This window comes from Blautia sp. MSJ-19, from assembly GCF_018918125.1.
GTDB lineage: Bacteria > Bacillota > Clostridia > Lachnospirales > Lachnospiraceae > Blautia_A.
On the sequence record NZ_JAHLQA010000003.1, the window covers coordinates 1 to 177,249 of the forward strand.

Below are 177,249 nucleotides of genomic sequence, written 5' to 3' on the forward strand. Positions count from 1 at the left end.
GCTCCTGATCATAGTGAGTACAAAAAGTTGAGGCTTAACTTTTTATACTGGTGTAGTATTTATGACTATTATTGCAGGAATATGTGGTGTAGTAAAGGTACTCAGGTTACACCATTTACCTTGCATCACCGATCACTGCTACATACGGAGCGCAGTCTCTTAAGTTTTCCACAACGTCGGTTCTGGAACGCTGTCCTAATGCACAGATGACGGAAGTTCCCGGAACAAGAACTTTTTCTCCGCTTTCATTCTCACACCAGACACCTTCTCCGGTAACTTCCAGTCCGCGGTAGTTTGTGTGAACTTCTGCGTATTTGGCGATTTCTTTGAGAAGCAGCGGTCTGTGTCTTACGTTTGCATCTGGAGCAAGTTCGCTTCTCATCTCTACGAGGTGGACTTTCTTACCTTCCATTCCCAGATGGATCGCACATTCACAGCCGGCAAGTCCGCCGCCAAATACAACAACCTCATCGGTCACTTTCTCTTTTTCTTTATAATAATTGTTGACGATCACAACATTTTCTCCGTTCAGTCCCGGGATCGGCGGAACGAGCGGTCTACTTCCTGCTGCAATGATCAGCGCATCTGCATTCTCTTTTTCTGCGTATTCTTTTGTGACTTCTGTAGAAGTACGGATCTCCACGCCGGCGTTACGTGCAAGAAGTTCATAGGTTCCTGCCAGTTCATACATCTCATGTTTGAACGGAAGTGCCTGCTCACTCTTGAGGATTCCGCCAATTTTGTCTTCTTTCTCGCAGAGGATGACCTGATGACCTCTTCTTGCTGCAGTATAAGCTGCATAAAGTCCTCCCGGGCCGCCGCCTGCAACGAGTACTTTTTTCTTAACAGGAGCCGGATGGACTTCGTCACCTTCCATCTCACGTCCGATCAGCGGATTGACGGTACAGCGTCTTGTGGATGTTGCAGCTCTCTCTGCCATACAGGTGAAGCAGCGGAGACATTTTACGATCTCCTCATCTCTGTTTTCCATGACTTTACGCGGAAGGAACGGATCTGCGAGAAGTGCACGTGCCATGTAAACGATATCTGCTTTTCCCTCGGCAATGATCTGTTCCATCTGTGCCGGGTCATTCAAGCCGCCGATCGTTGCAACCGGGACAGAAACATGCTTCTTGATCTCGGCTGCCAGATATACATTACATCCATGCTCTTTGAACATAGACGGATGTGTGTCGCCAAAACCTCTCTGATAAGTTCCTGCGGATACATGAAGGATATCCAGATACGGCTCCAGGATCTTCGCAATCTCCACGCCGTCTTCCAGTGTGTAGCCGCCCTCGAATAATTCAGAACCGCTCATACGGAATTCGATCGGGAAAAACGGACCAACACCTTCGCGGACCGCCTTGAGTACTTCGATTGCAAAACGACAGCGATTTTCCAGAGAACCGCCGTACTCATCGGTTCTCTTATTGAAATATGGAGAAAGGAACTGGTTGATCAGCCAGCCATGTCCACCGTGCACCATGATCATCTCAAATCCGGCGCGCTTTGCCAGGGCTGCTGTCTCCTTATAGGAAGCAACAATGTCTGTGATCAGTTCTTTTGTCAGGGCTTTTACTTCCACGCCATCTGGACGGACAGTATCGGATGGTCCCCACTGATGCATGCTTTTCTGTCTGTTCTTATCTGTCATGTAGGTTCCTGCATACATTCCGGAATGGGAAAGTTCAATGCTCGGAATCGCACCATGACGGCGGATCGCATCTGCAGTATAGGTTGCGGATGCAAGAGAATTCAGGATAGAAGTATCCAGATGGTAGGCATGAGAACCGTCTGTTTCCGGGTGCACCATGCACTCGCTGACGGTAACTGCACCTGCACCGCCCTTGCCTCTCAGCTCATAAAAAGCTGTGGATTTCGGTCCGATGCAACCGTCATTTGTGATATCTGTTCCGCCCATCGGTGCAGAAAACATACGGTTACGAAAAGTTACTCGACCAACCTGTAATGGTTTACATAAATTTGGATATTTTCTTACCATGATTCTTCCTCCGTGAATATTATCTTAGCCTTTTTTCATATCTTGATACAATAGTTACAATTCAAACAGTTAGAATTATAACTATTCGTTTTTTGAATGTCAATATCCAATTTATCGAAAATGCAGGTAACAGAAAAGAGTGCAGATTCCATACTAAAATGTCTCAAATCTACACTCTTTTATAATTTCTATTCAATTATCATTCATATAAAAAATACTCAGGCTCTTTTTGTCACAAACGACTCAAATCTCACATGCTGATCCATCTTGTCACCGATCATACCGATCACTTTTCCCATGGTAAATGCGGCGAGGATCGTACCGATTCCGAGTCCGTCCAGATGTCCGAGGATGATGCAGGTCATCAGTGCTGTTATGGTAAGACAGGTAACGTCATAGCCAATTTTGATCCTGGAATATTTTACCTTTGTGATATCTGCCAGTTCTCTCGGGAACAGGTCTGTCGGGATGATCGGCAGGCCGCAGCGGTTGGAAAGTGCGATTCCGATGCACAGGAGCAGGTAGCTGATGATAAAATAAAGTACCCGGTATCCAATGGCTGTCGGCAGAACGCCTATCCACATTTCATGTACATCAAGCATCTCGCTGAATGCAAATCCAACGACAAAGCTGAAAAGATAAGGTGCAACAAATTTCTTCCGCATGATCATCAGGGATAATACCAGAAGTCCCTGGAAAATGTAGGTCCAGGTTCCAAGGGAGATCTTATTGAATACTTCCGAAAATGCATATGGTACACTGGAAATCGCCGAGATTCCGGAACCGGAATACAGCATCAGCACAACTCCCAGACTGTTGATCAATACCACCACCAGCAACGCCAGCTCGCCCCGCAGGACCGGTAATTTCTTGTTCTCTTGTGTCTCAATTTCTTCTGTCACTTTTCTTTCCTCCATAAAATACGATTTACGCCTTGTCTATCTTAGCACTCGGGAAATCTTTTTTAAAGAGACAAAATACTGATTTCGTAAAAAATTTGTCGAACGTTTCTCTTTAACATATGGATGATTAATGTTTATAATATAGAACAAATCTTTCTAATCCGTTTCTGGATAAAATTCCTGTTGTTTGTGCCTTGACAGTTGAATACAGGGTTTACACTCTTATGATTATCACCTATAATAATTGTAACTGTTCAGTACCCTCACAGTTACGAGTCAAAATGCGTTCCAAATCACCTTCGGTGATGGCATTTTGCCTTGTATGTCTCGGGATTTTGGCAAAACATGCCAAAACGCCTCGCGGGATACTACCTACTGAATAGTTGCTAATAATTAATTATGAAAGGTGGTGCCAATATGGAGGTTAATCATGATATGAGTGATCAGGAATTAAAAGCTTTACTTATCGACAAATACACAGACCTGCAGCGTATTAAAAGAGCTAATGGTGATACTGTAAACGAAGAATTAGAATATCAGATCAAAGTTGCAACAGCCAAATTATCATCTTTCGGAGTTAATGTAGAAGACCTGACATTATAAATACCAATCGAGTAACTGTATAACACAAAAGAGTGTAAATCCTGTACTGAATTGTCAGGATCTGCACTCTTTTTATCGTATACTAACATTATTTTTTATCGCTTCATCGCCTCGCGGATGCACATTTCTATGTACTCTTCTCCAAAGGCTGTATTCACAGTCAGGTCAAAGTTTGCTGATGCTCCCCAGATGCGTCCTGTATAATAATGGTAGTTATCCGCACGCTGTTTGTCTTCTTTCTGGATCTTCTGTTTTGCATCTTTTTCGGACAGATGCAGACGGTCCATAACTCGTTTCATCCTGTTTTCCATTGGTGCTGAGAAGAAGACTCTAAGGCAGTTTTTATTATCTCTGAGCGTGTAGTCGGAACAACGTCCTACGATCACACAGTTTCCTTTTGCAGCCAGTTCTCTGACAACCTTAGATTCTGCCTCATAAATCTTATCCTTTGGTGCCTCCTCGTCCGGCTGTGCATACATGTACATCTGATTTACCAGATCATACAAAAAGCTGCTGGTCATCATTTCTTCCTGTTTCTTAATGAATTCCGGTGTATATCCCGTTGTTCCGGCAGTCATCTCAATGATCTCCTGATCATAAAAAGCATAACCAAATTTTTCCGCAAGTGCTTTACCAATATCATGTCCACCGCTTCCAAACTGTCTTCCAATGACGATGACATTTCTCTGAACTGCATCTGCTGTTTTATCCACAGATGCCGCACCGGATTTGCCGACACTTTCCACATTTTCCCCTGCAAACTCTTCCGGAAAAAGAATCGGTTTGACAAATGCAAGTTTCTTACCAAGAACTCTGGCAATAAATCCAACCAGAAGTGCCGCAATGATCGTACCCTCACGTACACCATTGAGATGTCCGGTAAATACAAAAGACAGGACTGCTGCAATCACTGCCATGGAAACGTCAAAACAGATTTTTGTCGTACCAAAGTTGGTTTTCCATGTCAGAACGATCGCGCGGACAAAAGATTCTCCCGGCAGCATGACAACGTCTGCCAGCACTTCCATGTACACACCAAATCCAAGGATCAGACATCCAATCAGAAGATATACGATCTTCATAACATAGGCCTGTGGGTTTACCCATGTAAACAGAAGCATGGTAAGATCAATGAAATATCCAAAGATAATAGATACCGGGATCTGCAGAACATGTTCCAGTTTAAAATTTTTACGCAGGATCAGTAACTGCAGCAAGATCAGAAATACGCTGAAAAAAATCGTAAAGTTTCCGAGCGTAAACGGAAAACTTAAGCTTAATACATACGGAATCGATGAGATTGGTGAGGTTCCGAGACTTGCTTTGGTGATCAGGCTGACACCAAGTGAGTTCACAAACAGACCAATCAGAAAGATCACGTATCTTTTTAATTTGTTCATTTGTTCCTTCCTTCTTTCCCTGTTTCTTCGCAGCCTGTCTCAGACAGGTTGCTGTAAATTTTATGATAAATCTTCATAAAAGCCTCTGCTTCTTCTGGAGAAATATCTTTCCACGCAGCCTCCTCGATCTCCACAAAAGCTTCTTCCACAAGCTTCTGACTTTTTTTCCCGGATTCTGTCATAAAAATATGAAAAGTCCTTCTGTTTCCATTGAGCATACGCCGCTCGATCAGACCTTTCTCTTCCATACGGTTCAAAATTGAAGTCAAAGACCCTGCCTCAATAAAACAACCCGCTGCGATTTCCTTCTGACTGGCTCCATCATGACTTTTAAGATAATCCAGAACCTTCGGCTGTCCAAGCGTAAGCCCCGAAGCCTTCACCTTTTCCAGAAGCCTCTTCTGGATCAGCATCTGGTTAGCCATTGTCAGATAATGCAATGATGTGTCCATGTTTCACGTTCCTTCCCTTTTTGTGTTTAATGCAAAATAAAATAGTTATAATTCTAATATTTAGAATTATAACTATTTTTATAAAAGATGTCAACCTTGCTTTTGTTTGGTTTTATCTATTCCGTATAGGTATTTCCATTCTCATCGGTCCAGGTGCCGTCGCCATTGTCGGTATAACCCACACCGTTTGAATCGCGGTAATAATAGTCGCCGTTTGTGGTCTCTTTTATATCTACCGTTCCGTTGCTGCCCTGAAGTTCACGCTGATCCAGCTGGGTTCCGGAATTATAATCCGAATCATTCCAGGTTCGGTAGGAATTTCCATTGGCATCTGCCCAGTTGCCATCCCCCTGATAGCTGTAGCGGAATCCATTGTCATCAGAATACGTTCCGTCTCCGTTATCGTAAAGAACTCTGGACTCGTCATCACCTTCACCCGATGCCACGATTGATCCAACACCGGAAGAACCGCTGAACCCGCTGGTGTATGGCACGCCTGCCGGCAGGTTCTCATAATAGGATGTAGTTCCATCGGTATCATAACCATTTTCAGAAGCTGATGTTTCCGCTGCCTGCGTACCGTTTTCCTCGCCAGCTGCCGATGCTGTTTCCGTATCTGTATTTTCTGTGGAATTCTCCGCATTTTGTGACACGTTCTCTGTGGCAGTTATTTCTGTGCCATCTTGTCCACCCTTTGTCCCTGCGTTTTCCTGCATATCTACCATTTCAGAAACCTGTGCGTAATCCGGAGAACTGTTTTCCTCTGGATTCCCACGCCTGTCTGTACCAGCTTGCTCCGTCCCCACCGGTACTGCATCTGTTCCTGCCGAAACATTAAATGCCAGATTGCCGCCTGCAAGAAGCACTGTCACCAGAATTCCCGGAAGGATGCCCCTTCGAAGCTTTCGAATATTCAGCATATACAGAATTCTGTCTTTAAACACCATTCCGCTGTCATTGAGGCTGGCAGTCACATATGGAACCTGATTATCCATTGCCACTGTTCGAAGAAGCAACTGACGATACAGTTTATGTTCCTTTGAATTCACATGATGGATAACCGCTGTGTCGCACAGATTTTCGATATCTTTGTCTGCTTCTTTCAGCATCATAAGAAGAAATGGATTAAACCAGTACACAGTCGCACAGATTCTAAGAAGCATCTTGTACCAGAGATCTCTGTGACAGTAATGTGTCAGCTCATGATAAAAAACAAGTTTTCTCTCTTCTGCGGAATAACCAGTTGCCGGGAGATACAGTTTTGTGTGAAAAAGTCCGGCCAGAAGCGGCGTCGTAAGCCCGGCATTTTGTCTCAGCTCCGGAGCTTTACGCACATGTTTATTTTTGCATACATTTCTGTATATCTGAATGCTTACAGGATTACTGACCGGAAGACTCATTCTTCTGAGATTTCGCATGGAAAGATAATACGCCAGAAACTCTCCTGCCAGCTTCAAAACTGCCACGATCAGCCAGACCACCACAAAAATACCTGCAGCAATCTGCATCCATCTGCCTGTAATATGAACTGCTGCTGACTTCTGTCCGTTTACATTTCCGTCCATCATGACCTGCTGTGAATTCATCAGCCGTCCATTATCCTGTCCTGCGGTATCCGTGCCACTCATCTGCTGCATCTTCTCAGTCGCTGCTTCCGTATGACCTTCCATTCCGTCCGGCACACCCGCTGTCCCCCGTGTGCTGTAACTCTGCACCCTGACATCCACAAGTGAGAAATTCGCCGGAAGATGTACCGGAATCAAAAGGCTTACCGCAACAAACAGCCAGATAAAATATTTCCATCTCGCCGACACTCTGCCCTTAAGCATGATTGCAAGAAGTTTTACCAGCAAAATAATAATTGCAGCAATGATATTCAACTTCAAAATATGCAAAACAAGCACTTCCACAGTCTGTCATTCCTCCCTGTCATCCAGTTCTTTGAGAAAATCACTGAGATCCTGGATTTCTTCAGAACTGATCTTTTTGCCCTGATAAAGTGATGTTACAAATTTTTTTAATGAATTTCCATAAAGCTTCTCAAGAACACTCTGGCTTTCGTGTGCCTGGTAATCAGACTGAGAAACCAATGGTGTATACAGATTCATCTTTCCCTGCTTGGTCACTTCTACAAAATTCTTAGCTTCCAGTCTGGTCAGTAATGACAGGATCGTTGTCGGTGCAAGATTTTTCTTCGTGTTGATCACTTTCTCAATCTCCGGTCTTGTCATTGGCGGAGTGCCATTCCACAGAACGAGCATAATATCCAGTTCTGATTCCGGAAGCCTTTGATATGTTTTTTTCACTCTTACGCCTCCTTTTATTACTAATTTCTACAAATGTAGGATTAGTTTTATTGTATCACATCCACAACCAATTACAACTGTTTCCTTTCCACGATCAAACAACTCATTTCAATTTTTCTGTTATAACTCACCTCTTAGTTCTCCGTATAGCTGTTTCCGTTCTCGTCACTCCACGTTCCGTCGCCATTATCTGTAAAACCTGTACCGTTGTCATCACGGAAATAGTAACCTCCATTTGTAGTCTGAGTAACTGTCACACTATTGCCATCTGCATCCGTAAGGGTATGCTGTTCCAACTCCGCGCCCATATAATGTGTATCATCATTCAGTGCCTGCCAGGTCTTACCGTTTTCATCTGTAAAATAAACCTCATCGTCAGTTGTGTAGACTGTGCCGTCATCACCGGCATATTTGCTACTGTAGTCTGTATAAATGGTTCTCTCCACAGAAACGGAATTTCCATCGCTGTCAAATAATGTCAGAGTATCTGTAGAAAGAACACCTGCCTTTCCTTCCTCGGAGGAACTTCCCGCATCAGAAGCACTTCCATCTGCATCCGAGGAAGATGCTGCTTCTCCAGAACTCTGGCTGTCAGATGCATTTTCCACAGTCGAACCATAAGTTGTTGTCAACGACGGGTTTCCCGGATAGGAAATATTCTCCACGATCTGTCTCACCTCGCTGATATCCTCTGCATCTTTCGCATAGCCGACTACCATGTACAGACTGTTTCCTTCTGAATAAATTGTCTGATAGCATGCTTCATAAGTATCATTACATTTCGCAATTCCGGTTTTGACATCATCAAGTGCATATTTGTAGATATTTACATAATCACTGCCATTTGTATAGCTTGCATAAGTTCCTTCGGTATCTGCCTTCTCCCAGCCGGAATCTGCCGGTGGCTGCGTATAAAAATCATTGCTGGCTGCTGCCATAACGTTTGTAGCAGAAAAAATCCCCAGTGCAGCGACTGTCATAAGTGTCATAAATTTTGCTGATCTCGTTTTCATAATGGAATCTCCCTTTGCATTTTTATTTTCTACTTTTGTAGAAGTTATTTGTATTCTACATCTGTAGAACTTATATGTCAATCATTATTTCTACAATTGTAGAATTTTCATCTATACGCCACTTGTCAGCTTCTGCATCTGATTTTTCCAATTCCCGTATTTTCTAAAATGAACAATAAAAATTCCACTGTAATCCCCTCCGTACTCTCTGTCGGATTTCAATTACAGTGGAACATTCATACCACATCTTCTCAAAAATCGTTTCTTATAAAGTTTTCAGGAATTTATATTTTCCCGTAAAATGCTTTGCAAAACTCACATTCCCTTTGCTTTCTTTACGCACTCTGTCTGTGCCTCGATCACTGCACTGCGGAAGCCTTTTTCTTCGAGGACGCGGACTGCCTGAATCGTGGTTCCTGCCGGGGAGCAGACCATATCTTTGAGTTCTCCCGGATGTTTGCCGGTCTCCAGCATCAGTTTCGCACTTCCAAGTACGGACTGTGCGGCGAATTTGTATGCCTGTGCTCTCGGCATTCCGTCTGCAACTGCTGCATCTGCCATTGCCTCAAGGAACATGAACACATACGCCGGAGAGCTGCCGGAAACGCCTACGACTGCGTCCATCAGATGCTCCGGGATCACTTCTGTCTTGCCAAAGGTGTCGCAGAGTTTTACAGCAAGCGCGGTTTCTTCTTCTGTGACCAGTTCATTGACACAGAGAGCTGTCATTCCCTCACCGACCATCGCCGGAGTGTTTGGCATGGTACGAATAACTTTTGTATTTTCGCCAAGGTGCTCGCCAAGCCACTGCAGAGTCTTACCCGGTGCGATGGAAATAAAAATCTGTCCTTCTTTTACACTGCCTTTGATCTCATCCAGAACACCCTCCAGAAACTGTGGCTTCACTGCCAGAAAAACAACATCCGCAAAATCCACCACCTGCGCATTAGTATCTGCTTTCTGGATACCAAGTTCCTTCTCAATCTTCTCGCGGGTCTTATCTGACTTTGCAGAAGCGATCATATCTGATGCTTCCACCTCTCCACTTTTCAGAATTCCCTTTAACATGGCTGTCGCCATATTTCCACAGCCGATAAAACCAATTTTCATGATAATCTTCCTCCTTGTGTGAAAACATAGTTAAGTTGCTCTGTCGCTTTACAAAATTACAGCGGCATTTTCTTTATTATACATCACCTGGAGACTTTTGGGAATCTCTGTCTGCTTTATTTCCAGATATATTAGCATCCTTCTTAGAGCTTGTATTCTTTAATACTACCAATATTTTTTCACATAATTGATAGCATCTTCTTCAGATAAAGAAAACTCTTCCTTTACATTTTCGTTTAAAAGCACCTGAAATAGTTCTGGATCGCTATTAAAATCATGTCCTTGTTTCTCTGCATGTTCTATGCCGATTGCAAAATCATACTCAATCATGCGAATAACCATTGTCGTATCGTCCGTACTCTGACATTCGATATGATACATTTTCCTCTTTGGAATCAGTGGCAGATATTGCCTGAAAAATCATTTATTGAAATATTTAGATTACTGCTTACATTTTATACTATCCCCCCTTACCTTCATACAATTTGGTCTGTTACTTAGAAACGCTAGCATAAAAAAGGCGATGGATCATCAAGATCGCATCGCCTTTTTGTACTTGGGATTATTTGAAATGTAATGTTTTGTGATATTTTGCGTACTGGTCAAGAAGGTCGCTCCATTTCTGGCCTTCTGGTTTGTTTTCGTTGTTGTTGTAGTTATCCTCGCCTTTCAGTTCATCCATATACTGAACATAGTCCAGAATATAGATGTCAACGGTAGAAATATCTCTGTCCTGAATCGCGAAAATATTGCAGTTTCCGACGGAATCATTGTATGGAAGTTTGTTTCCGTTGGCATCGAGGGCTACCATGAAGCAGTCACTGTTGGAGCCTTCTTCGTAAAGTTCATTTACAGTCAGTTCGTATGGGGTGCGGATCACAGATTTGAGACCGATACCTGCATCATTCGTGTCGTTGAGTTCCAGGGTTTCTGTCTGGGAATCGTCTACCGTAACCGGGATATCGAAGCTCCAGTCTCCTTCGTATGTGTAATAACCGGCATCCTCTCCATACTTTTCATAATCCTCTTCTGACCACTGATAGTTTGCTTCCATCCCCTTTACCTTCGTGATATCCAGATGCAGGTTAAAGGTATCCGGAATCTCAATGTCTTTAATGTATTTCTGATATTCTCCACCACGCGCAGATACTTTATTGATATACTCTTCCAGCAATGCATATCCTTCATCTGTCTCATCCGAAAGATCTGCATCCGTAATTCCCATCTCATCCAGTACCTGCTGTGTCATTTCGTTGTATTTCTCACTATACTCCGTATAATCCTTCGCAGCCTGTGCAAGATCATAGCGGAAAATGCAGGCATACGTATTATCATCCAGAAACTGTCCTTCCACCTGTCCATCGATGATTGGATCTGCGTCTTCATTAAAATCCACACCGCCGGTCATATCCAGATTTATGACCGGTGTTCCGCTTTCCGCTATGGTTTCCGTCTGCGGAAATGGGGTATCACTCTTAAACTGCATGGTCACATAGACAGCCTGACTGTTGGCAAATACTTCCGAACAGGTAATCGTCAGACCATCTGCTGTTTTGGTGTAGGCGGTGTCTTCTTTTGCTGTTGTGACCGCGGCATTTGCGGCTGTCGAATCCTGTCCGGTCGTATTAGATTCCGTTGTATTTCCTTCGCCTGTTTCGGAAGTAACATCATCGTTTTCTGTAGTGCTTTCTCCTTCTGACCCGGTTGTTCCGTCAACAGCTTCCAGCGTCGTTGCATGATCCGCAAAATCTCCAAAGAAACTTACACTGTCCTGCAACGTTTCAAAAAGTCCTCCCACAACCGGGATATTTTTTGCCATTACCGGATTTGTAGCACAAAACACAAATCCGACTGCCAGTACTGCTGCCGCACCTCCTGCGATCCTGCCACCGATCTTCATCCAGTGGTATGGATCCTTCGGTGCTTTTTTCTGTACTGCGGTATTGTCTTCGATCAGACGGTATGCCTGATTGATCCGCTCATGTACGATCACCGGTATTTCTGTATCCTTCTGAAGTTTTTCCTGAAAATCTTTTTCGTTATTATTAAAAGTCATCATCAAACACGTCCCTCCCTGACCTTGTACTCATACATCTGTGCTATCTGTTTTCTGCCTCTTTGAAGACGGGATTTCACAGTACTTTCTTTCATATCCAGGATGTCGCTGATCTCGCGGATATTGAATCCTTCCATGTAGTACAGAAGGATCACCAGACGGTACTTGTTATCCAGCGGTTCCAGCACCTGTGCCCATTCCTTCGCTGCATATTCTTCCTCATAAAAAGGCGTCTCCGGCATCTGATCGGTGTATGTGATCTGTTTCTTTCTCTGCAGAATATCTTTGCATTTGTTGATCAGAATCCGTATCATCCATGTCTTAAAATACTTGTTCTGCTTCAGACTTTTGAGATTTTCATAACAGGAAAGGATCGTATCCTGGATCGCATCGGCAGCATCTTCATCGTTTTTGAGATAGGAAAACGCAACCTTATACATGCACTGCACCTGTTCATCCATAAGCCGGCAGAATGCATCTTTATCGCCTTTTTTTGCCTTTCTTATCAAAAATTCATTCATCATCTTCTCCATTCTCCTGTCTCTGACCGGTCATCAGGAAATGTGTTGTAAAAGCTTTTTTGTTTCTGTGCTTCTACTTATTAGACCCAGAAACTGCCAAAAAGGATGCAGGTTTTTTAGAAAAATTTCCTGTTAAAAAACATATAAAAACACCGCAGAGTCACCGGAAGGGGTGTGGCTCTGCGGTATATGGCTTATTTTTATTACTGTCTTCTCATCAGATAAGCATATTTACGGATTTGTGTACGAAACAGACTCTCAACACGTTCCCGGATTTTATCAGAATAACTTTTCTGGAATCGATTCAGTATTTCCTGGATCTCTTTTATGGAAAACGTAAATTTGATCTGATTCCCATACAGTTCTTCTGCTGCTTCCAGCTGTATATCAAAATCCGAATGAAATGGCTTTGCTTCTATCTTTTCCATGCATTTTTCGACAGATAGATCTATAGGATAGTCATAACTCGTATCTGAAAACAGGCAGAGCCCCTGGTCAAAAATCGGACTCAGCAAATACTGTCCAGTTTTTTCGTTATAGATTACAGCAATATTGTTTGTATGGCGGTCTTCATTCAGAAAAAATGCATCTATTTCCAATATAGCCGTAATATATTTGCCAAAGTCTTCTATATGCGTAATCTCCTCCATCTGCTCGACCAGATATTGGATTTTCTCTGATACATCTGCGAATTCCGACAATTTAACTGCCAGACTTTCTCCTGTATATTGACGATACAGCTTTTCCACCGGAATGAGAATCTGATCCTGCTGCAAAAAATCCCTGCTGGAACAGCCATTTACCATATTTCCTCTATACTCTATCCGAACATACTGATAGTCAACAAACGGATACGCCAAATTACTCTTTTTCAAAAGTGTGGAAACCATCACCTCTGACAGACTTTCATATCCCATATAATCTGCTTTGTACCATGTATCTTCTATCTTCCATTTGCGCTGATCTCCCTTGGAAGTATGACCAGTTTTGTAAAGTGGAGAAACTGTATCAAGTACTATTTTTTTCATTTTACATCATCCTTTTTCAAAATCATGATCCATTGATGATCTCCTTCCATGTAACCCTGGGTTTTCTCTATGATAAGCAGCGGATCATAAAATGGAAGGTTCATTTCTCTCAAAATTTCTTTCGCGTGATCGCGTGTTCTGGGGAAACATCTGTCCTCTAAAAAATATTCAAAATCTGCCCATTTCGGCTCCTGCAGTACTCCAAAGGCTCGTAATGGGATCTGCTCTGTATAGTTCTGGATATATATTTTTTCATGTTTAAAATCAATGTCAATCGTCGTGCACAGATCATCATGATTCATATAATCCATACGCATTTTTATGTCCGGATCATCACTGAAATGGTGTGCACGTTTGATCTGACTGTAAATTGTCTGTCTCGAAACCTGATATTCCCGGGCGATCTGTGCAATCTTTTCTCCTCGCTTCTGCAATGCCAGAATCCGGGCAATCTGTGGTTCTGTAAAAGAATTCTTCCTTCCACAGCTATGCCTGGATGCACTTTCATCTGCATCTATATTTTTATCTACTGACCTGGAAATCTGCCTCAGCTTCTCAAGATCAGTCGTTCCAAAAATTTGATATATCTGTTGTTTAAAATCTTTTTCCATATCCGCCTCACCTCGCTAAATTGAGGATAACATGCCATAAAAAAAGTGTCAAGAAATTATTACTTGACACTTTTTGACATTTTATTTTTTCTTCCTTTTCAGAAGCATAGACAGATAGGAGGTTCTCGTCGTATCCTGCATGGAATAGCCAAGCGTATGCAAAATCTGTTCCAGCTGATCGAGGGCTGCTTCCCGTTTCGTCTCTTCATCGACAATAATCTCCAGTTCCAGATAATCTCCCAGGTTCGTGACAGCATCCACGCAGACAGTGATATTATCCCTGTGATAATACTGCCGAAGCTTCTCCACCACCGGAACCGGCCGGAAACCAATCCTCTCCAATATCCCCTGACAAACCGCCCCATCCCCCACAGGCGTCTCCAACTCCTGCCGCGTCATAGAAGTACTATCAAGTTTCGCACCCTTATACGTAATCACAGCCGACCTCTCCCCCGTTCCCATATCCTCAACACACCTCACCCGAAGCGCCTCATCCAACGCCACAAAATCATGATGCTCCGCCATATAATAAGTATCAGACTCCATAACAAACTTCCCCTTACAAAACCCAATCTCTGCCAGAGTTTCCTCTATACATTTCTTATCACTTATCCTTAATTTAATCTCAACTTCTATGCTCATAACTACTTACACTCCCACTATTTTTCTTCTAATATAGCACAATACATCCAACATGAACACCTCCCCCTTCCAACACCTGATCCATCCCCCATAGTATAGCATACTTCAGAAAAACCCTCCCCATAAGAACGCCAAGACTCAAAGTATCACATAAAAAAGAGGAACCCTTTTTACGAAAACCTCCCCACCTGAAACACCAGGAGAAATTTTCAAAGGATTCCCCACACAACAAAATTCACGTCAAACACCCGGCCCAGGGTGTGCAGAGGGACTGGCGAAGTCCCTTTGCGGTTTTAAATCTTCAAGATTCAAAAAGATTGCACAATCTTTTTAAATTACATAATCTTTCTAAACAGATCTTTCAGATCCTCCACACTCGCATCTTTCGGGTTACCTGGTGCGCAGGCATCTGCATATGCAGATTCAGCCAGGAACTGAAGATCTTCTTCTTTAATAGCCTCCAGCTTAGTTGGAATTCCAACATCAACAGAAAGTTTTCTTACTGCATCAATTGCAGCCTTTCTGTACTCTTCCTGAGTCATAGAATCCACATCTTTCACACCCATTGCACGTGCGATCTCACGATATTTCTCCCCAGTGCATTCCTGATTATATTCCATTACGATCGGAAGCATCATAGCGCATGCAACACCATGCGGAGTATCATAAACAGCTCCCAGTGTATGAGCCATGGAATGTGCGATTCCAAGACCTACATTTGAGAATCCCATACCTGCAATATACTGTCCAAGAGCCATTCCCTCACGGCCTTCTTTGGTGTTTTCAACAGCTCCGCGAAGAGATTTGGAGATCAGTTCGATTGCTTTGAGATGAAACATATCTGTCATTTCCCATGCAGCTTTTGTAGTATATCCTTCAATTGCATGAGTCAGGGCATCCATACCTGTAGAAGCGGTCAGTCCCTTAGGCATGGAGGACATCATTTCCGGGTCAACAACTGCGATGATCGGCATGTCATGCGGGTCAACGCATACAAATTTACGTTTCTTTTCTACATCTGTGATAACGTAGTTGATGGTAACTTCTGCTGCTGTACCTGCAGTTGTCGGAACTGCGATGATCGGTACACAAGGTTTCTTTGTCGGTGCTGTGCCTTCCAGACTTCTTACATCCTCAAATTCCGGGTTTGCAATGATGATACCAATTGCTTTTGCAGTATCCATGGAAGAACCACCACCGATCGCAATGATATAATCTGCACCGGATTTCTTGAATGCAGCTACACCATTCTGTACGTTCTGGATAGTCGGGTTTGCTTTGATATCAGAATAAATTTCGTATTCCAGACCTTCTTTTTCAAGGACATCTGTTACTTTACTTGTTACATTGAATTTGATCAGATCCGGATCGGAACATACAAATGCTTTTTTGAATGCATGTGCTTTTGCTTCGTTTGCAATTTCTGCAATTGCACCTGCTCCATGATAAGAAGTTCCATTTAAATTAATTCTGTTTGCCATGATAATTACATCCCTTTCTTCATTGTCTGTGAAGTACTCGCTTATCAGTTCGTCACAGTTTTATCTCTAAATTTGTTATTATCTTAACAATATTTTTCTAAAAAAGAAAGTTACAGAATCCAACAAGTGTAACGTTTTCTGTAACTTTCGTGATTTGTTCTAAATTTGCGCATTCATATTCAGTAAAAATAACCAGATGTATCTTTCCTGTTTATAGAATTTTTTCTATAACGCCTGTATTTCCAATATTTTTGAGGTTGTCAGTTCAGGATTTCAAGTCTCATAAAAATCTCTGTAAGTTTCTCCGGCATCCCATCTACAATGATAGATGCCAGTTCTTCCGGGGTACATGTCACCCCTCCTGTCACCCATTTGACAGTCATATAAATAGAGCTCTGGCAGTACATTTCCAACAGATAATGGACATTTTCACCCGGTACATTGCCAGTTTTTTCACGAATTAAATTTTCGTAAAACTGTAAGATCAGCTCGAAATCATGCTGTCTGAGGGAATTCTGTTCGTCATAACGAAACGCTGCCCCAAAAAACTTCTGCTCTTCCTGAATATAAGTAAACTTCTTGACCAGAGCATCATAGACCGTCTTTCCACGTCCCATATGCTCAAAAGATTTCGTAAGAAGTTTGTCAAAATACCAGTTGATCAGGTCGTATTTGTCCAGAAAATTTCTGTAAAAAGTCTGTCTCGTAAGCTCACATTTCTCTGTGATCTGCTTCACTGTGATGTTCTCTACAGGAGTTGTCTGCATACATTCTTTCATGGCCCGCGCCAGCCGGTATTTGGTTTTTTCACCCTTTGTCAGATCTCTCTGGTTGCCTGTTTCAGCCATTCTTTTTCTTCCTCATCTAAGTATGGTGATATGGTCATATATACTTTCTGATGGTAATCATTCAGAAGTTTCCGCTCGCGTTCTGTCATCTCTTCCAGGTTGATTCCCTCCAGATCAAACGGAACCATTGTCAGTGGTTCAAAGCACATGAACTGCCCGAACGATGTCTTTTCTGCCTTTTTGCAGAGGACAAGATTTTCGTGGCGGATCCCAAATTCATTTTCCAGATAATAGCCTGGTTCGTCGGAGGTGATCATGCCTTCCTCAAGCACCGGTGCCGGATTTCCCGGAAGGTTTTTCCAGCGGAAGCTGTTCGGTCCTTCGTGAACATTCAGAAGATAGCCTACCCCGTGTCCTGTGCCGTGGTTATAGTCTTCACCCAGTTCCCAGAGCGGTCCTCTGGCAAGATAATCAAGGTTTAAACCGGTACATCCGTACTTGAATTTCGCCGCTGCCAGGTTCAGATTCCCGCGCAGAACTGCTGTAAAATATTTCTTTTCTTTCGCTGTGACAGGTCCAAGAACAATGGTTCTTGTGATATCTGTTGTTCCCTCCAGATAATGTCCGCCGGTATCCGCAAGCACCATTCCTCTGGCTTCAAGTGGGATATCTGTCTCTTCTGTCGCGCTGTAATGCACGATCGCAGCATGCGTTCCATAAGCAATGATCGGATCGAAACTGTCCCCCAGAAAATGCTCCTGTTCACTGCGGAACTGATACAGTTTCTCCGCCGCACTTAGTTCTGTAACATTGCCTTCCGGCACATTTTTCTTAAGCCAGTAGATGAATTTCGTAACCGCAACACCATCTTTGATATGTGCGATTCTTTCATTTTTCATCTCTGTTTCATTCTTGATTGCTTTCGGAAAAAGAGTCAGATTTGGTGCATCCAGAATCGTCACTTCCGATGGAATATTACTTACCAGACGGCTGTTGACATTCGCCCTGGAGAGCAAAACTTTCTTATCTGAAGAAATGGTCTGAACGTAAGAATAGACATCATCGTATGGGTAAATCTTTACCCCATCTTCCTCCAGATCATTGCGGATCTCCTCTGAAAAAACTACTTCATTTGCATATAATCTAAGTTCATTCTCTGTCATTACAAGGTAAGAAAGAACTACCGGACAGCAGTGGATATCGTTACCGCGGATGTTCAAAAGCCAGGCGATATCATCGAGGGATGTGAGGATAAAAGTGTCGGCTTCTTTTGCTTTCATCTGCTCACGTATCTCTGCAATCTTATCTGCTCTGGACTTGCCGGTCCATCGGATATCCAGTTCCATGACCGGCTCACAGGAAAGAGCTGGACGGTCTTCCCAGATTTCGCCGATCAGGTCGTCGTTTACAGAAAATGTGATGTGTTTTTCCTGCAGAAGTTCCTGTAATTCTTCTGCTTCTCTGGCACTTACAGTACGTCCGTCGAAACCAAGACACATGCCTTCTTCTAATTTATCTTTCAGAAACTGATGCACGGTCGGAATCCCTGGCTCGCCGGATCTGAACAGTTCTATCGTCGTATCGCGAAGCTGATCCGCCGCCTGGATAAAATAGCGGCCATCGGTCCACAGACCTGCCATATCCTGTGTGATGACAGCAGTTCCTGCGGAGCCGGTGAAGCCGGTGATATATTTCCTGCATTTGAAGTAATCACCTACATATTCTGATCCATGGAAATCATCTGTTGGAACCAGATAGGCGTCTATCTTTTTTTCTTTCATAAGAATGCGAAGGGCGTTTAGTTTTTGTTTTATAGTCATTTTGCTTATGCCTCCCTGCATAACCGTCGGGTGTAAATTTTATAAATTTACTTTAAACAGGATATATATATTTGTCAAGAGAGGAAGAGGACTTCCCTTGGACCCGTTAATTTGCATTGACATTTCCTGTCTGGGCTGCCGCCCTGGGGGGGTATTTATATTGAGAATATAAGAAAACCCCGCAAAGGGGACTTCGACGTCAGCCCCCTCTGCACACCCCTCGGCTAAATGTCTGACGGAAATTTCGTCTTATGTAGAGCCCTTTGAAAAATTCTCCTGATGTATCAAATCGGAAGGTCTTTGTATAAATGATATCGCAATATACAAAAATAACAGGATTCTTCTCTTTCGTATGGAGAAGATATCCTGTTATTTTATCATACTATTGAGTGACGTTGATTTGTATTTGTATAACTCCAAGCCAGGTCATCCATTTTAAAACTCTTCATTGGTCAGAATCTAAAATACTATCTTCCAAGCCAACCATTTCGAGAACATTTATTGACCTGCTTGTAAGCAAATACAATCTAAACCATCCACTTTTTTGGAATTTATGGACTTTACTACTACTTACTTCTACCGTGGTCATTCAAAATCTCTTAACTCCGTTGACTTACTAAGGACTTACTTATCCCCCAGTCATTTCACTTCCCGATTTTCATAACCCTCCAGACGACTTACTCCTCACAGAGTCACCCCGGCACACAATTTTCGTGACCTTCCAGATGACTTACTTCTCGCAGAGTCACACAACACACAAGTGCCTGCTTTGCGTAGCCAGGTGGGGAGTGCGAGGGGAGAACGGCTTTCGCAACTTCGAGTGCCCTCCCCTCGCAAAGGTTTTATGGTTTCCAAACCATAGACTCGCCGGGCAGTCCCCAACATATTTTGTACACTTTTCTAAATGTACGGGCTGCCGGACAGTCCCTGGCATTGCGGTATTGTCAAGTCATTGACGGGTACAAGGGCATTACCCTTAGAATTTAACTACTCCAAGTACCAGCCCCGCGAGTAAGCATACAATACTAACACCCCATATCCATGGGAAGCATCTCTTGATGTGGTCTTTGATTTCCACATCAGCAAGTCCAATTCCAAGGAACGTTGCCGGAACCACCGGGCTGATGAATGTTGCGCAGTTACGGCAGACAACCATCACGATTGCGATATGTGCCGGCAGTACTCCGAAGTTTCCTGCGATCTCAATCAGGACTGGCATAAGTCCGAAGAAGAAAGAGTCTGTATCAAACATCAATGTCAGCGGCACAGCCAGCACTCCAATGATGATCGGGAGGAATCTGCCCATGGACATCGGCACAAATCCAGCCAGTACAGTTGCCATATTGTTCATGATCCCTGTATTCTCCATAACACCCAGGAACACCCCTGCACAGAGAATTGTGGAAGACATCATGATTGCCGGACCGGCATGTGATTTGATGATCTTGTTCTGCAGTGATGCTCCACGGAAATTCACAAGCAGTGCGATCGCACAGCCGATCATGAATACATAATAAGCCGGTACTTTCACGAAGATCAGACAAACGATAACAACAAGTGTCAGGATCAGGTTGAACCAGAAAAGTTTCGGTCTTGCATATTCACGTACTTCTTCCTGAAGACCGCCAGCTTCTGCTGTCAGGTTTTCTCCATCAGTACCTGCGCCTCTTTTTTTCTCAACAACGCCCCAGAAAACAGCTGTTGCAAGTGCAATGATAATACCAACGATCTGCATTGGAAGAATCTGCAGCCACAGTTCATTTGGCTCGATTCCAAGTACAGTTGCAGCTCTCATAGTCGGTCCGCCCCATGGAAGAAGGTTCATAACACCCATGGAAGTAACACAGATCAGAAGCAGTGTTGTCGGTCTGATCTTGAGTTTTTTGTAGATTGGAAGCATAGCCGGTACCGTGATCAGGAAAGTCGCTGCTCCTGCTCCATCCAGATGTGCGATCATGGCAATGATACTTGTCATAAGCGTCACACCAACAACGTTATGTCCTACCTTTTTCATTAACGCGCCGATAATCTTATCGAACATTCCCACGTCTGTCATAATTCCGAAAAACAACACGGAAAAAATGAACAGTGCTGCAGTCGCGTGTACACCCTTTACACCTTCTGCAATAAAATCCCCCATTTCTGATACAGAAAAGGTTCCTGTGGCAACAAGGATCGCTGATGTGATCGTTGCCACACTGACAAATGCAAGTGACGGTACAGTTACATTTTTGAGCAATAACGTGATAACTGCAATAATCGTTACAAATCCCAGCAGTGCAAGCATTGTTTCGTTCATTTTATTTCTCCTTTATCCCTTTGATGGATTTAGTATAACGAACCAACCTTACACCACGAAGTTATTCGCCTTAATGTTTGTTAAGATACGCAAATTTCTGTAAAGTAAAAGCCCCCTTCTTACCAAATTTCTTCAGTAAAAAGAGGGCTCACACTTTCCTTAATCTACAATTGTTTTCTGCATTCCCGAATTGCTTCCAACACGCTTCGATCGGACATCGGCTTCTCCACATATCCGTGAATGATTCCTTTTCTTTTGGCCTCTACGATCTCCTTGCTGATGCTGTCAATGCTGACAAGCCGGAGCATATCCGGATATTTTCCCGCGATCGACATACAGAAATCCACGCCGCTTTTTCCTTCTATATTTTCCTCCACAACAAGCACATCTGCCTCCTGAGACTTGAGGCTCTCGGAAACTTCTTCCATTGTAATGCAGGTGGTAACGTTTATTCCAAGCTTCTCAAAACTGCTTCTCAGAAGTTCCAGAACCTTAGCATTATCATCTGCCAAAAGCATCCTCGTTTCTCGTTTTTCAGACACTGTAACTGCTGCTTCTGTCTGTTCTGCATCGACTGCAGGAATTCCAATATAAAAAGTACTGCCCTTTCCCGGCTGGCTCTCTGCAAAGATATATCCTTTATGAGAAGTAACGATCTGTTCTGCCAGAGCAAGTCCCAGACCGGTTCCCTCGCCACCCTTTTTTGTTGTAAAAAACGGATCAAAAATCTGTCGCAATGTATCTTTATCCATGCCGCATCCATCATCCCTGATACTGATAAAAATATAATTTTTCCAGGTATCCGGGAGATCTTTTTCCAGGATTGCTTCCATATGGCTGGCTGTAACAGACTCACATTTTATAAAAATATTTCCTTCTTTTTTACCTATCGCATGGACTGCATTGACACAGATATTCAGGATCACCTGATTCAGCTGCGTCGTATTTCCAAGAATACATTCATCCTCGATCTGGATGTCACTTTCCAGTGTAACCTGCGGCGGGCACACGGAAGAAATCATCTTTACCACACGCTGCATCATCTTTCTGACCGGCACGCATTTGTAGACGGTCTCTACGTTTTTGCGGCTCAGGGAAGAAATCTGCTTCACCACATCCATCGCTTTTTCGGACGCTTCCAGGATTTCCTTTGCACTGTCCTGCTCATCAGAACCTTCCGGAAGTTCCATCATCAGAAGCTCTGCATGTCCCATGATCGGTGTCAGGAAGTTATTAAATTCGTGTGCGATCCCGCCTGTCATTGTCCCCATGATCTGCAGTCTTTCCTGATGCGCGATCGTATTTTCACTCTTCTGGACGCTCTCCAGAAGGGAATTTAATTCCTTCAGGTCTTCGATCTCTCTTGCAGATTTTCTGACCCTGATCAACAAACGGCCATAGATAAAAACAAGAATCCCTGCCAGAAGCAAAGCCCCCACAAATACCATAGTAAGCTTCACAAATCCCTCTACGATCGGTCGGTAAAAGTCGTCATAATCGATCACAGCACTGATGATCCAGGCATCATCTCCCATCTCCGTAGAACAGTATGCGCTGATCTTTTCTACTTTTTTGACCTTTGGATTTGTCCACCAGTAGGAATAGTAGCGGGAGATTCCCTCGTCTCCTTCCCTTTGTTCTTCCAGCATATTTTCCAGGCTGGAATAATCGAGATCCGGGAAACGCTTCTTTCTGCCTGAGATGATGTTCAATCCCCACTGTTCTTTATCCGGATGCATGATCACTGTGCCTTCTCTGTTTTTTACAATGATATAGCCATTCGTTCCCACATGGATATCCGAGATCAGCCGCTGATAGTACTGGCCTGCATTCACCACCATACACAGCCAGTCACCGGAATCTGTCTTTTCTTTTAAAACAAAATATTTATTTTCCGCATCGGACATCAGCCAGATACTTCGTCCGTCTGAATAAGATGCAAGCAGAGCAGGGTCCTGAACCGCAAGATTCTCAGCAATATAGCTGCGTTTCCCATCTGCTGCTTCTCTGTACAGATTGCAGATAAAATTCTTCTGTTTTTTGAGATATTCCTCATAAATCGTATCTCTGTCTGCTGCCTGGACATTACAGAGGAAGTCCAGATCATCCTGGTATTCTTCCATTGCCACTGCCATGTTATCACGAAGGATCCTGGTCACGATCAACAGCTGATCCTCCTGATTTTTCATCAGCGTGTCTCTGTATTCCTTCCATACTTTTATTCCACTCAGTGCCAGCAATAATATCAGGATCACTGGTATCACTGCCAGAAATTTTTTCATTTTCTTCATATGAATTGACCTCATTCACTTGATTTCAGTACAACTATAATATTATAATATTTTTTATATAATGTGTATTTTTTTATCACATTTTGGGAGGAAAATTTAATGGCTGACAAAATACTGATCGTAGATGATGATCCTGCGATCTGCAAACTTCTGGAAAAAGTCATGCACAGCAATGAAATGGAAACCACAACAGTAAACTGCGGTATGGATGCATTATCTGTGCTCAAAAATCATACCTTTGATCTTATACTTATGGATATCATGCTCGGTGATATGGAAGGATTTGAGGTCATCAAACGTCTCCGTAACCAGGGTATCATCACTCCTGTTATCATTATCAGCGGAAGAAGCGAGGACTACGATTCCCTTTACGGGCTTTCTCTCGGCGCCGATGATTATATTACCAAACCTTTCCGTCCACTCGTCCTCGGAGCCAAAGTCAAGGCAATGATCCGCCGCAACAAAAACATGGTCCTGGACAGCCACGATACTCTGGAATGTGGTCCTTTCAGCTATGAAACTTCCACAATGCGTTTTTACAAAAACGGTGAGGAACTGATTCTTTCTTCCAAGGAAGGAGCACTTCTTCTCATGTTTATGAAGCATCCACAGCAGGTTTTTACCAAAGATATGATCTATGAACATGTGTGGGGAAATACCGTCGCCGTAGATGATAACGCAATTATGGTCTATATCAACCGCCTTCGTGGAAAGATCGAGGATAACCGCCAGAAACCAGCACATATTGTGACAGTGCGTGGTCTTGGGTATCGATTCGTACCATAAATTTATACCATAAAAGCCCGGCTGCTTTTTACGCCACCGGGCTCTTACGGAATCCTGCCTGTCAGGGTTCCTTTTTTTGATATCAGGTAGAATTGTGAGAGTGCAAAGCACAACACAATTCATGGGTATCATAATATCATATTTGGGACCTTAGCCCCCAACTTCATTTTATAGGAGTTTTAGGAATTAATTTATCATTTGGCTTTTCATTAAAGAATATGTGTGTGTAAATGTATTTATGATCTCAGTCGGGGTACACTTTTCTACTCTTACTGAGGTATTTTTTTGCAGATCATCGCGAGGAAAACGCTGACTGCAAGGAGGTCGGCACAGCCGCCTGCACTGATATTTTTGCCTGTATACTCCGCATCCATGAGATACAGTTTTTCCAGTGCATGCTCGCTGTAAGCACCACCTTCGTTCAGGAACTTCATGGACTGAACCTGTACTTCATACAGGACAGCAGGATTTTTTCTGGCTAAAATATTGGAGTCTTGTACGCGGCTCATCAATGCGAATAAGATCTGGAGTTTGATCCTGTTCCACTCTTTTTCCTTATAGAGTCCATCCGCCAGAACCGGCAGTGCGATCTCTGTTACTGACGGATAGCCCGCCAGTGCTTCCCCACGGATTCCCGTAGTTCCGTATGCTCTTAAGTTTCGCACGCCATTAGTCGCTTTTTCGTCTGTTTTCTGGAGTTCTTCCAGTTCTTTTTTCAGAATTCTGGAAACCATGTCCTGTTCTGTACGGATCAGAGTTTTCAGTTTTATTTCTCCATAATCTCTCATGCATCTTCCCGCTGCCGCGCAGAAAATCCCCAGAGTAAAGATCATTCCTTTGTGTGTATTGACGTTTCCGGTTGCATGAAACATGGCTTTTTCTGCAAGGATCCCGGTCTTTCGGATCTCCACAAAAAGTTCTTCTCTGGTACAGGTCAGCAGGTATCCCTGTGCCGCCATACGGATGAACCACGGGCGTAATGCTTCAGCGCTTTTTTCAAAAGTCTGCACGTTCATATCCGTATGTGCACCGCAGGAATACAGGTCTACAAGCCCTGGCTTCGGCGTTGTATACACCTCTTCGAGCAGAGCATAATATGCTTTTGTACCGATATCTTCCGCAATAGATTTTGCAATATCTTCTGAGGTCTGTACTGCTGCCTGTTTTTCTTTCATAATGTCTTTACCTTTTTTATTCTTCTGTGAACTCAAATGGTTTGATCTGACGTACAACATCCATGATGGTTCCGTCACGGCCTTCGATGATACCGACTACACGATCACCGAATTCTACTTTCTGCGGTTCGCCTGCGATCTCGTATGCGATGTCACGCAGATGTTCGATCGTTGTAAACGGAAGGTCTACATCTTTCATCGCTTCGATGAGGTCTTTTCTCCTAGGATTGATCGCGATACCATAATCTGTGATGACTACGTCTACGCTCTCACCCGGTGTTGTGACTGTGGTAACATCGGTACAGATCGCCGGTGTTCTTCCCTGAAGAAGCGGAGCAATAACGATTGCACATTTTGCACCGGCTGCGGTGTCCGGATGTCCACCCTGTGCACCTGTGATCATACCGTTGGAATCTACAACAACATTGCAGTTAAAGTGTACATCAACTTCCAGAGCTGCAAGGATAACGAAATCCAGTTTGTTTACGACAGCACCTTTGTTGAATGGGTTTGCATACTCACCTGCACTGATGCGGTAGTGATGAAGGTCTTTGACAGACTCTACTGCTGCAAGATCAAAGTCCTGTGTATCCAGAAGTGCATCAACCTGACCATCGATCAGAAGCTGGCACATCGGTTTTGTCAGACCGCCGACACCAAATCTCATGCGGATTCCGCGCTCTTTCATGACTTTTGCAAGAGAGATCGTGGAAGCGATGGAGGCACCGCCGACACCTGTCTGATAGGAAAAACCGTCTTTAAAATATGGGGTATTTACAACAAACTGTGTACAGTAATCTGCCATCATGAGCTTTCTCATATCTGTGGTAGGTTTTGCCGCACCGGTTGCGATCTTGTTCGGGTCACCGATCGCATCTACTTCTACGACATAGTCCACATTTGTCATGGAAATATGTGCCGGGAAGTTCGGGAACGGAACCATGCAGTCTGTGATCGCAACTACGTGGTCTGCATAATCTGCATCTGCCATTGCGTAAGAAAGTACACCACAGTCGGACTTTCCACCGATACCACGGCAGTTTCCGTATTCGTCACAGGTAGGTGTTCCGATGAAAGCAATGTCGATCTTTGTCTCGCCTGTCACCAGGGCACGGACACGTCCGCCGTGGGAACGCATGATTGCAAGTCCCTGAAGCTTACCGTTGGAGATCGCCTCACCGATCTTTCCACGTACACCGGAAGACTGGATGTTTGTAATCGTTCCATCTTCGATGTATTCAACCAGTTCGTCCTGTGCTTTTCCGAGGGAACTTGCACAGATTGTAATGTCTTTGATTCCCATTTCGTGGATCTCTCTCATGACCATGTTCACTACATAGTCACCTTCACGGAAATGGTGATGGAAGCTGACAGTCATACCATCTTTGATACCGCATTTTACAAGTACATCATGAATGCTGTCTACGACTTTGCTTCCATTTGAATTGATCACGCATCTTGTGTTTGCGCCGTGTCTCTGGAAAACATGTCCATCGAAATGATGATTTCCCTGAAATACTTCTTTTCCTGTTGCTTTCAGAATCTCTTCCGGAATATCTCTTCCAACTGCATTAATCATCTTATAAATCCCCCTTATACACGCCTGATGCCTTTGCAAGTGCGATCGTTCTCTTTGCACCGTCATAGAAGGCAATGTCGATCATCTTTCCGTCTACTGTGAATACGCCGATACCCTGTGCTTTTTTCTCATCGATCTCGCGTACAACTTTTTCTGCAAAAATAATGTCTTTCTGTTTTGGTGTGTAAATGTCATGTACGATGTTGATCTGGCGAGGGTTGATGATGGATTTTCCGTCAAATCCCATCAGGTGGATGGTCTCTACATCCTGACGAAAACCTTCCATGTTGTCGAGGTCTGTATAAACGGTGTCGAAACACTGAACGCCTGCTGCTCTTGCTGCGATCACGAGGTTCTGTCTTGCACCCATGAGCTCGATTCCTGTTCCTGTGATGTGTGTCTGGAGGTCTTTCGTATAATCACCACCGGAAAGTGCGATACCAAAAAGTCTCTCGCTGGATTCGCAGATATCAAGGGCTTTCATAACACCTCTTGCAGACTCAACGGCTGCCATGATCAGGACGCTTCCTTCCGGACGGCCGAATTCTTTTTCTGCAAAAGCGATCTCACGCTCTACCAGCTGTACATCCTGTGCGCTCTCTGTCTTTGGGATACGGATGGAATCACATCCACCGGCTACGGAGCAGCGGATGTCTTCTTTCCAGTAAGGGCTGTCCAGTCCATTAATTCGGACAACTCGCTCGCATCCGCGGTAGTTAATGGTCTTAAGTGCATGATAGAGGGAAAAACGAGCTGCGTCTTTCTGGTTCTCTGCTACGGCATCTTCGAGGTCGAGCATGATGGAGTCCGGTTTATAGATATATGGATCTTTGATAAGTCCTGGTTTTTGGGCATTCAGGAACATCATGGTTCTTCTCAGTCGTTTTTTGTTCGGATTATTCATCGGATAGCACCTCCCCATGGTAAATGTTCAGTCTGTAATACGGAGCGGTAAACTGCCGCCTCGATGCGGGCTTTGATCGTGCAGTCGAGTGCACCTTTGTCTACGATTGTAAGTTTTACATCTTTTACGCCAAGATTCTCAAGCGTTTCCAGGGCAACCTTTCGGATCTGGTTTCCGTACTGGTTGATGACGGAGCTTTCGAGGGAAAAATCTACTTTTCCTTCGCCCTTTTCTACTGTTACCTGGCAGTCACTCGATTCCAGAGTTCCTGCGATGGCTGGTCTTGCGATATCCATGTTTTGTATCCTCCTTTTATCCTGTGGTGCGTGATTACCATTGGATGTTTGTCGTTACAGTTCACAGATATTGCCGTGAACTGTAACTGTTTGTTTTGTGTTCTTTCTTGATCTGTACATATCGTAAGGTTTGAACCTTACAGGGGAAATATAGTTTTTCTTAATATTTGTTAAGGTTTGGAGGGTACTGTCCTTGGACCCGTCAATTTGTACTGATATTTTTATCATGGAAATTTCCCTGAGACCTTTGATTTGTATTGGGATATATGAAAACCGTGAGGGGTTCTTCCCCACCCCGTCATTACACGATGGCATCGTATGAAAACCACGAAGGGACGTCGCCCGTCCCCTCGCCCACCCCTGGGCTGGATATTTGACGGAAATTTTGTTTTGCGGGGTGGCCTTTGAAAAATTCTCCTGGTGCATCAGGTCGGAAGATTTTCGCATAAATATAAGCGCAGACTTGCACGGTTGCCCCATGAGTCTGCGCTTATTTATGTTGTTGGTTTTTCTGTATGGTTCAGATTTGCACCTGAAACTAACCAATCCTACGTATTCTATTATTCTACATGCTTCCGCAGTATTACATACTACGAGCCCGTCGACGTCACGCCTTCGGCGTGCTCGCGGGAACGCCAGCTCCCGCCAAGGCAAGTTTCCGCGCTTTTCGCGTCAGCGAAACAGCCTTAAACAGTTGGCCAACCTGTTCTGTCTTGTTGCACCCAGCGTGGCCAAAAAGGGGGAGTATACACGCAATTTATTGCGTGTATGAGCAAGTAGCGTATGCGGATTGCGAATGTCCGCTACTTGGGATTTTCGGCCTTCGCAACTTTGAGATATTCCCCCTCAGGGTTTTCTCAGTTTCCAAACTGAATTCCCCTGCCTTATAAGGCAAAAATTATACCTTTTTAATATGAGACTTATTTCTTATCAGAAAAGTCCAGTGATCTTACCAGTCTCATCAACATCAATACGTTCTGCAGCAGGTACTTTCGGAAGACCTGGCATGGTCATGATCTCGCCTGTCAGGGCAACGATGAATCCTGCACCAGCGGAAATCTTCAGGTTACGTACTGTTACTTCAAAGTCTGTCGGAGCACCAAGTTTGGTCTGGTCATCAGTCAGGCTGTACTGTGTCTTAGCCACACAAATCGGGCAGTTGCCGAAGCCAAGAGCTTCGAGCTGTTTTGCCTGTTTCTGAGCATTTGCTGTAAGGACAACTCTCTTACCACCATATACTTTCTGAACGATCTGGTTCAGTTTGTCTTCGATGGAACCTTCCAGTTCATATGCATAGGAGAAGTCGTTTGGTTCTTCAACCAGACGAAGAACTTCTTCTGCAAGTTTGATTCCGCCTTCGCCGCCTTTTGCCCATACTTCAGAAAGAGCTACGTTTACACCGAGTTCTTTACATTTTGCTTCTACGAAGTCAAGCTCTGCCTTGGTGTCGGTCGGGAATGCATTGATAGCAACTACACAAGGAAGTTTATATACGTTCTTAATATTGCTTACATGTTTCAGAAGGTTCGGGATACCTTTTTCCAGGGCTTCCAGGTTCTCATTGTTAAGATCAGCTTTTGCAACACCGCCGTTATATTTCAGGGCACGTACAGTAGCTACGATAACAACTGCACTTGGATGCAGGTCTGCCATACGGCATTTGATATCCAGGAATTTTTCAGCACCGAGATCTGCACCGAATCCTGCTTCTGTGATCGCATAATCAGCAAGTTTCATTGCCATCTTGGTTGCTGTTACGGAGTTACATCCATGAGCGATGTTTGCGAATGGTCCGCCGTGTACGATCGCCGGAACGTGCTCCAGTGTCTGAACGAGGTTTGGTTTCAGAGCGTCTTTCAGGAGGGCTGTCATAGCACCTTCTGCATGGAGATCACCTGCTGTTACCGGTTTCTGCTCGGATACTTTACCGTATGTATATCCGATAATGATTCTGGAAAGTCTTTCTTTCAGGTCTTTGATGTCGCTTGCAAGGCAAAGGACTGCCATGATCTCGGATGCAACAGTGATGTCATATCCGTCTTCACGCGGCATTCCGTTTGTTCTTCCGCCAAGACCGTCTACTACATTACGGAGCTGACGGTCGTTCATATCCACGCATCTTCTCCATGTGATTTTTCTCGGGTCGATGTTCAGAGCGTTGCCCTGGAAGATATGGTTATCGATCATTGCTGCGAGCAGGTTGTTTGCTGCGCCGATCGCATGGAAGTCACCTGTGAAGTGAAGGTTGATGTCTTCCATCGGAACTACCTGTGCATAGCCGCCGCCTGCAGCACCACCCTTAACACCAAATACCGGTCCGAGGGATGGCTCACGAAGAGCTACCATAACATTCTTTCCAAGTTTCTGCATACCATCTGCAAGACCTACGGTTGTTGTTGTCTTTCCTTCACCTGCCGGTGTCGGGTTGATAGCAGTTACGAGGATCAGTTTGCCATCTTTTTTGTCGCTTTCTTTCAGAAGATTGTAGTCGATTTTTGCTTTGTATTTTCCGTACTGTTCCAGATATTTGTCATCAATACCTGCTTTTTCTGCAATCTTTGTGATTGGCAGCATTTCGCACTCCTGTGCAATTTCGATGTCACTTTTGAATCCCATAATTGTCTCTCCTTTCATTGTGGGCGCCCCGTCCCTTCTAACCATTACCCTCTACACATATTCATAAGCATCCGAATACCACTTGTCACCATAAGCATTCTGAATACTTTTAATCTGGTTAAAAAAAGCAGTATCTGAGAAACTCTCAAATACTGCCCAGACGGTCGGCTCTGCAAATCTCTGATTCCCATGTGGTGATTTCCACTACTCCGCCAGTTGTCAGAGACTTTATCAACTTGATGAGAAAATAGTATCATAAACGATATTGGTTGTCAATAAATTATCAATTTTTTTCTTCTCTTTTAACAAAAGTACAAAAAATAGCCATTCGATTTTGTATGATTTTTACACAAATATAATATTGACAAACATTTAAAATTTTTCCTTTGTGAAGAAATAAACATAAAGGGACTTCCCTTGGACCCGCCAATTTTCATTAACATTTTTCTCAGGCTTGTTTGCCTGAACCCTTTTATCATGTTGAGAATATAAAAAAACGCGAAGGGACTTAAAGCCAGTCCCCTCGCAACCCCTGGGCTAAAAAGCACAAGCTTCTCTTCGTTCAACAAATATAAAATCACAGAAAAATAGCGGAACTCTTCTTCTGTCGTGTGAAGAAGATATTCCGCTATTTTAACATTCTATTGGTTTGAGCGAACTTTAAACCCAACTCTTTTTTCAGCGTGGCCCGGTGGGGTGCGCGAGGGGAGAGCGGCCTTCGCAACTGTGAGTGCCCTCCCCTCGCATATGGTTTTCTGATTGCCAAATCATTAGCGGGTTCCAGGGCAGTACCCTAGAAGAGTGGCTTCAGGGCCGGATACAGTTTCTTGAACTTCTGGTACTTTTCTTCGTACTTCGCCACAAGTTCTTCTTCCGGCTCAACGGTATCAACTACATGAGCCATCTTCTTTCCGATGGTCTCAACATCCGGATAAGCTCCGCATCCTACAGCAGCCAGCATGGCACCGCCCATGGACGGGCCTTCTTCTACGTCGAGTACATCAACCTTAAGGTTCATTACATTCGCGATGATTTTCTTCCACAGCGGGCTCTTTGCGCCGCCACCACAGATCTTGGTGCGTTCGATCTTGATACCAAGTTTTCTTGCAACTTCAAGAGAATCGCGAAGACCGAAGGCTACGCCTTCGAGAACAGCCTGAGTCATATCTGCTCTTGTAGTGTCCATGGACATTCCGAAGAATACACCTCTTGCGTCAGGATTGTTATGTGGAGATCTCTCTCCCATCAGATATGGAAGGAAGAATACATTGTTTTCGCCGAGTTTCTGGATCGGTGCCTGCTCTGCTGCGAAATCCTTGGTCTGAAGGATTTCTTCTGCCCACCATTTGTTGCAGGATGCTGCGCTCAGCATGCAGCCCATCAGATGGTAACTTCCGTCTGCATGACAGAAGGAATGCAGTGCATTGTTTTCGTCAACGCCGAAGTTTTTGCTGGAGATGAAGATGGTTCCTGAGGTTCCAAGGGAGATGTTGCACTGTCCGTCACCAACGGTTCCTGTTCCGACTGCTGCTGCCGCATTGTCGCCTGCTCCTGCTACGACTTTGACATCTGCGGAGAAGCCAAGTTTCTCGGCAACTTCTGGTTTCAGTGTTCCGACAACTTCCCAGCTCTCATACAGTTTCGGAAGCTGTTCTTCCTTAACGTCACAGATTTCCATCATTTCTTTGGACCAGCAGCGGTTCTTTACGTCAAGAAGCAGCATACCGGATGCATCAGAAACGTCTGTGCAGAAAGATCCGGAAAGTCTGTATGCAAGGTAGTCTTTCGGGAGCATGATCTTTGCGATCTTTGCAAATTTCTCCGGCTCGTTTTTCTTCATCCACAGGATCTTTGGTGCTGTGAAGCCTGCAAAAGCGATGTTTGCTGTGTACTGTGATAATTTATCTTTGCCGATCTCGTTGTTGAGATATTCTGTTTCTTTCTGGGAACGTCCATCATTCCAGAGGATTGCCGGGCGGATGACATTGTCGTTTTCATCCAGTGTTACCAGTCCGTGCATCTGGCCACCAAAGCCGATTCCTGCTACCTGGGAGCGGTCGATTCCTTCTGTCAGTTCTTTCATTCCCTCAACACTCTGGGTAAACCAGTCTTCCGGATTCTGTTCTGACCAGCCCGGATGTGGGAAAAACAGTGGATATTCTTTTGATACGATATTACAGATCTTGCCTGATTCTTCCATAAGAAGAAGTTTTACGGCAGAAGTTCCTAAATCTACACCAATATAGTACATGTTTCCTCCTAACTGTGCATTCTGCATGCATACCCGCAGATGCACATTCTGTCTGTTATTGATATTTTTTGTTACTGTTCACAGTAACTTGGTCAAAATCCATTCCAAATCACCTTCGGTGATGGGATTTTGTCCCGTATGTCTCGGGATTTTGCCATATTCATGGCAAAACACCTCGCGGGATATTCCCTGTAAGCAATAATATATCTTTACTGATATTTTGCTCTTTACCACGACATCCCAGGAAAACTCCCGGGATGTCTGTATTGGTTTTATTTATTTTTTCGAAATCAGAAGATTATCCCCATGGATTTTCTGTTGGGTATCTTACTCCTGCCGGCTGGTTGTAACCGATCTTCTTTACATCCAGTCCAAGGAATTTCACTACTTCGAAGAACTGTTTTCCGTAATGTCCGAACATAACTGCTCCGTGATGCGGATAGTTGCCTTCGATCAGTACGTGACGGTAGAATCTTCCCATTTCGTTGATAGCGAAGATACCGATACCACCGAAGGATCTTGTCGGTACATCAAGAACTTCACCTTCTGCAACGTATGCTACCAGTTCACCTTCTGAGTTGCACTGCAGACGATAGAATGTGATATCAGAAGCAGCGATGTCACCTTCAAGAGTTCCTCTTGTAAAGTCTGGCTCAGATCCTGCCGGCTCAAGAAGTCTGTGCTGGATGAGCTGGTATTTAACGGCTCTGGATTCGCACATCTTGCATTCCGGAGTATTTCCACAATGGAATCCCATAAATGTATCTGTAAGTTTGTAATCATATTTTCCTTTGATATCTTCGTCATAGATATACTTCGGAACAGAGTTGTTGATGTCAAGCAGTGTAACTGCGTCGTTGGAGATACAGAGACCGATGTACTCGCTGAGTGCTCCGTAGATATCAACTTCACAGGATACCGGGATGCCTCTGGAACCAAGACGGCTGTTTACATAACAAGGCTCAAATCCGAACTGTGACGGGAATGCCGGCCAGCATTTGTCAGCAAATGCAACGTATTTTCTTGCTCCTTTGTGAGCTTCTGCCCAGTCAAGAAGAGTAAGTTCGAACTGTGCCATTCTTGCATTGAGGTCTTCGTAGTATCTTCCCTCACCCATCTCTTTTGCCATATCTGCGCAAACTTCCGGGATACGAGGATCGTTTTCATGCTCTTTGAAAGCAACGAGAAGGTCAAGTTCGGAGTTTTCTTCGATCTCAACACCCAGTTCATAGAGTCCTTTGATCGGTGCGTTACAAGCAAAGAAATCCTGCGGACGTGGTCCGAATGTAATGATCTTGAGGTTACGAACACCAATAACGGCACGTGCAACCGGTACGAAATCACCGATCATTTTTGCAATGTCATCAGCTGTTCCAACCGGATATTCCGGAATGTATGCCTCAAGATGACGCATCTTTAAGTTGTAGGAGCAGTTCAGCATACCACAGTAAGCATCACCTCTGCCATTGATCATGTCGCCGTCGCCTTCTGCTGCTGCAACATACATGCACGGTCCGTCAAATCTTTCTGCGATCAGTGTCTCCGGTGTTTCCGGTCCGAAGTTTCCAAGGAAAACAACCAGAGCGTTACACTCTGCTTTGTTTACATCTTCGAGTGCTTTTTCCATGTCTTTCTCATTCTCAACAGTTACTGGACATTCGTAAAGTTCTCCTTTGTAAGCTGCCTTGATAGCTGCACGTCTCTTCTCAGAGAGCTGGATTGGGAAACAGTCACGGCTTACTGCGATAATTCCAAGTTTTACTACTGGGATATTGTTCATGATAAAAATTCCTCCATATTATATAAGTTTATATTTACAGTTATTTGCTTTTTTTAAATCAGTCGATTCCGACGTTTTCACCTTTGAGTCCGTTAAATGCACCTTCGATAGCTGCTTCTTCGTGTGCGATCAGCCATTTGTTCTTAGCTGTGAGAAGCTTATCCTCACCTTCGGCAGCTGTGTCAAAAGTCAGCTCAGTGTTTGTTCCTTTTGGTAACACAACAACGCACTGGAAACCTGCTTCGTTTACATGGCATGGTGCATAGTGAAGAGTGGTTGCATATACTTCGATTCCGGTTCCTGCCGGAACAAGGAATGCTTCTACTTTGGATGTGTCATATGTAAAGTCTTTTTCGATATCCTGCTGATGTCCGATGAGAAGGACAAGGTCTGTAACCGCTACGTTGATTTCGGAATTGCGGTGATATTCCAGTCCGTTTAATTTCTTATTATGACCGTTGCAGTATCCGATCTCGATCGGCAGTCCGCCGTATCCTTTGTTCTGAAGTTCCTTCGCTACCGGCAATGCCTCCATCTCTTCTACGGATGGCACATAGATCACGTCCTCCGGTACCGGTGTGTGTTTCATTTCCTTCAGAAGTTCTGTAAAGTCATACCCCTCCAGTACTTTACCATATCTGCGAAATGCGTCATCTGCTACATTCTGAATCTTCACCTGAAGTTACCTCCCTTTCATTTTTCATGTTGAAGATATCATACCACGCAATGCGTGCTATTTCGCCAGATTTTTTGTCCTCTTTAGTGCACTTTTTTGACCTTTTAGTTTTTTGTTTTGTGCAAACATTTGTAACTATTAAGAAAAAAACAGGCGTTTCTGATTCGCCTGTTTTGCATTTTTATTCTTTATTTTTCCCTGCCAAGCTCGCTTGGCAGGATTCCGTATCGTTTCTGAAATTCCCGTGTAAAAGCACGGCTGCTGCTGAAGCCGTTGTCCAGTGCGATCTGGCTGATCGTCTTGTCTGTGTTCAATAATTCTCTGTATGCATAGGTCATGCGGATATCCTGCAAGTACGTCTTAAAATTGACATTTGCATATTTCTGGAACATTCTGGATAAATATGCATCGGAGTAACCGAACATGTTCGCTACTTCGGTCAGTTTGAGTTCTTCCTGATAATGCTCTCTCATATAGGAAGTAATTCTCGCAAGAGCATCCAGGCGGCGGCTGTGGCGTACTTCCTGTTCGCCCGCCTCGTCCAGCCGGTAGTGATTGACCAGAAGATAAAGCACATCATAATAGAAGGAACGGATCTTGAACTCATATCCGACTCCACGTTTCCCATATAATTTGTACATTTCACGCACCAGTCTCCAGAGTGTCGCATCCATCTCCGGAACACTTCCCGCGAAGCGGACAAAACGGTGTGCAGTAAAATAGTCCTCAAACTGCTTCAGCGGAATCTGAAGTACTGCCGTATGGTTTTCTTCCGGCGAATCGATCGAATGCACTTCATTGGAATTGATGATCATCAGCTCCCCCGCCTTGAGCGGATGTTTCTCATCATTCAGATAAAAAGTCAGCGAACCTTCCATCACCGCAAAAATCTCCACAGACGTATGCCAGTGCTTCTCCCTCACATAATTTCCCTGACTTCCCTCAAACAGAAAAAATTTAAACGGCAGTCCCTCATCCGGGATCACCAGTTCATGCTGGAATTCCATCTTTCTGCTCCTTCCCCTTTATCTCAGTCGGTAAATCTTCCACTCCTGCAAGTGGTAAGTTATAACAAATCTGTTTCTATTATAATATGCTTTTGGACAAACTACAATCAAATTTGCCCAAAACGCCTCGTGAGATACCACTTATAAACAGCAACAAAAATATCCCTGCCCAAAATCCTCTGCTTTTCCGGCAGCGTTCTTTCAGACAGGGATGTGTCATGTCATTATTCTGTTCGTTTTATATTACCATATCAAACACTTACATATGATGGCGATGTCCATATTCGTCCATGCAGTCCTGTGCAGGATCTTTCATGCAGAGATGTACGGCCGCTTTTTTGAAAGTCATCGGCAGTGCCAGAATATTCGGCTCTTTGCCTACGTATTTCTTCTTTGCATCTTCCAGTGCTTCTTCGAAGGTTGCTCTGGTCTTTAATCCCATTCCTCTTGCATATCCAGGTTCCTGTGCACCTACGATATAGATAGCACTGGTATTCATTTCCGCGATATGACCACAGGACATCATAGAGAATCCATGGAATGGATGGAATGCATTCGTAAAACGATATTTGCGGATATATTCCTCATTAGTTGCGAAATACTCGCCGAGACGATTCATATCCGGCAGTGTATTCATATAATCATGCTGGAACAGTTCATACTGTTCTCTTAAATATGGCCATAATTCATCATGAAAATATCCGTTGCAGATAGAGGAGCAGATGATTACACAGTTATCACTCATAACTCGTTTAAAACGAAGCACCTGTGCACTCAGTGCCTGCATCATCATGATCGGGTTGGTTCCCATTCCATCTCCATAGTGGAATTTCTGCGGCATACCGAAGACAAGCACATCATATTTCTTTTCTGCCCAGTGTACATAAGTTCTCTTATCTGCCAGTTTCCAGCTGATCGGCATCATCTCTTTGGCATAACCGGAGTAGATTGCAATCTGTCGGGACTGTGTATCCAGAACAGCATCACAGCAGAAGAACGGATGTCCCATTTTTTCTTCCATATGCATGCTGATCTCGTCAAATTTGTTACGCATAAGGCTTCCGCCGTTTACCGGTGTAAAATCGTCTCTGTGCATAACTGCCGGTACATGGTGGCTTGCAATACATCTCCAGTTTGTGATACCGGTCGCACTGTGTTTGTATCCACCTGAATATCCGCCATAAGGATTTCCCTGCACATGACCGATCAGGATCGGAAGATCACTGTCATATACATATTTATTCATGTATACCGGATCGCCTCTTCTGGTAGTGCCAAGGTATACCATATGCTCCTGATCCTCACTGTCATGACTGATGATCTGTCCGGAATGCCAGAAAGCATTAAACAGTTCTTCTCCGAAGATTGCTTTCGCATCAGATTCTTTGCTTCTCGGATGAAGTCCGTTGGAAATGATAAAGAGGATATCCTGTTTTTCTACACCTGCTGCATATAACTCTTTCAGAATATATTTGATACTTAACTTTCTGTGGCTGGTTGCCTGCTCTCCACCTTTTACACGGTCAGGTACAATGATCGTAACCTTCTTGCCCGGTCCTGCAAGTTCTGTCAGTGTCGGCATTCCGATCGGATGTGCCAGACTCTCAAGATAAGCGGCTTCCAGCTGATCTTCTGGAATATATGCCGGATCTTTTACGGTTTCTCCCGGAATAAAAATATCTGTACTATCCGGCAGCTCTGCTGCCATGGTTCCCTGTCCATACTCAAAATCAAGTTTCATAGTAAATCTCCCTTCTTATTATATAGTTGTTATTTATTGTTTGCTTTTCCCATATAGAGTCGGATAATCTCAAGATACTCTTCCGGATAATAACCGATCTCACCCTGGAATCTCGTCAGCGCGATCAGACCACCATCAATCTCCTCAATGGAAGCCAGCATCTCTGCGTTATCCTGTTTCAGACCGCCACCGTATACGATATCCATGCCGTTTGTTTTTTCTTTTACAAATTTTGCAATCTTTGTAATATAGTCTTTTCCTGCCGGGGTCTTTCCTGGTCCGATCGACCAGATCGGCTCATATGCGATTACAACTTTGGAGCAGTCTACGTCTTTCAGACCGATTTCAAGCTGTTTACCAAGAACTTCCTGCCACTGTTCCTGCTCTTCACTCTTTTCACCGATACAGTAAAGAACTTTCATTCCTCTGGCTGTCGCACATTTGATTTCCTGATTCAGAAGGCGATTGACTGCATCTGTATCTGTAACACCTGCCGCAGCAAGGATTCCTGCTTTGTCATTTCGTTCTTCACAATGGCCGATGATCGTTGTCTCACAGCCTGCTGCCACCATTGCAGATGCCGGTCTGTTCGTCGTAAATGCGCCAAAATTTCCTCCGACTGCTGTATCTTCCCTGAATACACTCTGACATCCGATCTGGATCGGGCTGTCTTCTGTTTTTGCTGCAACAGCATTCAGAAGATGCACCTCTGGAAAATACATGCCGAATTCTACTTCCGCAGTGTCATATTTTTTTAATTCTTCCTGTGTGTTTTTTACAATGCAGGATGCCCAGTCAGCAACAGGTGCAAGACGGTTTACACCTCCGAATTCCACCGGAACATCAAATCTTTTTAAATTCAGGTAAATATGTTTCATAACTCGATTTCCTTTCTTTGATCTGGTTAAATCATCATTATCCGCAGGAATCCCGGAGTAGGATAATTTCTTTTTCCTGCACCAATTCCAACTTTTTTAACAGTAAAATTCTCTGGAAGCTGATCTGTTGTTCGCATGGCTGCCACAATTGCCGCACCGGTAGGTGTGACCAGCTCTCCCTGTACTTCTGTAATATGAAGAGACAGTTTCTGCTGCTGTACGATATTCATTACAGCCGGCACCGGTACCGGAATGATTCCGTGCTGACATCGTATCGTTCCCTGCCCTTCATACAGTTCCTTCACGATCACTTCTTCAACATTCAGGTTATCAAAGCAGATAGCTGCCCCTACAATATCCACGATCGAGTCAACTGCTCCTACCTCATGGAAATGGACTTGCTCCACGTTTACACCATGTGCCTTTGCCTCTGCCTCTGCAAGAATCCGGAAGATTTTTTCTGCAATTGTCTTTGCACGGTCTGTAATCTGTGCTTTGTGAATGAGCTCCATAATTTCATCCAGACCTCTGTGCATATGTACGTGTTCCTCAGAATGTCCGGCATGTGCATGATCGTGCGTATGCTCATGGTGATGAGTATGGGCATGGTCGTGAACATGATTCTGTTCATGCCCATGAAGATACCCCATATCATGATCATGATTTTCGTGTTCTTCATCCAGTACCACATCAAAATCACAGGCATCAATTCCGGATTTTTTTACTCTGGAAACAACAAGATGATATCCGCTGATTCCCAGACTTGCGATTCCCCGCTCCAGAACTGCCTGATCTGCACCCAGGTCCAGCAGTGCTGCAACTGTCATATCTCCACTGATTCCACTATAACCTTCTATATAAAGTCTCTGTCCCATTTCCTTCTCCTCTGCTGTTTGTTATTTTACCGCCAGGCAATGGCTTATGACAGAAGGAGATATCCCCCTGCGCATATCATAAATATATATACAAATTTCTTGATCCGGTCCATAGTGAGCTTTTGAAACAGAAACAGGCCACTGACAGTTCCTGCAGCTGTCCCTGCCAGTGCAGCACCGACCAGCGGTATCATGGATGTGGTCACATGCCCCTGAAAAACATGAATCAGGAAAATACTCATCGTATTGATCGTAAAAAACATCTGCAAGGTAGCATTATACTTTTCTTTGTCATCTGTCACAGAAAGAAAATAAGCCACCATCGGCGGTCCGCCGATATTAAAAAGTCCTCCACAGAAACCACTGACTGCACCTGCAATGATTCCGGAGATCACACTCGCTTTCAGATGCACCCTGCTGCTGAAAAAGATAAAGTACACTGCCAGAACAAGGAGTACTGTTCCCATGATTTTTGACAGAACTGCCTCATCCAGAGACATCAGCGTATTCACTCCCAGCAGACTGGTTATCGTAGCCATGATGATCGGTGGGAGAAGCAGTTTCCAGTCAATGGATTTCCAGAGTTTCACTGCAATGTAGATCACCATGAAAAAAGCTGCAATCGCCTCCAGAATGGAAGCCGTATAAAAAGGCATGAATGCCGGCCAGATTGCCATACAGATGATCGCATATCCAAATCCGCTGCTGCTCTGTACAAAACTACCTGCAAAAGCAACCAGTGCAGTCAATATATACATGTTCTATCCTTCCTGATCAAAGTCCTTTGCGATAACGCTCTGCCATTTCATCAAGAGTTGCCATCTCAACCAGCGGAGCTTTTCCGTATGAACCAAATTCTACGATCAGAGTACCAATCGCTTCTTTTACGCCTTTTTCCACTACTGCCATCAGTGCAGCCACATCTTCATCCGGCACGATTCCATACATTACGGTATCCATGATCGGTGTCAGGAAAGCTCTCGGGTCAAACTGTTCTTTCTTGGCTTCGAGCAGACGATATACTTCTCCGATCGATGCGCTCTCTCTTTTTTCCGGATGTGCAGCAAAAAATTCTTTCATATTTCTTGTAACTGCCAGACGAATATCCGTATCTACATTTATTTTTCCAATACCGCACGGAATTGCAGCCTTAAGCTCTTCAATAGAGATACCGTATGCATTCTGGATATTTCCGCCAAGCACATTAATCTCATCTACGATATATTTCGGAACCGTAGAAGATCCATGAGATACCAGCACACCAAAGATACCTTCATGCATCATGCATTCTTTGATCGCAATGGCAATTTCTTTTCTCAGTTTTACATTCTTTCCCTTGGAAGCTCCATGCATGGTTCCGTAAGAGATTGCCAGTGCATCACAACCTGTCTTTTTGAAAAACTCAATTGCTTTCAATGGATTGGTATATGTAGAAGTGCTTGAGAACACATGATCCTCTACACCTGCCAGAACGCCCAGCTCACCTTCTACAGAAACCCCTCTTTCATGTGCATACTTTACAACTTCCCTGGTCAGCTCTACATTTTCTTCAAATGGCAGACTGGAACCATCGATCATAACAGATGTATAACCACCTTCGATCGCTGCTTTACAGGAATCGAAATTTTTTCCATGATCCAGATGAAGCACTACCGGAATCGGAGAATTTTCTGCATATTTTTTTACTGCATTTGCAATATTTTTTGCGCCCACTTTTTTGTCTTCCAGTGTTGCGTTCAGAAAATCAGTTCTTCCGCCCATAAATCCATTTGCCAGATCTGCGCCCTGAAGAATCGCTGCTGAACGAAACATTTCATGAACCTCGATCGCTGCTTTTGCCTGTGCAACTGCGTTTACATTGAATGCGCCCTGTGCAAAATGATATTTATCTACAGTTTCCAGTAATGGTCTTAACGGTATTAATGGCATGATCTTTCTCCTTATCTTTTATTTGCTATAATATTTTATCTCTCGATTTTTCTGCCTTTTACAAAAGTATCCACGACAGAATATTCTTTATCCAAAATTACTACATCCGCATCCCTGCCTGTATCCAGACTTCCGATCCGATCATCAACCCCCAGCATTCTGGCAGGATTGATGGTCAGAAGCGGCAGGATTTCCTCCAGGGATCTTCCGGTAAACGCAATCAGATTTTTGAGTGCCTGTCCGGTGGTCAGCGTACTTCCCGCTCTGGAATCACCGTATTTCAGTTTTGCGTCTCCGTCTTTTACAACCACTTCATTTACTCCCAGCATGTACTCCCCATCCGGAAGTCCTGCTGCCATGATCGAGTCTGTGATTGCGATCACCTTGTCCAGTCCTTTCATTTTCAGGAGAAACCGAACAGTTCCCGGATGAAGATGACGGCCGTCACAGATCGCCTCGCAGTAAATATCTGATTCCAGCACTGCTCCCATGATCGCCGGAAAATGCTGATGAAGCAGTTTCATGGCATTAAAGGTATGCGTAGCTGATACAGCCCCTTCATGGATACATTTCCAGGCGGTATCATAATCTGCACCCGAATGTCCGATCGCAACTTTCATGCCAAGATCGATCATCCCTTTTACCGCTTCCGGTACGCCTTCTACTTCCGGAGAAACGGTAATATAACGAATGTTTCCTTCTGCCGCCTCCTGATATTCTCTGAGAAGTTCCAGATCCGGAGAGATCAGCAGATGTTCCGGCATGGCTCCTTTATATTCCGGAGCAAGGAACGGTCCTTCCAGATGGATTCCGAGAAGATCTGCACAGTTTTCATGACCATCCTTCTGTGCCTTCTGATGATTCACGGCCTCTTTTATCGTCTTTAATGTCTGCTCTCTTGTATCCGTCAGTATGGAAGACAGCCAGGAAGTGGTTCCCTGTGTGGCAAAAAAATGACCGATTTTTTCAAAACCTTTCTGGTCTGCCGCATTCACATCTACCCCTGCACCGCCATGGGTATGTACATCTATAAATCCCGGAACTACATACTTTCCATCTGCATCGTATATGATATCTGCTTTTTCTCCCTCAGGTGCAGAGATCTTTCCATCTTTCAACAGGATATCCTCCTGCTGAAACACTCCGTTTCTATATACTTTTCCGTTTATGATCCGAGTATTCATACTCATCCTTCTTTCTCTGATCTGTTATCGATCAGTCCAGTGCAGCAACAAATTCTGTAATCTTCAGATTGATATCCGGATGTGTGGTAAGAAGAGAAACCGGAAACTCTGAAGTTGCCTCTCCATATGCTGTTCTTCTCACGACTGCACGATGCCAGTTTCTGAAGCATCCCAGACGGATCTTTCTGGCATGAGAAATCTCATAAATGCCAATTGTGACGCAATAATGCGGCATATCCTCCAGTGCACCGTTAAAATCTCCGATGGCATTGGCAGTTCTTGTTTCCTTTGTTATTTCAAGGACTCGTGTCTTCTGCGCAAGGAACTCTTCATTTGTAAGCGTTGGATCTGCTTCATTAAATGCAACATGTCCGTTGATTCCGATTCCTCCGAAACAGATATCCACACCACCCAGTTTTTCAATCAGTTCAGGAACATATTCCGGATGGACCGGATCAGGAAATACTCTCTGTTCTTCCGGCATTACCAGCTCCGGGCGAATCTTATCATAGACTGTGCGCTGCATAAATCCTCTGAAACTTAATGGATGATCCATGGAAACCCACTGTTTGTCATCATCCAGATATTCATCCATATTGATAAACCAGACATTTTTCAGGCTGATATTCTGTTCATTGACCATGTCCACAAAATAAGGATACTGCCCTACCGGACCTACCGGGCAGATAAATACTGTTTTTTCTCCCTTTTCGTTGTGCTTTTTGATCTCTTCCGCCATCTCCTCTGCCATAGAGCGAAAAACTGCTGCATTATCCTCCATAACGATTACCGGAAGTTTCGGACCTTTTTCCACTAACTCATCTCGTGTATAGCCATAATAACTATGTCCCATATCAACTCTCTTCCTTTCTTTTATTTTTCTTTATATTGTTATTTTCATTATAGTGAATTCTCTGTTTTTATTCAACAAAATCAACGCAAATTTGCCTTAAAATTACGCAAACGTTTTCTTTGTTTGTATTGTTTTTTCAGGAAACTTCCTGTATAATATCAGGTAAATACTTTACACAGGATCGCGGGGAATTTTTATGACATTAAAAGAAATTGCAAAGCAGGCAAATGTTTCTATTTCTACGGTTTCCAGAGTAATCAACCAGAAAAACACAAAAGCTGCAAGTCTGGAAGTCCAGGAGCGGATCTGGGAGATTGTCCGCAAAAGTGGTTATACACCAAACGCAACTGCGCGCAACTTAAAAATGGGAAAAAACTCACAGATTCAGAACACAGTACCCAAATCTATTGCGTGCATTTACGCAAGAAGTAATTCTTCTGTTTCTGATCCTTTCTTTTCACAGATTGCCAAAGCGATCGAACAGGAAGCCTTCAAAAATAATTATTTTATCCGTCATTCCTTCACCGCCATGGATATCGCCAATCCTGACATTTCCCGACAGCTCTCGCAGTTTCCGGTAGACGGTGTCGTCATTCTCGGACGTTATGAACGACAGCTTCTGCGCTTTTTTACACAAAATTACAAAAATGTCATCTATACCGGCCTGAATCCAATGGGAATCAAACATGATCAGGTCGTATGCGACGGAAGCGACATCTCCTACGAAGCAATCTCTTATCTCGCTGAACTTGGTCACACAAAAATCGGCTATATCGGTGAGCAGAACAACGAAGTTCGTTTCAGCGGTTACAAAGAGGCACTTGCCAAACTCGGTTTGCCTTTTGTACAGCAAAACACCGCAAATGTTCATCTTTCTGCGGACGGCGGCTACAAAGGTGCCAACATCCTGATGCACAACAGGTCCGACATTTCCGCAATTTTCTGTGCAAACGATACCACTGCGATCGGTGTCATTCACGCACTGAAAGAAAAAAACTTCCGCATACCCGAAGACATATCCGTGATCAGTGTCGATGACATCGAAACTGCCCAGTATCTTTCTCCAATGCTCACCAGTATCCATATTCCACTGGAGGATCTCGGCCGCATGACTGCAAAGACTCTGATCGACCGTATCAACGGAGGTCATCGCCTTCCAATGAAAATCTCTCTTCCATTTTATATTGCCAAGAGAGACAGCTGTGGCAAACTCAGCCGCAGTCGAAAGACATTTGCAGATCTGCCGAAAGAATAAACGCTTCGGCTGCTCTTTCGCATTTTTTATCTTATCAACTATAACGCAAAAACAAGACCTTCTCAGTTTCCTGTGTCGGTCTTGTTTTTTGCATAACTTTACGTATTTTCTTTATTTTCTGTTTTATTTCAGAACGATCGCCTGTGTCAGATGTCTCGGAGAGTCTGCATCCAGTCCTTTGCTTTCTGCGATATAGTATCCCAGAAGCTGTCCGACAAAACCAATGATCGCACTGTACTGCATATCATTCCAGCCTTTGTCCATAGAATATGTATAATCAGCCGCTCCGTCAAAAGTATCTCCCAGTTCACCGCCAAGAACAGCAACGGTTGCTCCGTAGCTCTTCATCTGTTCCATAAGTGCTTTGTCACCGTCTCTGCATGCTTTGTTGCTCAGGCATACGATCAGAGTATTTTCATCTACCAGACTCATTGGCCCATGACGATATTCCAGATCATAATATCCTTCGGAATTGCTGAGTCCCATTTCTTTCATCTTGTTCATGCATTCATTTGCAACGCCATAGTAAATTCCCTGACCAAGAATGACAAACAGATTGAGATTTTTGTGTTCATCCATGATTTTCTTTGACAGTTCATCCATTTCTTTCAGAACTTTTTCAGAATATGGCACATAGTCTTTCATCTGCTCGATTTCTTCTTTTTTGCCGCCCACATACATTGCCATGATCACAGCCATATACAGCATGCTTGTGAAAGAACGGGTCATGATAACGCTGTCTTCATCAGTATCTGGTGAAAGAATATAATAGTCATTATATTTTTCACTGTCTTTATCGCAGGTGATCGCAAGTGTTGTAACCTGAGGATAAGTACGGACTTTGTCGATTGCCATTCTTACTTCTGTTGTGTAGCTCTTTCTGGTGATCGGAAGAACCAGTACATTATGATCTTTGATATAAGTTTCCGGGAAATAATACAGTTCAGAGCACGGAACACCTTTTGCCGGAATTCCTGTATAACTGGAAAATGCAGCTGCGGAAGCCTGTGCAAGATACAGAGAAGTTCCGCATCCGGTAAAGATCAGTTCCTCGTATTTTTTCTCACCGAAAAATACCTGATCAAGTGTTTTGAAAATGTCATCCAGGGTATCATTTACAGCCTGAAAAGAAGCCGGCTGCTGATACATTTCTTTATAAGTCAATTCGCTGTTTTTCTTCATATTTTCCTCCATATTTATATGATTTTATTTTTTCAGGCCTTGCCTTCTGATCCTGCCAGACGGATGATCTTTTTGATATCTTCCGTCAGTGCATCGTTTGCAAACTGTGACAGTTTCCAGGAATGTCCCTGGTGGTTTGTTTTCAGTGCTTCCTGATAATGTTCTACATATTTATAACGGATCTCTGTTCCAAAATTGATCTTTGCAACGCCAAGCTGAATGGCTTCTTTGATCACTTCTTCTTTCATGCCTGTGCAGCCATGAAGAACAAATGGAATATCTGTAAATTTCTTTACTTCTTCCAGGACTTCCAGTTTGATATCCGGTTCTCCCTTGTAATATCCATGTGCATTTCCGATTCCGATTGCCAGAGAATCCGGCTGGCAGAGTTCCAGGAACTGACGTACCTGTTCCGGATTTGCCACATTTTTGTTTTCCTGCTGTACGCCTGCTTCGTCCAGTCTGAGAAGCTCTCCGATTTCGGCTTCTACCGGTACGCCAAAGCATTTTGCAGTTTTGATGACTTCATTTGTCAGCCTTGCATTTTCTTCAATTGGTTTTGTGGAACCATCGATCATCAGAGAAGTAAATCCGTTTTTGAGAGATTTCATGCAGATATCAAAACTGTCGCCATGATCCAGATGGATTGCGATCGGCACGCTGACTTTGTTTGCACACCATTTGCATACTTCTACAAACCAGTCATCTCCGGAGTAGGCACCGGTTGCCACATAATGTGCCAGGATTGCAGGAGAATGCATCTCTTCTGCTGCTCTGCAGATAGCCCAGATGATATCATAATTTCCACCCTGTGTATTCATTGCCGGTACCGCATAATGTTCTCTGCGGGCTTTTTCCAGCATTTCTTTACTTGTAACTAACATTTTCCCCTTCTTTCTCCCGGCTTTATCCGGGTTTTATTCAGAAAAAAAGCCACGCAGACGTTTCTGCCTGCGTGACCCCTTCATTATCTTTATTCAGCACAAGCCTCTTCCATTACATCAAACAGAACATAATCTTCTACAGGTGTCTTTTCGCAGTCACCGCTTTCGATAAATGTATTCTGCTGAAGTTCATAGTACTTTTTCACTTCGTCCATATGATCTCTGACGAATTCACTTGTTGTCCAGTCTGCAACATTTACCTGATCCAGAAGAGTATCTTTTTCAAGTTTGATCTTATCAGCGATCCATCCGCATACTTCATCATCATGGCTGTGGTCTGCACGATAGTCAAATCCTTTGTAAAGTGCTCTTGCAAATCTTACAAGGACATCACGGTTTTCTTCTGCATATTTCGGCATTGCGATCCAGCTTGCAAGGGATACTGTGTCATCAATAAATGTCTTGTTATCTGTAAGCTGTACACCGTCATCTCCCATTTCCTGAAGAACTTTCAGAGAGTTCGGAACCCATGTTGCGCATGCGTCAACACTTCCGGAAAGCATTGCTGTTACGATATTGGTTGCATCCATATCCATTGCTGTGATGTCATCCATTGTCATGCCGCCTTTGGCAAGTGTTTTGTTCAGAATGATCTCACTGGATGTTCCTGATGAATAAGCAACTGTTTTTCCTTTTAATCCTTCGATCGTATCTGTTCCTTTTTCTTTGCTTCCGATCACAGCATCACCATTGGAAATATGTGCCAGTGCAAAGATATCAGCTTTTCCGTTGATGCAAAGTTTATGAGCACCCTGTCCGATGTAACCTACATCGATAGATCCGGATTCCATTGCCTGGATGATAGTCGGGCCATCTGCAAATTCTGTAAGCTGTACTTCGATGTTTTCATCATCAAAATATCCAAGTTCAATTGCAGAGATCAGACCATTTAAGCTTGCATAATCAGGCATATATGCTACGTTTACTGTTACTTTTTCCGGTGTTTCTTCTGCATCTGCACTTACGGTCATTGCTCCACCACAGATTGCCATTGATGCTGCCATTGCTAATGCTGCCAGTTTTTTCCATGTTTTTCTCATTCTCTTACTTCCTTTCTTTTTCATGTTTTTCAGAGTTTTCGTTCCTTGTTGCTCTGTATTCTGAACCATCCTTTTTGGAATGGTCAAAATTCATTATTTCTGTCAGATCACTGTCGGATTATTTTCTGACCTCCAGATACTCCTGATATACCTGACTCCAGATATGGTTTTTCAGTTCCATAAATCTCGGACTCATCTTTGTTTCCTGATCACGTGGATAAGGAATATCGATATCTACGATTTCTTTGATACGTCCCGGTCTTGCACTCATGATGATAACTCTCTGTGCCAGAATGATCGCTTCATCTACATCGTGTGTAATAAAGAAACAGGTCTTTCTTTCATTTTCCCAGGTCTTCAGCAGTTCTGTCTGAAGCTGAGTTCTGGTCTGTGCATCCAGCGCACCGAACGGCTCATCCATCAGAAGTACTTCCGGTTTTACTGCATAAGCTCTTGCGATCGCAACACGCTGTTTCATACCACCGGACAGTTCCTTCGGATAATGATTTACGAAATCCTCAAGCTGTACCATTTTGATATATTTCATTGCGATTTCTTTTGCCTCTGCATCGCTTTTCCCCTGCAGTTTCAGTCCAAACATAACGTTTTTCAGAACGGTCAGCCACGGGAATAACGCATACTGCTGGAAAACCACACCTCGTTCGGTTCCGGTTCCTTCGATTTTTTTGTCATCAATATAAACAGCTCCGCTGGATGGAGTATCCAGTCCTGCGATAATATTCAGTAATGTGGATTTTCCGCATCCGGAAGGTCCAACTACGCAAATAAATTCATTCTCTTTAATATCCAGATTGACACCGTTTAATGCAGTCATCTCACCATTACGTGTCTGATAAACCTTTTTTACGTTGTCGATCTTGAGCTTTGTCACTCTCTCTTTTCCTGCCATCCTGTCAACCTTCCTTCTAAGAACTTAATAATTTTTTCCATTACCAGACCGATGATACCGATGATGATAATGTACATCAGCATGCCGGCTGTCTCAAAACTGTTTGCCAGAGAACGGATTCTCATTCCCAGGCCTGCGGTAGCTCCCGTTGTCTCAGCCGCGATCAGAGTTGTCAGTGCAACAGAAATGCCAAGACGTACAGCTGTCAGAATAAATGGTGTTGTTGCAGGGAAAATAACCTTTACAAAGATATCTCTGTCTTTTGCTCCCAGTACTCTGGCTGCTTTTACAAGTGTGTTATCAATATTTCTTACACCCTGATAGATTGTAACGGTCATGATCAGGAATGTCGCGATCCAGATAACAATGATCTGTGGTTTTCTTCCAACACCGGCAGTGATAACAACCAGCGGTACATAAGCCAGCGGTGGAATGTTACGGATAAACTGGATCCATGGTTCCAGAACTCCTCTGACCGGCAGATACCATGCCATAAGAAAGGCTATCGGTACTGCTGTGACAAATCCAAGTGCAAAACCTGCCAGAATTGAGATCATGGAACTACAGAAGTCCTGTACCAGTGCCCCGTTATCAATCATTCTTCTGGCTGCTACAAGAATGTCCGGAATAAACGGAAAACTTCGTGCTGTTTTTGGATTAATGGATAGTGCAAACCATAACAGGAGTGCTGCTGCAAGAGAGATCAATACCCATGCCCATCCCGGGATCGCCTGCAATACTCCTTTTTTCTTTTTTTCCATAGTTACTCTCCTTTCAATGGAACATCTTCATTTATTTCTGCAAATAATCTTTAAAATTCAGGAATTCCGGAAGCGGCTCTCCGATCAGAGGTCTGCACCAGTCTACGAAATCCTGCGTTACATCATTGCCTCTTTCATTAATAAAATTGTCCGGCATCTTTCGCTCATACAGCATGACTTCTTTGATCGGAACCAGTTTTGTTTTCATCTCATAACTGTTTCCCGGAATACGCTCAAATCCTACCATCACTCCACTGTGACCTTCTGCTGCACTTCTGAGTGCCATTGCCCCTGCCTGTCTTGCCTCCTCTCTGTCTACCGGAGACTGCAGTGCTACAGAAGCCCTTCCGCAAAGCCCTGGTTTTTCACTTCTTGCCTTGATTCCAAGTTCCTTAACGACCAGATTTGCCAGATGAGAACTTACATCTCCATAATAAACGGCTCTTTCTGTCTTAAAGATCGGAGGAACAATGGATTCCCCACTGGCATCATGAAGTCCCTCACTTACCAGTACTACTACGCCATTCTGTTTCTTCCATAATTTAGAGACATCTTCCAGAAATTCTTCTTCACTGAAATTTCTTTCCGGCAGATAGATCAGATGCGGAGCATCGCCCTGTTTTCTTCTTGCCAGAGCAGAAGCAGCTGTGATCCATCCCGCATTTCTTCCCATTGCCTCCATAATACATACATGAATCGGAAGAGATTTTACATCTTCTCCAACTTCCTGTGTAGCTGCTGCAATAAACCTTGCCGCGCTTCCATATCCCGGAGAATGATCGGTCATCGCAATATCATTATCGATGGTTTTCGGAATTCCTACAACTCGAATGTCCTGATCCTTACAGACCCCATAAATGTGTCCGCATGCATCCATCGTTCCGTTCCCGCCATTCAGAAGAACATATTTGATATCGTACTTCTTAAAGATATCCACCATCTTCTCATAGTCTTTTTCATACAGAGGATATCTGGAAGAACCAATCGCAGAAGCCGGTGTATGCAAAAGAAGCTTTAATTTTTCATTGTCAAATGAAGTCAAATCCATAAAAGTTTCAGAAAAAATTGCACCGGTTCCGCCGATTGCTCCATATACTTTTCCAACTTCAGGATTTCTTTTTGCTTCCTCGATCACACCGTAAAGGGATGCATTGATGACTGCTGTAGGTCCGCCTCCATGTACCACTAATACATTTTGTGACATGTTTTCGCTTTCCTTTCTACGGTTTATTGTGCATCTTACAATAAAAATACCGTTTTTTTCGCCTGTGTTTTATTCATTTTCACGTTGTACTCTAATCTTAACATATTTTTCGAAAAACAAAAGCCCAATTAACGAAAACGTTGTCTGGATATTTTGTATAATTTGTTTATATGTTTTTTGTACATTTTTTTGTATCACTTCCTCTGTTTTTTTCATTTTTACATGAATTTTTGCAAAAATAGTAAAAAGAAAGAGGTCAAAAAGACTCTTGCCTTCTTAACCTCTTCGTTTTTAATATTTTTTGCTTTATTAAGTTAGCACAATACTATATCAATTTTCCTGATTTTGCAACTGTATTTTTGCGCAAACGTTTGATTTACCATAAACGGTAAATATTATATGCACAGATGAGCATGATAATCGCCATCAGCCCGATAAACAACTTATTTACCGTCTCAGCCTCAATCTTTTTGTTGATCTTTCTTCCTGCCACTCCTCCCAGGATTCCACCGGCAACCATAAGTCCCAGCAATCCCAGTGTACATTCAGGAATCGTTCCTGTAACAATCGTGTTGATCAGACTTGTGATCTGCGAAAACAGAATAATATACAGGGAATTCTGTGCCGCAGTCTTTGTATCCATAGAAAAGAAAAAGAACAGTACAACAAGATTGATCGGTCCTCCGCCAATTCCGAGGAAAGACGAACAGATTCCAAGTGCTACTCCGATCAGTACACAGGCAGCCGCATTTTCTACATGATGTGTTTTTATCTGATCCTTCTTTAAAGTATAAACCATCGTACCAAAAGTGATCACCAGCAGGCATATCGCCTGGATAGCTCCTACTTTTTCTTTATTTCCGGAAAGATCTGACAGAAACTGGAACATCATTTTTCCTGCCACACCCCCCAGTGCAGCACCAATGGCAAGTGGTGTTCCTGTTTTCATATCTACCAGCGAATCTCCGCTTTTTTTTGCCTTTACTACGGAATAGCAGGACATGGACAATACCGTACAGCCGGACAGAAAACTGATCGATGCCACACTCAGGACCCCAAATGCATCCAGCAGCGGCTTAATCAGAACTCCTCCGCCTATCCCACAGATTGCTCCCACAACAGAAGCACAAAAACTGACTCCTAAAAAAATCAGATACAGATACACACCCATTTTTCTACTCCCCCTTGCTTCTTATCTGATGTTAAAACTTCTCTATATTTATCTTAACAATGAGAATGCAAAAAATCACTCGGTATCTCAGCAAACGTTTGCATGATCGTTGCTGCGTTTTTCAATTTTTGTCTATATTTTTGATAAAAAATCCGCTATACTTTAATTGCATCTAAGTTTCGGCATAATTGTATTAAATTAGCATTGGGATCCAAAGTCCCAATTATGATACCCAAGAAAGGAATCTTCGTATGACACTGAGAGAAATCGCAGCGGAAGCCGGAGTATCTATTTCTACTGTCTCCCGTGTTATTAACCAGAATACCAAGAGCCCTGTCAGTAAGGAAGTACAGGAACGCATTCTGGAAATCGCCAAACGGACCAATTATGTCCCCAGACATTCCAAAAAGGCATCTGCCGAGTCACCGGAACCTTCCTCTGAGGAACCGCTCCGTTCTATTGCCTGTCTCTTTGCCCGCGTACCGGTCGGAGAGTCTGATTACTTTTTTTCCACACTTGCAAAAAGTATTGAAGAAGAGGCATTCCGCCATAATTATGTTTTAAAATATACTTTTTCTGCTTTTGATATTGATGACCCATTTACGTTGCAGCTGATTGCAACAAATGAAATTGACGGAATTGCTGTTCTGGGACGATGCGACAAACATCTTCTAAAATTTCTGAAAAAACATTTTCAGTATGTTGTCTATTCCGGTCTGAATAATCTGGATGCCAAATATGATCAGATCATATGTGACGGCAGACAGATCAGTCATGATGTCGTAACCCGTCTTCTGGAACAGGGACACAGAAAAATTGCCTATATTGGGGAAACCCAGTCCGAAGACCGCTATGTCGGTTATTGTTCCGCACTGGAGGAAGCCCATATTTCTTTGGATGAATCCTATATTGCCAATATCACCCACTCTACAGAGGAAGGTTACAAAGGAGCCTGCAGTCTTCTGGATGCCGGCTGTGATGCTACTGCTTTTTTCTGTGCAGATGACATTACTGCAATTGGCGTCATGCGTGCGATCAAAGATCATGGTCTTCGCATTCCAAAAGATATTTCCGTCGCCAGCATTGACGATATCGAAATGGCACAGTTCCTGACACCAACCCTGACAACCACGCATATTCCACTTGACGAAATGGGACAGATGGCCGCAAAAGTTCTGATCGACCGCATTGAAGGCGGACATGAAAAACATCTCAAAGTTCTTTTTCCATATGATATCATCGAACGTGACAGCACAGCCGCCCCCGCCCTTCACCACACTACCCAAAATAAAGTACGGTGAATCCGGAACAAAATTAATAAACTCCAGCAGTAAAGACTGCCACCTGTGATTATCCTCTGTATCTGTCTCGCCTGAAGAACTTCGTGTAGATATCGGATTATACAGGATTTTGTGTTGATACAGAAAATGCTGCTGTCTGAGCGTTCACGCGAGTTCAGCTCTTTTCTGTATCGTTTTTAGCAAAATTCTGGTATATCCTGATATCTCAGAAGTTCTGAACTGAGACAAGTACAGAGGGTAACTCACAAAGAGCAATCTCCTGTCTGGAGTTCAATTATTTTTTATCCCTTTTCACCGGGAATCCTTTATTTGATTGCATCTTTCATCGACTTCACATACTCTTTGATATACGGCACGCAATCCACCCCATGTGTCTCACAGAGCTTCACGATCGCAGACCCTACGATAACACCATCTGCCTGCTCTGCCATCTTCTTCGCCTGTTCCGGTGTGGAGATTCCAAAACCTACAGCACACGGAATATCCTTCTGTGCTTTAACAAGTTCTACCATGGCTCCGATGTCTGTGGTGATCTGGCTTCGCATACCGGTAACTCCAAGAGAAGATACACAGTAAACAAAACCTTCAGCCTCTTTTGCGATCATAGAGATTCTCTCGTGGGAGGTCGGTGCGATCAGGGAAATCAGGTCCAGACCATATTTATCTGCAACGGATGCAAACTCTTCTTTTTCCTCAAATGGGACATCCGGAAGAATCATTCCATCCATTCCAACCTCTGCTGCTCTCTTACAGAAACGTTCAATCCCATAAGAAAAAACAACATTTGCATAAGTCATAAATACCATTGGAATAGAACTGTTTTTGCGAATCTTTTCTACCATATCAAAGACTTTATCTGTGGTGACTCCACCGGACAGGGCACGCAGGTTTGCGCCCTGGATAACCGGTCCTTCTGCTGTTGGATCAGAAAACGGAATACCAAGTTCGATCAGGTCTGCCCCTGCTTCTTCCATGGCATAAACAATTTTTTCGGTAACATCAAGGGACGGATCCCCGCAGGTAACAAACGGGATAAATGCTTTTCCCTTCGCAAATGCTTCTGTAATTCTCTTATTCATGGATATCCTCCCCTCTGTAACGTGCGATCGCTGCACAGTCCTTGTCTCCTCGTCCGGAAATGGTGATAACTACGATCTGATCTTTGCGCATCTGTGGCACAATTTTTCTTGCGTATGCCACGGCATGAGCACTCTCGATCGCCGGAATGATGCCCTCTGTTCTTGACAGATATTCGAATGCATCTACTGCTTCATCGTCTGTGACCGGCACATATTCGGCACGTCCGATGTCATAAAGATGTGCATGTTCCGGTCCGACACCAGGGTAATCTAATCCCGCTGAAATGGAATAAACCGGTGCGATCTGACCATACTCATCCTGGCAGAAATAGGACTTCATACCATGGAAAATACCAAGTTTTCCGGTTGCGATCGTTGCTGCTGTCTCTGCAGTATTGACACCGCGTCCTGCTGCCTCACAGCCGATCAGACGAACACCTTCATCCTCAATAAAGTTGTAGAACGTTCCAATTGCATTGGAACCGCCGCCTACACAGGCAAGCACAGCATCCGGGAGTTTTCCTTCTTTTTCAAGGATCTGCTCCTTGATTTCCTTGGAAATAACTGCCTGGAAATCACGAACGATCGTCGGGAACGGGTGCGGTCCCATGACAGATCCGAGGACATAATGTGTATCGGAAATACGGTTTGTCCACTCTCTCATCGTCTCAGAAACCGCATCTTTCAGTGTTGCTGTTCCTGATGTAACAGCATGCACTTTTGCTCCCAGAAGACGCATTCTGTATACGTTTAATGCCTGACGTTCTGTGTCTTCTTTACCCATGAACACTTCACATTCCATTCCCATAAGAGCCGCTGCTGTCGCTGTTGCAACACCGTGCTGTCCGGCTCCTGTCTCTGCGATGACACGTGTTTTTCCCATCTTTTTGGCAAGTAAAACCTGTCCCAGAACGTTGTTGATTTTGTGTGCTCCTGTATGGTTCAGGTCCTCACGTTTCAGATAAACTTTGGCTCCGCCGAGATCTTCTGTCATGTGTGCTGCGTAGTACAGACGTGACGGACGGCCTGCATAATTGTTCAGTAAATCGGTCAGTTCACGGTTAAATTCCGGGTCATCTTTGTAATGATTATAGGCTTCTTCCAGTTCCAGCACTGCATTCATCAGTGTCTCCGGGATGTACTGCCCTCCATGTATTCCAAATCTTCCTTTTGACATTTATATCCTCCTCTGTGTCTTCTTTCAAAACACCTTGTTTCTCTACTATTTATTCTCTAATCCTGCCCTGCGCTTCTCACGATATCCGCTACCTTCCGGATCTTCGCCGGATCTTTCCACTTTTCTGTCTCCACACTGCTGCTTAGATCCACCGCATACGGGTGAATTTCCCGAATCGCCTGCTCCAGATTGGCGGCTCCGATTCCTCCTGCGAGGAAAAACGGTCTCCGGATCTCCGGGATCAAAGACCAGTCAAAAGTCTTTCCCGTTCCCCCGCCGCCCTGATCCAGCAGGATGTAATCTGCCGGGCTTTGCAACGCTTTCTCAATATCTTCGGCTGTTTTTATGGAAAAAGCTTTGATGATCGGCTTGTCTGTGTATGTTTTTAATTCTCTGATATAGGACTCATCTTCCTGTCCGTGAAGCTGTGCAAGTGCAAGTGTTCCGTCCTCCAGAAGTGCCCTCACCAGTTCCATCGGAGCATTCACAAATACTCCGACCGGCTGGATCTCAGGAGCCAGTTCCTTCACAAGTTCTCTCACCTGATCTGCCGTCACACTCCGGAAACTTCTGGGAAATTCTACGATAAATCCACAGTAATCCGGCTTCGCTTCATTGACTGCAAGGATGTCATCCCTGCGTCTGAGGCCACATATTTTTATCTTAGTCCTGATATAATTCCCAGCTGTCATTTCCCACATCTTTCTGTTTCTCAATCTTCAGTCAACGGTGCTCCATTCAGTTCTTCAAGTGCTGCTTTTTTGTCCGGGCTTCGCATCAGCGTTTCTCCGATCAGCACAGCTTCAATCTTGTTATCGTGCAGTCTCTGGATATCCTCTGATGTACGAATGCCGCTCTCTGAAACAAAGATCACATTTTCCGGTGCAAGTTTGCGCAGATTGATGCTGTTTGCCATATCCACCTCAAAAGTTCTGAGGTCACGGTTGTTGACTCCGATGATCCTTGCGCCACTCTTTAAAGCTCTTTCTACTTCCTCTGCATCATGTGCTTCCACCAGGGCATCCATACCAAGATCTTCTGCCATTTCCCGATATTCGCGAAGCTGTTTGTCATCCAGTAATGCGCAGATCAGAAGTACTGCTGCCGCTCCATAAGCAGCCGCCTGCAGGATCATATAGTCGTCAATAACAAAATCTTTTCGCAGTACCGGGATGTCTACCTCCGATGCGATCTCCCACAGATACTGATCAGAACCCTGAAAATAAAACGGCTCTGTCAGACAGGAAATCGCGGATGCACCGGCTGCTTTGTACTCTTTTGCAATATCCAGATACGGAAAATCCGGTGCGATCAGTCCTTTGGACGGGGATGCTTTTTTGACTTCACAGATATAAGACATGCCCGGTTTTTTCAGTGCCTGATAAAAGCTGTGCGGTGTTTTTGCCGTCTCAGACTGGATCAGCGGATTGAGGAGCATCTGCACTTTTTTCTGACGGATCTCATTGATCAGGTCCTCTCTCGGCATCTCTTTCTTGTCTTTTTCAATACGCTCTCTTGTCTTCTCGGCAATTTCATTTAATATATTCATAATAAAAAATTTCCTTTTCTATATAGAGTTCAGCTATCCGTTCCGTTGTCTCTCAGGAACAATACTGACTTTTCTATTATAGCACTTATGCGTTAGAGCAGGCGATAAACTCATCCAGTTTCTTCAGCGCTGCACCGCTGTCGATCAGCTCTTCTGCCATGCGGACACCTGCTTCCATTGTCTCTGCCTTGCCTGCGATATAGAGTGCGGCTCCGGCGTTGAGGCAGACAGCCTGACGCTTCGGTCCTTTCTCTTCACCTTTCAGGATCGCTTTGGTGATCTCTGCATTTTCTGCCGGGGTTCCGCCAACCAGATCATCTTTTGAGCATCTTGTATAGCCAAACTGCTCCGGCGTGATCTCATAGGACTGGAACCATCCGTCCTTGATCTCGCAGACAGAAGTCGGTGCACTCATGGAGATCTCATCCAGTTTATCCTGACCAAAGACTACCATCCCTTTGGTCACGCCAAGCTTCGCCATAACCTGTGCCAGAGGCTCTACAAGTGACTGGTCAAACACACCCATCAGTTCCATATTTGCTCCTGCCGGGTTACTCAGAGGTCCAAGGATATTGAATACGGTACGGATTCCAAGTTCCTTGCGGATCGGTGCCACATACTTCATTGCAATATGATAATTCTGTGCAAACAGGAAACAGATGTTGATCTTTTTGAGAAGTTCCGCACTCTTTTCGGGAGAGATCGTAATGTTTACTCCAAGTGCTTCAAGAACATCTGCAGCCCCACTCTTGGAAGATGCTGCACGGTTTCCATGTTTTGCTACCGGCACGCCGCCTGCTGCGATCACCAGTGAAGAAGTTGTGGAAATATTGAAGGAGTTTGCTCCGTCACCGCCGGTTCCTACGATCTCCAGAACGTCCAGATCATGCAGTAATTTGATGCAGTGCGCGCGCATTCCCGCTGCAGAAGCGGTGATCTCATCGATGGTCTCGCCCTTCATGGAAAGTGCTGTCAGATAGGATGACATCTGTACCGGTGTCGCCTGTCCGCTCATGATCTCGTCCATGACTGTTTCTGCTTCCTGATATGTTAAGTCTTCTTTTTTTGAAAGTTTTACGATTGCTTCTTTGATCATTTTCGTTTCCTCCTTGTCTACGCTCTTACAATATTTATGAAGTTTTCTACCATTTTTTTACCATCCGGTGTCATAACGGATTCGGGATGGAACTGTACTCCATAAATTGGATACTCTGTATGTTCCACTGCCATGATCTCGCCGTCTTCTGCCTCTGCTGTGACTTTAAGAACATCCGGCAATTCATCTCTTACTGCTGCCAGTGAATGGTATCTGGCTGCCTGGAAGCTGTCTCCCAGTCCTTCAAAAAGCTTGCTCTCTCCGACGGTGTAGATTGTTTTTTTCTTGCCGTGCATCAACTCTTTTGCATAAGATACTCTACCACCAAAGGCTTCACAGATTGCCTGATGTCCCAGACAGATTCCAAGAATTGGAAGTTTTCCTGCGAAATATCGTATCGCTTCGATGCAGATTCCCGCGTCTGACGGCTTGCCCGGTCCCGGTGAAAAAATCAGTGCTTCCGGTTTCATTGCCTCGATTTCTTCTACTGTATATTCGTCATTTCGAACAACTTTGATGTCCGGTTCTACGGAACCGATCAACTGATATACGTTGTAGGAAAAGCTGTCATAATTATCAATCAGTACGATCATTCCAATCCCTCCTGTGCTTTTTCGATTGCCAGAACTACGGCTCTTGCCTTGTTGCAGCACTCTTCGAATTCTTTTTCCGGAACGCTGTCTGCAACGATCCCTGCTCCGGAGCGGATGCAGATCTCGCCTTTCTTCTTATATACAAGACGGATTGCAATACAGGTATCAAGGTTTCCTGCAAAATCAAGATATCCGATCGCGCCACCGTAAATGCCTCGTTTGCTCTGTTCCAGCTCTTCGATGATCTGGCAGGCACGGAACTTCGGTGCCCCGGAAAGTGTTCCTGCCGGAAGGATGGAATCGACTGCATCTATCGCATCTTTGTCTTCTCTGAGTTCACCGGCAACTGTCGATCCGATGTGCATAACCTGTGAAAAATGCTCCACACTCATATATTTTTCCACTTCCACTGTTCCGATCTTACTGATTCTTCCGATATCATTTCGTCCCAGATCGACCAGCATGTTGTGCTCTGCAAGTTCCTTTTCATCTTTCAGAAGTCCCTCTTCCAGTTCCCTGTCTTCCTGCTTTGTCTTGCCTCTCGGTCTGGTTCCTGCCAGTGGAAAAGTGGTAAGTTTTTTGTCCTCCAGTTTTACCAGCGTTTCCGGTGAAGCACCTGCAAGTTCGATGTCATCACTGGAAAAATAAAACATATACGGTGACGGATTTGTTGCTCTCAAGACTCTGTAAGTATCAAATAAACTTCCCTCTGCTTTTGCTCTCATCGGGTTGGAAAGCACCACCTGGAAGATATCGCCTTCATGGATATAATGTTTTGCTTTTTCTACCATTCCACAGTATTTTTCTTTTGGGAACTGCGGTCTGATCTCGGATGCAAGTTTCAGTTTCCGGAACTCTTCTTTCTCTCCGTTTCGAATCAGATCTGCCATTTCCTGAAGTTTTTTCTCCGCTTTCTGGCAGGAGTTTTCCAGGTCATCCAGCATGACTCCTGTGATCAGAAGCACCTTCTGTCTGTAATGATCAAAGGCGATCACCTGGTCAAAGAGCATCAGGTCCATGTCTCTGAAATCCGGATCTTCATGCTCGCCAAGCTTCAGTTTCGGCTCGCTGTATTTGATGTAATCGTAGGAAAAATATCCGACCAGACCGCCGGTAAATGGTGGCATATCTTCCATCACCGGACTCTTGTATTCCTTCAGGATCTCTCTTAAAGTGTCTCCCGGATGTGCAACCTGCTTTGTGATCTCACCCTGATCTTCACCTTCCGTGTGACGGATCTTCATTATTCCATCCGTACAGGTAATCTCCATGACCGGCTCATATCCGAGGAAAGAATAACGTCCCCATACCTCTGTCTGACTGGCACTTTCAAGCAGATAACAATGTCTGCTTGCCTTCCTCAAGGTTCTCATGACCTCCACCGGTGTATATCTGTCTGCGTATACTTCCCGGCAGACCGGAACTCTTTTGTACTGTCCTTTTGCTGCGATCTCTCTGATGTTTTCTATCGTAGGATACATGGATCTTACCTCCTTGTGTATTGTTGTCAGGGCAAATAAAATCAAAGCGAACAAGTCCACTTCAAATTTTTACTTCATTGGAACATTACGAAGTAATTTCCTATAAAGTAAAAAAAGCCCGCCCATGACAGAATCTGGTTTCTGTCAAGGACGAGCGTTAAACTTCACCCGCGGTGCCACCTTGATTCACGGAATGACCCGTGCACTTTGCGGAATACCTGCATATTCCCGGCAACTGACGTATGCCCTACGTCACAGAATACTAAGTGTAGCTGTTCATTTCATTCACAGAAACTATTAAGCCGCTACCTTTCCCTGTGCCCTCAGCGGTCCATTTAACAACCTGCATTTCCACCCGGCTCTCACCCTCCCGGACTCTCTGTGCGCGCATGATAGTTTTTATCTCCGCTTCAACGGTTTAATTAACTAAATCGAATTTTCTATAAAATATCATGATTTCTTTGCATTGTCAATGGATATTTCAAATAATTTGCATTTTTATCATCATTTTTTATCTTTTTATGTTTGAAGAAATTGCAGAATCCCTTTCGCCACGCCGTCATTTTCATTTGTATCTGTCACATAAGGAGCTGCCTTTCTGCAGTTTTCTGTACCATTTCCCATCGCCATTCCATACTTCACTGCGATCAACATACTGATATCATTGTCCGCATCACCAAATGCCATTGCCTCATCCGGTGAGATCTCCAACTTTTTCATAAGCCACAGAAGTGTCTTTCCTTTTCCCGCATCCTTGTGACCGATTTCCATAAGATTCGGTACGGAAGAGGTCACATAAATATTCGGAATTTCTTTATCCAGTGACGTATATAACCGTTCTTTATCTTCATAACTGCACACAAAAGAAATGCTGTCCAGTTCTTCTGCATGCTCACCTGCAAATCGACAGATGTCTTTTACCGGTGTTCGCGTTGCTTTGATATAACGTGCACCATATTCTGTAGCAAGATATGGCAGCGGATCTCTGACATACTCCTCTTCTGCATAGGGAATCCCATCAATCACCACTTCCAGAACCATATTTTCTCTTTTACGTACGGCAATAGCAGCCTCTACCGATTCTTTTTCCAGAAGGCACTGATAAATCCGCCTTCCCTCACTCACGGAATAAACTGCTCCCCCATTCGCAGTTATCACATATTCCACACCCGGATAATTCCGCACGAATTCCGGTATGGAATGAAAAGATCTGCCGGTCGTCGGCACTATATGAATCCCGCGCTGCACTGCCAGATCCAGTACTTCTTTTGTTTTTTGCGATAATTCTTTGCGATCTGTCAGAAGTGTTCCGTCAAGATCACTCGCGATCAGTCTGATACTCAATTTCCTTCTCCTTCGCATTCTGTGTCAACTATGATACCCTCAGATTGTTGTGTACTGTGCACTTTTCCAATCCTGTTATCCACTATTATATAAAAAACACCTGCTTTTTTCCACTCAGAATGCATGATTTCCTCTTTTAAACTGTGGAGAATATGCTATACTAAAGAACTAGAACAGATTAAGGCTGTTTTCCGGACAGCAAATGCAAAAAGGAGCGTATCCATTATGAAATTTATTTATCCTGCGGTTTTCCGCAAAACAGACAAAGGCACTTACAGAGGTTTTTTCCCTGACCTGGCAGAATGCTATGGCGAGGGAGATACACTGGATGAAGCCATTGAGGAAGCCAATGAAGCTGCTTACAACTGGATTTCTCTGGAACTTGACGAAGACGACTGCCAGCTTCCGCCAGTCTCTGACGAAGATGACCTGGATCTGGAAGAAGGCGACATCGTAAGAAATATTTCTGTGAATATCAGATTTTACGAAGGCTGGGATGAATGATCATTCCCGCCTTCTCTGTTAAAGGAGTATGCCTTGGAAAAAAAGAACTTTTTCGGATTGGTGAATTCATCACAGAAAAACAGATACCGGTGGAATCATAAACCCGCCGGTATCTGTTTTTTGTTACCTTTTCTGTTTCTTTCTGAGAACAATCACAGCCGCTGCTGTCACACCAGACAACAAAAGGATTCCTGCAAATACCTCAAGCGGAGTATTATCTCCCGTTTTTGGACTCTTCACTGTTTTTACACTGTGTGAAACAACAGTCGTGGTCGTTGTTCCACCGGAATTATTTCTTCTGACCGGAATGACCGTCGCCGTTGGTTTTGGAGTATTGGTCGGTTTCGGTGTACTGGTCGGTTTTGCTGTCGGTGTGCTGACCGGAAGAAGCCTGTTCGTAAACAGGATCTGATCTGTCTTATCCAACATTCCATTCTTTACTGCCCAGATTTCTGAAGTCAAACCTCCACGATCATCATTGATGATACGCACCATAACTTCATAAACATTCTCATCATATTGCAGATTTTTCTGCGTTCCCTTTATCTGCACGATCTGATAGCGATATTCTCCCGGTACCTGATAATTCATGACCGCAAACGCGCCACTTCCTTTACCGTCCACAGTCTGAATACGGATCATATCTGTTTCCGGCATCGGGCTTCCGGGCTCTTCTGCCCTGATTTCAAATTCAAACTCCAGATTACTGCCGGCTGTACTTTTTTGTCCTTCCACTGCAACAGATACGGGAAGTACAACTGAGCAGCCGTTTTCCAGCGCCTCTGCCATGATCTGAACCGGAAAGAGCAGAATCCCGATCAGGGCCGGGATGCAGACCAGCCTGCATAATTTTTTTAAATTTTCTATCATGTCTGATTCACCTGCTTTTCTTTTTCCAGCCGCCCAAATACAATTACACGGCCATTTGTCTCTGCCTCCATGCAGGTTGACAGTCCGATCAGACTGTCTGTTTCCTTTATTCCGATGTCCCGGTACTGCACTGCATTCTTCCTGATATAGTCAAGCAATTCTTTCATGCCTGATATTTCCCGGGATTCGGGATGATAAAACTTCCTGTCATATGCGTCTGTCTCCACACAGGCATACAATGTGATCTCTGCACTGCCTCCTTCTGCAAAAAACAGTCTTCCTGTCTGATGTTCCTGGAAATATTTCTGTTCCGTAAAGCTGGTCACATCTCCAAACATCGCTCCGTTCGCCATATGATGACCATACAGAAGCGTATAGCTGTCACTGAAATCACCCGCATTCTGACTGTCCATAAATATGGACCCGGACAGAGCAAATTCTCCATAAACATCTTTATTCACATATTCCATATCATTCTGTCCCTGCACAACCGGATAATCGATATGTGTCCCGTCTATCGTCAGCCAGCCACGGACATCCGGATTGAGTTTGCAAAGTTCCTCCAGACTCGCCCCGTCATCTCCTTCTGACACAGAGGGTTTATATCGGATCAGATCACCGGAGACGAACGCTCCTCTGTACAGCATGGCAGTATCCCAGAGAGAATATCCCCCATACAGAAGCATGACCACGACCAGAACTCCAGCCACCAGACTGATCAGCCTGTCTCCCGCTTTCGCTGCCAGAATAACCACTTTCATATCTCCGGTGCCTCCCTTTATCTCTGCTGCTTTCTGGCAGGCAGAATCATATTTTTTTATTTATTTTTTCCGAAATGTCTGACGCGAAGGAAACCAAAACCAAGGATAAATGCCACTGCTACCATGATTGCATACGGTGCTACATCCATCGCAATGCCGGTTGGTGTAGGAACATCCTTATCATTCGTATAGTTCACATTGGTATCCGCAGTGATTGATCCGCTCTTCGTGCCATCCTCTGTAGCAGCCCCGTCGATCGTTGTGGTATATCCATCTGCATTTGCTTCGGTTTCTGTTACGGTATAAGTGTCCCCTGCGGAAAGTCCGTAGATTTTTGCACTCTGTCCGTTTGACAGTGTAAATGTTTTTTCGCTTCCGTCCCACTCCTCTGCAATCACTGTGCCATCGGAATATGCCACATAATATTTTTCCCCTGTATCACTTGGATCAACACTGATCTTAAACTGGAATCCATGAGATTTATTTCCGATTTTACCGGTTACTTCTTTGGCGATCGTCAGGTCATTAATGTTCTCTGCTCCGCCATGTTCATACGTATTGGTAAAGATTCCATCATCTTTGGCCCATGCTTTCGTCTCAAAGCAATAATTGAACGTTCCGTCAGAGAATTTATATACATCAAAAATCTTGGTCTCCTTAGAATACCCCACTCCATCGAATTTATCGGTCGGTGTCACCTCAGATACCTCATAACGGTAAATTCCCGGAGCTGTAAATGCATCTTCATTTACGGAGAGTGTGGTTGTTCCTGTCAGCGTTGTCTTTCCGATATCATTTGCAGACGGGCTAAATGAAATCGAATCCTTTCCATCTGCAAAAGTAACACCACCTGCCGGTCCTGCATAAACCTCTCCATCGCCACTCGCCGATCCCGGTACGATCTGGAACTGGAATGCGGTATCTGGTGCATAGGCATAGGCATATTTACTGAGTTTTTTTGTAAGCGTTACGTTCTGAACCACCTGAGCCTCTTCGCCACCTGTAGTGCTATCAGCTGCCATAACCGGCAAAGCCAGTGCCGTCATCATTGCACCTGCCATCATCATTGCTGCTACTTTTTTTGCGGTTTTTGATCTGCGCATCATACTTATGTCCTCCTCATTTCCTGCTCTTTACAGTTTTCTGATTCACTACATCTCAGCCGCTTTCTGCTGAAACTCCCCTTCGTATAAATTTTTTTCTCTCATATCTCTCTGCAGTTCTTCAAGGAACTGCCGGATATAGAGAATTTCATCATTCCGGTTGATTCCTTCTGCCTGTTCTTTCTCAAAAAGATTCAGATTCTGCAGAAGTGTGCTGCGTACATTACAGATTGCTTCACCGTCTCCGATAAAGCCTCTGTACAGCCTTCTTCCCGCTTCGTTCTCCGACATATGAAATGCCGCGGCATACAGTTTATGAAGCATATAGGTTCTGCGGCTGCCCTCTTTCCAGAGTGCAATATAACGTGTCCCTTTTTTTGTCTTTGAGGACACCACTACATGTGTGGAAACCTTTCTGCCATCAATCCCTGTTCCATCTACCCTGCGCACAACTGCATCTTCATTTATCTCATATAATCCTTCATATCCTTTTATATCCCGCCACATACTCTCACCTTATCCTGCCTTCCGTATTCTTCTTTTTCCTTTTACTGCTCTTTTATCAACATTCATATTTCTGACCGACGAATGATCGTGATTACTTTTCCTTTTATTTCCTTCTCACGGACTGCACCAAACAGGCGGCTGTCTTTTGCCCCCTCCCGGCTGTCGCCGAGAACAAAATACTGATCTTCTGCCAGTGTCAGCGGATACTCCACATCTGCATCATATGCCGGTGTACTGTAAAAAATATTCCGTTCTGAAAGTGTACTCCCATTGACCTCCAGTTCCGCGTTATCCGTAACCTTCACAGAATCTCCTCCCTCAGCCACAATTCTTCCTGTATACTGTCTGCCATCTTTCTGAAACACGACCACATCCTGACTTTTGAGATTTTTGTCCAGTCTGTAATACAACATCAGATCACCTGCACAGATTGCCGGACTCATATCTGCATTCGCCATCGGTGTGATTCCGAATACTACTCCGAAAAGCAGCCAGAGCACCAGTATCAGCATACCCAGTCTGATCAGAAAATTCCGAAGTATTCTCATTCCATTTCCACCTGTTAATTTCTTTTTCGCCTTGGAATCAGAAACAGTGCTGCCATTCCCATGCCTGCCAGGGACATTGTCGCAAACGGCATCGGATCATCTGCCACGCCTGTCGGTGTCGGTGTTTCCGGTTTCCACTGTGCATACAGAATGTTTGTGTCTGCATCTACTGTGTCTACCTGAATCTCCTCGCCTTTTTGCAGAAGCACACCGTCACTTCCGTCCACAGATGTACTCCAGCCGGCAAAATAGTAACCCTCTTTTTTCACATCCGCGGCATCCTTCTCAATCTGATAGCGACCATTCGGAACACGAATCTCCACCTGATCCTGTGCCTTAAGCTGACCGTTCTCCATACCGCCGTTGTAATCGTAAATAAGCGTAGTCTCTCTCATTTTCGCCCATTTCGCATACAGGATCACATCTTTTTCCGGCATACGGAATTCATTTCCCGGATAATAATCCTCACCGGATCCATCTGCCTCCGTATTCCAGCACAAGAATCCTTCTGATTTTTCCGGTGCATCCCAGCCGTCCGGAACATCGATCATTTTTGCCTTTGTGCCACCGGCATATCGCTCTGTATCCAGCAGAGTTTCCGCCTTTCCCTCAGAATTGTTTGCGTCATAGGTCAGCGTATAACTTCCTTCATTTGCCCACTGTGCATACAATGTAAGGTCATCTACCAGAATCTGGTCAAAATTGAATGGATGTTCGCCTTTTTCATCCGTTGTCCAGCCAACAAACTTATAGTTTGCTCTGGTTGGATCTTCCGGTTCTGCGACTGCCTGATTTGCTTCCAGTTTCTGTGCATCCACACTGGTTGCTCCTTCTCCGGTAACAAATGTGACTGTGATCGTCTTTGGCATCCACTTCGCATAAAGTGCCAGATTGGAAGCCGGCATTGTTGCACCCTCAAACTGGAATTCGGCCCCGTCTTCACAGCCAGGAGTGGTATACCAGCCTGCAAACACCGTCATATATTCCGGTAGCCCGGCTGGTCTTTCCGGTGTCCAGTTCTGATCGGAAATGCTCTTTTCGTAGCGGATTCCGGAGACCTTTTTTACCTGCCTGCCATCCGCATTAAAAAACTCCAGCGTGTAGGTTTTGCGGTCATAATAGAAATTGTAATCATCGTAATAAGTCACCTGGCCATTCCAATGTGGTCCCGTATGACGGTCTTTACTCTGATTATAGACAAACCCTTCGATGTCCTTTGCTATAAAACTCGCTGCGGTATTTGCTTTCTGGGTATATGCCTCAATCTCTGTATAGTTGTCATCCTCTACGTTCTGTGTCCAGTAATGCAGGGTGACTGTATGCAGATTGTTCTTCCAGCTTCCGGTATAGGACTGCGTTGTACCATCCTTCTTATTTGAAATCAGCTGTTCCGTCACATTCCATCTTTTGGAAGAATTTCCGCTCGTACTGTTTCCGCCGTACCAGCATTCAAAATATTTCGAATAGTTTCCATCCATGTTGGATGCTGTTGGCCATTTATCTGCAATGTACTCTCCAAATCTGGCAGTGAACTGATAGTGTGTTCCAGAATTGGTATACGTGGTTCCGCCAATCGTCATGGTTGCTCCGGAATAGTCCCGGCCGCCATTCAGATTAAAATCAAAGGTGTAAGTATTTCTCGCATACCGTACATTCAATACTGTTGAGCCGTCCCCTTGTATTTCCACATCCTGTGTGGATGCAGCGGAATCATAGTGGAAATAATCATAGCTTTTCTTATTTCCATAAGTATCTGCCGAAATCTTCTTTCCGGTTGTGTCGCTTCCTGACGTCTGACTGTCATAGTCATATTTTCCCTGTGTCAGTGTCTCCTTCCAGTAGATGACTTTGTAGCTGGCGCTACCTTCTTTCCATCCGGCATATAAGGTAAGATCACCGTCCAGTGTCTGCCCGAAAACGTAGGCCTCTGTACACGCTGCATCTGTAAACCAGCCTGCAAATGTGTAACCGGCTTTTGTCGGAGCAGTTGGTTCCTGTGAATTTTCTCCGTAATATACCAGCATTGGATCAACTGCTGTACCACCATTCGATGCAAAACGGATCCAGTTCGCTTTTTTTACAACCGGATATAAGGAAAATTCCCCTTCTGTTTCTGCGATCAGATGTTCCGCATCCGGCTCCTCTGCTGCAGGGTCTGCTGACCAGCCGATCAGTACATATCCTACTTCTGCTTTGTAACCGTAGCTTTCCGTCGTCGGAAGGATCGTCTCTCCATCTGCAAATGTCTCCGTATGAAGAATCCGGTCGTTTGCCTCGCTGCCTGCCCTGTAGTACACATAATGTACATTGCTGAATTTCGGAACCAGATTGATGACCACATTTTCGTTCAGTTTACCGTCTGTCTTTCCGGCCAGCTCTGCACCATTTTTTGCAAAATCCTCTGCCGTAAACTCTGTTCCATCCTCCCGGAACCAGCCCAGAAATCTTTTTTTGTCTGCATTTTCGCCTGTTGCTGCAGGTGTCTGCGGTTTCTGAAGCTGTTCTGTTTCAGACAGGATCTGTGTACTGACAGGATTTCCGCTTTTATCTTCTGTTCCATAAAAATTGCAGGTCACTGTAAAGTGTGTTTCCGGATCTGTGATCACATAAAGAGACTGCACATCCACCTGCGCTTCCTGGGCACTTTCCGTTGGCACTGTCGCATCCGTTTCCGGCTCTGCACTGACCTCTGCCCCGGCTTCCGGCTCAGAAAGATTTTCTTCTTCCTGTACTGTTTCTCCATTTTCCGTCTCCTGGATTTCCTCGGAAAGCACTGGCTCATCTGATGAAACGGTTATACCTGATTCTTCATTTTCTGAACTTTCCAGATCCTGTGCAAAAATCTGAGGATCTGCCTGACAGATGAGTGAGAAAACCACAGCCAACGTCAACAGGAATGCTGCTATCTTTCTCATCCTTTTTAACATTCCGTTTTCTCCCTTCCTCCTTTTCCATATTTGTCATTCAGAAATCCGAACTTTGCTGTGACTTTATTTCGTTTTCTGAGACACCTACATTTTAGCAACAGCACCCTGCTCCGACAACTTCCAGAATTACATCCCAGAGTGCTAATTTTACAAACTTTTTTTGTGTTAAACGGTCAACATTCGCCCGTGTTCCACAGAACATCTTCTTTTTTTATCCCCATTTACAAAATACATTTTTCAGTTGACATTCTTTTTTCCCTGTGATAATATAATCCACGCAAAATTGAATATGGTCTAATTGGAAACGCACATTCTCCCTGAATGATTAACGAACAACACATGCTCACGTTACTTACTATGAACAGTAGTGTATTAATTCAATCATTTTAAGGAGGATTTTTTATGCCTAAAAACAAATTTCAGGAAGTAATTTTTACAGTCATCATGGTATTCTTCATGGTCTATTTCATGATCTGCTACAATATTGTTCTGAATACCGGTGCAATGACCAACAGTGTATTTCTTTCTGCATTTCATGAACTGATCATCATGGGACCGATTGCATTCATTCTCGATCTCTTCATCGTCTCCAAGCTCGCATTTATGTGTGCATCACGCATGGTAGATTTCCGCAACAGTCATCCATTCAGCAAAATCCTTGCAATCTCCGTTGCCTCTATCGCACTGATGTGCCCACTGATGAGTCTGGCTGCAACAATTCTTTTCAAAAATGCCGGAAATCAGTTTATCGCTGTCTGGTTCCAGACAACTGCATTGAATTTTCCTGCAGCATTTTTCCTGCAGCTCATCTATGTAGGACCGCTTGTCCGCTTTATTTTCAGACATATTTTCAGGGAAAATGAAGCCGCACAGAACGCAGCAGCTTCTGTAGAATAAAACAGCCTTTCAGGCAATAAGAATAAGAATATTAAAAAATCTGGTCCGCAGGAATCACAAACGTTTCACTGCATGACCAGATTTTTATTTGCATTTATTCAGAATATTGATCCGTAAGCTTCTGATAAATAAGCTTTGATTACAGAAGATAAACCGGAAGTTCATCTTTGATGTGAACCGGACCGTTCACTGTTTCCGGCTCTTTGCCTTTGACAAATGCAGCCTCCAGCTCTTCTGTGTTCTGCGGTGTAAGAACAGATGTCTTCACTGCTTTTTTTGCAGAAGCTTTTCTTGTGGTTGTTTTCTTTGCAGTTGTTGTCTTTTTCGCAGCTGCAGGCTTCTTTGCTGCTGTTCTCTTTGCAGGAGCTTTCTTTGCTGCCGGAGCCTTCTCTGCTTCTGCCATGGCCGGTGCTTTTACTTCCTCTGCCGGTTTTGTTTCTGTTTTTGCTGTTGTGTTTTTTGCATCTGCGTTTGCAGCACGCAGGATGCTGTCTTTACCTACTGACACGATTCATTACCTCCTCTGCCAACTCTGTATATTCTTTTGCACTTCTGCTGGACTTCTTGTATTCCACGACCGGAACACTGTTATCCTGAGACCATTCTACAGAACTGTCCACACGGATCACATGTTCAAATACATGAATACTCTCCAGCTGATGCAGTGTTTCCATCGTCTGTTTGAAGTAATTTTTGCGGGTATCCACTTTGGTCACAGCAATTCCGGCAACCTCTAATTCAGGGGAAATCTGCTTCACTTCATTCAGAAATTCGAACATATTTGCAAGACCAAACATGCCCCACGGGCTTGCCTCTACAGGAATGATCACCTTGTCTGAAGCACACAGGATATTCATGACCCAGCCACCAAGTGTCGGCGGTGCATCGATCAGAATGTAGTCATACACTTCTGAATCTTTAATCTTCTGAAGACATTTTCGAAGGATAAACTCTCTCTGCCACTTGGTAAAAAGTTCATACTCTATGGAACTCATCAGTGTCGATGACGGAATCAGATCCAGATTTTCGTATGGTGTATGCACGATATAATCTGTCAAATCTTCCTGTTTTCCAATTGCATGATACAGGTTCTTCTCCCCCTGTGCATGTTCCAGTACCCAGTCTTCCGGAAAGAACGCAAGAGACAGGTTCAACTGCATATCGCCATCCACCAGCAAAACTTTTTTTCCGGCACGCGCCATCGCCGCACCAAGGTTTGAACAGGTGGTTGATTTGCCACTGCCGCCCTTGTTATTGGTAAAACAGATCGTCACAGTCTTTCCCATCGAAATTCCTCCATATAATGTCCTTTTATTACTGTCCGAAGATACCATTAACTTCAAAAACAATAACAATCTTTTCTATGTCACATTATACGAGATTTGGTCGAAATTAGCAATGTTTATTCCTTTTTATTTCTATGAAAATCCAACTGCAAAAAGTATTCCGAAAAACTTTTCTCATATGTTTCAGCTGAGAATCTTTCCATCCACAGAGATAGTCGTTACCTGCCATGGAATGAATTTCCCACTGTTCTGAAGTGCTTTTTTTGCTGCCATTTCCAGACCTCCACAGCACGGAACTTCCATCCGGACAATCGTTACACTGGCGATGTCGTTACTTCGGATGATCTCTTCAAGTTTCTCACTGTAGTCTGCAGAATCCAGCTTCGGACAGCCTACAAGAACAATCTTTCCTTTTATAAAATCCTTATGAAAATTTGCATAAGCATAGGCTGTACAGTCCGCTGCGATCAAAAGTTTCGCACCGTCAAAATAGGGTGCCCGCGTCGGGACAAGCCTGATCTGTACCGGCCACTGCTGAAGAGGGCGCTGGTTTTCCAGAACCGCTTCTTCATCATAAGCCGCAGCTTCTCTTTCTACAAATGTGATCGCGCCGGTCGGACAGGACGGTAGGCAATCGCCCAGCCCGTCACAGTAATCATCCCTCAGAAGCTTCGCCTTTCCATCCACCATTCCAATCGCACTTTCATGACATGCTGCTGCACACGCTCCGCATCCGTTGCATTTCTCTTCATCTATCTGAATAATTCTTCTGATCATAAAAACCTCCTGCTTTGTATTATTATCTGTAAAATAATTTCATATTATCTTTCAGGTCGTTGTTTTTCATACCTTGACCTTACATCCACAGGATACTAAAATAAAAAGAAAAAATATGTGGTTATAACCACAAACAGATAAAAAAGAGTTTTAAAAAATGAAATCTTATTTATAAAATGGAGATTATTTATGAATCATAAAGCAAAAAGCGGATCAAACTACGAACTGATTTCCAGAACTGCACTCTTTCAGGGGTGTTCCCCTGCAGAAACAGAAAAACTTCTTACCGGCATGCAGTTTTTTACAAAAACATATAAAAAAGGAGCTTCGGTCTGTCATGCCGGAACTCCTGTCTCTGATATCGGAATCGTTCTTTATGGTAGCGTTCAGATTGAAAATAACGACCTGTGGGGAAACAAAAATATCATCAGTCTTGTACAGCCCGGAGAAGTTTTTGCCGAAGCATATGCCTGTGTCCCGGGCGAACCTATGATGGTGGATGTCATCGCCATAGACGACTGTGAGATTCTCTTTTTGAATGTTCCCGTACTGTTCCAGCTTGCCGCCTCCGGCAGAGGAGAATATTCTGTACTGATCCGTAATATGACCATGATCAGCGCACGCAAAAACCTGCTGCTCTCCCGCCGCATGCTGCACACCTCTTCCAAAAAGATCCGTGACCGCCTGCTTTCTTATCTTTCCTATCAGTCAGAACTGCAGGGCAGCCGCTATATCGATATCCCCCTGAATCGTCAGCAGCTTGCTGACTATCTCAGTCTGGACCGAAGTGCACTCTCCAAGGAGCTCGGTAAAATGAAACAGGACGGACTGCTTGATTATCATAGAAATTCTTTTATCCTAAAAGAGGTATGATCCTCCCCACATCTTCCTGCTTTTCTTGCTTTAGACAACGATTATTCGAATTCAAATGCCCTCTTAATGCTTTCATAATGAAGGAATTTATCCTCTGCCGCAAAAGCTTTGATCTGCTCCGGCGTTGCAAACATATAGCCGTCTGTTTCTTCAGTCTGGAGTTTCAGATCTTTGTCATCAATATCCATAACAAAGCGGTACACATCTACAAAATAATTATCGCCTTCGCCTGGATTTTCACGCTTGTAAGTGAAAAGATATCCGCCTTCCGCATTTCTGGCATCCAGTCCGGTCTCTTCTTTTACTTCACGGAGAACTGCTTCATAAGATTCTTCTCCTGCCTGCGCCGCACCCCCGGAGACCTCCCAGCTGCCCGGTGCCCACGCTTTGGTCATGACACGTTTCGTGATCAGAAAAGTTCCATCCGGTCGTGCCACCACACCGAGTACTGTCAGGTGGTATTCTCCATCTTTCAGACACCAGTCGTTACGTTTCATGGTACGCCCTGTCGGTTTCTTATCTTTATCGTAAATATCCCAGAATTCCATTTTCATTGATCTCCTTATTGCGTTTTCTCTTGTTTGTTTTATAATAAATAATAATTTATGACTTTATCATAGCATTCTAAAGAAGTTATTGCAAACAATTATATGAAAGGGAATTCAGCATGAACTTTAAAGACACAGCCGAACAGAATGAAGCCTGGATCATTGAACAGCGCCGCTATTTCCATGCGCATCCGGAGCTTTCTTTTGAAGAAAAAAACACAACTCAGGAGATTGGAAAACGTCTGGAAGAAATGGGACTTACCCCGCATTATTACCCGGATTACAACGGACTCTGGGCAATGATCAAAGGCGGTAAAGCTACATCTGAAAGTAAGACTGTTGCACTCCGTGCAGATATTGATGCATTGCCGGTCGAAGAGCATACTGATCTTCCATTCTGCAGCCAGAACCCAGGTGTTATGCATGCCTGCGGGCACGACTGCCATATTGCCATGCTCCTTGGCGGAATCCGTATGCTGATGTCTCAAAAAGAGGACTTAAAGGGTAATGTAAAGATCATTTTTCAGGCCGCCGAGGAATCCTGTCACGGCGCAGAATATTATGTAGAACATGGTTTTCTGGATGATGTCGATGCCATTTACGGAACACATATCTGGGGTGATCTGGATGCTCCGTATATGAATTTTGAATCCGGTCCGCGTATGGCAAGCTGCGACAATTTCCGCATTGAAATAGAGGGAGTTTCTGCCCACGGTTCCACCCCGCATCAGGGTGTGGACGCGATTTTGACCGCTGCTCATATCATCACTGAGATCCAGGCCATTGTCTCCCGCATGAATGATCCACTGAATCCCCTGGTCGTCACTGTAGGAAAAATCACCGGCGGACAGCGTTTTAACATCCTTGCCGACAAGGTTGTTATGGAGGGAACCACCCGTACCCATTCCCCTGAAATGCGTAAAAAAATAGAGCCCCTGCTCCGCAAAATCGCTGAAAATACAGCCGATTCCATGGGAGCAAAGGCTACTCTTACCTTCGAATATTTTCCAGCTCCGATCATCAATGCCCATGAAGATCTCGTCCGGATCGCCAGAAATGCCGCCACCAAAATGTATGGACCCGATGCGCTGAAACCATTTCCCAAGATGATGATCAGTGAAGATTTCGCATATTTTATGGAAAAAGTACCGGCAGTATTTGGTCTCGTCGGAAGTCAGAATAAAGAACTTGGCTTCACCGCCAAAAACCATAATGACCACTACACCGTAGACGAATCTGTCCTCAAACGCGGTGCTGCCATGTACGCACAGTTCGCGTATGATTTTCTGGAAGAAAAATCAGAATGAGTATCTACATGATCCGCAGACATGCAGACGCTCCTTTTCGCATCGAAAATCGGAGCAGTCATCTAATCCGATGTATTGCTTATAATTTCCACCCTGCTGCCTGCATCTGTGTCTCCATCATGTGCTGATAAATTCCGTTCTTCTTCGCAAGCTCTTCCGGACTTCCCTGTTCTGCAACAACACCGTCTTTGAGCACAACGATCTTATCCGCATCCGCTACAGTACGCATTCTGTGTGCGATGATCATAACCGTTTTATTCCTGATCAGACGTGACAGTGACTCCTGAATCAGAGTCTCATTATCTACGTCAAGGGAGGCAGTTGCCTCATCCAGAAGGATGATCGGAGCATCTTTAAGGAATGCTCTGGCAATGGAGATCCTCTGTCTCTCACCACCGGAAAGTTCAGATCCGTTTTCACCGATCATGGTATTCCAGCCATTTGGAAGTTTCTCCGCAAATTCATCACAGTGAGCCAGTTTTGCCGCTGCAATGACTTCTTCATCAGTCGCATTCTGGCGGCCGATACGGATATTTTCCATGATCGTATTATTAAACAGTGTGACATCCTGGAATACTATGGAATACAGTGACATCAGTGTCTCCGGATCGATCTTTGAAATATCCATCCCACCAACTTTGATACTTCCTTTGTTGATATCCCAGAAACGGGAAGCCAGTCTGGAAACCGTCGTCTTGCCACCGCCAGATGGTCCGATCAATGCCGTAACCTCACCCTGTTTTGCAGTAAATGTCACATCTTTAAGAACATCTTCTCTGTCATTATAGGCAAATCCAACATGTGAAAAATCGATATCAAATCCATGATTGGACAGTTCCATCTTTCCAGTCTGAATATCATGAGAAAGGATTTCATCCATACGTCTGCACTGAATATCCCCGGAAATGATCGCAGCCAGATTCTGCAGAGAAATCTGCATCGGATCATATAATCTGGAAACAAGAAGCAGGAACATGAAGAATGTCAGCACATCCAGTTTGCCCTGTGCAAGAAGAACGCTTCCCACCAGTGCAGTCGTCGCAATACCAAATTTGAGAATCATCTGTGCACTGGATACAAACACAGCTGTCGTAAGTTCTGTCACAATTGCATGCTTCTCTACTGCTCTGATCTTGCCATCCAATCCTTTAATATACTCTGCCTCAGCGTTGTTTGCCCTAAGATCGCGAACTGTTTCCAGACACTCCTGAATACCGTCTGCACACGCCATCTTAAGTTCCATCTGCCGGCTCACTGCACGTCTCTGTACATTACCGGAGCATGCCACGATCAGGAAAGAAACGGGAAGTACCCACAATGCCGCGATTGCCATTCGCCAGTCAAAAAAGAACAGGCTGACAGCCACAATAGCAGTAGAAATGCATGCTCCGACCAGCTCCGGTATCCAGTGTGAGGAGGCCGTTTCCAGTGTGGCACAGTCTGCCATGATCGTACTGGTCAGGTCCGAAAGATCCTTTTTTCCAAAGAAAGAAAGCGGAAGCTTACGGAGCTTTTCTGCCAGTGTGATACGCCGTACCCCACTTTCTACATAAGTACTCAAAAAGGTGGCATTATACTGAATATATGTTGTAACTCCAATCAGGGCCAGGCATACCAGACATCCGGCAGCAAACAACATTCCTTTGCCTTCCAGCGTACCTGCCATATAATTTTTGACTAGCATATACAACATTCCTACCGGAAACATCAGAACAATGTTTGAAATCGTTGCACTTATAAATGCATGGATCATATCCGTTGTACCCTGTTCCGAAAGAGCATATTTGTGCTGTAATTTTTCTTTAAATGTCATATCATGCACCTACCTTCCAGCATACTGACTGATTATATGCATTCCACATATGTGCATAAAGTCCGCCTTCTGCAACAAGACTTTCATGTGTTCCCAGCTCCTCGATCTCGCCGTCTTTGAGTACGCAGATTCTGTCTGCATCCACGACTGAAGACAGTCTGTGCGCGATCATGATAACTGTTTTTCCCTCAGATAATCTTGAAAAAGCGGCCTGCACTTTTGCTTCATTATCCGGATCGGCAAAGGCTGTTGCCTCATCCAGAATCAGAATCGGAGCATTTTTAAGCATGGCTCTTGCAATAGAAAGTCTCTGTGCCTCTCCACCGGAAACATAAGTACCTTTACTGCCGATCACCGTATCAATTCCTTTTGGCATTTTCTCAATAATATCGTCGCACTGTGCATTCTTTAATGCCTGAAGGACTTCCTCTCTTGTCGCGTCTTTTTTGCCCATGCGCACATTATCATAAACAGACATTTTGAGTAGTCTGCTGTCCTGAAATACAAAAGAGACCTTTTCCATCAGCTTCTCTGACGGAATATCACGTACATCCACTCCACCGATATGTACAGTGCCTTCTGTCGCATCAAAAAAACGTGCAGCCAGACTTGCAAGTGTTGTTTTTCCTCCTCCGGAAGGTCCTACAAATGCCACATGTTCACCGTCTTTGATATCCAGACTGATCTGATGCAGAGCATCCTTGGAAGCTCCCTCATATCGAAAAGAAACCTGCTCAAAAGTAACCGAGCTGTCTTTTGTCTCTTTTCCATTTTCTGCTTCCGGAAGCGGCTGTCGATCCAGAATACTGTCGATCCGCTCCAGTGCATCTGCTACGATCATCTGGTTTTCGCTTGCAAACATAATCTTATTCAGTGTTACTGTGATGATCGGCGTAATGATGATATAAAACAGCAGATTAAGGAAATATGCATCGTTTGCCGTAAAGAAAAATGCCGTGGCGATCAGTACAGAAAAAACCGCATTGATAATAGTCGTATAAAGCACCATCGGCATACGCAGATCCTTCGTATAAGAAATCGTCCATTTCTCGTATTTTTTAATAGATGTCTGGAATCGTTTGAAAGAAAATACAGACTGTCCGAAAGTTTTTACGACTGGAATACCACGTACATATTCCACTGCCTCACTGGACATCTCATCAAGTGCATTCTGATATTCTTTCATCTTTTGCTGCATTTTTTCACCTGTCATAGAACCCATGATAAGAAATGCTGCAACAACCGGAATAAGGCTCAAAAGTCCAAGCCTCCAGTCAAATGCAAGAAGCAGGACCAGCAGGCCTACCGGAGTAGCATAAGCACCGGTCTGGTCCGGAAGCTGATGTGCCAGATATGTTTCTGTAGCAGCACTGGATTCGTTGACGATCTTGCGGATCTTACCACTTCCCTCTTTGTCCATAAATCCCATCGGCAGTGTCACAATATGGTGCATCATCTGAGAGCGCATTTCCGCCTGCACATGGAATGCCGCAATATGCGAGCAGATCAGGGAACACACATAAATGATCATGGACAAAAGAGCAAAACCAACCGCTGACCATCCATAAGCTCTCAGATTCTGTGCCTGACTGTAATCCGGTGCCACTGCCAGAACTTCTTTAATGATCCTCCAGATAAAATAGAACGGCACCAATGCGATCCATGCACTGACCGCCGACAGTATCCAGGAAAGAATCGTCAGATATCTGTAGCTTCCTGCATACTCAAAAAGTCTTGATAAAGAACTTTTTTTCTTCATAATATCCTCCCTTCCAAAGTCCAAAAAGTCCGGGGACGAAGTTATCCATGCTCTGAACTTTTCCTTATTCTTTTTATCACATAACACTTACTCAGATTATGCATCACTGACTTTTATTAGTGTCAGCTAACCAATAGTTTTTAGAAAAGACTGTTCTACTCTTGCTGTAAAACAATCTTTTTCTCATATCATTTCAGCTCTGTTTATCAAATTCCATGATTGCATTCCAGCCGCCATAATGATATTTCTCCAGCATCTTTATGTAATCCCTGGCCTTCTCTTTCGGCATTTTGTGGCGTACCACTTCAAAGGCACTCTCAAAGAGAGCAGTCGTCATAATGTGGATGAATTCCTCCGGGATCTCCTGTGCCCCTTCATTCTGAAACCGGATCACCTTCATGAATTTGTAGGTATATTCTGTCTCGATCTCTACCAGCTGTTCTACAAAATTCTGAAATTTTGTTCCGTAAGAGGCATCCAGTAACAGCTGAAATTCCTCGAAATGGTCATATATACAATCCAGCATTCTGTCCATTCCCGCCATAACATATTCATCCATCAGACCTGCCTGTTTTTCCTCATCCACTGCATGAAATGCTTCCTGCGTCCGCAGAAAAATATTCGTAAATTCATCGGCCGCCGGCTGTACGATCGTGCTGAATAAGCCTTCTTTTCCACCGAATCGTGAATAGATTGACCCGGTCGTTGTATCTGCCTTTGCCGCAATCGTCCGAAGAGAGGCATCGGAATAGCCCTTCTCCAGAAATTCTTCTCTGGCACATGCCAGGATTTTCTCTGAAACTCCTTCTATTGGTTTTGTCATCTGCTCCTCCGTAACAGTGTTATGTAACACTGTTATAAATATAATTCTATTTTTATCTGTTGTCAAGTACCGATACCTTTTAGCATTAATAAACCGTTCGAAAAAGCCCTGTCCGGCCTTTCGAACGGTTCTGTTTTACTGTTTTTCCTTATTCAGGCATGCAGCAATTATATCTACCATTTCCTGCGGATCCAGAGGTTTCGCAAGGTGTCCATTCATTCCAGCTTCCCTGCTTCGTTTTCTGTCTTCGTCAAAAGCATTTGCTGTCATGGCAATGATTGGAATCTCCCCTGCATCTGCCCTGTCCATTGCACGTATCTTTCTGCATGCAGAAAGTCCATCCAGTACTGGCATCATGATGTCCATAAGGATCATATCAAAACTGCCTGTCGGTGCATTTTTAAATATCTCAACCGCTTCCTGGCCATTCCATGCCTTCGTGATAACAGTCTCTTTCTCTTCCAGAAGAAACTCTGCGATTTCCATATTCAGTTCATTGTCTTCAACCAGCAGTATCCTTGTCCCGGCAATAGATGTTTCCTGCCCTTCATTCTCCGGCTTCTCTTTTGTTTTCACAGCCTGCGCATCAATCTTAAGCGGAAGGTTGATGGTAAACGTTGTCCCCTTTCCTTCCTCACTGACCACATCAATTTCGCCATTCATCTTCTCGACCAGTTTTTTGACAATAGACAGTCCCAGTCCTGTACCTCCCAGAGTCGTACGTGCTCCGTTTTCTTCCTGGCTGAACGGTTCAAACATATGTGTCTGGAATTCTTTACTCATACCTTTTCCTGTATCTGCACACCGGAACTCAAACAATGCATACTCCTCGCCAGACGATACTTCCCTGCAGCTCAGGCTCAGACTTCCGTTTTCGCGATTGTATTTTACGGAGTTTCCCGCAATATTCAGGAGAATCTGTCTCAGATGAAGCGGACTGCCGATCAGATTCCAGTGCTGCCCCTCTTCCGGATGATACACAAACGTGATTCCGCGTTCTACAGCCTGCACTTCGATCAGTGAGGAAACTTCCCGCAGCATATCCCTCAGATCAAATGATACCTGCTCAAGTTCGATTTCGCCCGATTCCATCTTGCTCATATCCAGCACATCATTAACCAGTTCAAACAAAAACATTGCAGCTCCCCGGATTTTTTCACGGCACTCTTTCTGTTTTTCCATATCCTCCGGATAATAATCTCCAATGTTCAGCATTCCGATCACACCATTGATCGGTGTACGGATGTCATGACTCATCCTTCGAAGGAATTCCGTCTTGGCCGCATTGGCACGTCTTGCCTCCTCTGCCGTCTCCAGTATCTGGTTCTGATATTCCAGTTCTCTTCGTTTCTGCTCATCAATATTCTGAACAACAAAAATTACCGATTCAATGCTTCCATCACTCAACACTCGTTTTGGCAGAACTGTCATCATATGCCATACACCGACTGTATCCTGAAATGTATAGTTCAGAAATTCTTTTCCACACAATCTTTCCGGCAATGTATCCAGATCTGTGACCGCACGCATTCCGGTCTGATAATCTTTACCTATACAATATTCTGTGATCGCATCCGTAATCTGCCGTGCCCCTTTGAAATGACGTGCGATCTTACTGATTTCCTCTGGTGCACGGATGATCTCAAATTTATCTTTTTTCAGATCGATCACATAGTTTGTCACATAGATTCTGCTGATCGCATCAATGATATTGTGCTGATATTCAATATTGGCAAGCTGCCTCTTTTCCAGTTTCTGTCGTATAAAAAGTAATACAAACCAGGCTGCAAGATAAAATGCGGTAACATATGCCATGACCATTCCACGCTCAATGAATATTTCATTTTCCGGAATGAACACATAAATATAATACTCTCCACATATGGCATCTTTTCCATAATATGTTTCTCCGGCGTCTGATATACGCACAAGTCTGTCTGTTTCCGGCTGTTCATGAATCCGCATAATATATGGAATCTCTGTAATTTCTTTTCCCTGCATGGATGGTTCGTTTGAACTGATAACATTTTCTCCATCCGAAAGGATTACCATGCCATTTCGTTCTACTTTGTATCCGGTAAGAATGCTTCTGACATTATACTCATCATCCATGTCCATCTGTGTATATGCTTTGCTATAACAAATAATGATCTCATCCTGCTCCCGTGCCGCCACTGCGGTATAGTAATAGCTTTCTTTCGCCGTAACAATCTGATCCGATACCACCTTCTGTGGATATGTCAGTATCTTCTCCAGCTCCTGTTCCTGAAACGCAGCTTCCCAGATATTTTCATCTATCGTTTCCAGACAATTCTTTTGTTTTACCTTAAGATTCTCATCCAGTATCATAATTCCGGTTATTCTCTGTTCTTCCAGATACTGTTGCAGCTCTCTGTCGCCAAACTTTCCATCTTTATTCAGACACCTTCGGAGTTCCGTTGCTTTTTCTATAAGATCTGTCTGTATCCGCAATCTGCTGCTGGTAAGGATATCCTCATACCGGATACATTGTTCCTTCATATACTCAATAATATCGACCACATCTGCGTTTGCCCGCTTCATTTCAATACCTGACTGTATTTCAAAGAATATTGTCAGAATAATGATTCCAGGAATCAGAAAGAGAAACAGCAATCTGGACGCTTTTGTTTGTTCCTTTTTTTCATTCACGGTCTTCGCCCTCCGCAGTTATCATACCTTTTGCCTGATATTTCTCCAGAATTTTATCTATCGTCCCATCCTGCCTCATTTCCTGAAGCGTTCTATTCAGTTTCTCTGTCAGTTCCGGATCTGTATCCTCTGAAAATGCCACTCCAAGACGTGAAGTCTCTAAACTTTCATCCAGGATTCTCAATTTCCCCGGATGTTTTTTCATATAGCTTTCCATATACATTCTGTCGCCTGTTGCTGCCTCTACATATTTCTGCCGCAATGCAGTCAGACACTCTTTCATATCCTGAAAGCTGTAAACAGCTTCCACCTGAATCTCCGGAAAAAGTTTTTCCTGTAACAAGATACTTTCCGATCTTGTATTGACAAGCGTTGCTATTTTTCTTTCATCCAGATCGTCCAGTTTCATGATCGTACTGTCATCATTTACTACCACAACTTCTTTACTGTACAGATATGGATCTGACCAGAGATATTTGTCTTCTTTTCCATTCATGGAGTATGCATCCCAGATACAGTCGATCACACCTTCATCCAGATAATCATCTTTCTCCGTCCATTTCATCACAAGATGAGTCGGTGAATACCCCATGCGATTAAAAGCCTCTTCTGCCAGATCTGCATCGATTCCTACCAGATTTCCATTTTTATCAAAATAGTTATATGGTTCATATTCATCACAGCCTATTACGATTTCTGTCAATTCTTCATTCTTTTCATCGGACGCTCCCACATTTCGGGTGCTTCCCACCAGCAAAGCAATTCCCAGGCAAAGCAGGCAGAAATCTTTTATATATTTTTTCATACCTTCCCCCATAAAATGTATTATGTCAAGTATACTCCATCGGTTCAGATTATGTCAATTTATACGGATCTGCTTTCCATTTTTCTCTATGATTCCTTCGGCTTCGAGGTTCTTAAGTTCTCTCGTCATGGCACTGCGGTCGACACTTAAATACTGTGCCAGTGCGGTATAGGACATCGGAAGTGTGAGGTCTCTGCTGTGTTTTTCTGCGGAAAGTGTATTGAGATAAGTCATCAGTTTCTTACGTGTGCTGGATCTGGAAAGCATATAGATCCGCTCATTCTGCTGCCGGGACTGGATCGCGGTGAGCTGCAGCAGATTGCTGACCATCTGGCTGTGATGATGGCATGCCTGGTCGCAGCGTTTGATCACATGCTCGTAGTCGATAAACATGATCCTGGTCTCCTGTGCCGCACGGACATAATAATGCTGTGAATCGGTCGGAAGCAAAAACGGCTCGCCAAAAACAGCATCTTTATTGAGTTCGTCGATCATGTACTCATTTCCCTCGGTGTCACAGCAGTAAAGTATCGCCCTGCCATAAAGGATCAGTCCGATCTTTTTCATGGAGTTTGAATATTCCATGATGGTTTCTCCATTTCGGAATGTCATTTCCCTTGCATGAAAACAGACACGCATTCTCTCCTGTTCTTCGGGCAGAATATCTGTAAAAAGTGTGATGTGATCCATATTTTCCCCCTCATCTCTTTCCATTGTTTTCCATTATTATAGCACGATTTTTCTCAATTAAGAGCATTTTTGTGACTTTTGCAACAGAATTCCTCTCGATATTCTGTTATACTTTTAACAAAGTTAAGGATACAAAAACGTTTTACATAAAACTCATAACAAATTGGAGGGTACGAAATATGAAGATTACGGATACTATCAGATACGCAGGTGTAAATGACCATCAGGTTGACCTTTTTGAAGGACAGTATAAGGTTCCGAACGGAATGTCCTACAACTCTTACGTGATCCTGGATGACAAGATCGCGGTTATGGATACCGTAGATGCCAACTTCACACATGAATGGCTGGACAATATCCAGCAGATCCTCGACGGACGCAGACCGGATTACCTGATCGTTCAGCATATGGAGCCGGACCATGCGGCAAACATTGCAAACTTCCTCAAAGTTTATCCGGACACCACGGTTGTTTCCAACAAAAAAGCATTCAACATGATCCAGAACTTCTTTGATCTCGACCTCGAGGGACACAAGATCGAAGTAGAAAACGGCGGTACACTTTCTCTCGGATTCCATCAGCTTACTTTTGTCTTTGCTCCGATGGTGCACTGGCCGGAAGTTATGGTGACTTATGACAGCACAGAAAAGGTTCTGTTTTCCGCAGACGGTTTCGGCAAATTCGGTGCTCTCGATGTAGAGGAGCCGTGGGATGACGAAGCAAGACGCTATTTCATCGGTATCGTAGGAAAATACGGCAAACAGGTTCAGGCGCTTCTCAAGGTTGCCGCAACACTTGACATCCAGAAGATCTGCCCGCTTCATGGCCCTGTACTTACCGAAAATCTTGGTCATTATATCGGACTTTATGACACCTGGTCTTCCTACACACCGGAAACAGACGGAATCGTGATCGCCTACACTTCTGTGTATGGTCACACCAGAGACGCTGTATATCTTCTTGCAGAAAAACTCAAATCCAAAGGATGTCCGCGGGTTCTTGTCTATGACCTTGCAAGAGATGATATGTCTCAGGCTCTCAGCGACGCTTTCCGTTATTCCAAACTGGTCCTTGCAACCACCACTTACAATGCAAGTATCTATCCGTTCATGAATGACTTTATCACCAGACTGGTAGAGCATAATTTCCAGAACCGCACGGTAGGAATCATCGAAAACGGTTCCTGGGCTCCTCTGGCAGCCAAAGTGATGAAAGAAATGATGGCTCCGTGCAAAAAGATCGACTGGTTAAAGAACAACGTCCACATCTGGTCCGCTGTGAAAGAAGAAAACCGAAAAGAGATCGAGGCAATGACTGATGAACTCTGCAAAGAATATATCGCCAAAAATGATACTCTTGCAAATAAGAATGATATGTCCGCACTTTTCCGTATCGGATATGGTCTCTATGTTGTGACCTCCAACGATGGAAAACGTGACAACGGACTGATCGTAAATACCGTTACTCAGCTGACCGATAATCCGTACCGTGTAGCAGTCAACATCAACAAGGCCAACTACTCTCACCATGTGATCCAGCAGACTGGTGTCCTGAATGTAAACTGCCTGTCCGTTGAAGCACCATTCTCTGTTTTTGAAAGATTCGGTTTCCAGTCCGGCAGAACTGCTGACAAATTCGCAGGCCAGAAAGTCAACCGTTCCGGCAACGGACTTGTATTCCTGGACAAATACATCAACGCATTCATGTCCCTCAAGGTAGAGCAGTATGTTGACCTCGGAACCCACGGCATGTTTATCTGCAGTGTCACCGAAGCCCGCGTCATGAGCGACCAGGAGACCATGACCTACACCTACTACCAGAACAACGTCAAACCGAAACCACAGACCGAAGGAAAGAAAGGCTTTGTCTGCAAAGTCTGCGGCTACATCTACGAAGGCGACGAACTCCCAGAAGACATCATCTGCCCGCTGTGCAAACACGGCGCCGTAGATTTCGAGCCGATCCAGTAAATGCCCCCGCGCCAGATCATCGCGATCTGCCAAATCATTCAATCCATAAATAAAACCGCTGCCAGAAACAGATAGGATCATCTGCCTGGCGGCGGTTCTGATTTTATTTTCTAATTCTCGCTACCTGATTTCAAACTGATCTAAAGCATTTTCCAATTTTTTAAAATCACAACATGTCTTTTTCAAAAAATTAAAATTATGTGATTCTATATCATATCTCTGTTTAAAGATATTTTCTGCTTTTTTCTTAATAGTCTCCCAGTTCTTTCTTAAATATCGAATCTCATTAGATTCATATGTATCCGTTTCCGGATCAATTTCCAATGCCGTAATAATCTGTTCATTAACCGGAATCATATTATTATAAAGAAGGTTTGAAATTTCTTTTCCAGAAGTCTCTGTCACAAATGTGGTTATAAGAGAGCTTCTCTTATTTTTCCCTGCACTTTTCCTTTCTTCTGTTGTCTGAGATGTAAGCGGAATAATATATTTCCTGCCTCCTACCATTGTAACAATTCCTGCAAATGGTCTGTTATTAAATTTGACACTTACTCTATAATCTTCTTTATGTAGATATTTTAAATACTCTTTGTCTACATAATAAAGAATCGGACTTTCATTTTCCATATTTCTCCTTCGAAAAAAGCTGCTTGCATTAAACAAACAGCTTTCCGTCCACTAAAGCAGGACCTCTCTCATTTTGAATCGTCCACTGTAGCAGGACCTCTCTCATTTTGAATCGTCCACTAAAGCAGGACCTCTCTCAAAACAAGTTTCCTTGTTTATTTACATTATATGTTGTATCTCAAAAATCAATACAACTTCAAAAAAGTGTATTCAACATACTTACTCTTTTTCTGTTCTTTAATTTTACTCTAGCGGTGTGCTGATGTCAACAATATTTCTACGAACTCTTATACAAATTTAGGAATATTTATTCTACCCACATTCTACTCTTTCTACTCATTCTAATCAAGTTTTGAATAGAATAGGTAGAATAAGGAGATTTTATGGATTTTACAATAAATTTATCAGTTCCTTCATATTCAGGATCACTTCATCTGCGCCTGCTTCGATGAATTTTTCTTTTACTGCCTGGATCTTTGCCTGTTTTTCGTCGGCATTTAATGCTTCGTACTCTTCCTGGGTGAGACCCATTTCGGAGCTTCCTTCGATCACGCCTACGGTATAAACACCGGCATTTTTGCCTTCTTTGATGTCTGATACGGTGTCACCGACTTTCATCACTTCTCTGACATCCTGGATCTTTAATGCTTCCATATTTCTGAAGATCATATATGGGTACGGACGTCCCACATTTCCTGTGGAGTCCGGGCTGAACCATGCGTCCGGCTCGTATCCGTTTTCTTTTGCTTTGGCGGTCACGATCGCCATCATCTTGTCGGTATAACCGGTTGTGGAACCGATCTTGATATCTTTCTTTCTCAGTTCCTCTATCGTTTCCAGAACATATGGCTTTACTTCTGCAAACTGGTCAAGAATGCTCAGAAGCTTTTCCTCAAACAGTGAGTAAAGTTTTTCTACGTCATCTTCTGTCCAGTCAGCTCCGTATTTTTCTTTCCAGAGGCCGGAGATTCTCTCCATCTGGAGCATGGTGCGGATGTGGTCACGCTTCAGCATTCCCATCGGTTTTCTTACTTCTTCCATGGTCGGCTCGATCCCGAAATGACGGAACACTTCTACAAATGCCTGCACCGGTGCGAAGCATCCATAGTCTACCGTTGTGCCTGCCCAGTCAAAAATTACTGCTTTATATGTACTCATTTGCTCTTCCTCGCTTGCTCTTATTTGTTGTTCTGTTCCAGAAATTCTCTGATAAGTTCTGAAACTTTCAGGATATCTTCTTTATAAATCTCTCCGATGTTTCCGATACGGAAAGTGTCTGCCTCTGTTACTTTTCCAGGGTAGATCGCATAGCCGCGTTCTTTGATATACTGATACATATCTGCAAAAGAGAAGCTTGCATTTTCCGGATAGAAGAAGGTCGTGATGATCGGTCCCTGATGCTCTTCATCAATGTATGGACGGATGCCAAGTTCCTTCATTTTCTCGATCAGAAGACGGTTATTTTCCACATATCTCTGATGTCTTGCAGGGATTCCTCCCTCTGCTTCCATCTCCTTTAATGCCTGAGAAAATGCAAGAACCACATGTGTCGGGGAAGTAAATCTCCATTTACCGTCCTTGTTCATGGTCTCCCACTGATCATAGAGATCAAGAGAAAGGCTTCTTGCTTTGCCTTTGGACTCGATCAGTTTCTGTTTGTTTGCAATGATAAAGGAAAATCCCGGCACACCCTGGATGCATTTGTTTGCACTGCTGATGATAAAATCGATTCCCCATTCTCCAACTGGAATATCCACACCGCCGAAACTGCTCATTGCATCTACGATCATGGTACGTCCATTTTCTTTGACTACTTTTGCAACAGACTCAATGTCGTTCAGGATTCCGGAGGTTGTCTCACTGTGGACCATGGATACATGTGTGATGGCAGGATCGTTCTTCAGGATCTCATTTACCTTTCCTGCATCCGGCACTCTGTCGTATTTTTCATGGTAAATTGTATAGTCGATCCCGGCATGTTTTACGATATCTTCCATACGTTCTCCGTATGCTCCGTTTGCACAGATCAGGAGTTTTTCGTCTGCTCCGATCACGCTGGTAAGTACGGATTCCACACCAAAAGTACCGCTTCCCTGCATCAGAATTGCAGTGTAATCATCCTCAGATACATGTGCAAGTTCCAGCAGTTTTTTTCTGATCTCCTGGGTGATGACTTTGTAATCATCATCCCAGGTGCAGTGGTCAAACAGCATTTCTTTCTTTACCGTATCGGTAGTTGTCAGTGGTCCAGGTGTCAGTAATTTATAATTTTTCATGATGTTTTTTCCTCTTTTCAGTTATTTTAAAAGTTTATTCCGGTTTGCATTCTTCAGATAATTCCTGATGTTTTTTGAGAAGGTCTACGGTCAGTTTTTCCGGGAAAGTTTTTGGATTTCCGGACTTCTCAGACTCATCTACAGTCTCTCCCTCATACAGCGGGATCGGGTAAGTATCAAGCAGTGCTGCTCTTCCGTTTTTGATGATACACTCTGCCATTTCCATTGCTTTTGGATTGCTCTTGTCCCCTTTGTCTACAACTGCTGCGGATTCTGTCAGTGTGAAATTTCCTTCCTCCGGATCTACATAATCGATTGGAAGTCCGGATTCTTTGTCTGCAACTGCCTGCTGTCTTAAACCAAAACCAACAGCAGCTTCACCTGCACGGACAAGTTTCAGAGGACCGGAACCGGACTCTTCGATATGGTCTCCTGCATTCACATAAATGTCTTTGAGAACATCCTTTGCACCGTCCTCTCCGTACTCAGAGATCAGTCCCTGGAGCAGAAGCCATGCGGTAGAAGAAGATGCGATATCTGTCACTGCGATCTGTCCTTTGTACTCTTCTTTTGCAAGGTCTTTGAGGGATGTCGGCATATCCAGTTTGTTCTTGTCCATCAGTTCTGTATTCACGATGATCGTACCTTCCTGTGCTGTGATCGGCGCACAGTATGCCGGGAATTCATCCAGTGTATTTACATCAAAAGTCAGATCCTTGAACATCTGCTTTTCATCCTGGGCACTCTCTACATAGAAGGTACTCATGGTCACGAGATCCGCCTCGATATCTTTTCCTTCTGCAAGAAGTTTGCCTCCAAGTTCTGAGGTTCCGAATGTCTGGAAAATGTACTGGCCTTTGTATCCGTTATCATCCAGTGCAGCTTTCATAGCCTCAACAGCTTCATCATCTGCATTGGAATAGATGACAACCTGGCTGTCGCTGGAATCTTTCTGTCCACAGCCTGTAGCCATAAATGCGGAAAGTCCCAGAATACCTGCAATTCCTGCACATGCTGCACGTTTTAAACCTCTTGCTTTTTTCATTTTTTTCTCCTTTTCCGTTGTCTTCTTTCTGTTTGCGAGATGCTGAAAAACTGCTTTTGCCAGCAGATTTGTGCCGAGCATCAGTAAAGAAAGGACAAAAACTTCGTTGAATTTATTGTAATACTGTAATTCCTTGATCTTGGTGGTGATGACCATGGTCCTCGCACCGGCGATAAAGATCACCGCACTGACTGTCACCATCGCATTGATAAAGTAATAACTGAACACCTCAATGATCGTAGACAACGCATTCGGCGTTACGATCCGGATGATCGTTCTGATCCAGTTATCTCCCATCAGCATTGCTGTTGTCTCCCAGGATGCGTTCATCTTGGAAAGGGAACTCTTCATCATCAGATATGGTGTAGAGAAGAAATGGATCACATTACAGACGATCAGGATGGTAAATGTGCTCTGGATACTTGTTCCTGAAAAACAGAACAGAAACGCAAGTCCGAGTACCATTCCAGGTATTGTATTTGTGATAAGGGCAATGCCTTCGATGATCTGTTTACACCTGTCACTGATCCTGCTTCTGGCAGTGACGATCGCACCGCCATAAGCAACCAGAGTTCCGACTGCTGCGGTTGCAAATGCGACCCACAAAGAGTTTTTGTAAACTCCCAGGAGACTTTCATCGTTAAAAACTGCCTTGAAATGATCCAGTGAAAATCCAATATTGTACGGCCAGTCCTGTACGAACGGGATCACAAAGATCACCGCAAAAATGGATAAAACACTGATGCAGATCAGAATGCTGAATGCCCCGAAAATGCCATCGCGGAGACGGTTTTTACGCAGTTCTGTTGAGGATATTTTGTTGTATCGAATGTTGTATCTTTCCAGATAATGCAGGATGATAATGCTGACTACTGACGGCAGAAGCATGACCATCGCTACCACACTTCCTCTGTTAAAATCAGGTACGCTTCCGAGCATCTGTGTATACAGAACACTGGCGATCACTTCGTACTTTCCACCTACAGAAGCAGGGATTCCGAAGTCTGTGAAACAGAGGAAAAAGCTCTGGATAAAGGACGCTGCGAGTGTTCCCATTAACGGTCTTACAACGGTCATACGGAAGGTTGAAAGGACACTGTCTCCCATCAGTCTGGATACGACCATAAACTTTTTATCTACATATCCCATCGTATTATTGATGAGCATAAAAGAGATCGGAAGCGTGTAGATCACATAGCCGATCAGCAGTCCGTGGAAGCCATATATCTCAAAAAACTGATGTCCAAACATTCTGGTAAGCAGCCCCTGTTTTCCAAAAGAATAGATCAGTGCAAAGCCATAAGTCAGTGTCGGGAGCAGCATAGGAAGCCCTGCAACTATATGGATAAATTTCTTTACGCCTTCCGGTACATTGCTGTAATGGATGGTATATGCCATAAAAAAGGCCAGGATCGTCGTGATCAGTGCACTTGCACCTGCCACCTGAAAGCTGTTCCGAAGGGCTTTCAGGAAGCCTTTTCCCTTAAGTACTGAGCTGTAAAATCCAAGGGTGACTCCGTTAGTTCCTATGAACGATTTGAGTAATAACCGGATCACCGGCAGGATCAGAAATCCTGCAAATATCAGTACGATCAGCGTAAAAATAACCTTTATTTCTTTATTTTTTATCTTCATACTGCCACCTGGAACAGAGAATAAATATTGTTCTTTTTGATCTCAAGCTGTCGCAGAATGAAGGCTTTTACGAAATCATTTTCCGGTGTTTTTACGATTTCTTCCGGCTTTCCGTACTGTGAGATCCCGCCTTTGTTGATGATCATCACATGGTCGGAAAGTGTCAGTGCTTCTTCCGGATCATGGGTTACAATGATTGTTGTTAAATGGAATTCTTTTGCGATTGTTTTGATTTTTTCTTTGATAGATTCTTTGATCACACCGTCCAGCGCGCTCAGCGGCTCGTCCAGAAGCAGAATCTTTGGCTTCATAACAAGGGTTCTTGCCAGTGCCACTCTCTGCTTCTGACCGCCGGATAACTGGTCGATGCGTTTGTTCAGATGTTCGCGAAGTCCGAGTAATTCGATCAGCTCCTCGACTTCTTCCTTTGTAGAAATGTTCGGATCATTTCTTAATCCGTAGGTGATATTCTTGTATACATTGAGGTTTGGGAACAGTGCATAATCCTGAAATACAATATTGAATCCTCTCTTTTCCATAGGAGTGTCTGTGATATCTTCCCCGTCAAAAAGGATCCTGCCCTGGTCCGCATCTGTCAGTCCGAGGATCAGATTCAGCAGAGTTGTTTTTCCACATCCTGATGGTCCTAATATAGAAACGATCTCTCCATCTTCGATCTCAAGATTGATATCATTCAGGATCGTTGTTCCGTCGTAGCTTTTCTTTATATGTTCCAGTTTTAACATCTTCATTTTCCTTTCCGGTTGATTTCCTGTATCAAACTACGTCCCAAAGTGTAACATTCCACCATACCCGAAACAATCAACACAACTTTAGATGTATGTTATGAAAATGTAAATAAAGCACACAAAAAAAGAAGAAGCTCTCTGTAGTTTTTCTACAGACAGATTCCCCCATCTTCTCTCTTCTTTACCTTTTCCAGCTTTTCTGTACTGATTATCGGACTTTTATGATAATATTCTCTTGTTACTGATAGGCTTTATCGCTAATAATTCTGCTGTTTTTATCCAGCTGCTCTGTACGATGATCATAGTTATATGCAATTAATCCCATATAAATCATATCATTTAGTACAATTTGAGTCGTTCTTGAAAAAATGCAATCTCCATAAAGCCATTGTTCCTGTGAACAGCACAGCACTATATCGCTCCACTGACTGATCCGTGCCTCTTTGAAATTTGTAATCGCAATTGTCTGTGCACCCGCTTTTTTAGCAGTTTTCATAACATCCACTGTATCCTTCGACTGTCCGGAATAAGAAATTCCAATCACCACATCCTGTTCTGTCAGTGCCGCTGCCGCGATTTTCTGAATGTAATAATCTTCATCGTAACGACAGTCAAAACCGAGATACAGAAGTTTTGTCATTAAATCTTTTGCCACAGCAGACGAATTTTCCACACAGCACAGCAAAATTCTCTTCGCATCAGAAAGCATATGAACCGTCTTTTCAAACTCCTCACCAGAGATGCTTTTCAACATATCTTCCAGTGTTCTGACCGATGTAGACACAACTTTTGCAGGTATCAGTTTTAACTGTTCCTCCGGGCCCAGATGATATCCATACATTGGCTGCTGCTCTCCTGAACGCATTTCCGTCAGTGCATTTTCCATCAGTTTATAACGAAACTCCTTAAAGCCACGAAATCCAAGTGCTTTAACGAATCGAATCACTGTCGGCTGACTCACTCCACTCTGTTCCGCAAGTGCTTCCAGTGATATTTTCCTGCAAACAGCCTCATGATCCAGGACGTAATCGGCTACTTTCTGTTCTGACTTTCGAAGAGATGCGTAACATCTCCGTATCTGATATGACATATTCTCATTTGTCTGCATATACTATTCCTCTGCTTTTCTGCTGATTCTATGGTTTGTAACTTTTCTACAAAAGCTCCGTTCTTCCATGTAATTAAACTACAATTTTCTTTATTTCTATTCTACATGAAAACGACAATATGCAGTGTAAAACCTTTGTTAAATTCTCTCCAGTGCTTCTCCTATATCAGAATTGATGCAGATTGCCTGGCTTCGGATCTCATTTGGGCATTCTGCCTGACCGTAGTTGAGGCAGGCATAAGTACTTCTGTAGTTTTTCAATGTCATCTGCCAGAACGGGTATTTAATAATCCCTGGTGTGTTGTACCCGACCCCTAATTCCAGATAAAGTGTCTTTAATCCGTCACGTGTGCGAAGAAAATTCTCATACCGCTCTGCTGCCCGGTGCCAGCCTTCATCCTGCACAAAGGTATCGTCTGCCCTCAGATTCATCGTCATCGGCTTTCCGCAATGCGGGCAGTGTGGGATAAGCTCTGTTGGAATTCGCATGTCTTTTTGCTGCTGTAGCATCTCACTGATGATCTCTTCATTATCATAAGTTTCCTGACAACATGGTTCGCTGCACTGAAAAAGCCCATAGTCCCCCTGTGTATAAAACAATCTTTTCTTATCAAATCCTGCCTTCTGGAAACAGTGATCCACATTCGTTGTGATCACAAAATAGTCCTTGTCACGCACCAGTTCCAACAGCTTTTCATACACCGATTTCGGTGCATCCATATAACGGTTGATATAAATATAACGGCTCCAGTACGCCCAGTATTCTTCCAGCGTGTCATATGGAAAAAAGCCGCCGGAATACATATCCGCGAAACCATATTTCGCCGCAAAATCCGCAAAATGCGCCCGGAATCTTTCTCCTGCATACGTAAATCCTGCCGATGTTGAAAGTCCCGCACCCGCACCGATCACAATTACATCCGCTTCCTCAAGTGTTTCCCGAAGCCGTTTAATCTCTTTTGTATCTTTATCTTCTGTAAATCTGCCTGTTATTTTTGAAAACATGTCCGTCGCCTCTCTTAATTATTGGAACATGACAAAATCATTTTCTGCCACAACTTTCTGTAAAATAAAAACAGCCTGTATCATCAGACTGTTTTTACTGTTTCTATTTTCTTTATTCTACTCTATCATGTCCGTTTATGAAAGTACGCACATATTTGTGGGATAGTTACCTGGAAGTAACCCTGAAGCAAACCAGTTTTCCACTCCATCGCTTTTACCGCTTATCTTTATCCACAAATTCCAGTGCCAGTACGCCAATTCCTGCATATGCAACCGCAAAAACAAACAGCAGTGCCCATTCGCGGAGGACATTTGCCCGCTCTGTCTCATATTCTTCTACCTGAAGGCTCTCCTGCATAGTCTGTGCAAGATTCTCATAAATTTCATCTTCCAGATCTTTCACCATTGCAGGATCGATCTTATTTCCCAGATCCTCCAGTTCTTTGACATACTCGCTCTTCTTCAGAAGCTTCCAGCTCTTCTTGAATACTGTCGTCGGAAGATTATTATAATTGCTCTCTGTGCAGACTGCATAGATTCCCCATTTGCTGATAGATGCATTGGAGATCGTTTCTGGAAATCCATGAAGTGGAAAAGCGACTCCTGCAAATACCAACTGTACGATCAGAAGAAATGGCATCACGGTCATCGCCGTTGTCGTTGTATGCACAAGGCAGGAAACCATCAGTGCCATCATATCTGCCGCAAACGTGATCAGAAACAGGGTGATAAAAATATCCGCCAGAAAACTTCCTGTAACAACACCTTCTGTCGGAAATTTTACTTTCATCAGCCAGTAAACGACCAGAGAGATGGCAACCTGTAATGCACAGATAATCGCCTGATAGATCACATGTGCAGACAAATAGGAAAAAATACTCATACCAGAACGATGCTCACGCTTAATAACAGAACGCTCCCTGCACACAACCTGAATGGAATTGAAAAATCCATTCCAGATGCAGACACATACAAATGCCAGTGCTCCAACCTTTGTACCTTCCATATTTACAAACATGTTCTTGCCAACTACATAGGACACCATCGCCGCAATAATTGAAGCCATCGGAAGTACTTTCCAGTCTTTTTCATAAATAAAGATTCGAAAAAGTTTACCCAGATATACCTTGGTCTGCTCCAGACGTCCGGCATATCGTTCTTCTTTTGATTTAAACATGTGCAGTCTCCTCCGGATTGATCATCTTGAATTTCTCTATAAATTCATCTGCACGGCCCTCGCCGCCTTCATTCACACCATTCACCGCAAGAACGATTTCTTCCATCGTCTCCTTGCCAAAGAATTCCCGGGCTTCCGAAATGCCACCATAGAATGCCAGATGACCGATATGGTCCTTCGTTCCCTTGGCAAGTACGATTACCTTGTCAAACAGGTCGATCACACGATCCGGTGTATGTGTGATGACCAGAACGATCTTGTCCTGATCCGCAATCTTACGCAGATGCTCCATGAGATCTTTTGCCATGACTCCATCCAGTCCGGAATCCGGCTCATCCAGGAAGAACAACTTCGGATCTGAGATAAACTCTACACAGATAGAAAGGCGCTTACGCTGACCTCCGGAAAGCTTCCGTACAAGTTCATTTTTCTGCACACTGAGACCAAACATTTCCAGTACTCTGTCTGCACGTTCGCTTCGTTCTTTTTCTGTATATTTCTTGGAAAGACGCATCTCGGCTGCATTCAGTAAAGTATTTCTTACCGTGTCGTCATCGCGAAGAAGATCCTGCTGCGGAACAAACCCAATCGAATGCTTCAGTTTGCCATAATTCTCATAGACATCTACGCCATCCTGAAGGATCTGTGCTTTTGCCTTTTCATAACCGGTTACGGCATTGACAAACGTAGTCTTACCGGCGCCGGAACCGCCAAGGATCAGAACCATATTGCCCGGTTCAATCGTCAGATTAATGTCCTGCAGAAGAATGTGCTTCTTGAAAAAACTTTTTACGGAACGTTCTTCGATATGTATAGAAAGATTATTTCCACGAAAGATGGTATGGCTGTAATACAATTGCTGTGTGCCAAAGAAAAACAGTGTATTGCCGGCACGGATCACATCCATCGGTTTCAGTTCACAGGATTCTTCCACACGTTCCCCGTTCACAAAGATTCCTCTGTCTGTATGGACATCACTTAGACTCCATGTATTTCCTGTCAATCGGATCTCTGCCTCATGTGCTTCGATTCCATCATCCTGCACATCTGTATCTGCCTCTGTCAGTTCATCAGACACATGTCGGATATGTATCACCGGAAAAGAATCTGCAAGCGGAAGAATCTTCCACTGCATGTCGGATGCCCTGGTTCTTTCCAGAACAAGATCTGTGGTCACTTCATTTCGAAACTGGAGAATATCTCTGTCCTGTACACGGAAAATGGAATTGCTTTCTGTATACAGGGTCCCATTGATCCAGATTTCTTCTTTGAATGCGGAAGCATCCACCTTCCAGCCTTCTTCATCGACTGACACAACCACAGATTCATTTCCCACCGGAATCTGTTTTTCAGATTCAATGATCAATTCTTCCAGTTTCTCATCAGCAGTAAATACGATTGCTCTCGCAGTCTTTTTCACATTTTCCTTCTTGTCATCCATCTTTTGTCCTCCATTGGTGCTGTGTATTTTCAAAAAAGAAAGCTGCCACATACGGACTTTTGTCATGCGGCAGCTTAACTCTCATATACGATTCTTACTGGTCTACAACAGCCATGTACTCGTCACTTACATATCCGATTCTACCATCCGGAAGAGAGAAACGCAACCAGCCGTTTTCATCTGCGCTGATTTTTTCTTTATCTCCATGATTCAGAGTACCGATAATCTGACCATTACTGCTGGCTGAGGCACGTACGTTCAGCGCTTTCGCTGTGCATGCCATTGTCTGCGGAAGTTCCGGTGTCAGATAATCGTCACAGATATAAACTGTTTCACCATTGTATTTGCATTCATACCATTCTGTATTTAACACATTTCCTGTTACATGAACTTCTGTTCCGTTTTTGAGAGAAGTTACCAGTGCTCCTGATGCAGATGGAGATTTACGCACATTCACCGCTGATGCAGCAGTAACTGTCATTTTCATATCAAGGGAGCGAACATTGTATGACTGCTGTGAGCTGCTCGGTGCAGAATAATCGCTTGCAGGGGTCATATAGCTTGCATAAACATAACCGGAAACATTACCGGAAATCTTGTACCACATACAGTCAGAGCATTCGCCGACAACATAATATTTCTGACCTGGTGTAACACTTCCAAGAATCTCGCCAAATGGGGATCGTCTGATCATTGCCTGTGCAGTCGCCACATAATAGTCATTTACAGAAATCAGATCAGATTCATCATAGTAAGAATAAGAACTCTGATGATTATAAGCATTGTAGTCAGACTGTGTAACTGCCTCTTCAATATCGGCCGGCATAGCGAATACAGCGGTCTGTGCTGCCATTGTAAGCATTGCTGCGGTTATAAGTCCTGTAGCGATTTTTTTCTTCATATGTTTTCCTCCATGCTCTCCGCCTGATATATTCAGGCAGAGAATTCTTGTATTTTTGATATTTTATTTTAATTGTTATTCTTCACTGTTGTTTTCGGACTGCTGAGAAGTAAGTTTCATTCCGTATTTATCAAAGAGCAGTTTCATCTCTCTGTTCATATCAAGAATCAGCTGTGCACGATCACTCTCTGTACACTGTGCAACAATCTTAATATTCATGCTGTGATCATCCAGTTCTGTAACACCTTTGTAGAACGGTCCTTTCTTGATCTCAGGAATACGCTCTTTCATAAGTGGCAGTTCCTGCTGCAGGATGTATTCCACTCGTTCCAGAGATTCGCCGTATTCGATGCCGAAGTCACGGGAAACGACAGAGAACTGTCTGGTCATATTGACAACACCGCTGATTCCGCTGTTGTTGATGACTTTCATGTTACCGCTGCTCTCTTCAATCTTTGTGGTACGGATACCAATCTCAACAACGGTTCCTCTCCAGTCGCCGATCTGAACAATATCACCTACACGGAACTCGCTCTCGAAAATGATAAAGAGTCCGGCCAGAACATCGGCAACCAGTTTCTGTGCGCCAAAGCTGATCATCAATCCCAGAAGACCTGCAGATGCAAGAAGTGTGGCAGTATCTACACCAAGCAGTGCAAAACAGTAATAGAGCAGTGCGATCGCAGATGCATATTTTACAAAGTTGCTTACCAGACGGAAGATCGTCTCACCCTGTGCACTTGAAATATTGGACAATACACGGAGCACTTCCTGAACGATCGTTGTCAGTGTCATTACGATACAGATGATAAAGATACAACCTGTTGCCGCAAAGATATTGACGCCACGTTCCCATCCACCATTGATAACATAAGAGAACACATTTTCATTACCAGGGTTCTGTTTTTGCATTACATATGCGATACAGATGATCACTGCATAAATTCCAAGAAGAACTTTCAACACGGTAGTCATCTTTTGCTCCGGAGTCTTCTCCGACCAGCGAATTGCAGCATTGGACCAGCGGCTTGAAATGTCTCTTGTGGACTTTGTATTTCCATCCGGCATGGTCACATCAAACATTGTGCTTGATGTTTCATTGTCATTTGTTGTATCCGGCTCTTCGACTGTATTCTCTTCTGCAACCTCTTTATTCAGGCAGAGGAAGAGAGAAATCACAAGCAGGCAGGCAAGGCTGACTGCGGTAGACAGAAGTGCTACCGGAACTTTGTGTGCGGCAATCTCCGTAGACGGAACGCATGCATAAACAAAATATTTATCTGTTTCTACACAGTTTGCAAAATATTTGTTGCTTCCAATTGTCAGATAATCGCTGAAACCATCATGAATCTGACTTTCTTTGATGCCATACTCTGTGACATCTCTTCCCATGTATTTCTCATCCGGATAATATGCAAACGTATTGTCATCTTTGTTTACCGCAAACGCAAATCCTTTGGCTCCGATCTGCACACCGTCAAGTACAGAATCAATCTGCAGTTTGGTAAGTGCGTTTTCCAGTTTCTCAGGATTTACACAGATCTGTACAAAACCTTCTGTGATGCCATCGTCGTCACGAAGTGCGACACCAATATACTGGTTGTATTCACCAAGTGCTTCGTCTTCCTGTGCATCCTGGATCACATATTCGCCACCTGCAAGAAGTTTGCGGAAATCATAGGACTGTGCTTCCGGGTCATCACTCAGCTGGAATCCAAGATAGTTGGAGTTTGTTGCTGTGATCGTTCCTGTCGCGTCAAAATAACTGATAAATTCTACATCCAGTGCCTTGCTGATTCTCGCAAGATCCTCACGTGTCTTAAATTCCGGTCTTTCCTCAAGAATGTATGCTGCCGCACGGCACTTGTTCAGATATCTGGTATCATACTGATCTTCCAGCATCTTGACATCGCCTTCGTATTTCTCAAGTGTAGCCTGCAGGCTCTCGATATGCTGGCTGTTTGTAATTGACTTACTGGACAGTGAGAAAAGCTGCTGCATATACAGAGAACTGATGAATACACTGAGTACTCCGGCAACGATCATCGCACCAAGTTTTGCTCCCAGGAAATTGTTGAAATAAACTTTTCCAATCTTCCTCTGTACACCTTTTTTCCTGCCTTTTCTCTTTTCCTGATCTCCCAGAATAAAGATTGCATACGTTACAAGCAATGTGATAACTGCAAAGAATACAAGAAGCACTACCAGTACTGTGACATTACAGGAGTCTTTGATCTCTTTTTCCGGAAGTGCACAGATCACATATGCATCATCCAGGTTTGCAATGCTGCACAGATATTTCTGTCCGTAGATTTCCATCCATACTTTATTACCGTCTTCCAGATCTTCTACGTTAACTCCGGCATCCAGTGCATCCTGTCCGATAATGTCTGCATCCGGATGATACAGGAAGGTGTAGTCCTTCGCAGAGATTGCAAATGCATATCCGGTAGAACCAACGCTGATGTTACGAAGCATGCTCTCCCATGTTACGGTATCATTAAGAAGAGTTTCCAGTTCTGTCGGATCCTGCTCAATGACTGCCATGGTATCTGCATCGATCTCGGCTGCATAATATCTGAAGGTACCATCTTCTCGTTCTACTTCAAATGGTTCGGATGTATCACCGGATGCAAATACAGTACGCAACTGGTTATAACGTGCATAAGCAAAATCTGCACCTGTCTTTTCGGCTTCGGCAACAACCTTTCCGTCTTTTTCTACGATCAGTGCATTTGTGACATTCAGAAGTTCTCTGTACTGCTGCATGACAGCCGTTGTCACTTCATCCGCACCGATTTTTTCCTGAACAAAGAATGCAAGTGTACTTGCTTTGGCACGATACATCGCATCATATGATTCTGTATGATCTGCCGCTTCTGCTTTGGCATCTTCTACCGTATCACGCAGAGGTTCGATCTTTTTCTGTAACTCGGTTGCCTGATCATTTGCAGAAATGTTAACCTGCATCTGGTACAGGAATACTCCCAGGATAGCCACGAAGATAAGCTCCACAATGACCATCGCAATACTTTTTCTTTTTAAACGCTTAGACACAGCTTATCCCCCCTTAATCCCATTTGTCGATCAGTGCTGCGATCGTTCCGTCATCCAGAAATTTCTGAACGGCTTCTGCCATCGGTGCACTGAGTTCTGAATCTTTCTGTGTGGCAACACCGTAGCTCTGCTCGGTGATATCAAACGGAATGTACTCACGGTCATCATTCCAGTATGCATTGGCAATCATGCCATCCATGCATGCTGCATCAATTGTTCCTTCTTCCAGTGCCTTACTTACTGCATCATAAGACTCCAACTGAACAATTCTGATCCCGTCATACTGTGTATAATCGCCTTCTTTTTCTTCGAGAACTCTGGTGATCATTCCGTTTTCTTCAAGTTTCTGTGCAAGAATCGGTCCGGCATTTACGCCTGCCAGTGTTCCGACTGTCTTATCCTTAAGGTCCTGAATCTCTGTAAGCTGACTGGATTTCTCCACCATGATCTTGGTATCGTCTGTATAATATGCCGGTGAGAAATCAAAATTCTCAAGACGGGTATCTGTAATGGAATACGCTGCGATCAGGCAGTCTACATCTCCATTCAGAAGTGTATCTTTACGGTTGTCCGGCTCTACCTGTTTAAATTCCACATCAGAATATCCAAGTTCATCTGCAAGCTTGTTTGCAAGGTCAATTTCCATTCCATAGAACTTACCGGTTGTTTCATTATAATAACCGAAGTTCATGATGTCTCCCCTGACACCAACAGTCAGAGTCTTACCTGCTGCATAAACCGGAGTTGTTCCGAGCAGACTCACCACTGCCATAGCCAGTGGCAGTGATTTCAATATGTACTTTCTTTTCATATTTTCCTGTCCCACCTGTACCTCTCTTTTGTTTGTATATCATTAACTTCTATTCGTATCCGAAATTCTGGCGGATATAATCACGCTTCGCCGTCATTTCCGGATAATCATAGAAAAAGTTAATCTTAGCTGCTGCCAGGGAATCTCCATCCTGTCTGTCACTTAAAACAAACTGCATGAAAGATTCGGCAATATCTTCAAAAATACCGGACAGTCCTGCATAATCACTGACATAATCTTCCGGATTCTCATAAAACTCTCTCTGCTTACCGTCCGCATAGAACTGATCGTAAAAAGCTTTCATATAAGAAGTATCTTTATAAAGGCTGATATCATTATAATCAGCCGTATCTTCCATTTCTGCCGGAGCATTCAGCTGATCTGCGTTCAAAGTAAGTGCATGAGCATATTCGTGAACTGCAGTTACAAGGAAGTTTCCTACATTTCGGAAATTACCATCTGCATCAAAGAAATCATTCTTATCAATGCGTATGGAAAAACTGTCCGACTTCTGTACTTCATCTGCGGTACAGAAACCAAGTACATAACTGTAACCGTCTGTCCAGGAAACAATATTTTTCACATATGGATCGTCTTCCGGAATCATCTTATGTACGGTTTCCAAAAGTGCGAGATCTGCCTTGTCTGCAGTGTCTGCATATTCCTCAGACGACTTGCCAAATTCGTAACTGTTAATGTCCTCGCCTACGTTGGAATGCATGAAGGCAATCACTTCAATCACCTGTTCTCCATCGTATTCTTCAATCATATACTGGCGATTTGACGGATTTTCTTTCATGGAACTGCTTCCCCACAATGGCTCGCCGCCATCATAAACCTCCGGCTCTCCCAACGCTTCTGTGAGTTTCTCTCCAAGTTCCTCATCACTCAATCCAAGACTACTGGTTCGAATAAATACACGGTCAAGCGTCGGTGCTATTCCATCATCATATTCTCTGAACACAAAATCAGTGATCAGTGGCTCCCAGTCAAACCATTTCGTCTTAATTACGTAATGTGCCTGCTGATATCCCATTTCACTTTCATCTTCTTTTTCCAGTGTACCGGATGCGCCAAACTTGACGTCCACATCTGTTTTTGCCGCCCCGATCAGGATCGGCGTCTCATCCGTTACCGGTACTGCCGTTTCTGTTGCAGTCATCTCCTTCGCCTGCTCCAGAAGAGATCCTGTCTCCTCAGATGCAATTGACTGAAGCACACTCTCAACCACTTTTCCAGTCTCTACAGCTTTATCTGCATCTATGATCTTATTGTTATCCGTAAATTTATGATTTTCGACTTCACCAAGCTCTGCATTCTGCTCTACCAGCACTGCCGGAATACCTTCAAAAGAGAAGGATGCATGGTCACTGTCTGCTGCATGTCCACTCTGCCATGTACCATTCTGGCCGGCTGCTTCTATCAGCATCTGGCCAAGCAGTTCTTCATTTCCAAATGCAGTCATCACCTGAGAACCTGTGCTCTTATAATGTCCGATCATATCAATCTGGATATCACCAATGATGTGATCTTTTTCTTCCTGTGAAAGATTATTCACATAATAGGAAGAACCTTTCAGGCCTTCTTCTTCCGCAGAAAAAGAAACAAACCGGATTTCTGTATCTGTATCCACATTCTGCATAACCCGAGCCAGCTCCAGTAACATTGCTTCTCCGGAAGCATTATCATTAGCGCCAACTGTACATTCCTTCGAGTCATGATGTGCAGAAACGATCAGGATATCTCCATTTGAATTTTTATTCGCCTTTTTTACTCCGATCACATTGGTCGCTTCATTTGAATTCTGCTTTCCTTCTGCCTGTTCCGTAAAAGAAAATTTCTGCTGTTCTACTTCCAGTCCATAGTTTTGGAACTTTTCTGCAATCTTCTCAGCAGCATTCTGTTCTCCTTCAGTTCCTGCCCAGCGGATCTCAGAAGTAAGGTCCTCCAGCACCTGCTGATACTGCTCTGCAGTCAGCCCGGATTCCTGAACGTCATTTTCAGAAGCCCATACGGTCACACCTCCTGCAGTACCCATAAGAACACCTGCAAGAGCACAAAAAACAGGCATCATCTGCTTTTTACACGGATAATGCCTGTTTTTCTTTGTCTGCATATTTAATCGATCATTTTTTCTCATCTCATACGCTCCATATTTTGATAAAGATAAACCAGTTATTATTTTGTGCAATTTCTATAATTTTTCTTTTATTTTATCATGACATTGCACATTTTTTATTTCCAAAACTGTACTACCATTACCAAAACTGTGCAGAAACGGTAACTGTAAAATTATACCTCTGTGATCAGTCTCACACAGAATTTTCCGTCTTCTACCGAATACTGAAACAGACCATGGTATTTGTCTGCATAAGCTTTGATACTTTTCATTCCAAATCCATGTTCTGTTCCCCGTTCTGACAGAGGCAATCCTGTGACTTTTGATATTTTATAAGAGTTTTCTACAAATGTATTACTCACCTCCAGAAGAATCTGTGATTTCACCGGTTTAATCTTAATCTGCACCAGCCTGTCTTTCTCCTCTTCCACACGTGCCGCTGAGCGTACTGCATTATCCAGAAGATTCATAACCACAGTCGCAAATTCAAATTCATTCAGTTTCTCTGTTCTTACCGGCATCTGTATATCTGTCTTAAATTCTATCTGCTGCTCTCTTGCTCTTTCATAATATACCGTGACTGCACCGTCAATCACCACATTTTTGCAGAATTTTCTTCTCGTTACTGACCGGAAGTCTTCATCTGTCTGATCCAGAAGTTTCTCTATCTGATCCATTTTTCCCTCATTCAGACAGTTTCTTATCATCTGATACCGATACTTGTTATCATGGCGAAGAATCCGGAACTGTTCTTCCATTTTTTCAGTTCTTCTGTCTGTCCTTCCAAACCGGAAGCATAGATTTCCAGAAGTTCACGGCCATTTTCTATTTCCTCTTCATCATGAAGGGATGATATCATTCTTATGGTAAAAATAAAGATGATATCCATAAGAATCAGAATCAAAAAAATTGCTACCCAGTTCTGCCACTTCTTAAAAAATGAATCCGACCACATGGTCAGCATATAAGTGATCGCATAAAAAAATGCCGGTACGATCCACAGTTCATTCCACAGACGGGAGCTTTTTTCCATCTCTTCCAGATATTTATCCCGAAGCAGATGTGCTGACACCAGAAGGATCAGCAGATGTACTCCCGCCGGTAATGCCAGCAGCCAGAATGGGGGATCCGTTTTATAAAGGGCTACCGCACCCATATACAGAATATTTCCCGGAAGCACGTAGGTCGCTGATGTAATTCCGGTAAATACCGACCTCATATCCCGGTAACTGCTAAGGCATACCGCTGTCAGCTGTACGATAATGATTTCCAGAACCAGAAGGAACATATTCAGTTCTGCCGGAAAATTCTCCAACATTGTTATATTCTCGATTATATTCGTAAGCAAAAAAGACCCTGTTACAATCAGGGCCGTTTTTCGTCTGCTGTATTTCAAAGAAAGAAATGTCAGCATATATATAAGCATGAATACCATAGAGATCCGGTATTCCAGAAACATCATTATCTCACTCATGAACCTATTCGCCAGAGATATACGACATATATCTTGTCTGCGTATCTCCTACTCTTCTCCTCGCTACAGGCACTTCTTTCCCATCATCCATCAAAATATGGTCACCCTTAAGTGCCGCAATATATTTCATATTTACAAAAAATGATTTATGCGGCTGAATAAACTGTCCGGATTCCGCAACAATTCCTACAGACTCTTCAAAAGTTCCTACTCTTCGCGCACTGGACAATTCGCTGCCGTCCTTTAATGTATATCGCATATTTTTCAGATTATTTTCGATATACATGATATCTTCCATCGCAACACTGCAAATCTCATTGCGGGTATTGATCGTAAGCATGTGCCTTGGCTTTGCCTTATAAAGAGAATATGCGGTATCCATAGCTGCACACAGTGCATTTTCCTCTACTGGTTTCATCAGATATCTTACTGCATGGTTGTCAAATGCATCCAATGCGTAATCTCTGGAAGATGTCACATAGATCATCAGGGAATCCTGACATTGCTGCTGGATCCACTGTCCAAATTCGATTCCATTTGTACCATGCATCACAATATCCAGTATATAAAGATCATATTCTGCTGTTCTGTCCTGTACTGCTTTTTTCAGATTTTCAGCATCATGATATGTATCTATCCTGCCTTCGATTGAAATATTCTGTTTGAGCCATTTCTTAGCTCCATTTACAGCTCTGTTCAAATCATCCATTCGGTCATCACAAATTGCAATCTGCAGCATAAAACCACCTTCCTGTTAGTTCCTAACATTGTCTTTATTATAACATATTTTCCAGTATAATGAAACAAAGAGTACGAGTCCGCTTCAAACTTCCTATAAAGTAAAAAAATGACTGTTCCTGCATTTTCACAGATGACAGTCATTTTTCAACTCTCAATACACTAATTTGCTTTAAAATTTTTGTAAGCGCTGTTCAAATACAGATATGGGATCACCAGTAAAACGATATTCGCTATGATCATTCCAATACTTCCTTTAATATTAAAGAAATGAACAAGTTGAGGAATAAATAATGCGACTCCAAAAAACACTGTCAGCACAGACTTCTTATCTGCCATCATAAGCCCGAAAATCCCGGCCAGTATCTGAAAAACAGCCAGTCCATAGGCAGCTACCAGTAATCCCAATGCTGTTGGTGCTGAAATTCCTGCCACTGCAGCATCACCATGTCCGACCAGATAGTGTGTAAGGAATAAAGATGCTGCCCCCATAACAAGCTCAACCACACTTGCAATACGTAAATTTTTCGTTCCAGTTCTCATACTCTGTTCTCCATTTTCTGTTTTTCTTTATTTTATCATAAGAATTTTATTTACATTGATTCAAAACTGTACCTCTGGAAACCAAAACTGTACATCTGTTCCGAATCTGTGCACTGGTTTCCAAATCTGCACAGAACTTGACAGACATTTCGGAATGTGCTTCAATGAACTCAATCAAAAAGAAGAAAGAGGTACATAAATTATGGGACTTATTGGAATCAGCAGTCTGGTGCTTTTAGGTGGTATTTATCTGGCAGTTGCTTTGGCATGGTGGATTCTCCAGATCATTGCCAACTGGAAGGTTTTTACCAAGGCAGGCGAAGCAGGATGGAAAAGTATCATTCCTGTATACAGCGATTACATTTCATACAAAATCGCATGGCAGCCATCTTATTTCTGGCTCGTCTTCATTCTAGGAATCATTTCTTCCATTGCCAGCGGAATGGCAGATCCAGATGGAACAAATACCACGATTCTGCTCATTGTCTCACTGATTCGTATCGTCCTTGCGATCATCAGCGTTATCTACAGCGTGAAACTTGCAAGAGCATTCGGCAAAGGAATCGGTTTTGCGATCGGACTGATCTTCTTACAGCCGATCTTTATGCTGATTCTTGGATTTGGTGACGCTCCTTATTATGGTGCAGATCGGTAACTAAAAAAAGCTCTCACTTCGGTGAGGGCTTTTTTAGTATTTTTAAACAATCTCTTGTACAGAAAAAATCTTTATTCTTTTTCATTATATTCTGTTATCCATTTATGAACCATTTCTTTTTCATTATATTCTGTTATCCATTTATGAACCATTTCTTTTTTCGTTTGAATAACTTCTGCAAGTTTCTCAATTGAGTCCCCTTCCTTAAAAAGCAAAATTGCTGTTTTGTCATATCCCACTTCAAGAGACTTTGGCAATGTTTTATAAGCACATTTAAAATGCCTGAGCAAATATTACACTTTTTCTTTACAACAGCAAATTGAATGCTATAATTTGGAAATACTATAACAGTTCTGATGGATGCACACGAACTGGAAAAATTCTATTATATTCTCATGGACAAAAAACAGGAGGAAACTTCGAATGAATCAGAATGACATTCACGAACTTGTCGAAAAACAGAGAGCATATTTTTACAGTAATGCGACGTTAAATATAGATGGGCGTATCCGTACCCTGAAAAAACTGAAAGCATGTATCCTGAAACACGAGAAAGAAATTGCAACAGCTCTGGAAGCAGACCTTGGCAAAAGCAATTTCGAAAGTTATATGTGTGAAACGGGGCTGATATTGAGTGAAATTTCTTATATGTTAAAACATATCCGAAAATTTGCCCGTGAGAAACGTGTACACACACCACTCGCCCAGTTTCATTCCCGTAGTTTCATGAAACCGGGGCCATACGGTGTCGTCCTCGTCATGAGTCCGTGGAATTATCCGTTCCTGCTCTCTCTTGATCCGCTGGTCGATGCAATTGCCGCCGGAAATACCGTGATTCTGAAGCCAAGCGCGTATTCGCCAAACACCAGCACTCTGATCAAAAAAATGATCCGAGAATGTTTTTCCCCGGAGATGGTCGCAGTTGTCACCGGTGGTCGTGCAGAAAACACCAGTTTACTGGAAGAACATTTTGATTATATCTTTTTTACCGGCAGTCAGAACGTCGGCAAAGAAGTGATGAAAAAAGCGTCGGCACATCTTACTCCGGTAACGCTGGAACTTGGCGGCAAGAGCCCATGTATTGTTGACGAATCTGCAGATTTGAAACTTGCCGCACGGCGAATCGTCTTTGGCAAATATCTGAACTGCGGACAGACCTGTGTAGCTCCGGATTATATTTGCTGCCACAGCTCCGTCAAAGATGCGTTTTTAAACGAGGTTAAAAAACAGATTCAGCTTCAGTTTGGAGAACATCCTCTTTCTAATCCAGGTTACGGAAAAATCATCAATGAAAAACATTTTAACAGGATCTCCGGACTGATCGATGAGAACAAAGTCATCTGCGGCGGATATACTGCCCCTGCTACGCTGCACATCGAGCCTACCGTTATGGATCATGTCACTTATGAAGATAATGTAATGCAGGAAGAAATCTTTGGACCGATCATGCCGGTCCTTACTTATGATTCTCTGGATGAACTGATTCTTAAGATCAATACCATGCCACATCCGCTTGCACTGTATTTCTTTACCCGTGATAAGGCTGCGGCACGCAAAGTCACTGCACAGTGTCAGTTCGGTGGAGGCTGTATCAATGATACCATCATCCACCTCGCAACCAGTGAGATGCCGTTTGGTGGATTCGGCGAAAGCGGCATGGGCGGCTACCATGGCAAAGAAGGTTTCCGCACCTTCTCGCATTACAAAAGTATCGTAGATAAAAAAACATGGCTGGATCTGCCAATGAGATACCAGCCATATAAAGAAATTCATAATAAACTGATTCATTTTTTCCTGAAGTAATATAAGTTGTTTTCCTTCAGGTTCGAATCTTTTTCCATAAGATCAAACTGCCTGCCACTGCAGAAAGAACAAGTGTAATTCCAATTCCTGTTATATTGTTGTCATCTCCTGTCTCCGGAACTGTTCGAAGTACTGATGTCTGACTCTTTGTCTGCGCCGGAGACAGCGTAACCTTTTCTTTTTTATCTGTCGCGGATTCTTTTTCCGGAGTTTCTGTTGTGCGAATGTAACGTACAACCACATCTACGTCTTCCTGACTTACCTCCTGTGCCAGCACCGGCTTTCCGACTGCCAGAATTATAACGATTGCAAATAGCACGAGGCATACTTTTTTTATAGAAATATTTTTGTCATTCACCTCGATATCATCTCTTCTCACTTAAAACATAATCAGTTACCGGTATTCAATGTGATAGTAAAGGTTCCGAGCGTTGCGCTGTCTGTGCCCTTCGGTAATGTTCCGCCCGGATAAATATCAATTTCTTTTGAAGGAGCCTCCTCATAGGTCGTTTTTTCAGCTGATGATACATTTCCAAGCAAGGTTGCAAGGTTACCGCCTTTGGATGTTCCCATATAAACACCCTTATAATTGCTGTCCTTTTCATAAGTAAGCGTATAATTAACCTGTGCATTTGAATGATTTGTAAGCTTGATAGTACCCTTCTGATCTCCCCAGCCTGCCGGCACTGCTTCTGAGTAAGTATGCGTAGTCGGATCCCAGGCACCTTTGCCACCCTCATTATAAGTAAACTCAAAATTGGACCATTCAATATCCACACTGTAAACCGTCTGATTCGTGGAGGATATGCAAGTACCTTTTACTTCATGTGTACCCGTAGGCTGGGCAGTATTGAGGGTCTCTGCTGAAACAGAGCTGCTGAGTGCAAAAAGAGCTGTTAAAGTTAAGGCAAGTGCTGTTGATTTTTTCATATGATCATATCCTTTCTTTTTTAATTTTCATTTTACTTTTTCTGTATTTAGTTTGAAGTTTCCGGTGAAACAGTAATTGTAATCGTTCCAATCCGAGTTCCTGTCTCACTGACCGTCTGATTGGGTTTACCGGATATCGTCAGTCTGGAAGTTACTTTGTCAGCATGTTCATAATCATTTTCAACTCCCGCTGTCAGTGTATCTTCTGTTACACTGAGCGTTCCTGACAGATTGGTACTGCCAACAGGTTTATATACAAAGTCAACTCTTACTCCTGCATTTGAATGATTTGTCACCTGAATGTTCGCCGTATTTTTATCCCATGAACCGGTAACTTTTCCTGAATATGTATGCTTTTCCGGATTCCATACTCTGCTGCTTTTTTCACACCAGGTGAACGTCATATCATCCCATTTCATATCCACACTGTAAACGATCTGATTTTCAACTATATATTTGCTGCACTTTGCGATCACATTAATAGACTGGTTATCACTCACACCAAGTATCTCTCCACCTGAATCTGCAAATGCAGTAACACCAACAGACAATGCAATGGCAATGGCTGTGCTGATCGCAAAAAGCTTCTTCATCACTCATCCTCCTCTTCTTCAGTTTTTATTTATATTTATGCCCTGACAGGCTATAAATCGAACTCCCTACGAAACTGTGACTGAAACTGGAATTTCCGTATTGACAGAAGCCTTTTCCCCTGAATCGGGATCGTAAAACGAAACAACAAACTTTCCATCATAGCCGCCTTTCACTAATTGTTTTTCTGCATTATCCGGCAAATCAAGCTCCCTGACCTGATTTCCGGGTTCCAATATATCAGACTGAACAATCACCGTATTATCAATCACAAGCTGAACGACCATGTTCTGTATGGATTTCTGAGGGTTTGCAAATAACAGTATGGCTTTTTTGCCTTTCAGATCAATCGTTACTTCATTTGCATACGTAATGCTGACTGCGCCCCCGCCTTCTTCTGCTTCCATCTTTTCGGTACCATCATCCTTCATTTTTTCTGCATTTTCTTCTGTTGTCTGCGGTGCATGATCCGGTGCCAGTATGGGAGAAGTATTCCGAAAGAAAACAGCCCACACAGTAATCACAATTGAAACAACTGTAACTAATATCAAAAGCAGGATCAGTATTTTTGTTTTGGATTTTTTATCTTTGTTCATGATCCCTGCCCTCCAATCGTAACCGTGACTGTTCCAAGTAGCTGATTATTGAGTTCTTCCGAAGGAGTTCCGGATAACATAAAACAAACACTGGCATGATTTCCTGCCGCTACAGCAACGGATGAGGTACCTGCCCCACTGCTGTCACAGAAATGTCCCGAATATTGTGTATCAGATGGTATATAGTTCAAAGAAGCCTGTACCGTTTCTGTCCCCTGATTCGTAATAATTATCTGATTGCTCCCCTCTGACCCGGGCTGCCAGTCTCCTGACACATATTCATGTGTTTCCGGATTCCAGAGACCCTTTTTGTAAATAAAATCCAAATCTCCCCATGTAATATCTACAGAAATAATCTGTGCACTCTTTTCTTTCTCTGCACTCTCAGTTACATCTGCGGAATTCTCCGTAACTGCTTTCGTTTCAAGCGGTACTGCAGTCATCTCCGGCTGTTCCGGAACTTTTTGCACTTCTTCTACCGGTTCCGGTGCTTTGGTCGGCTCTGGTATCTGTGTTGGTTCCACCGGCGTTTCTGTTGGTTCCGGTACCTCAGGCTCCTTTTTTTCTTCCGTTGGTGCCGCCTTATTTTCCGGCTGTTGTGGAACACTTGATTCCGTGCTTTCCTGTGCTGCCCCTTCTGCTTTCTCTGTGCTTTCCTGCACCGGCTCTCTGACTTCCTCTGTAGTCTGCTCCATTATGGCTTCCCCCGGCTGAACATGTTCCTCTGCCAAAACACTGCCTGAGCAAAAGCTCACCGTCGCCACAATTCCCAACAGCAGTCCGCTCATTCTGAGACAGCTTCGATTTTTACGCTTTTTCTTCATACAGTTGCTCCTCTTTTTGTTACTGCTCACTGCATTCGCAGCAGCCTGCTTCAAATATGTCCTCCGTTTCAGATCAGTCTGCGTTTCTTTGCTTCTGCAATTGCGGCTGCTTTATTTCTGACTCCAAGTTTCCGATATGTTTCTTTGTTATGATACTTCACAGTTGCCTCTGAAATTTTGAGCTCTTTTGCAATATCACCGGAGGACATTCCCTCTGACTGCAGCCACAGTATGCGAAGTGCATTTTCCCCAAGGGCTACGTTATTTTTTGAATCTGCATTCAGATACGAAGGATATGTTTTCGCCATCTGCTTACTCTCTGCCAGAACCTGCGCGCGAAACTCCTGATCTTTCCAGATGAATTTCTTTTTTTCAAACATCGGCATCAGTGCCGGTCCTTCTCTGCTGAAGATCCTGATAAAATGATACGATTCTGCCTGACTGATACATTCCTGAAGAGTTTCTTTCCATTCTTCCTGCTCTAACCTGTACTGAACGATTGCAAGAAGGATCTTTCCTTCTATATGTATGTAAGTACGTTTCATAATCTCCGCATAATGCAGAATCTGCTGTAGCAGACAATACGCATTTTCCAGTTTTTCCATAGAAATATACACCCGCGCCTTCGTGAGATAGCAGAAACGATCCATTGTACAGAATTCACCATTTTCATCCGGTGCCTGCTTCATCCATTCAGAAACATCTTTTGCCTGATACAGATGTATCCGGCAGATAAATGCATCAATGTTTGGCAGAAGATTCGGAGCTTCCTTTTCTGCACGCTCCCGGAATACTTTCAGGGAAGAAGCTGCCCCATCTGCATCACTTTTCAGAACAGACAGCCAGGCCAGAATCCCGACTCCTACAAATACCTGCTCCAGCTTTCCGCCTCTGTCTGCATCCATCCTGCCCCGTTCCGCCCGGGAAAAGATTTCAAAAATGTCTTTTCCTTTTTCAAGATAACTTTCTGCAAGTGCAAGAGAGACCAGCCCTTTTCCATATTTTCCAAGAACAAATTCTACTGGTTTTCCAATGCTGAAGGCCAGTTCTTTGTCTCGTTTACTCCATTCACAGAAATCTTTTCCACCATTCATCAAAGATGGAAGATTGCTGGTTACCGAAAGTTCCGGCAGAACTGCTTTTTTGCTGTGAATCAGAATATCTGCATTTTTCAACAGATCGATCATATCAACGCTCCCCCTGTGTGGAAGTGCGATCTTCAGATACAGAAGTTGGCTGCGTGCTTCTTTTCCGAGACTTCCCGTGTGCTCCTGTGCAAATTTTTCCAACGTATGATACCAGCGTTCACTTTCTTCTATATTCATTAACATAGACTGCAGCAAGCTGATACCTGCCATAAGCACCGGACTTCCGGAAATAATCTCCTCCGGCAGTTCCAGATAATACCTGCGCAGCTCATAATAATGTCCACTCGAAGGATTTTTGCGTGCATTAGAGATCAGCAATCTGGAAATGCTTCCTGTATCATTATATTTTTCATACATTGTAAGAGCTTCCGGCAATTGTCCTTCCAGTTCATAATACAACCCGGCTGTATAATACAAATGGTTAATCTGATCAAGGGTACGTTTTCTGTGTAATCTCTGCTGCATGGATTTCCGCATGGGCCATCTACATTTCCAGATTCCATTTACACCTCTTATATCAAAAAAATTTCCGACTTCTTCTGCCCGAAAGATCAGTTTTTCCACATCTCCTCGTCCTGTGAGCATGGATGCAAGACTGACATTAAAAGTCTCCACAATAGAAATGTCCATAAAAAATTCCTGCAGTTCCAGATCCCACTGATCGTACACATGTGTTTCGAGATAATCCCACTGCTTCCTTTTTGTCAGTTCCAGATTTCCTTTTTCCATAGCAAAAAAGAGCAGGGACAGAGGATTCCCGCCACCCACATTCCACGCGCTCTGATGTTCTTCGCGGGGAAGCTGTAAGTGATACTGTTCCAGATATGCGATCTGCTCATCGATTGTAAAAAGGAAATCATTTTCTTCTATTTCAGCAAATATGTATTTGGTGCGAAGTGGCAGAAGCCACCTCGGAAACGGACATCTTGCAATCAAAATAAGCCACACCTGGTCAAGCATCAGTAGATTGCGGATAATTTCAAAATAATGTTCTCGCTCTGTCGAATCTGTGACACATTGAAGATCATCCAGGATTACTGTGTATTCTGCTGTCTGTTCTTTTATTTTTATCTGATCTGCACTTGTCTCCGATGCGCTGTAATACAGACAGTGCTTCATATTAAGGTTATGCATGACCAGCGAAGTTTTACCGATTCCGGTAACTCCATACAGATACAATGGTGTCCGAAGTTTTTTCGCAGAACGAAATTTGCGAATCGCTTTTTGCGGGCATATGTATTTGTCATCCGTAAATTTGACTATCTTTTGCATATTACCCTCCTTAGCTTTCAGATGATTGTGTAAATATTGTAGTCAATTTACAATCCAGATACAACTATCCAAAAGGATAGTTATCCTGGAAATACTGTTTATATATCTCAAAAAAATACTTCAGGTATTATTCCACTTTAACAGTATCATAATACCTGAAGTATGAGTGAACTTCTATTTTTTATATACTATACCCAGACCTGAAGCCTTATAACAGAAAACAAAGTTTATCTTTGCCTGTTCAGATTCTGTGCTCCATCCATGCAATCACATCTGCTATGACTTCATCACGGCAGTATTCATTAAGGATCTCATGGAAAAGTCCTCCGTAAATCTTCATCTGACGATCTTTGGAAGCTGCTGTTGCAAAGAAATCCATGGTATCCTGAACGCTTACAAGGCCGTCCTTCTCACCGTGCATCATAAAAACCGGATATGCAAACTCTTTCATCTTGTCAGCAAACCAGTCCAGACCATCACAGATGCTGTAGCAAAGTCCTGTTGTAAAAGTGCTGGTGTTGTATGGATCTTTGCCGTACCAGTCTACGACTTCTTTGACCGAGCACACCCCTGAACCCAGTTCATTCGGCAGTTTCATATGTGGATCCAGATTTCGGTCTACGGATGTGATCAGTTTGCCGTTGTCCCTGACCAGTGCCCCACTGGTGATAATGCCGCGGAGTTTTTTGTCCGGATATTTGGCTCCGTAGAGAGAAACCGTGTAGCCGCCCATGCTGTGACCGAGGAGAAATACCGGGATATCCGGATTTTCTTTGATGGCAAGGTCTACAAATACATTGGTGTCGTCGAGGATTTCATTGAAATCGCTGTAATACGTTCTCTCACCCTCAGACCTGCCGTGTCCTCTGTGGTCGAAGCGATAAGTGCTGATTCCTGCCTGATGAAGTTTCTCCGCGAAATAATCGTAACGTCCCTGATGCTCACAAAGTCCGTGAACAATAACGATCGCAGCTCTGGCATTCTCAACCAGTTCTTTGTTGAAAAACAATTTTGTTCCGTCAAAAGATTCAACATATACTTCCTGCATAGCAAAAACCTCCCTGTTTTTTATAAATCCAGTATAGCGTTTTTGTCTGACAAAAGCTACTGATTATTGAAAGTTTGCTAATAATTTTTTTGCAGAACAAATATGGCTGCATCTTCTGAATAACAAGATAACAGCCATAAAAAAGTTAATCATAATTTTGTAACTTTACAGGGTGTAACAGTCGTAGCGGATTGCCTTGCCATTTAGCGTGTAGGAAGGTTTTCTTCCGGCGAGGAATTCGCTTTTCAGAGGACGCTTCACGATAATCTTTTCCGGACCTGCTTTGATTGCTGCATCGAAGAGATCAGTTTCTTCGGAGCACGGTGGCTCGAGTTTCTGAATCAACTGAAGTTTTTTGTTGATCAGACTGGATTTCTGTCTCGCCGGAAACATGGGATCAAGATAGATTACATCTACCGGATCCAACAGTTTTGACATACATTCTACACTGTCCCCTTTAACCAGTTTCATTCGGGCCGCAATTTCTTTCAGTACCGGATGTTTCTTCGCACGGCGCAGTGCATCTTTCAATAGAACTGCAACTACAGGATTCTGCTCGTACAACGTGACTTCGTATCCCTGTGCAGCCAGGAGAAAGGCATCTTCACCCATACCGGCAGTTGCATCAATCGCCTTACGATCTTCTTTTTCCGACTTCGCCGCACGCACCAGCATTTCATGCTGCAAACGTCCGTTGGTAACTCTGTGGAGCATATTCTCAAAATCACCCTGATAGGTCAGTCCATATCCGGTCAGGGAAACTCCTTTGGAATCAAACAAAACTGTCAGATTTTTTCCTGGTTTATCAGCAATCTGGCTCTCTGTCTTTCGTGCAAAAGATTCTGCCTGATCCCGCTGCCCGCCTTTTCCAATACATACTACAAATTTATCACTCATGTTTTCTTTTCACTTTCCTTAAGATATGGATATCTTACACTGAAATACCTGAAATTACAATTGTTATGATTGGCAAATGGTATACAGAAAGTTTCTTACTGGTAACTGTTCATTCCGATCACAGTAACCCCTGCTGTGCCTGGAAGAGAACGCAATATTTCCTGTTGCTATTACATATAAAGATGTTATAAAATACTTATAAAGAATTTTCATTATTGATTTCAGAACAAAAAGGATGGAATAAATGGCACAGATCATATTAACTTTCGGACTTGGAAAAGAAAAAATGAGGGCAGTTCGTACTACCGCTCAAAGAAATCAAATCCAGGTAAAGGAAATCTCCCGTAGAGATTATAATCAAAAACTTGGTGCACTGGCTGAGATTCAGGGATTTTCCAGAGAAAAAGCTGGCTATAACGGTCCGGACTTTCCTCTGGAAATGATGGTTTTTTCCGGAATAGATTCCACGCAGATAGATGCCTTCCTGGCAGATTATAAAAAGACCGGTACTCCCAGTGTTCCTTTAAAGGCAGTCATTACCCCACACAATATATTCTGGACCGCAGAAGCACTCTTCAAAGAATTGTGGAAGGAACATCTGCATTTCATCTAAATACCTGCAACTATTTACGAGATACTTAGTTCACATTGACTCGTTTGGGAATTACTAAAATTTGGATCATCTGATTTTGATCATTTTAGTGACTTAAATTAACGTTACTCATGTATGAACCATCCAATTTTACTGCTTCCAATGACTCACAGGACACTTACTCTACCACATACCAACCCATTTGCAGGAAGTTTGTGGACTTCTATCTGACTTACTCTTTCCCTGGTCATCTGAAGCTTTAATTTTTGTGGACCCTGCAGTTACTTACTCCTCCCATAGTCATTCAGCACTTCAATTTTCGTGGACCTGCAACAGACTTACTTATCTCCCGCCCATCCTGCCCACTTGAGTTCCAGAATTTTCGTGCCGAATTCTGTAATCTTATAAATTTTCCTCTTGTGTTGATTTATTCTGTTTAATTTTTATCTGACAATATCTATCTGGCACATTTTCATAGCATTCAGTGCATTCTCATGACTTTCTGGTGTCACTCCTGCACAGCATGCAGCATCTACTATGATGGGAACTTCCGGAAGAGCTGCTTTCACCAGAAGCGCATTGGAAATCACGCAGATATCTGTACAAAGACCAACAAATGTAATGCTTCCAATCTCATCATCAATGTTCATTGCCACCAGATCATCTGCCAGGTCTGTAGAACCAAAGGTTTCTTTATCAATCGGTTCCGTTTTTCTGAGACTGTCCAGTTCACTTCTGATCTGCCAGCCTTCTGTATCCCGAATGCAGTGTGGTACCGGAAGTTTCTTTCCCTCCTGCGTATCCAGGTACCATGTTTCATGAGTATCTCGTGTAAAAAGAACTGTTCCTTTAAAATTTCGAATCTTTTCTTCTACTTTGGGCACGATTGCGACAGCCTCTTTTGTTCCAAGAGCACCATCAATAAAATCATTCTGCATATCTACCACAACTAAAATATCCTGCATAAATTTTCTCCTTCTTTTTTATTTGTATTATTTTTCAATGAAATGTATTCTTTCAGGCACAAATCGATTCTGCTGAGGTCTTGTTTCCGCCGGATAGCCCAGTGCAAACATGGAAAATACCTTTATATTTTCCGGAAGTTCCAGAAGCTTGTGCACCTCTTCCATACGATCTTCCACTGGTGCAATCCCAAACCATACACCACCGAGACCCTGCGCATCTGTTTCCAGCCAGATATTCTGCTGTGCGATCGCCATGTCAATCTGTGCAAAAGATGGTGCAACAAGCCCTTCTGTATGATATACAGAAACAATGACCACCGGTGCCCCTGCTGCACAGCCGGTGTATGGTGTTACTTTGGATAATTTCTGGATTTTTTCTTTATCAGTCACCACATAAAATTCCCATGGCTGCTGGTTGCATGCACTCGGTGCCTGCATTCCCGCTCTCAGAATCTCCATGATTTTTTCCTTTTCTACCGGTCTGTCTTCATATTTTCTTACACTGATTCTGTGAAAAATACTGTTCATATTTTATGCTCCCTTGCTCGTTATCTAAGATAGTCCTATTATGACACGTCCTGTTGATAAATCTAATAAAGATCTTTATCACAAAATGGACATTAGCACTAAATGCGCCAATGCCTGTTTGTACACACTTCCTGTGTTTTATCACTTTTCCATTATGTTTCTCATAGAACTCATTCTTTCTTCGAGTCTTCCCTCTGCTCGTCCTTCAGATTTTAATTTGCATTGACTCATTTAGAAATTATCATAATTCAGACCATCTGATTTTACTCGTTTTATTGACTTAAATTAGTATTACGCTTATATGAACCATTTCATACAATTCCGTGATTAAAAGATCAATTTCTATATGATCGACTCCTTTTGTATATCATCGACTGCCAGATTTTTTCTCTGGCAGCTTTTAAAACCTTATTGACTGTTTTCTTGGATACACCGCAGCTAAGCGCGATGTTTGTTTGGCTGAGATTCAGACTTGCAAGTCTGATAATCTCGCGATATTTTGGTTTCCTTTATATCGGAACGGCGGTTTCCATTCTCTGGAATTGCGGTGTAAAATCACCCGGAATACTCGCGCTAGATGCAGTCTGCTTTAGCAGACATATTCCAAATGCATCCCCGCGGAGCGTTTTTTGCGTTATTGGAACATTACATAAATCGGATACATATTTAAAAACATATCTTTAACATTTTCCATTCATCCATGGAACGCCCTAGGGCACGTTTACTGCTCATAATGAACTGCAAAATGGTAAATGTATAGTTACCCAAGAATTAAGCGCTTACCTTTAAAAGATGTTCTTCCTTATTTCTTACATAAATCGTACTTCGCGAAACACCTTCTTTTTTCAACCAGCCGCTCTCAACCATGCTCAGTAAAACTGCTCTTGCTCTACGATATTTTACTCCCAAACTCTCAACTGCCTTAGCGGTTGTAATGAACAATGAATCCTTTTTCCAATACATATTTAGAGATCTCCTGCAAATTATCTGGCGCCTTATCTGTAGTATCTGACACTTTATCGGCACTATCCGGCACTTTTCCTGTAGTATCCGGCACTTCATCGGCACTATTTGGCATTTTTCGTTAATATCCGGCACTTTCCCGGCGATTTAACGGCAGTGTTATAGTCATTAAGATTAACAGTAATAAAAAACACATGCGCAAGTGCTTTATTTCTGATTATAAATATCTATAAGTTTATTGTAGCATGCAGATTTTAGGTCAACAACTGAATTTTTTATAAATAAAAAAAGAAACGAGCACTCCCGCCTAGGCAATAGCCGTACGGTAACAAACCCGTTTCTTTCTTTTTCAAGAGTACTATAAGCCATATACTGATGTCAACAGCATTTCTGTTAATTTTTCTTTTGATCATTCAGCATCGCAACAATATTCATTGCCGGTAATAAGATAGGTGCCATTCCCGGCTGAGTTGTTATGGTAGAAATATAGCTTCTAATATATGGGAACAGAATAGCAATAGCATTTCTTTCAAGAATACTCATGTTTTCCTGCTGAGTATTAAATATTGCTCTTCCTTTTACCCAAACACATACTTTTTCATCTTGATCTGCAACTTTAGTTGTAAGAATAAGTTCAAACTTATCATCACCGATTTTATTCAAACTATGATCAACCTGAACTCCTAACTCCAGATCATCTAACGATCCATCTTTTTTTCTAAAACTACTTTCTATAATTTCAATTTTGTCTAAAATAAGAGCACTTTCATATTTAGATCTGACTTCCATATTTTTTCTCCTAGCATGCAGTTGCGTAATCATCCATAAAATCAAACTCTGGCTTTACATTGCTTGTATTAATGTTGTTATTCGAATAATCAAAATACTTCTGAGGCGGCGTCAAAATCTGTTTTACATCTTCCTCTGTAATTGCATGCACTCCCTCTGCATCTCTTATCATAGGAGTTTTAGCAGTTTTACTCAATTCAACATTATACTTCTCGCACAATGAAAAGAACAATTCTTTATCTAACATTAAATCACCTCTTCTTCTTCATTATATATTAGCTTTGTTGATTTAATACATTCTTTTTTTGAAACACAAATTTGACGTTCATTAAATCCAAGGCCTGTAATATTCATTATTTTCTTCTGTAATTCTTTATCCTTCTTGTTTCTTCGTGTTGTATAACCTGCATAATCTTTCCGAAATGTTCTGGTAATAACAGCAATATTCTTTTTTTGCTTATAATAATCAAAGAAAAGAGCACGAAAATTTTTATCATCAAATACAGGCATATTTCCAGAACAACTTTTTTCTATTTCATCTATGCATTGGATAACCTCAGTAAAAAATGCATCCAGTTGTTTATTATCATCCAAATCCAATACTTCTTCATCCGGAGCTTCTATAGTTGCCTTAAAAATCACTCTTCCAAAATCGTTATTATGCAAAGCAGCTGTTGCAGACCACCATAATGCTTTCTCATAATCGTCCAAAAAATATACTCCCTGTCCCAACCAATGATCAGCACGATAGTTACATTTCGCAGGATCAAATCCATTGCTTTCTATACTGTCTTTATGTTTTGAACAGGTTCCATGATATCCTATTTCATTCATTCTTTACTCTCTTTTGGATTTTTATCAACGTCACTTTTTAAGTAACTCAATTTCAGATTTTATTCAATACAGATATGATTATATATTTTACCACGCTCAAGCAAGCTCTGCAATCTCATTTCCATACAATCAGCACTTTCCTAAATTTTTTATTTAAATTCCACCGCCCACTTATGCGGTGGAATTTACCCCTGCGCAGTTGATATTTACTCTTTCATACAAAAATGTTACGATTATCTTTCCTTCTGACAGCAGTAGAAGGAGAAATCATGAGTAAATATATACCAGGAAACCAGAAACATCTTACACTTGAAAACCGTATTTACATTGAAAATGAATTGAATAAAGGAGCAACCTTTAAAGACATAGCTAAGTTCTTATGCAAGGACCCTACTACCATATCAAAAGAAGTCAAAGCCCATCGCCTTTCTGACTGGTATCACAAAGGCACCTTATATAATGCCCAAAACTTCTGTGTGCACAGATACCATTGCCGGAAAACTTACGCAAGTCGCCTGAACGCAGCCGGTCTTCCCCTTGATCAGATTCGTGCCTGCCTTGGCCACAGCAACACCGCAACAACATTAGGGTATATCTACAATCCACTGACTCCGGAAGAAAGTCTGAGTATCATGGAAAAGGCATTTGCCAGCTGATTTCACCCAAAATTTCCTTGTCACAGGAAGTCACAGGTTCGAACTCAAATCAACAAGCACAAAAAAAGCCGGAAACCATTGATTTTTCAAGGTTTCCAGCCTTTCGCCATAGCGTGCGTTAGAGGCTGCTGCGTGCCAGTGGCACGCGTTTAGCAGCGACCGAAATGAAATGTAGATCGAACCCGTTCGAGTCCGACCCGGACTCGAACAAAAAACGGGATAGAGCCTACTGCTCTACCCCGTTTTTTATTAGCGTGCGTTAGAGGATTCGAACTTTCACCCTTACCCCTAAACCCGCATAGAAAGGAGGTTTCCGCTACCGTTTTTTCCGTTGTCACAGGTAAGTCACAGGTTTTTTCACGTCTAATAAAAAACATATAAGTATTAAGTCCTAATTTTCCCATTTTTAATAACTTTTAAATTTTATTCCCTTTATACTTTTTAAGATAGTGTCTTTATTCTTTTCATGAAGATAAACTTTATTCAATCTGGACTTTTTGTATTTCAGATATGTCCCTTCAGTTTGCTCAATCAATAATTTTGTAAAGTATCTCTCCCAGCTGAAGAAAGCACTGCTCTCAATATGTTCTTCCGGAGCTTGTAGAATTTCACGAATCACATTTTCTTTAAGTAACCCTGAATTCAAAATAATCCATTCAAAGGACTCCGGTAAATACAGATGAATATTCTTTTTGGCCTGGCATTGTTTATATAACCGGTTCATTTCTGCTCCAATGGCAGCTCCATCTGCAATTACACATATCTGCTTGTCGCCTGCTTTTTGAAGCAAATCAAAAATTTTTGTCTTCCCATGTGCACTTTCGCACTCCAAATCCTGCTCTTCACTTACCGAATGAAAAAAATCATATCCTGAATTTGAATCTTCAACAATTATTTTCTCCGGTTTTATTGGCAAAACATTTTCGTCAGAATATATCCTGTACATCTGCTGGTATACTTTTCGTGTATTCTGATATTTTCCCGAAGAATGCAGACCATATATTTCCTCTACACTATAAGGCAGATTATATAAATTTTCTCTGGTAATCAGCACATAATAATTATCTGAATTCTGAATTGCAGAAGCAAATTCCTCTGTGTTGATAAAAGTATTTTCCTCATCAATAAAAATAATGCTCTTTGAAATACTCTTAAGTATTACCTTCCAGTTTCTGCCTTCCAAAACCCTGCATGGAACATCACAGCTCACATCAACTCCACTATCAGCTCCCAGATTTTCTGCCTGCCGCAGCATATTAATCAAGGTCGTTTTTCCAGTGGCACTATTACCCTGAATAATTGTAATATTTCGCTTTATCTCAAACTCATAGTGTAATCTGTTATTTTGTACAATAACCTTATGCAATCCTTTCATACACTGTCACCTTATACATACAATCCTGCAACGCTGACAAACTCCAACATATTATGAACTACTTCTCCGGTATTCAGAATTTTCATCTCAAATTCATCATCTCCGAATTCCATAATATGTCTGAGATTAATTGTCAAATCCTTACTTTCAGCAATTTTCAAGATCCATTTTGCACAGTTATCCCCACACGCTGATGCATTAAAAATTCTTCCAGTCTCATCAAATAACATCAATAGGATTGTCTTTACGCCTCCTGATAATTCTTTAGGCGAAATAGGGCCAAGAACCGGGCTTTCAATCAGATGCGCACTTACTACATCGGATTTGTCCACATCCTGAATAATTTCAATAGACCGCTTGTCCATGATCCATTCTTCCTCATAACGATTATCAAAATAAACTGGTGGGTAATAAACTGCCTCGTCCATTTTTCCTAGATACACGCTCAACATAATTCTACTCCATTTATTTTTTTGAAATCTTCCTCAAGTTTGGGAAGATTTATATTATTTTGTCTATGGCCATGCCACCTTATCTCTCTTCCGTATTTCTTACGTAAATCGTGCTTCGTGCCATGCCTTCTTTTTTCAACCATCCACCTTTAACCAAATCCAGCAAGACTGCTCCTGCCCTTTATCCGGCACTTTATCGGCACTTTATCGGCACTTTATCGGCACTTTCCCGGCGTTTTAACGGCAGTGTTATAGTCATAGGTTAACAGTATCATCAACCTACCTAACTAGATATTGATACGCAAATCAACTTCGCCTCCAATAAACTCTGACTCCCTCAATCCGGCAGCTTTTACTTTCTCAATACTCCTTGGAATATCCCTGCCCCACTGTTCAATCAGATTCATATAGGAAAACACATGTGCAAACATTTCATTTCTGACTATAAATATTTATAAGTTTATTGTAACATGCAGCTTTTTAATCAACAACTAAATTTTTACAAATAAAAAAAGAAACGAGCACCCCGCCTAGGCAATAGCCGTACGGTAACAAACCCGTTTCTTTTCCTTAATTTTACTCTAGTCATATACTGATGTCAACACCATTTCTATTAATTTTTGTACAAATTGGAGCGAGATTCACGTTAATTTCTGGGAACGTATCCATAATTGAACCAACAACTTTAAATCCATACACACCTTATATCTATAAAACAAAAGCATAACTATTTCTAGGTCAGGAAATCTTCTTGATACACCCTTCCAAGAGTTTCTGAAATGCCGGATACTCTACCCACCCGAAATAATTATGCTTTTTATTATATTATCGAATACAAGCTCTCTCTCAAAATCTTAATCACTTCATCTGATAATGTCCGAATATACTGTTTTCGTATAGGCTCCATAAAGCGGATTCCCGCTACAGACTCTGCTCTTGAAACTGCCACATAAAACTGTCCAGAGTCCCAACATCGAGGATCAATGTTAACTTGACCAAATGTCTGTCCCTGAGACTTATGGATACTCATCGCCCATGCAATTTTAATTGGGAACTGTTTAAAGGATCCTACTATTTTTCTGACTATCTTTTTTACAGTAACAGTTTCACCATTTTCGCCTTTTTCTTCGCGTTCTTCTACATCCTGCCTTTCAATTTCTCGTTCATACCTGTATACATCTACCTTCTTTCCCTTATCTGTAAGAACTTGTATACAGGTTGCGTCTCCTCTTTCTTTGCTGATATCAATTATTGTGCCCATGGTGCCATTCACAAACTCGCCATTTGCATCATTTGCGGTGAGCATCACTTTAGCCCCAATATTTACTACCAGGGACTGTTTCGCAAAACTTATATTTTTAATATCCTCATAAGTCACATCGCCCTCAATAATCGCACAAAATTTCTTTTCTGTTTTTTCATCCAAAGCTCTCATGTGTGCCTGATTGATTTTATCTGCCTTCGCATTTGTTCCAACAAGATAAGGTGCTTCTTCAATCAGCTCACTGCTCTGATTGCTTTCCAGATAAGCAATCACATTCTGAAGATTCCTGCCATATTTTATGTCATTCAAAATCCCAAGAAATTCTGCATCTTTCTGTCGGCAAACTTCTTCCAACTTTACGCAATGAAACTTCATTTCTTTCCACACCTTTGAAAAAAATGCATATCCACGCTCGCATGTTTCCCCTTGTTCATATTCTGTTCCGTACATTTCCACCAAAATTTCTCGATCTTCTTTTTTTATAACTGGTGGAAGCTGGAAAAAATCACCTACAACAATAAGCTGTACAGCATTTTTCTTTTTTCCATTACATGAATATCCAGGTTCTAATCTTTTGTTATTCTCTGCAATTATATTTTTAGTTATTGCAGAAAACAAATCAAATCTGCACATGCCAATCTCATCAATAATTACAACATCCGCTTCCTGTAAGTAAGAAGATCGAAAGCCTGGAGCATCTTTGTACTTTTCAAATTCGATACCGAGTCCAAATGCCTTATGTACTGTTACGGCACCCATACCAATATTATCAGCTGCAACTCCTGTTGTCGCTGCGATCAGCACATTCTTTCCATCTTTTTCCAATGCCTTAACAGACTGTTGAATTACTGTTGTCTTTCCGGTTCCGGCATCACCAGTCAAGAATACATTAACTCCTGACAGAATCAGATCTACTGCCTGCTGCTGTTTTTTATTCAATTTTACTTTCTTTTTTTTCATCGCAACACCTTCTATCATAGATTCTCATATTCTTCTTGTTGTCTGAGGAGCCTCCTTTTGAATTGAGAAGCTCCCCAGTAATTTCAAAAAAGATTGTTTAAACAGCAATTAAATTTTCTCTTGGTGTTTCTGATAATATTGCACCAATAGTTTTTAAGCCAAATGAGTATGTCGGATGCATTTGTTCGCTTTTTTCTCTGATTGCATTCTTTACTTCAGGAGAAAATTTTCTGATTCTAAACAACATCAGACCGCAAACATCTCTAAGTACACAATATGCATATGCAGCTGCATCAAGTTCTGCCGGCTGTAAATAATACCGTTCAAACGGAAGATCTGTTCGATAATTTTTAAACAATTTTACTGAGTCATGTTCATGCTGATACACGTGTCGCATCTCATGTGCAAGTATCTCCATCACATAAAAGAACTTTTCTTCCTCTGTTCTACCTGCTATATTTTCTTCATACAATGATATTGTGAATGTATTCTTTCCACTCACATCATTCCACGCAATTCCGCCAGAATTCTTCAAAGTACTCGAAACATTATCCGGTACATGACGCGTTATCGTTAATACAGGACATTTAACTTGAAGTGATTTTGCAAGTTCTGAAATCGTCTCATAATACATTGTCATATCAGAAACATCCGTATACAATCCAAATCTCTCATCAACTACCCGCACATATTTGTGTGTTTTGTTTGAAATCTCAGACATAATAAGCTCAATGGTTTCCTCTTCGTCAAGTCGATCTGATACAACGATCATCCGAAATAAATCATTTTTTGATCTAATCCAAATGGAGTTTATTCCCAGTGGCAGACGCTGATTAGTCAAAATAACAGGACAACGCAAGTCAAGCATCATACACATTGCAGATACGCGTTCATAAATATAAGTCATATCAAGTACTTGACTTAAGTTAATGTTTATTGCCATAGTTATATTGTTCATTCTTTTTTCACTCATATTGCATCCTCCTACACTTTTGAACAGAATGTTTTTTCACCATCACCAGCTATGCTATGCCGGTGATGGTGCTTCCACGCTTTACTTAGTTATTCATAGTTAACGTTTCTACTGCAGAAACAATATTATTGTCATCAATTATGACCTTGATGCCCTTTGCTTCTTCAACCTGGACATAATAGCCTATGCATCTATATTCCTTTCCGTCATCCAGCGTAGCACAGCCTTCTACAGTATCTACTGCAGTTTCGCCCTTATCTTCCAGTGACAAAATTTTTCTCACTGCTAACTCATCATATGGTTTGCCAATCATGCTGCTTCTTAATATCTCGACCATCTGATCAGCAGTACAGATTTCTTTAATTTCAGTGATAATTCCTTTGCTGTTCACGATGATTCTGACTCTCCATCCATCTTCATTACAGTTTAAATAAATGTAATGATACGCTGTATCATGCTCACATTCATCCGCATACCGGCCTTCGATAAGCGTAAAAGCTTCATCAGTAACTGTTGTTTCTTCTACTGTACAAATTGTGTCGTAGGTGCTGATATTAATATGGCGACTGTCGATTGTTCTACTTTCCTTCATATGCACAAAATCTGCAACTTTGCTCATATTGTACTCAGTGTTTAAAAGGGACATTAAAGTTGATTCAGTTGCATTTGGGGTTACATTGCTTGTAGTATTCATTGTTATTCCTCCTGTGGGATATGTTGATTGAATGTTTATAAGTTCCTTGTCCGGACTTGCTCTTAATCGATTGCTAGCATATTACCACGCTTTTCATTTTTAGTCAATATGCATATTTTCTTCTTTTTTATTCGCATTATTTTATACATATTGCACACAAATTAATATGTCATTTTTGGCAACACTTTAGCAAATTTTTATTAGAACAAAAATCCAGAAATATTAATTGTAGCCTTTGATTTTTAAGTTTTTCTTATTATCATTGCGTGTACCTTTTACCGAATTCATATCGGTCCTTTCATAAGATATTTGGATCCTTAGATTGTTTTATTAAGAAATTTCCCACTTTTTTATCCTCTATTTTTATTCTGTTTAGGATATCAGGGACTGAATTTCTTTTTTATCTACCTTCTAAGAAACCATTGATTTTAAATCTCATATTTAATATGTAAGATTTTGGGGATCTTGGCTGGTTTTTATAAGAAATCTCCCGTTTTTTATCCTCTGCTTTTTATTCTGTTTAGGATCTCAGGAACTGGATTTCTTTTTATCTACCTTCCAAGAAACCATTGGTTTTTAATCTCATATTCAATATGTAAGATTTTTTTCACCCTAGCTGGTTTTTATAAGAAATCTCCCATTTTTTATCCTCTACTTTTGATTCTTTTTAAGATATCAGGAACTGGATTTCTTTTTATCTACCTTCCAAGAAACCATTGGTTTTTAATCTCATATTTAATATGTAAGATTTTTTTCACTCTGGCTGGTTTTTATAAGAAATCTCTGATTTTTTTCTTATTTTTTATTACCTTCCAAATAAATTTGAACAAAAAAATAGTGTTGAGCCTTAAAGCTCAACACCTGACTATTTACACTCTGAGACTTCAGGGACTTAATCTGAAGTCTCTTTTATTTCTTCATAAAATTTATTCCTGTTCCGGTGGAACATACTCTAACAGATCCTCTACCTTGCAATCTAATGCACAACACAAACGTGCCAAAACTGCTGTATCAAGTCTGGTAACTTCTCCATTGCAATACTGATTAAGCTGTGTGCGTTTCATCTCTGCTCTATGTGCAAACCTATTCTTGCTTATCCCCTGCTGCTCTATCAGTTCATTTAATTTTATTCTTACAGTTCCATAATCAATATCTCTCATCAAAAGCCTCCTCTGCTTCAATAATAACTTCCATTTCCAAAATAAATTTTATAATTAAAGGCCCGGTGATTTCTACCAGGCCTTCAACGCATTTATCTTCTATTCTGTTTTTCTTCTGTATAATTCATTCCAATATTTCTTTTTTCTTTCCCTTGCTTCCGCTGCTTTTAATTTATCTACGGTTTTCAGCTTTACCGACTCTGCCCTATACTTTGTATATAATATGTACAAATAACTGATTGGAATTTTATCAACAGCCTTATTTTTCATTGACATTGCTCTTTTGAACATACTATCTGTGCAATTTTTGTAATCCACCATATAACTTTCCTCCCACTCTTATTCAAGCCTCTCTTATCCATTCTATATACCCTTTTATTTAATGATGTGTTATACTGAAACAAATTACACTTATTATATAGAAGGTTTTATTTTATGAATTACTCGGTTATTCTCAAATACTCATCCACTGACAAATGTTATATCGTTTCTGTTCCTGATCTCCCCGGCTGCATGGCTGATGGAAAAACGCCTAATGAAGCCTATGAAAATGCAAAACTCGTAATCAAAGAATGGATTGATACTGCATGTGCAGCAGGACGCGAAATTCCAACTCCCACCTTCGGTCAGGACAATTTTTAAGGGACAGATCATCTATTTCTGTCCCTTTCCTGCATTAATTCATTTTCCAACATAGCTTCCAGCCAACACTTCTTTGCGTCTTCAATCATATCATGAATGTCTTCCCATTTCTCACAACAGGTCACACATCCAGGCAGGTCTGGAATTGCTATTGTATAACCTCCCTCAACCGGATCCTTACTGATAGAGATCGAATGCTCTTTCTTCCTATAATAATAGAAGAAATCTTTTATCATAACTTCAGTTCTCCTTTTTTATACTTCGCCGCTAATCTATAGAACGTTGTACGTTTTATACCAGTCAGATTCATTGCAGCAACCGCTGTTATCTCACCGTTTGTCCATCTGCACATTACTTCCTGGTAATTCTCCGGTATCTTAAAACTTGGTCGTCCATAGTTTTCCCAGGCAGAAGTATGTTTCAATGCCTCTATTCCCTGTCTCTGCTTTTCTTTTTTGAGCAACTTTTTCTGGTTTTCCATAGAAGATATTCCTTCTATCAAAATGCTCAAGGACATTCCAAAGGCCCACTCCTGTCCTTTCGGAAAATCAACTAATGTGGTCGGCATGTCTAATATTTTCAATCGAATCTTATGATCTTTAAAATACTGTAGCTCTGCTACTATACCCTCGTTCTCATCACTTAAATGATTTAGCGATGGAACGATTAAGATGTCTTCTGATTGCAGCAGTGTACTTCTCAAAATTTGATATTCGGAATGTCCCTTATCTTTATCAATAACTATCTCCTGCTCTGCTGCCCCAAGCTCATGGAACATCTCCATCTGCCAATCCAGGCTCTGCCCTATATCTGCCACACTTGCATAGTAATAAGTTCTGTATTCAGTTGTAGTATGTACATTCGTTAGTGCCTTTACATTAGTACTTATAGAGCCTCCTAAAAAACATATTCAGAAATGACTTCGCTCCCGCAGACATCCATAAATAGTTCAATCAGACATTTATGAACGTTCCAATATGTATTACGAGACATTTCCGGTAATATTCGAAAAAGTAGACTTTTACGAACATTATCTGTATTATAAAAGCAGCCTTTTAGCCGCCCTATAATTACGAAATCCAAATTATATAATCATTCACAGCCGTGTGAAAATCTGCTTCCAGCTCCTGGAGATTATTTCCATCATAGCCTACCACCGCAGTAACATTTTGAATCTGTCCGTAGTAATACTTTCCTTCCGGGTCGTAATTTACATCACCGACATATCCTTTATACTGCAATTGCCTATTCATAGAATTGCCTCCAGAGGATAACCGCATTCGTCAAAGCTATCTGTTGTAATACATAATTTCTGTATCTGTTTTGTGGACTGCCTTGAAATGCCTCTTCCTACTATATTATGTAATGCTTGAATCATTGCCCTATGTGCCAGTTCTTCACCTATATTCAGATGCTCCTGCAGACTTCCTTCTTCCTTAATACAGTAACTGATAATTCTGTTTTCTATCAGTTCGCTTAAATACATAATGTCCTGCTCTCTCATTCAACTGCCTTCTTTCTTAAGAAATAATCAAACTTACAGGCTGTCCTAAATGATTATTCTCAGCTCCAAACGCCTCCAAGGGGTGGAAAGTATGGAAGGCATTTGGGCTAAGAATTTTAAAATGTGGAACTAGTATCTACCAGTTCCTGAGCGAATAGTTTATCAGATCTGATAGCACATATTATAAACATATGTTCTGCTATATTCTATTGACGCATTCTACAAAATTGTCTTCTGGAAAATCGCCCAAACCCCTGAACAGTATCTTGACATTTTCATGCAATCCGTTCTTTTCCATATACACATATATTTCTTTGTATCACATAGACAATTTCTCCATAATTCTTTACCCCCATATTTGAACACTATATACAAATTCCCAAAATCCATTTTTTAGTCAATATGCACAAAAATCCAAATATAAAAAAATTATGTTCCAAAATGTATCCCTAAAATACAAAGTGCTGAAAATGCTCAAATTCATTATAAACACTGCATTTTCAAATACTTTTGTGATACCATTTTCTTACAAATCAAGAAAGAGAGGTTTTGTACAAAATGACGAAACGTATTAATTACCCTGAACATCCAGGCCCAACTTTTGAAGAGCCAACTTATGAAGATCCGGTATACCAGAAAGATAATGCCGACTTGCTGGTAGCTATATATGACTATTGCTGCCGCCGAAATTACTCTGTAGAGTTACAGGAATATATTAACAAGACAATTGCACTTCTGACAGCAAAAGCCCCCAACTATCCCTACGTAGAAAGCCTTATCATGAATGTCGTCAGTGCTGTTGATATGTTCGCTTTCTGGGAAGGTTTCAAAGCATGCCGGGACATTCTTTCCGGTAATGTTTTCCAACAGATTTTTGAATGTCTGGACGATGAAGACGACGATGATGACTATGAATGATGCATATGCCAAACTAAAAGGGGGTGTGATAAGAATGACTGATAGTGAAAAAGCTGCTTACCTCCGCGGCCGGCGTGATAAAGCACGTGAAGTGATTCAGGATATATATTGCAATCATGGTGGCAGCAGTCATCCTGTTTATGATTTTTTTCAGGATTCGGAAATCGGATATGAAGAAATCATCGGCTGGAAACTAGAGGCCAAAAGATTTTGTGAACAGAAAATAATAGAAAAGTATGCCAAAGGCACTGCACTCCATCTTTTGCGTGACGGTATGGATGCATCAGTTGTTCAAGCAAATATAAAAAAATGGTACGATATAGATTTGTCCGCCTCCTCTCTGAAATACCTGATAGGACAGATAGAAATAGAAAATCATTTTGCCCAAATTGCCGATGCAATAGAAAGAAGGCCTGGAAATGGGAAAGCATAAAGCATATCAAACTATTAATCCTGTAGATCTCGCAAGAATTTCTCAGGAATTAATTGCCAAAAACAAAACTGCATACAAGCATCTTGCTGCTGGTATCCCTATTCAACAGATTCTGGACGAAATCATCCCTCAGCTACTCAGGCTGTATAAAGGACATGTCGTTGAAATTGTTCAGTTTGAATCTGACTTATCTTATATCAACTTGGCTGTATTATTTGATGATTCTTACACGAAGGAAATGCATCAGGCCAAAATGGGAAAAATTTACAAAACGATAAATTCCCTAAACGATAAATACGGACCTGCTACTATCACTGTGATCAATTGCTGTTATCGCGATGTGAAAGATCCCCAAAAGAACAGTTCTTATATTTATAAAGCATGCAATGGCACAGTAATCTGGGAAAAAGAAAAGGAGGAAAAATAAGGAAATGACAGAAGTAAATAAACAGGAGCCTCTTATAAGACAAGCCCGCCGCAAAATAGCTGAACTTTTCCCTGATGATTACAGTGTCTATGAAAAATGGGAACAATATAAGGAAATTTATGCTTCTGCTTATCGCACTGCTCCAAACAGCATAGACAAAATTATTGAGTACTGGTCTGGCACAATGTCTCCTTACGATCATGGTGTACATCATTCTGAGCTGGTCTTTCCCCTTAATGTACTCAACAATACTATCGCTACCGGCTACAGTAAGCAGCACCTATACGATATCGTTCGGATCATAGCTCCTCCTCAAAGTTACGCTATCGTATATTTGCTGTGGCAATGCAATCCTCTATCCGATGAAGAACGCTTAAAACGTGCCAAAAAGGATTTTCTGGAACGTGGCTATACCGATGAAGATACAGATATTGTCAGAGATTATGATATTAATCTGGAAACGCTTCAGGAGTGGAGAAATGATGAGCCGGAACGTCCATTATCTCACCGCATGTTTGGTGCCAATCCCACTATTAATGCCGGCACCTTACAATACCTCAGAAAAAATTTTCCAGACAAAATAGATGCTTACGAGACTATTTCCAAAGGAATTGATTTATACATTCAGGCTTATCATGATGCCTTAGAGCATGTTGTCGATCAATGGTTTCTTCTTTGTGGCAAAGAATATGTACAAGAAAAATTACTGGAACTTAACAAATTATTCCAGAACCAAACTCCACCAGAAAAGATCCTATCTGAATTTCTTCCAGATATAAAAGCTTCTGCCTATAATGTTTTCAAATTACTGATAGATACTTACGCTGAGGAAAAAGATTATCAAGCATCTCTCATAAATGACTCTATAAACTGATTTAAAATATTATAATGTATTCTCCCTCCCCAAAATCAGCCAGGCTACCCCACCTGGCTGATTTTTATTTTTCTTACTGTCCGATGCAGCCCGTAGTTCTTCAATTTTCTTCCTAGCACTTATATTTCTCCCTTTGACAACCACACATTATTTTCAAGCAATATAATGTGTGGTTGTCAAAAAACATAAAGCTTTATCCTGCACTTGCCTGCATTTTGCAGACAGGTGTCTTCACTTTCATATCTATACCGCAAATTTTCTTGAGGAACTTTCAAATATCTCCCAGCCTTCGGAAACAAGGCTGGATATCTTATCCCTTCAAATATAACTATTCTGTTTTTTCAATTTATTCATCAAAATCCACCTATATCATCTCAAAACCTACCATTTTCGCATAAAAAGCATTTTTACTTTTAGCAGACACAGCTTTCCAGCCTCTTTACAACGCATTTTACAAAAACATACAATATCACCGCAAAACCCTATAATATCGTTGCAAAACCTAGCAATATCGCCCCAAAATCGATTTTTGCATGATTTCTTTAATATTTATATTCAGATCATCTTCCATCTTTTCCGCTTTCTCCATTTCAGCTATAACATATATAATCTTATCGTTTTCATGTTATGTCGATCTTGGCATAATCAATTTCTTATTATGTCATCTACGACATAATGAATTTTCTATTATGTCACTTACGACATTATGGATTTCTTATTATGCCACTTATAGCATTATGGATTTTTTATCATGTCACTTATGACATAATGGTCTTTTTATTATGCCACTTGCGACATAATAAGCCTCATATTGTATTACTCACAGCATGATTCACTTTGTTTTATAAAATTTGCAAACATATTTAATTCTATAATTATTATGCCTTTTACAGGATAATTTGGATTCGTTGCCTTTCCTATGATTTACCTTGAACATAGATCTCTTTATATAATAAAATGATCTTTATTCCAAAAGAAAAAACTATTAAATATTTACTTTTATGAATATGGTTTCCTCTTAAAAGTTGACATCAACTTTTATCAAAAATTTTCCCATTTTCGCATCAAAACCGCCTAAAAACACACTATAAAACACTCTTTTAAAAACTTTTATCTTTAAAAGTATCAACTATTATCTGAAAAGGGTAACTTTTTTTCTGGAAAAACAAGTCGGTTTCCTTAGAGGCGCGCAACTTTTACTGTCTTAAAAGTTGATGTTTAAAAGTTGACAATATACGATTTTTACAAAAAATCTTGTTCCAAAATCTATCCCTAAAATGCAAAACAGAGAATTGCTTTTTGCTTGTCTGATTCTGCTATATTTGTTGTATTTATGGTGTTATGCTGTATCTACAGGAGGATTGAAAAATGACTGATGAAATAAGAAAAAAAGCGATTGAAAAATCAAGAGAACTTTATCCGGAAGAAACCGAAATTTTTGAACGTTGGGAGAAACGCATAGAAATCTATAATGCCGGTTTCTGGAGCATCCCATATAATTTTAATGAAATCATAGAATTCTGGAACACAGAAGATCCTTTTACACGTAAGCAGCGTCGAAAGACTCTTTACAGCTGCATAACATTATTAAATGATTTCCTTACCTACGGTCACTGCCACAAATGGATTATGTATGTTATGGAAATGGTATTCAGTCCAGAAATTTATGCCGTAATACAACTTCTCTTAGCAGCCGATGAACGTACGGAAGAAGAACGCCTTAATGCTGCTAAAAAGCATTATCAGTCCGCTAAATTTGGACGTATTGATAAATCTACTGCTGAATCTTATGGTGTTGATGCAGATACACTTAAAGAATGGTCAAACGGACTTCCTAAATCAATTTCTGAAGAAGAAATATCCGTTCCCACCACTAAAACAGAAATAAAAACTGAGAAAATAATCAAAAAATATCGTCCTGATGAATACGATGCCTACACATTGATCAAACAAAATTTAGAACTTTATGATGCCGGATGCAAGGCCGCAGTTAAGAAATGCGTAAAACAATATATCAAATGGGGTGAACAATTTCATTTACTTGAGAATTTAAGACAGTTCAATAAGCTTGTAAAATCAAACCTGGGAAATGACTATATAAAGGAGCATTTTCTTCCCTCTGTTCCGCCAGAGATAAAATCACTGTTTGAAATGTTTTTAAAGTGTATTCCTGACAAAATTGAAGAATCCGAAGAATCGGATTGATTTGTTCTATTGCAGTTGTATTTATATCCTGCTATAATTAACAACATGGGTGCTACCATAACGGTAGGCGGTTAGTCCTTCAACAGAGGGACTGTGACCCTCTGATTACATAGAAACCTGTAGGGGAATCCATTGGAAAGGAGGGCTAAGCCAATGAGTATTGTGGACTTTATTGCAGTTGTGAGCTTCGGCATTACCTGCTTTTGTGCTGGATACACATTCGGCAAGGATAATAATAAGACACAAAAATAACCGCCCTGTCTGCAAACTAAGCGGTTACTTTTGTAATCAATAAATATGTGGACTAACCGTCTATCGGTAGCACCCTTTTCTATAATCATATTAGCACGCATTTGTGAAAATGTCAAAAATTTTATTCGTCCTCTTGACCCCTAATCTCCCTGATCACCCCTGCTGCCTTCTCTGCATCATCGGTTTTTACGAATATATCCACACCATATACTCCAAATCCAGGCGCCCCATGCATCGCAACATTCGCACCTGATTCCTGCGAAAAAGCTACAATTCCATTTTGCTTTAACATTTCCATGATTTGTTCTGTCTCTACTATATTTTGTGCATTGTAAATCTTAATATATTCCATCTTAGATAATGAAGCCGCTTTTTCATCCTGGTCATTTGCTGGCCTTTGATTCTTTTTCTGATTGATAAATGCCAAGATTCTAAGAATAATAAATGCCACAATAGTAATGCCAATCAAAAACTCCAATGCTAATCGTGTTATCTGTGTTTCTGTAGCTCCCATTCTTAACAAACATACACCATAGATGGCAGAAAAAATTCCTGCACATATCACACTGGTAAGAAAATCTCTCCATATGGTAGCACTTTTGGGCAGACATTTATCCCATATTCCATTGTATACCATAATAGCTGCATACAGGATTCCTCCTGCTAAAACGCTTATTGTTTCTCCTAAAACAAAGCGAATATCCACTGTCAATAGCATCTGAATAATAATTGCCGCAACACCAATCATAAACATTGATGCAAATGCAAGATTTCCAGCTTTTAATGCTTTTCGTTTCGCCCATTCTTCATACACTGCAACTTTGTCCAGAGTTTCTTTCATCTCTTTATTCATGGTCTGGCTCCTTTCTCCATCCAGGAGCTCTCTCATTTCAACATCATAATACTCAGCAAGTTCAACAAGTATACTGAGATCCGGCAGATTTGTTCCTGTTTCCCATCTGGAAACTGTTCTTGCGGATACTCCAAACTTTTCAGCAAGCTGCTCTTGTGTTAGATTTTTTTCCTTACGACATTGTTTTAAAAAAGCTCCAATCTTTTTCGTGTCCATGCTCCTACCTCTCTTTCACTTACAGCTTACCAACATGCTCCCAAATTACCACGACATAAAACGAGAATCCACTACTTTTCAACCAGACATTGTATGTCTAAAACATTTTAACGTTATTTTGTCTTCAAAAACCTTTTAAGCTTTTGTCTTATTTTACCATAGCCCATTCTAAAGTACCATTCTATATTCGCCCATATAAAGAAGGATGACGTACCAATACGCCATCCCCTCTGTTTCTGTCTTACTGGTCTATTTCATATAATTCTTCAACATAAATATTTCCGTCAGGCAGCTCCTCTGTTTTCTGTGAAATCAAAGTGCCTTTTTGTGAGTATGCATATGCCACCGATGATCCCACAAGTAAAACTCCCAAAGCACTAAGTACTATAATCTTTACCTTATGTTTCATATGATTAAGCTCCTTTCATTTTCTGCATGGCTGATGAACAATAGTGTATAACCTCCTTTGCTAAAATTTGCCATCTATATAATTAATCGTATTTTTTCACATAAGGTAACACATTTTACAAAATTTTATCTTTTTTATATCAATCAACCATCGCCCCATCAGAAACTTCAATTATCATCGTCTCACCCTGTCGAAAAACAACTTTTCCCAGCGAAGTTAAGAATTCACTATTGATCTCTCCATACTTCTCAACTTCACAACTTCCGATGAATAAATAGGAGATCTTGTACTTTTCTATCAAGGATTTTATTTGCTCAGCGTTGCTTGAAGTGTATATGGTCTGCACATCTTCTTTTCGTTGATTTTCCTCTTCCAGATTATTTCTCCATAACCATTCATGCACATACCAGCCTAAAACCGTTGGCAGTCCTGTCATTGCCGAAACACGGTTATCATAATCCTTATAACTATCACCACTGGCTTCAAGAACAACAGGTTGTCCATTGACATTAGCATTCAGCCAGCGGATTCCAGCGGCATCATCCGGAATAGCATTTTCCAAATAGTTTGTTGCGTTTAGTGTCTGGTATGCACTTCTTTTCGGGAATCCTCCAAACCAATGAATGATTGCATTTTCCAGGTATCCGCAAGTTGAAATCAAAAGCAGGATTGCAATGATCCCTGTCAGGGCCTGACGTTTTGGACACCTCAGCAGCCCTTTGCATATTACAGTATTGTCAGCACCATTACATCTTTTTATCCTGGTTACTGTAAACGAAACCAGGATATATGCCATCATAATTCCAAACATGATATATGCCTGATAAGTCAGCTTGAACATGGTATTGGCTCTTGGGGCTGTTTTTTCATAAATGTCCCGTACATAAACAATTTCAGGAATAAAGATCAGTCCCATAGCACAAAGTACAAGAACCAGCCCATACAAATCAAGATACTTTACATTACTAAAAAAGCTTCGAATTTTTTTATCTGGAAATGTTCGTATTTTTTTCAGAACTCCAATAACAAATGGCGTGCAAACCAGAAGCGGAAATGCCCATAATACACAGAACTGGTAAAAAGCAGTATGTATTTTTACTACTCCGATTCCCTGAACCATCACATTTTGAAAAGTCAAATGAAACGGAAGTGATGCAAGGAAAGCAACCGCCAGCAGTTCCCCCCACTGTATCACACTCCATTTCAATGCTGAACTTATAAAAGAATCAGAAGAATAACGTTTCAGATTTCCGAAAAGCAATGCTCCGCAACTCACAACGTAATAAATCATAAAATCCCAGGTATTAGAAAAAAGGAACATTCCCAGAAGCAGTCCGAGAAATCCGATTTCTCTCTGTCTCCAGCTTTTTCCTGAATTTGTCTTCATCCATGAATATAGGATTCCCAGTACCGTCAGAACCAGAAAGACATTTATTACATGAGCATGAAGATCTCCCAGTACAAACGAATAAGATGGAAACTCATGGATCGTCTCATCCCCGGTTACAGCCGGATCGAAACCAATATAACGGGTAGAGCTTGGAAACCAGTAATCTGTTTTTATCTTCAGCAGTCTGAGGATGATCCCATAAATAATATAGTGGAGATTTCCGCTCATGGATACCGCCATCCCTGCCAAAATGCCTCCCATATCTAACACCCATTTTTTGCCAGATCCTAATCTATCCTCCAGCATCTGTCGTACCAGACTAAAAGGAAGAATAAAAGCAAAAGCAGCGACCATAGTTCTCATCAGATTATAAGTGATCTCCACACTTGTCCCGGTTAGCTTTGTAAGGAATACGGCAAGATACTGTCCACCATAATAATAATTAAAAGGCTTTCCAGCATACCACATATCCTGGGCTGGTAAGGTTGTACTTCTCATCATGGACTGCATAAAACCAAAATCCATATATTTTTCCGTTCCATGAGCCGCCGGATGAAAACCAGCCAGATATGTCCAGAAAAGAAATACCAGAAAAAACAGAATTTCTTCCCGGTAAACCAGGGTTGTCTGTTCCCAGGGAAGCGAATCCGTAATTTTGTTCTTACATTTGATTCCATACAAAACACTTCCCAGACAACAAATAACCGTGATGATAACACAGGTCGTTCCTGTAAATGGAGTAATTTTCAGACAGGCCAACAGCCATTGCACATATCCGCAGGCAGCGACTGCAAGTACCTTGGAAAACATCCAGCCATTATCCTCAAAGCCCATGAATATCCTGGATGTCACTGGCATAAATACCAGCCCTAGCAGGAATAACATTTCCCACCAGGTCAGAAATGTAAAAAAATCAGAACCAAGGAGCCAGTAAGCAGCACTTACTAATAAAACAGCTGGTGCAAGCTTTATCAAATAATTTCGTTTTATCTTCACGTCTGTACCCTTCCCTTTCCTGTGTTTATTATTCCTGATTTAAAATACCATTTTCTTCAAGGACCCCTGTAAATATGGAATACGCTCCCTTTACTTCACAGTTACTGGAAATTTCACCTTCATATTCGACAACTACAAGATCCCCTGCTTTGATTTCCCCACTCTCAATCCATCTCCCTACTTTTATATTATCTGTATATACTTTATATTTCTTTCCAGCTTTTGTTTTCCTGCATAAAATAGTGTCATCAACCATAATGTATCCATTTCCAATTTCTATAACAGTTCCGGATATGGTTGGCCGACTGGTACTGGACTTTGTTTCCGTGGAATGCTTTTGTACATAGCCGATGATCTGTCCTGCTACCTCCTTTCCAATGAAATAACTGTATTCATAATCAAAAATATTAGTAGCAAAGTAACCATCCTCAAAAATGTAGATCACTCGATTATAGACACCCAATGCTTCAGAAGTTGCCGTAAAAGCCAGATATCTTCGATTCTCTCTTTCAAAGAAATCACTTGTATCATCAAGCTTTGCATCTCCACAGCCAGAAAGGATCTGCCAGATCTTTTTACCCTTATCCAGCAAAAGCTCCTCTTTCTCTTCATAATCTTCACATTTTGTCACATAGTTTAACTCTATGTTTTGAGAAAGCTCATAAAGTTCCAGTAACTTACCTAACGTATCTGGAGCCTCTTCCTCAGTTGCATAAACATAAAATCCATTCTCATTGCCTACGGCAATCATCAATTCCTCTGATATGCCCTTAATCTTCCGCACCTCATATGTTTCCGTGTATGTCTTTCCTGTATCAGAATCAACTCCTTCTGCCACACAGGAACCGATCACCTCCCCCATTACATCTGTATGAATAGAATTCTGGCTTTTCGCAGTAAACTGTTTTCCATTAAATTTAACAACAGGATACTTTTCAACAAGAGTTTTGTATTTCCATGGCCATTCTATGGATCGTTCTTTTTCAGAAACATGATATTTATATTTACTTTCAGCTATCGCAGCAGTCCGTAAAAAATGTGGAACAAGAATACCTGCAATCATAACCAGTGCCAAACAAGCGGCAACCGGAATCCATTTAATCATAAGATTATGCCTTTTCCTCGGCGGATCTTCCAATGCTGCCGTGATAAGGTCATCATCAATATAACCGATAGCATTTACAATTCTTGGTATATTCATATGTAGATTCCCTCCTCGATCAGATATTTTTTTAATTTATTTCTGGTGCGGGCCAGCATATTCGTTACTTTGCGTTCAGTAAAACCATATTTTTCTGCAATAGCCCTGTTCGATTCAAAGTAAAAATATTTTAAAACAAACACCCTCTGCACATCTTCTTTTTGTTTACGTAGAAAAATACTGATCAGTTTTCCAATCTCTTCATCGTTCCTTCCAGGAGCATACCTTTCATCCGGCAGTACCTCTGTAAGTTCATCCAATGCTATAACCATATCAGTCGACCTCTTTTTAGCTGTCAGATGCCTTACTCTATCTATAGAAGTACTTCTGACAATTCTGGAAATATAAACTTTAAATTTAGCAGGCCTTGTCGGTGGAATTCTATTCCAAACTTCTAAATAAGTGGTATTCACACACTCTTCCGAATCCTGGTGATTATTCAGGACATTATAGGCAAGTTTACGACAGAGTTTTCCATATTTTATATCCGTTTCCTTGATCGCCTGCTCATTCCTTTCAAAATAAAGTTCTATAATTTTTATATCGTCTATGATGTTCACCTCCTCAAAAATATTCTCAATTATAAAGTCGTCTTTTTTTGATGATCGTCTCAAAAAATTTATATTTTTTTGAATTATAGCATAAAAAAGGAGCATATCATCCCGACAGCCCCTTCTATTCTCCATAAATTATTTGATTTGCGTTGTCTTTCCATCTGCATCTACTATATAGATAGTTGTTGGCGGTACGGAAAGTTCAGAGCCACCCAGATACAAATGTGAGCCATCATTTTGTTCCTCCTTGTTTTGTATTTCGAAAGAAAATTTTCCTCATACTATATATCGTAAAAAATCCCGGATGGTAACAAAAAAATTAAAATTTTTCATTTAAGCATACAAAAACCGGGACTCTTTCGAATCCCGGCTCTGTCTCATATACTATTCTGGTATATATTCTGTTTTCAGGTCATTCTCCTGGCAGTAAGCGTCTACCCTGCTTCCTTTCCGGCAGCGGACCGTGCAACCTTTGTTTACGATTCCGGGGCCGATTTCTTCCGGGTCATGGTGGATCTCCAGGTATTCCAGCCGGTTGCAGCCGTGGAACACGCCTTCCCCAATCTTCCGCACGCTTTGGGGAATGGATACACTTTTCAGTCCATTGCACTTGAAAAATGCCTTGTCTCCTAATTCCTGCAGGCCTTCCGGCAGCTTAAGTTCTTCCAGCTTGCAGAAATAAAATGCTTCCTCTCCAATCCGGAGGAGTGTCTCAGAAAACTGAACACATTTTAATTCCTTACACTTATAAAAAGCTCTCCTGCCTATGGATTCCACCTTTTCCGGAAGTGTCAGTTCTTTCAGCTTCACACAGCCTTCAAAAGCTTCTTCCGGAATCTCTGTGCATCTGGAACCGGATGCAAAGCTTACTGTTTTCAAGTTGTTACAGCCTTTATAGCACTGTTCCCCGATTTTCTGCACCGAAGCCGGAAACCTTACCTGTGGGAGCGTGCAGTTTTCCGCAAATGCCCCCGCCCGGATCTCTGTAAGTGTATTCGGTAACGCAACTTCTTTACGTATATGGCAGCCATAAAAGGCTTCTTTTCCAATGATTTTACAGCCAAGTGGAAGCCATATCCCTTTCATCTTTCCATTATTTTTGAAACAGTCGTCACCGATCGAATTATACCTTTCCGGGATCGTCTGTATCAGTTCATTTTTATGCTGATCCGCCATCAGCTTTGTATAAGTCCGCATATCAAATGTCCGCATATCTTTATCTTACTTTTACTTTGACCACGTAAGATTTTCTACCAGATCTTACTGTGATCTTAACTGTTCCTTTCTTCTTTGCTGTGATGACACCTTTACTGGTGACTGCCGCTATCTTTTTATTGGAAGACGTGTAGGTCGCTTTCTCCTGAGAAGTCAGTGGACTGATCACTGGTTTAAGTGTCAGTTTCTGACCTTTTTTCAGAGTTACATTCTTTTTGAGACCGCTGATCTTCGTAGTCTTTACCTTTGCAGTCTGGACTTTTACTTTCAGAGTCGCTTTCTTTCCGCTCTTTAAGGTAATGGTGATCTTTGCCGTTCCTGTTTTAGCTCCGGCTTTGATCTTTCCGTTCTTATCAACGGTCACGATCTTTTTGTTGCTGGAAACCCAGGACTTTATGGAATCTCCATATGCCATGGAAACTTTTACTTTCGTAGTGGTCTGTTTCCGCTGCAGGGTAATGGAAGATACGTTCAGTTTTATGGTCGCCTTTAATTTGCTTCCATAATTCCGTGTCTGTTTTTTACCGCAGAGGGAACAGGTTCCTTCCTGCTTCGCCGGACGGAATACCGTAGCTTTTGCCGTAGTTTTCCAGGTGTATTTATGCGTATGTGCGATTACAGGAATGGTTTCCGTCTTTTCGTATCCGCAGACCTGACAGGTATATCTCATCAGACCGGTCGTCTTATAAGTGGCAGCCTTGATCTGCTTTCCTTTTCCGTAGGAATGCTTCTGGTAGCCACCCTTTTTCGTGTTATCCGTGATGTCACATTTTCCATACATGGCAACACACTCATGCCAGTGAGCGTTCTTGTCAGATGTCCATTTGCTGTCCCATACATGGTCATGCTCCAGGGTATAATCATCTGTATAATGGAAAATGATCTCATCTCCATCCTCCAGATACTGCTCTTTCACGCCAAGATCCGGATGGATTCCATTTAAGGTATACATCCAGCCGGAGTTCTGTCCATTGGAAAATTCTGCAAGCTCCTGACCATCCTTCGTGATTCCGGCAATGTAGGTCTCATCCCTTAATGTGCGGCAGCTCATTCCATTCTTGGCGAGCACTTCTTTTAAGAGTTCCAGGACATTGGCATTTCCATCGATCGTATAATCTTTTGCTGCGATCCAGGTATCCAGATTTCCTTTCCGCAGGGTGTGTTCCTGATTCTCCTTTGCGCTGCCATGAACAGAATCTCCGAGAAGCGTAAAGCTTACCGTGATCGTACCGGCATCTTTTTTCAATACCCTGACGGTCAGTTCCACGAATGCTTCCTTATAGGAAATTTTCAGCTTCTGTTCCCCGCGTTTATCCTTGTTATATCCCTCTATGGTAAGGTCTGTCCACGAAAGCTCCTGTCTGGTTCCATCGCTGATGACAGCAACTGCTTTCATGCCGGTAAGGTCAAGGTCTTCCCCAAGATAAAACTCAGTGCGGTAATCCCCGGTAAGTTCCAGGGAATCCACGTAAGTACGAAGGCCTTCTGTCGAAAACAGCTTCCCAATGTCTGCACCCAGAGGGTCATCGGTACGGTTGTATCCTTTCTGCCATCCGCACCCCTCAACTGTCGGGCAGGCAGTCGTCTCTTTTTCCGTGCTGAAATAGGTTGCCCCGCTTGCAGTTTCATGCGTCGTGCAGCTGGTATCAATATACTTTACAAATCCGATTGCTTTGTCTGCGCCGCAGTCCTTGGAATAATAGTTATTAGTAATAACATCGATCCGGTTCAGACTGTCATAAAATCCAATGATGCCTCCAACATAAGAAGGATTCTGACTGGTTGCCTTCACCTTTCCGGTAAAGGAATTGTTTTTGAAAGTATAAACGCAGTTATCCCAGGTCTGTGCCACATAGAGATCCGCACCCAGGATGCCTCCGACTTTGTCCGAGCCGGTAACGGTTCCTTCAGAAACACAGCTGTTGATGGTAATCTTACAGCCATTTGGAGCTGAAGAATCATCATAACCGCCTCCCGCAATGCCGCCTGCCAGTTCGCCTGAAGCTTCCACTGTGCCGTAGAATTTACAACCGATCACGGAACAGTTTCCCATGGCATTGTCACGGGTTCCGATGATTCCACCAACATACCTGGTTCCATAAACGGTGGCATAACTTACACAGTTTTCCACGGTACCCTGCATACGGCCGGCGATGGCACCGATTTCATTCATATCTTTGTCATATCCAATGACAACATCCTTTTCAATGGTACAATTCCGTACTGTTGCCTCAAAGGAAGAAGAACATCCGGCATAAGGACTCATGGTCTTGTTTGCTCCCAGAAGTCCTGCCTTTAAGGTGCTGGATCCACTTTTCAAAGTAACATTGTCAATCTCAACAGCCGTTCCGGAGAGTCCAACACCTTCAAAGTTGTTGACCAGTCCATATCCGGCAATCTTTGTTCCATAGATATTCAGGTTTCTGATCCTGGTATTCCGCACATATCCGAACAGCGGAAGACCACCTTCCAGGATAGTCACTGTATGGTTGTTTCCATCAAAGATACCGCTGAATACATTCAGATTAGCACCGTTCTGCAGATCTTTCTTTCCATCTTTTGTCACACCAATAGGCTTCCAGCTATTCGGCAGCGTAATATCTTCTGCAAGCTGGAAATACATGTCTTCAAAAGAGAATCCCTCATTGTTCACCTTATCACGCAGGGCTTCTATATCAGAAGTTGTCTTAATAAGATACGGAGAGCTTTCCGTCCCTTTGCCTTCCCATGGAAGCGGTGCCTCGGTAACGGTAACACACGCTGCATCGGAATATACAAATTCGCTATTTATCGTTTTATTTTGTTTCTTCGTATATGCCTTTAACTGATATCTGATCCTGCAATAATAATAAGTCTTTCCTGCTTCCTGTATATCTGGCGCATAGGAAGACTCTGTTGCCCCTGGAACCATATTTCCATCGGTTGTATTCTCTTCTGTATTTTTATACCATTGATATTTTGCGTTAACATCTGGCTGGTTTATATCTGAAAGTTCTACGGATAATTTTTCATCTAATGGCACTCCTTTAACACCAGTTATATCCACCGGCTGCTTTATAATTTGCGGAGCCGCTAAAGTTAATGGATATACTCTGACACTGTATAGTTCACTTTCCGTAGTATATTTTTTCCCATCTATTTCATAAGAAACAATGCATTTATAATAATTGTAATAATGCGGTTCACTGGTTGCTATCTGATAAGATGCATTTGTGGCTCCATCTATTTTTTCAAATTCTTCAAAGGTGTCTCCCTGATACCACTGGTATGAAAGCTTTCCCTCATCTGCCCGAAGCACTGCAGGTTGTATTACGAAAGCATCTGCTTCTTCCCCTTGCATGATTCCATAATCACCTGGCTCCTGCCCCTGATAGGAAAGAACCGGTGTATAATCAATATTCCCAGGGGTAATAATAAGCGTATATTTCGTAGCTTCAAAGATATATTTTTCATCATTTTCAGGTAATGTAATATATACTTTATATTCACTATACTGCTTCCAGTCCGGAACAAATCTTAGAGTTCCTCTGCCCGTATTAGTAAGTTCCACACCATCTATGGATATCAGTTCTGGATTTTCAGAAAGATAGCCCCACTCAGAAGCACGTCCGCCAATGTCAATATATCCTGTGTTTTGCGGAACAGAAATTTCAAGTTGCTGATCATCTAAGATATCCTTTAAATTGCAGTCATTCTCATGCCCCCACGAATCCTTCACTGTCAATTCGCTGAGATGTGCTTTATAAGAAATCGGAATCTGTACAGCCTGTATCACACTGCCGTCCTGACGTACTTCAAGTTTGACCGAAAGGATAGCTTTATAACTGTATTTTACACTGGTGTTCTTTAAAAATGTAAAAGATCCTTCCTGCAGTTTAACCCGGCATACAGTTTCATCTGAAGGATTTGTGTATGCTGCATAGATCGAACAATTTTCCGGAATGGACTCTTTTTTATTTACGCTCAGATAAATATTTCCATGACTCAGTTCTGACGGAAGCATAAACATACTTTTCCCATCCGGAGCATCCATTTGATACTCTTTCTGGGTATCACCATCTGTAACCTTTAAGTTTACACGATCAATATAATCCCCTGTCTGATCTGTTGCGGAAACGACCGTGATGTTTATATATGCAGCCGAAATTGCAGTCGCCATAGATCCATCTGATGTTTCCACCAGTTTTTCTGCCGTGATAAAATATGGCGTATCTCTTGCTTCCAGAGAAGGAAGCGTAACTTTTCCAGATTCATCTGTAATCAGACCATCCTGTTTCACACCATCTATATAGATAGATGCCCCGCTGCATTCTGAAAATGTGGTCCCATTTACATTACTTTGGCGCAAATGCAATTCTGCATGCTCATCCTGTGTGATCGTTTCTTCTGTTTCTGTAAAAAAAGCCAGTCTGTCCTGATTTTTTCGCTGCTCAATATAAAAATTCAGACTGTCCCCATCGACAACGCTCTGTGTGAGTGATTCCTGATAATTTTTACAATCATTGTTTCGTGCATACCGGATGCCAGGAACTGAACTTCTGTCATATCCCCAGAGTTTATAAATTAAGCCATCAAAATTTCCCGTTCCATCTTCATGGAAATCATACCCAGCTTCTGCCCCACCTGGGTAATACAAGTCATGTGCTGCTTTCAAAGCATCATCCATGGTATAGGATGACTGACCAGTCAAGGTCACGGTGCGCCCTGCCATTGGATTTCCGTCTTTATCATTAAGAAATTTTCCATCTTTGCTGATGCTGACAGTTACCTGTATTTCTTCTTTTGCAGTATCCTCTTCAGACTGGTCTGTTCCATCACTGAACAGAGCAGTACTTCCATCCGTAAATTCATCTTCACTTGTAAGTTCACTTACGCTAGATTCTTCCATATCAAGGTCAGAACTGGTATCAGTTTCCTCTTCTACATCAGACGAATCTTCCACCGGAATTTCTTCCTCGATATCAATCTGGTCTTGCGAATCTGACGATTCTTCTACATCGGTTTGATCACCTGATGAATCGCTTTCTTCTGAAATATCCTGCTCATCTGTAAAATTTTCTTCAGATGAATATGGCGTATTATCCACCCATTCTTCCGCCAAGACATTTACAGGAAGCTGTAATACAAGAAGAAAAACAAGCAGCCATCCAGCTATCCTTTTCCACAACTTTGTTTTTTTCATTTTGTCATTCCTTTAAAAAAAGCTCCTCTTCCTCACGGAAGAAGAGCTTTCCAACTTTTAATTATTTTACCTTGACAGTTACTTTAACAGATTTAGATCCGGATTTTACTGTTATTTTTACAGTACCTTTTTTCTTTCCGGTTACAACGCCCTTGGAAGAAACGGTTGCAATCTTTTTGTTGGAACTTGTATAAGTAACTTTCTGACTGGATGTGAATGGAGTTACAACTGGTTTCAGTGTCACTCTCTTTCCTTTCTGAACAGTTACATTTTTGGATACTGTAATTTTTGAGGTTTTTACTGCTGCTGTCTGAACTTTTACCTTAACAGTCTTTTTCAGTCCACTGGCAAGGGTAATCTGCAATTTCGCAGTTCCACTCTTTTTACCAGTAATCTTGCAGGTTCCATTTGACTTGCCGCTTACTGTGAAGATCTTGCTGTTGGAAGATTTCCAGGATTTTACAGAATCACCTTTTGCAAGTCCGGTAACTTTAAGTCCGGAAGTAGACTGTTTTACTTTTAAGGTTACAGTAGAAGCATTAAGAGTTGCTTTCGGTGCAAGCTTTTTGCCTACATTTCTGGTTTCACTCTTATTGCATGCAGAGCATTTTCTGGTCTGAACTTCTGGTTTAAATACTGTAGCTGCTGTTGTTCTTTTCCAGTTGCTCCACTTATGGCCTGTTGCCTTGATTGTTTCAGTCTTTGTTTCGTTGCATCTGCTACAGGTATAAGTAAGCGTACCATCTGCTGTACAGGTTGCTTTCTTTGTTACCTTGGAAACAAAATCATGTCCAAGTGCCGGAATCTCCTGCACATCTTCTTTTGCATCACAGACTGTACAATGTTTACTCTTCTCACCAGTTTCTGTGCAGGTAGCTTCCTTATCTACCACATAATCCTCTGACCATGTATGTCCGGTTGCAGGGATTACATTCTCATCAGTTGGATAGGAATAATGCTCACCGCATACTTCACAAACGCCTACTTCTTTCCAACCATCTTCTGTACAAGTAGCGGCCTTTGCTTCCACTGTATCAGCTTTGCAGTGAACTACTGCTGTATCTGGAAGATCAGCCTTTTTGGAAACTGTTCCCCACTCTTCAGCAGTTCCTGGATAGCATATTGATTTTAAATTTTCACAGGCAAGGGCTGAACGTCCCATAGTAATATCTTTATTGTTAAAAGCAATCTGCGTTAAGCCGGCTCCCTCAAATGCGCTTGCTTTTAATACTTTGACATTAGAAAAATCAAAAGTTGTTAAAGATGCACAACCTTCAAAAGCAGAAAAAATCACATTTTCTACCCCTGTTATATTACAAGAAGTTAAGGCACTGCAACGTAAAAAAGTACTATCTGGTATTTCTGCAATTGGTTTTTCACACTGAAATGACACAAGATTTTGACATCCCATAAAAGAATACTCACCCCAATTTGAAATTCCTTTTACAGTCACATTTTTTAAAGATGTACAATTATTGAAAGCATTTTCACCTATTTCGACCTGTTCTTTGTCAAATACGGCCTGCTCTATGCCCGTTTCTTTTAATCCTCTAATCTCCACGCATTCTATCTGATTCAAATTTATTTCTTTCAGATTTGAATCTTTTTCAAACGCAGAATCACCTATAGTTGTAACTGTAGATGATAATTTGACGGTTTTCAGATTTGGATAATCGCCCAATTTATTATTAAAATTGAACGCTCCAATTCGTGTAATTCCCTCGCCTATTTCTACTGTTTCAACTTCTTTTGTCTTATCTTTTAAAGCTAAGGCCCATTGTGCAGTGCTGCCTGACTGATTATTATCTGGTAACGCTGCTGTTCCAGAGCATTTAAAATATAATGTTTTATTACTTTCATCATATTTGAAGGAAATGCTGGACTCTTTTTCCAACGTTGTCCAACCGTCAGCAGTTGTTTCACCAGTGTCTACAGTTGAACCATTTTCGCTTCCATCATTGAAATCTTCTGCATCAAAATCACTTGAAAATTGTGAAATTTCTGAATTTTCTTCTTCATCTACATTCATTTCAGAATCATTTTCCAAGGATAAGAAAACTTCCGTTTCAGTGCTAACTGGCTGTTCTGACAGCATATCTTCTGAGACTTCCTCTACAACTTGGGTTTCATCCGAAGAAGCCATTACCGGACTTACCGCCGTAAATGTCATTGTAAGACTTAAGAGAAGCGCTAAATATTTTCTTTTCATTTTACCCCCACTTTCTTAATTTTAATAGTTTAAAACAAACTGAGACTATGCGTCCGTCCGCGTTCTGCCCATAGTCTTATCCAAAGATTCTCTCTTTGAATAACTCTACGAAATCACATCCAAATTTAACCACAAAAAACAGAGCCTCTCAAATCCATAAGAGTCTCTGTCCTCTAAAGCGTGTTAAATTTACCGACTTAAAACAATTAAAATCATTTCTTACGGCTATAAAAATAGTTCCGGAATCACACCGGATCGTATCAAACTGTTCCATTACCGAATCAGACCACGCCTGGTTATTCTATTTTGACGTTCATTCGCTGACTTCAGTATATTACCCGGGGGGGGTATGTCAAGGGCTTTTTACAATTTTGCCCATCATTTTTTTCGATTTGTTGCTGTTCACTCCGTTCACAGTAACTTCGATTTTTCTCACTACAATTAGATTTCCCCTAAAATATAATACCGGGATCCATTCGGATCCCGGCCATTTCACACAAATTAATTTGCTCTATCAGCCCTCTGTGCTTTCTTTTTCTAATCCAATCCCCAGCTGTTCAAAAAAGACAGCCACATTACAATACCGATTCAGGGAATGGTTTCCATCCATGATAAATTCCCATGTATCTTTATAAGTACCGCATACATGGAACCCTTCGTCATACAGATATTCCAGAAACTTTTCCGGCTGGTCTGTATATTGATCAGCAATGTCAAATGCCAGCTCTTCCTTTTCATCATCGGTCAGATCTTCCGCTCTGTCATGTAGCACATGTTCCATATTTCTGGAAAAATAGTAAATCTCATAAGGAAAACCTGCCACCGTTTCCCGGTTATACAAAGAATATACAATATTTCTCTTACTTATATTTCTACGTATCAATCGATCCTTATCCTTCGCCTCAATATGCGTATCAAAATATTCTGTTTTTCTATTTCTAGATTGTTTGACTAATGAAGTTGGAATAAAAGCTCCATCTGTGTCGATAATCTGGACCACTTTAATGATATCCTCAGCTACCACGAATGGATTTTTAAGCAGATATTTTTGAATCACTTTATCAATCCGTTCTTCAATATATTTTACTGTCATATCTTCATCTGCAGTGATGTCTGTACGAAGCACTTCAAATTTTATATCATGATCGTTTACCAGTCTCGTAAATATCACAGCCAGTGCGTCTTCATCTGTTTCCCCTTCTACAAGAAACAGAATAACTTTTTTAGCCATTTGCACGTATCCTTCCTGCCCGCCTCATAGCAAGCTCCATCTCATATATATTTGTTTCATTGTAGAGCTTTTCTTTTTGCCCGCCAAGCTTGATCGTCCGCAAATAAGATAACCGGGTATTTTGCGTATTTTTGATATACGTAGATTTTATATAGCAATTCTCGGGATTCACAGTCGTATAAAGCAGAGAATCATTTTCAAGGATTTCCAATGGGCGTAAGTTATGTGACGTAAAAATCAATTGTCCCTTCGCTTTATCCTGCATAACTTCCAGGCATTCTCCCAGTAAATACTCATAAATACCAGAATCCAGCTCGTCTACCACAAGGCAATAAGACTCCCTGTTATAGCAGGCAACTAAATTACTGCAAATAGAGATCAGCTTCTTTATTCCTGCGGATTCATACAAAAGCGGAATCCGGTTCTCTCCACGCATGGCAATGATTTCAAACTGCACTCCGTCTTTTCCATCCTTCAGCAGTTTATCAAACGCATTATAAATTTCTATGTTGATCTCAGGTATTAATGATTTCATTACAATGTTGATCTGCTTGATCGTATTTGCTACATAAGGAAAAACTTCTTTTGGCACCACATTTATATCTGTAAAGCGTAAGAAGATGCCTTCGCCTTTTTTGGGTATCGTGTCCGGCCAGTCAATATTAACTGGCATATTTTCCAGATTTAAGGATAAATAACCGTATTGTGCGTTTTCAACAACAGCAAGATCATAAATTCCATATTTCTGAAAACACTGGCTCAGTAGAGAAAGCAATGCAGCCTCACCCTCGGCTTTTTCAAAGACTTCCTGTGCTTTTCTTGAAAATAAAAAGGAACTTACCTCTGGAACGCCCTTTTCCTCATTATAGTTCTGTGTTGCCTGTTCTGCGACTCCAAGTGCAATAACATTCTGGATATCCTTAGAAAAACGCTCATACAATTTCAACGGACGAAAAAGCTCTTTCCTGCCTTTTTGGTAATCAAAAACAGGTGTGATACGTTTTCCTTCGGACATTTCTCTCTGGCTGAATTTTTCTTTGCTGATGCAGAAGCTCTTCTTACCGTTTTTCTGCAGTTCAATTTCATATTCTACCAGATAGCATTTTTCTTCGATTTTCAGCTCAAAGCGATACTTTACAGTGGAGGTATCACTTGCTTCATTTATATAGTAATAAAAATTCGACGGGATCTGACGTCCGGAAAGAAGATATTTCAGCAATACCATACAGTCCACAACCACTGTTTTTCCAGATCCATTGGCTCCATAGATTCCTAAGATACTTCCTTTTTTGTTTTGGGGCATTTCAATTTCACCGTGTATTACGTTTTTTATGTTATTGATTTCCATTCCCAAAAGTCGGATAACATATTTCATCAACATATCTCCTTTCAGCTCCGTTTCTTATATTCAGTATAGCTTATTATATCCCTAAAATCAATTCTTATCCTATTTTTGTTAATTATTTTAACATTATTTAATTTATTTTTTCATTTAGAGCTGATTATTACTTATAAAAACTATATGTCGCTTTTTTTATCTGAAACATTGTAAAACATTATTCTGCCCCTAACATTAGTTTTACCCGATAGTTGGAAGCACTTCCATAACCTGATCAATCACTTCCACAATCCTCTGCATATCCATATTCTCTTTTACATCAGAACTGTCATTTACGTCCAATCCCTCCTGCCAGTCCTGGACAATGGAAACTGCCGGAATATCCACTAATGCAAATGGATAATGATCACTGTTGGTTGCCATTGTCAGGTAGAATCTGTCACTGGATGTAAAAAGATCTGATATACTGTTTTTATTTAACTCGGCCAGTTTTTTCAGTCCCTCATCGTCATACTCTATGTCATCTGGTCGTTTGTTTCCTTCGATCATCGCCATATAACCCAGATCACTTTTTTCTGCGATAGTGTCAATATTTATTACTCCGATGATCTGCTTCCGCTCGTCTTCCGTCAGATTTCCAACATACCATCTTGAACCCAGCATATATTTTTCTTCACCGGAAAACAGGATGAATTTTATATTGTATGGCATCTCTGTATCTTTCAAAATCCTTGCCAGTTCCAGCACTGCTGCCATTCCAGAACCGTTATCATTGGCCCCTACCGAATCTTCTGCACTGTCATAATGGGCACTTATGATTAGATTTTTTGTAGTATCATTGGATGACTTTTTTGTCACAATGATGTTTTCGCCAGTGCCATCAACAGTTACATTTTCAGCTGTTGGTGCCAGAAATACATCTGCCTGTGAGGAATGCCGTATTGCGTTCTCATTGTTTTCATCGTTATATTCAAACTTCTGGCATTCTATATTGTCATATCCCAGATCACTGAAATATTGGATGATATATTCCTTTACATTCTGGATCGCATCAGAATTTATCGGATGGGGTTCAGAAGTGATCTCATCAATGATCTGCTCAATATTCTGTTCTGATGGCTGTATTTCTGCTTCAGTCTGTATAACACTCTCCGCCATTACCGGAACTGGTGTTGCTACAGATATTGCCATAGTCAAAGCAAATATAATTATCTTTTTCATCTGTGCGCTCCTTCCCATTGATTGATAGCTTAAGCTTCTATTTTCTCATTGGCATATTTCAGTAATTCATTATCCAAACTGTCAACTTCCAGATAAAAAATATCCTCTTTAAGCAGTGTTGCAGTTTCATAAATGCAGGCAGTTTCCATATCCACACAGTTCAATTCGATTTTTTCATTGTTATACGATTCTACATAACCAGTGAGTAATTCATCTGGTTTAGTACTGCAGGAAACCGTAATTATTTTCTTATTCTCCATCGCATATTCCAGTAACTCAAGCAATGTTGGATGATTCTTAAATGGATTTAAAGGTACATCTTCTCGTTCTTTCCAGTATTCTAAATATAACTGCATTTTTCTTAAATACTGTGTATTTGATTTTACCTCGCTGATATAGCTGCTTTTTATAAAATGTAACCCATCATTCTTTCCCTGTGCATCATAAGACCTGAACAGAATACTGTCCTTGCTTTTTGACAAAATTCTGCCAACGCTGAAGCTATCTTCACGGTCACTATAAATTTCTAACAATTCATCATTGATTTTATATGTATCGAAGTTCATATTGTCATCTCCTTCTTACTTTCACCTGATATTGATCCGTATCTTCTTTCCAACAGCTTTCCATGCAGAGTCATCTGCTGCATCGTAGACTTTTCCTTCTTCGGCATAAGTATCATCATCTAAATCATATGTTTCAGTAACGCTGCTTTCCATTATATCATCGGATTTCAGATAAAGCTGTAATTCCAGATATTCGCTGTCAGGATCGGGAATTTCCGGTCTTTCATCATCTCCTGCATTTCCATATGTTCTCCAGAAATCTGTCTTAAATTTCCAGTTGCGACTGATGGCTTCTGTCTCTGCATCATCCTTCAGTTCATACCGCACTTTGTTTCCTTTACTGTCCGTTCCACGCAACTCAACTTCATACTTCTGGAACAATTTTTCCGGTACATCTGCGGAGATGCTGCTCTGTAACTTGTTCAGAAAAATATCTTTCAGTGTCACCGTGCCTTCTTCTGTCTCGACAGAAATATTTTCCAGTTCTTTATTTGTTGTCTGCTTCAGGATTTTCTCACGCGAAATATTGAAATCAAATGTAAATTCTGCTAATGATTTTTCCCAGTCATCATAGTCAAACGCATTGAGTACAAGATGTACTTCTGAATTTTCTCCGAGATCTGTCGGTGCATGAAAGCGATACTCCTGTACACGGTCATATTCCTCTTCATCTCTGTCGGCATCTGCGTCTAATAAATCATCCACAGAATAAGGAGAATATTCCGCATTCATATATTCATCAAGCTTCTGTCCGTTTATTGTTGTTTTGTCCATATCAAGTGTAATTCCCGTATTCTTAAAGGATAAAATGCTCACAGATTTTCCCTGCTGATTTTCTTTAGGAGCATCAATTTCTGCATGCACCCTGAACAGCAAAACACCTTCATCCAGAACAACTTCTTTTATATTTGCAGTGATTCCCTGATCAGTCTGGGACATGTTTAAAGCTTCCGTATAGGATTCAATTTCTTTTTGAAAGCCCAGTGTTTCTCCTATGGATAGAGCAAGATTTTTGATCGCAGCCTGCACTTTTGGATTTGCTAAAACAGTTGAAATCAGTGCCAGGATCACACAAGCAGCTACCAGTTTATTCCAGAATGATGGCGCCCAGGCTTTTTTCTTCCCTTTCCATTCTCCCTCTGCCTCGCTGATATATTTCGGATCAATATTGCCAAATTCTTTTGAAAAATCAAATTTTTTCATAAGCGTTTCCCTTCCTTTTTTAAGACCTTCAACAGCTTCTTTCTGCTCCGGTACAGATTCATTTTCACACTTCCGACAGACATGGCATGTCTTTTAGAAATGTCCGCAACAGAATCAAAGAACCAGTACCTTCTCACAAAAATATCTCTGTCCTCTGCATTCATTTTTCCAAGGAAAGCATTGATGATCTCCAGCAGTTCTTTTTCCGCCAGCTGATCTTCAATGGTATAGGTAACACTCAGTTGATCCATTTCGCCTAAAACATCTGTCATATGTACATCCGGTCGCCTGTCGGCATATTTTTTACGCAGGCGGTCAATGCTTAAGTTCCTCGTAATCCTTCCACAAAAATGTGATAACACAGAAGGTTTCTTCGGCGGAATCAACGACCAGACCGAAAACCAGGTATCGTTCAGGCATTCTTCTGAATCTTCTTTATTTGTAAGCAGATTCCAGGCAATCTTGTAACAGTAAGGATGATATTTGTCGCTTAGTGCTTTGATTGCATGCTCATCTCGCATTTCAAATAAAGATATGATCTCATTGTCTTTCATTTACGGGTTGTCCTCCAAAATTTTGTATTCTGATATCAAATTCTGTCGTTTTTCATAAAGTACCTCTCGAAAGGAAATTTCCTACTCATACTATATATCGTAAAAAATCATGAATGGTAACAAAAAAATTAAAAATTCTTTTAAAATCAGAAAAAGTCCATCACTTGAGGGCATTGCTCTTGATAAATGAATTTAACCAAACACCAAGCATACAGCTTTTATCGCGTCCACGGCAGCAGTTCCTCATCCTCCTGCCCTTTGTCAGATACTTCGGGCTCATCTGCAAAATTTCCTGCACCCATGTCATGATTTACCTGCGCCATATAATAACTGTCAATCGTATCAACTGCCCGGAGCATGCATACCAACAAATAGTTATAAATATTTGAAATATCCGGGCGCCACTTACGTAATTGCTCCACCACATACATGATATGGTCTTTGGTGATCAACAACAGTTTCTTCTTCACATAAGCATATGGATACTCGACACCATTGATTCTGATAGGCTTACCTGGCCAACAAAACAGCTTTGCAATTATAGCTACCATCGCATTAATGTACGCTACTTCATTCTTCTGGCATTCTCTGACAGCATATTCATATTCGATTTGCTGCTTGACTAATTGTTCGTAGCGGGTATATGTATCATCATCCTCTGTCAGGGCAGAGCCCTTGATAGAGTGATGATTACTATTATCCTGATTACTTTTATCCGTTTTAATATTATAAGTCTTAATATTATCATTATTAGTTGTGTCTGCTTTTCCGATTTCCTGACATCTGTTTTTACTACCCTCTGTGATATGAATTTCCGCGTTCATGACCTCTGTTTTTTCCACCTCCTGAAGTCGATTAAATCGATCTCCGGAAGTCGCATTTTCCGATGCAGCAGCTTCCTTTTTGTCTACATCATCTTTCTGTACCACAATATCTTTCACGTAAATTTTGTCTGGCTTACAAAGGCCTCTACTCACCCTTTCAATCAATCCGATACCCTTCTCGCTATCCAACTCTGCCAGTAACTTCGATGCCTTGTCTTTTCCGCATTTTAAAATTTCACATACCTGTTTTACAGTATAAATGATATACACTCTCCCGTCTGGATCTATCCACTTATTTTTGCTGGACAAAGAAACGCGATCCAGCATAAAACTGTACAGGTATTTTGCATCTGTCGATAAATCTTCAAAGATACTGCTTTCAAACAGGATTTTAGGGATACGATAATAGATATTTGGTTCTGTTTTATCTGATTTAATAAATTCAAAACTGATATTTTCTTTCATTGCGATATCGGCTCCTTTGTTTGTTTCTTTAAATATGTGATTTCTGGAGACCGGATAGCAAAAATAAGTCCTTAAAATACAAAAAGGCCATATTTTGCCTGATTTTTGCAAAATATAGCCTGATTTAAAACTTATATTAATTATTTCTTGATGGATCTGTCGTTACTCCAAAATCCACCTTGTCAGAATCCGCTGAAAGTGCCCTGGCATTTTCTTTCTGAAGTTTAGTGTCATATTCTGCCAGTTCACTGACTGCCTTCTTAATTGCATTATCCACCACTTCTATATAATCCAATAAGATGGCACTGCACTTGAAAATTTCACGACTCTCGAAATCATATTCAAATGCATTTTTTGCCCGCTGAGTTTTCTCACTTGCCTTATTGGAAATCTGTGTGGCAAGATATCTCATCTTGTCGAGCTGGATGGTCGTTTCATCCAGTTCCGTAATCAAAAGATCAATCTCCATATGATCGACTCCTTTTTCACATAATCGACTGTCAGATTTTTTCTCCGACAGCAGTTTATAAGTTGCCAGGAGTGTCCCTGCGGTGCTATAATCAGATTTAGCTGCAGGGTAACTCCTGTGGCAGACCCAATAAACCAGTTCACGTTCTTACCAGGGCCGTTGGACTGGTTTTCTATTTCTTCGGCAGATACTCATCTAATGCCTTTCTCACAACTTCTGCTTTTGTCACATTTTTTTCTTCTGCATAATCCACAATACGTTCATGTAACTTAGCATCCACTCTGACTTTCAAGGCAAATTCTTTACGTGCATCTGTCGGTCTGCCAGTTCTTGGGGACACTGTATTTTCACCTCCAGACTTTTGTGTTCCATAAGTACATTATACACTTTTGTGCTCCAAAATTCAACTAAATTTACTACAAATCCATATATTTTAAAAGCGCCTTCCTTTTTCAGACACCCTGCATCTTAAAATCACATATTAAAGATAAAAAGGTGATGAACTATGCAGACTGAAGAAAAAAAATCAAGACTGGAAAATCTTTTTATCGATGGTACAATTGATGAGGAAACGGTAGCGGATATTGAAAAAATGCTAACCAGAAAAAAAGTAGAAAAACTTCACAAGTACACAATATTTTACAACGAGAAAAGAGATGCCTGGTACACTGCAAATCCGCAGGATTATAACAAGCGTATTCAACGGAAAACTTACGGTGAATTGTTGGATGCATTAAAGCCTTACTATATAGAATCCACTTCCATTTGCCTGCAGGATATTTTCGAAGAATGGCTGGATTACAAAAGAACCATCACTGACAGCCCTAACACTATCTGTGCCCATAGAAAACACTGGAGAAGATTTTTTGATGGAACGGATTTCTTTCAGATGCCTTTACAGGAAATAAAGGTCTCAGACATCAATTCCTGGGCCAACCAGCTGATCAAAAAATACAATTTATCCAGTCACACATGGCAGACAATAAAAACCATTCCAAAGCAAATGTTTGAGTATGCGAAAGACCATGGATATATTGCCAGTAACCCATTTCCGGAACTCAAGGTAACTGTTAAATTCCGTCAGGTGTCCAAGCCAACGAGTGAAACTCAGGTTTACAACACCGACGAATATCATAAAATCATTGAGGATCTCTGGAAATCGTACAACAAGAAACATGAGCCACGCTTCTTGTCCATCGTTTGTAATTTTCTGATGGGCTTGCGTGCCGGAGAATTGTGCGCCCTTCGCTGGCGAGATCTGAACATGGACAAGTGGGAAATATCAATTGTCCAGGAAATGGTACATATGGATGCTACAGAGCTGAGTAATCCTTATTATGATGTGTATAAGACTTCCGGACAAATTGTTATTCTTCCTGGTCAGGAAGACAGGAAAGGTGTGTATGTATTGCTCGATCATACCAAGACTCATACAGAACGTGTCATTCCAGTTGTCCATAAAGCTCAGGAGATTTTCCAATTATTAAGAGCAAATGCTCCTGATGCCAGACCTGATGACTTCATCTTCGGATATGGAAGCAAATACCTGAACCTGCGATCAATTAACAGTATGCTGGAATATGCCTGCAAACACATCTGCACTGATGTAAAGCGCAGTCACAAGCTGAGAAAGACTTATGCTAGTCGCCTGAATGCAGCCGGTCTTCCTCTTGATCAGATTCGTGCCTGCCTTGGCCACAGCAACACCGCAACAACATTAGGGTATATATACAATCCACTGACTCCGGAGGAAAGTCTGAGTATCATGGAAAAGGCATTTGCCAGCTGATTTCACCCGAATTTTCCTTGTCACAGGAAGTCACAGGTTCGAACTCAAATCAACAAGCACAAAAAAAGCCGGAAACCATTGATTTTTCAAGGTTTCCAGCCTTTCGTTGTAGCGTGCGTTAGAGGATTCGAACCCCCGACCTTTTGGTCCGTAGCCAAACGCTCTATCCAGCTGAGCTAAACGCACATCTTATTCATTTGTGAGTACTTGTCGCTCACAACAAAATGTATTCTACTGTATAATGTTCATTTTGTCAACACTTTTTTTGAAAAAAATTTATTTTTTTTATTTTTATATTTTGAAGGTGCATTTCAGGCATTTTCGGACTCGGTTATGAGGCGGATGAATTCGCTCATTTCACGGGTTTTGTACTTATTCTTATGGTAAAAGATCTGGCGGTACATGGAGATATCAATGTCGGTCACATCAAGCATGGCGATCCGTCCACTGCGGATATATTTCTCCACTGCAAAATATGGCAGGAACGAAAGTCCGTCATTTCGCTCCACCATCTTAATGATGAATTCGGTATCACTGATCTCCAGAACAGGATCAAGCGTTCGGTTCTCAAGCGCAAGGTGCTGGTCCAGTGCCTGCCTGTAGTTCGCATTTTTTTCCGTCAGAAAAAAAGGTTCTTCCAGGATATCCTGCAGCACCATTTCCTTCCTCCATGCAAATTCAGAATTTACAGATGCAATAAAAATGATCGGCTCTGCTGCCTCCATGACCTTGATCCACTCCTTATTCCAGCGCGGCGTATCCAGGATATAAATAAGATCCAATTCATTATGCTCCATCATACGGATCAGCTTCTCCGGTGAATTCAGCGTAATCTGTATATTCACCTTCGGATAAAGCGTATGAAACTGGCTCAGGATACGAGGAAACTTCGCCGTGCACAGAGATTCGATCGTACCAATATGAAGCGGATTCTCAAGCTCTCTGTCCTCATTCATCGCCATTATCGTCCTGTTCATTTCATAAAGGATACGGTTGGCATGCTCCAGGAAACGCTTCCCCTGCGGCGTAAGGCTGACCTTCTTACCCATACGGTCAAACAGCCTTGTGCCGAGTTCTTCCTCCAAAAGCCGGATCTGGACCGTGATGGCAGACTGTGAATATCCCATAGTCTCTGCTGATCTGGAAAAACTTCCAAGTCTTGCAACATGAACAAAAGACTGCACCTGACGGATCTCCATGACACCCTCCTCTTATTATGAAAAATTTGTTACTGTTCACTCCGTTCACAGCAACTTGGTCAAAATCCATTCCAAATCACCTACGGTGATGGGATTTTGCCCCATATGTCTCGGGATTTTGCCATTATTCATGGCAAAACACCTCGCGGGATACTACCTGTGAACAGTTATGAAAAATTTTCAACTATGTCATAAATACTATGAATTTGCTTCATTTATATGTTGATGATACAATACACTCACGAAGACGTCAATCGTATTTTTATGCAAAATCAACAAAACTTACTGTACACTCCGTTCACAGTAAGTTTGACAAAATGCATTCCAAATCACCTTCGGTGATAGCATTTTGCCCTGTGTGTCTCGGGATTTTGTCATATTCATGACAAAACACCTCGCAGGATACTATCCTATTGAGCAACACTAATAAACAACTTTGGAGGAAAATTACATAATGGAAAAGAAAAAATTCAAACTCGGGCTTGTACCGAAACTGATCATTGCCATCATCGTTGGTATCTTATTCGGACAGTTCCTTCCGGAAGGCTTCTGCCGCCTGGTCGTAACTTTATCAGGATTTTTCAGCACTTTCCTGAAATTCATCATCCCGCTCATGATCCTTGCTTACGTAACCATGGGTATTGCTGATCTTTCCCAGGGTGCCGGCAAACTGCTTCTGATCACCGTAGCTCTCGCTTACAGTTCCACCCTGATCGCAGGTTCCGCATCCTTCCTTGTATCATCCAGCCTGTTCCCTCACTTCATGAGCGAAGGCGCACTGGATCAGATCGCTGCAACTGCTGATGTGTCCCTGGCACCATATTTTTCAATCACGATCGAACCACTGCTTGAGACCCTGTCCGCTGTTGTACTTGCTTTCATCATGGGTCTTTGCCTCTCTTCCATGCGCGGCAAAGAAATCGGAAACAGCCTTTACAACGGAATGAGCGATTTTTCCAAGATCATCGACAAAGTGCTCCACAAGATCATCATCCCGCTGCTTCCACTTTATATCTGCGGAACTTTCACTGACATGACCAAATCCGGCAAAACTTTTGCGATCCTCGGAATCCTCTGGAAAGTTTTCCTTGTTGTTATCGCAATGCATCTGATCTGCATTTTTATCCAGTTCACGATCGCAGGTTCTGTCAGCAGGAAAAACCCTCTGACCCTTATAAAAAACCAGGTTCCGGGTTATACTACAGCTCTTGGAACCCAGTCCTCTGCTGCAACGATCCCGGTCAATCTGCAGTGTGCAGAAGCTGACGGCGTGTGCTCCCAGATCCGTAACTTCGTTGTACCGCTTTGTGCAAACATCCATATGGCAGGTTCCATGATCACGATCACCGCATGTGCAACTGCTGTCTGTCTGATGAATCAGCTTCCGATCAGTCTCGCAACTGTCATTCCGTTCATCATGACCCTCGGCATCGCAATGGTCGCTTCCCCGGGAGCTCCTGGCGGTTCCATCATGACTGCTCTTCCGTTCCTGTACATGGTATTCGGCGCAGAAGCCGGAGATCCGGAAGGTGCGATCTGTGCGATCATGGTTGCACTTTACATCACACAGGATTCCTTCGGAACAGCCTGCAACATTTCCGGTGACAACGCTATCGGCATCATCGTAGACACTATTTATAAGAAATTTATCTTAAAAACACCACAGCCACAGGAGAATTAAAATGTCTTTTATCAGCGTATTTGATGTAATGGGACCAAACATGATCGGTCCTTCCAGCTCCCACACAGCCGGGGCTGCCCGCATTGGTTTTCTCGCCCAGAAAATGATCAATGGTCCACTGAAAAAAGTTGAATTTACACTGTATGGATCTTTTTCCAGAACCTACAAAGGACATGGTACTGACCGCGCACTGCTCGGCGGTATTATGGGATTTTCCACAGACGATATGCGTATCCGCAACTCCTTTGAGATTGCAGAAAAAAAAGGACTCGAATTCACCTTTACGCCAAATGAGCTGGAAACAGATATCCATCCAAACACCGTTGACATCCATATGGTCAACGAAAGCGGTCAGGAAATGACCGTCCGCGGGGAATCTCTCGGAGGCGGCAAAGTCCGCATCGTAAGGATCAATTCCGTGCAGGTTGATTTCACGGGTGAATACAGTGCCGTGATCGTAACTCATCAGGACAAACCAGGCGTTGTGGCATACATCACCAAATGCCTCAGCGACCGAAACGTAAACATCGCTTTTATGCGTCTTTTCCGCGAATCCAAAGGCGAGATTGCCTATACGATCGTGGAATCTGACGGACGGCTCCCGGAGGATATCGGAGTCACGATCCGCCAGCACGAAAATATCCACGAAGTCATGATCGTGCAGATGTAAGGAAGGAGATTTTTTATCATGGATTTTAAAAATGCAAAAGAACTTCTGACGCTCTGCCAGGATCATCAGCTTCCGATCTCTGAGATCATGCGTCAGAGGGAGATCATTGTCGGTGAGACAACCGACGAGAGTGTAAATTCACGGATGGCACGTGTCCTTGAGATCATGAAAGATGCCGCTTTTTCCCCGGTCAAAACCCCTGTCAGATCTATGGGCGGACTGATCGGCGGTGAAGCACAGAAGCTTTCCAGGCATCTTGCTTCCGGTAAAGGGATCTGCGGAAATGTCCTGGAAAAAGCGATCACCTATGCAATGGCGACTCTGGAGACAAACGCCTCCATGGGACTGATCGTAGCCTCTCCTACTGCCGGCTCTGCCGGTATCGTTCCTGGACTCCTTCTGGCACTTCAGGAAGTTTATGATTTCTCTGACGAGGATATCCAGAAAGCACTTTTTAATGCCGGTGCAATCGGATATCTTGCCATGCGAAATGCAACAGTTGCCGGTGCTGTCGGCGGCTGCCAGGCAGAGACAGGTGTTGCTGCTGCCATGGCTGCTTCTGCCGCTACAGAGCTGATGGGCGGTACTCCGGCGCAGTGTACCTACGCCGCTTCTACCGTGCTCATGAACATGCTCGGACTCGTATGTGACCCGGTTGGCGGTCTGGTGGAATATCCGTGCCAGAACCGAAATGCTTCCGGTGTTGCGATCGCACTGGTCGCTGCGGAGATGTCCCTTGCAGGCATCACCCAGCTTATCCCTCTCGATGAAATGATCACGATCATGTTCACCGTAGGCAAAAAGCTTCCTGCGGAACTGAGAGAAACTGCACTTGGCGGCTGTGCAACTGCGCCGTCTGCATGCGAATCCTGCCATATGTGCGGGTGATATTTACTGATATTTATATAGGTAAAGCTTTATACAAGACAGACAAAATGACCGGGATCAAAAGCTCTCCCGGTCATTCGTCTATTAAATACTGTTCACTACGTTCACAGTATTAGTCAAATTCAGATAATGTCAATCGTTTTATCATTCAGCGTCTGCGCTGTCATCTGTTGCAGCACTGTCATCTGTTGTCTCTGCAGCTTCGCTGTCGTCTTTGGATGCGGCATCTTTCTTGTCATCTGCCGGTGCGGCATCTTCTTTGGCTTCTGGTGCACCTGCATTCATCACAACAACTGCTGTTGCATTTCCATCCGCATCCAGAGTAACTTTGATCGTATCACCAACCTGAATATCTGTCAGTGCAATTGCTTCTGTCTTCATCTCAGGAGCCTGACCATCTGCCGGTTTCTGATCACCAGACTTATCATCTGCCTTAGCGTCATCTGCTTTCGCATCAGCACTATCATCCTTTGTTTCATCTGTACTGTCAGCATCTGATTTATCCTCCGTGTTCTCGTCCTTATTATCTGCGTCAGAACTATCTGATGCTTCTTTTGTATCCTCAGACTTTTCACCATCTTCCGGTTTTTCACCATCCTGTGGTGCCTGACCGTCTTCCGGTTTCTCCGGTGCTGACTGTTTTTCATAAGTTGTTGTATCTGTCACTTTAATGTCCTGAGATTCTCCTGTCAGATCCAGCATAGACGGAGCTTCTCCATCCGGTGCGCCCTTTGAATCATCCGGTTTTACATCTTTATTATCTGTGTCAGAAGCATCTGCTGTATCATCGGTTGCTGCATCTTCAGACTCGTCGGCACTGTCTGCATCATCTTTTGTATCTTCCGCAGCCGCATCCTTACTGTCCGCATCAGCACTATCCTTTGCTTCCGGCGCATCATCCGGCTTCTCGCCATCCTGTGGTGCCTGACCATCTCCCGGCTGCTGTCCTTCTTTCATTGTTCCAACATTAATGGTGATACTGTCTTCTCCGACTGCAGTAACTTCACCATAAACTTCTGTAGTCTCAGCAGAATCTGAATCCGTTGCATCCGCCGTATCCTCTGCATCAGTTGCTGCATCCGCAGCTGTCTCTGTCGTTGTATCTGTTGCTGCATAAGCCATATTTACAGATGTAAGTGCCATTGTCAGTCCAAGAATCATTGCTGCATATTTACGTTTCATGATAGATCATATCCTTTCTTCATACCGATTTTGCATCGGTTTTATATCTGTATTTGTTGTTTACAGGTAATACTATAAAGAAAAGCTGTGTTTCCTTTGTGAAAGAAAAAAGGAGATCATGTGAATTAACTTTAAGCAAACCTTAAAATTTATCAGCTCTCAGGCATAAGAAAAGCCCATAGCATTTGCCATGAGCTTTATCTGAAATCAGTTAAATTTAATTTCTTCTCAATGCTTCGATCGGGCTTAACTTTGCCGCTTTTTTTGCCGGATAAATTCCGAAGAATACACCAACTGCACATGAAAAAAGTGTTGCTGCAAGGATCACGGTGGGGCTGATTCCCGGAGTGATCGTCATTCCCATGCTTCCGCTCATGATCGAGCAGATTCCATATCCTGCAAGAATTCCAAGGATGATTCCTATGATTCCGCCCATAACTGTCAGAATTGCCGCTTCCGCCAGAAACTGAAGCATGATCGAAGAGGTTTTTGCGCCAAGAGATTTACGGATTCCAATCTCACGTGTCCTCTCTGTAACAGATACCAGCATAATATTCATAACACCGATTCCACCTACCAGAAGTGAAATTCCGGCAACAAATGAAATAAATGCTGTTACCATGCCAAGCATCTCATTCATTGACTGCAGCACATCCTGAAAACTCTGCACATGGAAATAGTCTTCTCCTGCACACTGATGACGTTTCTCCAGAAGATGCACTACCTGATCTGCAACAATCTGTGAATCAAGTGTCTTATCTGCCTGTACCACCGTAATGGAATAGAACTCATCTGTTCCTCCCACAAGATCATCCATAGAGGAATATGGAATATTTACTGTAACCGGCATTCCATCATATGTATAACTTACAAAAGTGCCATTTTCTTTTTGTGTGGTGACACCCATGATACGAAACGATTTTGATGAATCGTAACAGGTAATATCAAGACTCATCCCCACAACATCATCTGTACCAAACAGCTGCTTTGCATCTGTATCCGAGATCACGCAGACATTTTTGCCCTCTTCAACCTCTGCTTCACCAAAATAGCTGCCATATTTCATATCTGAATTATTGATCATTTTGGCATCCGGGCCTTCACCCGTCAGCATAATTGAAAAGTTTCCCTTACCAGTCACTGTTTCGCCGTCATAGCTGTTGGAAACGCTGACACCACCTACTGTATCCAGCTTACGAATCTCCTGCACATCATCCGGTGTGATCCATTCATCTTCTGTCATGGCATCGCTGCTGACATCGATGGCGATCAGTCCTGAACCAATGCCATCAATCTCACTGTTCATCTGATTCTTCGTACCCTCACCAATGGAAACAATGGCAATAACAGATGCAATACCAATGATGATACCAAGCATCGTCAGAAAAGAACGCCCTTTATTGGCACGAATGTTCTGAACAGCCATTTTTACATATTCATATAATCCACCCATCAGACACCTTCTTCTGCCTCTGTCACTGTACTTCCATTATCAGAAGTCGTATTTTCTGCTGCTCCACTGTCTGTGTCTCCTGATGCATTAACTGCTTCTGCCGGCATGCCTTCTTCCAGAGAACCAAGATCCCGGATGACCTGATCTCCTTCTTTAATGCCATCAAGCACTTCCACATATTCATCAGAACTGATGCCTGTCATAATATCTTTTCTGGTAATGATTCCATCCTCCAGAACATAACAGAAGGAACCTTCTTTTCCGATATTGACCACCTCTGACGGCAGAACCACCACATCATTTGCTTCCTCCGCATGAATCGTTACTTTTGCATCCACACCAAGAAAAATGTCCTCATCCGGATTCTTGATCCGAACATCTGCAGAAATCAGAGAAGCGCCTTTCTCATTCTGAGTCGCAAGATGACTGACATTCGTCACCTCTCCTTCATAGGTCTTTCCTGCAACTGTAATGTCTGCTGACTGCCCTTCTTTTACCTTGTCATAATCATATTTTGAAACATTTACGTTGACGTCTACCTTATCTGTATTCTGCAACGTAAACAGCTCCATTCCAAGTGTTGTCGAAGCCCCTTCTACTACAGAAACCTTCGTGACAACTCCATTAAAATCAGCCTTGATTCCTTTCTTTGCGGCCTCTACCAGTTCCTGTGCAGACATCTGATCCAGTTCCGAAAGATTATTGGTAATCTCCATTTTTTCTTTCTCTTCTTCAGTCACTGCACCCGGATCCGCTTCTGCAACCGCCTCCTGTGAAGAAAGCTTTGACTGCAGTTCTGCCAGATCATTGCTTGCCTTTTCAAGGGCAGTCTCCAGTGCAGTCGTATCAGCTGTTACCGTTGTATCAGCTGTACCGGAAGATGCAAAATCCGCATTTCCTGCAGATGTTCCATCAGAAATGAAATCGGAATCTCCAGTAAAATCTGACATGGACGGAGCCTCTGGTTTTTGTGCTTTGTAATCCTCGTAAGCTGTCTTTGCGCTCTGATAAGAAATCTGTGCATCACTTCTCATCTGCTCTGCGATTTCCAGTGCACTTTCATTAACATCACTCTGCTCCGTCGACCATGCCTGAAAAGCCATCTGATAACTGTTTTCCGCCTGATTGTATTCTGTCTGGGCCTGATTCATTTCATTGTTCAGCACATTCAGTTGCGTCTGATAAGCAGGAAGTGTTTCATTCTGGTATGTATTCAAAGCCTCATTATATGCTCTCTGTATTTCCTGCTGCTGTGCCGCCTGTGCAGCTGCCGCCTCTGCCTGTTTCTTTGCAGCGGCCTGTGCTGCCTGTGCCTGTGCACTGGCATTTACCTGTGAAATTCTCGCTTTCAGTTCTGAAACATAATTTTCCTGTGCAGATACCTGCTGTTTCAGACTTGCCACATCTCCTTTTGCATCCTGCTGCTTCTGCACAGCCTCCGCAGACTTGTTCAGGGTATTCTGCATGTCCAGCTTTCCTGATTCTACATTCAGGTCTGCCTTTTTGGCTTCTCTTTCCAGATCCTTCTGGTCAAATTCGATCAGCTTTGTCCCCGCTTTTACTGTCTCACCTTCTTTCAGATCTGCAAGATCCACTTTGGCATTGACTGGGGAAAAATACGTTTTTTGTTCTTCGCTGACCACTGTTCCGCTGGTTTCTACTGTTTGTTGTACATTATCCCGTACAGCCTCAACCACTTCCACCTGCGGCATAACGGTTTCTGCAGTATTCGTACCACTATAGATTTTTACACCTGCCACCGCAGCAACTGCCAGTACGCAAACTCCTGCTGCCAGTTTTTTTCTGGACTTTTTCTTCTTCATTCTGCTTCCTCCTGGTCAAAATCCGGATTGATCGTATCAGATTCTATCTTGCCATCCATGATTCGCACAACACGCCTCGCCTGTGCCGCAATCCCATTATCATGCGTGATCAGAATAACGGTTCTTCCTGTCTTATGCATTTTCTTCAGAATTGCGAGAATTTCCTTACTGGAAGCTGAATCCAGATTTCCGGTCGGCTCATCTGCCAGTATGACCGGAGGCTGTGCAGCGATCGCCCTTGCAATCGCCACACGCTGCTGCTGTCCGCCGGACATCTCACTTGGCTTATGATCCATACGTTTTTCCAGCCCAACCATCTTGAGGGATTCAATTGCCAGCTCATGTCTTGTCTTGCGGTCAATTCCACGATAGATCAGCGGCAGTTCCACATTTTCAATTGCATTTAAATTTGCAATCAGATTAAATCCCTGGAAGATAAATCCAATCTCACGGTTTCGAACCTCCGATAATTCATTGTCCGTCATTTCGGACACGTCAGTTCCGTTAAGATAATATTTACCCGATGTAGGAATGTCCAGACACCCCAGCATATTCATAAAAGTCGATTTGCCGGAACCCGACTGTCCGATGATAGCCACCAGTTCACCCTTTTTTATTTCAAGGCTTACATGATCCAGTGCCCGCACCTCATTCTCACCCGGATTATATATCTTACAAAGATCTTCCACCTTGATCAACGTATCACTCATATTTTGCGTTCTCCTTTGATGTCACTGTTGTTTACAGCAGCCTTTCAGTTTCCATACTGAAATTATTTTTTATCATACGTATTTTTATCATGCATTTTCAAGAAATGCTTTGTATGCCTTCTTTGCTTCATAAATATCTGCTTTGCTTGTCACTTCCCACGGTGCATGCATGCTCAAAACAGCTACCCCACTGTCAATGACATTCATTCCATAAAGTGCCGCGATATAGGCGATTGTTCCGCCGCCTCCGACATCTACCTTACCAAGCTCAGCTGTCTGGAATGCCACATTACTTCCATCAAAAATGCCACGTACTTTTGCCACGTACTCTGCATTGGCATCGTTGGAACCGGATTTTCCTCTTGCTCCGGTAAATTTATTGAGGACGATTCCTCTTCCAAGATATGCTGCATTTTTCTTTTCAAAACATTCTCCATAAGCCGGATCATAACCCGCACTTACATCAGAAGAAAGCATGAAGGAATTCTTAAGTGTTCTTCGAAGTGCCAGTCCACTGTAGCATCCCATTCCTTCCAGAAGTTCTGCTACGGTATTCTCGAAGAAATTGGACTGCATACCGGTCGCTCCGACACTTCCGATCTCTTCTTTGTCTGTCAGCAGACAGCAGCTGGTGCGTTTTGGCGCGTCCATTTCAAGCATAGCCACAAAAGAAGTGTATGCACACACACGGTCGTCCTGTCCGTATGCCACGATCATACTGCGATCAAGTCCACAGTCACGTGCCCTGCCGGCCGGTACGATCTCCAGTTCTGCTGAAAGGAAGTCCTCTTCCTCTACATCGTATTTCTCTTTCAGGATACGGAGAACATTATTTTTCACTGCATCCTTTTTCTTCTCATCTTTTTCATCTTTGAGTGGTCTGCTTCCAATCAGGATATCAAGATTCTCTCCCTCGATCACTTCTGCTGCTTTTTTCTGAAGCTGTTTGCCTGCCAGATGGATCAGAAGGTCTGTGATGTATACGACCGGATCATCCTCGTCTTCTCCTACGTTTACATTGACAACCATACCGTCTTTCTTCACGATCACGCCGTGAATTGCCAGAGGAAGTGCCACCCACTGGTATTTCTTTACACCGCCGTAATAATGCGTATCAAGATATGCCAGATCTGTATCTTCATATAAAGGATTCTGTTTTACGTCCAGACGCGGAGAATCGATATGCGCCCCAAGGATGTTCATTCCTTTTTCAATCGGTTCCCCTCCGATATGGAACATCGCCATGATCTTTTTCATGCCAACTGCATAAATCTTGTCTCCGGCTTTGATCTGCTCGCCGGATGCAAGTTTTTCTTCTAATGAAACATAACCGGCAGCTTCTGCTTCTTTTGTCAGTTCGATCACACATTCACGTTCTGTCTTGCCGGCATCCAGAAATGTGCAATAATCCTTTGCCAGTTTTTCCAGTGCTTTTTCGTCTGCTTCTTCATAAGAAAGCCATGCGTTTCTTCTTTCCATAATATATAAAACCACCTTTCATCTGATTTCTGATTCATTTGATTTTCAAAATTCTTTCACCATTATAAAACAAACTTCTGCGTATTTCTACATTCTTCCAGATTCTTAATAAAGATATAAGATTTGTATAAGAAATTTTTGCACAATACGAAACCTCTGCCTGCATGTTCTTTGTTATTATATCCCGAACTGCTTGCGTTTTTTCATACTCCCGCACTATAATGATTTTGTTCAATACCAAATCCCGAATCTGTGATTTCAGCAATGTCTTAACTTCATAATAGTTACAGTCAGACTTTAAATGTACCTTAAATCCACAGATAAATCACAGTATTTTCATAAAACTATTTTGTAAATAATTTTCATAAAGGAGTTTTTTCATGCAGAACGCATCCGAATTAAAAACACAGCTTCAATCCGTCAACCGAAAAAGCTACCCTGCCTACAAATCCCTGAAGGGCAGTTATCAGTTTGACCGTTATATTCTGTCAGTCGATCATGTACAGGGCGATCCGTTTGCATCACCTTCCCATATCAGCATTCATGTTTCACGCAAAGATGCCGGTTTCCCGGACACATACTGTAAAAATCCACTCACACGCACCACGCTGGCCGATTATCTGACCCGTCAGTTTGAGCGTCAGGTCAATCAGTATACATTCCGTGCAAAAGGTTCCGGCAAAAGCGGCCTGATCTCTGTCAGTCACTGCGGTCAGGAAGTTCTCGCCCGTTCTGCCTGCGAGATCACAGACAAAGATATTATCGCCAGATTCTTTATTGGATTTCCCGCAAACGGGCGCACCATCAACGCCACGGAACTTGAAAAGATCCTGTTTGATTTTCTTCCTGTCTGTGTACAGAAAGCCTTCTTCTACAGAAATGTGAATAAAAAAGAACTGGAACAGGCAATTTTTCTTGCTGAAGATCAGCAGGCAATCCGTTGCCAGCTCAAAGAACAGCATCTCGTCGCATTCGTGGCGGATCATTCTGTCCTTCCTCGCGAAAGCGGTATTTCTTCCCGCCCGCTGAAAGATTCTGTCCCGTTTATCTCTCCAGGATCCCTTTGTGTAACCATGGATCTTCCACACAAAGGACAGATTCGCGGAATGGGAATCCCACAGGGCATCACACTGATCGTCGGAGGTGGATATCATGGCAAATCCACCCTTCTGAACGCTCTGGAACTTGGCGTATATAACCACATCGCCGGCGACGGACGAGAGTACGTGATCACAGACGCTTCTGCCCTGAAGCTTCGCTCAGAAGACGGACGTTTCATCAAAGACGTGGACATCTCTTTGTTTATCAATGATCTGCCAAACAAAAAAGACACCCGTTGTTTTTCTACAGCAGATGCCAGTGGAAGTACTTCTCAGGCTGCAGGTATCATCGAAGGCATGGAAGCCGGAAGTAAAGTTTTTCTTCTGGATGAAGACACTTCTGCTACCAACTTCATGGTTCGTGACACCTTCATGCAGGAAGTCATCTCCCGCGAAAAAGAACCGATCACCCCGTTTCTCGAGCGTGCACAGGACCTGTACAAAAATGCCGGAATCTCCACGATCCTGGTCGCCGGAAGTTCCGGAGCATTTTTCCACATCGCAGATACGATCATCCAGATGGATTGTTACCATCCTGTGGATATCGCAGACAAAGTCAGAAACTTATGTGGAAAATATCCTCTGAATCCTGTCAAGGCTCCTGCATTTACTATGCCGATAAGCCACCGTATCATACAAAAAAACGCTCCGGCAGTCCGTTCACATGGACGTGGAGCAGGTAAACCAGAACGTATCAAGATCAAAGTTCATGGAAAAGATGGATTTTCACTTGGAAGACAAGATGTAGATCTGCGTTATATTGAGCAGATCGTAGATTCCGAACAGACCGCAGCACTGGGATTACTTTTGAAATATGCTCTGGAGCATCTGGCTGATGGCCAGCGAACTCTCCCGGAGATTGTTGAATATCTGCAGAAACAGATTCAGTCCAAAGGACTTGCCTCCCTCGCAGATGGTTCTTATCTGCCATGTGGATACGCAGTCCCGCGAATCCAGGAAATCTATTCCTGTTTCAACCGCTACCGTCGATAAAATACCAGCCAGGCACAGACATCCCAGATCACCAGCCTCTCTGAAATATCAGACACAACGAAAGCAGCCGCCCTCCCGACGTTTCTTGTCAGGTGGCGGCTGTTTAGTGTTCTGTTTTATTTTTTAGGGAAAGGAAAGAGTTCCGGCAACTCTCCCGGCATTGAAGTGCTACCGGATTTCTTAAAGGGGTTTTCCTTTAAGACAAATACATCATACAATATAAATGTGAGGAGTTTTTGTCCTTTTTCTAATATATTTATAAAATTTCTAAAATAAATCTTTATATTTACTGAATAAACTTTATTCTTTGCTATAAGCACTCTCTTTCAGGCTTTTCGTTTATCCAGTTTTCTGGAGAGCATCATGCCAATTCCCTGCAGGATCTGCACGAGTACTACCAGAATCACGATCGTCACAAGCATGATATCTGTCTGATAACGGTAATATCCATAACGGATGGCGATATCTCCAAGTCCGCCTCCACCGACAGTTCCTGCCATAGCGGAGTAACCAAGGATCGTTCCAACTGCAATGGTAACTCCAACAAGGAGGGATGTTCTGGATTCTGCAAGGAGGACTTTCCAGATGATCGTTGGAGTTCCGGCTCCCATGCTGACTGCGGCCTCGATCACACCTGGATCCACTTCTTTCAGGGAAGATTCCACCATACGTGCAACAAACGGTGCTGCTGCAACTACAAGCGGCACGATCGTTGCCGTAGATCCGTATGTCTTGCCTACGAGCAGTCTTGTGAGCGGAATGACAAGGATCAGAAGGATCAGAAACGGAATACTTCTGAGGATATTTACGATCACATCCAGTACTTTATAAACAACTGCATTTGGATGAATGCCTTCTTTGTCGGTTATTGTAAGCAGGATTCCAAGAGGAAGTCCCAGTACATATCCGAAAAAGGTGGATACAAGGGTCATATATAACGTATCTCTGGTTCCTTCCAGCAGCATCGTAATTGTTGCATTATCCCACATCAGATTTCAACTCCTCTACTCCCATATTTGTATCTTTCAGATACTGAATCATCTTATCTGCAATTTCCTCGATCTCGGGAAGCTGCAGGATCATTTCTCCTTCTGCCGCTCCACCAATATTCTTGGTATCTGCATACAGAATGTTAACCGGCGTACGATAGGTCAGTACCAGGTTTGCAATGACCGGCTCAAAGGAAGATTTGTCCTGGAAGGTAACACGCACCAGACGTTTGCCTTCCATCTTCTGAATCTGCGTTCTTCCGCTGAATACCAGTCGACGTGCCGCTTCTGTCTTAGGGCTTCGGAACAGTTCTTCTACTGTTCCGGATTCCACCAGTGTTCCGCTCTCCAGGACAGCTACACGATTACAGATTTCCTGTACCACGCTCATTTCATGTGTAATAACAACTACCGTAATTCCATAATCACGGTTAATCTCCTTAATCAGTTCCAGGATTGCTTTTGTTGTCTGCGGATCCAGGGCACTGGTGGCCTCATCACAAAGCAGGATCTTCGGATCACTTGCCAGGACTCGTGCAATCGCCACACGCTGTTTCTGACCACCGGAAAGCTGTGACGGATAAGACAGTGCTTTTTCTTCCAGTCCTACCACTTTCAGATATTCCAGGGCTTTTTTGCGGGCTTCTTTCTTACTGATTCCCGCAATTTCCATCGGGAAACACACATTATCCAGTGCAGTTCTCTGCATAAGCAGGTTAAAGTGCTGGAAAATCATTCCTATATTCTGGCGCTCCTTACGGAGTTCTTTTTCAGAAAGCTCCGTAAGATTCTTACCATTCACCCGGACAGTTCCAGATGTTGGTCTTTCCAACAGATTCAGGCATCGTACCAGTGTACTCTTACCTGCTCCGGAGAGACCGATGATGCCGAAGATCTCTCCCTTTTCTATGGAAAAACTGATGTTTCTGGCTGCCTCTACCGTTCCGTTTTTAGTCGAAAAACTTTTGCAGAGGTTTTCTACCTGTATCATCGGTTCCATTTAAACTGTTCCTCCCGTTCCCTTGAAATATCTGTGTTACAACTTATTCTTTAATGTCTCAGCAATATTATTCTGCCTCTTCTGTAACCTCAGCTTCTGTTTCTGCATCTGCAGTATCATCTGCTGCTTCTTCTTTATCAGCATCTGCATCGTCTGCGGAATCTTCAAAAGGTACAACTGCTCCGTCGTATGTCTCGTTGATGTAATCTTTGATCTCATCGGATTTCAGAACATCTACCAGTGCTTTGACTGCTTCGCTGTCTTCGTTTCCTTCTTTGACTGCGATGATGTTTACATAAGTTTTAGCTGCTTCAGAATCAGATGTTTCATGAGCGATGGAATCTTTTGATACAGAATATCCTGCCTGCAGTGCGTAGTTTCCGTTCAGTACGACAAAAGCAACTTCATCTTTGACACGGGAAACCTGTGCTGCTTCCAGCTCTTCAATCTGAATATTCTTCGGATTTTCTTCAATATCTTTTACAGTTGCTTCCAGTCCTGCACCGTCTTTCAATGTGATAATACCGTTATCCTGGAGAAGAAGAAGTGCTCTTGCTTCGTTTGTGGTATCATTCGGAACTGCAATCGTATCTCCGTCTTCCAGTTCATCCAGTGTTTTCTTTGTTCCAGGATAGATTCCAAATGGCTCATAGTGGATACCACCGGCATTTACCAGATGTGTTCCCTGCTCTTCATTGAAGTTATCCAGGTATGGAATATGCTGGAAATAGTTTGCATCAAAATCGCCACTCTCTACTACCAGGTTTGGCTGTACATAGTCATCAAATACAGTAACTTCCAGATCCCATCCTTCTTCTGCAAGGATCGGTTTTGCTTCTTCAAGGATCTCTGCATGTGGTGTAGCGGATGCGGCTACTTTGATGGTTCCTTTTTCTGCGTCAGCGCTTACGAGAACGCCATTTGCTGTGATTGCTCCGATTGCCAGTGCTGCTGCAAGTGATACTGTGATAATTTTTGTGTTTTTCATAATAAAGTCCCTCTCTTTTCTCATTTCATTATTTTTCATTTTATTTTAGATTTTCTTATTTGTTTTTCTCTATTCAGTTGTATTTTTTATTCAGTTGTAAATTCGGATTACCTGTCATATAAACTTAAAAAAGGCAACAAAAAAACAGGAACCCAAGTCGGATTTTCCTGTTCATGTAATCTACATTGTATCTCACCGATACATCTATATTCACATTCTTGACATCTCGTTCAGGCCGTTCTGTGCTGACCCTCCGATGTCACAGGAAGTTTCCGATACATTGAAGCATAATCTGACATGGACATACACATGCACATTCGCATTTCCTTATCCATCATACACATGACTTTTGTCTGTACTGCTTTTTCTGTAAACATGATTCTTCCTCCTTAATGTTTTCTCTCGGTTTTTATTACCTATCTTTCCGATAGGTTTAATATACTACCACTTTCTGGATATGTCAACACCTTTTTTCATTTTTTTATTTTCATCTTTTTTCTTACTTATTATCATTGAACAGCAACGCTTGCTTGACACTGTATTTTTATGATGATACCATGTAACTGGCTGGCATGTAGCTTGAATAAAGTACAGCCATATTTTTTAATTTGTAACAACAACCAATACTTACTATATAACAGGAGAAATATATATGCAGAAAAAAGCAATCATCGCCATGAGCGGCGGAGTTGACTCCAGCGTGGCAGCTTACCTGATGGTTCAGGAAGGCTACGACTGCGCCGGTGCCACTCTGAAGCTTTATGATAATCCACAGTGCAGCTTCCCCGGACACCGTGCCTGCTGCACACCATCAGATACCGAAGACGCCAGAAGCGTTGCCGCACGCCTTGGCATGCTCTACTATGTCTTTCCTATGCATGACGAATTCCGTCACAGTGTCATTGATAAATTCGCAGATACGTATCTTCATGGAGGCACACCAAACCCATGTATCGACTGCAACCGTTTCCTGAAATTCTCTGCTCTTCTTGACAAAGCAAGAGAACTCGGCTGCGAATACATCGCAAGCGGACATTATGCACGTCGCGAGCAGGATCCGGAAACAGGGCGTTTTATTCTGAAAAAGGGTCTCGACCCGACCAAAGACCAGAGCTATGTTCTCTATGCCATGACACAGGATCAGCTTGCTCATACACTGTTTCCTCTCGGTACTTATACAAAAAAAGAAATCCGCCACATTGCACAGGAGCAGGGATTTATCAATGCTGACAAACCAGACAGTCAGGATATCTGCTTCGTGCCGGATGGGGATTATGCTTCCTTCATTGAACAGTATACCGGTCAGTCTTCCGAACCTGGTGATTTCGTAGATAAAGAGGGCAAAGTCCTCGGCAAACACAAGGGACAGATTCACTATACGATCGGTCAGCGCCGCGGTCTTGGCATTTCCGCACCGGAATCTCTCTATGTATGCGGCAAATCCCTGGACTCCAACAAGGTCATCCTTGGTGGCAAACAGGATCTGATGAGTTCCTGCTGCTATGTCAACGACATCAATCTGATTCCATGGGATCACCTGGACAAACCGATCAAATGCAAAGTCAAGACACGTTATCGTCAGCCGGAGCAGCCTGCAACTGTAGAACAGCTCGGAGAGGATCTGCTCAAGATCACTTTCGATGAACCGCAGCGTGCTGTCACACCTGGACAGGCCGCCGTTCTTTATGACGGTGATATGGTACTCGGTGGAGGAACCATCCTGCCAGAAGGACTTGCCTCTACCTTAGCTGCCGAAAAATAATCTGACATCCCTAAAAGGGGCTGTCGGGAAATAGACGCTTCTAGAACAGGGAGGGTGTAACTCGTTTTGAGTTACACCCTCCCTGCTTTTACTAAAAAAGAAAAAAAGATGGCTAACGATAACCATCTTTCTC

Annotated in this window: 161 protein-coding genes, 1 tRNA gene, 1 pseudogene and 1 riboswitch; of the genes and pseudogenes, 25 read left to right on the forward strand and 138 right to left on the reverse strand. The window is 42.4% G+C overall.

Annotated elements, in window-relative coordinates:
- Window positions 1-115: 115 nt before the first annotated feature.
- Entirely contained in the window at window positions 116-2,005 is a 1,890-nt protein-coding gene (locus KQI91_RS00760; RefSeq protein ID WP_216390980.1) for an oxidoreductase, read from the reverse strand.
- A 218-nt stretch (window positions 2,006-2,223) separates the two neighbouring features.
- Entirely contained in the window at window positions 2,224-2,922 is a 699-nt protein-coding gene (locus KQI91_RS00765; RefSeq protein WP_216390981.1) for a DUF6198 family protein, read from the reverse strand.
- A gap of 402 nt (window positions 2,923-3,324) precedes the next feature.
- On the opposite strand from KQI91_RS00765, the gene KQI91_RS00770 reads away from it, so the two are divergent.
- On the forward strand, window positions 3,325-3,510 hold the full coding sequence (locus KQI91_RS00770) for a hypothetical protein (RefSeq protein WP_216391132.1): 186 nt from the start codon (window positions 3,325-3,327) through the stop codon (window positions 3,508-3,510).
- Between the two features lie 95 nt (window positions 3,511-3,605).
- Here KQI91_RS00770 and KQI91_RS00775 read toward each other — a convergent pair whose 3' ends face one another.
- The 17 genes from KQI91_RS00775 to KQI91_RS00855 form a co-directional block, all read right to left on the reverse strand.
- Window positions 3,606-4,910, reverse strand: coding sequence for a cytidylate kinase family protein (locus KQI91_RS00775; protein ID WP_216390982.1), 1,305 nt, complete (start codon window positions 4,908-4,910; stop codon window positions 3,606-3,608).
- Window positions 4,907-5,362 carry a MarR family winged helix-turn-helix transcriptional regulator gene (locus KQI91_RS00780; protein WP_216390983.1) on the reverse strand — a complete coding sequence of 152 codons (456 nt, stop codon included), beginning with the start codon at window positions 5,360-5,362 and terminating at the stop codon, window positions 4,907-4,909. The genes KQI91_RS00775 and KQI91_RS00780 overlap by 4 nt, the downstream gene beginning before the upstream one ends.
- Window positions 5,363-5,478: 116 nt before the next feature.
- Window positions 5,479-7,272 (reverse strand): M56 family metallopeptidase, encoded by a 1,794-nt coding sequence (locus KQI91_RS00785; protein WP_216390984.1) that lies wholly within the window; start codon window positions 7,270-7,272, stop codon window positions 5,479-5,481.
- A gap of 6 nt (window positions 7,273-7,278) precedes the next feature.
- Window positions 7,279-7,668 carry a BlaI/MecI/CopY family transcriptional regulator gene (locus KQI91_RS00790; RefSeq protein WP_216390985.1) on the reverse strand — a complete coding sequence of 130 codons (390 nt, stop codon included), beginning with the start codon at window positions 7,666-7,668 and terminating at the stop codon, window positions 7,279-7,281.
- A gap of 134 nt (window positions 7,669-7,802) precedes the next feature.
- Window positions 7,803-8,681: a hypothetical protein gene (locus KQI91_RS00795; protein WP_216390986.1), complete on the reverse strand. Its 879-nt coding sequence runs from the start codon at window positions 8,679-8,681 to the stop codon at window positions 7,803-7,805.
- 315 nt (window positions 8,682-8,996) lie between these two features.
- Window positions 8,997-9,791 carry a pyrroline-5-carboxylate reductase gene (gene proC / locus KQI91_RS00800; RefSeq protein WP_216390987.1) on the reverse strand — a complete coding sequence of 265 codons (795 nt, stop codon included), beginning with the start codon at window positions 9,789-9,791 and terminating at the stop codon, window positions 8,997-8,999.
- 165 nt (window positions 9,792-9,956) lie between these two features.
- Entirely contained in the window at window positions 9,957-10,172 is a 216-nt protein-coding gene (locus KQI91_RS00805; RefSeq protein WP_216390988.1) for a hypothetical protein, read from the reverse strand.
- 181 nt (window positions 10,173-10,353) lie between these two features.
- Window positions 10,354-11,850 (reverse strand): DUF4179 domain-containing protein, encoded by a 1,497-nt coding sequence (locus KQI91_RS00810; protein ID WP_216390989.1) that lies wholly within the window; start codon window positions 11,848-11,850, stop codon window positions 10,354-10,356.
- A complete protein-coding gene (locus tag KQI91_RS00815; RefSeq protein WP_173906284.1) occupies window positions 11,850-12,368 on the reverse strand; it encodes an RNA polymerase sigma factor in 519 nt (172 codons plus the stop codon). Before KQI91_RS00815 ends, KQI91_RS00810 begins: the two co-directional genes overlap by 1 nt.
- Before the next feature lie 203 nt (window positions 12,369-12,571).
- Complete coding sequence (locus tag KQI91_RS00820) at window positions 12,572-13,396, reverse strand: hypothetical protein (protein ID WP_216390990.1); 825 nt, start codon at window positions 13,394-13,396, stop codon at window positions 12,572-12,574.
- Complete coding sequence (locus KQI91_RS00825; protein WP_216390991.1) at window positions 13,393-14,007, reverse strand: helix-turn-helix domain-containing protein; 615 nt, start codon at window positions 14,005-14,007, stop codon at window positions 13,393-13,395. Before KQI91_RS00825 ends, KQI91_RS00820 begins: the two co-directional genes overlap by 4 nt.
- Before the next feature lie 81 nt (window positions 14,008-14,088).
- The gene (gene cyaB / locus KQI91_RS00830; protein WP_216390992.1) at window positions 14,089-14,649 is read right to left on the reverse strand and encodes a class IV adenylate cyclase; all 561 of its coding nucleotides are present in this window, start codon (window positions 14,647-14,649) and stop codon (window positions 14,089-14,091) included.
- 335 nt (window positions 14,650-14,984) lie between these two features.
- Window positions 14,985-16,130 (reverse strand): lactaldehyde reductase, encoded by a 1,146-nt coding sequence (fucO, locus tag KQI91_RS00835; protein WP_216390993.1) that lies wholly within the window; start codon window positions 16,128-16,130, stop codon window positions 14,985-14,987.
- Window positions 16,131-16,390: 260 nt separating this feature from the next.
- Window positions 16,391-16,978: a TetR/AcrR family transcriptional regulator C-terminal domain-containing protein gene (locus tag KQI91_RS00840; RefSeq protein WP_216390994.1), complete on the reverse strand. Its 588-nt coding sequence runs from the start codon at window positions 16,976-16,978 to the stop codon at window positions 16,391-16,393.
- Window positions 16,948-18,738 carry an aminopeptidase P family protein gene (locus KQI91_RS00845; RefSeq protein ID WP_216390995.1) on the reverse strand — a complete coding sequence of 597 codons (1,791 nt, stop codon included), beginning with the start codon at window positions 18,736-18,738 and terminating at the stop codon, window positions 16,948-16,950. Before KQI91_RS00845 ends, KQI91_RS00840 begins: the two co-directional genes overlap by 31 nt.
- 976 nt (window positions 18,739-19,714) lie before the next feature.
- Entirely contained in the window at window positions 19,715-21,037 is a 1,323-nt protein-coding gene (locus KQI91_RS00850; RefSeq protein ID WP_216390996.1) for a CitMHS family transporter, read from the reverse strand.
- 164 nt (window positions 21,038-21,201) lie between these two features.
- The gene (locus KQI91_RS00855; protein WP_216390997.1) at window positions 21,202-23,328 is read right to left on the reverse strand and encodes an ATP-binding protein; all 2,127 of its coding nucleotides are present in this window, start codon (window positions 23,326-23,328) and stop codon (window positions 21,202-21,204) included.
- 99 nt (window positions 23,329-23,427) lie between these two features.
- Here KQI91_RS00855 and KQI91_RS00860 point away from each other — a divergent pair, with 99 nt between their 5' ends.
- Window positions 23,428-24,114, forward strand: a complete 687-nt coding sequence (locus KQI91_RS00860) for a response regulator transcription factor (RefSeq protein ID WP_216390998.1) — start codon at window positions 23,428-23,430, stop codon at window positions 24,112-24,114.
- Window positions 24,115-24,383: 269 nt separating this feature from the next.
- On the opposite strand, the gene citG is transcribed toward KQI91_RS00860, so the two are convergent.
- The 16 genes from citG to KQI91_RS00940 all read right to left on the reverse strand — a co-directional run bounded on the left by citG (window position 24,384) and on the right by KQI91_RS00940 (window position 43,858).
- Window positions 24,384-25,289, reverse strand: coding sequence for a triphosphoribosyl-dephospho-CoA synthase CitG (gene citG / locus KQI91_RS00865; RefSeq protein WP_216390999.1), 906 nt, complete (start codon window positions 25,287-25,289; stop codon window positions 24,384-24,386).
- A 16-nt stretch (window positions 25,290-25,305) separates the two neighbouring features.
- Complete coding sequence (citF, locus tag KQI91_RS00870; RefSeq protein WP_216391000.1) at window positions 25,306-26,868, reverse strand: citrate lyase subunit alpha; 1,563 nt, start codon at window positions 26,866-26,868, stop codon at window positions 25,306-25,308.
- Between the two features lies 1 nt (window position 26,869).
- Window positions 26,870-27,772: an aldolase/citrate lyase family protein gene (locus KQI91_RS00875; protein WP_216391001.1), complete on the reverse strand. Its 903-nt coding sequence runs from the start codon at window positions 27,770-27,772 to the stop codon at window positions 26,870-26,872.
- Window positions 27,769-28,068: a citrate lyase acyl carrier protein gene (gene citD / locus KQI91_RS00880; RefSeq protein ID WP_216391002.1), complete on the reverse strand. Its 300-nt coding sequence runs from the start codon at window positions 28,066-28,068 to the stop codon at window positions 27,769-27,771. The genes KQI91_RS00875 and citD overlap by 4 nt, the downstream gene beginning before the upstream one ends.
- Before the next feature lie 930 nt (window positions 28,069-28,998).
- Complete coding sequence (locus KQI91_RS00885) at window positions 28,999-30,684, reverse strand: formate--tetrahydrofolate ligase (protein ID WP_216391003.1); 1,686 nt, start codon at window positions 30,682-30,684, stop codon at window positions 28,999-29,001.
- Between the two features lie 147 nt (window positions 30,685-30,831).
- A riboswitch (ZMP/ZTP riboswitch) is annotated at window positions 30,832-30,914 on the reverse strand.
- A gap of 563 nt (window positions 30,915-31,477) precedes the next feature.
- Complete coding sequence (gene xylB / locus KQI91_RS00890) at window positions 31,478-32,935, reverse strand: xylulokinase (protein WP_216391004.1); 1,458 nt, start codon at window positions 32,933-32,935, stop codon at window positions 31,478-31,480.
- A gap of 298 nt (window positions 32,936-33,233) precedes the next feature.
- Window positions 33,234-34,715: an L-fucose/L-arabinose isomerase family protein gene (locus KQI91_RS00895; protein WP_216391005.1), complete on the reverse strand. Its 1,482-nt coding sequence runs from the start codon at window positions 34,713-34,715 to the stop codon at window positions 33,234-33,236.
- Window positions 34,716-34,773: 58 nt separating this feature from the next.
- Window positions 34,774-35,391: a DUF4867 family protein gene (locus tag KQI91_RS00900; RefSeq protein WP_022213876.1), complete on the reverse strand. Its 618-nt coding sequence runs from the start codon at window positions 35,389-35,391 to the stop codon at window positions 34,774-34,776.
- A gap of 188 nt (window positions 35,392-35,579) precedes the next feature.
- Complete coding sequence (locus KQI91_RS00905; RefSeq protein ID WP_216391006.1) at window positions 35,580-36,398, reverse strand: AraC family transcriptional regulator; 819 nt, start codon at window positions 36,396-36,398, stop codon at window positions 35,580-35,582.
- Window positions 36,399-36,657: 259 nt separating this feature from the next.
- Window positions 36,658-38,139, reverse strand: a complete 1,482-nt coding sequence (locus tag KQI91_RS00910) for a lactate racemase domain-containing protein (protein WP_216391007.1) — start codon at window positions 38,137-38,139, stop codon at window positions 36,658-36,660.
- Window positions 38,140-38,168: 29 nt separating this feature from the next.
- Complete coding sequence (locus tag KQI91_RS00915) at window positions 38,169-39,017, reverse strand: triose-phosphate isomerase (RefSeq protein ID WP_216391008.1); 849 nt, start codon at window positions 39,015-39,017, stop codon at window positions 38,169-38,171.
- A gap of 26 nt (window positions 39,018-39,043) precedes the next feature.
- On the reverse strand, window positions 39,044-39,892 hold the full coding sequence (locus KQI91_RS00920; RefSeq protein WP_216391009.1) for a LarC family nickel insertion protein: 849 nt from the start codon (window positions 39,890-39,892) through the stop codon (window positions 39,044-39,046).
- A 44-nt stretch (window positions 39,893-39,936) separates the two neighbouring features.
- A complete protein-coding gene (locus KQI91_RS00925) occupies window positions 39,937-40,650 on the reverse strand; it encodes a sulfite exporter TauE/SafE family protein (protein WP_216391010.1) in 714 nt (237 codons plus the stop codon).
- Window positions 40,651-40,666: 16 nt separating this feature from the next.
- The gene (locus KQI91_RS00930; protein ID WP_216391011.1) at window positions 40,667-41,821 is read right to left on the reverse strand and encodes a class II fructose-bisphosphate aldolase; all 1,155 of its coding nucleotides are present in this window, start codon (window positions 41,819-41,821) and stop codon (window positions 40,667-40,669) included.
- Between the two features lie 35 nt (window positions 41,822-41,856).
- Entirely contained in the window at window positions 41,857-43,005 is a 1,149-nt protein-coding gene (nagA, locus tag KQI91_RS00935) for an N-acetylglucosamine-6-phosphate deacetylase (RefSeq protein ID WP_216391127.1), read from the reverse strand.
- Window positions 43,006-43,036: 31 nt separating this feature from the next.
- Window positions 43,037-43,858, reverse strand: coding sequence for a glucosamine-6-phosphate isomerase (locus tag KQI91_RS00940; protein ID WP_216391012.1), 822 nt, complete (start codon window positions 43,856-43,858; stop codon window positions 43,037-43,039).
- A gap of 196 nt (window positions 43,859-44,054) precedes the next feature.
- Between KQI91_RS00940 and KQI91_RS00945 the strand changes: the two genes are divergently transcribed.
- Entirely contained in the window at window positions 44,055-45,113 is a 1,059-nt protein-coding gene (locus KQI91_RS00945) for a LacI family DNA-binding transcriptional regulator (protein ID WP_216391013.1), read from the forward strand.
- 123 nt (window positions 45,114-45,236) lie between these two features.
- On the opposite strand, the gene KQI91_RS00950 is transcribed toward KQI91_RS00945, so the two are convergent.
- From KQI91_RS00950 to KQI91_RS00980, 7 genes are all read right to left on the reverse strand, one after another.
- The gene (locus KQI91_RS00950) at window positions 45,237-46,295 is read right to left on the reverse strand and encodes an SIS domain-containing protein (protein ID WP_253288308.1); all 1,059 of its coding nucleotides are present in this window, start codon (window positions 46,293-46,295) and stop codon (window positions 45,237-45,239) included.
- A 32-nt stretch (window positions 46,296-46,327) separates the two neighbouring features.
- Window positions 46,328-47,179 (reverse strand): class II fructose-bisphosphate aldolase, encoded by an 852-nt coding sequence (locus KQI91_RS00955; RefSeq protein WP_216391015.1) that lies wholly within the window; start codon window positions 47,177-47,179, stop codon window positions 46,328-46,330.
- A gap of 89 nt (window positions 47,180-47,268) precedes the next feature.
- Window positions 47,269-48,279: an ABC transporter substrate-binding protein gene (locus tag KQI91_RS00960; RefSeq protein ID WP_216391016.1), complete on the reverse strand. Its 1,011-nt coding sequence runs from the start codon at window positions 48,277-48,279 to the stop codon at window positions 47,269-47,271.
- Between the two features lie 118 nt (window positions 48,280-48,397).
- Window positions 48,398-49,189, reverse strand: a complete 792-nt coding sequence (locus KQI91_RS00965) for an ABC transporter ATP-binding protein (RefSeq protein ID WP_216391017.1) — start codon at window positions 49,187-49,189, stop codon at window positions 48,398-48,400.
- On the reverse strand, window positions 49,168-49,950 hold the full coding sequence (locus KQI91_RS00970; RefSeq protein ID WP_216391018.1) for an ABC transporter permease: 783 nt from the start codon (window positions 49,948-49,950) through the stop codon (window positions 49,168-49,170). Before KQI91_RS00970 ends, KQI91_RS00965 begins: the two co-directional genes overlap by 22 nt.
- A gap of 31 nt (window positions 49,951-49,981) precedes the next feature.
- The gene (locus KQI91_RS00975; RefSeq protein ID WP_216391019.1) at window positions 49,982-51,154 is read right to left on the reverse strand and encodes a diphosphate--fructose-6-phosphate 1-phosphotransferase; all 1,173 of its coding nucleotides are present in this window, start codon (window positions 51,152-51,154) and stop codon (window positions 49,982-49,984) included.
- A gap of 376 nt (window positions 51,155-51,530) precedes the next feature.
- Window positions 51,531-52,325 carry a sulfite exporter TauE/SafE family protein gene (locus tag KQI91_RS00980; RefSeq protein ID WP_216391020.1) on the reverse strand — a complete coding sequence of 265 codons (795 nt, stop codon included), beginning with the start codon at window positions 52,323-52,325 and terminating at the stop codon, window positions 51,531-51,533.
- A 251-nt stretch (window positions 52,326-52,576) separates the two neighbouring features.
- Between KQI91_RS00980 and KQI91_RS00985 the strand changes: the two genes are divergently transcribed.
- Window positions 52,577-53,626 carry a LacI family DNA-binding transcriptional regulator gene (locus KQI91_RS00985; RefSeq protein WP_216391021.1) on the forward strand — a complete coding sequence of 350 codons (1,050 nt, stop codon included), beginning with the start codon at window positions 52,577-52,579 and terminating at the stop codon, window positions 53,624-53,626.
- 305 nt (window positions 53,627-53,931) lie between these two features.
- Here the strand turns inward: KQI91_RS00985 and trpA are convergent, their stop codons facing one another.
- The 8 genes from trpA to KQI91_RS01025 all read right to left on the reverse strand — a co-directional run bounded on the left by trpA (window position 53,932) and on the right by KQI91_RS01025 (window position 61,945).
- Entirely contained in the window at window positions 53,932-54,705 is a 774-nt protein-coding gene (gene trpA, locus KQI91_RS00990; RefSeq protein WP_216391022.1) for a tryptophan synthase subunit alpha, read from the reverse strand.
- Window positions 54,698-55,882 carry a tryptophan synthase subunit beta gene (trpB, locus tag KQI91_RS00995; protein WP_022387773.1) on the reverse strand — a complete coding sequence of 395 codons (1,185 nt, stop codon included), beginning with the start codon at window positions 55,880-55,882 and terminating at the stop codon, window positions 54,698-54,700. The genes trpA and trpB overlap by 8 nt, the downstream gene beginning before the upstream one ends.
- 56 nt (window positions 55,883-55,938) lie before the next feature.
- Window positions 55,939-56,574: a phosphoribosylanthranilate isomerase gene (locus tag KQI91_RS01000; protein WP_216391128.1), complete on the reverse strand. Its 636-nt coding sequence runs from the start codon at window positions 56,572-56,574 to the stop codon at window positions 55,939-55,941.
- Window positions 56,575-56,594: 20 nt separating this feature from the next.
- Window positions 56,595-57,431 carry an indole-3-glycerol phosphate synthase TrpC gene (gene trpC, locus KQI91_RS01005; protein WP_216391023.1) on the reverse strand — a complete coding sequence of 279 codons (837 nt, stop codon included), beginning with the start codon at window positions 57,429-57,431 and terminating at the stop codon, window positions 56,595-56,597.
- A gap of 85 nt (window positions 57,432-57,516) precedes the next feature.
- Window positions 57,517-58,527 carry an anthranilate phosphoribosyltransferase gene (gene trpD, locus KQI91_RS01010; protein WP_216391024.1) on the reverse strand — a complete coding sequence of 337 codons (1,011 nt, stop codon included), beginning with the start codon at window positions 58,525-58,527 and terminating at the stop codon, window positions 57,517-57,519.
- Window positions 58,528-58,544: 17 nt separating this feature from the next.
- A complete protein-coding gene (locus KQI91_RS01015) occupies window positions 58,545-59,120 on the reverse strand; it encodes an anthranilate synthase component II (protein ID WP_216391025.1) in 576 nt (191 codons plus the stop codon).
- Window positions 59,117-60,601 (reverse strand): anthranilate synthase component I, encoded by a 1,485-nt coding sequence (trpE, locus tag KQI91_RS01020; RefSeq protein ID WP_216391026.1) that lies wholly within the window; start codon window positions 60,599-60,601, stop codon window positions 59,117-59,119. Before trpE ends, KQI91_RS01015 begins: the two co-directional genes overlap by 4 nt.
- A 519-nt stretch (window positions 60,602-61,120) precedes the next feature.
- On the reverse strand, window positions 61,121-61,945 hold the full coding sequence (locus KQI91_RS01025) for an HAD family hydrolase (RefSeq protein ID WP_216391027.1): 825 nt from the start codon (window positions 61,943-61,945) through the stop codon (window positions 61,121-61,123).
- Between the two features lie 225 nt (window positions 61,946-62,170).
- Between KQI91_RS01025 and KQI91_RS01030 the strand changes: the two genes are divergently transcribed.
- Window positions 62,171-62,449 carry a type II toxin-antitoxin system HicB family antitoxin gene (locus KQI91_RS01030; RefSeq protein ID WP_216391028.1) on the forward strand — a complete coding sequence of 93 codons (279 nt, stop codon included), beginning with the start codon at window positions 62,171-62,173 and terminating at the stop codon, window positions 62,447-62,449.
- Between the two features lie 123 nt (window positions 62,450-62,572).
- Here the strand turns inward: KQI91_RS01030 and KQI91_RS01035 are convergent, their stop codons facing one another.
- The 6 genes from KQI91_RS01035 to KQI91_RS01060 form a co-directional block, all read right to left on the reverse strand.
- Window positions 62,573-63,319, reverse strand: a complete 747-nt coding sequence (locus KQI91_RS01035; protein ID WP_216391029.1) for a Spy0128 family protein — start codon at window positions 63,317-63,319, stop codon at window positions 62,573-62,575.
- On the reverse strand, window positions 63,316-64,080 hold the full coding sequence (srtB, locus tag KQI91_RS01040) for a class B sortase (RefSeq protein ID WP_216391030.1): 765 nt from the start codon (window positions 64,078-64,080) through the stop codon (window positions 63,316-63,318). The genes KQI91_RS01035 and srtB overlap by 4 nt, the downstream gene beginning before the upstream one ends.
- Before the next feature lie 56 nt (window positions 64,081-64,136).
- Window positions 64,137-65,186 carry a DUF7601 domain-containing protein gene (locus KQI91_RS01045; RefSeq protein ID WP_216391031.1) on the reverse strand — a complete coding sequence of 350 codons (1,050 nt, stop codon included), beginning with the start codon at window positions 65,184-65,186 and terminating at the stop codon, window positions 64,137-64,139.
- A gap of 45 nt (window positions 65,187-65,231) precedes the next feature.
- A complete protein-coding gene (locus tag KQI91_RS01050) occupies window positions 65,232-65,690 on the reverse strand; it encodes an NUMOD4 domain-containing protein (RefSeq protein ID WP_216391032.1) in 459 nt (152 codons plus the stop codon).
- Window positions 65,691-65,752: 62 nt separating this feature from the next.
- Entirely contained in the window at window positions 65,753-66,238 is a 486-nt protein-coding gene (gene lepB / locus KQI91_RS01055) for a signal peptidase I (RefSeq protein WP_216391033.1), read from the reverse strand.
- Between the two features lie 14 nt (window positions 66,239-66,252).
- A complete protein-coding gene (locus tag KQI91_RS01060) occupies window positions 66,253-69,165 on the reverse strand; it encodes an InlB B-repeat-containing protein (protein WP_216391034.1) in 2,913 nt (970 codons plus the stop codon).
- 402 nt (window positions 69,166-69,567) lie between these two features.
- Here KQI91_RS01060 and KQI91_RS01065 point away from each other — a divergent pair, with 402 nt between their 5' ends.
- Window positions 69,568-70,062: a DUF2798 domain-containing protein gene (locus KQI91_RS01065; RefSeq protein ID WP_216391035.1), complete on the forward strand. Its 495-nt coding sequence runs from the start codon at window positions 69,568-69,570 to the stop codon at window positions 70,060-70,062.
- A 139-nt stretch (window positions 70,063-70,201) separates the two neighbouring features.
- Here the strand turns inward: KQI91_RS01065 and KQI91_RS01070 are convergent, their stop codons facing one another.
- The 3 genes from KQI91_RS01070 to KQI91_RS01080 all read right to left on the reverse strand — a co-directional run bounded on the left by KQI91_RS01070 (window position 70,202) and on the right by KQI91_RS01080 (window position 72,125).
- On the reverse strand, window positions 70,202-70,570 hold the full coding sequence (locus tag KQI91_RS01070; RefSeq protein ID WP_216391133.1) for a hypothetical protein: 369 nt from the start codon (window positions 70,568-70,570) through the stop codon (window positions 70,202-70,204).
- Complete coding sequence (locus KQI91_RS01075) at window positions 70,557-71,348, reverse strand: ParA family protein (RefSeq protein WP_216391036.1); 792 nt, start codon at window positions 71,346-71,348, stop codon at window positions 70,557-70,559. The genes KQI91_RS01070 and KQI91_RS01075 overlap by 14 nt, the downstream gene beginning before the upstream one ends.
- A 183-nt stretch (window positions 71,349-71,531) precedes the next feature.
- Window positions 71,532-72,125 (reverse strand): ATP-binding protein, encoded by a 594-nt coding sequence (locus tag KQI91_RS01080; protein ID WP_216391037.1) that lies wholly within the window; start codon window positions 72,123-72,125, stop codon window positions 71,532-71,534.
- A 189-nt stretch (window positions 72,126-72,314) separates the two neighbouring features.
- Between KQI91_RS01080 and KQI91_RS01085 the strand changes: the two genes are divergently transcribed.
- Window positions 72,315-72,998: a Crp/Fnr family transcriptional regulator gene (locus KQI91_RS01085; RefSeq protein WP_216391038.1), complete on the forward strand. Its 684-nt coding sequence runs from the start codon at window positions 72,315-72,317 to the stop codon at window positions 72,996-72,998.
- A 41-nt stretch (window positions 72,999-73,039) separates the two neighbouring features.
- Here the strand turns inward: KQI91_RS01085 and KQI91_RS01090 are convergent, their stop codons facing one another.
- Window positions 73,040-73,546, reverse strand: coding sequence for an NUDIX hydrolase (locus KQI91_RS01090; RefSeq protein WP_216391039.1), 507 nt, complete (start codon window positions 73,544-73,546; stop codon window positions 73,040-73,042).
- Window positions 73,547-73,665: 119 nt separating this feature from the next.
- Here KQI91_RS01090 and KQI91_RS01095 point away from each other — a divergent pair, with 119 nt between their 5' ends.
- The gene (locus KQI91_RS01095) at window positions 73,666-74,853 is read left to right on the forward strand and encodes a M20 family metallopeptidase (RefSeq protein ID WP_216391040.1); all 1,188 of its coding nucleotides are present in this window, start codon (window positions 73,666-73,668) and stop codon (window positions 74,851-74,853) included.
- 79 nt (window positions 74,854-74,932) lie between these two features.
- Here KQI91_RS01095 and KQI91_RS01100 read toward each other — a convergent pair whose 3' ends face one another.
- The 6 genes from KQI91_RS01100 to KQI91_RS01125 form a co-directional block, all read right to left on the reverse strand.
- The gene (locus tag KQI91_RS01100; RefSeq protein ID WP_216391041.1) at window positions 74,933-76,666 is read right to left on the reverse strand and encodes an ABC transporter ATP-binding protein; all 1,734 of its coding nucleotides are present in this window, start codon (window positions 76,664-76,666) and stop codon (window positions 74,933-74,935) included.
- Between the two features lies 1 nt (window position 76,667).
- The gene (locus KQI91_RS01105; RefSeq protein ID WP_216391042.1) at window positions 76,668-78,425 is read right to left on the reverse strand and encodes an ABC transporter ATP-binding protein; all 1,758 of its coding nucleotides are present in this window, start codon (window positions 78,423-78,425) and stop codon (window positions 76,668-76,670) included.
- Between the two features lie 193 nt (window positions 78,426-78,618).
- Complete coding sequence (locus tag KQI91_RS01110; protein WP_216391043.1) at window positions 78,619-79,248, reverse strand: TetR/AcrR family transcriptional regulator; 630 nt, start codon at window positions 79,246-79,248, stop codon at window positions 78,619-78,621.
- 135 nt (window positions 79,249-79,383) lie between these two features.
- Window positions 79,384-81,918: an ATP-binding protein gene (locus KQI91_RS16225; RefSeq protein ID WP_216391044.1), complete on the reverse strand. Its 2,535-nt coding sequence runs from the start codon at window positions 81,916-81,918 to the stop codon at window positions 79,384-79,386.
- A complete protein-coding gene (locus KQI91_RS01120; RefSeq protein WP_216391045.1) occupies window positions 81,911-82,723 on the reverse strand; it encodes a substrate-binding periplasmic protein in 813 nt (270 codons plus the stop codon). The genes KQI91_RS16225 and KQI91_RS01120 overlap by 8 nt, the downstream gene beginning before the upstream one ends.
- A gap of 54 nt (window positions 82,724-82,777) precedes the next feature.
- Window positions 82,778-83,413: a Crp/Fnr family transcriptional regulator gene (locus tag KQI91_RS01125; protein ID WP_216391046.1), complete on the reverse strand. Its 636-nt coding sequence runs from the start codon at window positions 83,411-83,413 to the stop codon at window positions 82,778-82,780.
- 179 nt (window positions 83,414-83,592) lie between these two features.
- On the opposite strand from KQI91_RS01125, the gene KQI91_RS01130 reads away from it, so the two are divergent.
- Window positions 83,593-85,383, forward strand: coding sequence for a flavin reductase (locus KQI91_RS01130; RefSeq protein WP_216391047.1), 1,791 nt, complete (start codon window positions 83,593-83,595; stop codon window positions 85,381-85,383).
- A gap of 120 nt (window positions 85,384-85,503) precedes the next feature.
- Here the strand turns inward: KQI91_RS01130 and KQI91_RS01135 are convergent, their stop codons facing one another.
- The 17 genes from KQI91_RS01135 to KQI91_RS01215 form a co-directional block, all read right to left on the reverse strand.
- Window positions 85,504-86,010: a type III toxin-antitoxin system ToxN/AbiQ family toxin gene (locus tag KQI91_RS01135; protein WP_216391048.1), complete on the reverse strand. Its 507-nt coding sequence runs from the start codon at window positions 86,008-86,010 to the stop codon at window positions 85,504-85,506.
- 390 nt (window positions 86,011-86,400) lie between these two features.
- On the reverse strand, window positions 86,401-87,168 hold the full coding sequence (gene phnX, locus KQI91_RS01140) for a phosphonoacetaldehyde hydrolase (RefSeq protein WP_216391049.1): 768 nt from the start codon (window positions 87,166-87,168) through the stop codon (window positions 86,401-86,403).
- Between the two features lie 20 nt (window positions 87,169-87,188).
- Window positions 87,189-88,286 carry a 2-aminoethylphosphonate--pyruvate transaminase gene (locus KQI91_RS01145; RefSeq protein WP_216391050.1) on the reverse strand — a complete coding sequence of 366 codons (1,098 nt, stop codon included), beginning with the start codon at window positions 88,284-88,286 and terminating at the stop codon, window positions 87,189-87,191.
- Window positions 88,287-88,320: 34 nt separating this feature from the next.
- The gene (locus KQI91_RS01150; RefSeq protein ID WP_216391051.1) at window positions 88,321-90,966 is read right to left on the reverse strand and encodes an extracellular solute-binding protein; all 2,646 of its coding nucleotides are present in this window, start codon (window positions 90,964-90,966) and stop codon (window positions 88,321-88,323) included.
- Window positions 90,963-91,712: an ABC transporter ATP-binding protein gene (locus KQI91_RS01155; protein WP_216391052.1), complete on the reverse strand. Its 750-nt coding sequence runs from the start codon at window positions 91,710-91,712 to the stop codon at window positions 90,963-90,965. Before KQI91_RS01155 ends, KQI91_RS01150 begins: the two co-directional genes overlap by 4 nt.
- A 241-nt stretch (window positions 91,713-91,953) precedes the next feature.
- Window positions 91,954-92,823, reverse strand: a complete 870-nt coding sequence (locus KQI91_RS01160) for a MurR/RpiR family transcriptional regulator (protein ID WP_216391053.1) — start codon at window positions 92,821-92,823, stop codon at window positions 91,954-91,956.
- Window positions 92,824-92,961: 138 nt separating this feature from the next.
- Window positions 92,962-93,828, reverse strand: a complete 867-nt coding sequence (locus KQI91_RS01165) for an SIR2 family NAD-dependent protein deacylase (RefSeq protein ID WP_216391054.1) — start codon at window positions 93,826-93,828, stop codon at window positions 92,962-92,964.
- Window positions 93,829-94,042: 214 nt separating this feature from the next.
- A complete protein-coding gene (locus KQI91_RS01170) occupies window positions 94,043-95,005 on the reverse strand; it encodes an ABC transporter permease (protein WP_216391055.1) in 963 nt (320 codons plus the stop codon).
- Window positions 94,998-96,446, reverse strand: a complete 1,449-nt coding sequence (locus tag KQI91_RS16025) for an ATP-binding cassette domain-containing protein (RefSeq protein WP_253288310.1) — start codon at window positions 96,444-96,446, stop codon at window positions 94,998-95,000. Before KQI91_RS16025 ends, KQI91_RS01170 begins: the two co-directional genes overlap by 8 nt.
- Window positions 96,447-96,540: 94 nt before the next feature.
- Entirely contained in the window at window positions 96,541-97,347 is an 807-nt protein-coding gene (locus KQI91_RS01180; protein ID WP_216391056.1) for an SH3 domain-containing protein, read from the reverse strand.
- A 75-nt stretch (window positions 97,348-97,422) separates the two neighbouring features.
- A complete protein-coding gene (locus KQI91_RS16230; RefSeq protein WP_216391057.1) occupies window positions 97,423-100,404 on the reverse strand; it encodes a mechanosensitive ion channel domain-containing protein in 2,982 nt (993 codons plus the stop codon).
- Between the two features lie 13 nt (window positions 100,405-100,417).
- A complete protein-coding gene (locus KQI91_RS01190) occupies window positions 100,418-101,215 on the reverse strand; it encodes a transporter substrate-binding domain-containing protein (protein ID WP_216391058.1) in 798 nt (265 codons plus the stop codon).
- A 49-nt stretch (window positions 101,216-101,264) separates the two neighbouring features.
- Window positions 101,265-103,355, reverse strand: a complete 2,091-nt coding sequence (locus tag KQI91_RS01195; RefSeq protein ID WP_216391059.1) for a M28 family peptidase — start codon at window positions 103,353-103,355, stop codon at window positions 101,265-101,267.
- 152 nt (window positions 103,356-103,507) lie between these two features.
- Window positions 103,508-104,092 carry a sensor histidine kinase gene (locus KQI91_RS01200; RefSeq protein WP_216391060.1) on the reverse strand — a complete coding sequence of 195 codons (585 nt, stop codon included), beginning with the start codon at window positions 104,090-104,092 and terminating at the stop codon, window positions 103,508-103,510.
- Window positions 104,038-104,808: a hypothetical protein gene (locus KQI91_RS01205; RefSeq protein ID WP_216391061.1), complete on the reverse strand. Its 771-nt coding sequence runs from the start codon at window positions 104,806-104,808 to the stop codon at window positions 104,038-104,040. The genes KQI91_RS01200 and KQI91_RS01205 overlap by 55 nt, the downstream gene beginning before the upstream one ends.
- Window positions 104,809-104,812: 4 nt before the next feature.
- Window positions 104,813-105,547 carry a LytR/AlgR family response regulator transcription factor gene (locus KQI91_RS01210; RefSeq protein ID WP_216391062.1) on the reverse strand — a complete coding sequence of 245 codons (735 nt, stop codon included), beginning with the start codon at window positions 105,545-105,547 and terminating at the stop codon, window positions 104,813-104,815.
- 161 nt (window positions 105,548-105,708) lie between these two features.
- On the reverse strand, window positions 105,709-106,089 hold the full coding sequence (locus KQI91_RS01215) for a hypothetical protein (RefSeq protein WP_216391063.1): 381 nt from the start codon (window positions 106,087-106,089) through the stop codon (window positions 105,709-105,711).
- Window positions 106,090-106,291: 202 nt separating this feature from the next.
- On the opposite strand from KQI91_RS01215, the gene KQI91_RS01220 reads away from it, so the two are divergent.
- Entirely contained in the window at window positions 106,292-106,744 is a 453-nt protein-coding gene (locus KQI91_RS01220) for a DUF5684 domain-containing protein (RefSeq protein ID WP_216391064.1), read from the forward strand.
- A 71-nt stretch (window positions 106,745-106,815) separates the two neighbouring features.
- Here the strand turns inward: KQI91_RS01220 and KQI91_RS01225 are convergent, their stop codons facing one another.
- Window positions 106,816-106,983: a helix-turn-helix domain-containing protein gene (locus tag KQI91_RS01225; RefSeq protein WP_216391065.1), complete on the reverse strand. Its 168-nt coding sequence runs from the start codon at window positions 106,981-106,983 to the stop codon at window positions 106,816-106,818.
- A gap of 184 nt (window positions 106,984-107,167) precedes the next feature.
- Between KQI91_RS01225 and KQI91_RS01230 the strand changes: the two genes are divergently transcribed.
- Entirely contained in the window at window positions 107,168-108,547 is a 1,380-nt protein-coding gene (locus KQI91_RS01230; protein ID WP_216391066.1) for an aldehyde dehydrogenase, read from the forward strand.
- A 16-nt stretch (window positions 108,548-108,563) separates the two neighbouring features.
- Here KQI91_RS01230 and KQI91_RS16235 read toward each other — a convergent pair whose 3' ends face one another.
- The 8 genes from KQI91_RS16235 to KQI91_RS01270 form a co-directional block, all read right to left on the reverse strand.
- Complete coding sequence (locus KQI91_RS16235; RefSeq protein WP_216391067.1) at window positions 108,564-108,905, reverse strand: LPXTG cell wall anchor domain-containing protein; 342 nt, start codon at window positions 108,903-108,905, stop codon at window positions 108,564-108,566.
- 32 nt (window positions 108,906-108,937) lie between these two features.
- A complete protein-coding gene (locus KQI91_RS01240; protein ID WP_216391068.1) occupies window positions 108,938-109,477 on the reverse strand; it encodes a hypothetical protein in 540 nt (179 codons plus the stop codon).
- A gap of 47 nt (window positions 109,478-109,524) precedes the next feature.
- Window positions 109,525-110,070, reverse strand: a complete 546-nt coding sequence (locus KQI91_RS01245; RefSeq protein WP_216391069.1) for a hypothetical protein — start codon at window positions 110,068-110,070, stop codon at window positions 109,525-109,527.
- Window positions 110,071-110,136: 66 nt separating this feature from the next.
- A complete protein-coding gene (locus KQI91_RS01250) occupies window positions 110,137-110,664 on the reverse strand; it encodes a hypothetical protein (protein ID WP_216391070.1) in 528 nt (175 codons plus the stop codon).
- Window positions 110,661-111,488 (reverse strand): hypothetical protein, encoded by an 828-nt coding sequence (locus tag KQI91_RS01255; RefSeq protein WP_216391071.1) that lies wholly within the window; start codon window positions 111,486-111,488, stop codon window positions 110,661-110,663. Before KQI91_RS01255 ends, KQI91_RS01250 begins: the two co-directional genes overlap by 4 nt.
- A gap of 68 nt (window positions 111,489-111,556) precedes the next feature.
- Complete coding sequence (locus KQI91_RS01260) at window positions 111,557-113,908, reverse strand: LuxR C-terminal-related transcriptional regulator (RefSeq protein WP_216391072.1); 2,352 nt, start codon at window positions 113,906-113,908, stop codon at window positions 111,557-111,559.
- A gap of 241 nt (window positions 113,909-114,149) precedes the next feature.
- Window positions 114,150-114,956 (reverse strand): alpha/beta hydrolase, encoded by an 807-nt coding sequence (locus tag KQI91_RS01265; protein WP_216391073.1) that lies wholly within the window; start codon window positions 114,954-114,956, stop codon window positions 114,150-114,152.
- A 165-nt stretch (window positions 114,957-115,121) separates the two neighbouring features.
- Window positions 115,122-115,853 (reverse strand): class I SAM-dependent methyltransferase, encoded by a 732-nt coding sequence (locus KQI91_RS01270; protein ID WP_216391074.1) that lies wholly within the window; start codon window positions 115,851-115,853, stop codon window positions 115,122-115,124.
- A 244-nt stretch (window positions 115,854-116,097) separates the two neighbouring features.
- Between KQI91_RS01270 and KQI91_RS01275 the strand changes: the two genes are divergently transcribed.
- Window positions 116,098-116,466, forward strand: a complete 369-nt coding sequence (locus KQI91_RS01275) for a DUF3783 domain-containing protein (protein WP_216391075.1) — start codon at window positions 116,098-116,100, stop codon at window positions 116,464-116,466.
- Between the two features lie 422 nt (window positions 116,467-116,888).
- On the opposite strand, the gene KQI91_RS01280 is transcribed toward KQI91_RS01275, so the two are convergent.
- The 6 genes from KQI91_RS01280 to KQI91_RS01305 form a co-directional block, all read right to left on the reverse strand.
- Entirely contained in the window at window positions 116,889-117,410 is a 522-nt protein-coding gene (locus tag KQI91_RS01280; protein ID WP_216391076.1) for a cysteine hydrolase family protein, read from the reverse strand.
- Window positions 117,411-117,437: 27 nt separating this feature from the next.
- Window positions 117,438-117,938, reverse strand: a complete 501-nt coding sequence (locus KQI91_RS01285) for a nitroreductase family protein (RefSeq protein WP_216391077.1) — start codon at window positions 117,936-117,938, stop codon at window positions 117,438-117,440.
- Between the two features lie 771 nt (window positions 117,939-118,709).
- The gene (locus KQI91_RS01290) at window positions 118,710-118,901 is read right to left on the reverse strand and encodes a hypothetical protein (RefSeq protein ID WP_216391078.1); all 192 of its coding nucleotides are present in this window, start codon (window positions 118,899-118,901) and stop codon (window positions 118,710-118,712) included.
- 393 nt (window positions 118,902-119,294) lie between these two features.
- Entirely contained in the window at window positions 119,295-119,690 is a 396-nt protein-coding gene (locus KQI91_RS01295; protein WP_015543171.1) for a protein-export chaperone SecB, read from the reverse strand.
- A gap of 10 nt (window positions 119,691-119,700) precedes the next feature.
- On the reverse strand, window positions 119,701-119,937 hold the full coding sequence (locus KQI91_RS01300) for a hypothetical protein (RefSeq protein WP_005424066.1): 237 nt from the start codon (window positions 119,935-119,937) through the stop codon (window positions 119,701-119,703).
- The gene (locus KQI91_RS01305; RefSeq protein ID WP_216391079.1) at window positions 119,937-120,524 is read right to left on the reverse strand and encodes a hypothetical protein; all 588 of its coding nucleotides are present in this window, start codon (window positions 120,522-120,524) and stop codon (window positions 119,937-119,939) included. Before KQI91_RS01305 ends, KQI91_RS01300 begins: the two co-directional genes overlap by 1 nt.
- A gap of 269 nt (window positions 120,525-120,793) precedes the next feature.
- On the opposite strand from KQI91_RS01305, the pseudogene KQI91_RS16445 reads away from it, so the two are divergent.
- Window positions 120,794-121,033 (forward strand): annotated as a pseudogene (locus tag KQI91_RS16445) (helix-turn-helix domain-containing protein); the annotation flags it as partial.
- A 553-nt stretch (window positions 121,034-121,586) separates the two neighbouring features.
- Here KQI91_RS16445 and KQI91_RS01320 read toward each other — a convergent pair.
- The 8 genes from KQI91_RS01320 to KQI91_RS01355 form a co-directional block, all read right to left on the reverse strand.
- Entirely contained in the window at window positions 121,587-122,555 is a 969-nt protein-coding gene (locus tag KQI91_RS01320) for a translation initiation factor 2 (protein WP_216391080.1), read from the reverse strand.
- Between the two features lie 11 nt (window positions 122,556-122,566).
- Complete coding sequence (locus KQI91_RS01325; protein WP_216391081.1) at window positions 122,567-123,007, reverse strand: DUF4869 domain-containing protein; 441 nt, start codon at window positions 123,005-123,007, stop codon at window positions 122,567-122,569.
- A gap of 287 nt (window positions 123,008-123,294) precedes the next feature.
- The gene (locus tag KQI91_RS16245) at window positions 123,295-123,414 is read right to left on the reverse strand and encodes a hypothetical protein (RefSeq protein ID WP_334300687.1); all 120 of its coding nucleotides are present in this window, start codon (window positions 123,412-123,414) and stop codon (window positions 123,295-123,297) included.
- A 413-nt stretch (window positions 123,415-123,827) separates the two neighbouring features.
- Window positions 123,828-125,231: an ATP-dependent DNA helicase gene (locus KQI91_RS01335; RefSeq protein ID WP_216391083.1), complete on the reverse strand. Its 1,404-nt coding sequence runs from the start codon at window positions 125,229-125,231 to the stop codon at window positions 123,828-123,830.
- A gap of 97 nt (window positions 125,232-125,328) precedes the next feature.
- Entirely contained in the window at window positions 125,329-126,204 is an 876-nt protein-coding gene (locus tag KQI91_RS01340) for a hypothetical protein (RefSeq protein ID WP_216391084.1), read from the reverse strand.
- An 85-nt stretch (window positions 126,205-126,289) separates the two neighbouring features.
- Window positions 126,290-126,898 carry a hypothetical protein gene (locus KQI91_RS01345; RefSeq protein WP_216391085.1) on the reverse strand — a complete coding sequence of 203 codons (609 nt, stop codon included), beginning with the start codon at window positions 126,896-126,898 and terminating at the stop codon, window positions 126,290-126,292.
- Window positions 126,899-127,824: 926 nt separating this feature from the next.
- On the reverse strand, window positions 127,825-128,058 hold the full coding sequence (locus KQI91_RS01350; protein WP_216391086.1) for a helix-turn-helix domain-containing protein: 234 nt from the start codon (window positions 128,056-128,058) through the stop codon (window positions 127,825-127,827).
- Between the two features lie 99 nt (window positions 128,059-128,157).
- Complete coding sequence (locus KQI91_RS01355) at window positions 128,158-128,379, reverse strand: hypothetical protein (protein WP_216391087.1); 222 nt, start codon at window positions 128,377-128,379, stop codon at window positions 128,158-128,160.
- Between the two features lie 114 nt (window positions 128,380-128,493).
- On the opposite strand from KQI91_RS01355, the gene KQI91_RS01360 reads away from it, so the two are divergent.
- On the forward strand, window positions 128,494-128,700 hold the full coding sequence (locus tag KQI91_RS01360) for a type II toxin-antitoxin system HicB family antitoxin (protein ID WP_216391088.1): 207 nt from the start codon (window positions 128,494-128,496) through the stop codon (window positions 128,698-128,700).
- Window positions 128,701-128,708: 8 nt separating this feature from the next.
- Here the strand turns inward: KQI91_RS01360 and KQI91_RS01365 are convergent, their stop codons facing one another.
- The 4 genes from KQI91_RS01365 to KQI91_RS01380 form a co-directional block, all read right to left on the reverse strand.
- Entirely contained in the window at window positions 128,709-128,936 is a 228-nt protein-coding gene (locus KQI91_RS01365; protein ID WP_216391089.1) for a type II toxin-antitoxin system HicB family antitoxin, read from the reverse strand.
- Window positions 128,933-129,517, reverse strand: coding sequence for a recombinase family protein (locus tag KQI91_RS01370; protein ID WP_216391090.1), 585 nt, complete (start codon window positions 129,515-129,517; stop codon window positions 128,933-128,935). Before KQI91_RS01370 ends, KQI91_RS01365 begins: the two co-directional genes overlap by 4 nt.
- A 253-nt stretch (window positions 129,518-129,770) precedes the next feature.
- The gene (locus KQI91_RS01375) at window positions 129,771-129,953 is read right to left on the reverse strand and encodes an antitoxin HicB (RefSeq protein WP_216391091.1); all 183 of its coding nucleotides are present in this window, start codon (window positions 129,951-129,953) and stop codon (window positions 129,771-129,773) included.
- Window positions 129,950-130,204, reverse strand: coding sequence for a hypothetical protein (locus KQI91_RS01380; RefSeq protein WP_216391092.1), 255 nt, complete (start codon window positions 130,202-130,204; stop codon window positions 129,950-129,952). Before KQI91_RS01380 ends, KQI91_RS01375 begins: the two co-directional genes overlap by 4 nt.
- Before the next feature lie 558 nt (window positions 130,205-130,762).
- Between KQI91_RS01380 and KQI91_RS01385 the strand changes: the two genes are divergently transcribed.
- The 5 genes from KQI91_RS01385 (at window position 130,763) to KQI91_RS01405 (ending at window position 135,061) form a co-directional block, all read left to right on the forward strand.
- Window positions 130,763-131,122 carry a hypothetical protein gene (locus KQI91_RS01385; RefSeq protein ID WP_216391093.1) on the forward strand — a complete coding sequence of 120 codons (360 nt, stop codon included), beginning with the start codon at window positions 130,763-130,765 and terminating at the stop codon, window positions 131,120-131,122.
- A 34-nt stretch (window positions 131,123-131,156) separates the two neighbouring features.
- Entirely contained in the window at window positions 131,157-131,555 is a 399-nt protein-coding gene (locus KQI91_RS01390) for a hypothetical protein (RefSeq protein ID WP_216391094.1), read from the forward strand.
- Complete coding sequence (locus KQI91_RS01395) at window positions 131,542-131,982, forward strand: hypothetical protein (RefSeq protein ID WP_216391095.1); 441 nt, start codon at window positions 131,542-131,544, stop codon at window positions 131,980-131,982. The genes KQI91_RS01390 and KQI91_RS01395 overlap by 14 nt, the downstream gene beginning before the upstream one ends.
- Window positions 131,983-131,986: 4 nt before the next feature.
- Window positions 131,987-132,856 (forward strand): hypothetical protein, encoded by an 870-nt coding sequence (locus KQI91_RS01400; RefSeq protein WP_216391096.1) that lies wholly within the window; start codon window positions 131,987-131,989, stop codon window positions 132,854-132,856.
- A 1,368-nt stretch (window positions 132,857-134,224) separates the two neighbouring features.
- The gene (locus KQI91_RS01405) at window positions 134,225-135,061 is read left to right on the forward strand and encodes a hypothetical protein (protein WP_216391097.1); all 837 of its coding nucleotides are present in this window, start codon (window positions 134,225-134,227) and stop codon (window positions 135,059-135,061) included.
- 373 nt (window positions 135,062-135,434) lie between these two features.
- On the opposite strand, the gene KQI91_RS01410 is transcribed toward KQI91_RS01405, so the two are convergent.
- The 17 genes from KQI91_RS01410 to KQI91_RS01490 all read right to left on the reverse strand — a co-directional run bounded on the left by KQI91_RS01410 (window position 135,435) and on the right by KQI91_RS01490 (window position 157,750).
- The gene (locus KQI91_RS01410) at window positions 135,435-136,382 is read right to left on the reverse strand and encodes a helix-turn-helix domain-containing protein (RefSeq protein WP_216391098.1); all 948 of its coding nucleotides are present in this window, start codon (window positions 136,380-136,382) and stop codon (window positions 135,435-135,437) included.
- Window positions 136,383-136,623: 241 nt separating this feature from the next.
- Entirely contained in the window at window positions 136,624-136,791 is a 168-nt protein-coding gene (locus KQI91_RS01415) for a hypothetical protein (RefSeq protein WP_216391099.1), read from the reverse strand.
- A 139-nt stretch (window positions 136,792-136,930) separates the two neighbouring features.
- A complete protein-coding gene (locus KQI91_RS01420) occupies window positions 136,931-139,177 on the reverse strand; it encodes a DUF2298 domain-containing protein (protein WP_330654421.1) in 2,247 nt (748 codons plus the stop codon).
- 28 nt (window positions 139,178-139,205) lie between these two features.
- Window positions 139,206-140,378 (reverse strand): hypothetical protein, encoded by a 1,173-nt coding sequence (locus KQI91_RS01425; protein WP_216391100.1) that lies wholly within the window; start codon window positions 140,376-140,378, stop codon window positions 139,206-139,208.
- A complete protein-coding gene (locus tag KQI91_RS01430) occupies window positions 140,375-141,064 on the reverse strand; it encodes an RNA polymerase sigma factor (protein WP_253288311.1) in 690 nt (229 codons plus the stop codon). Before KQI91_RS01430 ends, KQI91_RS01425 begins: the two co-directional genes overlap by 4 nt.
- Window positions 141,065-141,316: 252 nt before the next feature.
- Window positions 141,317-142,129, reverse strand: a complete 813-nt coding sequence (locus KQI91_RS01435; RefSeq protein WP_253288312.1) for a leucine-rich repeat domain-containing protein — start codon at window positions 142,127-142,129, stop codon at window positions 141,317-141,319.
- Between the two features lie 19 nt (window positions 142,130-142,148).
- Window positions 142,149-147,329, reverse strand: coding sequence for a DUF4430 domain-containing protein (locus KQI91_RS01440; protein ID WP_216391102.1), 5,181 nt, complete (start codon window positions 147,327-147,329; stop codon window positions 142,149-142,151).
- A gap of 61 nt (window positions 147,330-147,390) precedes the next feature.
- Window positions 147,391-149,538 (reverse strand): leucine-rich repeat protein, encoded by a 2,148-nt coding sequence (locus KQI91_RS01445; protein ID WP_216391103.1) that lies wholly within the window; start codon window positions 149,536-149,538, stop codon window positions 147,391-147,393.
- A gap of 514 nt (window positions 149,539-150,052) precedes the next feature.
- On the reverse strand, window positions 150,053-150,769 hold the full coding sequence (locus tag KQI91_RS01450; RefSeq protein WP_216391104.1) for a hypothetical protein: 717 nt from the start codon (window positions 150,767-150,769) through the stop codon (window positions 150,053-150,055).
- On the reverse strand, window positions 150,762-152,144 hold the full coding sequence (locus tag KQI91_RS01455) for an AAA family ATPase (RefSeq protein WP_216391105.1): 1,383 nt from the start codon (window positions 152,142-152,144) through the stop codon (window positions 150,762-150,764). Before KQI91_RS01455 ends, KQI91_RS01450 begins: the two co-directional genes overlap by 8 nt.
- 204 nt (window positions 152,145-152,348) lie before the next feature.
- Window positions 152,349-153,329: a M28 family metallopeptidase gene (locus KQI91_RS01460; RefSeq protein WP_216391106.1), complete on the reverse strand. Its 981-nt coding sequence runs from the start codon at window positions 153,327-153,329 to the stop codon at window positions 152,349-152,351.
- 29 nt (window positions 153,330-153,358) lie between these two features.
- The gene (locus KQI91_RS01465) at window positions 153,359-153,895 is read right to left on the reverse strand and encodes a hypothetical protein (protein ID WP_216391107.1); all 537 of its coding nucleotides are present in this window, start codon (window positions 153,893-153,895) and stop codon (window positions 153,359-153,361) included.
- Window positions 153,896-153,916: 21 nt separating this feature from the next.
- The gene (locus KQI91_RS01470) at window positions 153,917-155,098 is read right to left on the reverse strand and encodes a DUF4179 domain-containing protein (protein WP_216391108.1); all 1,182 of its coding nucleotides are present in this window, start codon (window positions 155,096-155,098) and stop codon (window positions 153,917-153,919) included.
- Window positions 155,095-155,652: an RNA polymerase sigma factor gene (locus tag KQI91_RS01475; RefSeq protein ID WP_216391109.1), complete on the reverse strand. Its 558-nt coding sequence runs from the start codon at window positions 155,650-155,652 to the stop codon at window positions 155,095-155,097. Before KQI91_RS01475 ends, KQI91_RS01470 begins: the two co-directional genes overlap by 4 nt.
- Window positions 155,653-155,870: 218 nt before the next feature.
- Complete coding sequence (locus KQI91_RS01480) at window positions 155,871-156,941, reverse strand: replication initiator protein A (RefSeq protein WP_216391110.1); 1,071 nt, start codon at window positions 156,939-156,941, stop codon at window positions 155,871-155,873.
- A 136-nt stretch (window positions 156,942-157,077) separates the two neighbouring features.
- The gene (locus KQI91_RS01485) at window positions 157,078-157,410 is read right to left on the reverse strand and encodes a hypothetical protein (protein WP_216391111.1); all 333 of its coding nucleotides are present in this window, start codon (window positions 157,408-157,410) and stop codon (window positions 157,078-157,080) included.
- Window positions 157,411-157,582: 172 nt separating this feature from the next.
- Window positions 157,583-157,750, reverse strand: a complete 168-nt coding sequence (locus KQI91_RS01490) for a hypothetical protein (RefSeq protein WP_182279050.1) — start codon at window positions 157,748-157,750, stop codon at window positions 157,583-157,585.
- A gap of 165 nt (window positions 157,751-157,915) precedes the next feature.
- Between KQI91_RS01490 and KQI91_RS01495 the strand changes: the two genes are divergently transcribed.
- Complete coding sequence (locus tag KQI91_RS01495) at window positions 157,916-159,199, forward strand: site-specific integrase (protein ID WP_216391112.1); 1,284 nt, start codon at window positions 157,916-157,918, stop codon at window positions 159,197-159,199.
- 112 nt (window positions 159,200-159,311) lie between these two features.
- On the opposite strand, the gene KQI91_RS01500 is transcribed toward KQI91_RS01495, so the two are convergent.
- Window positions 159,312-159,385: transfer RNA gene (locus tag KQI91_RS01500), tRNA-Arg, on the reverse strand.
- A 125-nt stretch (window positions 159,386-159,510) separates the two neighbouring features.
- Window positions 159,511-160,398, reverse strand: coding sequence for a LysR family transcriptional regulator (locus KQI91_RS01505; protein ID WP_216391113.1), 888 nt, complete (start codon window positions 160,396-160,398; stop codon window positions 159,511-159,513).
- 454 nt (window positions 160,399-160,852) lie between these two features.
- Here KQI91_RS01505 and KQI91_RS01510 point away from each other — a divergent pair, with 454 nt between their 5' ends.
- Genes KQI91_RS01510 through sdaAA form a run of 3 tightly spaced genes read left to right on the forward strand, consistent with a single transcriptional unit; the run spans window position 160,853 to window position 163,637 of the window.
- The gene (locus KQI91_RS01510) at window positions 160,853-162,079 is read left to right on the forward strand and encodes a dicarboxylate/amino acid:cation symporter (RefSeq protein WP_216391114.1); all 1,227 of its coding nucleotides are present in this window, start codon (window positions 160,853-160,855) and stop codon (window positions 162,077-162,079) included.
- Window position 162,080: 1 nt separating this feature from the next.
- Window positions 162,081-162,749 (forward strand): L-serine ammonia-lyase, iron-sulfur-dependent subunit beta, encoded by a 669-nt coding sequence (gene sdaAB, locus KQI91_RS01515; protein ID WP_022215221.1) that lies wholly within the window; start codon window positions 162,081-162,083, stop codon window positions 162,747-162,749.
- A gap of 18 nt (window positions 162,750-162,767) precedes the next feature.
- Window positions 162,768-163,637, forward strand: coding sequence for an L-serine ammonia-lyase, iron-sulfur-dependent, subunit alpha (sdaAA, locus tag KQI91_RS01520; RefSeq protein ID WP_216391115.1), 870 nt, complete (start codon window positions 162,768-162,770; stop codon window positions 163,635-163,637).
- Window positions 163,638-163,781: 144 nt separating this feature from the next.
- On the opposite strand, the gene KQI91_RS01525 is transcribed toward sdaAA, so the two are convergent.
- The 5 genes from KQI91_RS01525 to KQI91_RS01545 all read right to left on the reverse strand — a co-directional run bounded on the left by KQI91_RS01525 (window position 163,782) and on the right by KQI91_RS01545 (window position 170,284).
- A complete protein-coding gene (locus tag KQI91_RS01525) occupies window positions 163,782-164,819 on the reverse strand; it encodes a hypothetical protein (RefSeq protein ID WP_216391116.1) in 1,038 nt (345 codons plus the stop codon).
- A 217-nt stretch (window positions 164,820-165,036) separates the two neighbouring features.
- The gene (locus KQI91_RS01530) at window positions 165,037-166,272 is read right to left on the reverse strand and encodes an ABC transporter permease (RefSeq protein WP_216391117.1); all 1,236 of its coding nucleotides are present in this window, start codon (window positions 166,270-166,272) and stop codon (window positions 165,037-165,039) included.
- Window positions 166,272-168,095 carry an efflux RND transporter periplasmic adaptor subunit gene (locus tag KQI91_RS01535; RefSeq protein ID WP_216391118.1) on the reverse strand — a complete coding sequence of 608 codons (1,824 nt, stop codon included), beginning with the start codon at window positions 168,093-168,095 and terminating at the stop codon, window positions 166,272-166,274. Before KQI91_RS01535 ends, KQI91_RS01530 begins: the two co-directional genes overlap by 1 nt.
- Window positions 168,092-168,805 carry an ABC transporter ATP-binding protein gene (locus KQI91_RS01540; protein WP_216391119.1) on the reverse strand — a complete coding sequence of 238 codons (714 nt, stop codon included), beginning with the start codon at window positions 168,803-168,805 and terminating at the stop codon, window positions 168,092-168,094. Before KQI91_RS01540 ends, KQI91_RS01535 begins: the two co-directional genes overlap by 4 nt.
- An 87-nt stretch (window positions 168,806-168,892) precedes the next feature.
- Window positions 168,893-170,284, reverse strand: a complete 1,392-nt coding sequence (locus KQI91_RS01545) for an aminopeptidase (RefSeq protein WP_216391120.1) — start codon at window positions 170,282-170,284, stop codon at window positions 168,893-168,895.
- A gap of 380 nt (window positions 170,285-170,664) precedes the next feature.
- On the opposite strand from KQI91_RS01545, the gene KQI91_RS01550 reads away from it, so the two are divergent.
- A complete protein-coding gene (locus KQI91_RS01550; RefSeq protein WP_216391121.1) occupies window positions 170,665-172,377 on the forward strand; it encodes an ABC-ATPase domain-containing protein in 1,713 nt (570 codons plus the stop codon).
- A 326-nt stretch (window positions 172,378-172,703) separates the two neighbouring features.
- Here the strand turns inward: KQI91_RS01550 and KQI91_RS01555 are convergent, their stop codons facing one another.
- The 4 genes from KQI91_RS01555 to KQI91_RS01570 all read right to left on the reverse strand — a co-directional run bounded on the left by KQI91_RS01555 (window position 172,704) and on the right by KQI91_RS01570 (window position 175,731).
- Window positions 172,704-173,366 (reverse strand): methionine ABC transporter permease, encoded by a 663-nt coding sequence (locus KQI91_RS01555; protein WP_216391122.1) that lies wholly within the window; start codon window positions 173,364-173,366, stop codon window positions 172,704-172,706.
- Window positions 173,356-174,366, reverse strand: coding sequence for a methionine ABC transporter ATP-binding protein (locus tag KQI91_RS01560; protein ID WP_216391123.1), 1,011 nt, complete (start codon window positions 174,364-174,366; stop codon window positions 173,356-173,358). Before KQI91_RS01560 ends, KQI91_RS01555 begins: the two co-directional genes overlap by 11 nt.
- 67 nt (window positions 174,367-174,433) lie before the next feature.
- A complete protein-coding gene (locus KQI91_RS01565; RefSeq protein WP_216391124.1) occupies window positions 174,434-175,354 on the reverse strand; it encodes a MetQ/NlpA family ABC transporter substrate-binding protein in 921 nt (306 codons plus the stop codon).
- 230 nt (window positions 175,355-175,584) lie between these two features.
- The gene (locus KQI91_RS01570) at window positions 175,585-175,731 is read right to left on the reverse strand and encodes a hypothetical protein (RefSeq protein ID WP_216391125.1); all 147 of its coding nucleotides are present in this window, start codon (window positions 175,729-175,731) and stop codon (window positions 175,585-175,587) included.
- Between the two features lie 275 nt (window positions 175,732-176,006).
- Here KQI91_RS01570 and mnmA point away from each other — a divergent pair, with 275 nt between their 5' ends.
- Window positions 176,007-177,116 carry a tRNA 2-thiouridine(34) synthase MnmA gene (gene mnmA / locus KQI91_RS01575; protein ID WP_216391126.1) on the forward strand — a complete coding sequence of 370 codons (1,110 nt, stop codon included), beginning with the start codon at window positions 176,007-176,009 and terminating at the stop codon, window positions 177,114-177,116.
- The last annotated feature ends 133 nt before the right edge of the window (window positions 177,117-177,249 follow it).

Bases quoted from the DNA above. Each gene is read 5' to 3' on its own strand.
- KQI91_RS01050 (WP_216391032.1), bottom strand. From the start codon at position 65,690: ATGTGGCGGGATATAAAAGGATATGAAGGATTATATGAGATAAATGAA.
- KQI91_RS01145 (WP_216391050.1), bottom strand. From the start codon at position 88,286: ATGAAAAATTATAAATTACTGACACCTGGACCACTGACAACTACCGAT.
- KQI91_RS01510 (WP_216391114.1), top strand. From the start codon at position 160,853: ATGGAAAAGAAAAAATTCAAACTCGGGCTTGTACCGAAACTGATCATT.
- KQI91_RS01470 (WP_216391108.1), bottom strand. From the start codon at position 155,098: ATGAAAAAATTTGATTTTTCAAAAGAATTTGGCAATATTGATCCGAAA.
- KQI91_RS01290 (WP_216391078.1), bottom strand. From the start codon at position 118,901: ATGTATTGGAAAAAGGATTCATTGTTCATTACAACCGCTAAGGCAGTT.
- xylB (WP_216391004.1), bottom strand. From the start codon at position 32,935: ATGTACTATATTGGTGTAGATTTAGGAACTTCTGCCGTAAAACTTCTT.
- KQI91_RS01080 (WP_216391037.1), bottom strand. From the start codon at position 72,125: ATGATCAGAAGAATTATTCAGATAGATGAAGAGAAATGCAACGGATGC.
- KQI91_RS01400 (WP_216391096.1), top strand. From the start codon at position 131,987: ATGACAGAAGTAAATAAACAGGAGCCTCTTATAAGACAAGCCCGCCGC.
- KQI91_RS01170 (WP_216391055.1), bottom strand. From the start codon at position 95,005: ATGTTTAAATCAAAAGAAGAACGATATGCCGGACGTCTGGAGCAGACC.
- KQI91_RS01030 (WP_216391028.1), top strand. From the start codon at position 62,171: ATGAAATTTATTTATCCTGCGGTTTTCCGCAAAACAGACAAAGGCACT.
- KQI91_RS00770 (WP_216391132.1), top strand. From the start codon at position 3,325: ATGGAGGTTAATCATGATATGAGTGATCAGGAATTAAAAGCTTTACTT.
- KQI91_RS00780 (WP_216390983.1), bottom strand. From the start codon at position 5,362: ATGGACACATCATTGCATTATCTGACAATGGCTAACCAGATGCTGATC.
- KQI91_RS01150 (WP_216391051.1), bottom strand. From the start codon at position 90,966: ATGAAGATAAAAAATAAAGAAATAAAGGTTATTTTTACGCTGATCGTA.
- KQI91_RS00925 (WP_216391010.1), bottom strand. From the start codon at position 40,650: ATGTATATATTGACTGCACTGGTTGCTTTTGCAGGTAGTTTTGTACAG.
- KQI91_RS00860 (WP_216390998.1), top strand. From the start codon at position 23,428: ATGGCTGACAAAATACTGATCGTAGATGATGATCCTGCGATCTGCAAA.
- KQI91_RS01255 (WP_216391071.1), bottom strand. From the start codon at position 111,488: ATGAAGAAAAAGCGTAAAAATCGAAGCTGTCTCAGAATGAGCGGACTG.
- KQI91_RS01450 (WP_216391104.1), bottom strand. From the start codon at position 150,769: ATGGCTAAAAAAGTTATTCTGTTTCTTGTAGAAGGGGAAACAGATGAA.
- citF (WP_216391000.1), bottom strand. From the start codon at position 26,868: ATGATTAATGCAGTTGGAAGAGATATTCCGGAAGAGATTCTGAAAGCA.
- mnmA (WP_216391126.1), top strand. From the start codon at position 176,007: ATGCAGAAAAAAGCAATCATCGCCATGAGCGGCGGAGTTGACTCCAGC.
- KQI91_RS01240 (WP_216391068.1), bottom strand. From the start codon at position 109,477: ATGAAAAAATCAACAGCACTTGCCTTAACTTTAACAGCTCTTTTTGCA.
- phnX (WP_216391049.1), bottom strand. From the start codon at position 87,168: ATGAGTACATATAAAGCAGTAATTTTTGACTGGGCAGGCACAACGGTA.
- KQI91_RS01035 (WP_216391029.1), bottom strand. From the start codon at position 63,319: ATGATAGAAAATTTAAAAAAATTATGCAGGCTGGTCTGCATCCCGGCC.
- KQI91_RS01090 (WP_216391039.1), bottom strand. From the start codon at position 73,546: ATGGAATTCTGGGATATTTACGATAAAGATAAGAAACCGACAGGGCGT.
- KQI91_RS01300 (WP_005424066.1), bottom strand. From the start codon at position 119,937: ATGTTAGATAAAGAATTGTTCTTTTCATTGTGCGAGAAGTATAATGTT.
- KQI91_RS01085 (WP_216391038.1), top strand. From the start codon at position 72,315: ATGAATCATAAAGCAAAAAGCGGATCAAACTACGAACTGATTTCCAGA.
- KQI91_RS01445 (WP_216391103.1), bottom strand. From the start codon at position 149,538: ATGAAAAGAAAATATTTAGCGCTTCTCTTAAGTCTTACAATGACATTT.
- citG (WP_216390999.1), bottom strand. From the start codon at position 25,289: ATGAAAGAAAAACAGGCAGCAGTACAGACCTCAGAAGATATTGCAAAA.
- KQI91_RS00910 (WP_216391007.1), bottom strand. From the start codon at position 38,139: ATGAAACTTGATTTTGAGTATGGACAGGGAACCATGGCAGCAGAGCTG.
- KQI91_RS00930 (WP_216391011.1), bottom strand. From the start codon at position 41,821: ATGCCATTAATACCGTTAAGACCATTACTGGAAACTGTAGATAAATAT.
- srtB (WP_216391030.1), bottom strand. From the start codon at position 64,080: ATGAAAGTGGTTATTCTGGCAGCGAAAGCGGGAGACAGGCTGATCAGT.
- KQI91_RS00820 (WP_216390990.1), bottom strand. From the start codon at position 13,396: ATGAAAAAAATAGTACTTGATACAGTTTCTCCACTTTACAAAACTGGT.
- KQI91_RS01355 (WP_216391087.1), bottom strand. From the start codon at position 128,379: ATGGTGGATTACAAAAATTGCACAGATAGTATGTTCAAAAGAGCAATG.
- KQI91_RS00980 (WP_216391020.1), bottom strand. From the start codon at position 52,325: ATGGGTGTGTATCTGTATCTGATTTTTTTAGGAGTCAGTTTTTGTGCT.
- KQI91_RS01440 (WP_216391102.1), bottom strand. From the start codon at position 147,329: ATGAAAAAAACAAAGTTGTGGAAAAGGATAGCTGGATGGCTGCTTGTT.
- sdaAB (WP_022215221.1), top strand. From the start codon at position 162,081: ATGTCTTTTATCAGCGTATTTGATGTAATGGGACCAAACATGATCGGT.
- proC (WP_216390987.1), bottom strand. From the start codon at position 9,791: ATGAAAATTGGTTTTATCGGCTGTGGAAATATGGCGACAGCCATGTTA.
- KQI91_RS00960 (WP_216391016.1), bottom strand. From the start codon at position 48,279: ATGAGAAAAACATGGAAAAAACTGGCAGCATTAGCAATGGCAGCATCA.
- KQI91_RS00825 (WP_216390991.1), bottom strand. From the start codon at position 14,007: ATGGAAAAAGATTTTAAACAACAGATATATCAAATTTTTGGAACGACT.
- KQI91_RS01260 (WP_216391072.1), bottom strand. From the start codon at position 113,908: ATGCAAAAGATAGTCAAATTTACGGATGACAAATACATATGCCCGCAA.
- KQI91_RS01485 (WP_216391111.1), bottom strand. From the start codon at position 157,410: ATGGAGATTGATCTTTTGATTACGGAACTGGATGAAACGACCATCCAG.
- KQI91_RS00945 (WP_216391013.1), top strand. From the start codon at position 44,055: ATGACATTAAAAGAAATTGCAAAGCAGGCAAATGTTTCTATTTCTACG.
- KQI91_RS01425 (WP_216391100.1), bottom strand. From the start codon at position 140,378: ATGAATATACCAAGAATTGTAAATGCTATCGGTTATATTGATGATGAC.
- KQI91_RS00920 (WP_216391009.1), bottom strand. From the start codon at position 39,892: ATGGGACAGAGACTTTATATAGAAGGTTATAGTGGAATCAGTGGAGAT.
- KQI91_RS01180 (WP_216391056.1), bottom strand. From the start codon at position 97,347: ATGAAGAAAAAAATCGCTACAGGACTTATAACCGCAGCAATGCTTACA.
- KQI91_RS01325 (WP_216391081.1), bottom strand. From the start codon at position 123,007: ATGTTGAGCGTGTATCTAGGAAAAATGGACGAGGCAGTTTATTACCCA.
- KQI91_RS01110 (WP_216391043.1), bottom strand. From the start codon at position 79,248: ATGACAAAACCAATAGAAGGAGTTTCAGAGAAAATCCTGGCATGTGCC.
- KQI91_RS01295 (WP_015543171.1), bottom strand. From the start codon at position 119,690: ATGGAAGTCAGATCTAAATATGAAAGTGCTCTTATTTTAGACAAAATT.
- KQI91_RS00845 (WP_216390995.1), bottom strand. From the start codon at position 18,738: ATGACTATAAAACAAAAACTAAACGCCCTTCGCATTCTTATGAAAGAA.
- KQI91_RS01065 (WP_216391035.1), top strand. From the start codon at position 69,568: ATGCCTAAAAACAAATTTCAGGAAGTAATTTTTACAGTCATCATGGTA.
- KQI91_RS01540 (WP_216391119.1), bottom strand. From the start codon at position 168,805: ATGAGTGATACGTTGATCAAGGTGGAAGATCTTTGTAAGATATATAAT.
- KQI91_RS00775 (WP_216390982.1), bottom strand. From the start codon at position 4,910: ATGAACAAATTAAAAAGATACGTGATCTTTCTGATTGGTCTGTTTGTG.
- KQI91_RS01305 (WP_216391079.1), bottom strand. From the start codon at position 120,524: ATGAATGAAATAGGATATCATGGAACCTGTTCAAAACATAAAGACAGT.
- KQI91_RS01570 (WP_216391125.1), bottom strand. From the start codon at position 175,731: ATGTTTACAGAAAAAGCAGTACAGACAAAAGTCATGTGTATGATGGAT.
- KQI91_RS01200 (WP_216391060.1), bottom strand. From the start codon at position 104,092: ATGGAAGAACAGTTCCGGATTCTTCGCCATGATAACAAGTATCGGTAT.
- KQI91_RS01435 (WP_253288312.1), bottom strand. From the start codon at position 142,129: ATGCGGACTTATACAAAGCTGATGGCGGATCAGCATAAAAATGAACTG.
- KQI91_RS00760 (WP_216390980.1), bottom strand. From the start codon at position 2,005: ATGGTAAGAAAATATCCAAATTTATGTAAACCATTACAGGTTGGTCGA.
- KQI91_RS01465 (WP_216391107.1), bottom strand. From the start codon at position 153,895: ATGAACTTCGATACATATAAAATCAATGATGAATTGTTAGAAATTTAT.
- KQI91_RS00810 (WP_216390989.1), bottom strand. From the start codon at position 11,850: ATGATGACTTTTAATAATAACGAAAAAGATTTTCAGGAAAAACTTCAG.
- KQI91_RS00975 (WP_216391019.1), bottom strand. From the start codon at position 51,154: ATGTCACAAAATGTATTAGTGGTACATGGAGGCGGACCTACAGCAGTC.
- KQI91_RS01095 (WP_216391040.1), top strand. From the start codon at position 73,666: ATGAACTTTAAAGACACAGCCGAACAGAATGAAGCCTGGATCATTGAA.
- KQI91_RS01550 (WP_216391121.1), top strand. From the start codon at position 170,665: ATGCAGAACGCATCCGAATTAAAAACACAGCTTCAATCCGTCAACCGA.
- KQI91_RS01320 (WP_216391080.1), bottom strand. From the start codon at position 122,555: ATGAAAGGATTGCATAAGGTTATTGTACAAAATAACAGATTACACTAT.
- KQI91_RS00905 (WP_216391006.1), bottom strand. From the start codon at position 36,398: ATGGAATTCCAGCATGAACTGGTGATCCCGGATGAGGGACTGCCGTTT.
- KQI91_RS01015 (WP_216391025.1), bottom strand. From the start codon at position 59,120: ATGATCGTACTGATTGATAATTATGACAGCTTTTCCTACAACGTATAT.
- KQI91_RS01350 (WP_216391086.1), bottom strand. From the start codon at position 128,058: ATGAGAGATATTGATTATGGAACTGTAAGAATAAAATTAAATGAACTG.
- trpB (WP_022387773.1), bottom strand. From the start codon at position 55,882: ATGTCAAAAGGAAGATTTGGAATACATGGAGGGCAGTACATCCCGGAG.
- KQI91_RS01165 (WP_216391054.1), bottom strand. From the start codon at position 93,828: ATGTTTTCAAAAATAACAGGCAGATTTACAGAAGATAAAGATACAAAA.
- KQI91_RS01560 (WP_216391123.1), bottom strand. From the start codon at position 174,366: ATGGAACCGATGATACAGGTAGAAAACCTCTGCAAAAGTTTTTCGACT.
- KQI91_RS01120 (WP_216391045.1), bottom strand. From the start codon at position 82,723: ATGAAAAAATATATAAAAGATTTCTGCCTGCTTTGCCTGGGAATTGCT.
- KQI91_RS01345 (WP_216391085.1), bottom strand. From the start codon at position 126,898: ATGAATACTACAAGCAATGTAACCCCAAATGCAACTGAATCAACTTTA.
- trpE (WP_216391026.1), bottom strand. From the start codon at position 60,601: ATGTATCCTACGATAGAAAACATCAGAGAGATCGCAGCAAAAGGACAG.
- KQI91_RS01530 (WP_216391117.1), bottom strand. From the start codon at position 166,272: ATGGGTGGATTATATGAATATGTAAAAATGGCTGTTCAGAACATTCGT.
- KQI91_RS01105 (WP_216391042.1), bottom strand. From the start codon at position 78,425: ATGAAGAAAAAAAGTTCTTTATCAAGACTTTTTGAGTATGCAGGAAGC.
- KQI91_RS00765 (WP_216390981.1), bottom strand. From the start codon at position 2,922: ATGGAGGAAAGAAAAGTGACAGAAGAAATTGAGACACAAGAGAACAAG.
- KQI91_RS01280 (WP_216391076.1), bottom strand. From the start codon at position 117,410: ATGCAGGATATTTTAGTTGTGGTAGATATGCAGAATGATTTTATTGAT.
- KQI91_RS01475 (WP_216391109.1), bottom strand. From the start codon at position 155,652: ATGAAAGACAATGAGATCATATCTTTATTTGAAATGCGAGATGAGCAT.
- KQI91_RS00965 (WP_216391017.1), bottom strand. From the start codon at position 49,189: ATGGCAGGAAAAGAGAGAGTGACAAAGCTCAAGATCGACAACGTAAAA.
- KQI91_RS01545 (WP_216391120.1), bottom strand. From the start codon at position 170,284: ATGGAAAGAAGAAACGCATGGCTTTCTTATGAAGAAGCAGACGAAAAA.
- KQI91_RS00985 (WP_216391021.1), top strand. From the start codon at position 52,577: ATGACACTGAGAGAAATCGCAGCGGAAGCCGGAGTATCTATTTCTACT.
- KQI91_RS00895 (WP_216391005.1), bottom strand. From the start codon at position 34,715: ATGAACAATATCCCAGTAGTAAAACTTGGAATTATCGCAGTAAGCCGT.
- KQI91_RS00840 (WP_216390994.1), bottom strand. From the start codon at position 16,978: ATGGCTGAAACAGGCAACCAGAGAGATCTGACAAAGGGTGAAAAAACC.
- KQI91_RS01265 (WP_216391073.1), bottom strand. From the start codon at position 114,956: ATGCAGGAAGTATATGTTGAATCTTTTGACGGAACAAAATTGTTTTTC.
- KQI91_RS01375 (WP_216391091.1), bottom strand. From the start codon at position 129,953: ATGAATAGGCAATTGCAGTATAAAGGATATGTCGGTGATGTAAATTAC.
- KQI91_RS00795 (WP_216390986.1), bottom strand. From the start codon at position 8,681: ATGAAAACGAGATCAGCAAAATTTATGACACTTATGACAGTCGCTGCA.
- KQI91_RS00950 (WP_253288308.1), bottom strand. From the start codon at position 46,295: ATGAAGAAAAACAGCGAATTGACTTATAAAGAAATGTATCAGCAGCCG.
- KQI91_RS01285 (WP_216391077.1), bottom strand. From the start codon at position 117,938: ATGAACAGTATTTTTCACAGAATCAGTGTAAGAAAATATGAAGACAGA.
- lepB (WP_216391033.1), bottom strand. From the start codon at position 66,238: ATGAGAATACTTCGGAATTTTCTGATCAGACTGGGTATGCTGATACTG.
- KQI91_RS01395 (WP_216391095.1), top strand. From the start codon at position 131,542: ATGGGAAAGCATAAAGCATATCAAACTATTAATCCTGTAGATCTCGCA.
- KQI91_RS01380 (WP_216391092.1), bottom strand. From the start codon at position 130,204: ATGAGAGAGCAGGACATTATGTATTTAAGCGAACTGATAGAAAACAGA.
- KQI91_RS01335 (WP_216391083.1), bottom strand. From the start codon at position 125,231: ATGAAAAAAAAGAAAGTAAAATTGAATAAAAAACAGCAGCAGGCAGTA.
- KQI91_RS01415 (WP_216391099.1), bottom strand. From the start codon at position 136,791: ATGAAACATAAGGTAAAGATTATAGTACTTAGTGCTTTGGGAGTTTTA.
- trpD (WP_216391024.1), bottom strand. From the start codon at position 58,527: ATGATCAAAGAAGCAATCGTAAAACTTTCAAAAAAAGAAGACTTAACA.
- KQI91_RS01535 (WP_216391118.1), bottom strand. From the start codon at position 168,095: ATGAAGAAGAAAAAGTCCAGAAAAAAACTGGCAGCAGGAGTTTGCGTA.
- KQI91_RS01130 (WP_216391047.1), top strand. From the start codon at position 83,593: ATGAAGATTACGGATACTATCAGATACGCAGGTGTAAATGACCATCAG.
- KQI91_RS01125 (WP_216391046.1), bottom strand. From the start codon at position 83,413: ATGGATCACATCACACTTTTTACAGATATTCTGCCCGAAGAACAGGAG.
- KQI91_RS01505 (WP_216391113.1), bottom strand. From the start codon at position 160,398: ATGGAGATCCGTCAGGTGCAGTCTTTTGTTCATGTTGCAAGACTTGGA.
- citD (WP_216391002.1), bottom strand. From the start codon at position 28,068: ATGGATATCGCAAGACCAGCCATCGCAGGAACTCTGGAATCGAGTGAC.
- KQI91_RS01460 (WP_216391106.1), bottom strand. From the start codon at position 153,329: ATGAAAAAGATAATTATATTTGCTTTGACTATGGCAATATCTGTAGCA.
- KQI91_RS16025 (WP_253288310.1), bottom strand. From the start codon at position 96,446: ATGGATGACAAGAAGGAAAATGTGAAAAAGACTGCGAGAGCAATCGTA.
- KQI91_RS01195 (WP_216391059.1), bottom strand. From the start codon at position 103,355: ATGAGAAAAAATGATCGATTAAATATGCAGACAAAGAAAAACAGGCAT.
- KQI91_RS01360 (WP_216391088.1), top strand. From the start codon at position 128,494: ATGAATTACTCGGTTATTCTCAAATACTCATCCACTGACAAATGTTAT.
- cyaB (WP_216390992.1), bottom strand. From the start codon at position 14,649: ATGAGCATAGAAGTTGAGATTAAATTAAGGATAAGTGATAAGAAATGT.
- KQI91_RS00815 (WP_173906284.1), bottom strand. From the start codon at position 12,368: ATGAATGAATTTTTGATAAGAAAGGCAAAAAAAGGCGATAAAGATGCA.
- KQI91_RS01555 (WP_216391122.1), bottom strand. From the start codon at position 173,366: ATGTGGGATAATGCAACAATTACGATGCTGCTGGAAGGAACCAGAGAT.
- sdaAA (WP_216391115.1), top strand. From the start codon at position 162,768: ATGGATTTTAAAAATGCAAAAGAACTTCTGACGCTCTGCCAGGATCAT.
- KQI91_RS01245 (WP_216391069.1), bottom strand. From the start codon at position 110,070: ATGAAGAAGCTTTTTGCGATCAGCACAGCCATTGCCATTGCATTGTCT.
- KQI91_RS01190 (WP_216391058.1), bottom strand. From the start codon at position 101,215: ATGAAAAGAAAGTACATATTGAAATCACTGCCACTGGCTATGGCAGTG.
- KQI91_RS00855 (WP_216390997.1), bottom strand. From the start codon at position 23,328: ATGAAGAAAATGAAAAAATTTCTGGCAGTGATACCAGTGATCCTGATA.
- KQI91_RS00850 (WP_216390996.1), bottom strand. From the start codon at position 21,037: ATGAACGAAACAATGCTTGCACTGCTGGGATTTGTAACGATTATTGCA.
- KQI91_RS01365 (WP_216391089.1), bottom strand. From the start codon at position 128,936: ATGATAAAAGATTTCTTCTATTATTATAGGAAGAAAGAGCATTCGATC.
- trpA (WP_216391022.1), bottom strand. From the start codon at position 54,705: ATGAATAAGAGAATTACAGAAGCATTTGCGAAGGGAAAAGCATTTATC.
- KQI91_RS01385 (WP_216391093.1), top strand. From the start codon at position 130,763: ATGACGAAACGTATTAATTACCCTGAACATCCAGGCCCAACTTTTGAA.
- fucO (WP_216390993.1), bottom strand. From the start codon at position 16,130: ATGGCAAACAGAATTAATTTAAATGGAACTTCTTATCATGGAGCAGGT.
- KQI91_RS01270 (WP_216391074.1), bottom strand. From the start codon at position 115,853: ATGAGTGATAAATTTGTAGTATGTATTGGAAAAGGCGGGCAGCGGGAT.
- KQI91_RS01390 (WP_216391094.1), top strand. From the start codon at position 131,157: ATGACTGATAGTGAAAAAGCTGCTTACCTCCGCGGCCGGCGTGATAAA.
- KQI91_RS01100 (WP_216391041.1), bottom strand. From the start codon at position 76,666: ATGACATTTAAAGAAAAATTACAGCACAAATATGCTCTTTCGGAACAG.
- KQI91_RS00970 (WP_216391018.1), bottom strand. From the start codon at position 49,950: ATGGAAAAAAAGAAAAAAGGAGTATTGCAGGCGATCCCGGGATGGGCA.
- KQI91_RS01565 (WP_216391124.1), bottom strand. From the start codon at position 175,354: ATGAAAAACACAAAAATTATCACAGTATCACTTGCAGCAGCACTGGCA.
- KQI91_RS01480 (WP_216391110.1), bottom strand. From the start codon at position 156,941: ATGAAAGAAAATATCAGTTTTGAATTTATTAAATCAGATAAAACAGAA.
- KQI91_RS01275 (WP_216391075.1), top strand. From the start codon at position 116,098: ATGGCACAGATCATATTAACTTTCGGACTTGGAAAAGAAAAAATGAGG.
- KQI91_RS01525 (WP_216391116.1), bottom strand. From the start codon at position 164,819: ATGAAACGTAAATATGCAGCAATGATTCTTGGACTGACAATGGCACTT.
- KQI91_RS00915 (WP_216391008.1), bottom strand. From the start codon at position 39,017: ATGAAACATATTTACCTGAATTTAAAAAGATTTGATGTTCCGGTGGAA.
- KQI91_RS01215 (WP_216391063.1), bottom strand. From the start codon at position 106,089: ATGAGAACTGGAACGAAAAATTTACGTATTGCAAGTGTGGTTGAGCTT.
- KQI91_RS00885 (WP_216391003.1), bottom strand. From the start codon at position 30,684: ATGGGATTCAAAAGTGACATCGAAATTGCACAGGAGTGCGAAATGCTG.
- KQI91_RS01205 (WP_216391061.1), bottom strand. From the start codon at position 104,808: ATGAGTGAGATAATGATGTTTCTGGAATACCGGATCTCTATGGTATTC.
- trpC (WP_216391023.1), bottom strand. From the start codon at position 57,431: ATGAATATATTAAATGAAATTGCCGAGAAGACAAGAGAGCGTATTGAA.
- KQI91_RS01495 (WP_216391112.1), top strand. From the start codon at position 157,916: ATGCAGACTGAAGAAAAAAAATCAAGACTGGAAAATCTTTTTATCGAT.
- KQI91_RS01455 (WP_216391105.1), bottom strand. From the start codon at position 152,144: ATGAAATATGTTATCCGACTTTTGGGAATGGAAATCAATAACATAAAA.
- KQI91_RS01220 (WP_216391064.1), top strand. From the start codon at position 106,292: ATGGGACTTATTGGAATCAGCAGTCTGGTGCTTTTAGGTGGTATTTAT.
- KQI91_RS01060 (WP_216391034.1), bottom strand. From the start codon at position 69,165: ATGTTAAAAAGGATGAGAAAGATAGCAGCATTCCTGTTGACGTTGGCT.
- KQI91_RS01230 (WP_216391066.1), top strand. From the start codon at position 107,168: ATGAATCAGAATGACATTCACGAACTTGTCGAAAAACAGAGAGCATAT.
- KQI91_RS01340 (WP_216391084.1), bottom strand. From the start codon at position 126,204: ATGAGTGAAAAAAGAATGAACAATATAACTATGGCAATAAACATTAAC.
- nagA (WP_216391127.1), bottom strand. From the start codon at position 43,005: ATGAATACTCGGATCATAAACGGAAAAGTATATAGAAACGGAGTGTTT.
- KQI91_RS00955 (WP_216391015.1), bottom strand. From the start codon at position 47,179: ATGTTAGTTACAAGTAAAGAAATGCTGGAAAAAGCCCGCAGAGAACAT.
- KQI91_RS01000 (WP_216391128.1), bottom strand. From the start codon at position 56,574: ATGACAGCTGGGAATTATATCAGGACTAAGATAAAAATATGTGGCCTC.
- KQI91_RS01045 (WP_216391031.1), bottom strand. From the start codon at position 65,186: ATGATGCGCAGATCAAAAACCGCAAAAAAAGTAGCAGCAATGATGATG.
- KQI91_RS01155 (WP_216391052.1), bottom strand. From the start codon at position 91,712: ATGTTAAAACTGGAACATATAAAGAAAAGCTACGACGGAACAACGATC.
- KQI91_RS00875 (WP_216391001.1), bottom strand. From the start codon at position 27,772: ATGAATAATCCGAACAAAAAACGACTGAGAAGAACCATGATGTTCCTG.
- KQI91_RS01075 (WP_216391036.1), bottom strand. From the start codon at position 71,348: ATGGGAAAGACTGTGACGATCTGTTTTACCAATAACAAGGGCGGCAGT.
- KQI91_RS01410 (WP_216391098.1), bottom strand. From the start codon at position 136,382: ATGGACACGAAAAAGATTGGAGCTTTTTTAAAACAATGTCGTAAGGAA.
- KQI91_RS01405 (WP_216391097.1), top strand. From the start codon at position 134,225: ATGACTGATGAAATAAGAAAAAAAGCGATTGAAAAATCAAGAGAACTT.
- KQI91_RS01160 (WP_216391053.1), bottom strand. From the start codon at position 92,823: ATGCAGACAAATGAGAATATGTCATATCAGATACGGAGATGTTACGCA.
- KQI91_RS00940 (WP_216391012.1), bottom strand. From the start codon at position 43,858: ATGGGACATAGTTATTATGGCTATACACGAGATGAGTTAGTGGAAAAA.
- KQI91_RS01135 (WP_216391048.1), bottom strand. From the start codon at position 86,010: ATGGAAAATGAAAGTCCGATTCTTTATTATGTAGACAAAGAGTATTTA.
- KQI91_RS01210 (WP_216391062.1), bottom strand. From the start codon at position 105,547: ATGCTGCAGATTGCAATTTGTGATGACCGAATGGATGATTTGAACAGA.
- KQI91_RS01430 (WP_253288311.1), bottom strand. From the start codon at position 141,064: ATGGAGAATAGAAGGGGCTGTCGGGATGATATGCTCCTTTTTTATGCT.
- KQI91_RS16245 (WP_334300687.1), bottom strand. From the start codon at position 123,414: ATGAATCTGATTGAACAGTGGGGCAGGGATATTCCAAGGAGTATTGAG.
- KQI91_RS01250 (WP_216391070.1), bottom strand. From the start codon at position 110,664: ATGAACAAAGATAAAAAATCCAAAACAAAAATACTGATCCTGCTTTTG.
- KQI91_RS00805 (WP_216390988.1), bottom strand. From the start codon at position 10,172: ATGTATCATATCGAATGTCAGAGTACGGACGATACGACAATGGTTATT.